The sequence below is a fragment of the Streptomyces sp. NPDC005962 genome (genome assembly GCF_040629205.1).
Classification (GTDB): Bacteria; Actinomycetota; Actinomycetes; order Streptomycetales; family Streptomycetaceae; genus Streptomyces.
In genome coordinates this window covers 57,672-270,397 of the sequence record NZ_JBEXVE010000012.1, presented here as the reverse complement: position 1 = coordinate 270,397, position 212,726 = coordinate 57,672, and the positions used below count along the sequence as shown (strand labels likewise).

215 protein-coding genes, 3 pseudogenes and 1 riboswitch (1 of these 219 only partly in view) are annotated in these 212,726 nt (G+C 71.0%); of the genes and pseudogenes, 99 read left to right on the top strand and 119 right to left on the bottom strand.

The window, feature by feature from the left end; all coding sequences use genetic code 11:
* Nucleotides 1–532: 532 nt before the first annotated feature.
* Nucleotides 533–1,195 carry a DNA-3-methyladenine glycosylase gene (locus ABZ370_RS22265; RefSeq protein WP_358623527.1) on the bottom strand — a complete coding sequence of 221 codons (663 nt, stop codon included), beginning with the start codon at nt 1,193–1,195 and terminating at the stop codon, nt 533–535.
* A gap of 155 nt (nt 1,196–1,350) precedes the next feature.
* Between ABZ370_RS22265 and ABZ370_RS22260 the strand changes: the two genes are divergently transcribed.
* Nucleotides 1,351–2,133, top strand: a complete 783-nt coding sequence (locus ABZ370_RS22260; RefSeq protein ID WP_358623525.1) for a sporulation protein — start codon at nt 1,351–1,353, stop codon at nt 2,131–2,133.
* Between the two features lie 73 nt (nt 2,134–2,206).
* On the opposite strand, the gene ABZ370_RS22255 is transcribed toward ABZ370_RS22260, so the two are convergent.
* Nucleotides 2,207–2,542, bottom strand: a complete 336-nt coding sequence (locus tag ABZ370_RS22255) for a barstar family protein (RefSeq protein WP_358623522.1) — start codon at nt 2,540–2,542, stop codon at nt 2,207–2,209.
* Nucleotides 2,543–2,629: 87 nt separating this feature from the next.
* On the opposite strand from ABZ370_RS22255, the gene ABZ370_RS22250 reads away from it, so the two are divergent.
* Nucleotides 2,630–3,169, top strand: coding sequence for a YbhB/YbcL family Raf kinase inhibitor-like protein (locus tag ABZ370_RS22250; RefSeq protein ID WP_358623519.1), 540 nt, complete (start codon nt 2,630–2,632; stop codon nt 3,167–3,169).
* Between the two features lie 104 nt (nt 3,170–3,273).
* Nucleotides 3,274–3,777 (top strand): HNH endonuclease, encoded by a 504-nt coding sequence (locus tag ABZ370_RS22245; RefSeq protein WP_358623564.1) that lies wholly within the window; start codon nt 3,274–3,276, stop codon nt 3,775–3,777.
* A gap of 96 nt (nt 3,778–3,873) precedes the next feature.
* Here the strand turns inward: ABZ370_RS22245 and ABZ370_RS22240 are convergent, their stop codons facing one another.
* The 3 genes from ABZ370_RS22240 to ABZ370_RS22230 all read right to left on the bottom strand — a co-directional run bounded on the left by ABZ370_RS22240 (nt 3,874) and on the right by ABZ370_RS22230 (nt 6,303).
* Complete coding sequence (locus tag ABZ370_RS22240; protein WP_358623518.1) at nt 3,874–4,842, bottom strand: SPFH domain-containing protein; 969 nt, start codon at nt 4,840–4,842, stop codon at nt 3,874–3,876.
* A 137-nt stretch (nt 4,843–4,979) separates the two neighbouring features.
* The gene (locus ABZ370_RS22235) at nt 4,980–5,405 is read right to left on the bottom strand and encodes an NfeD family protein (RefSeq protein ID WP_358623516.1); all 426 of its coding nucleotides are present in this window, start codon (nt 5,403–5,405) and stop codon (nt 4,980–4,982) included.
* 106 nt (nt 5,406–5,511) lie between these two features.
* Nucleotides 5,512–6,303, bottom strand: a complete 792-nt coding sequence (locus ABZ370_RS22230) for an ABC transporter ATP-binding protein (protein ID WP_358623514.1) — start codon at nt 6,301–6,303, stop codon at nt 5,512–5,514.
* Nucleotides 6,304–6,413: 110 nt separating this feature from the next.
* On the opposite strand from ABZ370_RS22230, the gene ABZ370_RS22225 reads away from it, so the two are divergent.
* Nucleotides 6,414–7,217, top strand: coding sequence for a hypothetical protein (locus ABZ370_RS22225; protein WP_358623512.1), 804 nt, complete (start codon nt 6,414–6,416; stop codon nt 7,215–7,217).
* Nucleotides 7,218–7,317: 100 nt separating this feature from the next.
* Here ABZ370_RS22225 and ABZ370_RS22220 read toward each other — a convergent pair whose 3' ends face one another.
* The 3 genes from ABZ370_RS22220 to ABZ370_RS22210 form a co-directional block, all read right to left on the bottom strand.
* Nucleotides 7,318–7,545: a chaplin gene (locus tag ABZ370_RS22220; RefSeq protein WP_358623510.1), complete on the bottom strand. Its 228-nt coding sequence runs from the start codon at nt 7,543–7,545 to the stop codon at nt 7,318–7,320.
* A 137-nt stretch (nt 7,546–7,682) separates the two neighbouring features.
* The gene (locus ABZ370_RS22215) at nt 7,683–8,339 is read right to left on the bottom strand and encodes a response regulator transcription factor (RefSeq protein WP_358623508.1); all 657 of its coding nucleotides are present in this window, start codon (nt 8,337–8,339) and stop codon (nt 7,683–7,685) included.
* Nucleotides 8,332–9,489, bottom strand: a complete 1,158-nt coding sequence (locus ABZ370_RS22210; protein ID WP_358623506.1) for a GAF domain-containing sensor histidine kinase — start codon at nt 9,487–9,489, stop codon at nt 8,332–8,334. The genes ABZ370_RS22215 and ABZ370_RS22210 overlap by 8 nt, the downstream gene beginning before the upstream one ends.
* A 448-nt stretch (nt 9,490–9,937) precedes the next feature.
* Between ABZ370_RS22210 and ABZ370_RS22205 the strand changes: the two genes are divergently transcribed.
* The gene (locus tag ABZ370_RS22205; RefSeq protein ID WP_358623505.1) at nt 9,938–10,711 is read left to right on the top strand and encodes a lytic transglycosylase; all 774 of its coding nucleotides are present in this window, start codon (nt 9,938–9,940) and stop codon (nt 10,709–10,711) included.
* Between the two features lie 88 nt (nt 10,712–10,799).
* Here the strand turns inward: ABZ370_RS22205 and ABZ370_RS22200 are convergent, their stop codons facing one another.
* Nucleotides 10,800–13,457, bottom strand: coding sequence for an FHA domain-containing protein (locus ABZ370_RS22200; protein WP_358623503.1), 2,658 nt, complete (start codon nt 13,455–13,457; stop codon nt 10,800–10,802).
* 215 nt (nt 13,458–13,672) lie between these two features.
* Nucleotides 13,673–13,843, bottom strand: a complete 171-nt coding sequence (locus ABZ370_RS22195) for a hypothetical protein (protein WP_358623501.1) — start codon at nt 13,841–13,843, stop codon at nt 13,673–13,675.
* Here ABZ370_RS22195 and serB point away from each other — a divergent pair.
* Nucleotides 13,842–15,077, top strand: coding sequence for a phosphoserine phosphatase SerB (gene serB / locus ABZ370_RS22190; protein WP_358623498.1), 1,236 nt, complete (start codon nt 13,842–13,844; stop codon nt 15,075–15,077). The genes ABZ370_RS22195 and serB overlap by 2 nt on opposite strands.
* Before the next feature lie 118 nt (nt 15,078–15,195).
* On the opposite strand, the gene ABZ370_RS22185 is transcribed toward serB, so the two are convergent.
* The 4 genes from ABZ370_RS22185 to ABZ370_RS22170 all read right to left on the bottom strand — a co-directional run bounded on the left by ABZ370_RS22185 (nt 15,196) and on the right by ABZ370_RS22170 (nt 17,727).
* A complete protein-coding gene (locus ABZ370_RS22185; protein ID WP_358623495.1) occupies nt 15,196–15,714 on the bottom strand; it encodes a histidine phosphatase family protein in 519 nt (172 codons plus the stop codon).
* Between the two features lie 97 nt (nt 15,715–15,811).
* Complete coding sequence (locus ABZ370_RS22180) at nt 15,812–16,027, bottom strand: hypothetical protein (protein ID WP_358623493.1); 216 nt, start codon at nt 16,025–16,027, stop codon at nt 15,812–15,814.
* A gap of 210 nt (nt 16,028–16,237) precedes the next feature.
* Complete coding sequence (locus ABZ370_RS22175; protein ID WP_358623491.1) at nt 16,238–16,354, bottom strand: SGM_5486 family transporter-associated protein; 117 nt, start codon at nt 16,352–16,354, stop codon at nt 16,238–16,240.
* Between the two features lie 23 nt (nt 16,355–16,377).
* Nucleotides 16,378–17,727 carry an MFS transporter gene (locus ABZ370_RS22170; protein ID WP_358623489.1) on the bottom strand — a complete coding sequence of 450 codons (1,350 nt, stop codon included), beginning with the start codon at nt 17,725–17,727 and terminating at the stop codon, nt 16,378–16,380.
* A 155-nt stretch (nt 17,728–17,882) separates the two neighbouring features.
* On the opposite strand from ABZ370_RS22170, the gene ABZ370_RS22165 reads away from it, so the two are divergent.
* Nucleotides 17,883–18,560, top strand: a complete 678-nt coding sequence (locus ABZ370_RS22165; RefSeq protein WP_358623486.1) for a FadR/GntR family transcriptional regulator — start codon at nt 17,883–17,885, stop codon at nt 18,558–18,560.
* Nucleotides 18,561–18,583: 23 nt separating this feature from the next.
* Here the strand turns inward: ABZ370_RS22165 and ABZ370_RS22160 are convergent, their stop codons facing one another.
* The 6 genes from ABZ370_RS22160 to ABZ370_RS22135 all read right to left on the bottom strand — a co-directional run bounded on the left by ABZ370_RS22160 (nt 18,584) and on the right by ABZ370_RS22135 (nt 23,156).
* On the bottom strand, nt 18,584–18,919 hold the full coding sequence (locus ABZ370_RS22160; protein WP_358623484.1) for a hypothetical protein: 336 nt from the start codon (nt 18,917–18,919) through the stop codon (nt 18,584–18,586).
* Between the two features lie 182 nt (nt 18,920–19,101).
* On the bottom strand, nt 19,102–19,872 hold the full coding sequence (gene fabI / locus ABZ370_RS22155; RefSeq protein ID WP_358623482.1) for an enoyl-ACP reductase FabI: 771 nt from the start codon (nt 19,870–19,872) through the stop codon (nt 19,102–19,104).
* 5 nt (nt 19,873–19,877) lie between these two features.
* On the bottom strand, nt 19,878–20,582 hold the full coding sequence (fabG, locus tag ABZ370_RS22150; protein WP_358623479.1) for a 3-oxoacyl-[acyl-carrier-protein] reductase: 705 nt from the start codon (nt 20,580–20,582) through the stop codon (nt 19,878–19,880).
* Between the two features lie 514 nt (nt 20,583–21,096).
* Nucleotides 21,097–21,483: a nitroreductase/quinone reductase family protein gene (locus ABZ370_RS22145; protein ID WP_358623477.1), complete on the bottom strand. Its 387-nt coding sequence runs from the start codon at nt 21,481–21,483 to the stop codon at nt 21,097–21,099.
* Nucleotides 21,484–21,611: 128 nt separating this feature from the next.
* Nucleotides 21,612–21,980, bottom strand: coding sequence for a PPOX class F420-dependent oxidoreductase (locus ABZ370_RS22140; protein ID WP_358623475.1), 369 nt, complete (start codon nt 21,978–21,980; stop codon nt 21,612–21,614).
* A gap of 102 nt (nt 21,981–22,082) precedes the next feature.
* A complete protein-coding gene (locus tag ABZ370_RS22135; protein ID WP_358623472.1) occupies nt 22,083–23,156 on the bottom strand; it encodes an alkene reductase in 1,074 nt (357 codons plus the stop codon).
* A gap of 306 nt (nt 23,157–23,462) precedes the next feature.
* On the opposite strand from ABZ370_RS22135, the gene ABZ370_RS22130 reads away from it, so the two are divergent.
* On the top strand, nt 23,463–23,894 hold the full coding sequence (locus ABZ370_RS22130) for a MarR family transcriptional regulator (RefSeq protein ID WP_358623469.1): 432 nt from the start codon (nt 23,463–23,465) through the stop codon (nt 23,892–23,894).
* 189 nt (nt 23,895–24,083) lie between these two features.
* On the opposite strand, the gene ABZ370_RS22125 is transcribed toward ABZ370_RS22130, so the two are convergent.
* Nucleotides 24,084–24,572 carry a hypothetical protein gene (locus ABZ370_RS22125; protein WP_358623466.1) on the bottom strand — a complete coding sequence of 163 codons (489 nt, stop codon included), beginning with the start codon at nt 24,570–24,572 and terminating at the stop codon, nt 24,084–24,086.
* 13 nt (nt 24,573–24,585) lie between these two features.
* Nucleotides 24,586–26,049, bottom strand: coding sequence for a helix-turn-helix domain-containing protein (locus ABZ370_RS22120; RefSeq protein WP_358623463.1), 1,464 nt, complete (start codon nt 26,047–26,049; stop codon nt 24,586–24,588).
* 142 nt (nt 26,050–26,191) lie between these two features.
* Between ABZ370_RS22120 and ABZ370_RS22115 the strand changes: the two genes are divergently transcribed.
* Entirely contained in the window at nt 26,192–26,632 is a 441-nt protein-coding gene (locus ABZ370_RS22115; protein ID WP_358623460.1) for a hypothetical protein, read from the top strand.
* Nucleotides 26,629–26,826 carry a hypothetical protein gene (locus ABZ370_RS22110; RefSeq protein WP_358623458.1) on the top strand — a complete coding sequence of 66 codons (198 nt, stop codon included), beginning with the start codon at nt 26,629–26,631 and terminating at the stop codon, nt 26,824–26,826. The genes ABZ370_RS22115 and ABZ370_RS22110 overlap by 4 nt, the downstream gene beginning before the upstream one ends.
* A gap of 336 nt (nt 26,827–27,162) precedes the next feature.
* Here the strand turns inward: ABZ370_RS22110 and ABZ370_RS22105 are convergent, their stop codons facing one another.
* Together ABZ370_RS22105 and ABZ370_RS22100 are read right to left on the bottom strand one after the other, a co-directional pair.
* Entirely contained in the window at nt 27,163–27,495 is a 333-nt protein-coding gene (locus ABZ370_RS22105; protein ID WP_358623455.1) for a hypothetical protein, read from the bottom strand.
* A 51-nt stretch (nt 27,496–27,546) separates the two neighbouring features.
* Nucleotides 27,547–28,377, bottom strand: coding sequence for a phytanoyl-CoA dioxygenase family protein (locus ABZ370_RS22100; RefSeq protein ID WP_358623452.1), 831 nt, complete (start codon nt 28,375–28,377; stop codon nt 27,547–27,549).
* Nucleotides 28,378–28,497: 120 nt separating this feature from the next.
* On the opposite strand from ABZ370_RS22100, the gene ABZ370_RS22095 reads away from it, so the two are divergent.
* Both ABZ370_RS22095 and ABZ370_RS22090 read left to right on the top strand, forming a co-directional pair.
* Nucleotides 28,498–29,334, top strand: a complete 837-nt coding sequence (locus ABZ370_RS22095) for an AraC family transcriptional regulator (RefSeq protein ID WP_358623450.1) — start codon at nt 28,498–28,500, stop codon at nt 29,332–29,334.
* A gap of 265 nt (nt 29,335–29,599) precedes the next feature.
* Nucleotides 29,600–30,574 carry a hypothetical protein gene (locus ABZ370_RS22090; protein WP_358623448.1) on the top strand — a complete coding sequence of 325 codons (975 nt, stop codon included), beginning with the start codon at nt 29,600–29,602 and terminating at the stop codon, nt 30,572–30,574.
* A 29-nt stretch (nt 30,575–30,603) separates the two neighbouring features.
* Here ABZ370_RS22090 and ABZ370_RS22085 read toward each other — a convergent pair whose 3' ends face one another.
* A complete protein-coding gene (locus ABZ370_RS22085) occupies nt 30,604–32,055 on the bottom strand; it encodes an amidase (RefSeq protein WP_358623446.1) in 1,452 nt (483 codons plus the stop codon).
* 189 nt (nt 32,056–32,244) lie between these two features.
* Between ABZ370_RS22085 and ABZ370_RS22080 the strand changes: the two genes are divergently transcribed.
* The 3 genes from ABZ370_RS22080 to tyrS all read left to right on the top strand — a co-directional run bounded on the left by ABZ370_RS22080 (nt 32,245) and on the right by tyrS (nt 36,799).
* Complete coding sequence (locus ABZ370_RS22080; RefSeq protein WP_358623444.1) at nt 32,245–33,822, top strand: TldD/PmbA family protein; 1,578 nt, start codon at nt 32,245–32,247, stop codon at nt 33,820–33,822.
* Entirely contained in the window at nt 33,819–35,222 is a 1,404-nt protein-coding gene (locus ABZ370_RS22075; protein ID WP_358623441.1) for a metallopeptidase TldD-related protein, read from the top strand. The genes ABZ370_RS22080 and ABZ370_RS22075 overlap by 4 nt, the downstream gene beginning before the upstream one ends.
* Before the next feature lie 158 nt (nt 35,223–35,380).
* Nucleotides 35,381–36,799, top strand: coding sequence for a tyrosine--tRNA ligase (gene tyrS, locus ABZ370_RS22070; protein WP_358623438.1), 1,419 nt, complete (start codon nt 35,381–35,383; stop codon nt 36,797–36,799).
* A 164-nt stretch (nt 36,800–36,963) separates the two neighbouring features.
* On the opposite strand, the gene ABZ370_RS22065 is transcribed toward tyrS, so the two are convergent.
* Nucleotides 36,964–37,245 (bottom strand): GlsB/YeaQ/YmgE family stress response membrane protein, encoded by a 282-nt coding sequence (locus ABZ370_RS22065; RefSeq protein ID WP_358623435.1) that lies wholly within the window; start codon nt 37,243–37,245, stop codon nt 36,964–36,966.
* A gap of 213 nt (nt 37,246–37,458) precedes the next feature.
* Here ABZ370_RS22065 and ABZ370_RS22060 point away from each other — a divergent pair, with 213 nt between their 5' ends.
* Nucleotides 37,459–37,884 (top strand): DUF3099 domain-containing protein, encoded by a 426-nt coding sequence (locus tag ABZ370_RS22060; RefSeq protein WP_358623433.1) that lies wholly within the window; start codon nt 37,459–37,461, stop codon nt 37,882–37,884.
* 193 nt (nt 37,885–38,077) lie between these two features.
* Nucleotides 38,078–38,320: a hypothetical protein gene (locus ABZ370_RS22055; protein WP_358623430.1), complete on the top strand. Its 243-nt coding sequence runs from the start codon at nt 38,078–38,080 to the stop codon at nt 38,318–38,320.
* 17 nt (nt 38,321–38,337) lie between these two features.
* On the opposite strand, the gene moaA is transcribed toward ABZ370_RS22055, so the two are convergent.
* The 3 genes from moaA to ABZ370_RS22040 form a co-directional block, all read right to left on the bottom strand.
* Complete coding sequence (gene moaA, locus ABZ370_RS22050) at nt 38,338–39,327, bottom strand: GTP 3',8-cyclase MoaA (RefSeq protein WP_358623427.1); 990 nt, start codon at nt 39,325–39,327, stop codon at nt 38,338–38,340.
* Nucleotides 39,328–39,448: 121 nt separating this feature from the next.
* On the bottom strand, nt 39,449–41,068 hold the full coding sequence (locus ABZ370_RS22045) for a cation acetate symporter (RefSeq protein ID WP_358623424.1): 1,620 nt from the start codon (nt 41,066–41,068) through the stop codon (nt 39,449–39,451).
* Nucleotides 41,065–41,421 (bottom strand): DUF485 domain-containing protein, encoded by a 357-nt coding sequence (locus ABZ370_RS22040; RefSeq protein WP_358623421.1) that lies wholly within the window; start codon nt 41,419–41,421, stop codon nt 41,065–41,067. The genes ABZ370_RS22045 and ABZ370_RS22040 overlap by 4 nt, the downstream gene beginning before the upstream one ends.
* A gap of 324 nt (nt 41,422–41,745) precedes the next feature.
* Here ABZ370_RS22040 and ABZ370_RS22035 point away from each other — a divergent pair, with 324 nt between their 5' ends.
* Together ABZ370_RS22035 and ABZ370_RS22030 are read left to right on the top strand one after the other, a co-directional pair.
* Nucleotides 41,746–43,293: a S8 family serine peptidase gene (locus ABZ370_RS22035; RefSeq protein WP_358623419.1), complete on the top strand. Its 1,548-nt coding sequence runs from the start codon at nt 41,746–41,748 to the stop codon at nt 43,291–43,293.
* Nucleotides 43,294–43,383: 90 nt separating this feature from the next.
* Nucleotides 43,384–43,905: a hypothetical protein gene (locus tag ABZ370_RS22030; RefSeq protein WP_358623416.1), complete on the top strand. Its 522-nt coding sequence runs from the start codon at nt 43,384–43,386 to the stop codon at nt 43,903–43,905.
* Here ABZ370_RS22030 and ABZ370_RS22025 read toward each other — a convergent pair.
* Together ABZ370_RS22025 and ABZ370_RS22020 are read right to left on the bottom strand one after the other, a co-directional pair.
* Complete coding sequence (locus tag ABZ370_RS22025; RefSeq protein WP_358623413.1) at nt 43,880–44,542, bottom strand: lysoplasmalogenase; 663 nt, start codon at nt 44,540–44,542, stop codon at nt 43,880–43,882. The genes ABZ370_RS22030 and ABZ370_RS22025 overlap by 26 nt on opposite strands.
* Nucleotides 44,539–45,474: a sterol desaturase family protein gene (locus ABZ370_RS22020; protein ID WP_358623410.1), complete on the bottom strand. Its 936-nt coding sequence runs from the start codon at nt 45,472–45,474 to the stop codon at nt 44,539–44,541. The genes ABZ370_RS22025 and ABZ370_RS22020 overlap by 4 nt, the downstream gene beginning before the upstream one ends.
* 162 nt (nt 45,475–45,636) lie before the next feature.
* On the opposite strand from ABZ370_RS22020, the gene ABZ370_RS22015 reads away from it, so the two are divergent.
* From ABZ370_RS22015 to ABZ370_RS21995, 5 genes are all read left to right on the top strand, one after another.
* Nucleotides 45,637–46,632: a DEDDh family exonuclease gene (locus tag ABZ370_RS22015; protein ID WP_358623408.1), complete on the top strand. Its 996-nt coding sequence runs from the start codon at nt 45,637–45,639 to the stop codon at nt 46,630–46,632.
* 64 nt (nt 46,633–46,696) lie between these two features.
* Nucleotides 46,697–46,930: a hypothetical protein gene (locus ABZ370_RS22010; RefSeq protein ID WP_358623405.1), complete on the top strand. Its 234-nt coding sequence runs from the start codon at nt 46,697–46,699 to the stop codon at nt 46,928–46,930.
* Between the two features lie 78 nt (nt 46,931–47,008).
* Nucleotides 47,009–47,833, top strand: coding sequence for an SURF1 family protein (locus ABZ370_RS22005; protein WP_358623402.1), 825 nt, complete (start codon nt 47,009–47,011; stop codon nt 47,831–47,833).
* A 30-nt stretch (nt 47,834–47,863) separates the two neighbouring features.
* A complete protein-coding gene (locus ABZ370_RS22000) occupies nt 47,864–49,645 on the top strand; it encodes a glycoside hydrolase family 15 protein (RefSeq protein ID WP_358623399.1) in 1,782 nt (593 codons plus the stop codon).
* Nucleotides 49,646–49,649: 4 nt separating this feature from the next.
* Nucleotides 49,650–50,405: an SDR family oxidoreductase gene (locus ABZ370_RS21995; protein ID WP_358623396.1), complete on the top strand. Its 756-nt coding sequence runs from the start codon at nt 49,650–49,652 to the stop codon at nt 50,403–50,405.
* Between the two features lie 1,277 nt (nt 50,406–51,682).
* On the opposite strand, the gene amaP is transcribed toward ABZ370_RS21995, so the two are convergent.
* From amaP to ABZ370_RS21970, 5 genes are read right to left on the bottom strand one after another with little or no spacing between them, the layout of a single operon-like run.
* Nucleotides 51,683–52,228, bottom strand: a complete 546-nt coding sequence (gene amaP, locus ABZ370_RS21990; RefSeq protein ID WP_358623393.1) for an alkaline shock response membrane anchor protein AmaP — start codon at nt 52,226–52,228, stop codon at nt 51,683–51,685.
* A 9-nt stretch (nt 52,229–52,237) separates the two neighbouring features.
* Complete coding sequence (locus tag ABZ370_RS21985; RefSeq protein ID WP_358623390.1) at nt 52,238–52,777, bottom strand: DUF6286 domain-containing protein; 540 nt, start codon at nt 52,775–52,777, stop codon at nt 52,238–52,240.
* The gene (locus tag ABZ370_RS21980; RefSeq protein ID WP_358623387.1) at nt 52,774–53,127 is read right to left on the bottom strand and encodes a hypothetical protein; all 354 of its coding nucleotides are present in this window, start codon (nt 53,125–53,127) and stop codon (nt 52,774–52,776) included. The genes ABZ370_RS21985 and ABZ370_RS21980 overlap by 4 nt, the downstream gene beginning before the upstream one ends.
* Complete coding sequence (locus ABZ370_RS21975; RefSeq protein WP_358623384.1) at nt 53,108–53,299, bottom strand: hypothetical protein; 192 nt, start codon at nt 53,297–53,299, stop codon at nt 53,108–53,110. The genes ABZ370_RS21980 and ABZ370_RS21975 overlap by 20 nt, the downstream gene beginning before the upstream one ends.
* A gap of 42 nt (nt 53,300–53,341) precedes the next feature.
* Nucleotides 53,342–53,818 (bottom strand): Asp23/Gls24 family envelope stress response protein, encoded by a 477-nt coding sequence (locus tag ABZ370_RS21970; RefSeq protein WP_358623381.1) that lies wholly within the window; start codon nt 53,816–53,818, stop codon nt 53,342–53,344.
* A 112-nt stretch (nt 53,819–53,930) separates the two neighbouring features.
* Here ABZ370_RS21970 and ABZ370_RS21965 point away from each other — a divergent pair, with 112 nt between their 5' ends.
* Complete coding sequence (locus tag ABZ370_RS21965; protein ID WP_358623379.1) at nt 53,931–54,620, top strand: hypothetical protein; 690 nt, start codon at nt 53,931–53,933, stop codon at nt 54,618–54,620.
* 3 nt (nt 54,621–54,623) lie between these two features.
* Here ABZ370_RS21965 and ABZ370_RS21960 read toward each other — a convergent pair whose 3' ends face one another.
* Genes ABZ370_RS21960 through ABZ370_RS21945 form a run of 4 tightly spaced genes read right to left on the bottom strand, consistent with a single transcriptional unit; the run spans nt 54,624 to nt 58,445 of the window.
* Nucleotides 54,624–55,082, bottom strand: coding sequence for a MaoC family dehydratase (locus tag ABZ370_RS21960; protein ID WP_358623376.1), 459 nt, complete (start codon nt 55,080–55,082; stop codon nt 54,624–54,626).
* 36 nt (nt 55,083–55,118) lie between these two features.
* The gene (locus ABZ370_RS21955; RefSeq protein ID WP_358623374.1) at nt 55,119–56,621 is read right to left on the bottom strand and encodes a long-chain fatty acid--CoA ligase; all 1,503 of its coding nucleotides are present in this window, start codon (nt 56,619–56,621) and stop codon (nt 55,119–55,121) included.
* A 7-nt stretch (nt 56,622–56,628) separates the two neighbouring features.
* A complete protein-coding gene (locus ABZ370_RS21950) occupies nt 56,629–57,501 on the bottom strand; it encodes an amidohydrolase family protein (RefSeq protein ID WP_358623371.1) in 873 nt (290 codons plus the stop codon).
* Nucleotides 57,498–58,445, bottom strand: coding sequence for an SDR family NAD(P)-dependent oxidoreductase (locus ABZ370_RS21945; RefSeq protein WP_358623369.1), 948 nt, complete (start codon nt 58,443–58,445; stop codon nt 57,498–57,500). Before ABZ370_RS21945 ends, ABZ370_RS21950 begins: the two co-directional genes overlap by 4 nt.
* A gap of 166 nt (nt 58,446–58,611) precedes the next feature.
* Here ABZ370_RS21945 and ABZ370_RS21940 point away from each other — a divergent pair, with 166 nt between their 5' ends.
* Nucleotides 58,612–59,118: a MarR family transcriptional regulator gene (locus tag ABZ370_RS21940; protein WP_358623366.1), complete on the top strand. Its 507-nt coding sequence runs from the start codon at nt 58,612–58,614 to the stop codon at nt 59,116–59,118.
* Between the two features lie 26 nt (nt 59,119–59,144).
* Here ABZ370_RS21940 and ABZ370_RS21935 read toward each other — a convergent pair whose 3' ends face one another.
* Nucleotides 59,145–59,774: a response regulator gene (locus ABZ370_RS21935; protein WP_358623364.1), complete on the bottom strand. Its 630-nt coding sequence runs from the start codon at nt 59,772–59,774 to the stop codon at nt 59,145–59,147.
* Entirely contained in the window at nt 59,771–64,054 is a 4,284-nt protein-coding gene (locus ABZ370_RS21930; RefSeq protein WP_358623361.1) for a HAMP domain-containing protein, read from the bottom strand. Before ABZ370_RS21930 ends, ABZ370_RS21935 begins: the two co-directional genes overlap by 4 nt.
* 96 nt (nt 64,055–64,150) lie before the next feature.
* Here ABZ370_RS21930 and ABZ370_RS21925 point away from each other — a divergent pair, with 96 nt between their 5' ends.
* Nucleotides 64,151–66,007, top strand: coding sequence for a SpoIIE family protein phosphatase (locus ABZ370_RS21925; protein ID WP_358623359.1), 1,857 nt, complete (start codon nt 64,151–64,153; stop codon nt 66,005–66,007).
* A 140-nt stretch (nt 66,008–66,147) separates the two neighbouring features.
* Here ABZ370_RS21925 and ABZ370_RS21920 read toward each other — a convergent pair whose 3' ends face one another.
* The 6 genes from ABZ370_RS21920 to ABZ370_RS21895 all read right to left on the bottom strand — a co-directional run bounded on the left by ABZ370_RS21920 (nt 66,148) and on the right by ABZ370_RS21895 (nt 73,064).
* A complete protein-coding gene (locus tag ABZ370_RS21920) occupies nt 66,148–66,954 on the bottom strand; it encodes an enoyl-CoA hydratase/isomerase family protein (RefSeq protein ID WP_358623562.1) in 807 nt (268 codons plus the stop codon).
* A gap of 105 nt (nt 66,955–67,059) precedes the next feature.
* Nucleotides 67,060–67,281 carry a helix-turn-helix domain-containing protein gene (locus ABZ370_RS21915; RefSeq protein WP_009718933.1) on the bottom strand — a complete coding sequence of 74 codons (222 nt, stop codon included), beginning with the start codon at nt 67,279–67,281 and terminating at the stop codon, nt 67,060–67,062.
* Nucleotides 67,282–67,738: 457 nt separating this feature from the next.
* Nucleotides 67,739–69,337, bottom strand: coding sequence for a ribosomal protection-like ABC-F family protein (gene abc-f, locus ABZ370_RS21910; RefSeq protein ID WP_358623356.1), 1,599 nt, complete (start codon nt 69,335–69,337; stop codon nt 67,739–67,741).
* A 194-nt stretch (nt 69,338–69,531) separates the two neighbouring features.
* Entirely contained in the window at nt 69,532–70,938 is a 1,407-nt protein-coding gene (locus ABZ370_RS21905) for a hypothetical protein (protein WP_358623353.1), read from the bottom strand.
* A gap of 137 nt (nt 70,939–71,075) precedes the next feature.
* A complete protein-coding gene (locus tag ABZ370_RS21900; protein WP_358623351.1) occupies nt 71,076–72,203 on the bottom strand; it encodes a hypothetical protein in 1,128 nt (375 codons plus the stop codon).
* Nucleotides 72,204–72,308: 105 nt separating this feature from the next.
* On the bottom strand, nt 72,309–73,064 hold the full coding sequence (locus ABZ370_RS21895) for a class II aldolase/adducin family protein (RefSeq protein ID WP_358623349.1): 756 nt from the start codon (nt 73,062–73,064) through the stop codon (nt 72,309–72,311).
* 237 nt (nt 73,065–73,301) lie between these two features.
* Here ABZ370_RS21895 and ABZ370_RS21890 point away from each other — a divergent pair, with 237 nt between their 5' ends.
* The 10 genes and pseudogenes from ABZ370_RS21890 (at nt 73,302) to cobC (ending at nt 84,616) form a co-directional block, all read left to right on the top strand.
* Nucleotides 73,302–74,618: an inorganic phosphate transporter gene (locus ABZ370_RS21890; RefSeq protein ID WP_358623347.1), complete on the top strand. Its 1,317-nt coding sequence runs from the start codon at nt 73,302–73,304 to the stop codon at nt 74,616–74,618.
* 15 nt (nt 74,619–74,633) lie between these two features.
* Entirely contained in the window at nt 74,634–74,864 is a 231-nt protein-coding gene (locus ABZ370_RS21885) for a hypothetical protein (protein ID WP_358623344.1), read from the top strand.
* A 166-nt stretch (nt 74,865–75,030) separates the two neighbouring features.
* Nucleotides 75,031–75,171: riboswitch (cobalamin riboswitch) on the top strand.
* Between the two features lie 141 nt (nt 75,172–75,312).
* Nucleotides 75,313–76,293: a cobalamin biosynthesis protein gene (locus tag ABZ370_RS21880; protein WP_358623341.1), complete on the top strand. Its 981-nt coding sequence runs from the start codon at nt 75,313–75,315 to the stop codon at nt 76,291–76,293.
* On the top strand, nt 76,290–77,822 hold the full coding sequence (locus tag ABZ370_RS21875; protein ID WP_358623338.1) for a cobyric acid synthase: 1,533 nt from the start codon (nt 76,290–76,292) through the stop codon (nt 77,820–77,822). The genes ABZ370_RS21880 and ABZ370_RS21875 overlap by 4 nt, the downstream gene beginning before the upstream one ends.
* A 58-nt stretch (nt 77,823–77,880) precedes the next feature.
* Nucleotides 77,881–80,049, top strand: a complete 2,169-nt coding sequence (locus ABZ370_RS21870; RefSeq protein ID WP_358623336.1) for a putative cobaltochelatase — start codon at nt 77,881–77,883, stop codon at nt 80,047–80,049.
* Nucleotides 80,049–80,645, top strand: coding sequence for a cob(I)yrinic acid a,c-diamide adenosyltransferase (cobO, locus tag ABZ370_RS21865; RefSeq protein ID WP_358623333.1), 597 nt, complete (start codon nt 80,049–80,051; stop codon nt 80,643–80,645). Before ABZ370_RS21870 ends, cobO begins: the two co-directional genes overlap by 1 nt.
* On the top strand, nt 80,639–82,096 hold the full coding sequence (locus tag ABZ370_RS21860) for a cobyrinate a,c-diamide synthase (RefSeq protein WP_358623331.1): 1,458 nt from the start codon (nt 80,639–80,641) through the stop codon (nt 82,094–82,096). Before cobO ends, ABZ370_RS21860 begins: the two co-directional genes overlap by 7 nt.
* Before the next feature lie 90 nt (nt 82,097–82,186).
* Nucleotides 82,187–82,600: pseudogene (locus tag ABZ370_RS21855) on the top strand (cobalamin biosynthesis protein); the annotation flags it as partial.
* A gap of 101 nt (nt 82,601–82,701) precedes the next feature.
* Nucleotides 82,702–83,538 carry a sirohydrochlorin chelatase gene (locus tag ABZ370_RS21850; protein ID WP_358623328.1) on the top strand — a complete coding sequence of 279 codons (837 nt, stop codon included), beginning with the start codon at nt 82,702–82,704 and terminating at the stop codon, nt 83,536–83,538.
* Complete coding sequence (gene cobC, locus ABZ370_RS21845) at nt 83,528–84,616, top strand: Rv2231c family pyridoxal phosphate-dependent protein CobC (protein WP_358623325.1); 1,089 nt, start codon at nt 83,528–83,530, stop codon at nt 84,614–84,616. The genes ABZ370_RS21850 and cobC overlap by 11 nt, the downstream gene beginning before the upstream one ends.
* A 159-nt stretch (nt 84,617–84,775) precedes the next feature.
* Here the strand turns inward: cobC and ABZ370_RS21840 are convergent, their stop codons facing one another.
* A complete protein-coding gene (locus ABZ370_RS21840; protein ID WP_358623322.1) occupies nt 84,776–85,678 on the bottom strand; it encodes an SCO1860 family LAETG-anchored protein in 903 nt (300 codons plus the stop codon).
* Between the two features lie 261 nt (nt 85,679–85,939).
* Complete coding sequence (locus ABZ370_RS21835; protein WP_358623320.1) at nt 85,940–87,043, bottom strand: amidohydrolase family protein; 1,104 nt, start codon at nt 87,041–87,043, stop codon at nt 85,940–85,942.
* Between the two features lie 359 nt (nt 87,044–87,402).
* Here ABZ370_RS21835 and ABZ370_RS21830 point away from each other — a divergent pair, with 359 nt between their 5' ends.
* The 6 genes from ABZ370_RS21830 to thpD all read left to right on the top strand — a co-directional run bounded on the left by ABZ370_RS21830 (nt 87,403) and on the right by thpD (nt 92,382).
* Entirely contained in the window at nt 87,403–87,960 is a 558-nt protein-coding gene (locus ABZ370_RS21830) for a SigE family RNA polymerase sigma factor (RefSeq protein WP_358623560.1), read from the top strand.
* A complete protein-coding gene (locus tag ABZ370_RS21825; protein WP_358623318.1) occupies nt 87,960–88,745 on the top strand; it encodes a hypothetical protein in 786 nt (261 codons plus the stop codon). The genes ABZ370_RS21830 and ABZ370_RS21825 overlap by 1 nt, the downstream gene beginning before the upstream one ends.
* A 346-nt stretch (nt 88,746–89,091) precedes the next feature.
* Nucleotides 89,092–89,640, top strand: coding sequence for a diaminobutyrate acetyltransferase (gene ectA / locus ABZ370_RS21820; protein ID WP_358623315.1), 549 nt, complete (start codon nt 89,092–89,094; stop codon nt 89,638–89,640).
* A 142-nt stretch (nt 89,641–89,782) separates the two neighbouring features.
* Nucleotides 89,783–91,045, top strand: coding sequence for a diaminobutyrate--2-oxoglutarate transaminase (gene ectB / locus ABZ370_RS21815; protein ID WP_358623312.1), 1,263 nt, complete (start codon nt 89,783–89,785; stop codon nt 91,043–91,045).
* Nucleotides 91,046–91,085: 40 nt separating this feature from the next.
* Nucleotides 91,086–91,490 (top strand): ectoine synthase, encoded by a 405-nt coding sequence (locus ABZ370_RS21810; protein ID WP_358623309.1) that lies wholly within the window; start codon nt 91,086–91,088, stop codon nt 91,488–91,490.
* A 4-nt stretch (nt 91,491–91,494) separates the two neighbouring features.
* Nucleotides 91,495–92,382: an ectoine hydroxylase gene (thpD, locus tag ABZ370_RS21805; RefSeq protein WP_358623306.1), complete on the top strand. Its 888-nt coding sequence runs from the start codon at nt 91,495–91,497 to the stop codon at nt 92,380–92,382.
* Between the two features lie 111 nt (nt 92,383–92,493).
* Here thpD and ABZ370_RS21800 read toward each other — a convergent pair whose 3' ends face one another.
* Nucleotides 92,494–94,029: an aldehyde dehydrogenase (NADP(+)) gene (locus tag ABZ370_RS21800; protein WP_358623303.1), complete on the bottom strand. Its 1,536-nt coding sequence runs from the start codon at nt 94,027–94,029 to the stop codon at nt 92,494–92,496.
* Between the two features lie 132 nt (nt 94,030–94,161).
* Between ABZ370_RS21800 and ABZ370_RS21795 the strand changes: the two genes are divergently transcribed.
* Complete coding sequence (locus ABZ370_RS21795) at nt 94,162–94,932, top strand: IclR family transcriptional regulator (protein ID WP_358623300.1); 771 nt, start codon at nt 94,162–94,164, stop codon at nt 94,930–94,932.
* Nucleotides 94,933–95,012: 80 nt separating this feature from the next.
* Nucleotides 95,013–95,993 (top strand): aldo/keto reductase, encoded by a 981-nt coding sequence (locus ABZ370_RS21790; RefSeq protein WP_358623298.1) that lies wholly within the window; start codon nt 95,013–95,015, stop codon nt 95,991–95,993.
* A gap of 644 nt (nt 95,994–96,637) precedes the next feature.
* On the opposite strand, the gene ABZ370_RS21785 is transcribed toward ABZ370_RS21790, so the two are convergent.
* From ABZ370_RS21785 to ABZ370_RS21730, 12 genes are all read right to left on the bottom strand, one after another.
* Nucleotides 96,638–97,858: a right-handed parallel beta-helix repeat-containing protein gene (locus ABZ370_RS21785; RefSeq protein WP_358623296.1), complete on the bottom strand. Its 1,221-nt coding sequence runs from the start codon at nt 97,856–97,858 to the stop codon at nt 96,638–96,640.
* Nucleotides 97,859–98,137: 279 nt separating this feature from the next.
* Entirely contained in the window at nt 98,138–99,448 is a 1,311-nt protein-coding gene (locus ABZ370_RS21780; protein WP_358623294.1) for a pectate lyase, read from the bottom strand.
* A gap of 40 nt (nt 99,449–99,488) precedes the next feature.
* Nucleotides 99,489–100,298: a rhamnogalacturonan acetylesterase gene (locus tag ABZ370_RS21775; RefSeq protein ID WP_358623291.1), complete on the bottom strand. Its 810-nt coding sequence runs from the start codon at nt 100,296–100,298 to the stop codon at nt 99,489–99,491.
* Nucleotides 100,299–100,393: 95 nt separating this feature from the next.
* A complete protein-coding gene (locus ABZ370_RS21770; RefSeq protein ID WP_358623288.1) occupies nt 100,394–101,743 on the bottom strand; it encodes a sugar ABC transporter substrate-binding protein in 1,350 nt (449 codons plus the stop codon).
* A gap of 53 nt (nt 101,744–101,796) precedes the next feature.
* Nucleotides 101,797–103,338 (bottom strand): family 43 glycosylhydrolase, encoded by a 1,542-nt coding sequence (locus ABZ370_RS21765; protein ID WP_358623286.1) that lies wholly within the window; start codon nt 103,336–103,338, stop codon nt 101,797–101,799.
* Nucleotides 103,335–104,159: a PmoA family protein gene (locus ABZ370_RS21760; RefSeq protein WP_358623283.1), complete on the bottom strand. Its 825-nt coding sequence runs from the start codon at nt 104,157–104,159 to the stop codon at nt 103,335–103,337. The genes ABZ370_RS21765 and ABZ370_RS21760 overlap by 4 nt, the downstream gene beginning before the upstream one ends.
* An 8-nt stretch (nt 104,160–104,167) precedes the next feature.
* On the bottom strand, nt 104,168–105,385 hold the full coding sequence (locus ABZ370_RS21755; RefSeq protein WP_358623282.1) for a Gfo/Idh/MocA family oxidoreductase: 1,218 nt from the start codon (nt 105,383–105,385) through the stop codon (nt 104,168–104,170).
* 51 nt (nt 105,386–105,436) lie between these two features.
* Entirely contained in the window at nt 105,437–106,354 is a 918-nt protein-coding gene (locus ABZ370_RS21750; protein ID WP_358623279.1) for a carbohydrate ABC transporter permease, read from the bottom strand.
* The gene (locus ABZ370_RS21745) at nt 106,351–107,256 is read right to left on the bottom strand and encodes a sugar ABC transporter permease (RefSeq protein WP_358623276.1); all 906 of its coding nucleotides are present in this window, start codon (nt 107,254–107,256) and stop codon (nt 106,351–106,353) included. Before ABZ370_RS21745 ends, ABZ370_RS21750 begins: the two co-directional genes overlap by 4 nt.
* Nucleotides 107,257–107,378: 122 nt before the next feature.
* Complete coding sequence (araD, locus tag ABZ370_RS21740; RefSeq protein ID WP_358623274.1) at nt 107,379–109,121, bottom strand: L-arabinonate dehydratase; 1,743 nt, start codon at nt 109,119–109,121, stop codon at nt 107,379–107,381.
* Nucleotides 109,118–110,020 (bottom strand): dihydrodipicolinate synthase family protein, encoded by a 903-nt coding sequence (locus tag ABZ370_RS21735; protein ID WP_358623271.1) that lies wholly within the window; start codon nt 110,018–110,020, stop codon nt 109,118–109,120. The genes araD and ABZ370_RS21735 overlap by 4 nt, the downstream gene beginning before the upstream one ends.
* Before the next feature lie 43 nt (nt 110,021–110,063).
* On the bottom strand, nt 110,064–110,732 hold the full coding sequence (locus ABZ370_RS21730; RefSeq protein ID WP_358623269.1) for a GntR family transcriptional regulator: 669 nt from the start codon (nt 110,730–110,732) through the stop codon (nt 110,064–110,066).
* 150 nt (nt 110,733–110,882) lie between these two features.
* Here ABZ370_RS21730 and ABZ370_RS21725 point away from each other — a divergent pair, with 150 nt between their 5' ends.
* On the top strand, nt 110,883–111,413 hold the full coding sequence (locus ABZ370_RS21725) for a kinase (protein ID WP_358623557.1): 531 nt from the start codon (nt 110,883–110,885) through the stop codon (nt 111,411–111,413).
* Nucleotides 111,414–111,427: 14 nt separating this feature from the next.
* Here ABZ370_RS21725 and bla read toward each other — a convergent pair whose 3' ends face one another.
* The gene (bla, locus tag ABZ370_RS21720; protein WP_358623266.1) at nt 111,428–112,357 is read right to left on the bottom strand and encodes a class A beta-lactamase; all 930 of its coding nucleotides are present in this window, start codon (nt 112,355–112,357) and stop codon (nt 111,428–111,430) included.
* 170 nt (nt 112,358–112,527) lie between these two features.
* On the opposite strand from bla, the gene ABZ370_RS21715 reads away from it, so the two are divergent.
* Both ABZ370_RS21715 and ABZ370_RS21710 read left to right on the top strand, forming a co-directional pair.
* Nucleotides 112,528–113,427 carry a LysR family transcriptional regulator gene (locus tag ABZ370_RS21715; protein WP_358623264.1) on the top strand — a complete coding sequence of 300 codons (900 nt, stop codon included), beginning with the start codon at nt 112,528–112,530 and terminating at the stop codon, nt 113,425–113,427.
* 13 nt (nt 113,428–113,440) lie between these two features.
* Nucleotides 113,441–114,346: a serine hydrolase gene (locus ABZ370_RS21710; protein WP_358623554.1), complete on the top strand. Its 906-nt coding sequence runs from the start codon at nt 113,441–113,443 to the stop codon at nt 114,344–114,346.
* Between the two features lie 40 nt (nt 114,347–114,386).
* Here ABZ370_RS21710 and ABZ370_RS21705 read toward each other — a convergent pair whose 3' ends face one another.
* A complete protein-coding gene (locus tag ABZ370_RS21705) occupies nt 114,387–115,136 on the bottom strand; it encodes an SDR family oxidoreductase (RefSeq protein WP_358623261.1) in 750 nt (249 codons plus the stop codon).
* Between the two features lie 199 nt (nt 115,137–115,335).
* Here ABZ370_RS21705 and ABZ370_RS21700 point away from each other — a divergent pair, with 199 nt between their 5' ends.
* Nucleotides 115,336–116,253, top strand: coding sequence for a virginiamycin B lyase (locus tag ABZ370_RS21700; protein ID WP_358623258.1), 918 nt, complete (start codon nt 115,336–115,338; stop codon nt 116,251–116,253).
* Nucleotides 116,254–116,281: 28 nt separating this feature from the next.
* Here ABZ370_RS21700 and ABZ370_RS21695 read toward each other — a convergent pair whose 3' ends face one another.
* Complete coding sequence (locus ABZ370_RS21695) at nt 116,282–117,295, bottom strand: AraC family transcriptional regulator (RefSeq protein WP_358623256.1); 1,014 nt, start codon at nt 117,293–117,295, stop codon at nt 116,282–116,284.
* Between the two features lie 76 nt (nt 117,296–117,371).
* Nucleotides 117,372–117,932, bottom strand: coding sequence for a TetR/AcrR family transcriptional regulator (locus ABZ370_RS21690; protein ID WP_358623254.1), 561 nt, complete (start codon nt 117,930–117,932; stop codon nt 117,372–117,374).
* A gap of 93 nt (nt 117,933–118,025) precedes the next feature.
* Between ABZ370_RS21690 and ABZ370_RS21685 the strand changes: the two genes are divergently transcribed.
* Nucleotides 118,026–118,769 carry an SDR family oxidoreductase gene (locus ABZ370_RS21685; protein WP_358623252.1) on the top strand — a complete coding sequence of 248 codons (744 nt, stop codon included), beginning with the start codon at nt 118,026–118,028 and terminating at the stop codon, nt 118,767–118,769.
* A 151-nt stretch (nt 118,770–118,920) separates the two neighbouring features.
* Here the strand turns inward: ABZ370_RS21685 and ABZ370_RS21680 are convergent, their stop codons facing one another.
* Nucleotides 118,921–120,081 (bottom strand): hypothetical protein, encoded by a 1,161-nt coding sequence (locus ABZ370_RS21680; protein ID WP_358623249.1) that lies wholly within the window; start codon nt 120,079–120,081, stop codon nt 118,921–118,923.
* Complete coding sequence (locus tag ABZ370_RS21675; protein ID WP_358623247.1) at nt 120,078–121,055, bottom strand: 5-dehydro-4-deoxyglucarate dehydratase; 978 nt, start codon at nt 121,053–121,055, stop codon at nt 120,078–120,080. Before ABZ370_RS21675 ends, ABZ370_RS21680 begins: the two co-directional genes overlap by 4 nt.
* Nucleotides 121,056–121,274: 219 nt before the next feature.
* Here ABZ370_RS21675 and ABZ370_RS21670 point away from each other — a divergent pair, with 219 nt between their 5' ends.
* From ABZ370_RS21670 to ABZ370_RS21660, 3 genes are all read left to right on the top strand, one after another.
* Complete coding sequence (locus ABZ370_RS21670; RefSeq protein WP_358623244.1) at nt 121,275–122,093, top strand: NAD(P)-dependent oxidoreductase; 819 nt, start codon at nt 121,275–121,277, stop codon at nt 122,091–122,093.
* Between the two features lie 64 nt (nt 122,094–122,157).
* Nucleotides 122,158–122,835, top strand: a complete 678-nt coding sequence (locus ABZ370_RS21665; protein ID WP_358623242.1) for a HEAT repeat domain-containing protein — start codon at nt 122,158–122,160, stop codon at nt 122,833–122,835.
* Between the two features lie 6 nt (nt 122,836–122,841).
* Nucleotides 122,842–123,861 (top strand): MerR family transcriptional regulator, encoded by a 1,020-nt coding sequence (locus ABZ370_RS21660; RefSeq protein WP_358623239.1) that lies wholly within the window; start codon nt 122,842–122,844, stop codon nt 123,859–123,861.
* A gap of 45 nt (nt 123,862–123,906) precedes the next feature.
* Here ABZ370_RS21660 and ABZ370_RS21655 read toward each other — a convergent pair whose 3' ends face one another.
* The 7 genes from ABZ370_RS21655 to ABZ370_RS21625 form a co-directional block, all read right to left on the bottom strand.
* Nucleotides 123,907–125,130: a cytochrome P450 gene (locus ABZ370_RS21655; protein WP_358623552.1), complete on the bottom strand. Its 1,224-nt coding sequence runs from the start codon at nt 125,128–125,130 to the stop codon at nt 123,907–123,909.
* A 175-nt stretch (nt 125,131–125,305) separates the two neighbouring features.
* Nucleotides 125,306–126,112 (bottom strand): sugar phosphate isomerase/epimerase family protein, encoded by an 807-nt coding sequence (locus ABZ370_RS21650; RefSeq protein WP_358623237.1) that lies wholly within the window; start codon nt 126,110–126,112, stop codon nt 125,306–125,308.
* A gap of 3 nt (nt 126,113–126,115) precedes the next feature.
* Complete coding sequence (locus ABZ370_RS21645) at nt 126,116–127,006, bottom strand: carbohydrate ABC transporter permease (RefSeq protein WP_358623234.1); 891 nt, start codon at nt 127,004–127,006, stop codon at nt 126,116–126,118.
* Nucleotides 126,996–127,940 carry a sugar ABC transporter permease gene (locus ABZ370_RS21640; RefSeq protein ID WP_358623231.1) on the bottom strand — a complete coding sequence of 315 codons (945 nt, stop codon included), beginning with the start codon at nt 127,938–127,940 and terminating at the stop codon, nt 126,996–126,998. The genes ABZ370_RS21645 and ABZ370_RS21640 overlap by 11 nt, the downstream gene beginning before the upstream one ends.
* Before the next feature lie 23 nt (nt 127,941–127,963).
* Nucleotides 127,964–129,277 (bottom strand): sugar ABC transporter substrate-binding protein, encoded by a 1,314-nt coding sequence (locus ABZ370_RS21635; RefSeq protein WP_358623229.1) that lies wholly within the window; start codon nt 129,275–129,277, stop codon nt 127,964–127,966.
* Between the two features lie 62 nt (nt 129,278–129,339).
* A complete protein-coding gene (locus ABZ370_RS21630) occupies nt 129,340–130,485 on the bottom strand; it encodes an enolase C-terminal domain-like protein (RefSeq protein ID WP_358623227.1) in 1,146 nt (381 codons plus the stop codon).
* A gap of 20 nt (nt 130,486–130,505) precedes the next feature.
* Complete coding sequence (locus ABZ370_RS21625) at nt 130,506–131,492, bottom strand: hydroxyacid dehydrogenase (protein WP_358623224.1); 987 nt, start codon at nt 131,490–131,492, stop codon at nt 130,506–130,508.
* Nucleotides 131,493–131,597: 105 nt separating this feature from the next.
* On the opposite strand from ABZ370_RS21625, the gene ABZ370_RS21620 reads away from it, so the two are divergent.
* Nucleotides 131,598–132,497 carry a LysR substrate-binding domain-containing protein gene (locus tag ABZ370_RS21620; protein WP_358623222.1) on the top strand — a complete coding sequence of 300 codons (900 nt, stop codon included), beginning with the start codon at nt 131,598–131,600 and terminating at the stop codon, nt 132,495–132,497.
* 18 nt (nt 132,498–132,515) lie between these two features.
* On the opposite strand, the gene ABZ370_RS21615 is transcribed toward ABZ370_RS21620, so the two are convergent.
* Together ABZ370_RS21615 and ABZ370_RS21610 are read right to left on the bottom strand one after the other, a co-directional pair.
* Nucleotides 132,516–133,118 carry a sugar O-acetyltransferase gene (locus tag ABZ370_RS21615; RefSeq protein WP_358623220.1) on the bottom strand — a complete coding sequence of 201 codons (603 nt, stop codon included), beginning with the start codon at nt 133,116–133,118 and terminating at the stop codon, nt 132,516–132,518.
* Nucleotides 133,119–133,193: 75 nt separating this feature from the next.
* Nucleotides 133,194–134,432: a Bcr/CflA family multidrug efflux MFS transporter gene (locus ABZ370_RS21610; RefSeq protein WP_358623217.1), complete on the bottom strand. Its 1,239-nt coding sequence runs from the start codon at nt 134,430–134,432 to the stop codon at nt 133,194–133,196.
* A 103-nt stretch (nt 134,433–134,535) separates the two neighbouring features.
* On the opposite strand from ABZ370_RS21610, the gene ABZ370_RS21605 reads away from it, so the two are divergent.
* Entirely contained in the window at nt 134,536–135,039 is a 504-nt protein-coding gene (locus ABZ370_RS21605; protein WP_358623214.1) for a MarR family transcriptional regulator, read from the top strand.
* A gap of 28 nt (nt 135,040–135,067) precedes the next feature.
* On the opposite strand, the gene ABZ370_RS21600 is transcribed toward ABZ370_RS21605, so the two are convergent.
* A complete protein-coding gene (locus ABZ370_RS21600; RefSeq protein WP_358623212.1) occupies nt 135,068–135,586 on the bottom strand; it encodes a CGNR zinc finger domain-containing protein in 519 nt (172 codons plus the stop codon).
* A 112-nt stretch (nt 135,587–135,698) separates the two neighbouring features.
* Between ABZ370_RS21600 and ABZ370_RS21595 the strand changes: the two genes are divergently transcribed.
* Nucleotides 135,699–136,595 carry an alpha/beta hydrolase gene (locus ABZ370_RS21595; protein WP_358623209.1) on the top strand — a complete coding sequence of 299 codons (897 nt, stop codon included), beginning with the start codon at nt 135,699–135,701 and terminating at the stop codon, nt 136,593–136,595.
* Here ABZ370_RS21595 and ABZ370_RS21590 read toward each other — a convergent pair.
* The 3 genes from ABZ370_RS21590 to ABZ370_RS21580 form a co-directional block, all read right to left on the bottom strand.
* A complete protein-coding gene (locus ABZ370_RS21590; protein WP_358623207.1) occupies nt 136,592–136,918 on the bottom strand; it encodes a hypothetical protein in 327 nt (108 codons plus the stop codon). The genes ABZ370_RS21595 and ABZ370_RS21590 overlap by 4 nt on opposite strands.
* A 393-nt stretch (nt 136,919–137,311) precedes the next feature.
* The gene (locus ABZ370_RS21585) at nt 137,312–138,307 is read right to left on the bottom strand and encodes a hypothetical protein (protein ID WP_358623204.1); all 996 of its coding nucleotides are present in this window, start codon (nt 138,305–138,307) and stop codon (nt 137,312–137,314) included.
* Nucleotides 138,308–138,418: 111 nt separating this feature from the next.
* Entirely contained in the window at nt 138,419–138,985 is a 567-nt protein-coding gene (locus tag ABZ370_RS21580; RefSeq protein WP_358623201.1) for a helix-turn-helix domain-containing protein, read from the bottom strand.
* A gap of 115 nt (nt 138,986–139,100) precedes the next feature.
* Between ABZ370_RS21580 and ABZ370_RS21575 the strand changes: the two genes are divergently transcribed.
* The gene (locus tag ABZ370_RS21575; protein WP_358623199.1) at nt 139,101–140,093 is read left to right on the top strand and encodes an NADP-dependent oxidoreductase; all 993 of its coding nucleotides are present in this window, start codon (nt 139,101–139,103) and stop codon (nt 140,091–140,093) included.
* Nucleotides 140,094–140,096: 3 nt separating this feature from the next.
* Here ABZ370_RS21575 and ABZ370_RS21570 read toward each other — a convergent pair whose 3' ends face one another.
* The 5 genes from ABZ370_RS21570 to ABZ370_RS21550 all read right to left on the bottom strand — a co-directional run bounded on the left by ABZ370_RS21570 (nt 140,097) and on the right by ABZ370_RS21550 (nt 143,640).
* A complete protein-coding gene (locus tag ABZ370_RS21570) occupies nt 140,097–140,645 on the bottom strand; it encodes an isochorismatase family cysteine hydrolase (RefSeq protein ID WP_358623196.1) in 549 nt (182 codons plus the stop codon).
* 17 nt (nt 140,646–140,662) lie between these two features.
* Nucleotides 140,663–142,066, bottom strand: coding sequence for an MFS transporter (locus ABZ370_RS21565; RefSeq protein ID WP_358623194.1), 1,404 nt, complete (start codon nt 142,064–142,066; stop codon nt 140,663–140,665).
* Entirely contained in the window at nt 142,063–142,515 is a 453-nt protein-coding gene (locus ABZ370_RS21560; RefSeq protein ID WP_358623191.1) for a MarR family winged helix-turn-helix transcriptional regulator, read from the bottom strand. The genes ABZ370_RS21565 and ABZ370_RS21560 overlap by 4 nt, the downstream gene beginning before the upstream one ends.
* Nucleotides 142,516–142,579: 64 nt before the next feature.
* On the bottom strand, nt 142,580–142,831 hold the full coding sequence (locus ABZ370_RS21555) for a DUF397 domain-containing protein (protein WP_358623188.1): 252 nt from the start codon (nt 142,829–142,831) through the stop codon (nt 142,580–142,582).
* On the bottom strand, nt 142,828–143,640 hold the full coding sequence (locus ABZ370_RS21550; RefSeq protein ID WP_358623186.1) for a helix-turn-helix transcriptional regulator: 813 nt from the start codon (nt 143,638–143,640) through the stop codon (nt 142,828–142,830). Before ABZ370_RS21550 ends, ABZ370_RS21555 begins: the two co-directional genes overlap by 4 nt.
* A 173-nt stretch (nt 143,641–143,813) precedes the next feature.
* Between ABZ370_RS21550 and ABZ370_RS21545 the strand changes: the two genes are divergently transcribed.
* Together ABZ370_RS21545 and ABZ370_RS21540 are read left to right on the top strand one after the other, a co-directional pair.
* Entirely contained in the window at nt 143,814–144,293 is a 480-nt protein-coding gene (locus ABZ370_RS21545; RefSeq protein ID WP_358623183.1) for an ATP-binding protein, read from the top strand.
* On the top strand, nt 144,238–144,633 hold the full coding sequence (locus ABZ370_RS21540) for a hypothetical protein (protein WP_358623180.1): 396 nt from the start codon (nt 144,238–144,240) through the stop codon (nt 144,631–144,633). The genes ABZ370_RS21545 and ABZ370_RS21540 overlap by 56 nt, the downstream gene beginning before the upstream one ends.
* A gap of 73 nt (nt 144,634–144,706) precedes the next feature.
* On the opposite strand, the gene ABZ370_RS21535 is transcribed toward ABZ370_RS21540, so the two are convergent.
* The 6 genes and pseudogenes from ABZ370_RS21535 to ABZ370_RS21510 all read right to left on the bottom strand — a co-directional run bounded on the left by ABZ370_RS21535 (nt 144,707) and on the right by ABZ370_RS21510 (nt 148,701).
* Nucleotides 144,707–145,192 (bottom strand): GNAT family N-acetyltransferase, encoded by a 486-nt coding sequence (locus ABZ370_RS21535; protein WP_358623178.1) that lies wholly within the window; start codon nt 145,190–145,192, stop codon nt 144,707–144,709.
* Nucleotides 145,186–146,070, bottom strand: a complete 885-nt coding sequence (locus tag ABZ370_RS21530; RefSeq protein ID WP_358623175.1) for a protein kinase — start codon at nt 146,068–146,070, stop codon at nt 145,186–145,188. Before ABZ370_RS21530 ends, ABZ370_RS21535 begins: the two co-directional genes overlap by 7 nt.
* Entirely contained in the window at nt 145,986–146,684 is a 699-nt protein-coding gene (locus tag ABZ370_RS21525; RefSeq protein ID WP_358623173.1) for a DUF6875 domain-containing protein, read from the bottom strand. The genes ABZ370_RS21530 and ABZ370_RS21525 overlap by 85 nt, the downstream gene beginning before the upstream one ends.
* Nucleotides 146,681–147,085: a hypothetical protein gene (locus ABZ370_RS21520; RefSeq protein WP_358623170.1), complete on the bottom strand. Its 405-nt coding sequence runs from the start codon at nt 147,083–147,085 to the stop codon at nt 146,681–146,683. The genes ABZ370_RS21525 and ABZ370_RS21520 overlap by 4 nt, the downstream gene beginning before the upstream one ends.
* 150 nt (nt 147,086–147,235) lie before the next feature.
* Nucleotides 147,236–147,751, bottom strand: a pseudogene (locus ABZ370_RS21515) (DUF5753 domain-containing protein); the annotation flags it as partial.
* A 53-nt stretch (nt 147,752–147,804) separates the two neighbouring features.
* Nucleotides 147,805–148,701: a helix-turn-helix transcriptional regulator gene (locus ABZ370_RS21510; protein WP_358623167.1), complete on the bottom strand. Its 897-nt coding sequence runs from the start codon at nt 148,699–148,701 to the stop codon at nt 147,805–147,807.
* Between the two features lie 170 nt (nt 148,702–148,871).
* On the opposite strand from ABZ370_RS21510, the gene ABZ370_RS21505 reads away from it, so the two are divergent.
* The 5 genes from ABZ370_RS21505 to ABZ370_RS21485 all read left to right on the top strand — a co-directional run bounded on the left by ABZ370_RS21505 (nt 148,872) and on the right by ABZ370_RS21485 (nt 151,997).
* Nucleotides 148,872–149,195, top strand: coding sequence for a carboxymuconolactone decarboxylase family protein (locus tag ABZ370_RS21505; protein ID WP_358623164.1), 324 nt, complete (start codon nt 148,872–148,874; stop codon nt 149,193–149,195).
* Between the two features lie 66 nt (nt 149,196–149,261).
* Nucleotides 149,262–149,669, top strand: coding sequence for a cupin domain-containing protein (locus ABZ370_RS21500; RefSeq protein ID WP_358623161.1), 408 nt, complete (start codon nt 149,262–149,264; stop codon nt 149,667–149,669).
* Nucleotides 149,670–149,767: 98 nt separating this feature from the next.
* Nucleotides 149,768–150,784 (top strand): zinc-dependent alcohol dehydrogenase family protein, encoded by a 1,017-nt coding sequence (locus ABZ370_RS21495; protein WP_358623158.1) that lies wholly within the window; start codon nt 149,768–149,770, stop codon nt 150,782–150,784.
* A 47-nt stretch (nt 150,785–150,831) separates the two neighbouring features.
* Nucleotides 150,832–151,599: a glucose 1-dehydrogenase gene (locus tag ABZ370_RS21490; RefSeq protein ID WP_358623550.1), complete on the top strand. Its 768-nt coding sequence runs from the start codon at nt 150,832–150,834 to the stop codon at nt 151,597–151,599.
* Nucleotides 151,600–151,727: 128 nt separating this feature from the next.
* A complete protein-coding gene (locus ABZ370_RS21485; RefSeq protein ID WP_358623156.1) occupies nt 151,728–151,997 on the top strand; it encodes a hypothetical protein in 270 nt (89 codons plus the stop codon).
* On the opposite strand, the gene ABZ370_RS21480 is transcribed toward ABZ370_RS21485, so the two are convergent.
* Both ABZ370_RS21480 and ABZ370_RS21475 read right to left on the bottom strand, forming a co-directional pair.
* Nucleotides 151,998–152,876 carry a menaquinone biosynthesis protein gene (locus ABZ370_RS21480; protein ID WP_358623153.1) on the bottom strand — a complete coding sequence of 293 codons (879 nt, stop codon included), beginning with the start codon at nt 152,874–152,876 and terminating at the stop codon, nt 151,998–152,000.
* A 96-nt stretch (nt 152,877–152,972) separates the two neighbouring features.
* The gene (locus ABZ370_RS21475) at nt 152,973–153,545 is read right to left on the bottom strand and encodes a helix-turn-helix domain-containing protein (protein WP_358623151.1); all 573 of its coding nucleotides are present in this window, start codon (nt 153,543–153,545) and stop codon (nt 152,973–152,975) included.
* Nucleotides 153,546–153,668: 123 nt separating this feature from the next.
* On the opposite strand from ABZ370_RS21475, the gene ABZ370_RS21470 reads away from it, so the two are divergent.
* Nucleotides 153,669–154,619: an SDR family NAD(P)-dependent oxidoreductase gene (locus ABZ370_RS21470; protein ID WP_358623148.1), complete on the top strand. Its 951-nt coding sequence runs from the start codon at nt 153,669–153,671 to the stop codon at nt 154,617–154,619.
* Here ABZ370_RS21470 and ABZ370_RS21465 read toward each other — a convergent pair.
* A complete protein-coding gene (locus tag ABZ370_RS21465) occupies nt 154,616–155,188 on the bottom strand; it encodes a helix-turn-helix domain-containing protein (RefSeq protein ID WP_358623146.1) in 573 nt (190 codons plus the stop codon). The genes ABZ370_RS21470 and ABZ370_RS21465 overlap by 4 nt on opposite strands.
* A 109-nt stretch (nt 155,189–155,297) precedes the next feature.
* On the opposite strand from ABZ370_RS21465, the gene ABZ370_RS21460 reads away from it, so the two are divergent.
* The 8 genes from ABZ370_RS21460 (at nt 155,298) to ABZ370_RS21425 (ending at nt 163,594) form a co-directional block, all read left to right on the top strand.
* Nucleotides 155,298–156,215, top strand: a complete 918-nt coding sequence (locus ABZ370_RS21460) for a DMT family transporter (protein WP_358623144.1) — start codon at nt 155,298–155,300, stop codon at nt 156,213–156,215.
* 875 nt (nt 156,216–157,090) lie between these two features.
* The gene (locus tag ABZ370_RS21455; RefSeq protein ID WP_358623141.1) at nt 157,091–157,849 is read left to right on the top strand and encodes an iron-containing redox enzyme family protein; all 759 of its coding nucleotides are present in this window, start codon (nt 157,091–157,093) and stop codon (nt 157,847–157,849) included.
* A 111-nt stretch (nt 157,850–157,960) separates the two neighbouring features.
* Complete coding sequence (locus ABZ370_RS21450; RefSeq protein ID WP_358623138.1) at nt 157,961–159,163, top strand: pyridoxal phosphate-dependent aminotransferase; 1,203 nt, start codon at nt 157,961–157,963, stop codon at nt 159,161–159,163.
* Nucleotides 159,138–160,946, top strand: a complete 1,809-nt coding sequence (locus tag ABZ370_RS21445) for an FAD/NAD(P)-binding protein (RefSeq protein WP_358623135.1) — start codon at nt 159,138–159,140, stop codon at nt 160,944–160,946. The genes ABZ370_RS21450 and ABZ370_RS21445 overlap by 26 nt, the downstream gene beginning before the upstream one ends.
* 15 nt (nt 160,947–160,961) lie before the next feature.
* Complete coding sequence (locus ABZ370_RS21440) at nt 160,962–161,489, top strand: cupin domain-containing protein (protein WP_358623133.1); 528 nt, start codon at nt 160,962–160,964, stop codon at nt 161,487–161,489.
* On the top strand, nt 161,486–162,256 hold the full coding sequence (locus tag ABZ370_RS21435; protein ID WP_358623130.1) for a sulfite exporter TauE/SafE family protein: 771 nt from the start codon (nt 161,486–161,488) through the stop codon (nt 162,254–162,256). The genes ABZ370_RS21440 and ABZ370_RS21435 overlap by 4 nt, the downstream gene beginning before the upstream one ends.
* 32 nt (nt 162,257–162,288) lie before the next feature.
* Complete coding sequence (locus ABZ370_RS21430) at nt 162,289–162,873, top strand: O-methyltransferase (RefSeq protein WP_358623128.1); 585 nt, start codon at nt 162,289–162,291, stop codon at nt 162,871–162,873.
* A gap of 184 nt (nt 162,874–163,057) precedes the next feature.
* Nucleotides 163,058–163,594, top strand: a complete 537-nt coding sequence (locus ABZ370_RS21425; RefSeq protein WP_358623547.1) for a nitroreductase family protein — start codon at nt 163,058–163,060, stop codon at nt 163,592–163,594.
* A 17-nt stretch (nt 163,595–163,611) separates the two neighbouring features.
* Here ABZ370_RS21425 and ABZ370_RS21420 read toward each other — a convergent pair whose 3' ends face one another.
* Nucleotides 163,612–164,556: a YwqG family protein gene (locus ABZ370_RS21420; protein WP_358623125.1), complete on the bottom strand. Its 945-nt coding sequence runs from the start codon at nt 164,554–164,556 to the stop codon at nt 163,612–163,614.
* Nucleotides 164,557–164,607: 51 nt separating this feature from the next.
* Between ABZ370_RS21420 and ABZ370_RS21415 the strand changes: the two genes are divergently transcribed.
* From ABZ370_RS21415 to ABZ370_RS21400, 4 genes are all read left to right on the top strand, one after another.
* Nucleotides 164,608–165,810, top strand: a complete 1,203-nt coding sequence (locus ABZ370_RS21415; RefSeq protein WP_358623544.1) for a TerD family protein — start codon at nt 164,608–164,610, stop codon at nt 165,808–165,810.
* 630 nt (nt 165,811–166,440) lie between these two features.
* A complete protein-coding gene (locus tag ABZ370_RS21410; RefSeq protein ID WP_358623123.1) occupies nt 166,441–166,731 on the top strand; it encodes a hypothetical protein in 291 nt (96 codons plus the stop codon).
* On the top strand, nt 166,713–167,126 hold the full coding sequence (locus ABZ370_RS21405; RefSeq protein WP_358623120.1) for a PIN domain-containing protein: 414 nt from the start codon (nt 166,713–166,715) through the stop codon (nt 167,124–167,126). The genes ABZ370_RS21410 and ABZ370_RS21405 overlap by 19 nt, the downstream gene beginning before the upstream one ends.
* A gap of 49 nt (nt 167,127–167,175) precedes the next feature.
* Nucleotides 167,176–167,928 (top strand): class I SAM-dependent methyltransferase, encoded by a 753-nt coding sequence (locus ABZ370_RS21400; protein ID WP_358623118.1) that lies wholly within the window; start codon nt 167,176–167,178, stop codon nt 167,926–167,928.
* 4 nt (nt 167,929–167,932) lie between these two features.
* On the opposite strand, the gene ABZ370_RS21395 is transcribed toward ABZ370_RS21400, so the two are convergent.
* Complete coding sequence (locus ABZ370_RS21395; protein ID WP_358623541.1) at nt 167,933–170,152, bottom strand: protein kinase; 2,220 nt, start codon at nt 170,150–170,152, stop codon at nt 167,933–167,935.
* A gap of 158 nt (nt 170,153–170,310) precedes the next feature.
* Here ABZ370_RS21395 and ABZ370_RS21390 point away from each other — a divergent pair, with 158 nt between their 5' ends.
* Nucleotides 170,311–170,781 (top strand): GNAT family N-acetyltransferase, encoded by a 471-nt coding sequence (locus ABZ370_RS21390; RefSeq protein ID WP_358623115.1) that lies wholly within the window; start codon nt 170,311–170,313, stop codon nt 170,779–170,781.
* Nucleotides 170,782–170,835: 54 nt separating this feature from the next.
* On the opposite strand, the pseudogene ABZ370_RS21385 reads toward ABZ370_RS21390, so the two are convergent.
* Nucleotides 170,836–171,000: pseudogene (locus ABZ370_RS21385) on the bottom strand (LLM class flavin-dependent oxidoreductase); the annotation flags it as partial.
* A 181-nt stretch (nt 171,001–171,181) separates the two neighbouring features.
* Between ABZ370_RS21385 and ABZ370_RS21380 the strand changes: the two are divergent.
* The 8 genes from ABZ370_RS21380 (at nt 171,182) to tcuA (ending at nt 179,546) form a co-directional block, all read left to right on the top strand.
* A complete protein-coding gene (locus ABZ370_RS21380; RefSeq protein ID WP_358623112.1) occupies nt 171,182–171,655 on the top strand; it encodes a helix-turn-helix domain-containing protein in 474 nt (157 codons plus the stop codon).
* Nucleotides 171,656–171,791: 136 nt separating this feature from the next.
* On the top strand, nt 171,792–172,640 hold the full coding sequence (locus tag ABZ370_RS21375; RefSeq protein WP_358623109.1) for an alpha/beta hydrolase: 849 nt from the start codon (nt 171,792–171,794) through the stop codon (nt 172,638–172,640).
* A gap of 52 nt (nt 172,641–172,692) precedes the next feature.
* Nucleotides 172,693–173,091, top strand: coding sequence for a nuclear transport factor 2 family protein (locus ABZ370_RS21370; RefSeq protein WP_358623106.1), 399 nt, complete (start codon nt 172,693–172,695; stop codon nt 173,089–173,091).
* A gap of 172 nt (nt 173,092–173,263) precedes the next feature.
* Complete coding sequence (locus tag ABZ370_RS21365; protein ID WP_358623103.1) at nt 173,264–174,298, top strand: Ldh family oxidoreductase; 1,035 nt, start codon at nt 173,264–173,266, stop codon at nt 174,296–174,298.
* Nucleotides 174,299–174,305: 7 nt separating this feature from the next.
* Nucleotides 174,306–175,334 carry an LLM class flavin-dependent oxidoreductase gene (locus tag ABZ370_RS21360; protein WP_358623101.1) on the top strand — a complete coding sequence of 343 codons (1,029 nt, stop codon included), beginning with the start codon at nt 174,306–174,308 and terminating at the stop codon, nt 175,332–175,334.
* Nucleotides 175,331–177,001: an AMP-binding protein gene (locus tag ABZ370_RS21355; protein WP_358623098.1), complete on the top strand. Its 1,671-nt coding sequence runs from the start codon at nt 175,331–175,333 to the stop codon at nt 176,999–177,001. Before ABZ370_RS21360 ends, ABZ370_RS21355 begins: the two co-directional genes overlap by 4 nt.
* Nucleotides 177,002–177,010: 9 nt before the next feature.
* A complete protein-coding gene (locus tag ABZ370_RS21350) occupies nt 177,011–177,946 on the top strand; it encodes a pyruvate carboxyltransferase (RefSeq protein ID WP_358623095.1) in 936 nt (311 codons plus the stop codon).
* 103 nt (nt 177,947–178,049) lie between these two features.
* Nucleotides 178,050–179,546 (top strand): FAD-dependent tricarballylate dehydrogenase TcuA, encoded by a 1,497-nt coding sequence (gene tcuA, locus ABZ370_RS21345; RefSeq protein WP_358623093.1) that lies wholly within the window; start codon nt 178,050–178,052, stop codon nt 179,544–179,546.
* Between the two features lie 113 nt (nt 179,547–179,659).
* Here tcuA and ABZ370_RS21340 read toward each other — a convergent pair whose 3' ends face one another.
* Complete coding sequence (locus ABZ370_RS21340) at nt 179,660–180,181, bottom strand: MarR family transcriptional regulator (protein WP_358623090.1); 522 nt, start codon at nt 180,179–180,181, stop codon at nt 179,660–179,662.
* A gap of 88 nt (nt 180,182–180,269) precedes the next feature.
* On the opposite strand from ABZ370_RS21340, the gene ABZ370_RS21335 reads away from it, so the two are divergent.
* Entirely contained in the window at nt 180,270–180,767 is a 498-nt protein-coding gene (locus ABZ370_RS21335; protein WP_358623088.1) for a flavin reductase family protein, read from the top strand.
* A gap of 13 nt (nt 180,768–180,780) precedes the next feature.
* On the top strand, nt 180,781–181,581 hold the full coding sequence (locus ABZ370_RS21330) for a TIGR03084 family metal-binding protein (RefSeq protein WP_358623538.1): 801 nt from the start codon (nt 180,781–180,783) through the stop codon (nt 181,579–181,581).
* 37 nt (nt 181,582–181,618) lie between these two features.
* Here ABZ370_RS21330 and ABZ370_RS21325 read toward each other — a convergent pair whose 3' ends face one another.
* The 3 genes from ABZ370_RS21325 to ABZ370_RS21315 form a co-directional block, all read right to left on the bottom strand.
* Entirely contained in the window at nt 181,619–182,659 is a 1,041-nt protein-coding gene (locus ABZ370_RS21325) for an LLM class flavin-dependent oxidoreductase (protein WP_358623085.1), read from the bottom strand.
* A gap of 43 nt (nt 182,660–182,702) precedes the next feature.
* On the bottom strand, nt 182,703–184,139 hold the full coding sequence (locus ABZ370_RS21320; RefSeq protein ID WP_358623082.1) for an alkaline phosphatase PhoX: 1,437 nt from the start codon (nt 184,137–184,139) through the stop codon (nt 182,703–182,705).
* Between the two features lie 157 nt (nt 184,140–184,296).
* The gene (locus tag ABZ370_RS21315; RefSeq protein WP_358623079.1) at nt 184,297–185,814 is read right to left on the bottom strand and encodes a hypothetical protein; all 1,518 of its coding nucleotides are present in this window, start codon (nt 185,812–185,814) and stop codon (nt 184,297–184,299) included.
* Nucleotides 185,815–186,063: 249 nt separating this feature from the next.
* Between ABZ370_RS21315 and ABZ370_RS21310 the strand changes: the two genes are divergently transcribed.
* Complete coding sequence (locus tag ABZ370_RS21310; protein ID WP_358623077.1) at nt 186,064–187,884, top strand: endonuclease/exonuclease/phosphatase family protein; 1,821 nt, start codon at nt 186,064–186,066, stop codon at nt 187,882–187,884.
* A gap of 19 nt (nt 187,885–187,903) precedes the next feature.
* Here ABZ370_RS21310 and ABZ370_RS21305 read toward each other — a convergent pair whose 3' ends face one another.
* On the bottom strand, nt 187,904–188,518 hold the full coding sequence (locus ABZ370_RS21305) for a TetR/AcrR family transcriptional regulator (RefSeq protein ID WP_358623074.1): 615 nt from the start codon (nt 188,516–188,518) through the stop codon (nt 187,904–187,906).
* Nucleotides 188,519–188,595: 77 nt separating this feature from the next.
* On the opposite strand from ABZ370_RS21305, the gene ABZ370_RS21300 reads away from it, so the two are divergent.
* Nucleotides 188,596–189,489: an NADP-dependent oxidoreductase gene (locus ABZ370_RS21300; RefSeq protein WP_358623071.1), complete on the top strand. Its 894-nt coding sequence runs from the start codon at nt 188,596–188,598 to the stop codon at nt 189,487–189,489.
* A 110-nt stretch (nt 189,490–189,599) separates the two neighbouring features.
* The gene (dapA, locus tag ABZ370_RS21295) at nt 189,600–190,508 is read left to right on the top strand and encodes a 4-hydroxy-tetrahydrodipicolinate synthase (protein ID WP_358623069.1); all 909 of its coding nucleotides are present in this window, start codon (nt 189,600–189,602) and stop codon (nt 190,506–190,508) included.
* Here the strand turns inward: dapA and ABZ370_RS21290 are convergent.
* The 12 genes from ABZ370_RS21290 to ABZ370_RS21235 all read right to left on the bottom strand — a co-directional run bounded on the left by ABZ370_RS21290 (nt 190,493) and on the right by ABZ370_RS21235 (nt 200,194).
* Entirely contained in the window at nt 190,493–191,125 is a 633-nt protein-coding gene (locus ABZ370_RS21290) for a TetR/AcrR family transcriptional regulator (protein ID WP_358623066.1), read from the bottom strand. The genes dapA and ABZ370_RS21290 overlap by 16 nt on opposite strands.
* A gap of 369 nt (nt 191,126–191,494) precedes the next feature.
* The gene (dapD, locus tag ABZ370_RS21285; protein WP_358623063.1) at nt 191,495–192,487 is read right to left on the bottom strand and encodes a 2,3,4,5-tetrahydropyridine-2,6-dicarboxylate N-succinyltransferase; all 993 of its coding nucleotides are present in this window, start codon (nt 192,485–192,487) and stop codon (nt 191,495–191,497) included.
* Nucleotides 192,488–192,570: 83 nt separating this feature from the next.
* On the bottom strand, nt 192,571–193,110 hold the full coding sequence (locus ABZ370_RS21280; RefSeq protein ID WP_358623060.1) for a TetR family transcriptional regulator: 540 nt from the start codon (nt 193,108–193,110) through the stop codon (nt 192,571–192,573).
* Nucleotides 193,110–193,430: a multidrug efflux SMR transporter gene (locus ABZ370_RS21275; RefSeq protein ID WP_358623057.1), complete on the bottom strand. Its 321-nt coding sequence runs from the start codon at nt 193,428–193,430 to the stop codon at nt 193,110–193,112. The genes ABZ370_RS21280 and ABZ370_RS21275 overlap by 1 nt, the downstream gene beginning before the upstream one ends.
* A 109-nt stretch (nt 193,431–193,539) precedes the next feature.
* Nucleotides 193,540–193,878, bottom strand: coding sequence for a metal-sulfur cluster assembly factor (locus tag ABZ370_RS21270; RefSeq protein WP_358623055.1), 339 nt, complete (start codon nt 193,876–193,878; stop codon nt 193,540–193,542).
* Nucleotides 193,875–194,339, bottom strand: coding sequence for a Fe-S cluster assembly sulfur transfer protein SufU (sufU, locus tag ABZ370_RS21265; RefSeq protein ID WP_358623052.1), 465 nt, complete (start codon nt 194,337–194,339; stop codon nt 193,875–193,877). Before sufU ends, ABZ370_RS21270 begins: the two co-directional genes overlap by 4 nt.
* A gap of 10 nt (nt 194,340–194,349) precedes the next feature.
* The gene (locus ABZ370_RS21260; RefSeq protein ID WP_358623050.1) at nt 194,350–195,606 is read right to left on the bottom strand and encodes a cysteine desulfurase; all 1,257 of its coding nucleotides are present in this window, start codon (nt 195,604–195,606) and stop codon (nt 194,350–194,352) included.
* On the bottom strand, nt 195,603–196,367 hold the full coding sequence (gene sufC / locus ABZ370_RS21255; RefSeq protein WP_358623047.1) for a Fe-S cluster assembly ATPase SufC: 765 nt from the start codon (nt 196,365–196,367) through the stop codon (nt 195,603–195,605). The genes ABZ370_RS21260 and sufC overlap by 4 nt, the downstream gene beginning before the upstream one ends.
* 7 nt (nt 196,368–196,374) lie before the next feature.
* Nucleotides 196,375–196,698, bottom strand: a complete 324-nt coding sequence (locus ABZ370_RS21250; protein WP_358623045.1) for a bifunctional 3-phenylpropionate/cinnamic acid dioxygenase ferredoxin subunit — start codon at nt 196,696–196,698, stop codon at nt 196,375–196,377.
* Entirely contained in the window at nt 196,695–197,864 is a 1,170-nt protein-coding gene (gene sufD / locus ABZ370_RS21245; RefSeq protein WP_358623042.1) for a Fe-S cluster assembly protein SufD, read from the bottom strand. Before sufD ends, ABZ370_RS21250 begins: the two co-directional genes overlap by 4 nt.
* A gap of 78 nt (nt 197,865–197,942) precedes the next feature.
* Nucleotides 197,943–199,364 carry a Fe-S cluster assembly protein SufB gene (sufB, locus tag ABZ370_RS21240; protein ID WP_358623040.1) on the bottom strand — a complete coding sequence of 474 codons (1,422 nt, stop codon included), beginning with the start codon at nt 199,362–199,364 and terminating at the stop codon, nt 197,943–197,945.
* The gene (locus tag ABZ370_RS21235; protein WP_358623038.1) at nt 199,361–200,194 is read right to left on the bottom strand and encodes an ArsR family transcriptional regulator; all 834 of its coding nucleotides are present in this window, start codon (nt 200,192–200,194) and stop codon (nt 199,361–199,363) included. The genes sufB and ABZ370_RS21235 overlap by 4 nt, the downstream gene beginning before the upstream one ends.
* Nucleotides 200,195–200,400: 206 nt before the next feature.
* On the opposite strand from ABZ370_RS21235, the gene ABZ370_RS21230 reads away from it, so the two are divergent.
* The 3 genes from ABZ370_RS21230 (at nt 200,401) to ABZ370_RS21220 (ending at nt 203,217) form a co-directional block, all read left to right on the top strand.
* Nucleotides 200,401–201,327: an ABC transporter ATP-binding protein gene (locus ABZ370_RS21230; protein ID WP_358623031.1), complete on the top strand. Its 927-nt coding sequence runs from the start codon at nt 200,401–200,403 to the stop codon at nt 201,325–201,327.
* Nucleotides 201,324–202,106, top strand: a complete 783-nt coding sequence (locus tag ABZ370_RS21225; protein WP_358623029.1) for an ABC transporter permease — start codon at nt 201,324–201,326, stop codon at nt 202,104–202,106. Before ABZ370_RS21230 ends, ABZ370_RS21225 begins: the two co-directional genes overlap by 4 nt.
* 85 nt (nt 202,107–202,191) lie before the next feature.
* Complete coding sequence (locus ABZ370_RS21220; protein WP_358623026.1) at nt 202,192–203,217, top strand: COX15/CtaA family protein; 1,026 nt, start codon at nt 202,192–202,194, stop codon at nt 203,215–203,217.
* On the opposite strand, the gene ABZ370_RS21215 is transcribed toward ABZ370_RS21220, so the two are convergent.
* The 3 genes from ABZ370_RS21215 to ABZ370_RS21205 all read right to left on the bottom strand — a co-directional run bounded on the left by ABZ370_RS21215 (nt 203,157) and on the right by ABZ370_RS21205 (nt 205,854).
* A complete protein-coding gene (locus ABZ370_RS21215) occupies nt 203,157–204,326 on the bottom strand; it encodes an amidohydrolase (RefSeq protein WP_358623023.1) in 1,170 nt (389 codons plus the stop codon). The genes ABZ370_RS21220 and ABZ370_RS21215 overlap by 61 nt on opposite strands.
* Before the next feature lie 153 nt (nt 204,327–204,479).
* Entirely contained in the window at nt 204,480–204,815 is a 336-nt protein-coding gene (locus ABZ370_RS21210) for a hypothetical protein (RefSeq protein ID WP_358623020.1), read from the bottom strand.
* A 73-nt stretch (nt 204,816–204,888) separates the two neighbouring features.
* Nucleotides 204,889–205,854, bottom strand: coding sequence for a heme o synthase (locus ABZ370_RS21205; RefSeq protein ID WP_358623017.1), 966 nt, complete (start codon nt 205,852–205,854; stop codon nt 204,889–204,891).
* Nucleotides 205,855–206,214: 360 nt separating this feature from the next.
* Here ABZ370_RS21205 and tkt point away from each other — a divergent pair, with 360 nt between their 5' ends.
* The 5 genes in view from tkt to pgl are tightly spaced (at most 47 nt apart) and all read left to right on the top strand, a layout consistent with a single transcriptional unit that may run on beyond the window.
* Nucleotides 206,215–208,293 carry a transketolase gene (gene tkt, locus ABZ370_RS21200; protein ID WP_358623014.1) on the top strand — a complete coding sequence of 693 codons (2,079 nt, stop codon included), beginning with the start codon at nt 206,215–206,217 and terminating at the stop codon, nt 208,291–208,293.
* A 47-nt stretch (nt 208,294–208,340) separates the two neighbouring features.
* Nucleotides 208,341–209,459, top strand: a complete 1,119-nt coding sequence (tal, locus tag ABZ370_RS21195) for a transaldolase (RefSeq protein WP_358623011.1) — start codon at nt 208,341–208,343, stop codon at nt 209,457–209,459.
* A 4-nt stretch (nt 209,460–209,463) separates the two neighbouring features.
* Nucleotides 209,464–210,990 (top strand): glucose-6-phosphate dehydrogenase, encoded by a 1,527-nt coding sequence (zwf, locus tag ABZ370_RS21190; RefSeq protein WP_358623008.1) that lies wholly within the window; start codon nt 209,464–209,466, stop codon nt 210,988–210,990.
* Entirely contained in the window at nt 210,987–212,216 is a 1,230-nt protein-coding gene (opcA, locus tag ABZ370_RS21185; RefSeq protein ID WP_358623005.1) for a glucose-6-phosphate dehydrogenase assembly protein OpcA, read from the top strand. The genes zwf and opcA overlap by 4 nt, the downstream gene beginning before the upstream one ends.
* Nucleotides 212,213–212,726, top strand: partial view of a 6-phosphogluconolactonase gene (gene pgl / locus ABZ370_RS21180; protein ID WP_358623003.1) — the 5' portion only. 269 nt of this gene lie beyond the right edge of the window; the window shows 514 of its 783 coding nt (coding positions 1–514); the start codon lies at nt 212,213–212,215; its stop codon lies beyond the right edge, outside the window. Before opcA ends, pgl begins: the two co-directional genes overlap by 4 nt.

Sequence of the window (212,726 nt, the reverse complement as noted above, 5' to 3'; positions counted from 1 at the left end):
TTACACATCACGAGAGCGGAACCACCGGAGGAATAATCCGATGGTTCACAGCGTCCTCGCTGTGTGTTTCTTCAAAGGAACCTCGACCACATCTAAACGATGCGGACGGGGTATCAACATATTTGGCGTTGACTTTTAGCACGCTGTTGAGTTCTCAAGGAACGGACGCTTCCTTTGAAACCGTATCACCGGTTTCTCCGGGCTTTTCCCTTCAGTGCCTTTCGGCCTTTCGTGTTTCCAACCTTACCAGATCCGTTTTCCGTTCCGTTTCCGGTCCGAATTCCGTTTCCGGCCCCCTGTTGGAGCGGGGTGTTTCGCGCCTTCCGGCGTGTCCACCACTTTAGCGAATTTCCCGCTCAGCTCCTAATCGGAGCCCCAGGGCATGATTTCGCGCAGCGAAATAAGGCCCTCTTCGGGAAGCTTCAGTAGTGGTTGGCCGCCTGGGGCTGCTGGGACCCGACCTGCTGGTCGAGTCGACAACGCTGCCCGTCTCAAGCGGCTCGGGCTACGTTAGGCCTCCGGCCGACCGGAGTCAAGTTCCCACCTGACGACGCGTCGGGCCCCGGCGCCTCGGGGTGTGCGCCCGGTACGGGCTGACCGAGGGGTCGCCGTCGATCCAGAAGCGCCACGGGTGGGTGGCGCCCTCGCCGCCGACTCCCGTGCGGGGTCCGCTGAGCACGTGCTCGGGGCGGGCGGGGCGGCCCGTGAGGATCTCCAGCGCGGACTGCGGGCCCGCGCAGACATCCGCGCCGTCCAGTCGGCGGTCGACACCGAGTGCCGTGGCCAGCCGGGCGGGCCCCTTGGCCAGCTCATGATCGTTGCGCGCCTTCGGCCGGCGCTCATGGGCGTGCTCATGTCCGTACAGCACCTCCCCCGCGCGCAGCAGTACCCCGCTCGGGGAGCCCTCGGGGCCGCAGACCAGGTTGAGGCAATGCCACATGCCGTAGGTGAAGTAGACATACGCATGACCCGGGGGGCCGAACATCACGGCGTTGCGCTCGGTGCGGCCGCGGTAGGCGTGCGAGCCGGGGTCGGCCGGGCCCGCGTACGCCTCGACCTCGGTCAGGCGCAGGGCGAGGGGACCGCCGGGGGTGCGTCGGACGAGGATGCGCCCTAGGAGGTCCGGTGCGACTTCCAGGACCGGGCGGTCGAAGAAGGCACGGGCCAGCGGGGCGCGGTCGGGTCCATCGGTCACTTCGGCTCCGTCAGTCACGCGGTCCGAGCGTAGTGGAACCGATGGGTACCGGTGGTTGGAGCCGGGCCACCGCACTGCGAGGGTATGACCTGCGGAACCGCAGGCGACTGTTCCGCGTATCTACTGTTCAACAGTGCGTCCTTGAGAGGGAGAACATGGGCTTCAAGAAGCTGCTCGCGAGTTTGGGTGCCGGTGGCGCCTCGGTGGAGACGGTGCTGACCGAGGAGAACGTCGTCCCGGGTGGCGTCGTGCAGGGCGAGGTCCGTATCCAGGGCGGCTCTGTCGCGCAGCAGATCGAGGGGCTCTCCGTCGGCCTTCAAGCGCGGGTCGAGGTGGAGCGGGACGACCAGGAGATCAAGCAGAACATCGAGTTCACCCAGCAGCAGCTGGGCGGCGCGTTCGAGGTGCAGCCGGGTGCGGTGCACTCGGTGCAGTTCGGTCTGGAGATCCCCTGGGAGACTCCGGTCACCACGTTCCTTGGACATCACCTGACCGGGATGCATGTGGGGGTGACCACGGAGCTGGCGATCGCGCGTGCGGTGGACTCGGGCGACCTGGACCCGGTCAATGTGCATCCGCTCCCCGCCCAGCAGGCCATCCTGGACGCGTTCGGTGCGCTCGGTTTCCGGTTCAAGAACGCCGACTTGGAGAAGGGGCACATCCGCGGGACGCGCCAGCGGCTGCCCTTCTACCAGGAGATCGAGTTCCACGCCCCGCAGCAGTACCGGGGGCTGAACCAGGTGGAGCTGTCCTTCGTCGCCGACGACCGCGAGATGGACATCGTCCTGGAGATGGACAAGAAGCCGGGGCTGTTCAGCTCGGGCAGCGACTCCTACCGGTCCTTCACGGTCGGCCTGGACTCCTACCAGGAGACGGACTGGGCCGCGTATCTGAACCAGTGGCTCGCCGAGGTCGGCGGCAAGCGCAACTGGTTCTGAGCCCCGGCGGGTTCCTGGACCACACGATTGCCCGCGGGGCGTGCGCCGGATGATCCGGTGCACGCCCCGCGCGCTATGCGTCGTCCGGGCCGTCGTCGTACCAGATGGTCAGCGGTGTGCCGCGGGCCGACCAGTACGTCACGGCGTCGCTGAGGATGTCCTCCGCGATGGCCGCGGCATCGGGTGCCGCGTCGCGGAACGCCGCCCAGCCCCGGACCCGCAGCAGATAGCCGCTGGGTTCGGCGCCCTCGCCCCACCAGGAGAGGTCGGTGAGGCAGTCGGCGAGCGCGTCCCAGTTGTGCCCGTACCAGTCGGGGAAGCGCAGGTCCCGGGCGCAGCGCTCGAGGAAGCCGTCCTTGTCGGACACGCCGTCGAGGTGCAGGGGGAGGACGGGGGTCGGGCCTGTCATGGGCGCCATGGTGCCAGCCCGCGGCTGTCCGGTCTCGTTAGGCTGGCCGGACAGCTGATCAACCGCGATCATCAGGAGGTTTTCGACGTGTCCGACCAGAACCGGCGTCCGCTCCCCCATGACTTCCATCCGCCGGTGCCGTCGTTCACCGTGGTGAGCGACGATGTGGCGGCGGGCGGCACACTGCCGTCCGCCCAGGTGCAGGCGGAGGGGAACACCTCGCCGCAGCTGCGCTGGGAGGGTTTCCCGGAGGGGACGAAGAGCTTCGCCGTCACCTGCTTCGACCCGGACGCGCCGACCGGCAGCGGGTTCTGGCACTGGGTGCTGTTCGACATTCCGGCGACCGTGACGGAGCTGCCGGCCGCGGCGGGCGGCGGTGGCTTCGCGGGGCTTCCCGAGGGGGCCGTGCACGCCCGTAACGACTTCGGCACCCGGGACTTCGGCGGGGCCGCGCCGCCGCCCGGGGACGGGCCGCACCGCTATGTGTTCACGGTGTACGCGGTGGACACCGAGAAGCTGGGCCCGGACGCCGACGCGACGCCCGCGGTGGTCGGCTTCAACCTGCGCTTCCACACGCTGGGCCGGGCGCATCTGATCGGCGAGTACGAGGTGCCCGCGGCGGGCTGACGCCGCGAAATTGCGTTGTCCTCGGCCATCCTCCCGGCCAGAGTTGATCCCGGCCCGCCCGTCACGGGGAGGCGGGCGTGGCCGGGATGCGGGAGGTGGTCGGGATGCGCGAGACGCTGGTTCTGAACGCGAGCTTCGAGCCGCTGTCGACGGTGACGCTGCGGCGTGCGGTGGTGCTGGTCCTTCAGGAGAAGGCCGTCGTCGAACGCGCCCATCCGGGGCTGCGGGTGCGCGCCGCGGCGGTCGATCTGCCGGTGCCGCGGGTGATCCGGCTGTGCCGTTACGTACGGGTGCCGTTCCGAAGACGTGCTCCGTGGTCGCGGCGCGGGGTGCTGGTGCGGGATCAGCACCGGTGCGCGTACTGCGGGCGGCGGGCGACGACCGTGGACCATGTGGTGCCGCGGTCGCGCGGGGGCGGGGACACCTGGCTGAACACGGTCGCGTGCTGCGCGGAGGACAACCACCGCAAGGCGGACCGGACTCCGGAGCAGGCGGGGATGCGGCTGCTCAACTCGCCGTTCGAGCCGACGCCTTCGGACGCGCTGCTGCTGGCGCTGGGGGCGGCGGAGCGGGACGGGCTGCCGGAGTGGCTGGCGCTGCCCGCCTGAGCCCGTGGGCCCGTTCCCGGCAGGGCGGCGCCGTCATGTGAGAGGGCCGGTACCCGTCGTGGGTACCGGCCCTCTCACACGTTCACGTGCCGTCGGTCAGTCGATCCTCGGCTGTTCGCGGCGCGGGGCGGCCTCCTTGCCGGTGCCCGTCGGGGCGGCCGGGGCGGAGCCGCCGCCGTTCCCGCCGCCCAGCGGGTTGAAGTTGCCGAACGCGCCACCGAGGCCCTTGAGGGCGTCGCCGATCTCGCTGGGCACGATCCAGAGCTTGTTGGCGTCGCCCTCGGCGATCTTCGGCAGCATCTGGAGGTACTGGTAGGAGAGCAGCTTCTGGTCCGGGTCTCCGGCGTGGATGGACTCGAAGACCGTACGGATCGCCTGGGCCTCGCCCTCGGCGCGCAGCGCGGCGGCCTTGGACTCTCCCTCGGCCCGCAGGATCGCGGACTGCTTCTCGCCCTCGGCGCGCAGGATCTCGGACTGCCGGATACCTTCGGCCTGGAGGATCGCGGCGCGCTTGTCACGGTCGGCGCGCATCTGCTTCTCCATCGAGTCCTGGATGGAGGTCGGCGGCTCGATGGCCTTCAGCTCGACGCGGTTGACGCGGATGCCCCACTTGCCGGTGGCCTCGTCGAGGACGCCGCGCAGCGCCGCGTTGATCTCCTCACGGGAGGTCAGGGTGCGCTCCAGGTCCATGCCGCCGATGATGTTCCGCAGGGTGGTGACGGTCAGCTGCTCGATCGCCTGGATGTAGCTGGCGACCTCGTAGGTGGCGGCCCGGGCGTCGGTCACCTGGTAGTAGATGACGGTGTCGATGTTCACGACCAGGTTGTCCTGGGTGATCACCGGCTGCGGCGGGAACGGGACGACCTGTTCCCGCAGATCGACGCGGTTGCGGATCGAGTCGATGAACGGGACGACGATGTTGAGGCCCGCGTTGAGGGTGCGTGTGTAGCGGCCGAAGCGTTCCACGATGGCGGCACTGGCCTGCGGGATGACCTGGATCGTCTTGATCAGTGCGATGAAGACGAGCACCACCAGGATGATCAGGACGATGATGATCGGTTCCACAGCGGCTCCCCGTGCCCTTCATGCGTGCTTCTGGATGATCGGGATGATCAAGTCCGGTCTTGTGGGTGGAGTCTGTCAGATCGACGGCCGACTCCGCAGCTGAGCGGGGTGGCGCTCAGCTCTTGGTACTACGGCGTCTACATGACGACGGCGGTGGCGCCGTCGATCTCGACGACGTCGACCTGCTGGCCGGGTTCATAGGCCTGGCCGGGGTCGAGCGACCGGGCGGACCAGACCTCGCCGGCCAGCTTGATACGGCCGGCGCCGCTGTCGTCGACGCGTTCGAGGACGACGGCCTGGCGGCCTTTCAGCGCCTCGACGCCGCTGCGCAGCCCGGGTTGCTGACGGCGGCTGCGGACCGCCATCGGCCGGACGACGGCGACCAGCGCGACCGATACGGCGCAGAAGACGATGACCTGGAGCACGATGCCTCCGCCGAGCGCATCGGTGAGGGCTCCGGCAACCGCACCGACCGCGACCATCCCGAATTCGGGCATCGCGGTCAGCACGAGCGGGATACCCAGTCCTACGGCGGCGATCAGCCACCACACCCACGAATCCACAAGGTCATGGTAGTTCTCGGGGCCCGTCGAGGAACAGGGCGCGATCCGGGTCACGGAGAGCATGCGCCGTGTTCGGGGCGGGGGTTCAGGCCATCGGGGGGTGATTTCAGGTCAGCGGCAGGCCCTGGGCGGTCCAGCGGTCGCCGTTGCGCTCGACGAGCAGCGGGAGCCCGAAGCAGCGCGAGAGGTTGCGGGAGGTCAGCTCCATGTCGATGGGCCCGGCGGTGAGCACCTTGCCCTGACGGATCATCAGGACGTGGGTGAAGCCCGGGGGGATTTCCTCGACATGGTGTGTCACCATGATCATCGACGGCGCGTACGGATCACGGGCGAGCCGTCCGAGGCGGCGCACCAGGTCCTCACGGCCGCCGAGGTCGAGCCCGGCCGCCGGCTCGTCGAGGAGCAGCAGTTCGGGGTCGGTCATCATCGCGCGGGCGATGAGGGCGCGCTTGCGCTCTCCCTCGGAGAGGGTGCCGAACTTGCGGTTGAGGAACTTGTTCATGCCGAGGCGCTCGAGGAAGGCCCGGGCCCGGGTCTCGTCGACCGCGTCGTAGTTCTCCTGCCAGTGTGCGGTCATGCCGTACGCGGCGGTGAGCACGGTCTGCAGGACGGTCTGGCCGCGCGGCAGCTTGTCGGCCATGGCGATGCCCGCCATGCCGATGCGCGGGCGCAGCTCGAAGACGTCCACCGCGCCGAGCTGCTCGCCGAGAATCCGGGCGGACCCGGCGCTCGGGAAGAGGTAGCTCGACGCGAGGTTGAGCAGGGTGGTCTTCCCGGCGCCGTTGGGGCCGAGGATCACCCAGCGCTCGCCTTCTTTGATCGACCAGGAGACGTCGTCCACCAGAGCCCGACCGTCGCGGACCACGGATACGTCCACCAGCTCCAGAACCTCGCTCATGAGCGCGTTGTCTCCCATTGCAGTCTCGAGTGTCGCGTGCGCCTGTGGGCGCAGCCCCCAGAGGAAAACCTACGCCACGCGTTGTCGGCGCCAGTCCTTAGGCTGGTTCCATGCTCGATGAACCACGTTCAGGGCGCCTCGCAGCTTGGGGAAATGCCCTTCTCGCCGGACTTGTCTCACCGGACGAGGCCGCGCACCGGATCGCCGGGGAGGACGCGTCGCACCGGGTGGCCGCGCTGCCCGGCGAGTCCGGGCCGGTCGGACTGACGCTGGCGCTGGGGCGGCTGAGAGCGCTCGGGGCCAAGGGGCTGCGGGTGGCGCTGCCGATAGCGGGGCATCCGCTGGGGCTCAGCGGGCCGCCGGAGTTCAACGAGAAGGCGCTCGACGCGGGGGAGGCGGCGCTGGCCACGGGGGTGGCGCTGGGCCTGGTGCCCGAGGTGTCGGCGGTGGGGCCCGAGGGCGATCAGCACATCGAGGTGGTGTGGCACTGCCTGCCGGTGCGGGAGGCGCCGCCCGCGGATGTGCCGTCGCTCGGCGAGGCCGAGCGGGAGCTGGCCGAGGCGCTGCGGGAGGCGACCGAGGTGCTGTCCCGGCTGAATGTGGCCGGGTCCGGTCCGGCGGCCCAGGCGGCGCTGGAGGCGTACCGGGCGCGGGCCGAGCGGGGGCGCGAGGTGCTGGCGCCGGGCTATCCGCCGCGGGCCCTGCGGGTGCTGGAGCTGGCGCAGCGGGTGGGCGCGCTGATCGCCATCGCATACGCACCGGGCGGAGACGGCAAGGATCACGGCGGGGCGGTGAGCGCGTCGGAGATCGCGGCCCGGGCGGAGGCGCTGCGGCCGGTGGAGCGCACGGCGCGGCGGGCGCAGGTGGCGGCGTACAACGCGTATGTGGAGGAGCTGGAGCGGGGCGGGCCCTGACGCCCTGGACCGGCGCGCCCCCGCGGCATGGGGCCGGCCCCGGAGGCGGTGCCTCCGGGGCCGGTCGGTGCTGAGCGGATATCTGCCCCGAGGGGAGGGTTCAGCAGAAGGCGGGGTTCATGGTCCCGATGACGGAAACGGTGTTGCCGCAGACACGGACCGGCACATGGACGGGCACCTGGGCGTTGTTGCCCGACACGACGCCCGGGGACATGGTCGCCCCGCCGTCGGCCATGGGGCCGTCCTGGGCGGAGGCGACACCCGCACCGACGACGGCAAGACCGCCGGCCGCGATGGTGATGGCAGCGATCCTCTTGATGTTCTTCACTTCTCAAGACCCTTCGTCCATAACGCGTCGCTGCGGCGAAGCACCGCAGTACGCCGTGAAGAACGGCCCGGGGCGGGCGGAGTTGCGCTGTTCGGGTGACATACACACGTTGGTGTGATTGCACGGAGAAACGCTGTTCATGCCCCGATTCCATGGCGTACCGCCCAGAGTGCGGCCTGGGTGCGGTCGGCGAGGTCCAGCTTCATAAGAATGTTGGACACATGTGTCTTTACGGTCTTTTCGGACAGTACGAGCGCACGGGCGATCTCCCGGTTCGACCGGCCGCCCGCGATCAGCGCGAGCACTTCCCGCTCCCGGTCGGTGAGGGAGCCTCCGCGCCCCTGGCCGCCGCCCGCCCCGTCCTGGGAGAGCAGCGCGTCGGCCACCTCGGGCTGGAGCACCACATGCCCGGCGTGGACGGACCGTATGGCGCTCGCGAGGGCGTCGGGGTCCACGTCCTTGTAGACGTACCCGGCCGCTCCCGCGCGCAGGGCGGGGACCACGGTGCGCTTCTCGGTGAAACTCGTCACGACCAGCACCCGGGCCGGGTTGCCGAGGTCGCGCAGCTTGCGCAGCGCCTCGATGCCGTCGACGCCGGGCATCTTGACGTCCATCAGGACGATGTCGGGGCGCAGCTCCTCGGCCCGGGCGATGCCCTCCTCCCCGTCCGGGGCCTCGCCGACCACGTCGATGTCGTCCTGCACCTCCAGGAAGGTCCGCAGGCCGCGGCGCACCACCTGGTGGTCGTCGACGAGCAGCACCCGGACCGCGCTTCCGTCCCGTGGCTCAGCCACCGGGCACCTCCATCTCGATCACGGTTCCCTTGCCGGGCGCCGACTCCACGGTCAGTCCGCCGCCGACGCCGCTCGCCCGGTCGCGCATCGACACCAGCCCCAGGTGCCGCCCCGCCTGGCGCACCGCCGAGGGGTCGAAGCCGCCGCCGTCGTCGCTCACCCGCAGCAGGGCGCCCTGGCCGTGCCGGGAGAGGGTGACGTCGACCCGCTCCGCGTCGGCGTGGCGCAGCGCGTTGTGCAGGGCCTCCTGGGCCACCCGCAGCAGCGCCTCCTCCTGGGCGGCGGGCAGCGCCCGGACGCCGAGGGCCTCGAAGGTGACGCGGGCGGTGTGGGCCCGGTCCAGGACCTGTACCTGGGTGCGCAGGGTCGCGATCAGGCCGTCCTCGTCGAGCGCGGCGGGGCGCAGCTCCACGACGGCGGAGCGCAGCTCGTCGGCGGCCTCGGCGGCGAGGGCCCCCACCTGCTGCAGCTCCTCCTTGGCGCGGACCGGGTCGCGGTCCACGAGCGCGGCGGCGGCCTGGGCGGTCAGCCGCAGCGAGAAGAGCTTCTGCGAGACGGCGTCGTGCAGCTCGTGGGCGAGCCGGGCGCGCTCCCCAGCGATGGTCAGCTCGCGGCTGCGCTCGTAGAGCCGGGCGTTGGTGAGGGCTATGGCGGCGTGCTGGGCCAGGATGGACAGCAGCTCCTCGTCCTCGGCGGTGAAGCCGCAGCCGCCCCCCGGTTTCGCGCATCGCTTGTTGGCCAGGAAGAGCGCGCCGAGGACTTCCTCGCCGTCCGCGATGGGAAGTCCAATAAAGTCGGACATATCTGGATGTTCTGCGGGCCAGCCCTCGAATCGCGGGTCCTGCCGGACATCGGCCAGCCGCTGCGGGGTGGCATCCCTGAGCATCGCGCCGAGGATTCCGTGCTGGCGGGGCAGCGGCCCGATGGCCTTCCACTGCTCGTCACTGACGCCATCTACTACGAACTGGGCAAACCCCCCGTGGTCGTCCGGAACCCCCAGCGCCGAGTACTCCGCATCAAGCAGCTCACGGGCGGACACAACGATTGTCTTTAGGACATCCCGGACTTCCAGATGCCTGCTCATCGCGAGGAGCGCACTGCTCACCCAGGCCAGGCCCGCCCCGGCTCCACCACCCGGTCCTTTGGTCATGGGGCTCACCGTACCGGCGCCGCGGAAGAGTGCGTATAGGCCTTTCAGCAGCGCTTCATTGCGACCTGAGACCTAGGACGCGAGAAGTAGTGAAGGCCCTCGAAGGGACTGTTACAAGGGCCCGGAATTTCGGCGACACTCTGCATTTGCGCAGGCACACCTCGCGATATTAAAGACTCCGCAATGTGACGCCTGCCACAGGATGTATATCACTTACGAAGTCAGTTAGTGGATGTTTTCACCTGGCTTGAGCGGGGAGAACGCCCGCTCGCACGGGCAGCGAAGACCTACTTACCCACTAAGCAGCATCGTATGTCACACCTTTGCCACAGCTTTTTGCGACCGCTAAGAATTTCCCCCAGTCGCACGGCGCCGTAGATCCAGACACGGCGCGAAGGGCGCCGATTTGGCCTGCGACACATAGCGATTGGAAGAGGTCTACTCCGCCATGCCCCTCCCCAGCATCTCCGGGTACAACCGCCTCAACAAGAAGACCAAGTACTCCGCCGCCGGCGTCGCCGCGGCCAGTGCTGCCGCCCTGGCGTTCGCGCTCGTCCCCGGTGGCAGCGCCGATGCCAAAACGACGGCCCAGGACCTGCCGGCGAAGCCGGTCGCCTTCACCTCGCAGAAGGTCGACAGCAAGGCCCAGCAGGAGGTTCTGCTGAAGCAGGCCACCCTCGCCAGCAAGCAGGCGCAGGCCGAGGCCGCGAAGAAGGCCGCCGCGGAAGCGGCGGCGAAGAAGGCCGCCGCCGAGGCTGCCGCCAAGAAGGCCGCTGCGGCGAAGGCCGCCGCCGTGAAGGCCGCGGCCGTGAAGGCCGCCGCCGCCAAGGAGCGCGCCGCCCAGGAAGCCGCGAGCCGTGCCGCCGCGCGCGCCAAGCTGGCCGCCGCCAAGAAGACCTACCCGGACAACCTCGACGGCTGGATTCGGGAATCCCTCGACATCATGAAGAAGCACAACATCCCGGGTACCTACTACGGCATCCACAAGAACATCATCCGGGAGTCCGGCGGTGACCCGCGGGCCATCAACAACTACGACATCAACGCCCAGAACGGTGTGCCGTCCAAGGGTCTGCTCCAGGTCATTCTGCCGACCTTCCAGGCGTACCACGTCGCGGGCACGCCCTTCGACCAGTACGACCCGGTCGCCAACATCGTCGCCGCGTGCAACTACGCGGCCGACCGGTACGGCTCCATCGACAACGTCAACGGCCCGTACTAAGCCTGGCGTCTCCACGCCGAAGGGCGGCGGCACCCCCTGTGTGCGAGGGGTGCCGCCGCCCTTCGGGCTGTTCTTTTCCGGCTCGCCGTTACTTGCGCATGACCTCCGGCTCATGGCGGCGCAGCAGCCGCGCCACCACGAACGCGCAGATGATGCCGAGCGCCAGCAGGACGCCCATGTCGATGCTCCACTGGGCGATGGTGTGCTCCCACAGCGGGTCCGTGTCCAGCGGCTTCTTCTGGTCCCACGGCGCCATCAGATGGCCCGGGCCGGGGCCGAGGTCCACCGTCGCGCCGACCGCGCCGACCGCCCAGCGGGCGGGCATCAGATACGCGAACTGCTCGATGCCGGGCGACCCGTAGATCTTGAACAGGACGCCGGTGAAGACGACCTGGATGATCGCGAACATGACCAGCAGCGGCATGGTCTTCTCGGCGGTCTTCACCAGCGAGGAGATCACCAGGCCCACCATCATCGAGGTGAAGCCGATCGCGATGACGGCCACGCACATCTCGACGGCCGGCGGCATGATCAGCGCCTCGTCGGGCAGTTCGCGGGGCGCGAAGCCGATGGCGCAGATGATCACGCCCTGGAAGGCGGTGATCACGCCGAGCACGATCACCTTGGACATCAGATAGGCGGAGCGGGACAGGCCGACGGCCCGTTCCCGTTCGTAGATCACCCGTTCCTTGATCAGTTCTCGTACGGAGTTGGCCGCGCCCGAGAAGCACATGCCGACCACGAGGATGAGCGTGATCGTGCCCGAGTCCTGGTTGAACATGCCCTTCGGCGCCTTGACGAAGCCGAAGTCCGACGGGATCACGGTACTGACCGCGCCGAGCACGGCGGGCAGGATCACCATCAGCGCCAGGAAGCCGCGGTCGGACGCGATGACCGAGACGTAGCGGCGTATCAGCGTCCACAGCTGGGAGCCCCAGCTCTGCGACTTCTGCATCCGCGCGGGCGGCGCCTGCACATCGACGGACTGCGCGGCGACGGAGTCGATGTCCGCGGCGTACATCTGGTAGTGCTGCGAACCGCGCCAGCGGCCCGACCAGTCGTAGTCGCGGTAGTTCTCGAACGCCGAGAAGACGTCCGCCCAGCTCTCGTAGCCGAAGAAGTTGAGCGCCTCGTTCGGCGGGCCGAAGTAGGCCACGGCACCGCCCGGCGCCATCACCAGCAGCTTGTCGCACAGCGCCAGCTCGGCGACCGAGTGGGTGACCACCAGGACGGTACGGCCGTCGTCGGCGAGGCCGCGCAGCAGCTGCATGACGTCGCGGTCCATGCCCGGGTCGAGGCCGGAGGTCGGCTCGTCCAGGAAGATCAGCGACGGCTTGGTGAGCAGCTCCAGAGCGACCGAGACCCGCTTGCGCTGGCCGCCGGAGAGCGCGGTGACCTTCTTCTCCCGGTGGATGTCGAGCTTCAGCTCGCGCAGCACCTCGTCGATCCGGGCCTCGCGCTCGGCGGTCGCGGTGTCGCCGGGGAAGCGGAGCTTGGCGGCGTACCGGAGGGCCTTCTGGACGGTCAGCTCCTTGTGCAGGATGTCGTCCTGCGGGACCAGACCGATGCGCTGGCGCAGCTCGGCGAACTGCTTGTAAAGGTTCCGGTTGTCGTAGAGGACGTCGCCCTCGTTGGCCGGACGGTAGCCGGTGAGCGCCTTCAGCAGCGTGGACTTGCCGGAGCCGGACGGGCCGATGACCGCGATCAGCGACTTCTCGGGGACGCCGAAGGAGACGTCCTTGAGGATCTGCTTGCCGCCCTCGACGGTGACGGTGAGGTGGCGGGCCGAGAAGGAGACGTCACCGGTGTCGACGAACTCCTCGAGGCGGTCGCCGACCAGCCGGAAGGTGGAGTGGCCGACGCCGACGGTGTCGTTCGGGCCGATCACCTGCTGGCGGACCGGCTGACCGTTGACGTACGTACCGTTGTGGCTGCCGAGGTCGCGGATCTCGAAGCGGCCGTCGGGCAGCGCCCGGAACTCGGCGTGGTTGCGGGAGACCTGCAGGTCGGAGACGACCAGCTCGTTCTCCAGCGCACGGCCGATGCGCATCACCCGGCCCGCGTCCAGCTGGTGGAACGTCGTCGGGCTGCGGTCGCCCTGGCCGGTCCGTTCGTCATCGGAGCCGGCGGGTCCACCGGAGCCGCCGGGTCCGCCGCCGCGGCCGTTCTGCGCGAGGTTGTCGCGCGAGCTCTGCTGCTGCGGGACGAACGGCTGCTGCTGCGGGGGCTGCTGCTGCCACCCCTGGGACTGCTGACCCTGAGACTGCTGGCCCTGGGGCTGCTGCTGGCCCTGCTGCTGCCAGCCCGCGCCGGGCTGCTGCTGATACGGCTGCTGTGGGGGCTGCTGCTGGTACTGCTGGGGGTGCTGCGCCTGCTGGGACTGCTGCGCCTGCTGAGGGGCGCCCACGGCCCCCTGCGGGCTGTAAGCGGCAGCGCCCGCGCCCGCCCCCGAAACGTTCATCCGGGGGCCGTCGGTCGCGTTGCCGAGATGAACGGCCGCGCCCGGGCCGATTTCCACCTGTTGGATTCGCTGCCCTTGCACATAAGTGCCGTTGGTGCTGCCGTGATCTTCAATGAGCCAACTGCGCCCGCTCCAGCGCACCGTGGCATGCCGCCAGGAGACTCTGGCGTCATCCAGCACCATGTCGCCCTGTGGGTCCCGCCCCACGCTGTATGACCTGGATGGATCAAGCGTCCAGGTCCGTCCGTTCAATTCCAGTACGAGTTCCGGCACTCCATGCCCCACTAGTTGTCCCCCGAGCTACCCCCTGACAGGGAGTCTAGGGATGGCGAACATCGTGAGGAACTATTTCAGGCTCAGTCGCTTAACCGGAAGTCGGGTTTTGACAAGACGGCATCTCGGGCACGTTGACTCATCCGAAAAACTCCCGGAAAACTCCAGGAAAGCGGTATGCGTGCACGGATGGGTCCGACCACGGACGATCCGGGGCATCTCGCTGTTCACTCGCCGCTCACTCGCTGCTCAGCCGTGGCGATCACGATCAGCGGCGGGGTACGGACCGGCGGTGACGGGGCGGCGTCCGGCACATGAATGTTCCGCACCGTATGGCCGTCCACGACGCGGGCTGCCGCGCGCGGGGCGGCGGCGGCCGGATACGGTGGGAAGACCATGAGCACATCGCAGATTCCCCCTGCCACCACCGTCCCGGCCGACGACGATCCCACCCTCCTTGTCAAGATCTTCGGCAAGGACCGCCCCGGCCTCACCGCCGGGCTCTGCGACACCCTCGCCGCGTACGGCGTGGACATAGTCGATATAGAACAGGTCGTCACCCGGGGCCGCATCGTGCTGTGCGTCCTGGTCACGGCCCCGAAGGCCGACGGGGCGGAGGGGGAGCTGCGGGCCACCGTGCACAGCTGGGCCGAGTCGCAGCGGATGCAGACCGAGATCATCTCCGGCCGCGGCGACAACCGGCCGCGCGGCACCGGCCGCTCGCACGTCACCGTGCTGGGGCACCCGCTGACCGCCGAGGCGGTGGCCGCGATCGCTTCCCGCATCACCGGCACCGGCGGCAACATCGACCGGATCTTCCGGCTGGCGAAGTATCCGGTGACGGCCGTGGATTTCGAGGTCTCCGGTGCCGAGACGGAGCCGCTGCGCACCGCGCTGGCCACCGAGGCCGCCGACATCGGGGTCGATGTGGCGGTCGTGGCGTCGGGGCTGCAGCGCCGGGCCCAGCGGCTGGTGATCATGGACGTCGACTCGACGCTGATCCAGGACGAGGTGATCGAGCTCTTCGCGGCCCACGCCGGGTGCGAGGCCGAGGTCGCCGAGGTCACGGCCCGGGCGATGCGCGGTGAGCTGGACTTCGAGCAGTCACTGCACGCGCGGGTCGCCCTGCTGGCCGGGATCGACGAGTCGGTGGTGGAGAAGGTGCGCGCGGAGGTCCGGCTGACGCCCGGCGCCCGCACCCTGATCCGTACCCTCAAGCGCCTGGGCTACCAGGTGGGGGTGGTCTCCGGCGGCTTCACCCAGGTCACCGACGACCTCAAGGAGCGGCTGGGGCTGGACTTCGCCTCCGCCAACACCCTGGAGGTCGTGGACGGCAAGCTCACCGGCCGCGTGATCGGCGAGGTGGTGGACCGGGCGGGCAAGGCCCGGCTGCTGCGCCGTTTCGCGGACGAGGCGGGGGTGCCGCTGATGCAGACCGTCGCGATCGGCGACGGGGCGAATGACCTGGACATGCTGAACGCGGCGGGGCTCGGCGTCGCCTTCAACGCCAAGCCGGTGGTGCGGGAGGCCGCGCACACCGCGGTGAACGTGCCGTTCCTGGACACCGTGCTGTATCTGCTCGGCGTGACCCGTGAAGAGGTCGAGGCCGCGGACGCGCACGTGGACGACTGACTCCTCCGCCACCGGTCTCCCCTGCCCGCCTCGCTGTCGAGGCGGGCAGGTCGCGTGGTGGCGCGTGGAACAGGAGCGGGGACCGGGGATGGGAGCGGGGACGGGAGCGGGCGGCGGGTTACTCGTGCGGCGCCCAGAAGTCGTCGAGGCGGCCGACGCCGTGCTCCACCGACTTCCACGAGCCGTTGAAGGTCACCACCGCGATGCCGGAGGTGGGGAAACCGGTGCGGGCCATCCGCTCCCGGCTGCCCTCCTCGGCCTGGCCCGCGAGGGCGTCGGCGAGGGCGTGCACGCCGGGGTTGTGGCCGACCACCAGCAGATCGGTGATCTCGTCGGACACCTCGTTGAGCACCGCGATCAGCTCGCCGAGCGAGGCGTCGTACAGCCGCTCCTCGTAGACGGTCTTGGGACGCTGGGGCAGCTCATGGACCACGAGCTTCCAGGTCTCCCGGGTACGCACGGCCGTGGAGCAGAGGGTCAGTTCGGGGACGAGACCAGTCTCGGTGAGCCGGCGCCCGGCGAGTGGGGCGTCCTTGCGGCCGCGCTCCGCGAGCGGCCGCTCATGGTCTGCCACCTGGGGCCAGTCGGCCTTGGCGTGTCGGAGAATGACAATCCTGCGGGGCACATCGACGCTCATGCGTCCCAGCTTCGCATGAAACGGCTGGCGAGGCGCAGGGTGTTGAAACGGTGCTCATCTAAGTGAGCACCGGGCGGGTACCCCTGCACACCGTCCGTCACGCCCCCTGACGGCCGAGGGTCTGCCACAGCAGCTCCAGGAACTGTGACAGGGCGCCGGGCCCGCTCGCGGCATGCGCGTCGGAGGGCCCGGTGAGCACGAGCAGCAGCGTCACGAAGGCGAGGACGGGCAGCGCGAGCGCCCACCACGGCAGCCGGACGTCCATGCCACCGGCCGCCGGAGCCGCGGGCCGGGTGGGGGTGCGGGCGGACATGGGGATCGCCTCCGGGTCGCTGAACCGTGCCGCTTCGGATGGTTCGACGCTACGGAGCGGGCGGGCCGGTTCCCATCCGGTGATCCACCCAGTTCCCCCTGACCCTTGCCCCCTAGGGGATGGTGGGGCCTGCCCCACCCCCGGACCCCCGGGGCGGTGCGGCCTGCCCCGCCAAGGCCGTGCGGCCTTCTCCCGGGGCGCGAACGGGGATCAGGGTGAGGCGAAGGTGGCGATCACGCCGATGACGACCGTGATCCCGAGCATCACGCCGAGGATGAGGAGGAGCTTCTTCTGACCGTCCGGCGGGTTCTCATCGAGCACTGGCATGGGGCCAGTGTCCCACCCACCGGTCAGATCTCGTCCTCGAGGGTGCGGTCACGCCCGGCCAGCAGGCCCGCCACGATCTGCGGCACCATCAGCCCGGCCATCAGCGCGAGCGGCGCGCCCCAGCCGCCGCTGTGCTGGTACAGCGTGCCGACCAGCAGCGGGCCCGGGATGGACAGCAGATAGCCGGTGCTCTGGGCGAAGGCGGAGAGCCGGACCACGCCCGCGCTGGTCCTCGCCCGCATGCTGATCATGGTGAGGGCGAGCGGGAAGGCGCAGTTGGCGACGCCGAGCAGGACGGCCCACAGCCACGCGCCACCGACCGGGGCCAGCCACAGCCCCGCGTACCCGATGATCCCGCAGACACCGAGGGCCACGGCCAGCACACCCTGGTTGCGCAGCCGGGCCGCGGCGCGGGGCAGGACGAAGGCCAGCGGGACGCCCATGGCCATGATGACCGCGAGCAGCACCCCGGAGGTGGAGGCGGAGACCCCCGCGTCGCGGAAGATCTGCGGCATCCAGCCCATGGTGATGTACGCGGCCGTGGACTGGAGGCCGAAGAAGACGGCCATCGCCCAGGCGGTGGGGCTCCGGGTGATCCGGATCGCGGGCTCCGGCGCGGCCGGAGTGCTCGGCGAGGCCTGGGCGCCCGGCACAGCCTGGATGCCCGGCGCGGCCGGTTCATTCGGTGCGGCCGGGGTGCCCGGCGCGGCCGCTTGACCGGGTCCGGAGGGGCGGTGCGTACGGTCGCGGGCGAGGAACAGCCAGGGCAGCATCGCGACCCCGGCGAGCGCCGCCCACACCCCGAGCCCGGCCCGCCAGCTGCCGCCCAGCGCGTCGGTCATGGGCACCGTGACGGCGGCGGCGCTGGCCGTGCCCAGCGACAGCCCCATGGAGTAGAGGCCGGTCATCGAGCCCACCCGGTCCGGGAACCAGCTCTTGACGATCACCGGCATCAGGATGTTGCTCACCGCGATCCCGGCCAGGCCGAGCGCGCTGGCGCACAGGAACGCCACCGTCCCGCCCGCGAACGGGCGCAGCGCCAGACCGGTGGCGATGGCCGCGAGACCGGTGCAGACGACGGCTCCGGGCCCGAAGCGGCGGGCCAGCCGGGGCGCGGTGAGCCCGAAGACGGCGAAGCAGGCCGCGGGCATCGAGGTGAGCAGTCCGGCGACGGTTCCGCTCATGCCGAGGTCGTCCCGGACCTCCTTCAGGAGCGGGCCCAGGCTGGTGACGGCGGGGCGCAGGTTGAGCGCGGCCAGCAGCAGGCCGACGACCACGAGGCGGCGGCGCCACGGCGAGGGCGCGGGGCGCTGTTCAGGGTCCCGTCGGGAGGGCGCCGCGGTGTCGAGCGTCGCGAGGTCGTCGTTGGACATGCCGACCATCATAGAATGATGGGATGAATGGCTGTCCAGTCGATACGTAATCGCCAGATGACAACGGGACGGCATCATGGAACGACTCGTCGTGGAACGCCTCGTCGTGAAACGTGTCGTTTCTCAGTCCCAGCAGCCCCAGGCACAGGAGAGTCATGCCGCTGACGTCGACCCAGCGCTCCGCCCTCGCAGACCAGGTGATCGCCCAGCTGCGCGCCGAGATCACCTCGGGCGAATGGCCGGTGGGCTCGCGCATCCCCACCGAGCCCGAGCTGGTCGAGCAGCTCGGGGTGGCGCGGAACACGGTGCGCGAGGCGGTGCGCGCACTGGCGCACAACGGTCTGCTGGACATCCGGCAGGGCTCGGGCACGTACGTCCTCGCGACCAGCGAGCTGGCCGGGGTGATGCACCGCCGCTTCGCGACCGCCGAATCGCGGCACGTGGCCGAGCTGCGCAGCGCCCTGGAGACGAAGGCGGCCCAGCTCGCGGCGGAGCGCCGTACCGTACAGGACCTCAAGCAGCTCGACGCGCAGCTCGACCGGCGCGAACGCGCCTGGGAGTCGGGGGACGCGGACGTCTTCGCCGAGGCGGACGCCACACTGCACATGGCGATCGTGGCCGCCTCCCACAACGACGTACTGGCGGCGCTCTACGCGGATCTGGGCTCGGTGGTACGGGACTTCCTGCGCGCCGACGTGGGCGATATGCGGCCCGAGACCCATATGGATCACGCGCGGCTGGTGGAGGCCATCCGGGCACGGGACGGGGAACGGGCGGCGGCCGAGGCGAGCACCCACCCGTTCGGTTGCCGGCTCGCGCCCCACGCCGACTGAAGCAGCCGACGGAGGACGTGGCGTCACCGGCGGTGGGTCACCCACGCCTTGCGGATCTCCTTCCAGCACCGCTCGTCCAGCTCCACGTGCTGCGCCGGACCCACCTCCACCCGGCGGCTGTCCATGTCCGGGTCCCACCAGCGAGCGCATTCGACGTGCAGCTGCACCCGGTCGGCGCCGGGGTAGGGGTTGAAGCAGCTGGTGGTGGCGTGCGAGCCGCGCACCGAGGTGGAGCAGGCGGCCTCCCGTGGCCGGGGGCGCTCCTGTGCGACGGACGCGCCGGAGCCGGAGGCGGCGAGAACGCACCCGACGGCGGCGGCGAGCAGCGAGGCGGCCGCGAAGCGCCGGGGCGTACGCATGGCAGGACCTCCTCGGCCGGGCTGTCGCTCCGCGAGTCGTGTCGTACTCCACCCTGCGCGCCGCGCCATCCGTCCGCCCGCTCGCTGGCCCGAACGGGTGAGCGCTGTCATACGAACGGCCGCCGCCCCGGTCCCGCTTTCGCGCGGGACGGGGCGGCGGCCGTGTCGGCGAGTCCGGGGACTCAGGCGCCCATCATGTGCACGCCACCGTCGACGTGCACGATCTCGCCCGTGGTGCGCGGGAACCAGTCGGACAGCAGGGCGACGACGCCGCGTCCGGCGGGCTCCGGGTCGGTCAGGTCCCAGCCGATCGGGGCCCGGTGGTTCCAGACGTCCGCCAGCTCCTCGAAGCCCGGGATGGACTTCGCGGCCATGGACTTGATGGGCCCGGCCGAGACCAGGTTGCAGCGCACGTTCTTCTCGCCCAGGTCACGGGCGAGGTAGCGGCTGGTGGACTCCAGGGCGGCCTTGGCCACACCCATCCAGTCGTACTTCGGCCACGCGAACTGCGCGTCGAAGGTCAGGCCGACGATCGAGCCGCCGCGCGGCATGACCGGCAGGCAGGCCACGGTGAGCGCCTTCAGGGAGTACGCCGAGACCTGCACGGCCGTGCCGACGTCCTCCCAGCTGCCCTCGAGGAAGTTGAACGCGCCCTGCGGGCCGAAGGCGATCGAGTGCACGACACCGTCGAGGTCGACGCCCTCACCCAGGTGCTCGCGCACCTTGTCGGCGAGCCCGTCGAGCTGCTCCTGGTTCTGCACGTCCAGCTCGATGACCGGGGCGGGCTTGGGCAGCCGCTTGGCGATCCGCTCGACGAGGGAGACCCGGCCGAAGCCGGTCAGGATGACCTCGGCGCCCTCCTCCTGGGCGAGCTTCGCGGCGTGGAAGGCGATCGAGGACTCGGTGATGACGCCCGTGACGAGGATGCGCTTACCGGCGAGAATTCCACTCATGTCGTTCAGTGACCCATGCCCAATCCGCCGTCGACAGGGATGACGGCTCCAGTGATGTACGCGGCCTCGTCGGAGGCCAGGAAGCGGACCGAGGCGGCGATCTCCTCGGGCTGCGCGTAGCGCGCGAGCGGCACCTGCTTGACGATGCCCTCACGCTGCTCGTCGCTGAGCGCGCGCGTCATGTCGGTGTCGACGAAACCGGGCGCGACCACGTTGACGGTGATGTTCCGCGAGCCCAGCTCACGGGCGAGCGACCGGGCGAAGCCCACCAGACCCGCCTTGGACGCGGCGTAGTTCGCCTGCCCGGCGGAGCCCATGAGCCCGACCACCGACGAGATCAGCACCACGCGCCCCTTACGGGCCCGCAGCATGCCCCGGTTGGCCCGCTTGACCATGCGGAACGTACCGGTGAGGTTGGTGTCGAGGACGGCGGAGAAGTCCTCCTCCGACATGCGCATCAGCAGCTGGTCACGGGTGACTCCGGCGTTGGCCACCAGGACCTCGACCGTGCCGTGCTTCTCCTCGATCTCCTTGTACGCCTGCTCGACCTGCTCGGGCTCGGTGATGTCGCACTTCACCGCGAGGAAGCCGGCCGGCGGCTCACCGGACCGATAGGTGATGGCGACCTTGTCGCCTGCGTCGGCGAAGGCCCGGGCGATGGCGAGGCCGATGCCGCGGTTGCCTCCGGTGACGAGAACCGAGCGGCTCAAGGGACCACCCTCTCTTGTAGATGTCGTGCCTGTCGCCACGCCGTGTAGGTACGTGTGCCGACCCTTGCACTAACGAAAACTATCGGGCCGGGGGCGGCTCCGGAGAATCGAGCACGCACAGGGGCGCCCGCCGGTCCCTGTCGACTTCCTACAGAAGCCCCACTGGCCGTCGCCTCCGGCCCGCGCGGGGAGCGCCTTGACCTGTCTCTGCCGCTGCGCCGCTCGCTCGGACCACCCCCACCTGCGTGGGGAGCGCAAGGCGATCGACACCCGGGTACGCGATACCCGCGGACCACCCCCGCGCAGGCGGGGGGCGTCGCGCCCCCGTGCTCCTCATCGGCCTTCGGGGCTGAGAGGCGTGCTTTCGCCGTGTCCGCAGCCCCTTGCGTCGGAGGAAACTTCGACCAACGGTCCCGGTGTCTGCGGCCCGCAGCTGGCGGGGTGCTGCTACGTCCGGTCGCCACACCAATCACGCGAACTCCGTCGACCAGCCCACCCCATCAGTCCCGTGCTGCTACGCGGAGCGCGGGGTGAGGCGGATGACGGGCAGTTCGCGATCGGTCTTCTGCTCGTACTGACCGAAGCGTTCCGAGGCGTTGACGATCCCGCGCCAGGCGCGTTCGCGTTCTTCGCCGTGCAGCTGTTCGGCGACGACGGGCACGGTCCGGCCGGTGAGGGTGATGGATGCCTGGTCGGGGTGGGCGGCGAGGTTGTAGTACCAGGCGGGGTTCTTCGCGGCTCCGTTGGCCGAGGCCACGATCAGCCAGCTGCCGTCTTCGCCGGGGAACCAGCACACCGGGGATTTACGGGGCTCCCCGCTCTTCTTGCCGACCGTGGTCAGCACGAGGGCGTCCAGGCCGCCGAGCATCTTCCCGCCGCCCTTGCGGACGATCTGACGCATGGTCAGCTTGTTCAGCCAGCGAACCGCGGCGCCGGGCTGCCGTGCGCCATATGTTCCTGGTCGAGTGGTGAAGCTCATGGCTTGTCTCCGGTTTCACGGCGGTTATTCACTGTTCGGGCAACTATTGGTCAGTCGTCCAGGCCCCAGCGGTGGATCTTTTCGGGGTGGATGCGGATCACTTCGGGACTGAAGCGCGCGCCGAGGTCATGGGGGCCGACGAGGAGTTCGGCCGTGCCACGGATCTCGATGAAGCGCACCTTCCACGGGGTGACGCTGACGATGTCGTCGATGACGAGCGCGATCTTGGGGTTGGCCTGGAGGTTGCGCCATTTTTTCGAGGTGCCCATCCGCAGGCCGCCGATGAGGATGGTGTCGTCGTCCTGGAGGAAGTACACGACCGGGTTGGCCTGCGGCTGTCCGCCGGGGTCGACGGTGGCCATCCGGCCGAGGTGCTGGCTGTGGAGGTACGCGCGATCCGCGTCGGTGAAGTCGGCCATGAGGGCACCCTTCCAGTCGGTTGCCGCCGGTGGCGCGTAACGCCGCCCGGCCGGTACTCCGACCGGACGGCACCCACCCCGCGTGACCGACGCGACCGGCGGTCAGCCGAGGGCCGGGTAGTCGGTGTAGCCACGGTGGTCGCCGCCGAAGGAGGTGGCGCGGTCCGCCGCGTTGAAGGGGCCGCCCGCGGCGAGGCGGGCGGGCAGATCGGGGTTGGCGAGGAAGAGCGCCCCGTAGGCGATCAGGTCGGCGGTGCCGTCGTCGATGAGCGCCAGCGCGTCGGGGCCGGTGGGCTCCGTACCGGTGGAAGGGTTGAGGACGAAGGTGCCCGGCCATGCCTTGCGCAGCCGCACGGTCAGGTCGCGGAGATCGGGGGCCTCCATCTGGTGCAGGTAGGCCAGGCCGAGCGGGACGAGCGCGTCCACGAGGGCGGTGTAGGTGGCCTCCACGTCCGCCGGGTCGCTCTCGTCGATGTCGTTGAAGGGGTTGCCGGGCGAGAGGCGGAAGCCGACCTTGTCCCCGCCGATGGCCTCGGCCACGGCCCGCGCGGTCTCGACGGCGAAGCGGATGCGCCGCTCCGGGCTGCCGCCCCAGGCGTCGGTGCGCCGGTTGGAGTTCGGCGCGAGGAACTGGTGGATCAGGTACCCGTTGGCGCCGTGCAGCTCCACGCCGTCGAAGCCCGCCTCGACGGCGTTGCGCGCGGCGGCGACGAAGTCGGCGATGGTTTCCGCGATCTCTGCCTCGGTCAGCTCATGCGGGGTGACGAAGTCTTTCGGCCCTTCGTGCGTGTAGACCTGCCCCTTGGCCGTGACCGCGGAGGCGCCGACCGGTGTGAGGCCCATCAGGCTCGGGTGGCCGACCCGGCCGGTGTGCATGAGCTGCAGGAAGATCCTGCCGCCCTCGGCGTGCACCGCGTCGGTGACCTTGCGCCAGGCCGCGATCTGCTCGGCGGAGTGAATCCCCGGGGTGTCCGGGTAGCCCTGGCCGATCGCCGACGGCTGCGTGCCCTCGGTGACGATCAGCCCGGCACTCGCCCGCTGTGCGTAGTAGGTCGCCATCAGATCGGTGGGGCTCTGTCCGGGACCGTACGCACGGCTGCGGGTCATGGGCGCCATCACGATGCGGCTGGACAGGCGGAGGCCGCCGAGGTCGTAGGGGGCGAAGGCCGTGGTCATGGTCAGGCTCCTGTTCGGTTCGGTCGCGTGGCACCACACGATGCCATTGCCTGTCCGAACAAGTAAATCCGGGGATCGATTCCCCAGCGGCCGTGATGTGCGTCACTCCCCACTGCTCGGTCGGTGCTGGAAACCGCCCTCGAGCCGACGGCGAGAGCGGCGATAGGGTGTCCCTGCCCAGGCAATAATCACTGCGAGAGGGTGAGGAACGACGTGTCGAACGACCCCGGCGCCGCACCGTCCACGGACTGCTCCGCCGCGGACATGGCCCGCCCGCCGATGCCGCCCTCGATCCGGGCGGGGGCCATGAACCACGCGATCTTCCGCGTGGCCCGCCTCCACCGGATGCTCGCCGGACAACTCCTGCGCCGCGTGGGGCTGCACCCCGGGCAGGAGCTCGTCATGATGCAGCTATGGGACCTCGGCCCGCAGCGTCAGACCGACCTCGTACGCCTGCTCGGCTCGGACGCGGCCACCATGACCCGCACGGTCAAGCGACTGGAACACGCGGGCTTCGTCCGCCGCCGCCCCAGCGAGACCGACAAGCGCGCCACCATCATCGAACCCACCACCGCCAGCCTCGCCCTGCGCAAGGAAGTCGAACAGGTCTGGGCGGAACTCGAAGAGCACACGGTCGACGGCCTGGCCGAGGAGGAACAGGAAACCCTGATCCGCGCCCTGACCCGCATCGAGGACAGCCTCATCCAGACCGCCGAACGCCAGCCGCCCCTGGCGTAGTCGGCCCGCCGGGGCTGCCCCCATGACGCGGACACGCTACTGCCAGGCGTTTCCCGCCCCCGCCTGTGCATGCTCGGTGACGACGGCCTGGCTCGCGGCGGCGGCTTCGTGCCAGCGCTTCCTTTGGGCGGCGTGCTCGTCGCCGTCGAGTCCGCCGGGCTTGGCCTGCGAACCGGGCGGGGGCTCTCGTCATGCCCTGCGAGTCGCCCCGTCAGGCCACACGACGTCCACCGGGACACCAGCCTCGCGGGCCTGGTACACCACGTCCGCAGTACCGCCGCCCTTGCCGCCCGGCGGCTGCCCGTTCCAGACGGCCACCAAGCGGTCGGCACGCTCCAACAGCACCGCGTTCGCCGCTTCGTACGCCTGCCGGTTCGCCGTCTCGTGCGGCATCACCAGCACCTCGTCCGCAGCCTCCACCAAGCGGTCGAAGGTCTCGGCGTGGTCCGGCTTCACCTTCGCCTGCCGGTAGTCCTGCGACGGAATCACCACGACCAGGCTCCCACCGACCGCCAGGACCGCCTCGGCGAACAGGCTGTCGCTGCCCTTCGCGATGCACGACACACCGACCAGACCGGAGGTCTCGTAGGAGGCGAGGACCTTGTCCAGCTCGGCTCGCACCAGCGGCACGGACTCGTCGGTGAGGTCCATGTGCCCGGTCACAGCGATCGTCGTCATCGCGCCTTCCTCGTCATGTGGTGAGCAGAGTGCGGAGACTACCGCGCACATCGGCGACGGCCCGGGGTACACCATCCCCCACCGTGTACGGATAGAGCTGCGCCAGTTGTGCGCGCACGCGCCCGGAGCGCAGGCAGGACGCGACCTCGACGGCGCGACGGGAGTGGTCGACTGCGCCCACGGTGTCGCCGATCAGGAAGGCGCATTCGGCGAGCCCGATCCAGTCCAGAGCGTGGCCGCGACCGGCCTCCGCGTTGCGCTGGTCCAGAGCGGTACGGATGTGGCCAGCGGCCTGGTCCGCGTAGGTGCGCGGGTCGTTGCGGGCCAGGTCCAGGAGTCTGCCGCCGGTGACTCCTGCGAGCTCGGCGCCGTCGAAGTAGCCGATCCAGTAGGGCTCGTTGTCGAGTCGGCCAGCATTGCTGAGCGCCTCGGCGGCTTGTCCCGTTGCGCGGTGGAAACTGGACGGCCGGTCCATGCGGGCCAGGGCCCACGCCTCCCGTGTGTGGAGCATCGCCCGAAGTCGCGGGCCCGCTGTGTGGCGGGCGCCGTCCTGGGCGAGCCGGACGAGTTCGAGGGCGTCGTGCGGTCGGTCGTTGTACAGCATTTGCCGGGCCATACCGGCGAGCACGTTGGCGCCGAACCGGGAGTCGCCACCTGCGTGGGCTGCGCGGAGCGCCAGGCGGTAATAGTCCTGGGCGCGGCGCTGCTGGCCGACGTCCCAGGCCATCGAGGCGGCGGTTCCAGCGAGTTGGGCCATGACCCCGTAGAGGCGCCGTTCGATGGCCGGGGCCTGGTGTTCGTCGAGAGCGGCCACTACCTCGGCCAACTGCCCGGCGACAGCCTTTCGGCGAAGGCCGCCTCCGCCGCTGCGGCCCCACTGGCGGAAGGCGCGGGCGGTGGCCTCCAGTTCCTCCACTTCACGCGCGCCTAAGCGGCCGGGGCGGCGCGCCCGGTCATCGGCAGCAGCGGGTGTGCGCCACCCGTCGAGGGCGTCGAGGAGTGGTGCACCGGTGACGGCCGCGCCCGCGAGGGCGCGCGTCGCGGCTCGGCGGTCCATCACGAGGTCGCTCCTGGTCAGATCTGCGGCTATGCCGGAGGTGGCGTCCGGCCGCCACGGTACGGCGTCTTCTGCTTTCCCGGAGTGGGGGCTGGGCGGCTGGAGTTGTTCTGGCGCGGTGTCCGTGCACTCCCAGGGGCGCGGCGCGAGGCCGATGAGGTGGCCGGGGATGCGCAGCCCGTCGGAGATCCGGCGGATGACCTCGATAGAGGTGACTCTGCTGGACCCGGTCATGATCGTGCTGACCTTGCCCGGGGTGAGCTGGCAGGCTGCGGCGATCCGGTTCTGCGACAGACCGCCCCACTTCTTGATCAAGGAGAACGCTGCGGCGAAGTCGTGCTCGTCCAGGGCTCGCCGGAGGTCGTCCCTGTCGAGGACTTCTGGGGCGAGCGGGCCGGGGGTGGTGGCGTTGGCGTCCATGGGTCCAACTTCCGGTCGATCGTAGGCGCACCGATGCTGTGTCCCGAACCAGGAACGAGCGTATTACCGCTTCGGTAACACCTGCCGGTCATCCCGTGATCGCGATCACACGACGAACCTCGATGCGTCAGCCCCTTTACCGATGACGCCAGGAGACCCCGTGCAGACGCAACACAGAACACCCGCTCCATGGACGCCGCCGCGCGGCAGCGACGTCGAGATGGTCAAGGTCGGCCCTCACTGGGACGTGCTGCGCGCGCCTGCTGAGATCGGTGAACGGGCGCTGGAGTTACTCGGCGACGCGTCCGGCGCCGTCATCGCCGACTACGGCCTCATGTACTGGCTCACCCAGACGGGCCATGCCCAGGACTGGCGAGGCCTACCGCAGGTACAGGCGCTCGGCGCGCACGGCGCCGAGGTCACGTACGTCGGCGTACCGCCTGTCGACTGGAGGGCTGGTCCGCGCCTCCACTGGCGCATTCCGGTGGGACCGGACCGCTACCTCACCGACCCCGGACGGCTCCGCGAGGCCCTGGTGCGGGCGATCGCCGCCGAGCCCGCCGAGGGGGCGACAGCCCGGTGAGCGTCCAGGTCTGCGCCCGGTGCCAAACGACCACCAGGCAGCCGGTCGTCGTCGCGATCGGGCACGGCGCGAGCGCCGGTGGCGGCACCGTCTACGCCTGTCCGGGCACGTGCGCCGACAGCTTCCCGAAGCAACGCGACCCGTTCGACGGGAACCTCCTCGCCCGCGACGAGCCCGCCAGGCGGCAGCGATGAAGTCCCCACGGATGAGGGCCAGCCGGAAGATCATCGCCCTCGTCCCGGCACGGCCGACGGCGTGGGCGCGGTTCCTCGACCACGCCGAGGGCTGCCCCAACTGCCGCAACGGCCAACAGTGCCCGGCCGGTGAGCGCCTGCACGACGCTGTCCGACGCTCGGCTCGCGCCGCGACTCCATAGACCGGGCGGGCCGTTGCCGATCCGGTTCCCCCCGGCCGGACGCACTCCGGCGGTCCGCCCCCCGTCGTCCCTACGTCCGAAGATGAGCTACGGACCTGCGACGGGGGTAGCCGGGCGCAGGCCGGTCACGGCGAGGCCGGGCCCGGCGGCGGCGTCACGCGGGAGCGGTGGCCGTGGCTGTGTTGGCGAGCTTCTCGAACAGGAATTCGTGCTTGAGGAAGGACACGTCGTACTCGTGGCCCGGGTAGGGCGGGATGAGCTGCGACGCCTGGAACAGCCGCCAGCCGTCGAGCAGTGCCGCCAGGCCGGTGGCGTACGGCGGCTCGTCCCCGTCCCCGGCGGTGTGTGACGTGGCGCCCGTGCCGTCGTAGCGCGCCCAGCCGATGACGCCGCTGTCGAGGGAGGAGTCGTTCAGGTAGAGGACGAGCACCTGCTGCCGGACGGTGCTGGTGAGGACGGGCTCGGCGGTCGTGGGCTGTGTGGTCACGGTGGACAGCTCCTGGTGTGAGGCGACGGCGGGGAGGGGGCGGGACGGCGCTCAGGCGTCGGCGGTGGCCCTGCCGGGCCGGTTGGTCACCCGGGTCATCCAGTGGTCCAGATCGAAGGACGGGTCCCCGGTCAGCGCCCGCCACAGCCTGATCCGGTTGTGCAGCTCCAGCCGCCCGGTCGCCTGCTCGTACCATGGGAACCGGGTCCGCAGCTCCTCGGCCACCGCCGGGTCGCCGAGGTCATCGGTGTTCCACAGGCGGACCTGCGGGACGGTCGGATTGAAGCGGATCTTGAACATGTAGCGCGGGACACCGCTGTCGTTGCGCCGGCCGCCGTGCCAGATGCCGTGGTGCAGAATCAGCACCGTGCCCGCGGGACACACCATCCGCTGCTGGCCGAGCAGGTTCTGGTACCGGCCGGTGTCGCTCTCGTTGGTGCGCCGCAGATGGCTGCCCGGCACGATCAGGGTCCCGCCGGCCTCCAGCGTCACCTCGCGCGGGTAGTACATGAGCTGGACGTCGAAGGCGTCCGGCCGGACATCGATGATGGCGTCCCCGTGCAGCGGCTGGGCCCGGCCCTCCTGGGGCTGCCGGATGTGAACGGCGTGGTGGTCGATGGTGGGGTCCGGGCCGACCAGGCTGTAGAGCGCACCGGCCACGGCCGGGAGGTCGAGCAGGCTGCGCGCGAAGGAGCCCTCGGGGAACGCCTCGGCGACCGGGGTGCCGTGCGGGACGGCCGGCACGCCCGCAGCGAGCACACCGAGGGCTTGGTCGTTGAGGGAGTCGGGGACGACGGAATCGAGGCGCAGAAAGCCGTGGGCCACGAACCGGGCCATGAGCGCCGAGGTCATGAGCTGTTCGCGAGCGGGTCGGGCGGCCATGTTCTCCTCCGGTCGGGAGAGCGGGAGCGGGTGGTTTCTCGTGGTTCGTCTCCACGACGCTAGAACGCGGCCACCCCGGGACGCGTGGGTCCTGCTCACTACTACTGGTAATTTTTCACCATGACGGACACGACGGGAGCAGCTTCCCAGTCCCAGCTGCAGCGGGTCCCGGTCCGGCTCGACTCGCCCCCGCACATCGAGGGGCTCGGCGTCGGCGTCCACGGCACGCGGCGCACCCGCGACGTCTTCCGCCTGCCCGACCTGTGGCAGCTGCACCTCTACCGCTACACCGCCGAGCTCACGGTCGACGGCGTCGCGTACACCGTGCGGCCCGGTTACGTCAGCCTCGTCCCGCCCGGTGTCCTGGTGCGCTACCGCTATCGCGGGCGCTCCGAGCACCTGTACGCCCATCTGCGGCTACCCGACCACGGGGCGGCCCGTACGGTGCCGGTGGTGCAGAACGCGGGGGCCCAGACGGCCCTGCTCTCCAGCCTCCTGCTCCAGGCCATCGCGGCCGTCCCCAGGGCCCCGGCGCAGGCGGTCGCCGAGGTGTGGTCAGCACTGTGGCGCGTGGCGCAGCTGTCCGTCCCCACCGGCACGGGCGGCGGGCACCCCGCCGTCGCCGCCGCGATCGCGTACGTCGAGTCGCGTCTCGCCGAGCCGCTCACCGTGCCGGACGTGGCGCGCGGGGCGGGCGTCTCGCACAACCACCTCACCCGGCTCTTCCGGGCCGAGACCGGGGACACGGTCGTGGCCCACATCCGGCACCGCCGCATGGAGCGGGCCAGGCACCTGCTGCGCGAGACGACGCTGCCGATCGCCACGATCGCGGCGTCGGTGGGGATCGCGGACCTCCAGGCGTTCAACAAGGTCTGCCGCCGCGAACTCGGCGCCTCGCCACGGGCGATCCGCGACGGAGCGCCCGGCCCCGGCCCCGGCCCCGGCCCCGGCTCCTGAGGATGTTCCCCGACGCGGCGCGCTGCCGGAGGTGCTTGCCGAACGACTGACCTGGACAGATTCCGCTATCGGCCCCTCATCCGAGGGGCCGATAGGCGGTATTGGGCAATGCGGGGCGCGGTGATGGATATGCACGTATGTGGCGCGACGGGGGCAAGGTGCCGCGACCGGCGACGAGGGCGGCCTCTGTCACCTGATGTGCCACTACACTGCGCCTGGCACCACATGACACACGCCAACTGGCCGAAAGTGAACGGGGAACGGCATGGCTACGGGGGGATGGGGGCCGGGAAACGGCCCGGGTCAGCCTGGCGGCAGCGGACCGGGAGGCCAGGGCGGCTGGGGCGCTCCCTACGGACCACCGCAGGGCGGCCCGTACGGTCCGCCACCACCGCATCCGGGCCCGTACCCGAACCCGAACCAGCCTCCGTACCCCTACCGCCCCCAGCCGACGAGGCCCGCCGCTCGGCGCCGCCGCGGCTGCCTGTCGTTCGGCTCTCCCTTCGGGCTCATCGGCGCGATCCTGCGCTCCGCGCACCGCGTTGCCACCAGGCTCTTCGCGCAGGACGGTGAAGGCCGGATCGTGGACCGCGCCGTGGACCGCGTCCAGCTGGCCCGCACGGTGCTCGGCGCCGCCGCCACCATCGGCCTGATCCTCGCCTACAACGTGGATCCGAACCGCTGGAAGGACGCGGCGTACGGCGGTGCCGCCCAACTCATCCTCGCCCCGTTCGTGCTGATCATCGCCGCGCCCCTGGTCATCATCGGATTCATCTACTACGCGCCCCCGCACCTGCGGCCGCATCTGCGCTCCCGGCTGCGCGCTCCGCTCAAGGCGGTCGGCTGGTACGTGCTGACGTTGGTCGTGATGGGCGGAGTCCTCGTCCCGACGGCCCTGATCGTCGACGCCAACGACGGGAAGAGCTGGTGGGAGTACGTACTGGCCGTCGCCTCGCTGATCGTGATCGTGTGGGGTTTTCCCTTCTTCTTCATGGCGTCGCTGTACTCGGCCCGCAGTGCCTTCAACAGCGCCCAGGTCCACCCGATGCTGCCGCCCGTCCTCACCCTGACGCTGGTGTGGGTGTTCGCGGCCTTCAGCATGATCGGCGACGGCATGCCGGCGGGCCCGCCCATCGCCCAGTTCTGCTCCACGCTGGGCGGGCCGCTGTCGGTGACCGCTGTCGCGTTGTGGGAACTGCGGCGGATGAGGACCCGTTTCGGCGTCACCCTGCGCGCCTGATCCGGCTTCGGCGGGCCCCGTAGTACGCCCTACCTCGGTGCCTGGAAGCCGCCGATCTTCTGCTCGAGCAGTTCGGCCAGCCGCAGCGGGGTGCGGTCCTCGAACATCGGACCGATGAGCTGCACTCCCACCGGCAGACCCTCGGGGGACCGGCCCGCTGGTATGGCGGTGGCGGGCAGGCCGGGCATAGTGGCCACACCGGCCCAGACGAGCTGGTCGAAGTACGGGTACCCGACGCCGTCGATGTCGATCCGGCGTTCCAGCGGATTGGGGTTGTGGTCGTGCGGGAACGCGGGAGTCGGCGTGATCGGACACACCACGGCATCGAACTCGGCGAAGAGCTGCCGCCAGCCGTGGCGGTGGAGTTCGCGACGGTTGTTCGCCTCGATCCAGTCGCGGTGGCTGAACACCATGCCACGCAGCCGCGTCGCGTCGAGGCTCTGGTCGTCCGCGCTCAGTCCGGCGGCGCGGGTCCGCAGCTGCTCGTACGCTTCGACGGGAAAACGCGCGACGGAGCCCGAGAACAGCAACTGCGTGTAGAGCGTCGCGGCTTCGGTCAGGTCGGGCAGCAGCGGAGTGTGCCGTTCGACGCGGGCGCCGCCGTCGACAAGTGCGTCGGCCACCCGGTTCACGCCCGCCCGCACAGCGGACCCGGTCGGAATGAGCGGATGCTCGTCGACGACCAGGACCCGGAAGTCGCCGAGCCGCTCGTGGCGCGCGGGCGGCAGCGTCACGTCGTACGCCTTGCCGAGCGTCAGCGGGTCCGGTCCGGCCATGACGTCGAGCAGGAGCGTGAGGTCGCGGGCAGTGCGCGCCATCGGACCGACGACGGCGAGGTCGAGGTCGACCGGCAATGACGGTGCCGGCGGCGCGCCCATGCCGCGGGTTGCCGCCAGTCCGAGTGTCGGCTTGTGCGCATAGACGCCGCAGAAATGCGCGGGGGTGCGCAGCGAACCGGCGAGGTCGGAGCCGATGGACAGCGCGCAGAATCCGGACGCCAGGGCCGCCGCTGATCCGCCGGAAGATCCGCCCGAGGTGCGATCGTGATCCCACGGATTGTGAGTGGTGCCGTAGATCTCGTTGAAGCTCTGGATATCTTGCAGCCCCAACGGCACATTGGTCTTACCCAGCACCACCGCGCCCGCGGCCTTGAGCCGCGACACCTGTACCGCGTCCTCGGCCGGCATATAGTCCCGGTGTTGCGGCATGCCCCAGGTCGTGGGCAGCCCAGCCACGTTGTAGGACTCTTTGACCGTCACCGGAATACCGAGCAGCGGCCGGACCTCGCCACGGGCGCGCGCCTGGTCGGCACCGTGCGCGGCGGCCCGCGCACGGTCGAAGTCCGGCACACAGATCGCGTTGATCACCTCGTCGTCGCGCTCGATACGGGCAATCGCCTCATCGGTCAGTTCCGCCGAGGTCACTTCACCAGCACGCAATGCGGCCGCCAACTCTTCGGCCGTCCGAAAACTCCACTCCATGAATCCGACGCTACCGACCTCTGAAGCAGGCCATGAAATACCGCTTCGCGCAACGGGATAGACGACTCAACTCATCACGTTGCGTGGCGGCGGTTCGCCGCCGCCGCGGCCCGGTCATGCGATGGGCGCGCCCGGGGGGCGGGGTGGCGTGGTTCACTGCGACGGATACCTACCGACGAAGGGGTCGCCGTGGTGCACGAGATCGATCCGTCCTTCCTCGCGCTGCCGTTGCGCGCGCTTGCCGACGCGGCGTTGGCGCGGGCCCGGGCGCTGGGGGCCGGGCATGCGGACTTTCGGTTCGAGCGGGTGCGGAGTGCCTCGTGGCGGTTGCGGGATGCGCGGGTCGCGGGAGCGTCCGACATCACGGACCTCGGGTATGCGGTGCGGGTGGTGCATGGGGGGAGTTGGGGGTTCGCGTCCGGGGTCGATTTGTCGATGGACGCGGCGGCGCGGGTGGCCTCGCAAGCGGTGGCGATGGCCAAGCTGTCGGCGAAGGTGATCGAGGCGGCGGGGTCCGAATCAAAGAGCGCGCGCAGCGCCTCCTTGGAAGGGCGGGGGTGGGAGACGGGCGGGCGGGTGGAGCTGGCGGATGAGCCGGTGCACGCGGACCGGACGTGGGTGTCGTCGTACGAGGTCGATCCGTTCGGCGTGCCGGACACGGACAAGACGGGGCTGCTGGCCGAGTGGAGCGGGCGGCTGCTGGCGGCGGACGGGGTGGCGCATGCGGACGCGGCGCTGCTGACCGTCCATGAGAACAAGTTCTACGCGGATACGGCGGGCACCACGACCACCCAGCAGCGGGTGCGGCTGCACCCGCAGCTGACCGCGGTGGCGGTGGACCCGGTGAGCGGGGAGTTCGAGTCGATGCGGACCCTGGCCCCGCCGGTCGGGCGGGGGTGGGAGTACCTGACCGGGGCGGGCGGCTGGGACTGGGACGCGGAGCTGGCGGAGCTGCCCGGGCTGCTGGCGGAGAAGATGGCGGCGCCGCCGGTCGAGGCCGGCTCGTACGACCTGGTGATCGATCCGTCCAATCTGTGGCTGACGATCCATGAGTCGATCGGGCATGCGACCGAGTTGGACCGGGCGCTGGGGTACGAGGCGGCGTACGCGGGGACGTCGTTCGCGACCTTCGACAAGCTGGGCAGCCTGCGGTACGGCTCGGAGATCATGAACGTCACCGGTGACCGGACCGCCGAGCACGGGCTCGCCACGATCGGGTACGACGACGAGGGCGTGGCCGCGCAGTCCTGGGACCTGGTGAGGGACGGCACTCTGGTGGGGTACCAGCTGGACCGCAGGATCGCCCGGCTGACCGGTTTCGAGCGGTCCAACGGCTGCGCTTACGCCGATTCGCCGGGGCATGTGCCTGTGCAGCGGATGGCGAATGTGTCGTTGCGGCCCGCCCCCGAGGGGCCTTCGACCGAAGCGCTGATCGGGGATGTGGAGAACGGGCTTTATCTGGTCGGCGACCGGTCGTGGTCGATCGATATGCAGCGCTATAACTTCCAGTTCACGGCGCAGCGGGCGTACCGGATTCGGAACGGGGTCCTCGCGGGCCAGGTGCGGGACTTCGCGTACCAGGCGAGCACCACCGACTTCTGGGGCTCGATGACGGCCGTCGGCGGGCCGCAGACGTACGTCCTGGGCGGCGCCTTCAACTGCGGCAAGGCCCAACCCGGCCAGGTCGCGTCCGTGTCGCACGGCTGCCCGTCCGCGCTCTTCCGTGGCGTGAACATCCTCAACACGACCCAGGAGGCGGGAGCATGAGTGTGAAGCCGCACGAGATCGTGGAGCGCACCCTGGAGCTGTCCCGCGCGGACGGCTGTGTGGTGATCGCGAACGAGACGTCGACCGCCAATCTGCGCTGGGCGGGCAACGCGCTGACGACCAACGGCGTCACCCGGGGCCGCACCCTGACCGTGGTGGCCACCGTGGACGGCGCGGAGGGCACCGCCTCCGGGGTGGTGTCCCGGTCGGCGGTGACCGCCGGGGAGCTGGAGCCGCTGGTACGGGCCGCCGAGGCGGCCGCGCGGGACGCGGGTCCGGCCGAGGACGCCCAGCCGCTGGTCGAGGCCGGCATGGCCGGGATGGCCGGGAGCGCCTCCCCCGGCTTCACCGACTCCCCCGCCGAGACCTCCTCGGAGGTGTTCGCGGCGTTCGCCCCGGCGCTCGGCGAGGCGTTCGCCGCCGCCCGCGCGGGCGGCCGGGAGCTGTACGGGTTCGCCAGCCATGAGGTGGTCTCCAGCTATCTGGGCACCTCCGGCGGGCTGCGGCTGCGCCATGACCAGCCGAGCGGCACGCTGGAGCTGAACGCCAAGTCGCCGGACATGACGCGCTCGGCCTGGGCCGGGCGGGCGACCCGCGACTTCACGGACGTGGACCCGGCGGCGATCGACGCCGAGCTGGTCCGGCGGCTTCGCTGGGCCGAGCGGAAGGTCGAGCTTCCGGCGGGCCGCTACGAGACGCTGCTGCCCCCGACGGCCGTCGCCGATCTGCTGATCTACCAGCTGTGGTCCTCGTCGGCCCGGGACGCGGCGGAGGGCCGTACGGTCTTCAGCAAGCCGGGCGGCGGCACCCGGGTCGGGGACACGCTGTCGGAGCTGCCGCTCACGCTGCGCAGCGACCCGCGTGAGCCGGGTCTTGAGGCGGCGCCGTTCGTGATCGCGCACTCCTCCGGAGACGACGCGTCGGTGTTCGACAACGGGCTGCCGCTGCCCGCCACCGACTGGATTCGGGACGGGGTGCTGCGGCACCTGGTCACCACCCGGCATTCGGCGGAGCTGACCGGGCTGCCCCTGGCCCCGGGGATCGACAACCTGATCCTGGACGCGGGCGGCACCCGATCGCTGGAGGAGATGGTCGCCTCGACCGAGCGGGGCCTGCTGCTGACCTGCCTGTGGTACATCCGCGAGGTCGATCCGGCCACCCTGCTGATGACCGGGCTCACCCGGGACGGGGTGTATCTGGTGGAGGGCGGCGAGGTCGTCGGCGAGGTGAACAACTTCCGGTTCAACGAGTCGCCGGTGAGCCTGCTCTCCCGCGCCACCGAGGCGGGGCGCACCGAGCCCACCCTGCCGCGCGAATGGAGCGACTACTTCACCCGCGCCGCGATGCCCGCGCTGCGCATCCCGGACTTCAATATGAGCTCGGTCAGCAAAGGAGTGTGAGACCGGCCGAACGGTCCGGCCGAGCGACCCCGCCGAAAGATCCGGCCCAATGGTCCCGCCGAACGGTCCGGCCGACGATATTGGAATTGGCCGGGCGGGACCGGCGAATAGACTGGTCCCCGCCCATCCGTCCGCCCCTGACTCTCACCAGGACCCCCATGACACGCCTCGGCGCATCCGTCGCCCGCGCCCGCGAGCTGCTCGACCAGGATCTCTCCTCCGACAAGACCGTCGAGCAACTGCTCGCCGAGACGTCCGCGCGGCGTTCCCTCGATCTGAGCGACCTCTCGGCCCAGGAGCAGGCCGAGCTGATCGCCTCCCGTACGGTCGAGGTCCTGCCGGGGGTCAAGGAGCTGGCCGAGCGGATCGAGGAGCGCCGGACGGCGGGCAAGGGCCTCGCCATCAAGCTGGGCATCGACCCCACGGCCGCCGATGTGCATCTCGGCCACACCGTGCCGATGATCGTCCTCAACCGCTTCCAGCGGATGGGACACGACGTCACCCTGCTGATCGGTGACTTCACGGCCAAGATCGGCGACCCGTCGGGGCGTACGGCCGAGCGCCCGCCGCTCACCGACGACGACATCGCCCGGAACCTCGCGGGCTACCAGCAGCAGGTCAAGCCGTTCTTCGACTTCGAGAAGGTCAGCTTCCGGCAGAACAGCGAGTGGCTGGCGCCGTACACCTTCCCGGAGCTGCTGGGGCTGCTCGCCCAGGTACCGGTGTCGCAGCTGCTGCAGCGCGACGACTTCCGCAACCGGCTGGCCGCCGGGTCCGGGCTGACCATGTCCGAGCTGCTGTACCCGATCGCACAGGCCCTGGACTCGGTGGCGCTGGAGAGCGACGTGGAGCTGGGCGGCGCCGATCAGCTGCTCAATCTGCAGATGGGCCGCAAGCTGATGGAGCTGCGCGGCCAGCAGCCGCAGCTGGTCGTCACCATGCCGCTGATCGAGGGCACGGACGGCACGGGCGCGAAGATGTCCAAGTCCAAGGGCAACTACGTGGCGCTCGGCGCGCCCGCCGACGATGTCTTCGGCAAGATCATGTCGATTCCGGACCGGCTGATGAAGCCGTACCTGGAGGCGTGGACGGAGTGGACGGACGCGGAGATCGCCGCCGTGACCACCCGGCTGGAGACCAGGTCGCTGCACCCGATGGACCTCAAGAAGGTGCTGGCGGGCGAGGTCGTGGCGGCGCTGTACGGCATCGAGGCGGCGATGGCGGCGCGTGCGGGCTTCGTCGCGCAGTTCTCCAAGAAGAGCTTCACCGACGTCGGGACGCTGCCGGTGGTCGACGCCGCCGAGCACGGCGGCGAGACCATCGCGACCGTGCTGAGCAAGGTCCTGGAGTTCCAGCCGAGCGCGTCGGCGGCCCGCCGGGTCGCCAAGCAGAACGGTCTGCGGCTGGTCGTCGAGGCCGAGGACGGTCAGCGGGCGATCGTGCTCGCCGAGGCCCAGGCGGTACGGCCGCTGGCCGAGGTGGTCGCGGAGGTGCTGGCGGACGAGGGGCTCACCGCGCCCTCCGGCGGGGTCTACCTCAAGGCCGGACGGAAGATCGCCCAGCTCCAGGGCGTGTGACCCGGGGCGTGTGACCCGGACTGTGACCTGGGCGAAGAGCCCGTGAGGCCGGAGCGGCGGCCGGTGCGCTTCCACCATGCGCGCCGGCCGCCGCGGCTTCCGCGCTGCGCTCCCGGCCGTCGGCGCCGCTCAGGCCTGCTCGGCTCAGGCCCGGTCAGGCCCGCTCAGGCCCGTTCTCTCCTGCCGCCGTGCCGGATCGTCTGCCACAGCGGGGTGCCGAGGGCGACGATCACGACAGCCCCGGCCAGCTGCAGCAGATGCCGGATCCAGTCGAATCCGCCGGTGTGCCTGACTCCGATCCAGCCGGCCACCGCATTGCCCACGATGGCTCCGAGAATGCCGTAGATGCAGGTCAGCCAGAGCGGAATGTCTTGTTTACCCGGCAGAATCGCCTTGGCGATCAAACCGAGAATGATTCCTACGACGATCGCCCACAGCCAGTTCATGTCGCCTCCTGACGCGGCGGTGGATGCGCGTTTCCTCCCAGTGTTCGACCGTTTTCGCTACGGCGCATGTCGAAGTGACCCGTACACGCCCTGCCGTATCGGCGTCGCCACCCATCGGGGTGCCCCGGCCTCGAACCGTGCGGGGGCGCGGCGTAACGTTGAGTACGTATCGGGGCGGAAAATACCTGCTCGGAAACCAGGTGGTGGAACGTGATGCGGAAGCACAGCGAGGCCGAGGTCTTCCGGATCACCGGGGCCCGTCAGGGGCTGGCCGACGATGTGCGCGGCCGGCAGCGGCGCTACGTGATCTCGATGTCGGTGCGGACGCTGGCGGTCGTGCTGACGGCCGTGCTGTGGAACGTCGAGCGCCATGTGGCCATCGTCGCCCTGGTACTGGGCGTGGTACTGCCCTATGTCGCGGTGGTGATAGCGAACGCGGGCCGGGAGAACGTCACTTCGCTTCCGTCGACCTTCATCCCGACTCCGCTGCGCCCGATGCTGAACTCCGGCCCGGACAAGGCGCCGTCGGATACGGAACCGCATTCGCCGTCGGATACGGCGCCGGATTCGGCAGCGGCGGAATCCGTCCCGGAAGAGGCCGCACATACCAGCGAGGAGGGCCGCGGCGGGCCCGGCTGACCTGGCGCGTTTCCGTAACCTCAGGAAAAGCTCAGATCAATCATGCTGTTCCAGTGCACCTCGCCCTATCCCTCGTGACATACTTCGTACGCGCTCCGCATCCCCCGTCGGAGCGACGGACCGACGCCGGGCGGCTCCCCCCGTGGCTGCCCGGCGTCGTCATGTCCGCGCCGGTTTCCGTAGAGTCTGCGGTGTGAACATCCTCGACAACACCGCCTCCGGGACCGACACTCCGATCTGCTCCGCCAAGGGCTGCCGCGCCGACGCCGTATGGGTGCTGGCCTGGAACAATCCCAAGCTGCACACCCCGGAGCGGCGGAAGACGTGGCTGGCGTGCGAGGAACACCGCGAGCATCTGTCGAAGTTCCTCGACATGCGCGGCTTCCTGAAGGACGTCGTGACCCTGGAGGAGTGGTCGGCCGCCGAAGGCCAGTGAGCACCGATCACCGGTGGTCAGCCGCCGATCGCCGACATCGGGCGGTCCGGTTGCAGGAACGACGGGTCGTCCAGCCCCGATCCCGCCTTCTTCCCCCACATCGCCAGCCGCCACAGCCGGGCGACCTCCTCGTCCGGCGCCCCGGAGCGCAGCGCGCCCCGCAGGTCGGACTCCTCGCGCGCGAACAGGCAGGTGCGCACCTGTCCGTCGGCGGTGAGCCGGGTGCGGTCGCAGGCGCGGCAGAAGGGGCGGGTGACGGAGGCGATGACGCCGACGCGGGCCGGGCCGCCGTCGACCAGCCAGCGCTCGGCGGGGGCCGAGCCGCGCTCATCCTCGCCCTCCGCGGTGAGGGTGAAACGGGTCCGCAGGCTCTCCAGGATGTCCCCGGCGGTGATCATGCCCTCGCGCTTCCAGCCGTGCTGGGCGTCGAGCGGCATCTGCTCGATGAAGCGCAGCTCATAGCCGTTCTCCACGGCCCAGGCGAGCAGATCGGGGGCCTCGTCGTCGTTGAGGCCGGGCATCAGCACGGCGTTGACCTTGACCGGGGTGAGTCCGGCGGAGCGCGCGGCGTCCAGGCCGCGCAGCACGTCGCCGTGGCGCTTGCGCCGGGTCATGGTCTGGAAGACGTCCGGGCGCAGGGTGTCCAGCGAGACGTTGACCCGGTCCAGACCGGCGTCGCGCAGGGCCGCGGCGGTGCGCTCCAGGCCGATGCCGTTGGTGGTCAGAGACATCTGCGGGCGCGGGGTGAGGGCGGCGCAGCGCTCGACGATGGAGACGAGGCCGGGGCGCAGCAGTGGCTCACCGCCGGTGAAGCGGACCTCGGTGACGCCGAGGTCCGTGACGGCTATCCGGATAAGCCGGACGATCTCCTCGTCGGTGAGCAGATCCGGTTTGGCGAGCCACTGAAGCCCTTCTTCCGGCATGCAGTAGGTGCACCGCAGGTTGCACCTGTCGGTCAGGGAGACACGCAGGTCGGTTGCGACTCGACCATAGGTGTCGATCAGCATGTCGGCGGCCCCTCACGGTTCGCTTGCGTGCGCTGAGGTCAATTGTCCCGCACCGTACGCGAAAGCGATGACGCCGAGGGGCCGCCGGGGGTCGTGCGGGCCGCCGGGGGGTCGTGCGGCGTCAGTGGGCGCCGTGTCCGGTGAGCGAGCGGACCTCCAGTTCGGCGTACTTGGCCTTGTCCGGCTCTTCCTTGGAGACGAGGGTGCCCAGCCAGCCCAGCAGGAAGCCCAGCGGGATGGAGATCAGGCCGGGGTTCTCCAGCGGGAACCAGTGGAAGTCGACGTCCGGGAACATCGAGGTGGGCTTGCCGGAGACGACGGGCGAGAAGAGCACCAGGAAGACGGAGGAGATGAGTCCGCCGTAGATCGACCAGAGGGCGCCCTGGGTGGTGAAACGTTTCCAGAACAGGCTGTAGAGGATGGTCGGCAGATTGGCGGAGGCGGCGACCGCGAAGGCCAGGGCGACGAGCCCCGCGACGTTGAGATCTCGGGCGAAGACGCCGAGGACGACGGCGACGGTGCCGATGCCGACGGTGGCCCAGCGGGCGGCCCGGATCTCCTCCTTCTGGGTCGCCTGGCCCTTGCGGATCACGTTGGCGTACAGGTCGTGGGCGAAGGACGACGAGGAGGCCAGGGTGAGCCCGGCGACGACGGCGAGGATGGTGGCGAACGCCACCGCGGAGATCACCGCGAGCAGGATCGCGCCGCCGGTGGAGTCCGCGCCGCCGCCGATCTCCTCGGCGAGCAGGGGCGCGGCGGTGTTGCCGGACTTGTTGGAGGCGATGATCGCGTCCCGGTCCAGCAGGGCCGCCGCGCCGAAGCCGAGCGCGATGGTCATCAGGTAGAAGCCGCCGATGATGCCGATCGCCCAGTTGACCGACTTACGGGCGGCCTGGGCGGTGGGGACGGTGTAGAAGCGGATGAGGATGTGCGGCAGTCCGGCGGTGCCGAGGACGAGCGCGATGCCGAGGGAGAGGAAGTCGAGCTTGGAGGTGGCGTTGATCCCGTACTTCAGGCCCGGCTCCAGGAACGAGGCGCCCATGCCGCTGTTCTTGGCCGCCTCGCCCAGCAGGTCGGAGACGTTGAAGTGGAACTTGAGCAGCACCAGGAAGGTGATCAGCAGCGTTCCCGCGATGAGCAGGACGGCCTTGACCATCTGCACCCAGGTGGTGCCCTTCATCCCGCCGATGGTGACGTAGAGCATCATCACCACGCCGACCAGGACGACGATGAGGATCTTCCCGGCCTCGCTGGTGATGCCCAGCAGCAGCGAGACGAGGACGCCCGCGCCCGCCATCTGGGCCAGCAGGTAGAAGATCGACACGACGATGGTGGAGACGCCCGCGGCGGTGCGCACCGGGCGCTGGCGCATCCGGTAGGCGAGCACGTCGCCCATGGTGTAGCGGCCGGAGTTGCGCAGTGGTTCGGCGACCAGGAGCAGGGCGACCAGCCAGGCGACGAGGAAGCCGATGGAGTACAGGAAGCCGTCGTAGCCGGAGAGCGCGATGGCCCCGGCGATGCCGAGGAAGGACGCGGCGGACATGTAGTCGCCGGAGATGGCGAGCCCGTTCTGGAAGCCGGTGAACTGTCTGCCGCCGGCGTAGAAGTCGTTGGCGTCCTTGGTCTGCCGGCCCGCCCAGATGGTGATGCCGAGGGTCGCCAGGACGAAGACCGAGAAGAGCGTGATGATCAGCGGCCGGTTGTCCGACGCGCTCTCGGCCGCGAGCAGATACGTACTCATGAGCCATCCCCCAGACGGGCCTTGATGGCCTCCGCGCGCGGGTCGAGCTTGGCGGCGGCATGCCGGGAGTACCACCAGGCGATCAGGAAGGTGGTCAGGAACTGGGCCAGACCGAACACCAGGGCGACGTTGATGTTGCCGACGAGCTTGGTGCCCATGAAGCCGCCGGCGTAGTTGGACAGCAGGACGTACAGCAGGTACCAGCTGACGAACGCGATGGTCAGCGGGAACGCGAACGAGCGGTGTGCGGTGCGCAGTTCGCCGAACTCGGGGCTCGCCTGCACCTCGTCGTACGGGGGGCGGTGGTGCTGCCGCTGATCGTCGGGACGATCGCTGGCCGGTGCGGTATCCACGGTCTCTCCTGGTGAGTGGTCCGACGGGGACGTACGGCGGCGACGGTGATCCGGATCACGCATCGTAAAGGCGGTAGCGAAGTCTGCGACAGGGTCTGGTGGTTGAAAGACGGAGAGAGATTCGGAGGAACGTTTGGCTCCGGGCGCTGTGGCGGGTTTTCTTCCGGAATGTATTGATACTCGGTGATGATCAGCGATAGCTTCGCTCGTCATGTACCCGCCCACGCGCATCCGCGCTGCGGCGGTCGCTTCGGATGAGGTGGAGACCCCATGGCTCAGCTGAGATCGGATGCTCCCAGACCCGGGAAGAGTTCCTCCGCTCGAATGAAGTCTTCCGGATCGCGGGGGCTGACGCCGCGCGCCGTCGCCATACCCGCCGCCCTGGCGCTGACCGGCGCGCTGGCGTTCCTGCCGACCGCGGCGGGCGCCACCGGGCAGGACAACCACCAGCCCACCGCCCCGGCCGCCGCGACCGCCGACGGCCCGTCGCTCAGCTACGTCGTCAACGTCCGCCCGGGCCACCACGACAACTCGCGGATCGAGAAGGCCATCAAGCGGGCCGGTGGCACGGTGGTCATCTCGTACGACCGGATCGGCGTCATCGTCGCCCACTCGGCCAACCCCGACTTCGCCAAGACCCTCCGTACGGTCCGCGGCGTCGCCTCCGCCGGTGCCACCCGCACCGCGCCGCTGCCCGCCCAGTCCACCGGCGACGTCGGCACCCCGAAGCTGCTGAGCGAGAAGGAGCAGAAGGCGGTCGCGGCCCGCGCCAAGGCCGGTCAGGACCCGCTGGAGCCGCTGCAGTGGGACCTGCCCGCCATCAAGGCGGACAAGGCCCATGAGAAGAGCCTCGGCAGCCGCAAGGTGACGGTCGCGGTCATCGACACCGGAGTGGACGACACCCACCCCGACCTCGCGCCGAACTTCGACCGCAAGGCCTCGGTCAACTGTGTGTCCGGCAAGCCGGACACGGCCGACGGCGCCTGGCGGCCGAGCGCCGAGGAGAGCCCGCACGGCACGCATGTCGCGGGCGAGATCGCCGCCGCGAAGAACGGCATCGGCGTCACCGGGGTCGCCCCGGGCGTCAAGGTGTCGGGCATCAAGGTGTCGACGACCGCCGGGTTCTTCTACACCGAGGCCGTCGTCTGCGGCTTCATGTGGGCCGCCGGGCACGGTGTCGACGTCACCAACAACAGCTATTACACCGACCCGTGGTACTTCAACTGCACCGGTGACCCGGACCAGAAGGCCCTGGTCGACGCGGTGCGCCGGGCCTCCTCGTACGCCGAGCGCAAGGGCGTGGTCAACGTCGCGGCGGCGGGCAACGAGAACTACGACCTCACCTCCGACAAGATCACCGACACCTCCAGCCCGAACGACACCACCCCCGGTGAGCGGGTCGTGGACCCCAGCACCTGCTTCGACATCCCGACCCAGCTGCCGGGCGTCGTCACCACCGCCTCGACCGGTGCCAAGGGGCTGAAGTCCTCGTTCTCCAACCACGGGCTCGGGGTCATCGACATCGCGGCCCCCGGCGGCGACAGCACTGTGTACCAGAAGCCCGCGCCCCCGGCCGAGGACGGCCGGATCTACAACACGCTCCCGGGCGGCAAGTACGGCTACATGGCGGGCACCTCGATGGCCTCCCCGCACGCGGCGGGCGTCGCGGCGCTCATCAAGAGCACCCACCCGCACGCCTCCGCCGCACAGGTGAAGGCCCTCCTGGCGGCCGGGGCCGACGACACCGCCTGCCCGACGTCGTACGACATCGACGGCGACGGCAAGATCGACGCGGTGTGCGAGGGCGGCAAGGGGTACAACGGCTTCTACGGGGCCGGAATCGTGGACGCCCTGGACGCGGTCAAGAAGTGACCCGCTGACAGGATGTACGGGCCGCCGGGCAGCGCTTCCGCCCGGCGGCCCGTACGTGTTTCCCAGGAAGCCGCGAGAGGATCCGCCGCCGTGCACCACGACGACTCCTGGGGCCCGCTGCCGCCGCGGCCGGCCACCCCGCTGCTCCTGCGGTTCGTCCTGACCGTGCTGGTCCTGCCGGTGTGGTGGCTGCTGGTGGTGGTGATCCTCCTGGCTGCCGTCGCGTTCAGCATCGTGGGCGAGATCCTGACCGTGATACCCGGCTTCGAGAAGGGCTTCCTCAAGACGATGGACCGGTTCATGGACCGCGTGTCGATGTGGCCCGCCTGGTGCGTGACCTGGCCGGAACTGCGGCACGAGGGCGACGCGGACTACTACCGGGCGCGGGCCGACGAGAAGGTCGCCGGTCTGACCCGCAAGCAGCTGACCGCCAGGGAGGCCAAGAAGGCGCCGCCGCCCGGCCCGTACGACATCCCGGTGCGCGACTTCCGCGCCGTGGGTGCGGGCCATGTCGTCGAGGTGGCACGAGCGCAGGGCTGGGAGCTGAGCCACGACCGGCCCTCCGACCCGGCCCGGATGGTCCGGCTCAGGCGGCTGCCGGAACCGGCCTGACGGCCGCTTGCCGGGCGGTCTCGCGGAGGAGGCCGGCGGTCAGCAGGTACTGCGCGGCGAGGTAGGTGGCCATGATCCAGAACTGGGGTACGGGAGGCTGCGGCCAGTCCGCGAGACCGGCCGCGATCAGCCCGTCGGAGAGCAGGAACAGCGCCCCGCCGAGCCCGGTCCACGGGCCCGCGCGCAGCGCGCCCAGCGCCATCGCCGTCAGCAGCAGGCTGTACGCGGCGACCGGCACGCGCAGCCCGGCGTCGAGCCCGGGCCACAGCGCGGCCGTGCTGCCGAGCCATAGGGCGCCGTAGCCGCACGCCACCCAGGCCGCCCAGGCCGCCGTACGGCGCCTTCCGGACCGTGCGAACAGGGTGAGGTAGCAAAGGTGTCCGGCCGCGAAGCAGCCCATTCCGGCCAGGAAGGCGGCCTCGCCGCCGAGTTGCAGCAGCACGTCCCCGCCGCAGCCGCACAGCAGGGCGGCGACCAGCGGGCGCGGCCCACCGCGCAGCGCCGCGTACGCCGCGAGGACCGGCATCAGGGCGGGCTTCGTCAGCTGGACGAGCACGGTGGCGTCCGCGAGCAGCGCGCCCAGCTGCCCGGCGGCCAGCAGCGCGAAGAGCGCGGCCAGGGCGCGCGGCGCGCTCATAGGGCGCGCTCCCGCTCCGGCTCGCGCCCCGGCCCCTGCCCCGGCTCCCGCCCCGGCTCCCGCCCCGGCTCCCGCTCCGGCGTGCCCGCCTCGGCGGGAGGCGCCGCGGGCGCCCAGCCCGGGCCCCGGAAGACCCGTCCGGCGCGCTCGCGCCAGTCGCGAGCGGCCGCGACGTCCCGGGCGATGGCCGCGTACTCATGGGTGGCCACGCGCAGCGGGTTGTAGGTGTCGATGTCCTTGGTGAGCCCGAAGACCGGGCGCCGCGTCTCGGGGACGAACGTCCCGAAGAGCCGGTCCCAGACGATGAGGATGCCGCCGAAGTTGCGGTCCAGATAGCCCCCTTGGGAGGCGTGGTGGACGCGGTGGTGCGACGGCGTGTTGAAGACGGACTCGACGGGGCGCGGCAGGGTGCCGATCCGCTCGGTGTGAATCCAGAACTGGTAGACGAGGTTCACCGACGAGCAGAACGCGACCACGGCCGGATGCACCCCGAGCGCGATCATCGGTACGTAGAACGGCCACACCGTCCAGGTGGTCCACGGCTGCCGCAGCGCGGTGGTGAAGTTGAACTTGCGGCTGGAGTGGTGCACCACATGGCAGGCCCACAGGATGCGGATCACATGGTGCCCGCGGTGCGACCAGTAGTAGAGGAAGTCCTGCGCGAGCAGCATCAGCGGCAGCGTCCACCACTCCACCGGGACGCGCAGCGGGGTGAGTTCGTACACGGCGGCGTACACCGCCACGATCGGGATCTTCCACACCAGGTCGAAGACGAGACTGCCGAGCCCCATGGTGACGCTCGTCGCGGCGTCCTTGGCCGCGTAGCCCGCGGCGTCCTCATCGGGGTGCAGGCGGTAACTCACCATCTCCACGACGGCGAGCAGCACGAAGGCGGGTATCGACCACAGCACGGCGTTGGGCAAATGCGGCATACCGGCAACATAGAACCGCTTTCGCCGCACCGCCAGAGGTAGTTACCAACAAGTATGGTAGACGTGTTGTCAACAACGGGCCCCGGCTCATCCGCTGACGGCACGTACCCGCACGGGCCCGGCGGTCCGGAGTGTCGGCGGCGGCCCGTATCCTCATGGACCATGCTCGAAGACCCCACGGCAGCCGCCCCGCGCACCGCGTCAACACCCCCGTGGCCGGAGGCCTATCCGCAGGGGTATGCGGTGGTCGACGTCGAGACCACCGGTCTCGCCCGCGACGACCGGATCATCTCCGCGGCGGTCTACCAGCTCGACGCCCGGGGCGCGGTGCAGGACCGCTGGTACACGCTGGTCAACCCGCAGCGCGACCCGGGACCCGTATGGATTCACGGCCTCACCCGGGAGACGCTGAAGGACGCGCCGCTCTTCCCGGACATCGCCGCCGCGTTCTCCGAGCGCCTCGCCGGGCGCGTCCTGGTCGCGCACAACGCCGCCTTCGACTGGTCGATGATCGCCCGCGAGTTCGCCCGGTCGAAGACCGAGGCCCCGGTGCGTCAGCGGCTGTGCACCATCGCCCTCTCCAAGGAGCTGCGGCTGCCGCTGGCCAACCACAAGCTGGAGACCCTGGCCGCGCACTACGGCGTCGTCCAGGAGCGCGCCCACCACGCGCTGGACGACGCGCGCGTGCTCGCCGAGACGTTCCGGCCGAGCCTCCACCGGGCCGCCGAGGCCGGGGTGCGGCTGCCGCTGCTGGCCTGTCAGCCGCTCACCGAGTGGTCCGACCCGCCGTCGCGCGGGATCGGCGCCCAGCGCTCGTACCAGCCGCAGAGCTGGCGCCCCAGCCGCAAGCGCCCCGCCTGCCCGTACCCCAACCCGGGGCGCTACCGGCCGGGCGGGCTGCTGACCCAGGGCATGCGGGTGGCGTTCTCCGGGGACACCTCGGTCGACCGTGAGCTGCTGGAGGACCGGGCCGTCGAGGCCGGGCTGCACGTGGCGACCAGTGTGTCCCGGCTCACCAGCCTGCTGGTCACCAACGATCCGGACGCGGCCACCTCCAAGACCGCCAAGGCCCGTTCCTTCGGCACCCCGGTCGTCGACGAGGCCGCCTTCACGCACCTGCTCCTCGACGTCACCCCCGCCGAGCCGACAATCAGGTGAAACCCGCGCGACGCGCCCGCCCGCCGCTCGCCCCGCCACCGCCCCGGCCCGCACGCTGTGGCGCATGGCTAGCTGTGAGGTCTGCGGAAACGACTACAACATGACGTTCGAGGTGCACGCCCAGGGCAATGTGCACGTCTTCGACTGCTTCTCCTGCGCCATCCACCGCATGGCGCCCATCTGCGAGCACTGCCGGTGCCAGATCATCGGCCAGGGGGTGGAGGTGGACGGCCATTACTACTGCGGCGCCCACTGCTCCCGCGCGGAAGGGAAGGTGGGCATCGTCGACCACGCATGACCCCGGGCCGGATGCGTGGATTGTCGTCCGGTGCCCCCCGCGGCCGGGGGACAATCCACGCCGAGTAGGGTCAAGGACGTGTACCGCTTCCTGTTGACCCGGCAGTGGGTGATCCTCACCCTGATCGGGCTCGCACTGATCCCCACCATGATCAGGCTGGGCTTCTGGCAGCTGCACCGCCACGAGGCAAAGGTCGCGCAGAACCAGCTGATCGGGAACAACCTCGGCGCCCCCGCCATGCCGGTGGACAAGCTCACCGCCCCCGGCCGCACCGTCCCCCGCGACGACACCTTCCGCACGGTGACCGCCACCGGGACGTACGACACGGCCCATGAGGTCGTCGTCCGCCAGCGCACCGGCTCCGACGAGCAGAGCATCGGCTACTTCGTCCTCACCCCGCTGATCGAGGGCAAGCGCGCCGTCCTCGTCAACCGGGGCTGGATTCCCGCCGGGGCCGACCTCACCAAGTTCCCCGAGATCCCGGCCGCCCCCCGCGGCAAGGTCACCGTCACCGGCCGCCTCAAGGCCGACGAGACCAGCGCGGACAGCGGCATCAAGGACAAGTCGGGTCTGCCGCCGCGCCAGGTCATGCTGATCAACAGCGAGCAGCAGGCCAAGGCGCTCGGCCGGCCCGTCCAGGGCGGCTACATCGAGCTGACCTCGTCCTCCCCCAAGGGCGGCAAGCAGCCCGACCCGGTGCCGGAGCCGGAGCACAGCGACATCGGCCCCCATATGGCATACGCCGTCCAGTGGTGGCTGTTCACCGCCGGAGTGCCCGTCGGCTGGTTCGTGCTTGCCCGCCGGGAGCGCCGTGACCAGGCGGCCGAGGCCGCCAAGGCCACCGCCGGGAGCGCCGCCGAGGGCGCCGAGCCCAAGACCCCCGCGGCCGCCAATGCGGACTAGCCTTCCCGCTCTCCGGGAAGGTGCTCCGACGTGGCACAGGACATCGACGACTACGCACTCATCGGGGACCACCAGACGGCGGCCCTGATCAGCCGCGAGGGCTCGGTCGACTGGCTGTGCCTGCCCCGCTTCGACTCCGCCGCCTGCTTCGCCGCCCTCCTCGGCGACGAGGACAACGGCCACTGGCGGCTCGCCCCCAAGGGCGCCGGGGCCTGCACCCGCCGCGGCTACCTGGACGACTCCCTCGTCCTGGAGACCGTCTGGGAGACCGGCTCCGGCACCGTCAAGGTCATCGACTTCATGCCGCAGCGCGACCGCGCGCCCGACCTCATCCGCATCGTCGAGGGCGTCTCCGGCAGCGTCGAGATGGCGGGCGTCCTGCGGCTGCGCTTCGACTACGGGCATGTCATTCCCTGGGTGCGGCGCACGGACGGCCACCGCACCGCCGTCGCCGGGCCCGACTCCGTATGGCTGCGCTCCGAACCGGAGGTGCACACCTACGGCAAGGACTTCAGCACCCGCTCCGAGTTCACCGTCTCCGCCGGGGACCGGGTCGCCTTCGTCCTCACCTGGCACCCCTCCCACGAGCCCCGGCCCGCTCTCGTCGACCCGTACAAGGCCCTGCGGTCCAGCCTGGACGACTGGCGCGCCTGGGCCGCCCGCTGCCGCTACCGGGGCCCCTACCGGGACGCCGTGGTCCGCTCCCTGATCACCCTCAAGGCGCTCACCTACGCGCCCACCGGCGGCATCGTCGCCGCCCCCACCACCTCGCTGCCCGAACGGCTCGGCGGGGTGCGCAACTGGGACTACCGCTACTGCTGGCTGCGCGACTCCACCCTCACTCTGAACGCCCTCCTCGCCGCGGGCTACCGCGAAGAGGCCGCGTCCTGGCGCGACTGGCTGCTCCGCGCGATCGCCGGTGACCCCGCCGAACTCCAGATCATGTACGGGCTCGGCGGCGAGCGGCGCCTCCCCGAACACGAGCTGCCCTGGCTGGAGGGGTACGGCCACTCCGCCCCCGTCCGCGTCGGCAACGGCGCCGTCGCCCAGCGCCAGCACGACGTCTACGGCGAAGTCCTGGACTCCTTCCACCTCGCCCGCGCCCACGGCATGGCGCCCCAGCCGCACGCCTGGAAAATCCAGAGCGCCCTCATGGACTTCCTCGAATCCGCCTGGCAGGACCCCGACGAAGGCCTGTGGGAGGTCCGCGGCCCCCGCCGCCACTTCGTCCACTCCAAGGTCATGGCCTGGGTCGCCGCCGACCGCGCCGTCCGCACCACCGAAGCCCATCCCGAGCTGCTCGGCGACGTCGACCGGTGGCGGGCCATGCGGGACGCCGTCCACCGCGAGGTCTGCGAAAAGGGCTACGACGCCGCCCGCAACACCTTCACCCAGTCCTACGGCTCCACCGCGCTCGACGCCGCCACCCTCCTCATCCCCCGCGTCGGCTTCCTGCCCCCCGACGACCCCCGCGTCATCGGCACCGTCGACGCGGTCCGCCGCGAGCTCAGCCACGACGGGGTGATCCGCCGCTACTCCACCGACGACACCGCCGACGGGCTCCCCGGCACCGAGGGCGCCTTCCTCGCCTGCTCCTTCTGGCTCGCCGACGCCCTCCACCTCACCGGCCGCCGCCGGGAGGCTTCCGCTTTGTTCGAGCGGCTGCTGTCCCTGCGCAACGACGTCGGTCTCCTCGCCGAGGAGTACGACCCCGAGGCCGACCGGCTGCTCGGCAACTTCCCGCAGGCCTTCAGCCACATCGGTCTGGTGGGGACCGCCCTCACCCTCGCGGACCCGTCCCAGGCAGACTGAACCCATGGATCTTGGACTCAACGACCGCGTATACATCGTCACCGGAGCCACCCGCGGGCTGGGCCGCGCCGCCGCCGCGGAGCTGGTCGCCGACGGCGCCAAGGTGCTCATCACCGGCCGCGACGCCGACAAGGCCGCCGCGGCCGCCGCCGACCTCGGCCCGAACGCGATCGGCGTCGCCGCCGACAATGCCGACCCCGACGCCGCCGAACGCCTCATCGCCACCGCCCGCGAGCGGTTCGGCCGCTTCGACGGCATCCTCATCAGCGTCGGCGGGCCGCCCGCCGGGCCCACCGCCGACATCACCGACGCCCAGTGGCAGACCGCCTTCGACTCGGTCTTCCTCGGCGCCGTGCGGCTCGCCCGCGGCGCCGCCGCCGAGCTCACCCCCGGCGGTGTGATCGGCTTCGTCCTCTCCGGCTCCGTCCACGAGCCCGTCCCCGGCCTCACCGTCTCCAACGGCCTGCGCCCCGGGCTCGCGGGCTTCGCCAAGAACCTCTCGCTGGAGCTCGGACCGCGCGGCATCCGCGTCGTGGGCCTTCTCCCGGCCCGCATCGACACCGACCGGGTGCGCGAGCTGGACGGCCTCTCCGGGGACGCGGACGCCGCGCGTGAGCGCAACAGCGCGGCGATTCCGCTGCGGCGGTATGGCGCGCCCGAGGAGTTCGGCAAGGCCGCCGCGTTCGTTCTCTCCCCCGCCGCCTCGTATCTGACCGGGCTGATGCTCCCGGTCGACGGGGGCGCGCTCCACGGCTGGTGAGGCCGGGGGGGTTCTTCCCCACCCCGCCCCTACCCGACCCCGGGGCTCCGCCCCGGACCCCCGCTGGGGCTCCGCCCCAGACCCCGCTCCTCAAACGCCGGAGGGGCTGGATTTTGCGAACCCGGAACGGGGTGAGGGTGCGGTTGGGCCGGTGGGCGGTGCCGGGGCGAGGCCTCCGGGGCAGGGTCCCGGACCGTATATTTTTGGCGCCGGTGCCCGGAGACGTGGGGTGGGCCGGAAATGGGCGCCACAAATACACGTCAGCGTCCGGAACCCCACCCCTGCGACCCCGCCCCTCCGCCGCATGGCGGCTCCCCGCCGGTGGCACCAACCCCGTCCCGGACGGCTGGGGGGGCAGAAGGCCGGGGCCCGCCGGACGGGGCCCGCCGTACGGAGGGTGGGGGCCGGAGCCAGCGGCGGGGAGCCGCTGACGAGGCGGGAGGGGCAGACCCCCGCCCGGCCGCCGCCCCCGCGCGAACCGGAGCCGAACCGGGGCACGGAGCCACCGGCGGGCAGCCACTGCTCGGCGGGAGGCGGCGGGGTCGCGCCCGCCACCAGGCTGACCGGGACCGGGCCGTGGGACCGGGCCACCGGCGGGTAAACCGCTACTCGACGGGAGAGGGCGGGTCCGCACCCACCCCCGCCCAGCCGCCCACCACGGGGCGACCGGAGCCGGACCTGGTCCGGAGCCACCGGCGGGGAGCCGCCGACGAGACGGGAGGGGCGAGGTCGCAACCCACCCCCGCCCAGCCGCCCGCCACCGGGCTGGCCGGGACCGGGCCGTGGGACCGGGCCAGCGGCGGGGAGTCGCTACTCGGCGGGAGGGGGTCGGGGTCGGACCCACCCCCGCCCGCCCGGCCGCCAACCCCCGGGCGAACCGGAGTCGGACCGGGGCACGGAGCCACCGGCGGGGAGCCACTGCTCGGCAGGAGGGGGGCGGGGTCGACCCACCCCCTCCCGGCCGCCTGCCACGGGGCGGGCCGGGGCCGGGGCCACCGGTGGGGAGTTGCCGACGAGACGGGAGGGGGCGGGGGTGCCCACCCCCCGCCCGGACGTCCGCCGCCGGGCGAACCGGAGGTGGACGGGGGGGCTGGGCCACCGGCGGGAGGGGGCGGGGTCGCAGGGGTGGGGTCCTGGACGATGACGTGTATGTGTGGCGCACACTCCCGGCCCACCCCACGTCTCCGGGCACCGGCGCCAAAAATATACGAGTCCAGGGCCCTGCCCCGGAGGCCCCGCACCCGGCACCCAAAACGCACCACAGGCGCACCCAGCGCCTAGCGCGCCCGCTCCGCCCCGTGGTGTTCGCCGCGTAGCCGGACCTCTGCCGGGAGGTCGGGCAGGCCCGCCGAGGTGCGGGCCTGGGTCAGGGTCTGGGTCTCGAGGCGGCGCAGGGTGGCGGCCGGTTCCGCTCTCGGGTCCAGGACCAGGGCCACGCGGGCCTTGGGCGCGGCTCGGCGGCCGTGGAGGTGGACGTGGGCGTGGGCGACGCCGGACAGGGACTCCGCGTCGGCCCTCAGGGCGGTTTCGAGGGCGTGGCCGCGCAGGCGGGCGCCGGTGCCGTCGTCCAGGGGGACGAGGACGTCGTTCAGCCTGCGCCGCCGCAGTTGGGCGAGGGCCCACCACAGGGCGAGCAGCGCCAGCACGCTCAGCGTCGCGATGACGACGGGCCACCACCAGCCCTCGTCGCGCCAGCGCACCCGGTCGGCGCGGGTGAGCAGGACGGTGCCGGGGGAACGGCGACCGGCGAGGAGGGTCACCGCGCCCGCGCCCATCAAGGCGGCGCCCAGGACGCCCAGCAGCAATCGGTTCGCGATCCGCATGGGGCCCGGTCACCTCGCCGGTCGTCGTACGCGGACGGACAGGCCCGGGCGTCGGGCGAGCCCGAGTTGCCGGATGCCGTCCTGGAGGGTGGCGAGGAGATCGGCCCGTACCTCGTCGAGGTCGCGGAAGTGCGCCTGGGCGCGGGCCCTGACGCGGCGGCGGCCGACGTCGACGCGTACGGTCCGTACGCCGGGCACGGCCATCGCCCGGTCGCGCAGCACCAGCCCGGCGGCGGCCCGGTCGATTCCGGCCCGGACGCCGTCGTTTCCGCTCATCGGCAGAAGCTTCCGCAGGCCCGGGGTGACGGCGAGCACCACCATCCACGCCCCGATCACGAGCAGGGCCACCGCGATGCCGACGATCCAGCCGTCGTCGAGCGGGCGTGAGGCGAGCTGGTCGGCGAGCCATCGCCGCCACTCCATCACGGGGTGGCCGGTGCGCTGGGAGACGAGGTCGTACAGGAACAGTCCGAGCACGCCGAGCAGGACGAGTGCGGTCAGCCCGGCCGGTACGCGCCGGGTGGACCAGAAGCGGCCGAAACCGTTCATCGGACTTCTCCCCGGTCCGGCTGCGGTGAGTGCAGCCGTTCCACCGTCACCGCCACGTCCGGCACCTCCATGCCCGTCAGCTCGCCGACCCGTGTCGTCACATGCCGCCGTACGGCCCCGCACTGTGCGCCGATGTCGGACGGATAGCCCAGCTCGATGGCGACCCGTACGCGCGCGGCGCCCGCGCGGACCGCGACGGCGGCGCGGGGCAGGGGCCGGGGCGGGCCGCCGCCGAGTGCCTCCCGCGCCGCCCACGAGGCGATCTTCGCGACGGCGCGGTCCGCGATGCGCGTCGCGCCCCGCTCCCCCGGCTCGCGTGGTCCCACCGGGTCACCGCCGCCGTTCGCCACGGTCGCGGGTGCGGAAGAAGTCGCCCGGTTCCAGGTCGCCGTCCAGGAACCGGCCCGCGACGAACCCGACGGCGCCCAACGCCGCCACCAGCAGAAAGGCCCCGAAACCACCGAAGTATCCGGCGAAACCCAGCGCCATCCCCGCGATCATCCCGATCACGGCCATGCTCATCGTGTGCTCCCCTGCTGGAGCGCACCGGAGCCGCTCCCGCGGTTACTGCAGCCTGGGCTCCGGCGCTTCCTCTTCTTCATCCGGCAACTTCACATCGCTGACCGCGATGTTGACCTCGACCACCTCAAGGCCGGTCATCCGCTCGACCGCCGTGATCACGTTCTCCCGTACGGCCCGGGCGACGTCGGCGATCGAGACGCCGTAGTCGACCACGATCTCCAGGTCGAGGGCGGTCTGCACCTCGCCCACCTCGGCCTTCACGCCGCGGGCGACGGACTTGCCGCCGCCGGGCACCCGGTCGCGGACGACTCCGAAGGTGCGGGCGAGGCCGCCGCCCATGGCGTGGACGCCGACCACATCGCGGGCGGCCATTCCGGCGATCTTCTCGACCACGCCGTCGGCGATGGTGGTACGGCCGCGGGCTCCCGGGTCGACGCTGCCGCCGAAGGTCTTCGCCGTACCGGCGGACGGCTCCGCGACGGCGGCCTGTGGCCGGTTCCGTGGCGCGGTCTCGGACATCACCGATCGCCCCTTCCTTCTTCATTCGCCCTACCTGCCACACTAAAGGTGATTTGCCCGGAAAGCTCCCGTTATGCATCATTCAGGGACTCACTCGCCGAAGGGTGGCACCGTGGTCACGGACCGGCTCGCACAAGCCGTACGGCAGCAGCTGCGGCTCGGCCGTCTCCTCCCGCTGGGCGGGCCGGAGGACGGCGCCTGGCTGACCGAGTGCGCTGCGGACGCCGTGCTCCGGCGGGCGGCCGACGCCGTGCCGGGCGTACGGCTCGGCGCGCTCCGGATCGCCCTGGCCAACCCGGAGGCGGCCGCGCCGCCCGTGGTTCCGGCGCCGCCGAGCGCGCTGCCGCCGGGGCCGCTGCGGGCCTGGGCGGAGTGCGCGGCGGCGGTGGACCGGCCGCTGCCGGTGACGGCGGAGCGGCTGCGCGGGGCCCTGCTGGGCGCGGCGGAAGACCGGCTCGGGCTGGCGGTCGGCGCCGTGGACCTGCGGGTGACGGACCTCCTGGACGAGGCCCCGGAGGGCAAGCCGCCGCCCGCCGGGCAGCCACCGGCCGAGGAGCCGACGGACGACGGCTCGGCCATCGCCGCCGCCGTCACCGCCGTACCCGGGGTGGCCCGGCTGGCCCCGGTACTGGGCCGGGGGGCGGTACGGGTCGAGGGGGCGCACGTCCGTATCGAACTGGCCGTGGCCCCGGGCCACCGCGCCCTGGACGTGGCCCGCGAGGTGCGCGCGGCGGTCGCGGCCACCGCGCCGCCCGCGGCGACGGTGGCCGTCCTCGTCACCGCCGTGGACACCGGCGGCTGACGCTCACCAGTGGTAGCGGTGCACCGCCTGCGCGACACAGCACGGCTTGTCGCCGCCGTCCTGTTCCACCACCAGGTCGATGACGGCCTGGGCACCGCCGTCCCCGAGTTCGTCGACGGAGACGAGCGTCGCCCCGGCCCGGATCGTGGCACCGGCCGGTACCGGCGCCGGGAACCGCACCTTGTTGAGGCCGTAGTTGACGGCCATCCGGACGCCGCCCAGTTCGAGGATCTCGCCCCACAGGGGGATCAGCAGGGACAGGGTGAGATAGCCGTGGGCGATGGTGCCGCCGAAGGGGCCGTCCTTGGCCCGCTCGGGGTCGACGTGAATCCACTGGTGGTCGTCGGTGGCGTCGGCGAAGGTGTCGATCCGGTTCTGTTCGATCCGGTGCCACCGGCTGTGGCCGAGGTGCTGTCCGGCCAGCTGCTTCAGCTCGTCGAAGCTGTTCACGGTCATGGGCATGCGGGGCTCCGTTTACGTGGTGTGCGCATCGTCAGGTCAGCGCAGGGCGGATTTGCGGATCTTTCCGCTGGCGGTGCGCGGCAGCGCGGTCCGGAACTCGACCGCCTTGGGCACCTTGTACTTCGCCAGGCGGCTCGCGAGGTGGTCGAGCAGCCCTTGCGGATCGGTCGAGGCGCCCGTCCGGAGGACCACGACGGCCTTGCCGACCTCGCCCCACCGGGCGTCGGGCATGCCGATCACGGCGCATTCGGCGACATCGGGGTGGTCGTACAGCACGTTCTCGACCTCGGCCGGATAGACGTTCTCCCCACCCGAGATGATCATGTCTTTGACGCGGTCGACGATGGAGACATAGCCGTCCTCGTCCCGCACCCCCACATCCCCGGAGCGGAACCACCCGCCCGCCAGCAGCGCGTCCGCGGTCGCGTCCGGCAGGCCGTAGTAGCCGCGCATCACATGCGGGCCGTGCACCAGGATCTCGCCGGGCTCGCCGACGTCCGCCTCGCCGGTCAGGTCGGACCGGACCAGCCGGACGTCGGTGAAGAAGTGGGGCACGCCCGCGGAGCCCGCCTTGACCGCGCTCATCTCCCGGTCGAGCAGCAGCGTCCCGGGGGACGCCTCGGTCATCCCGTACCCCTGGATGAAGGAGAGCCCGCGCCGCAGATAGGTGTCGATCAGCACCTTGGGGACGGGCGATCCGCCGCACATCAGGATGCGGACGGACGACAGGTCGGCCGACTCCCAGCGCGGCGACTCCGCGACCGCCGCGAACATGGTCGGAACGCCGAACAGGCAGGTCACGCCTTGGCTCTCGATCAGATCGAGCATCCGTTCCGCCTCGAAGCCGGGCTCGATCACCACGCGTCCGCCCTTGAGCAGGGTCGGCAGACACGTCATGTTCAGCGCGGCGGTGTGGAAGAGGGGCGCGGTGACGAGGGTGATCTCGTCCGAGGCCAGATCGGTGTCGACCAGGACGTTGAGGCTGTTCCAGGTGATGTTGGCGTGGCTGAGCACCGCGCCCTTGGGGTGGCCCGTGGTGCCGGACGTATACATGATCATGCACGGGTCGTCGGCGGCCATGACCTCGTCAGCGCGGTCATCCGCACAGTCATCCGCGCGATCGTCCGCCAGACCGTCGACCGCCACCGCGATGCCCGCGCCCGCCTGAAGGGCGGTCTGCGCGCAGCGCGGATCGTGGAGGAGCAGCCGCGCACCGGAGTCGTTCAGCATGTAGGCCAGTTCGGACGCGGCGAGCCGGGTGTTGAGCGGTACGAAGACCGCGCCCACCGCGCAGGTGGCGAAGAGCGCGTGGAGGAACGCGGGGTGGTTGGGGCCGAGGTAGGCGACGCGGTCGCCGCGCCCGATCCCGCGCGCCCGCAGGGCCCGGGCGAACCGGGTGACGGTCTCGTCCAGCTCCCGGTAGGTCTGGGTGTCGTCCCCGTGGACGACCGCGGTCCGCCCGGGGGTCTTACGGGCCCGCCGCCGCGGCCACGAGCCGATGCCCTCTCCGGTCCCCCGGCCGACGCCTTGCTCCAGCATCTCCCGCTCACCCCTTCGTGAGGCCGAGCAGCCGCGCCGCGTTGTCCTTGAGGATCAGCGGCCGAACCTCGGGCTTGATCTCCAGTTTGTCGAAGTCGGCCAGCCACCGGTCCGGGTCGATCACCGGATAGTCGGAGCCGAACAGGACCTTCTGCTTGAGCAGAGAATTCGCATAGCGGACCAGCTGTGGCGGAAAGTACTTCGGCGACCAGCCGGACAGGTCGATGTAGACGTTCGGCTTGTGCGTGGCGACGGCCAGCGCCTCGTCCTGCCAGGGGAACGACGGATGGGCCAGGATGATCGGCAGCTCCGGGAAGTCCACGGCGACGTCGTCCACGTCCATCGGGTTGGAGTACTTCAGCCGGATGCCGCCGCCCCCGGGCACGCCCGCGCCGATCCCGGTCTGCCCGGTGTGGAAGAGCGCGGGCACCCGCAGCTCCTCGATGGCCTCGTACAACGGGTAGAATCGCTGGTCGTTCGGGTGGAACGCCTGGAGGGACGGGTGGAACTTGAAGCCGCGCACCCCGTGGTCCTCCACCAGCCGCCGCGCCGCCCGGACCGCCGCCCGGCCCTTCCACGGGTCGACGCTGGCGAACGGGATGAGGACGTCGGCGTGTTCGGCGCAGGAGGCGGCCACCTCCTCGTTGCGGATCGGCGGATGGCCGGTGGCGGTCTCCGCGTCCACCGTGAAGACGACGGCGGCGATGCGGCGTTCGCGGTAGTGGGCGGCCAGCTCGGGGATGGTGGGCTGCCGGGCGGCATGGGTCTTGAAGTACGCGGCGGAGGCCTCGGCCAGTTCGCCGCTCAGCGAGGAGTGGCCGTCCGCCGAGATCTCGGCGTGGGTGTGGACGTCGATGGCGACCAGGTCGTCGAGGTTCACCGCCCGGCCCCCTCCGCGCTCGCCGGGCTGTTCGGGCTCTCCGGCTCGACGGGCGCGGGGATGCCCACCCCCTCCGGGTGCCGCCCCAGCGACGTACCCCAGACGCCCGCGATGGCGTCCGCGTCCCAGCCGCCCTCGCGGTAGACCGCCGAGCGCTCCTCGGGGTGGGTCCACAGGGTCAGCCGGTCGCCGCCGACGCCGATGGCCTGGCCGGTGATGCCGTCGGCGGCGTCGGAGGCGAGGAAGACCACGAGCCCGGCGACGTCGTCGGCGGTGCCGAAGCCCTCGCCCTGCCGCAGCCAGCCGGGCAGCGGTTCGCCGCGCTCCTCGTACGCCTCGACGTGCGGAGCGAAGGCGGGGATGGTCGCGGTCATGGCGGTCGCGGCGACGGGGATCACCGCGTTGACGCCGATACCGGCCTTGGCGCACTCCATCGACCAGGTGCGGGCCATGCCGACGATGCCCGCCTTGGCGGCGGAGTAGTTGGTCTGCCCGAAGTTGCCGCGCTGTCCGGCGGGTGAGCCGATGAGGATCAGGCGGCCGCCCCCGCCGCGTTCGCGCATATGCCGGACGGCGGCGCGGGCGCAGGTGAAGGTGCCCTTGAGATGGACGCCGAGGACCGCGTCGAAGTCCTCGTCGGTCATCTTCCACAGCACCCGGTCGCGCAGGATGCCCGCGTTGGTGACGAGGACGTCCAGCCGTCCGAACGCCTCGACCGCGCGGTCCACCAGCGCGTCGGCGACCTCGCTGGTGCCGACCGCCCCGGGCGCGGCGACCGCCGTACCGCCCTCGTCGGTGATGACCTTGACCGCCTGTTCGGCGGTGGCGGCGTCGGCGTCGTTGACAACCACACGAGCCCCGGCGCGGGCCAGGGCGCGGGCGTAGGCGAGGCCGAGGCCGCGCCCCGCTCCGGTGACCACGGCGGTCTTCCCCGTCAGTTCCATGGGCTTCGGTTCCTTCCGGTGTCGACTATCATCAGGGTTCCTGATGATGAGTGGAGCACTCCGGGAGGCGGGGTGTCAATGGGCGGCCCCCTTGCGCGGCCCGCAGGTCCCGCTGGTCCGCAGGTCCGCAGATCCACCGGCCCCGCCGGTCGGGCAAGATGGCCGGATGACCACTTCCGAGCAGTCCGACACGGCGCAGCCGGATCAGGTCGGCACGCTCTACCTGGTGAAACGGCTGGAACAGGCGATACGGGCCCATCTGGACACGCTGCTGCGCCCCCTCGGCCTGACCACGCTCCAGTACACGGCGCTGACCGTCCTGGAGCGCCGGGACGGGCTGTCGTCGGCCCAGCTCGCGCGGCGCTCGTTCGTCAAGCCGCAGACGATGCACGAGATGGTCCAGACGCTGGAGGAGCGCGGGTTCATCGAGCGCCGTCGCGATCCGGCCAACCGCCGGGTGCTGCTCATCAGCCTCAGCGACCGGGGGCGCGAGGCGCTGCGGAGCTACGACGAGCAGGTGCGGCTGCTGGAGGAGCGGATGCTCGGCGGGCTGACCGAGGACCGGCGCGGGGAGCTGCGGCGGGCGCTGATCGACTGCACCCGGGCCATGTCGGCCGAGCCGCCGGGTGCGGCGGATTCGCCGGAGTCGGCGGAGGGCACGGCGACACCGTAGGGCTGCCGTCGGCGGCCCCGGGAGGTTCATCGGCCCTTGATGGCCTGACGCGCCGCCCGCAGCTCTTCCACGGTGCGGGCCAGCTCGGTGACGCAGTCGGCCAGCCCGGCCGTCTCCTCCTCACTGCCCCCGCCCGCACGCAGCACCTCCGCCGTGCGGGCGAGCTGTTCGGACACCCGTTCCAGCCGCTCGTCCGAGGGGTCCGGTTCACCGGCCAGCTGGCGCCGCAGCTGCTCGGCCTGGGCGGCGAGCTGGAGGGTCTTGCGGTGCAGATCCAGAAAGACGTTGACCTTGGTCCGCAGCAGCCAGGGGTCGATGGGTTTGGTGAGGAAGTCGGCGGCGCCGATGGCATAACCCCGGTAGGGGTAGTCCGAATCGGCGTCGGTGCCGGTCAGCAGGATGATCGGGACGTCCTTGGTCTGGTCGAGACGCTTCATGTTGGCGGCGGTCTCGAAGCCGTCCATGCCCGGCATCAGGACGTCGAGCAGCACGACGGCGAAGTCCTGCCGCAGCATCGCCTTCAGCGCCTCCTCGCCGGAGTGGGCCCGTACGAGACGCTGGTCGAGCGGGCCCAGGACGGCTTCCAGCGCGATCAGGTTCTCTTCCATGTCGTCGACGATCAGGATTCCGGCCCGGTCGGGGGCGGCGGCGCTCATGACTCCCCCCGCCTCGGCCTCGGCGGGCGCGTCTCCGCGTCCGGGCCGGTCCCGTCCCCGGGCTCATCGCCGTCGTCGGCGGCGTCCCCGGCTTCCGCCGTCTCCCCCTCTTCCACCGGGTCTACCGCCTCTACCGCCTCCCCTGCCTCCCCTGCCTCCGGGCCGCACACGGGGTCGAGCAGATCGCAGACCGTGGACATCAGCCGGTCGACGTCCACCGGCTTGGGGACGTAGCCGTTGGCGCCGCTTTCGAGCGCCTTCTCGCGGTCGCCCGGCATGGCCTTGGCGGTCAGGGCGATGATCGGCAGCTCGGCGAGCCGGGGGGTGCCGCGGATGGCCCGGATCGTCTCGTAGCCGTCCATCTCCGGCATCATCACGTCCATCAGCACCAGGGACACATCCGGGTTGCGGTGCAGCACCTCCAGCCCCTCGCGGCCGTTCTCGGCGTACTTCACCGTCATACCGACCCGGCCCAGCACATGGGTGAGCGCGAAGACGTTGCGGATGTCGTCGTCGACGATGAGGATGCGGCGACCGGTCAGCACCCGGCCGGGGCGGCCGCGCTGCCACTGCTGGAGCCGGGGGGCGTCCGCCGGTGCCTCGTCCCCGTGGCCGTCGCCGCCCTGCGGGGCCAGCAGATTCTCCAGGGAGCCACGGTCGCCGGCCACGCCGCTCTGGTCGCTGAACACGCCGCTGGGCGCGTGGTCGGCGGTGTCCGGAAGCGATTCGTCCGTGCCGGGCAGCGCCGCCGGGACCGTGGCGCCGGTGGCCCGGGGGTCCGAGACGTCGGGCGGCGGGATGACTCCGGCGTAGTGCGCGGGGACGTAGAACGTGAAGCAGGAGCCGACGCCCTGCTCGCTCTCGGCGATGATCCGGCCGCCCAGCATTCCGGCGATCTCCCGGCTGATGGACAGGCCGAGGCCGGTGCCGCCGTATTTGCGGCTGGTGGTGCCGTCGGACTGCTGGAACGCCTCGAAGATCACGGGCAGCTTCTCGGGCGCGATGCCGATGCCGGTGTCCCTGACGGAGAAGGCGACGACCGCGTCCGCGTCGCGCAGCGTCTCCTCCTGGAACTCCGTGCCGACCGCCCGCTCCACGCGCAGCTTCACCCCGCCCGAGGAGGTGAACTTCAGGGCGTTGGAGAGCAGGTTGCGCAGGATCTGCTGGATGCGCTGCTCGTCGGAGTACAGCTCGCGCGGTACGTCCTCGCCGACGGCGATCTCGAACGACAGGCCCCGGTCGATGGCGAGCGGCCGGAAAGTGGCGTGCACGTAGTCGAGCAGCTTCATCAGCGGCAGCTTCTTCGGGCGGACGTCCATCCGGCCCGCCTCGATCTTGGACAGGTCGAGGATGTCGTTGATCAGCTGGAGCAGATCGGAGCCGGAGCGGTGGATGGTGGTGGCGAACTGCACCTCCTGGGGGGACAGCCGCTGGTCGGCGTTGTCGGCGAGCAGCCGGGCCAGGATCAGCAGCGAGTTGAGCGGGGTGCGCAGCTCGTGCGACATGTTGGCCAGGAACTCGGACTTGTACTGCGAGGCCGTGGCCAGCAGCGCGGCCTTCTCCTCCAGCTCCGCGTTGGAGCGCTGCAGCTCGTTGGAGCGCTGCCGCAGCTCGGTGGTGAGCCGCTGCGATTCGGACAGCAGCGACTCGGTGCGGGCGTTGGCGATGATGGTGTTGATCGAGACGCCGATGGTGTTGACGAACTGGTCGATGAAGGCGAGGTGGACCTGGCTGAACCGGCTGAAGGAGGCCAGTTCGATGACGCCGAGCACCTGGTCCTCGTACAGGATCGGCAGGATGACGACGCTGGTGGGGAGCGCGGTGCCGAGTCCGGAGTTGATGGTGATGTAGTCGGGCGGGACGTTGTTGATCAGAATCCGCTTCTTCTCCATGGCGGTCTGGGCGACCAGCCCGCGGCCTCCGGTGCCGGAGGCGGGCAGCGGACCGTTGTTCTCCTCGGTGCCGTACCCGGCGATCAGTTTCATGCCCTCGCCCGGTCCGGCCCCGGGCTGACCGAGGAAGAACGCTCCGAACTGGGCGTTCACCAGCGGGGCCAGCTCGCGCAGGATCAGGTCGGCGACCTCGACCAGATCGCGGTGGCCCTGCATCATGGAGGCGATACGGGCCAGGTTGGATTCCAGCCAGTCCTTGGCGCGGGTGGTCTCGCGGAGGTTGGCCACCATGAGGTTGACGTTGTTCTTCAGCTCGGCGACCTCGCCCTGCGCCTCGACCGAGATGGACCCGGACATATCACCCTTGGCGACGGCGGAGGCGACCTCGGCGATGGCGCGCACCTGGGTGGTGAGGTTGAGGGCGAGATCGTTGACGCTGGTGGTCAGCCGCTTCCAGGTGCCGTAGACGCCCTCGACCCGGGCCTGGCCGCCCAGCTGGCCCTCGCTGCCGACCTCGCGGGCGACACGGGTGACCTCGGAGGAGAACGAGGAGAGCGTGTCGACCATCGTGTTGATGGTCGACTTCAGCTCCAGGATCTCGCCGCGCGCGTCCACGTCGATCTTCTTGGACAGATCGCCCTGGGCGACCGCGGTGGCCACCTGGGCGATGTTGCGGACCTGGCTGGTCAGGTTGGACGCCATGAAGTTGACGTTGTCCGTCAGGTCCTTCCACACCCCCGACACACCCCGCACCTGCGCCCGGCCACCGAGCTGGCCCTCGGTGCCCACCTCACGGGCCACCCGGGTCACCTCGTCGGCGAACGCCCGGAGCTGCTGGACCATGGTGTTGACGGTCTCCTTCACCTCCAGGATCTCGCCCCGGGCGTCCACGGTGATCTGCTTGGACAGATCGCCGTCGGCGACCGCGGTGGTCACCTGGGCGATGTTGCGGACCTGGGTGGTCAGGTTGAGCGCCATGAAGTTGACGTTCTCGGTGAGGTCCTTCCAGACCCCGGACACGCCCCGGACCTGCGCCTGGCCGCCCAGGTTTCCCTCGGTGCCCACCTCGCGGGCTACCCGGGTCACCTCGTCCGCGAAGGACGACAGCCGGTCCACCATCGTGTTGATCGTCGACTTCAGCTCCAGGATCTCGCCCTTGGCCTCCACGCCGATCGTCTTGCTGAGGTCGCCCTCGGCGACGGCGGTGGCGACCTGGGCGATGTTGCGGACCTGGGAGGTCAGGTTGTCCGCCATGAAGTTGACGTTCTGGGTGAGGTCCTTCCAGACCCCGGACACACCCCGGACCTGCGCCCGGCCGCCGAGCCGACCCTCGGTGCCCACCTCACGGGCCACCCGGGTCACCTCGTCCGCGAACGCGGACAGCTGGTCGACCATGGTGTTGACGGTGTTCTTGAGCTGGAGGATCTCGCCCCGGGCGTCGACGGTGATCTTCTGGGAGAGGTCACCGGTGGCGACCGCGGTGGTCACCTGGGCGATGTTGCGGACCTGGCTGGTCAGGTTGGACGCCATGAAGTTGACGTTGTCCGTCAGGTCCTTCCACACCCCCGACACACCCCGCACCTGCGCCCGGCCACCGAGTTCGCCCTCGGTGCCCACCTCACGGGCCACCCGGGTCACCTCGTCCGCGAACGCCCGGAGCTGGTCGACCATCGTGTTCACGGTCAGCTTCAGCTCCAGCAGCTCACCGGTGGCCTCGACGGTCACCTGCTGGGTGAGGTCGCCGCGGGCCACGGCCGTGGTCACCACGGCGATGTCGCGGACCTGGCTGGTCAGCCGGGAGGCCATGGCGTTGACGGCCTCGGTCACCTCGCGCCAGTCCCCGGACAGCCCCTGGACCTTGGCCCGGCCGCCGAGGCGGCCCTCGGTGCCGACCTCGCGGGCCACCCGGGTCAGCTCGCCGGTGAACAGCGACAGCTGATCGACCGTGCGGTTGACGCCGCTGGCCAGCCGTCGCAGATCGCCGCGCAGCTGGCGGTTGCCGTCGTGCAGGTCGACCCGCCTGGTCAGATCGCCCGCGGCGATGGCGTCCAGCACCCGGGTGGCGTTGGACACCGGCCCGGTCAGCGCGTCCACCAGCTGGTTCGCGTCGTCCACGCTGGTCGTCCACGCGCCCTGGCCAGGGCTTGCGCTGATCCGCTCGTCGAGGCGCCCCTGGCGCACCACCTCGCGTCGGACCCGCTGGAGTTCGGAGGCCAGATGTGCGTTGCGCGCCACCAGCTGGTTGAACGCTCCGGCCATTTCGCCGAGCACGCCCTCGCTCGCGCCGTCCATACGTACGGTGAAGTCGCCGTCGCACAGGGCGTTCATCGCCGCCAGCAAGGACCTCAGCTCGGCAGTGCACTCCGCGGGATTCGGGTCGCGTGCCATGGCGTCGTCCCTTTAAAAGATCATTAGATATCCCTACGTCTGTCATAATATGGCACCTAGATGGCCTAATCCGCCCGAAACGTCCAGGAGCCGCACGTGGGGGCTTTGCTTCCTCTCTCGCGCGAGTCCGTTGCCCGGACCACGCTGCCCGGAAGCGTGCGCGCACCAGGGGCGGCGCGCACGTTCGTCCGCACCACGCTCGCGGGCCAGACCGCGAAAGAAATTCTCGGACCGGACGCGATCGGCGCCCGGGTGACCGAGGATGCCGTCCTGCTGGTGAGCGAGCTGGTGACCAACGCCGTGCTGCACGCGGGCACCCGGGTCGAGGTCACCTGCCGCCTCCGGGCCGGGAACGGACCGGAGGATTCCGGCGAGGCCTCCGATGTGCCGCCGGACCGCCCCGGCATCGTCATCGAGGTCGCCGACCTGCACCCCGCCAGCGTGGTGCTGGGCGGGCCCGACACCCAGCGCCACGGCCGGGGCCGCGGCCTCCAGCTGATCGGCGCGATCGCCGAGGCCTGGGGCGTGACGTACCACCGCACCCGCAAGTCGGTGTGGTTCCGCCTGGGCACCGAGACGGCGGCGGCCCAGGTCGACTCCGAACCCGCCGAGGCACCCGGCCGCGCGCAGCCCGCCACCGCGCCCCGCGCCCCCACCCCGCCGCGTGAACGCCGCGACCGGACCGCCGAATGGGTCGACCGCGGCGGGCCGTCGTTCCTCGCCGAGGCCAGCGAGCTGCTCACCGGGCAGCTGGACGAGAACATGGTCGCCGCCCTCGCCGGGCAGCTGCTGGTGCCCCGGCTGGCCGACTGGTGCGCGGTATGGCTGAACACCGAGAGCGGGCGGCTGGAGCTGCGCCGGGTCTGGCACAACGACGAGCGCCGCATCGAGGCGCTCCGCGCCGCGCTGGAGAGCGATCCGCCGCCGACCGGGCTCGGCGCCCCCGGCACCCCCTGGCCCTGGCCCGAGGCCGTCGACCCCTCCGGCGCGGGCGGCTCCGCGCTGTCCTTCCCGCTCATCGCCCGCGGCCGCGGCTACGGTGTGCTGCTGCTCGGCCGGACGGGGGTGGCGCAGATGACCGAGGGCGTGGTGCGGCTCTCCGACGACGTGGCGCGGCGGATCGCCCAGGCCGTGGCCACCGCCCGGCAGTACACCCAGCAGGCCACCATCAGCCGGGCGCTGCAGCGCCGCCAGCTGCCGGTCTCGCTGGCCCCCATCCCGGGCGTGGACACCGCGATCGTCTACGAGCCGCACGGCGAGGGCCAGACGGTCGGCGGCGACTTCTACGACCTGTTCCCGATGGGCGGCCGCCGCTGGTGCTTCCTGCTCGGCGACGTCTGCGGCAGCGACCCGGAGGCGATGTCGGTCACCGGTCTCGCCCGCCATCTGGTGCGGCTGCTGGCCCGCGAGGGCCATGGCGTGGAGTCGGTGCTCACCCGGCTCAACCAGGCTTTGGTGGAGGAGGAGGCGGAGGCCACGGCGCTGGGCGGCGACCAGGCCCGGGCGCGTTTCCTCAGCCTGCTCTACGGGGAGCTGGAGCCCGACCCGGAGTCCGGCGGTGCGCACTGCGTCCTGGCCAGCGCCGGGCATCCGCTGCCGCTGCGGCTGAGCACCGACGGCACGGTGGCACCCGCGGCCCTGCCGCAGATGCTGCTGGGCATCGACGACGAGCCCGACTTCCACGCCGACTCCCTGGACCTGGCGCCGGGCGAGACGCTGCTGTGCGTGACCGACGGGGTCACCGAGCGGCGGGACGGCAACCGGCAGCTGGACGACGACGACGGCCTGGCCGACATCCTGCGCGGCTGCGCGGGGCTCGGCGCCAAGGCCATCGCGGAGCGGATACGGCTGGCCGCGCATAACTTCGGCACCGAGCCGATCGACGACGATCTCGCGGTGCTGGTGCTGGAGGCGGTACCGACGTCGACACAGGACCTGCCCCGCGGCACGTGAGCCCCGCTGGGCGAGGCGAACCGGAGCAGCTGGTCCCGCTGATAGTCGTCCTCCACCAGCGGGAACGGCTGCCCGTGGACCAGCTGATCCGCAGCTGTCCGTCTCGTCCGGGGCGAGGAGGCGGCGAGGAGGAGGCGAGCCTAGTCCGCCAGACCGGCGAGGTCGCGGACGCGGCGGGCCTGGGCGGCGCGCTCGGCGGCGCGCTGCTCGTCGTACGTACGGTCCGCCGCGCCCCGCAGCAGCGCCTTGGTCTCGACCACCGCGTCGCGCGGGGCGGCGAGCAGGGCTGCGGCCAGGTCCTGGACCGCGCCGTCCAGCTCGGCGGCGGGCACCACGAGGTTGGCGAGGCCGGTGCGCTCGGCTTCCTGGGCGAGGACGGAGCGCCCGGTCGCGCAGATCTCCAGCGCCCTGGCGTACCCCACGAGCCCGACCAGCGGATGGGTGCCGGTCAGGTCGGGCACCAGCCCGAGGCTGGTCTCGCGCATCGCGAACTGTGCGTCATCCGCGCACACCCGCAGGTCACAGGCGAGGGCGAGCTGAAAACCGGCCCCGATCGCATGGCCCCGCACTGCGGCGATGGACACGATGTCGTTGCGCCGCCACCAGGTGAACGCGTCCTGGTAGGCCGCGATGATCGCGTCCAGCTCGGGGTCCGGGCGGCGGGCCATCTCCGGGAAGGACGGCTCGCCGTCGAATCCCTCGGGGGTGAACGCCTGCCGGTCGAGACCCGCCGAGAAGGACACGCCCTCAGCACGCAGCACCACGACCCGCACACTGCCGGGCAGCAGCGACCCCGCCTCGCTCAGCGCCCGCCACAACGCGGGCGACTGGGCGTTGCGCTTGGCCGGGTTGGTCAGGGTCACCGTGGCGACCGCGTCTTCGACGGTGAGCGATACGCCGTCCTTGTCGAGCAGGGTCACAGGATGCCTCCGGTCGGCTGCGGTCAGTACAAGTGACTGAACAGTAACCACCCGGTCGAACGGACGATCAACCGGGTGGCACTGTCCACACCTGCTGCCGCCGGTGACGAACCGCCGACGCGAGACGCGCGATCAGGCCGATGCGGCCTTCTTGCCTCGCGTCGCGCCACCGCGACCACGTAGGGACACTCCTGATTCGCTGAGCATCCGGTGGACGAATCCATAGGAACGGCCGGTCTCCTCGGCCAGCGCCCGGATGCTCGCACCGGAGTCGTACTTCTTTTTCAGGTCTGCCGCGAGCTTTTCGCGCGCGGCGCCGGTCACCCGGCTGCCCTTCTTCAGAGTCTCGGCCACCCGTGCCTCCTCATGGGAAGTGCGCTCTGTGACTCTCATGATCACCCCTAGGCGCCGTCCTGGCCACCCATTCGGCAAGACCTGTGGAGGAAGGATTCCGGGAAATGGCGCCATACGAGCCTTCGGAATCCAGGATTCCGGCGACTTCTGGCCTGCAACTCTTTGTTGATCAGCGAAGAAGAGGCAGGTCAGGGCCCACGTGCCAGAGGATGACCGGAGAGTGACCGGCGCGCGGCACGTGCCGTGCGCCGGTCGTGGGCGGCGCGCCGCGATACGAGCCGTTCTCACTCAGATGACGGATCACGCCTAGGCCGAATGATCTACGAGGCTGTGGATCAGGGGCTCCGGCCGTCGGACGCTCGGACGGTCCGGCGGTCAGGCGGTCAGGCGGTCAGGCGGTCAGGCGGTCAGGCGCGAGGAAACGGGCCGGACGACGCCGGAGGTCAGGCGCCGGAGGTCAGGCCAGCGCGACCAGATCCGCGTAGTCCGCGCCCCACAGGTCCTCGATGCCGTCCGGGAGCAGAATGATCCGCTCCGGCTGGAGGGCGTCCACCGCGCCCTCGTCGTGGGTCACCAGCACCACCGCACCCGTGAAGGTGCGCAGCGCGCCGAGGATCTCCTCGCGGCTGGCCGGGTCAAGGTTGTTGGTGGGCTCGTCGAGCAGCAGGACGTTGGCCGAGGAGACGACCAGGGTGGCCAGCGCGAGCCGGGTCTTCTCACCGCCGGAGAGCACTCCGGCGGGCTTGTCGACGTCGTCGCCGGAGAACAGGAACGAGCCCAGCGTCTTGCGGATCTCGACCAGGTCGAGGTCGGGGGCGGCCGAGCGCATGTTCTCCAGGACGGTACGGTCCGGGTCGAGCGTCTCGTGCTCCTGCGCGTAGTAGCCGAGCTTCAGCCCGTGGCCGGGCTGGACCTGACCGGTGTCCGGCTTCTCGACCCCGGCCAGCAGCCGCAGCAGGGTGGTCTTGCCCGCGCCGTTGAGGCCCAGGATGACGACCCGGGAGCCCTTGTCGACGGCCAGGTCGACATCGGTGAAGATCTCCAGGGAGCCGTACGACTTCGACAGGCCCTCGGCGGTCAGCGGGGTCTTGCCACACGGCGCCGGGTCCGGGAAGCGCAGCTTGGCGACCTTGTCGGACTGCCGCACCGCCTCCAGGCCGGACAGCAGCTTCTCGGCCCGCCGGGCCATGTTCTGCGCGGCGACCGTCTTGGTGGCCTTGGCGCGCATCTTGTCGGCCTGCGAGTTGAGCGCGGAGGCCTTCTTCTCGGCGTTGGCGCGCTCGCGCTTGCGGCGCTTCTCGTCGGCCTCGCGCTGGGCCTGGTAGAGCTTCCAGCCCATGTTGTAGATGTCGATCTGGGAGCGGTTGGCGTCCAGGTAGAAGACCTTGTTGACGACCGTCTCGACGAGGTCGACGTCATGGGAGATGACGATGAAGCCGCCGCTGTAGGTCTTCAGGTAGTCCCGCAGCCAGGTGATGGAGTCGGCGTCGAGGTGGTTCGTCGGCTCGTCCAGCAGCAGGATGTCGGAGTCCGAGAACAGAATCCGGGCCAGCTCGACGCGGCGCCGCTGACCGCCGGAGAGGGTGTGCAGCGGCTGGCCGAGCACCCGGTCCGGCAGGCCCAGGCTGGCCGCGATGGTCGCGGCTTCCGCCTCGGCCGCGTAGCCGCCCTTGGTCAGGAACTCCGTCTCCAGGCGCTCGTACTTCTTCATCGCGCGCTCGCGGGTGGCGCCCTGGCCGTTGGCCATGCGGTCCTCGTTCTCGCGCATCTTGCGCAGCACGGAGTCGAGGTCGCGGGCGGAGAGGATGCGGTCGCGCGCGAGGACGTCGAGGTCGCCGGTGCGCGGGTCCTGCGGCAGATAGCCGACCTGGCCGGAGCGGGTGATGCTGCCGCCGGTCGGCATGCCCTCGCCCGCCAGGCACTTGGTGAGCGTGGTCTTCCCGGCGCCGTTGCGGCCGACGAGACCGATGCGGTCGCCCCTGGCGATACGGAAGGAAGCGGACTCGATCAGAACACGGGCGCCGGCACGCAGCTCGACGCCGGAGGCGGTGATCACGGGAATTACTCCTGGGCAGGGTGGACGGCGGACGGGACGGACCAGCGGGCGGGGCCGACGCCGTCTAATGCACGAGGAGAATTGCCATGCGGGTCAGTTTAGCGGTGCGGGCAACCGGATTTTCCCCCGGGGTCCGGGTGCTCCAGGCCCTCCCCGCCTTCCCTCCGGGGCCTCCCCCGCCCTCCGCGGGCCCCTCAGACGCCGCCCGTGTGGACCTGGAAGGCCGCCCGGCGCACCGCCTTGGCGAGGGCCGGGTCGGGGTGCGCGGCGGCCAGCGCCACCAGCACCTGCACCGTACGGGGGTGACCGACGGCACGTACCTCCGCCAGCAGCGCGGGCACCGTGCCCTGCACCGCGGACTCCAGGTGGCGCACCAGCAGCGGGCTCTCGCCGTGGTCGGAGATGGCCGCGGCGGTGTCCACCCACAGCCAGGTGGCCTCCTGGCGGGTGAGCACGTCCAGCGCGTCCTCGGCGTCGGCGCCCTCGTGCTCGGCGAGCCACAGCAGCGCGTACGGCCGCAGGCACGATTCGTCGACGACGGCCCGCACCGCGGGTTCGGCGGGCGCCCCGGCGACCCGCAGCGCCTCGAAGGCGAGCCCGCGCAGCAGCGCGTCATCGCCGCGCGCCGCGTCCAGCAGTTCGGTGATGGCGCTGCCCACCGGGCGCGCGGCGAGCCAGGCCCGGTACTCGGCGCGGGCGGGCCCGGGGGTGAGGCCCGCGCAGCCGCGCAGCATGTCGGCGGCGGGGTGCTCGATGTTCCCGGCGGGGCTCTGGGCGGCCACGCAGATCTGCTCCAGCTTGACCCACACCGCCCAGTTGCCGAGCGCGGTCAGGACGGCGTCGCCTTCGAGGACGGTGAGCGCCCCGACCGAGGCGAGGGCGTCCAGGGCCCAGCCGAGCAGGGCCTCCAGCGCATCGTCGTCGGCCTCGGCGGCGCTCGGCCGGTCGGGGTCGCCGACCGGTGCCGGGGCGATGGCATCGACTGGTGCGCCCACCCCGTACGGCACCTCGCAGCGCTCGGTGCGCAGCTCGGCGACCCGCTTGCGCAACATGTCCAGCAGCGTGGAGATCTGCACCGGGCCCGCGGACAGCTGGAGCAGCGGCAGCAGCTGCGGTACGGCCTCGACCACCTCGGCGACGGCCGTGGGCTCGGCGGTCTCCGGGGCGGGGCTGGCCAGCGACCAGGCGTCGAGCAGCGCGACCCAGCCGCGCAGCACCGCGCTGTCGTCGCGGTCCCAGGCCTGGAGCCGCCAGCCGGGGCGGGCGGTGCCGCCGTGCAGATCGACGAGTCCGACGAGCCGGGCCCGGTCCCAGTCGGCCCGCACCTCCTCGGCGCTGCGCCGGAGTGTCGCGGCGGCGCGGGCGGCGGTCTCGTCGGAGAGGGCCCCCAGCGAGTCGTCCTCGGCCGCGGCCCAGCGGGCCACCTCCACGGCCCCGACCAGCCCCGCACGGGCCTGCCGGGCCAGCTCCGGACGGGGCGGCGTGCCCTCGGGCGGGCGTGGCGCCGGCCGGGAGCGGTTCGGCGCGGGCCTGGTGGCGGTGGCCATCGGCCGCTGGCGGACGAGTCGGAGCCGGGAGTCGCGCGGAGTACGGGACGTCACAGAAGCAGTCTCGCCGTTGACGGCCCGAAAGCCCAATCGGCACCCGTCCGGCGGTCGCCGCGGCCGGATGACGGCACGTAGCCGGAACCGCCTGATGGCCTCCGTGGCCCTCTAGATGAGGGGCGTGAGGAAGCGGCCTAGATGAGGGGCGTGAGGAAGCGGCGCAGGGCCTCCTCGTAGCCTCGCGGGTCGGCGTTCCACATCGCGGCGTGCGGGGCGTGCCGCACCGGGTGAAGGGTGACCAGCTCGGGCCGGGCGTCGGCGAGTTCACGCGAGGCGCCCCAGGGCGCGAGGGTGTCGTCGGGGCCGTGCACGATGAGCGTGGGCACCGGCAGGCTCCCGGGGTCGGCCGCCTCCGCGAGCTTGCCGTCGTGCAGCCCGGTGCGCCCTTCCGCCGCCCGGACGGCGAGCGGGAGCAGGGCGGCGGGGGTGCGCCGCGCCGTCGCGAGGGCGCGCAGGGTGGCCCGCCAGTCAAGCACCGGGGAGTCCAGGACGATGCCGCTGATCCGGTGCCGCAGTGCGGAGTTGGCGGCCGCGTGCAGGGCCATGGAGGCGCCGGTGGACCAGCCGTGCAGGACGACGCTCTCCGCCCCGTAGCGGACCGCGTAGCGGATGGCGGCGTCGAGGTCGCGCCACTCCGTCTCGCCGAGGTGGCTGATGCCGTCGGGCGGGCGCGGGGCGCCGGGGTCGCCGCGGTACGCGAGGTCGAGCACCGGTATCCGCAGCCGGTGCAGCAGCTCCATGACGACCATGGGGTGTTCCCGGGTGGTGCCCAGGCCATGGGTGGTGATCACCCAGGTGGTGCGCTCGCCGGGCAGGAACCAGGCGGGCAGCGGCCCGAGTTCGCCGGGAATGTCGACATCGGCGTGGTCGAGGCCGAGCGCGTCCCGCGGGTTGCCGGTGTACACCTGCGGGGTGAGCCGTACCCGGGTGCCCGTGTCGAGGGTTCCGTGCGTGACCCGCTCCAGGCGGCGTACGACGCAGTCGGCGGGGTGCGGAACGCCCTCGTCCACCGGGCCGACGACGGCGTGGCACATCCGGCCGACGAGACCGTAGGTGCCGGGGCGCAGCGAGGCGAGCGAACGGGTGAGGGTGATCCGCCCGTCGCCGGTGGCGTGCACCGTCAGCGGTGGCTCGTTCGGCAGCGGCCGGTCGGGCGCCGGTCTGAGCGCAGCGTCGGTGACGTACCGGCCCGCCGCCACCGCGGCCGCGCCGACACCGAGCAGAGTGGTGGCGGCAGCGACCGCCGTTGTCCGCACACGCATCCCTCCCAGTGTGGGCGGGGAGCGGCGGACCGGCCAGCGGGATGGGCTGTTTCGGGCCCCGCCAGGACCGGTCCAGGACCCGTCCGGGGCCGGGCGGCGGCCGCGCTACGGCTGGGCGGCGTCCCCGGCGTCCCCGGCGGGCTGCTGGCCGTAGCCGCTGAGCTTGGCCGCGGCGCGCTCCAGTTCGGCGGGCGGGAGGAGGGTGGGGGTATGGCCGGGAACGGCGGCCGCGGCCAGCCAGACCTGGCACATCCACTCCAGCTGGGCGGTGCGGTCGTACGCCTGGTCCAGCGTCGCGCCGTATACGACGGTGCCGTGGTTGCGCAGCAGACAGCCGGAGCGGTCGCGCAGCGCGTGCAGCATGTTTTCGGCCAATTCATCAGTTCCGTAGAGCGCGTAGTCGGCGACCCGGACCGGCCCGCCGAGCGCGGCGGTCATGTAGTGGATCGCGGGGAGTTCACCGACGAGCGTGGAGACCGCGGTGGCGTGAACGGCATGGGTGTGGACGATGGCTGAGGCGTCGTCCGTGTGACGGTAGACGGCGAGGTGCATGGGGAGCTCGCTGGTGGGCGCGAGCGTGCCCAGCACCTGGCGGCCGTCGAGGTCGACGCCGACCGCGTCACGCGGGCCGAGCCGGTCGTACGGGACGCCGCTCGGGGTCACCAGGACGGTGTCGCCGACCCGGACCGACACATTGCCCGAGGTGCCGACGACGAGCCCGTCGGCGGTGGTTCTGCGGGCCGTCCGCACCACATGCGCCCAGGCCTGCCGCAGGGGCTGGGTCAGCCTCGGCTGCGGCCGTCGCGCCGACTGCGTCCGTCGTACGGACTGCGGCTGTCGTGCCGATCGCGGCTCCGTCATGGGCCCTCACCTCCGGGCGTGATCCTTCCACAGGAACACCGGACGGAGCGGCTTACATCAGCCCGATGTATGGATGTCAAATACCGTATGGCGAAAGGGAGTCCGGTCGAAAACCAGCCGTTCTCACACCACCGCGCCCGCGTCACCATGAAGCCCGCCTCAGTTCATCTCCCGTTCACCCAGTTTCCTTACGTTCACCGTGGCACTGACCGCCCTCCGAACTGATTGACCGGGTGTATGGAACACATCACGCTTCTCATCGGGATCGTGATCGTCACGGCCTTGGTGTTCGACTTCACGAACGGCTTCCACGACACGGCCAACGCCATGGCCACCACCATCTCCACCGGAGCACTCGGTCCCCGGGTCGCGGTGGCGATGTCGGCAGTCCTGAACCTCGTCGGCGCCTTCCTCTCCATAGAGGTCGCCAAGACCATCTCCGGCGGCATCATCGACGAGGGGTCCGGCATCCAGCCCGAGGTGATCTTCGCGGGGCTGGTCGGCGCGATCCTCTGGAATCTGGTGACCTGGCTGGCCGGTCTTCCGTCCAGCTCCTCACACGCCCTCTTCGGCGGCCTCATCGGCGCCACCGTGGTCTCCGTCGGCATGGACGGGGTCAACGGCGACGCGGTCGTCATGAAGGTCCTCATCCCGGCCGTGGCCGCGCCGGTCGTGGCGGGCATCGCCACGGTGGCCGCCACCCGGCTCACCTACCGGCTGGCCCGCGACCGGGCCGCGGAGGACACCGCGAAGGGCTACCGCGCCGGGCAGATCGCCTCGGCCGCCCTGGTATCCCTGGCCCACGGCACCAACGACGCACAGAAGACCATGGGCGTCATCACCCTCGCGCTGGTCACCGGCGGCGTCATCGCCCCCGACTCCGACCCGCCCATGTGGGTGATCGTCTCCGCCGGTCTCGCCATCGCCCTCGGCACCTACCTGGGCGGCTGGCGCATCATCCGCACCATGGGCAAGGGCATCACCGACATCCAGCCGCCGCAGGGCTTCGCCGCCCAGACCGGCGCCGCGACCGTCATCCTGGCCTCCTCCCACATCGGTTTCGCGCTGTCCACCACGCAGGTCTGCTCGGGCGCCGTCATGGGCGCGGGCGTCGGCCGCAAGGGCGGGGTGGTGCGCTGGTCGACCGCGGGCCGCATGGTCGTCGCGTGGGTGCTGACCCTCCCGGCCGCCGGTCTGGTGGCCGCCGGTGCGGCGCTCCTGGCCGGCCAGGGCAGCGGGGGCATCGCCGCGGTCGCCGTCCTCGCGGTGCTCGGCTGCGGTGTCATCTGGGTGCTCTCGCGGCGCAAGCCGGTGGACGCCAGCAACGTGAACGCGCCGGGTGCGGAGTCCGCCGAGCCGGTCGGTGTCGTCACCGCCGCCGTGCGGTCGGTGGCCCCGCCGCCCGCCGGGAAGGCCGCCTCGGCCGGGTCCGCACAGCCGACGACCGTGTCTGCCACCGCCGGCACCGACGGCACGCGCGGCACGGATACCCGGAACGCCTCGTCCCCCTCCGCACCCACTCCCGCCGCCGCGGGAACCCGTTCCAGCAGCTGACAGGGAGCACACACCATGCAGATCGACTGGGCGGCACTCGGCCAGGTCTTCGGCATCAGCCTCGCGGCAACGGTCGGCGTCGTAGGGGTCTTCACCCTGGGCATCATGGGCACCTCCCGTACGGCTCAGGCGCAGCCCCAGGCCACCGCGGGCGGCGCGTCCCCGGTTGCGCGCACCGGCGCGTACGCCTGTTTCGCGCTGTGCGCCGCGGTGGTGGCGTACGGCATCTATCTGATCGTGGCCTGAAAGCCACGGAAGCCGCGGGGCGGTGGGCGCTATCGGCGCCCGCCGCCCCGCGGTCGTTGCCAGGTGTGCGCCTGTGGAGCTCCGCACACTCTGGCATCGCAGGTCAAATGCGAGTTGACGGCCATTCGCACCCCATGGTGGACTTCCCGAGCCAAACGGCGGCAGGAGAGGAAGCCGGTGAGAATCCGGCGCGGTCCCGCCACTGTCACCGGGGAGCGCTCTCCCCTCACCGCAAGGGGTCACGGCCGTCCGTAGCGAGGAGGGCTGGAAGACCGGGAGAGCCGCCGATCCGGGAGCCAGGAGACTTTCACCGCCGGTCACGTCGAACCAGGGCGCGGACCCTGAGTGAGGACATACCGCCATGCCCGGCACTGCCACGCCGTCAGCTCCAACTGTCCGTATGCTCGGCGGCGGTCCCCGCCGCAGAGGCATGACGGCGGTCTGAAGGATGCGTGCCGATCACGCCTCGTACGCGTGCGGCGCCGCACTCGGCTTCCTCGGCGACCTCGCCACGGGCGATCCGCGCCGCGGCCATCCGGTGGCCGCGTTCGGGCGCGCCGCCGCGGCCGTCGAGCGGCGGCTGTGGCGCGACCACCGCGGTTCCGGGGCCCTGCACACCGCGCTGTGCGCGGGCGGTGCGGCCGCCGGTGCCGCGCTGCTGGCGCGTACCGTACGCACCCTCGTGGGGCCCTCCCGTGCCGCCGACGCCGCGCTGACCGCCGCCACCACCTGGGCCGTGCTGGGCGGTACCTCGCTGGTCCGGGAGGCCCGGGCCATCGGTGACGCGCTGGCCGCCGGGGACGTCGACGCCGCGCGGGAGCGGCTGCCCCATCTGTGCGGACGCGATCCGCAGGCCCTGGACGAGCGGCAGATCGCGCGGGCGGTCGTCGAGTCGGTGGCCGAGAACACCTCGGACGCGGTGGTGGGCGCGCTGGTGTGGGGGGCCGTGGCCGGGGTGCCGGGGCTCGTCGGCTTCCGGGCCGTCAACACGCTGGACGCCATGGTGGGCCACAAGTCGGCCCGATACCGCCGGTTCGGCTGGGCCGCGGCCCGGCTGGACGACGCCGCGGGCTGGCCCGGCGCCCGTCTCACCGCGGTGCTGGCCACCCTCGCCGGGCCCGACCCGCGCGGCGCGCGGCGCGCCTGGCGCGCCGACGGCGGACGCCACCCGAGCCCCAACGCGGGCCCGGTGGAGGCGTCGTTCGCGGGCGCGCTGGGCGTCCGGCTGGGCGGCACGCTGACGTACGGGGGCCGGGTCGAGCACCGCCCCGTGCTGAACCCGGGCGGCCGTCCCGTGACGGCGGCCGACATCCCGCGCGCGATCCGCCTCTCGCGGCGGGTGGCGGCGCTGGCCCTGCTCACCACCGTCGCGGCTCGCTCCGGTGCCCCTCAGGGCTCCGGAGCCGATCAGGAAAGGGTGAACCGATGACCCTGGGGGGCGGACTGCTCATCGCGGGGACGACCTCGGACGCCGGTAAGAGCGTCGTCACGGCGGGCATCTGCCGCTGGCTGGCGCGCAAAGGGCTCCGGGTCGCCCCGTTCAAGGCGCAGAACATGTCGCTCAACTCCTTCGTCACCAAGGACGGCGCCGAGATCGGGCGGGCCCAGGCCATGCAGGCCGCCGCCGCGCGCGCCGAACCGAGCGCCCTGATGAACCCGGTCCTGCTGAAGCCGGGCAGCGACCGCAGCAGCCAGGTGGTGCTGCTCGGCAAGCCGGTGGGCGAGATGAGCGCGCGTGGCTACCACGCGGAGTGGCGGCGCGAAGGCCTCCTGGAGACCGTCACCGACTGTCTGAACGAGCTGCGGCGCACCCACGACGCGGTGATCTGCGAGGGCGCGGGCAGCCCGGCCGAGATCAATCTGCGCCGTACCGACATCGTCAACCTGGGGCTGGCCCGGGCCGCCGGGCTGCCGGTCGTCGTGGTCGGGGACATCGACCGCGGCGGCGTCTTCGCGTCCTTCTTCGGCACGACCGCGCTGCTGTCCCGCGAGGACCAGCGGCATATCGCCGCCTATGTGGTGAACAAGTTCCGCGGCGACGTGACCCTGCTGGAACCCGGTCTGGACATGCTGCGCGACCTCACCGGGCGGCCGACCGTCGGCGTGCTGCCGTACGCGCACGGCCTCGGCATCGACGAGGAGGACGGACTGCGCGTCTCGCTGCGCGGCACGGTGCGCGAGAGCGTCGTCGCACCGCCGCACGGCGCGGACCTGCTGCGGGTCGCGGTGACCGCCGTACCGCTGATGTCCAACTTCACCGACGTGGACGCGCTGGCCGCCGAGCCGGGCGTGATCGTGCGCTTCGTGGACCGCCCGGAGGAGCTGGCCGACGCCGATCTGGTGGTGCTGCCGGGCACTCGGGGGACCGTGCGCGCGCTGGAGTGGCTGCGCGAGCGCGGCCTCGCCGACGCGATCGCGCGGCGGGCCGCGGAGGGGCGGCCGGTGCTCGGCATCTGCGGCGGCTTCCAGGCGCTCGGCGAGCGAATCGAGGACGAGGTCGAGTCGAAGGCCGGAACGGTCGCGGGCCTCGGGCTGCTGCCCGTACGGGTCCGCTTCGCCGCAGGTAAGACCCTGGCCCGGCCGGTCGGCGAGGCGCTGGGCGAACGGGTGGAGGGCTACGAGATCCACCACGGGATCGCCGAACTGCAGGGCGGCGGCGACGAACCCTTCCTGGACGGCTGCCGGGTGGGCTCCGTATGGGGCACGCACTGGCACGGCTCACTGGAGAGCGACGGCTTCCGCCGCGCCTTCCTGCGGCGGGTCGCGGAGGCGGCGGGCCGGGCGTTCGTGCCCGCGCCGGACACCCGCTTCGGGGAGCTGCGCGAGGAGCAGCTCGACCGGCTGGGCGATCTGATCGAGGAGCACGCGGACACGGACGCGCTGCTGAGGCTCATCGAGGGCGGCGTACCGGACGGACTGCCCTTCGTACCGCCCGGAGCGCCGGGAGGAACGGATTGAGCACGAGACGCGAGCCCGCACGCACCGACCGCGCACGCACCGTAGGAGGTACCCGAGCATGACCACCACTGCCTACCCGTTCACCGCGGTCGTCGGAATGGACGACATGCGGCTAGCCCTGCTCCTCAACGCCGTCTCGCCCGCCGTGGGCGGCGTGCTGGTGCGCGGCGAGAAGGGCACGGCCAAGTCGACGGCCGTGCGCGCCCTGTCCACCCTGCTGCCGCCGGTCGGCGTCGTCCCCGGATGCCGCTTCTCCTGCGATCCGGCCGCGCCCGACCCGGACTGCCCGGACGGACCGCACGAGACCGTCGCCGGGGACGCGCGCCCCGCGCGGATGGTGGAGCTGCCGGTCGGCGCCTCCGAGGACCGCCTCGTCGGGTCGCTCGACATCGAGCGGGCGCTGTCCGACGGGGTCAAGGCGTTCGAGCCGGGGCTGCTCGCCGACGCGCACCGCGGGGTGCTGTACGTCGACGAGGTCAACCTGCTGCACGACCACCTGATCGACCTGCTGCTCGACGCGGCCGCCATGGGCGCCTCCTACGTGGAGCGCGAGGGCGTCTCCGTACGGCACGCCGCGCGCTTCCTCCTGGTGGGCACCATGAACCCGGAAGAGGGCGAGCTGCGGCCGCAGCTGCTGGACCGCTTCGGGCTCACCGTCGAGGTCACGGCGTCGCGGGACACCGAGGAGCGGGTCGAGGTGGTGCGCCGGAGGCTGGCGTACGACGAGGACCCGGCCGGGTTCGCCGTGCGCTGGGCGCACGAGGAGGGCGAGCTGCGGGAGCGCATAGCGGCGGCGCGCGCCCTGCTGCCCGCCGTCCGGCTGAGCGACCGCGCGCTGCGCCAGATCGCGGCGGTGTGCGCGGCGTTCGAGGTGGACGGGATGCGCGCGGACATCGTGACGGCGCGTACGGCGACGGCGCTGGCCGCCTGGGCGGGCCGGACGGATGTGCGGACCGAGGACGTGCGGCAGGCGGCGCTGCTGTCGCTCCCCCACCGGCGGCGGCGGGCGCCGTTCGACGCGCCGGGGCTGGACGAGGACAAGCTGGACGAGGTGCTGCGGCAGTTCGAGGACGAGGAGCCGGAGCCCGAGCCGGAAGCCGCCGAGCCCGATGAGGGCCCGGATGACGACCCCGATGGCCCGGGCGGGCCCGGCGGCGGTTCCGACGGCGGAGACGGCCCCGACGGGCCCGGCGGCGGCCGTCCCCAGGACGGCGGGCAGGAGCAGGCGCCGCCGCCCGGCGGGCCCGAGCCGTCCATCCCCGAACAGCGGTCGGCCGAACCCGAGGCGTCGTCCGGCGCCGAGCCCGCGGAGTCCGAGGAGGGCGGCGGGGCCGGTGGCAGCGGCGGCGAGCGGGCGGCCGTGGGCGCCGCGGAGCCGTTCCGGACCCGGCGGCTGGACGTACCGGGGCTCGGCGAAGGCGCCGCCGGGCGGCGGTCGCGCGCCCGCACCGCGCACGGCCGCACCGCCGGTGCGCGCCGCCCCCGGGGGACGCTGACCTCGCTTCATCTGACGGCGACGGTACGGGCCGCCGCCCCGCATCAGCACAGCCGCGGGCGGAGCGGCCCCGGGCTGCTGGTGCGCCGGGACGATCTGCGGGAGGCGGTGCGGGAGGGCCGGGAGGGCAATCTCGTGCTGTTCGTCGTGGACGCGTCGGGCTCGATGGCCGCCCGCAAGCGCATGGGCGCGATCAAGGGCGCGGTGCTGTCGCTGCTGCTGGACGCCTACCAGCGGCGGGACAAGGTCGGCCTGATCACCTTCCGGGGCACGGGAGCGGAGCTGGCACTGCCGCCCACCTCGTCGGTGGACACCGCCGCCGCCCGGCTGGAACAGCTGCCGACCGGCGGCCGCACCCCGCTCGCGGCGGGGCTGCTGAAGGCCCGCGAGGTGCTGCGGGTGGAGCGGCTGCGGGACCCCTCGCGCCGTCCGCTGCTGGTCGTGGTGACCGACGGGCGGGCCACCGAGGCCAAGAAGGCCGCGGGCTCCGGCCGGGTCGCCGAGTCCACACCGGTGGAGCGGGCCGGGCGCGCGGCGCGGCTGCTCGCGGCCGACGGGGTCGCCTCGGTGGTGGTCGACTGCGAGGCGGGGCCGGTGCGGCTGGGCCTGGCGGGCACGCTGGCCCGCGATCTGCGGGGCACTCCGGTCACCCTCGACGAACTGCGCGCGGACAGCGTCACGGCGCTGGTCCGCGATGTACGGACGGTACAGAACACACGAAGGGCAGCCTGATGCCGCAAGGACAACCGACCGTCGTCCCCGACGACGGGCTGACCACCCGCCAGCGCCGCAACCGGCCGCTCGTGTTCGTGCACACGGGCGTGGGGAAGGGCAAGTCGACCGCCGCGTTCGGCCTGGCGCTGCGGGCGTGGAACCAAAACTGGCCGGTCGGTGTATTCCAATTTGTAAAGTCCGCGAAATGGAAGGTCGGCGAGGAGCGTGCGCTGCGCGTCCTCGGCGACTCGGGCGAAGGGGGGACCGTCGCATGGCACAAGATGGGCGAGGGCTGGTCGTGGGTCCAGCGCGACATGGCTTCCAGCGAGGAGGCCGCACGCGAGGGCTGGGAGCAGGTCAAGCGCGATCTCGCGGCGGAGACATACCGGCTCTATGTGCTGGACGAGTTCGCGTACCCCATGCACTGGGGCTGGGTCGATCCTGAGGAAGTGGTGTCGGTCCTGCGCGACCGGCCGGGTACGCAGCATGTGGTCATCACGGGGCGCAACGCACCGGCGCCGCTGGTGGAATTCGCCGATCTGGTCACCGACATGTCCAAGGTCAAGCACCCGATGGACACCGGTCAGAAGGGCCAGCGAGGCATCGAGTGGTGAGAGTCCCCAGACTGGTCGTCGCCGCGCCCGCCTCCGGCAGCGGCAAGACGACCGTCACCGCCGGGCTGATGGCCGCCTTCGCGGAGCGCGGTCTCGATGTCTCCCCGCACAAGGTGGGCCCGGACTACATCGATCCCGGCTATCACGCGCTGGCCGTCTCGTCCGCCGGTGGCGGCCGGGCGCCTGGTGGCCGGGCGCCTGGTGGCGGGGCCGGGCGGCCGGGGCGGAATCTGGACGCCTATCTGTGCGGTCCGGACCGGATCGCCCCGCTGTTCCTGCATGGGGCGGCGGGCTGCGATCTGGCCCTGATCGAGGGCGTGATGGGGCTGTTCGACGGCGCGGCCGGGCAGGGCGAGCTGGCGTCGACGGCCCAGGTGGCCAAGGTGCTGCGGGCGCCGGTGGTGCTGGTGGTGGACGCGTCGTCGCAGTCGCGTTCGGTGGCGGCGCTGGTGCATGGCTTCGCCTCCTGGGACCCGGAGGTGCGGGTCGCGGGGGTGATCCTCAACAAGGTCGGGTCGGACCGGCACGAGGCGATGCTGCGGGAGGCCCTCGAAGGGGCCGGGGTGCCGGTGTTCGGCGCGCTGCGCCGGATGCGCGAGGTCGGGACGCCGAGCCGTCATCTCGGCCTGGTGCCGGTGGCCGAGCGGCGCACGGAGGCGACGGACGCGGTGGCGGCGCTGGCCACCTGGGTGCGGGAGGGGTGCGATCTCGACGGGCTGATGGCGCTGGCGGGCAGCGCGCCTCCCCTGTCCGGCCCGGTGTGGGACCCGGTGGCGGAGCTGGGCCCGGCGGCGGCCGTCGCCGGGGGGCCGCGGCCGGAGGGGCGGCACCCGGAAGGTCCGCGTCCGGTGGTCGCCGTGGCGGGCGGAGCCGCGTTCACCTTCTCCTACGCGGAGCACACCGAGCTGCTCACCGCCGCGGGTGCGCAGGTCGTGCCGTTCGACCCGCTGCGGGACGAGCGCCTCCCCGAGGGCGTCGGCGGGCTGGTGATCGGTGGCGGCTTCCCGGAGGTGTACGCACCGGAGCTGTCGGCGAACGAGCCGCTGCGCGCCGAGGTCGCGAAGCTGGCGGCGACCGGGGCGCCCATCGCCGCCGAGTGCGCCGGGCTGCTGTATCTGGCGCGTTCGCTGGACGGCCGCCCGATGTGCGCGGTGGTGGACGCCGAGGCACATATGTCGGATCGGCTGACGCTGGGCTACCGTGAGGCCGTGGCCATTTCCGACACCTCCCTCGCCGCCGCGGGGACCCGGGTGCGCGGTCATGAGTTCCACCGCACCACCGTCGAGCCGGGCGCGGGTCAAACGCCCGCCTGGGGGCTCGTCCATCCGCAGCGCCGCACCGAAGGGTTCGCACCGGGAAACGTGCATGCCTCGTATCTCCATGTGCACTGGGCGGCGGCGCCCGGTGTGGCGGCCCGGTTCGTGGCCGGGTGTGTGCCCGCCACCGGATGACGGAGGCGGTGACCCGAGATGGACCGACCTGAGATGGACCGACCACACCCCTCACACCTTTCACGCCCTTCACACCAGCCACACCCTTCACGGCCGCCGGATCTGATCGTCGGCGTCGGCGCGGGGCGGGGGGTGTCCGTGGGCGAGGTGGCCGGACTGGTGGCGGCGGCCCTCGCCGGGGCGGGCCTCGCGCCCGGCGGCGTCGCCGAGTTGGCGACGGTCGAGGCCAAGACCGGTGAGCCCGCGCTGCGGGCCGCGGCCGAGCGATTCGGGGTGCCACTGCGTGGGTACGGAGCGGAAGTGCTGGCCGCCGTCGAGGTGCCGAACCCGTCCGGGGCGGCGCTCACCGCCATGGGGACGCCCAGTGTCGCCGAGGCCGCCGCGCTGCTGGCAGCCGGACCGGGAGGCCAACTGCTCGTCGCCAAGCGGGCGTCGGAGCCGGGCGGTGGCGGGCCGTCGAGGGCCACCTGCGCGATCGCCCGCCGCGGCCCGCGAGATGGCCGAAGACCTGCCGTGGCGTGTCCCGACGGCGCTCAGTAACGTCTCGGGGCGATACTGCGCTTTCCCCCCGTGAGACCCGCTTCACCCTGCACCAAGGAGACCTCGTGACGACCCCGCCCGCGCTGCTCATCGCAGGCATCGGCACCCGAGACGACAGGCGCGCCGGCGCCTTCCAGGACTTCGTACGGGAGTTGGGCACGCAGCACCCGGATCTGCCCCTGGCGGGCGGCCTCACCGGGCCGGACGCGCCCCCGCTGTCCGACGCGGTGGCCCGGCTCGTCGGAGAGGGAGTGACCCGTTTCGCCGTGGTGCCCCTGAGCCTGATCCCGGTGGAACATCCCAGAGACGGGGTCGCCGCCGCGCTGGCCCAGGAGGCGGAGCGGCACGCGGACGCCTCGTTCGTCTTCGGCCGCCCGCTGGGCCCGGACCCCCGGCTGCTGCGGGTGCTGGAGCGGCGGCTGGACGAGGCGCTGGGCGGCGGTCGGCGCTCCCCCTCGGACCGGGCGCAGACCACGGTGCTGCTGGTGGGCGACGGGTCGCCACTGCCGGAAGGCAACGCCGAGGTGCACCGGGCCGCCCGGCTGCTGTGGGAGGGCCGCGGTTTCGCGGGCGTCGAGACGGCCTTCGCCTCACTCGCCGCGCCGGACGTGCCCTCGGGTCTCGACCGCTGTGTGCGGCTCGGGGCGAAGCGGATCGTCGTGCTGCCGTATTTCCTGTTCGGCGGCGACGCGCTGGAGCGGGTGCGGCAGCAGGCGGAGGGCTGGGCGCTGGCGTATCCGGAGGTCGAGGTGGTGTCCGCCGATGTCATCGGCCCGGCCGTGGAGTTGGCGGAACTGGTCCTGGAGCGCTACGAGGAGGCGGCCGGGGTGCCCGAGCGGGCCCAGCTCGACCCGGACGCCCACGCCCACTCCCATCCGGACCTCCACGCCGATGTCCGCTGAGATACCCGCCGACAGGGCGGCGGGGGCGGTCCCCGGGTTCGATCTGCGGCACCACGGGGACGCGGAGGTGCGGGGCGCCGACGCCGGGCTGACGGATCTCGCGGTCAACGTCCGGGCCGGTACGCCGCCGCGCTGGCTCAAGGACCGTATCGCCGCGTCCCTCGACGGGCTGGCCGCCTACCCGGACGGGCGGGCGGCGCGCGCCGCGGTGGCCGCCTGCCATGGGGTGCCGGAGGAGCGGGTGCTGCTGACGGCCGGGGCCGCGGAGGCGTTCGTGCTGATCGCCCGCGCCCTTCCGGCCCGGCGCCCGGTGGTGGTGCATCCGCAGTTCACCGAGCCGGAGGCCGCGTTGCGGGACGCCGGGCACCCGGTGGAGCGAGTGCTGCTCGACGAGCGGGACGGCTTCCGGCTGGACCCGGCGGCGGTGCCGGACGACGCCGATCTGGTGGTCGTCGGCAACCCCACCAACCCCACCTCCGTGCTCCACCCCGCCGCCGCGCTCGCCGGACTGGCCCGGCCCGGGCGGACGCTGGTGGTGGACGAGGCGTTCATGGACGCCGTGCCGGGCGAGCCCGCGTCGCTCGCCTCCCGCGCGGATGTGCCGGGGCTGATCGTGCTGCGCAGCCTCACCAAGACCTGGGGGCTCGCGGGGCTGCGCATCGGCTATGTGCTGGCGGACCCGGAGATCATCGCCGGGCTGGAGCGGGTGCAGCCGCTGTGGCCGGTGTCCGCCCCCGCCCTGGTCGCGGCGGAGGCGTGCTGTGCGCCTGCCGCGCTGGCCGAGGCGGCGCGGGCCGCCGAGCGGTCCGCCGCCGACCGCGCCTATCTGACCGGCCGCCTGGGCGAGTTCGCCGGGGCCGGGCTGCGGGTGTGCGGCCCGGCGGCCGGTCCGTTCCTGCTGATCCGGCTGCCGGACGCGGCGGCGATCCGGGCCCGCCTCCGCGAACTCGGCTTCGCGGTGCGCCGCGGCGACACGTTCCCGGGCCTGGGCCCGGACTGGCTGCGGCTGGCCGTCCGGGACCGCGATACGACCGACCGCTTCGTGATCGCCCTGGCCAAGGCCCTGCAGGAAAGCTGAGCCACGGCTGAGCAACGAAGGTCCGCGGGCCTGCCCGGGCGATGGGAGACGCACCGGGCAGGCCCAAGGGGTGTCCTGCCTGATCGGCAAGTCACCCCTGCGCCGGTGCCGGGGTCGGGGTGGGTCGACGCCGGCACCGGCTGCTAGGAGGCGTGGTGCTTACACATCACCGCGCGTTCCGGCGGCCCGTCGGCGGCGGGCCAGGATCACCGCACCGCCGCCCGCGGCGAGCAGCACGGCGCCGCCTGCCACCAGGTAGGGGGTGGCCGAGCTGCCGCCGGTCTCGGCGAGGTGCTCCGGCTTGGGCTCCGGCTTGGTCTGGTTGACCACCTCCGGCTTCTCCTCCTTGGCCGGGGCGCCGGGCGCCTCACAGGTCGCGTGGGCCAGGGTGACCTGGCCCTTGACCTCGGAGACGTTGAGCTTGAGCGGGTTCACCGAGACCTTCAGCGCGAGCGCGGTGGCCGCCGCGGTGCGCGAGGTGGTCGCGGTGCGCGACAGATCCAGGCTCACCTGGCCGAGCGAGGGCACGTCGACCTTGGTGGCGGCGCCCGCGGTCAGGGTGACCCGCTGGCCGAGCACGCTGACCGTGCCGAGCACGTTGGAGTGGGCGGTCGGCTTCTTCCCGGCCGCGCACACGGCCTTCGAGGTGACCTGCTCCACCGTGATGAGCGGCACCCCCAGCAGCCCGGGCACGTTCACCTTGGCGTTGAGGAGGTTGGAGTAGCCCTCGGACCGGGACTTGTCCGTGGCGGCGCGGGCCGTGGCCACGTCGGCGCGCAGCACGCTGAAGGGGCGGTCGCCGTTGACACCGGCCACGGTCGCGGAGAGCGCCGTCTTGCTGGCGGTCCTGGGCGCCTGCACTTCGTTCAGCGAGGTCACCAGCGGTGCGGTGACGGTCTTGTTGAGGAGCGAGACGCTCAGGTCGGTACGGAGCACGGCCGCGCTCGCCTTACCGGCGGCGATGGTGTGGCCGGTCCGGGCGTGCGCCGTGCCCGCGGGCAGGACGCCCAGGACGGAGACGGCGGTGGCTGCGGAGACGGCCGCCAGACGGCGGGCGGGCATGCCGAAGAAGGTATTGCGTGAAAAGGACACGTGAGTTGACCCCCACAGGAGACATGGAGCCGCCGGCGCCTGCCGCGGGGGACTCCACGGGCGCCGACGGCCTCGACCACGCCATATTTGCGCACCGAGGGTAAACAGGCAGACACATGAAGTCCGTTCATCCCAAAGGGTGTTGTTCGCCGAAGCGTTCGACGCCGACGCACTCCCGAGCCTCACGAGCCCTCTCGGGCCCCCGGGCCTCACGAGCCTCCCGGGTCCCGCTCAGAACACCCGGCCCCGCAGCACCACCCGCCGCGGCGCCGTCAGCACCCGTACGTCGGCGCGCGGATCGGCCTCGTACACCACGAGGTCGGCCGGGGCGCCCTCGGTGATCCCCGGCCGTCCGAGCCAGGACCGGGCGCCCCAGGTGGCGGCCGACAGCGCGTCGCGCACCGGGATGCCCGCCCTGACCAGTTCGGCGACCTCCTGGCCGACCAGCCCGTGCGCGAGCGAACCGCCCGCGTCGGTGCCGGTGTAGACGGGGATGCCCGCGTCCCAGGCGGCGCGCACCGTGTCGTAGCGGCGCGCGTGCAGCCGCCGCATGTGGTCGGCCCAGCGCGGGAACTTGGCCTCGCCGCCCTCCGCGAGCCGCGGGAAGGTGGCGATGTTGACGAGCGTCGGGACGATGGCGACGCCCCGCTCGGCGAACAGCGGGATGGTGTCTTCGGTCAGCCCGGTCGCGTGCTCGACGCAGTCGATCCCGGCCTCGACCAGCGGGGCCAGGGTCTCCTCGGCGAAGCAGTGCGCCGTGACCCGCACCCCGAGCCGGTGCGCCTCGGCGATGGCCGCCTCGACCGCGCCGCGCGGCCAGCAGGCGGACAGGTCGCCGGTGTCCCGGTCGATCCAGTCGCCGACGAGCTTGACCCAGCCGTCGCCCCGGCGCGCCTCCGCCGCCACATAGGCGACCAGGTCCTCCGGTTCGATCTCATACGCGTAGTTGCGGATGTAGCGCCTGGTCCGGGCGATGTGGCGGCCTGCCCGGATGATGCGGGGCAGGTCCTCGCGGTCGTCGACCCAGCGGGTGTCGGACGGCGATCCGGCGTCGCGGAGCAGCAGCGCCCCGGCGTCGCGTTCGGTGAGTGCCTGCTTCTCGCTCGTCGCGTCGTCCACCGCGCCGTGGGCGTCCAGGCCGACGTGGCAGTGGGCGTCGACCAGCCCCGGCAGGACCCAGCCGTCCAGCCGCCGGACCTCCCGGGTACCGGACGGCCGGTCGAAGGTGATCTTGCCGTCGATCACCCACAGTTCGTCCCGGATGCCGCCGTCGTCCCCGTCCTCCGGGCCGACCAGGATTCGCCCCTTGATGTGCAGCACCGCGCTCTCCCTCATGTCACGCACTGTACGAGACGGCATCGGGGCGCTGACCGGCCAATTCCCGGGGAGGCGGAAGGGCTCCACTCGTACAACACGGGGAGCGCTGCTACGCTCACGCAACCCACCGGACGAGGCACAGTGAGGAGGCCCGCGTGAGCGCTCCTACCGATGGCCCGGCAGCCGCGGCCGACTTACCGACGACCGGCTCACGGACGGCCCACGCGCGGACGGCCGACTCACCACCGAACCCCGACTCGGCGAGCGCCGATTCACCGAGCGACGCCTCGCCGAACGCCGACTTACCGGCGGCCGGCTTACCGGCGGCCGACGCGCAGGCGGAGTTCCGGGAGTTCTTCGAGCGGCACCACGTCGAGCTGGCCCGCCTCGCCCATCTGCTGCTGGGCAGTTCCGACGGGGCCGACGACCTGGCGGCCGACGCGCTGGTCGCGGTCTGGCACCGGTGGGACCGGGTGCGGGTCGCCGAGCATCCGGCCGCGTACGCCCGGGGCGTGCTCGCCAATCTCGCCCGGTCCCGCATCCGCAGCCTGGTGCGCGAGCGGCGGCGGGTGGCGCTGTTCTCGTCGGAGCGCTCGGACCGGGTGGACGATCCGGATGTCTCCGCGGTGGTGGATGTGCAGGCCGCGCTGGTGAGGCTGCCGTTCCGGAAGCGGGCGTGCGTGGTGCTGCGGCACGCCTTCGACCTCTCGGAGCGGGACACGGCCCGCACGCTCGGCATCTCGGTGGGGACGGTCAAGAGCCAGACCTCGCGGGGCATCGCCGAGCTGGAGCGGCTGCTCGGCCCGCCGGACGACGACACCGAGCGGCCCGCGGCGGGGACGCAGGCGCAGGCCCAGCCGTCGGCGCAGGAGACGGTACGGGGGCTCCGCCCCGGCCGTGTGGGCCACGCCGGGCACCCAGGAGGAAACGGTTGATGATCGACCATCGCGACGGCCGGCGCGATGTCGCCGCCGAACTGCGCGAGGCCGCCGGGGCGCACCGGCCGGACCGGGCCCGGATGCTGGCCCGGGTCACCGCGGGCATGGCGGCCGAGGAGCGGCGGCGCGTCCGTCGCGTCCCCGCCCGGCGGTGGGCCCGGGTGGTGGGCCCGGCGGCGGGGCTGGCCGCGGCGGTCGCCGCCGCCGGTATCGCGGTGGTGACCACCGACACCGCCGACGGACCGCAGACGGTACGGACGTCGAGCGAGCCCGCCGGGCCGCCCGCCGCGGGCGAGGGGGGCGAGACGACGCGACGGCCGGGCGGCGGCGCGGGGGACGGGGCTGGTCGGCACACCCCGAGCGCCTTTCCCACCTCGGTCGGCCCAAACCATCTCGCCGATCCGGCGGTGCGCTCGCGGGGAGCGATCAACCCCAATTCCAACCCGTACTGGGCGCAGAACGACATCACCCTCACCACCGGCAAGCCCCTGACGTCGCTGTCGGTGGAGCTGCGGGTCGCCGAGAACGGCGGGGTGCGCACCACCGGCTCCTGGAGCACACTGCCCGCGGGCGACCTGGCCGTCTCGGTACGCTCCGAGGACGGGGTGCTGGTCTACCGCTGGACGCTCCGGAAGGGGGCCACGGTGCCGGTCGGCCGCCATGTCTTCGCGGGGCAGTACAACCACGCCGAGGGCGGCCGGGACGCCGGACGGGACGGCTACTCCGCCTCCGGCAACGGACCGTCCGGCGCATTCGCCGTCCGCGGCGACTTTCGGGGTTGAGTTCCGTGACAGAAGCCCGGTGGAATGAATTCCGGAAGGCCGGAAGAAAAATTCGATGCGCTTTCCAGGTACATCTTCCTGTTTCGTCTTCCCCCGTTTCCAATCTCTAAACGCACTTTTTTTAGTGTTCCAGGACACGGCAATTCGGTGCCATCACGGCCCCGTTACGCACATGTGACACACTCCACAGGCCGACCGTTTCACCCCACTAACTCCCCCGCAAATTACCGCACTTCACCCATCTGCCGCGCGCCCGCGCACCCCCGCGTGTTACCACATCGACCCCCCTCTGCGTAACCCCTCTCCTCGATGCATTTTTCTATCCTGCTGGGTAAATTGAATTCGCATGACCGCCGCACAAGCAGACCGAGTAGGCGCCCGTAGCGAATTTGATTTGCCGGAGGGGCTCACCCTCGACACTCCACACGTCGAGGACGGAGCCGCGATCTGGCGAATCGCCCGCGACTCCAAGACACTGGACCTCAACTCCTCCTACAGCTACCTCCTGTGGTGCCGCGACTTCGCCGCCACCTCCGTGGTGGCGCGCGACACCGAGGGCGGACCGGTCGGCTTCATCACCGGCTACATCCGCCCGGACCGGCCCGAGACCCTGGTGGTCTGGCAGGTCGCCGTCGATCAGGCATGGCGCGGCCGCGGACTGGCCGCCACGCTGCTCGACGGGCTGACCGCGCGCGTCGCCGCGACGGGCGTCCGGGAGATCGAGACCACGATCACCCCGGACAACACCGCGTCGAACCGGCTGTTCACGTCCTTCGCCGAGCGGCACGGCGCACCCGTCGAGCGCGAGGTGCTCTTCGACGGCGGCCTGTTCCCCGACGGAGGACACGAGCCCGAGGTGCTCTACCGCATCGGCCCGCTCGCGGACCGCGGCTGAGTTCCCGGGACGCACCGAGGTCATCGCCGACATCTCTGTCACCCCTGACAGCCCCGACTTTCCGACCCCGACACCCCCGTACACACCGAAGGCCCCCGCCTTCACCCCCTCACCCCTCGCACTCATCTCCCAGGAGAATGCTGTGACCATCACCCCGCCCGCCCTGAGCGTCTTCGAGGCCCTGGAGTCGGAGGTGCGCAGCTACTGCCGCGGTTGGCCTGCTGTGTTCGACCGCGCGCAGGGCAGCCACATGTACGACGAGGACGGCCACACCTACCTCGACTTCTTCGCCGGTGCCGGTTCTCTGAACTACGGCCACAACAACCCGGTGCTGAAACGGGCGCTGATCGACTACATCGAGCGTGACGGCGTCACCCACGGTCTCGACATGTCGACCACGGCCAAGCGCGCGTTCCTGGAGTCGTTCCAGAACAACATCCTGCGCCCGCGTGACCTGCCCTACAAGGTCATGTTCCCCGGCCCGACGGGCACCAACGCGGTCGAGGCCGCGCTGAAGCTCGCCCGTAAGGTCAAGGGGCGCGAGTCGATCGTCTCGTTCACCAACGCCTTCCACGGCATGTCGCTGGGCTCGCTCGCCGTCACCGGCAACGCGTTCAAGCGGGCCGGCGCCGGTATCCCGCTGGTGCACGGCACCCCGATGCCGTTCGACAACTACTTCGACGGCACGGTCGAGGACTTCCTGTGGTTCGAGCGGCTGCTCGAGGACCAGGGCTCCGGCCTCAACAAGCCCGCCGCCGTGATCGTCGAGACGGTGCAGGGCGAGGGCGGCATCAACGTCGCGCGCCCCGAGTGGCTGCGCGCCCTGTCCGAGCTGTGCGAGCGCCAGGACATGCTGCTGATCGTCGACGACATCCAGATGGGCTGCGGCCGCACCGGCGCCTTCCTCTCCTTCGAGGAGGCGGGCATCACCCCGGACATCGTCACCGTCTCCAAGTCGATCAGCGGTTACGGTCTGCCGCTGGCGCTCACCCTCTTCAAGCCCGAGCTGGACATCTGGGAGCCCGGTGAGCACAACGGCACGTTCCGCGGCAACAACCCCGCGTTCGTGACCGCCGCCGCCACCCTGGACACCTACTGGGCCGACGGCCAGATGGAGAAGCAGACCCTGGCCCGCGGTGAGCAGGTCGAGCAGGGCCTGCGCGCCATCTGCGACGAGAACACCGGCATCAGCCACCGTGGCCGCGGCCTGGTCTGGGGCATGGAGTTCGAGGACAAGCCGCGCGCCTCCGCGGTGTGCGCCCGCGCTTTCGAGCTCGGCCTGCTGGTCGAGACCTCCGGTCCGCAGAGTGAGGTCGTCAAGCTGCTGCCCGCGCTGACGATGACTGCGGACGAACTGGACGAGGGTCTGCGGATTCTCGCCCGGGCGGTCCGCGAGACCGCCTGAACACCCTCAGTAAGCAACAACAGAAAGGCAGCGACTCACCGTGATCGTCCGATCCTTCAAGGACATCGAGGGAACCGATAGGCACGTAAAGGCCAAATCGGGCACGTGGGAGAGCAAGCGCATCGTGCTCGCGAAGGAGCGGGTCGGCTTCTCCCTTCACGAGACCACGCTCTACGCGGGCACCGAAACGTCCATGTGGTACGCCAACCACATCGAGGCGGTCCTCTGCGTCGAGGGCGAGGCCGAGCTCACCAACGACGAGAACGGTGAGAAGCACACCATCACGCCCGGCACCATGTACCTGCTGGACGGCCACGAGAAGCACACCATGCGCATCAAAAAGGACTTTCGGTGCGTTTGCGTCTTCAACCCCCCGATCACCGGACGGGAGGACCATGATGAGAACGGGGTATACCCCCTGATCACCGAGACCGAGGAGGCATGATCCGATGACCACGGTCACTGACCTGTACCCGACCCGCGGTCCTCTCGAGGTGGCCACGCCCCGCGTGGACCCCGTCGTGTGGTCCGATCCCGGGGCCGAGGGTCCGATGCGACCGTCCGAGCTGAGCGATTTCGATCGCGACGGCTTTCTGGCGATCGACCAGCTGATTACTCCGGACGAGGTCGCGGTCTACCGCGCCGAGCTGGACCGGCTGATCGTCGACCCGGACGTGCGCGCCGACAAACGCTCGATCATCGAGCCGAAGTCGCAGGACGTACGGTCGGTGTTCGAGGTGCACCGGATCAGCGAGGTCTTCTCGAAACTGGTGCGCGACCCGCGAGTCGTGGGTCGCGCCCGGCAGATTCTCGGCTCGGACGTCTACGTCCACCAGAGCCGGATCAACGTCAAGCCGGGTTTCGGGTCCTCGGGCTTCTACTGGCACTCGGACTTCGAGACCTGGCACGCCGAGGACGGGCTGCCGAACATGCGGACCGTGTCGGTCTCGGTCGCCCTGACCGAGAACTACGACACCAACGGCGGCCTGATGATCATGCCGGGTTCGCACCGCACCTTCCTCGGCTGCGCGGGCGAGACACCGAAGGACAACTACAAGAAGTCGCTGCAGATGCAGGACGCCGGCATTCCGTCGGACGAGGCGCTCTCCGGCTTCGCCGACAAGCACGGCATCAAGCTGTTCACCGGCAAGGCCGGGTCGGCGACGTGGTTCGACTGCAACTGCATGCACGGCTCGGGCGACAACATCACGCCCTACTCGCGCAGCAACGTCTTCATCGTGTTCAACAGCGTGGAGAACACGGCGGTGGAGCCGTTCGCGGCGCCCGTGCGGCGGCCGGAGCACATCGGGGCGCGGAGCTTCACCCCGGTGAGGTGAACCCCGTGAGGTGACCGATCGGTCCCCCGTGACCGTTGATGGCCGGGGAGAGGGCGCACGCCCTCTCCCCGGCCATCCGCGTTTTCCGCCGCCGGGGGTGTCGGCCGGTGTTCAGCCGCGCTGTTCCCGGATGCCGTTCACCCGGCGGGGCAGCCCCTGCGGGTTCTCGTCGCGCAGCTCCGGCGGGAGCAGCGCGGGCGGGGTGTCCTGGTAGCTGACCGGCCGCAGCCAGCGCTCGACGGCGGTGCCGCCGACCGAGGTGGAGGTGGAGGTCGTCGCCGGGTACGGGCCGCCGTGGTGCTGGGCGGGGGCGACGGCGACGCCGGTCGGCCAGCCGTTGACCAGGACCCGGCCCGCGAGCGGGGTCAGCTCGGCGATCAGCTCACCGGCCCGGCCCTCGGTGCCCTCGGCCTCGGCGGCGGAGATCTGGACGGTGGCGGTCAGGTTGCCCTGGAGGCGGCCGAGGACGGCCGAGATCTCGGCGTCGCTCTCGTACCGCGCGACGACGGTCACCGGGCCGAAGCACTCCTCCAGCAGCGAATCGTGCGGCCCTTCCTCGGCGAGGCGCCGGGCCGGGACGGTGAGGAAGCCGGGGCTGACGCTGTGCTCGCCGCCGGACCCCGGGGTCACCGGGGCGTCGACGTCCGCCAGTTCGGCGCGCTCCTTGACCCCGGCGACGAAGTTGTCCCGCATGCGGTGGTCGAGCAGCACCCCGGCGTCGGTGTTGCTGACGGCCTCGGTGAGCGACTTGACCAGCGCGTCACCGGCCGCGCCCGCGGGCGCCAGCACGAAGCCGGGCTTGGTGCAGAACTGGCCCACGCCCAGCGTCATCGAACCGCCGAGCCCGGAGCCGATCTGCTCGCCGCGCTCGGCGGCGGCCGCCTCGGTGACCACGACCGGGTTGAGGCTGCCCAGCTCGCCGTGGAAGGGGATCGGCACCGGCCGGGCCGCCGCGGCGTCGTACAGGGCGCGGCCGCCACGGATGGAGCCGGTGAAGCCCGCGGCGGCGACCACCGGGTGCTTGATGAGCTCGATACCGGCGTCGAAGCCGTGCACCACGGAGATCACGTCGGCGGGCAGCCCGACCTGCTCGGCGGCCCGGCGCAGCGCGGAGGCGGCCACCTCGGAGGTCGCGGGGTGGTCCGGGTGCGCCTTGACGACGACCGGGCAGCCCGCGGCGAGCGCGCTGGCGGTGTCGCCGCCGGGCACGGAGAAGGCCAGCGGGAAGTTGCTGGCCGCGTAGACGGCGACGACGCCGAGCGGCAGCTTGTACCGGCGCAGATCCGGCCACGGCGGGGTCTGGGTGGCGTCGGCGTGATCGACGTGGACGTCGAGGAAGGCGCCCTCGTCCACGACCGTCGCGAAGGACCGGAGCTGGTAGCTGGTCCGGGCCAGCTCGCCGGTGAGCCGGGCCGGGCCGAGCGCGGTCTCGGCGTCGGCCGCCTCGACGAGCGTGTCACGGGCCTCGTCGAGCAGATCGGCGGCGGTGCGCAGGAAGGCGGCGCGCACCGTACGGTCGGCGAGGGAGCCGCGTGCGGCGTCGGCCGCCCGCACCACCTTGTCGACCTCCTCCGCCGTGGCTTCGACCGCTACCTGCTCGCGCTGCTTTCCGGTTCGGGGGTCGACGCTCCACACTGGTGCTGACACCGCGGATTCCTCCTGCTGTGTTACCCGCTGCTTGCGTCCCGCACATCGACGGGTGTTCGATATGCTGAACGCTGTCCCGGTTGATGAATTCCATCGGGACTCTATGGCTGGTCGAACAGAGGGGTCAAGGCGATGACAGCTGCCGAGACGGGCGGGGCCCAGGTCAAGTCGGCGGTCCGCACGGTCGAACTGCTGGAGTTCTTCGCCGGACGGCCCGGCATGCACAGCCTGGCCTCCGTGCAGGAGGCCGTGGGCTACCCCAAATCGAGCCTCTACATGCTGCTGCGCACCCTGGTCGAGCTGGGCTGGGTGGAGACGGACGCGACGGGCACCCGGTACGGCATCGGGGTGCGGGCGCTGCTCGTCGGCACGTCGTACATCGACGGCGACGAGGTCGTGGCGGCGGCCCGCCCCACCCTGGACCGGCTCTCGGACGACACCACCGAGACCATCCACCTCGCCCGGCTCGACGGCATCAACGTGGTCTACCTCGCCACCCGCCAGTCCCAGCACTATCTGCGCCCCTTCACCCGCGTCGGCCGCCGCCTCCCGGCCCACTCCACCTCGCTGGGCAAGGCGCTGCTGGCCACGTACACCGACGAACAGGTGCGCAAGCTGCTGCCGGAGACGCTGAGCCCGCTCACCGAGCACACCCTGACCGACCGCGAGAAGCTGATCGAGGAGCTGCACGTCATCCGCGAGCAGGGGTACGCGGTGGACCGCGAGGAGAACACCCTGGGCCTGCGCTGCTTCGGCATCGCCATCCCCTACCGCACCCCGTCCCGGGACGCCATCAGCTGCTCGGTGCCGGTGGCCCGGCTGACCACGGCCCATGAGCAGATGATCAAGGACGCGCTGTTCGACGCCCGCGACCGCCTCACCCTCGCCACCCGCCGTCTCTGACGCAGGGCTGACATTCCGCGTCCGGAGTGGTCTCCTGTGACCGGCCAAAGCCATGGCCAAGGGCAGGAGAGGAGACCGCCATGGAGTACGCACGGCTGGGCATGTCGGGGATCAAGGTGTCGCGGATCTGCCTGGGCATGATGAGCTACGGCGACCCCGCGTACCGGGCGTGGCAGCTGGACCTCGACGCGTCCCGGCCGATCGTGCGGCGGGCGGTGGACAGCGGCGTGACGTTCTTCGACACCGCCGACATGTACGCGGTCGGCCGCAGCGAGGAGATCACCGGCGAGCTGCTGGCCGAGTGCTTCCCGCACCGCGACGACTATGTGCTGGCCACCAAGGTCTACAACCCGATGGGATCGGGCCCCAACGACCGGGGCCTGTCCCGCAAGCACATCCTGGCCGGGATCGACGCCTCGCTGCGGCGGCTGGGCACCGACCATGTCGACCTGTACCAGATCCACCGCTACGACCACGAGACGCCGATCGAGGAGACGATGGAGGCGCTGCACGACGTGGTGCGCGCCGGTAAGGCGCGCTACATCGGCGCGTCCTCGATGTACGCGTGGCAGTTCGCCAAGGCCCAGCACACGGCCGAGCGGCACGGCTGGACGCGGTTCGTCTCCATGCAGAACCACTACAACCTGCTGTACCGGGAGGAGGAGCGGGAGATGAACCCGCTCTGCCTCGACCAGGGCGTCGGCGTCATCCCATGGAGCCCGCTCGCCCGTGGCCTGCTGGCCGGTACCCGCGACCGCGACCGCACCGGCCCCACGACCCGCGCCGCCAACGACCCCCTGGTGGAGCGGTGGTACGCGGACGCCGACTTCGACATCGTGGACGCGGTGCGCGAGGTAGCCGGGAAGCGCGGCGTCTCCCCCGCCCAGATCGCCCTGGCCTGGCTGCTCAGCCGCCCGGCCGTGACGGCACCCGTCGTCGGCGCCACGAAGACGGCCCACCTGGACGACGCGGTGGCGGCGGTGGACCTGACCCTCACCGACGACGAGATCGCCCGCCTGGAGGCCTCCTACCGCCCCCGCCCCATCCAGGGCCACGAGTAGGCCTGCGGCCCGCACCCGCAGAACCGTCCTGCCGACCACTCCGCCACGCTGGCGGACGCCACACACACCCGCCCCCCCTGCTGCCTCCGCCGCCCGGGTGCGGGCCACAGCCGCCCCGGCCTGCCCCCGCGCGCCTGCGTGCGGGCCGCAGCCGCCCCGAAGCGGGCGCCGCCGTCGGCACCCGGCCCCGCCACCCACCTGCGGGCCGCGGGGCCGGCAGCGCGCAGAACCGGCCTGCCCCCGCCGCCCATGTGCGGGCCGCAGGCCCGGCAGGGCGCCGGGTCCGGGCTGCCCCAGCCGCCCACGCACACCCACCAGACGGCCCCCGCCCCTGGCTACTCGCGCACACCCGCCGGACCGCCTGCCCCGCCACCCACCTGCGGGCCGCAGGCCCGGCAGAGCGCCGGGTCCGGGCTGGCCCAGCCGCCCACGCACACCCACCAGACGGCCCGCCCCTGGCTTACTCACACACGCCCGCCGAACGGCCCACGCGCGGGCCGCAGGCCCGGCAGAGCGCCCGCCGGGGCCGGGGTCCGAGGGGCGGAGCCCCTGGTTCGGGAAGGGGCGGGGTGGGGAAACACACCCGCCGGCCCGGCCTGCCCCGCCACTCGCGTGCGGGTGGCGGGGCAGGCGGGGTCCGGGCTTCAGTTCATCGTCGAGCCGACTTCCGTGCCACCGGCGACGACGAGGAAGCTGGTGACCGGCAGCGAGCCGTCCTGCCGCCGGGCCTCGTACGCCGTCCGCGGTTCGGTGGTCACGAAGGGCGGGGTGATCGAGGCGTCCGGCTTCCAGTTGTTGCCTCGGGAGACGGCCAGCTCGCCGGTGTCGGTCTGGCCGCTGCCGTTGGCGACGGCGAGGTTCTGCTGGAGCAGGACGCGGGAGTCGGGGAAGGCGTAGCCCCGGCCCTCGTTGGCGTAGGCGGTGGTGCGCAGCAGCCGCAGGGCGCCGGTGTTGCCGCCCGCCGCGAAGCCGTTCTTGGAGTTCTTCCAGGCGGCGGACGCCCGGACGACATGGGCGGGGGTGGGGGCGGAGTCGGTGTCGGCGCCGAGCTGGAAGCCGCTGCCGTCGCCCTCGAAGTCGCGGATGCCCCAGCGGTTGACGCCGTTGCCCCAGGCCCAGGAGTGGTCGATGGCGACGGGGCTGGCCCACATCCACAAATCGAGGCCGTCGTCGCTGTTGTCGAAGAAGCGCGATCCGGTGATCACGTTGCCGGAGCCGGAGCCGTGGGTGACCGCGATGCCGTCGGCCCTCTTGCCGCCGGTGGCGTCGTCGTGGTTGCCGTAGGAGTCCAGGTTCCGGACGAGGTTGTCGTCGGTGTCGTCGCCGCGGAGGGTGAACCCGGTGTCGCCGTTGCCGTGCGTCGTGAGGTTGTTGAAGACGCCGCGCGAACAGGAGGTGCAGACCAGGCCGCCGCCGGGGGCGTTGCGCAGTTCGAGGCCGGAGACGGTCCAGAAGTCGGCGCTGAGGGAGAGCAGGGAGGCGCCGCCGCTCAGCCGGGAGCCGTCGACCCTGACCTTCTCACCCTGGTACGGCCGCAGGTGGACGCGGTCTCCCTCGGTGCCGCTCACGGAGCTGCGCAGGGTGCGGTCCGGGTAGTACGTACCGCCGCGGACCTCGATGGTGGTGCCGGGCTTCGCCACCGCGAAGGCCTTCTCCAGCGTGCGGTACGGAGCTGCCAGCGTGCCCGTCTGGCCGTCGCTGCCGCCGGGTGCCACGTAGACGGCCGTCGGGACGGCGCTCGCGCCCTCGGGGGAGGCGGTCAGGTATACCCCGGCCACCGCCGATGCCACGATCGCCGCGCTGCCGAGCGACAGCGTGCGGTCCTTGCGGCGACGATGACGACCGCGGCTTCGCCTCACTCTCATGGCAACTCCTGTTCTGCGTCGAGAGAGCGGGCCGTGGGATCTGAACGACCTGCTCCATGGCGTAGTTGCCGCCGATCCAGATTAGGTTGCCGCCGTCTTGAGGATTCTCAGATTACGGAATCGCGAGCGTCCAGCGATAGACCATGACAACTCTTGATCATTCTGCGACCAGCATTGCCCGGCAGTCCAATTGAAGTTGACCCGGCGGTGGGGAGGGGAAGGAGAGGCCGGGCGGGGCCAGTTGACGCCCGGCCTCCCCGTTCAAGGGGCGTCGGGGCGTCAGAGGCGTCCCGCGCCCGCGTCCTTGCCGACGATGCCGGGCACCGCGCGCGGCGCGTCGACGCGCGTGCGCAGCGTCGGGGTCCAGCCCGCGTCGCCGCCCAGCTGCTCATCGGGGACACCGGCGTTGTGGAGGGCGAGGAGGTCGGCCGTCGCGCCGCCGAGCTGGTTGTTCTTCGCGGTCAGCGCCGTGCCCTTCCACTTCTTGATGATCGTCGCGGGGTCGACGGAGGAGGGCACGGTGAACGCGTTGGCCTCCGCGTAGAGCTGGGACTCGACGCCGACGCCCCAGCTGTACGCGTAGCCGCTCGACGGCGCCACGAAGTGGTTGTTGTACGCGTCGACCTTGCCGAACCGCACCCGTGGCGCGCGCTCCACGATGTTCTTGAAGAGGTTGTGGTGGAGCGTGACGCGGAGCTTGCCGCGGTCCGTGGCGCCCGCACTGTCGCTGTTGCCGATCATCAGCGTTTTGTCGTGGTCGGTGAAGGCGTTCCAGGAGGCGGTGACGAGGTCGGCGCCGCGCACCACGTCCAGCTCGCCGTCGTGCTGCTGGTAGAGGCGGCCGAAGTAGCTGGGCTGGGCGCTGTCGGGGCGGCGGCCGTCGGTGAAGGTGTTGTGGTCGACCCAGACGTGGGTGGAGCCGTACACCACCAGGTTGTCGTACTCGGAGTTCCAGTTGCCGTCGTCGCCGTCGGTCGGGTCCCAGCCGGGGAAGCAGTCGAAGGCGTCCTCGAAGGTGAGGTTGCGGACGATGACGTTGTCCACGCCCTTGACCTGGAGGCTGACCCCCAGCAGCCGCGCGTTCCGGCCGACGCCGAGGAGGGTCGTGTTGGCGCCCACCTTCAGTTCGACGCGCTCGTACTGCCGGGCGGCGGACGCGGCGCGGGCGTCCTCCTGGGGGCCGGACGGCGCGGCCTTGCCCCAGGTGGCGGGGTCGTACGCGGTCAGGTACGCGGCCAGGGAGTAGCCGTCGGTCGCGTAGTCGGCGCAGGACAGCGGCTTTCCGGCGTCGTCGGTGTTGGCGTCGATCGTTCCCTTGACGCGGATCAGCCTCGGGGTGGCGTCGCCGTCGCCGAGGGCCCGCGCCAGCTCGGCCCGGCTGGTGACCGTGAAAGTGTGCGCCGGGTCGGCCTTGGCGCCGCCGGTCGTGCCGCCGTCGGCGGAGGCCCAGCCGTCACCGGCCGGGAGGGCGGCCCCGGGAGCCTGGGGCGCCGGGGGCGCCTGGGCGGCGGCCGACGGGCCCTGGGCCACGCCGAGGGCGAGTGCGGCGCAGCCGAGCACGGCGGCCACGCGGGCATGACGTCTGAACATGACGGCTCCTGTGAACGAAAGGTGAGAGGGAAGGGCGGCGCTACCAGGTGATCCAGCTGTCCGGGATCACGGCGTTCAGCCTCGGTACGTCGCGCGGCCGCAGCACCCGCCGGGCGGCCAGCTCCCGCGCGACGAGCCGGGCCACCTCGATCGCGCCGTGCGGCTGGAAGTGGGTGTTGTCCTGGACCCCGGCCGGGTAGTTGGGCGACTCCCCCGGCGCCTGCCAGTTGAAGTACTCCTTGGTGGCCTCGGGCCCGAGCCGCTGCCACAGCGCGATGCTGGAGGCCTGTACGTCGAGCAGCGGCACCCCCTCGGTGCGGGCGAGGCGGCGTACGGCGTCGGGGTACGCGCCGTGGGTGGGCTGGGCGTTGCCCGCCGCGTCGAACTTTCGGCGCTCGACGGAGGTCAGCAGCACGGGGCGCGCGCCGCGCTCGCGCGCGCCGTCGAGGTAGCGCCGCAGATACTCCGGATACGTGGTCCGCGGATCGGTGCCGCGCGCCGGGTCCTCGGTCTTCTCGTCGTTGTGGCCGAACTGGACGAGGAGCAGGTCGCCGGGGCGGAGGGCGGCCAGGATGGGGGCGAGCCGCCCCTCGTCGTAGAAGCTCTTGGAGCTGCGGCCGTTGACGGCGTGGTTGGCGACCGTGAACCGGCCGTCCGCCAGGAAGAACGGCAGGGCCATGCCCCAGCCGGTCTCGGGCGCGGCGGTGGGGCTCTTGGGCGCGGCGGTGGAGTCGCCCGCGAGGTAGACGGTGGTGCGGCGGCGAGGGGTGGCGGCTGCTGTGGTGGCGGCCGCGAGGGTGAGGGGCAGCGCGGCGAGGGACGCGGCCGCGTGTCTTCGGGTCAGGGACATGGCGGAGCGACTGCCTTTCGTCGGGGGGCGTACGGGGCGGCCACCGGTGCGGTGCGGCCGCCCCGTACGCCGGTACCGGGGCCGGACCGGGGCCGCTACTTGTGCTTCTTCCAGTCGGCCTGTGCCGTGTTCAGCTCCCCCGCGACCTTGTCGCAGAAGGCCTTGGCGGTCATCTGGCCGAGCAGCACCTTCTGGAAGCTGGGCTCGTTGTCGGCCTTGCTGATGTTGTTCCAGTCCGGGAGGTAGTACGGCAGCTGGACGACCTTCGTTTGCGGGTCGTTCAGCGACTCCAGCGCGGCCTTGGTCGGCGGGGCCTTGGCTATCCAGGCGTCGTCGGCGGCGCCGACGTTGGCGGGGATCGCGCCGACGTCCTCGTTCCAGAGGCTGTTCATCTCCGGGGAGGCCGCGAACTCGATGAACTTCCAGGCGGCCGCCTTGTTCTTGCTCGCCTTGAACAGACCGAGGCCGTCGACCGGGTTGGAGACGATCGTGCGGGCCGCGCCGTCCTTGGACGGCGGCAGCGGTATGCCCGCGATCTTGTCCTTGCCGAGCTGCTTCACGTGGTCGACGTAGGAGCCGAGGTTGTGCTGCAGCATGCCGATGTCGCCCTGGTCGAACTGGGCGACCATCTTGGCGAAGTCGTTGTTGAGGTCGGCGGAGGGCGTGACCTTCTTGAAGAGGGCGACGTACTTCTCCAGCGCCGCGACGTTTTTGGGGTCGTTCAGCGTCGTCTTGTCGCCGTCCCAGAACGAGGCGATCCCCGACTGCGCGTACATCATGTCCAGCGCCTGGGCGATCGAGCCCGCGCCGCCGCGCAGGGTGAAGCCGAACTTGTTCTTGCCCTTGTCGGTGAGCTTGTCGGCGGCCTTGTAGAAGGTGTCCCAGGTCGTCGGGGCGTCCAGACCGGCCGACGTGAAGAGATCGGTGCGGTACCAGAGGGTGCCCTGGTTGGCGGAGGTCGGGACGGAGAACAGCTCCTTCTCGTCACCGCCTGCCGCGCGGACGCTCTCCACCATGTTCTTGATCAGCTTGCCCTTGAGGGGGCTGTCCTCGACGCGGTCGGTGACCGGGTCCAGGGCGCCCTGCGCGGCGAGGTTCGCCAGGTACGCGGTGCCGACGCCGCCGACGTCGGGGAGGCTGTCGCCGCCGCTCTGGATGGCCGTGTCGTACTTCGACTGCACGTTCGTGATCGGGATCGGAACGTATGTGACCTTGATGCCCGGGTTCTTGGACTCGAACTCGGCGATGATCTTCTTCCAGACCTTCGTCCGGGGACCGCCGTTGTTGTCCCAGAACGTGATCGTGCCCTTGCCGGACCCCTCCTCCCCCGACGTCGACCCGTCGTCGCCGCAGGCGGTGGCGGTGAACGCGAGGCCGAGGACGACGGCGACGGCCGCGGCGGTGCGGGTGGCGCTGGCTCTGGCGCTGGTTCTGGCTCTGTTCATGAAGCGCATCTCCTGGTGTGGTGTGGGGAGGGGCAGGGTGGGGGACATCTGCGTTACTCCGGGGCGGGCGTCGCGTGGAAGTCGTCGAAGGCCGCGTGGCCCGCCGCGCCTCGGCCCGGTGGGGCGGTGGCGAACAGGCCCAGCAGGGCGCCCACCCACCGCCAGGGGGTGGCGGCGAAGACCGGGCCCGACGGGCGGAAGCCGTCGCCGGTGTCGGCGGAGAGGCGGCAGCGGGCGCCGGGGGCGACCTCGATGCGGAGGCGGGCCCGGGCGGCGGGGGCCGGGCGGGGGTGTTCCGCGTCGCGCTCGCGCTCGGTGGTGACGCTGGCGAAGCGGTGGACCAGGCGGACGCCGTCCGCCGCCCGCTCCAGGCCGATCCAGCCGAACGCGTCGCCCAGCACCGCCAGCCCCGCCTTCGCGCCCACGGCCTCGCTGTGCAGCGCCAGGTCGACCGTCGCCGTGAAGGACTCGGCGGGGAGGCGTTGCACCAGGACGCTCGCGAGCCCGCGCAAGTCGTCCGCCGCGTCGTGGCGGTGGCAGGTGAGCCACAGGCCGGGGCCGTCGTGGGCGGTCGTCCAGCCCGCCGCCGGGTTGGCGGTCCAGGACCACTGGGGGCCGTATCGGCCATGAGGGAACGTGTCGTCCACGGCGGGGGCGCACAGCTCGGCGGCCGGCCCCTTGGGCTTGCGGTACCAGGACACCGGCTCGCCGTCGTCGCCGACGACCGGCCAGCCCGCGTCGTCCCAGCCCATCGGCTGCAGGTGCACCACGCGCCCGTACGCGCCGCGCTGCTGGAAGTGCAGGAACCAGTCCTCGCCCGCCGGGGTGTCGACCCAGGCGCCCTGGTGGGGGCCGTTGACGTCGGTGCGGCCCTGGGCCAGGACGGTGCGCTCCTCGTACGGGCCGAAGAAGTCCCGCGAACGGAAGGCGCCCTGCCAGCCGGTTTCGACGCTTCCGGCCGGGGCGAAGATCCAGAACCAGCCGTCGCGCCGGTGGAGCTTGGGGCCTTCGAGGGTGAACCATCCCGGGATGGTGTCCCCGTCCACGATGACGCGGCCCTCGTCGAGGAGTTCCCGGCCGTCCGGGCTCATGCGGTGTCCGGTGAGCCGGTTGTTGACGCCGGAGCGGGACTTGGCCCAGGCGTGGACGAGGAAGGCGTTGCCGTGTTCGTCCCACAGCGGGCAGGGGTCGATCAGGCCCTTGCCCGGCTTGATCAGGTGCGGGGCGCTCCACGGGCCGCGCGGATCGCGGGCGTTGATCTGGTGGACACCCGAGTCCGGGTCGCCCCAGAAGATCCAGAAGCGGCCGTCGTGGTGGCGGATGCTGGGCGCCCAGACGCCGCAGTCGTGGCGCGGGAGGGCGAAGGCGGAGGCGGGTTCGAGCCGCTCCAGGGCGTGGCCGAGGATGCGCCAGTTGACGAGGTCCCGGGAGTGCAGGACCGGCAGTCCGGGGGCGCGGCCGAAGCTGGAGGCGGTGAGGTAGTAGTCGTCGCCGACGCGGACGACGTCGGGGTCGGACCAGTCGGCGTTGAGGACGGGATTGCGGTACGTACCGTCGCCGAGGTCGGCGCGCCACACGGGCGCGGGTCCGCTCATACGGCGGCTCCCTTGTCCGACAGCTGCCCGGCGATCCGCGCCGCCTCGTCCCGCCCCAGGCATCCGTCGGCGACGGCGGTGACGATGCGCCGGGTCACGGTGTCGGCGGGGGCGATCGACAGAGCCCGGTCGGCGAGGGCCGAGCCGACGCCGGGGTGGTCGCCGGTGCGGACGTGCCAGGGGGCGGAGCGGGTGTCGCCGGTCGCCCCGGCGAAGACCAGCGTCCAGTCCTCGGCGGCCAGCGCCACCCAGTCCGCGGGCCGCCCGTGGACGGCGGCCTCGCCCTCGCCGCCCGCGCTGAAGACCCTCGGCGGCTGCGGTCGGCGCGGCGCGCTCCAGAAGAAGCCACCGCCGGACCCGGAGACATCCTGCCCGGTCACATTGGTGAGCGCGGTGGTGAAGTCCAGCGCCCAGCACCCCGCCGACAGCGGCCGCACGGCGACCGTGCGCCGCTCCAGCAGCAGTTGCCGTCCGCCCGCGCTCCAGGACAGCTCCTCCACGAATCCGTCCGGGTCACGCAGCAGCCAGCCCAGATGGCGCTGGCCGCCATAGGTGGTGACGGGGCTCGGGCCGCCCCCGAAGTTCCGCCCGGCGACGTCCGGTACGGCCATGGACACGCCCAGCTGGGCGGGGTGCCCGGCGGTGCGCACGTCGGTGACGGTGATGCCGCCGAGGGTCCGTACCGGGTGCAGATACGGGCGGGGGGCGAGCGTCCCGGCGAGCTGCGGCCGGTGGACGTACGTACCGACGGGCCGGTTCTCGTGGCGCAGCACGGTGCAGGGGGGACGGTTGGTGAAGGGTGCGTTCATCGGTGCGTTCATGGGTGCGTTCATGGGTGCGGGACCTCCGCGGGGGGTGCGGCCCAGGGGGCGCGCAGTTCGGAGTACAGAGCGAGGCGCTCGGCGCCGGCGGTGATCAGATCGTCGATGCCGGTGACGACGCGCCGCTTCGCGCCCGCCGACGCGCCCGCACCGGGTTCGGTGCGCCAGGCGTCCGCGGGCAGCGGGACCGGTGCGGGGGCGGTACGGACCGCCTCGACGACGCGCATGAACGCGCCGGTGCGGTCCGGGGGGACGAGCAGTTCGGTGCCGTCGCGCACATGGAACGCCAGGCTCTCCAGCAGGTCGGTGCGCGCGTAGTGGGTGGTCTCGGGGGGCGCTCCCGCGCGCTCGACCCGGACCCGGTCCTGCTTGTACCAGAAGGTGATACGGCCCTGATCGCCGTGGACCACCACATACGGCTCGCCGGGTTCCTCCGCGCACAGGGTGACGGCGGCGGTGATGGTGGTGCCCCAGCAGGTCCGTATCCGCAGGCAGGAGGTGTCGTCGGCCTCGATGTCGTTGGCCCGGTACAGCTCCAGTTCCAGGGCGGCGATGTCCTCGGCGCGGTCGGCGCCGTCGATGCGCAGGGCGGTGGCGACGGCGTGGGCGAGGGGGTTGGTGAGGACGCCGTCGATGACGTCGCGGCCGTCCAGGGTGCGGCGCCCGGCCCAGGGGGCGCGCGTGTAGTACGTCTCGTCGCGCGACCAGGCCCCGGCGGCGCCGATGCCCCGCAACGTCCCGATGGCGCCGTCGGCGATGAGCGTCCGGATGGCGGGCAGGGCGTGGGAGCCGAGGGACTGGAAGCCGATCTCGCAGGCGGTCTCGAGCTCCGCGAGCCCGTCGCTCAGCCGGGTGAACTCGGCGTAGGAGGGCGCGGGCGGCTTCTCCAGCAGCAGATGCGCCCCGTGCGTGGCGGCGGTGAGGGCGAGGTCGGCGTGGGTGTGGATCGGGGTGCAGATGACGGCGATCTGGGCGCCGGTACGGGAGATGAGCGCGCCGAGGTCGCCGGACTGCTCGGGCCCGGGCTCGCCGAAGCCGTCGCCCAGCTCCTCCGCGTCCAGCGGCCGGAGTTCGCACACTCCGGCCAGCCGCACCAGCCCCTCCCCCGCCAGCCGCCGGATGTTCTCCAGATGCCAGCGGCCGTGCCCCCGCGCGCCCGCGAGGACGACGGACAGGGGTGTGTACCCCTCGGCGGCCCCCTGTCCTTGGGGGTGCGTCGTGCGCATGGTCGGACCTCCTTGCCCGCGCGAATTGCCCGCGCGAAACTGTTGACCGGGTCAGCCCTTGACGGCGCCCGCGCTGAATCCGGTGATCAGCCACTTCTGGATGAAGGCGAAGACGATGACGACCGGCACCGCCGCGATCACCCCGCCCGCCGCCAGTGCGCCCAGGTCGACGCTGTCGGCGCCGATGAGGGTGTTGAGGCCGACGGGGATGGTCTGCTTGTCCTGCGAGCTGAGGAACATCAGCGCGAACAGGAAGTGGTTCCAGCTGTGCACGAAGGCGAAGGAGCCGACCGCGATCAGACCGGGCCGCAGCAGCGGCAGCACCACCGCGCAGAAGGCCCGCAGCCGCCCGCAGCCGTCCACCCAGGCCTGTTCCTCCAGGGAGACCGGCACGTTCTTGATGAAGCCGCTGATCAGGATGATGGACAGGGGCAGTTGGAAGACGGTCTCCGCGATGATCACACTCCCCAGCGAGTTGATCATCTGGAGGTTCTTGAAGATCTCGAAGAGCGGTACGAGCATCAGCGCGCCCGGGATGAACTGCGAGGCGAGCAGGGCCAGCATGAAGCCCTTCTTGATCCGGAAGTCGAAGCGGGCGAGGGCGTAGCCGCCCGCGAGCGCGACCACGGTCGTCATCACCAGCGACGCGACGCCGACGATCATGCTGTTCTGGAAGAACGTCCCGAAAGCGCGCTCGTTCCAGACCTTCGCGAAGTGCTCCCCGGTGACCGGCCACGGCACCAGCGAGGTGGAGCCCGCCGGGCGGAGCGCGAAGAGCAGCATCCAGTAGAAGGGAACCAGTGTGAACAGCAGATACAGGCCCAGCGGTGCGTAGATCTGCCAGCGCGGTACGCCGTCGTCGACCGAGCGTCCGCGCCGCTTGCCGGAGGCGGCGGGCGGGACGGGGGCCGCGGGGGCGGACAGGGCCGGGCCGCTGTCCTGCTCCGCGAGCGCGGGTGCGGCTCTCACTTGGTGTCGCCTCCGAACTTGCTCAGGCGCAGATAGAGGATCGAGCAGAAGAGGAGGATCACGAAGGCGACGGTGGTCAGCGCGGAGGCGTAGCCGAAGTCATGGCCGTTGATCCCGGTGTTGGCGACGTACAGCGGCAGCGTGGTGGTCTGCCCGGCCGGGCCGCCGCCGGTGAGGGTGTAGAGCAGGTCGACGTTGTTGAACTCCCACACCCCGCGCAGCAGGGTCGACAGCACGATGGCGTCCTTCAGATGCGGCAGCGTGATGTGGAAGAACTGCCGCGCCCGCCCGGCGCCGTCGACCGAGGCCGCCTCGTACAGGTCCCCCGGGATGGACTGGAGGTCGGCGAGGATGAGGATGGCGAAGAAGGGGACGCCGCGCCAGAGTTCGGCGAGGACGGCGGCCCAGAAGACGGTGCCGGTCTCCGAGAGCACGGAGGTGCCGTACGTGCCGATCCCGGCGTCCGCGAGATAGCGGCTGATGCCGGTCGAGGGGTTGTAGAGCAGCATCCAGATGGTGGTGGTCAGCACCCCGGAGACGGCCCACGGCGAGAAGACCAGGGCGCGGGCGATGCCGCGTCCGAGGAACGTCTGGTTGACCAGCAGGGCGAGCGCGACGCCGAGGAGGAGTTGCAGCAGCACCTCGGTGACGACCCATTTGCCGCTGAACGCCAGCGCGTCCCAGAACTGCGGGTCGTCGGTGAAGATGCGGGTGAAGTTCTCGAAGCCCGCGTAGCCGTTCCGCCAGGGCTTGGTGACGTTGTAGTTCTGCAGGCTGTAGTAGAGGACGCTGAGCATCGGATAGGCGATGAAGCCCAGCATCAGCAGCCCGGCGGGGGCGATCAGCAGATACGGGAGGCGGCGTGGCGTCGCTCCCGTACGTTTCGCCACGGCGTCGGCCATGACTGCTTCTCCGTTCTCAGGGGGAAGCGCTTGCTGCGCCGCGTCAGACGCGAGGAAGCGCTTTCCGTACGACGTTCGAAATACCGTGCAAAAATTTTTCGGTCAGGCTGCGGGCTGTGGGCTCAGCCCGCGTACGGTTCCGGCACCGCGCCGTCCCTTGCCAGGAAGCGGAAGTCGCAGCCGGTGTCGGCCTGGGTCATCTGCTCCTGGTAGAGCGCCCCGTAGCCGCGTTCGTAGCGGGGCGGCGGGGCCGTCCATTCCGCCCGGCGCCGCGCCAGCTCGGCGTCGTCCACCTCCAGCCGCAGCACCCGTGCCGCCACATCGAGCGTGATCAGGTCGCCGTCGCGGACGAGGGCGAGCGGTCCGCCGATGTACGACTCGGGCGCGAGGTGCAGCGCGCAGGCGCCGTAACTGGTGCCGCTCATCCGGGCGTCGGAGATCCGCACCATGTCCCGCACCCCCTTCTTCAGCAGGTGGTCGGGGATCGGCAGCATCCCGTACTCGGGCATGCCGGGCCCGCCCAGCGGACCGGCGTTGCGCAGCACCAGCACGGTGTCCTCGGTGATGCCGAGGCCGGGGTCGTTGATGGTGGCCTGCATCGTCTTGTAGTCGTCGAAGACGACGGCGGGCCCGGTGTGCTTCAGCAGATGCCGGTCGGCGGCGATGTGCTTGATGACCGCGCCGTCCGGGCACAGGTTGCCGCGCAGCACCGCCACCCCGCCCTCCTCGGCGAGGGGGTTCTCGCGCGGCCGGATGACGTCCGGGTTGTGCACGAGGGCGCCGTCGAGCTGTTCGCGCAGGGTGGCGTGGGCGGCGGTGGGCCGGTCCAGATGCAGTGTGTCCGTCAGCCGGGAGAGGAAGCCGGGCAGTCCCCCGGCGAAGTGGAAGTCCTCCATCAGATACCGGCCGCCGGGACGGAGGTTGGCCAGGACGGGCACGGTACGGGCGATCCGGTCGAAGTCGTCGAGGGTGAGCCGCACCCCCGAACGCCCGGCCATGGCGATCAGGTGGATGACCGCGTTGGTGGAGCCGCCGAGCGCGAGCACGGTGGTCACCGCGTCCTCGTACGCGTCCCGGGTGAGGATCTCGGAGAGCCGCAGGTCCTGCCAGACCAGCTCGACGATGCGCATCCCGGAGGCGGCGGCCATCCGCTCGTGCCCGGAGTCGACGGCCGGGATGGACGAGGCGCCCGGCAGGGTCACGCCCAGCGCCTCGGCGGCGGCCGTCAGCGTGGAGGCGGTGCCCATGGTCATGCAGTGGCCGGGCGAGCGGGCGATGCCGCGCTCCAGTTCGGCGATCTCGCAGTCGCCGATGAGCCCGGCCCGCTTGTCGTCCCAGTACTTCCACATATCGGTGCCCGAACCCAGCACCTCGTTGCGCCAGTGCCCCGGCAGCATCGGCCCGGCGGGCACGAAGACGGTCGGCAGATCGGCGGTGGCGGCGCCCATGAGCAGCGCCGGGGTGGACTTGTCGCAGCCGCCGAGCAGCACGGCGCCGTCGACCGGGTAGGAGCGGAGCAGCTCCTCGGTCTCCATGGACAGCAGATTCCGGTACAGCATCGGAGTCGGCTTCTGGAAGGTCTCCGACAGCGTGGAGACCGGGAATTCGAGGGGGAAGCCGCCCGCCTGCCAGACCCCGCGCTTGACCGCCTGGGCGCGGTCGCGCAGATGGACGTGGCAGGGGTTGATGTCGCTCCAGGTGTTGAGGATCGCGATGACCGGCTTGCCGAGGTGTTCCTCGGGCAGATAGCCGAGCTGGCGGGTGCGGGCCCGGTGGCTGAAGGTGCGCAACCCCTCGGTGCCGTACCACTGGTGGCTGCGCAGCTCCTCGGGCGCTCTGCGCGGGCGGCTCACAGCGTCGCTCATAGGGCCCACCCCTGTATCAGCGCGGCCACCTCGGCGCGCTGCGGCTCCGGCAGCAGTCGGCTGGGCGGGCGGACGTCGCGTCGGCACAGGTCGAGCGCGGCCAGCGCCTCCTTCACCACGGTCACGTTGTTGGCCGACTGCCGCGCCGCCCGCAGATCCTCGAACGGCCGGATCTGCTCCCACACCTTCATCGCCGCCGCGTAGTCCCCGGCGCGCAGCGCGCCCAGCATGTCGAGGGAGAGCTTCGGGGCGACGTTGACCAGCCCGGAGGTGAAGCCGGTGGCGCCGACGGCCCAGTACGAGGGCGCGTACAGCTCGGCGAGCCCGGCCACCCATACGAACCGGTCGAGCCCCGCGTCCCGCGCGAAGGCCGCGAAGCGGGCCGCGTCCGGGACCGCGTACTTCACGCCGATCACATTCGGGCACGCCTCGCCGAGCCCGGCCAGCGCCGCGCCCTCGATCAGCGGGTTGCGCACGTACGGCACCACGCCCAGCTCCGGAACCGCCTCGGCGATCTCACGGTGGTAGTCGACCCAGCCGTCCTGCGAGACATACGGATGCACCGGCTGGTGCACCATCACCATCTGCGCCCCGGCCTCGCGGGCGTGCCGCGCGGCGTCCACCGCCGTCGCCACGTCCTGCCCGACCCCCACCAGCACGGCGGCCCGGCCGCCCGCCTCCTCGACGCTCAGCTCGGTGCACAGCCTGCGCTCCTCCAGGGTGAGGGCGTAGAACTCCCCGGTGTTGCCGTTGGGGGTGACCGCCCGTACCCCGCCGTCGAGAAGCCTGCGCAGCAGGTCGCGGTAGGTGGTCCGGTCGACGGCGCCCGTGGCGTCGTACGGGGTGACCGGGATCGCCACGACGTCCGCGAGCGCGGTTCTCAGCGGTGTGAAGTCCATACGGGCCCTCTCTAGTTCGTGTCCGTGTCAGTTCGTGTCCGGGTCAGTTCGCGTCCGGGTCGGCGTCCAGGTCGGCGTCCGGGTCGGGAAAGGCCCGCTGGACGAAGGAGGAGATGTGGTGGTGCAGCGCGCGGGCGGCGCCGTCGGCGTCCCCGTCGTGCGCGCGGCCCAGGATCTCCCGGTGCTCCCGCGCCTCCCGCTCCCAGGACGGCACCGCCTGCCAGGCCACGGCCGACACCAGGGCCGCCTGGTCGCGCAGTTCGTCGAGCATCCGGGTCAGCAGCGGGTTGCCGCAGGGGAGGTAGAGCGAGCGGTGGAAGTCCCGGTTGGCCAGCGACCGGTCGGCCGGATCGGCCGCCGCGTCCGACCGCTCCAGCGCGGCCCCCGCCGCCGCCAGGCTCGCCCGCGCGGTGACGGTCCGCCGCAGCGCCTCGGGCTCCAGCAGCAGCCGTACGTCGTATACGGCCCGCGCCATCGCGGTGTCGACGGTCCGCACGGTCGCGCCCTTGTACTCGCTCATCACCACGAGCCCCCGGCCCGCGAGGGTCTTCAGCGCCTCCCGCACCGGCGTCTTCGACACCCCGAACTGGGCCGCCAGCTCCGCCTCGACGAGCGGCTGCCCCGGCCGCAGCCCTCCCGTCAGGATGGCGTGCTTGACCGCTTCCAGCACGTACTGGGTACGGGACGGAATCGGGCTGGGGGCGATGTCCATGGGGGCTCTCAGATCTCACGTATCGCGTCTCATATATGACGTACGAAGTACGACGCGATGAAATTAGGGCGGCCCCATGGTTTCGTCAACGGTCCTGACGAAACTTCAACTTTCCGCACGGGTAACGTGATTGGCATGACGCGCGGCACGATGGGCGCCATGATGGTCGGCTCCGTGACAACGCGCCTGATCCTGCTGCGCGGCAACTCCGCCTCCGGCAAATCCGCCGTCGCCGCCGGGCTGCGCGACCGGTACGGGCGAGGCCTCGCCCTGGTGGGTCAGGACAATCTGCGCCGCGAGGTCCTGCGCGAGCGGGACGTCCCGGGCGGCGCGAACATCGGCCTCATCGACACCGTCGCCCGCTACGCCCTCGACCACGGCTACCACGTGGTCGTCGAGGGCATCCTGCACGCGGCCCGCTACGCCCCGATGCTCGACGCCCTGCGCCACGACCACCGGGGCCGCACCCACGCGTACTACCTCGACGTGCCGTTCGCCGAAACGGTGCGCCGCCACGCCACGAAGCCGCAGGCGGCCGAGTTCGGCGAGGCGGAACTGCGCCGCTGGTACCGCCCCCTGGACCTCCTGCCGGACGCCACCGAAACCGTCATCCCGCCGACGAGCACCCTCGACGAGACGGTGGCCCGCGTCCTACGGGACGCGGGCCTGGCGGCGGGCTGAGCGGGCCGGCCGTGCTACGACAGCGTGTCGGCGACCACGGACGCCGCCTCCGCGATCAGCTTGTCGTCGTGCTCGTCGCCTTCCTCGCCACGGTTCGTCAGGACCGCCATGACGATGGGCGCGGCGTCCGGACGCCACACCACGGCGATGTCGTTGCGGGCGGCGTAGGAGAAGCCGCTTCCGGTCTTGTCGCCGACCACCCAGCCCTCCGGTACCCCGGCCCGGATGAGGGCGTCCCCGGTGGTGTTGGTCTTCAGCCACGTCGCGAGCTGGGCGCGTTCGGGTGTGTGGAGGGCGTCGCCGAGGACGAGGGCGCGCAGGTCCTTGGCCAGCGCACGCGGGGTGGTCGTGTCCCGCGTCTCGCCCGGAACCCACTTGCTCAGCTCGGGCTCGATGCGATCCGCCCGTGTGACGTCGTCGCCCAGCCTCCTGACCTCGCGTTCGAGCGCCTTGGGCCCGCCGAGCGCGTCGAACAGCAGGTTGGCCGCGGTGTTGTCGCTGTAGCGGACGGAGGCGTCGCACAGCTCGCTCAGGGTCATCCCGGTGTCGACGTGCTTCTCGGTGACGGGCGAGTTGTCGACCAGGTCGTCACGGGAGTACGTGATCACCTTGTCCATGCCGTCCGGGGAATACTTGCGCAGCACCGCCCCGGCGGCGATCGCCTTGAACGTGGAGTGGAAGCCGAAACGTTCACCGTCGCGGTAGGCCACCTCGCGTCCGGTGCCGGTGTCGATGGCGTAGAGGCCGAGGCGTGCGTCGAACTTCCGCTCCAGGGCCTTCAGTTCACCGGTGTACGGCTTCGTGGCCGCGATCGACGTGGCCGTGGCGGCGGGCGCGGAGTTGTTCTGGCCGCAGGCCACGACGGGAACGAGAGCGAGCGCGGCGAGCGCGCCGAGTGCGGCGCGGCGGGCACGGTGGGCATGGCGGGCATGGCTGAAGTGCATGGTGCGACCTCCAAGACGCCCTTGGGCAGGGCGGACCAGGGGAAGGGGCGGCACGGCCCCGTCCCGGGTGCGGGTCATGAGTGAGTGCGGGAACACCTTCACCGTCGGGCGGTCATGCGGTCCAATACGCTCACGCGCACCTTCATGCCGATCCGGCATGGCCGACTGGGATGGGCGACTGGCATAGAGTCCGGGGCGTGGATCTTGTCGGGGCATGCCGTGCGTTCGTCAGCGTGAGCGAGCACGGGAGTTTCACCGTGGGAGCGGCCGCCGCCCGGATGTCCCAGTCGGTGGCCAGCCGTCGCGTCGCCGCTCTGGAGGAACGCTTCGGCGAGCCGCTGTTCGAGCGCACGTCGCGGCGGGCCGTCCTCACCCCGTTCGGCCGGGACATGCTGCCGACGGCCAGGCAGCTCGTCCAGGCGGCGGATGTGCTGCTGCACGAGGCCGAAGCCGTCAAGCGCAAGCCGTGGCGGCTCGCGGTGCCGGGTATCTGCTCCACGGCCGGTCTGGCACGCCTGGTCGCCGAGGCCCGTGGGCTCGGCGTCACCCTGGATCTGCGGGTCGCGCCCCCGGCGCGGCGCCGGGAGCTCCTCCACGCCGAACAGGTGCGCGCGGCCCTGCTCACGGTGGTGCCGGACGACGCGGTGTGGTCGGTGCCGCTGGGGCTCGCCGGTGCCGCCGATCCCAGTGTGAAGCGCGTCTACCTGGAGACGCTGCGGGTCGGCCGGGCCTCCTCCGGCCCGGCCCGGCGCGTCTGGATTCAGCCGGAGGACGACGTGCCGCACGTCCGCGATCCGCTGACCCGGCTGCGCGACGCGGTCGGCCTGCGGCCCGCCCAGCTCGTCACCGCGACCGACCTGACCACGGCCGTGGCCGAGGCCCTCCGCACCCGCGACGTACTGCTGTGCTCGCCCGCACAGGCCGTGGAACTCGGCCTGCACTGGCGGCCCGTCGGCGAGCTGCCCCTCAGCCGGGGGTACGCGCTGGCCGCCGCGGAGGGCAGTCCCCAGCACATCGAAGCGCGCCTGGGCGCGGCCATAGCCCGCTGTCTGGGCAGCGAAAGCATCTGAACGGAAGCCGATGGTGAACACCGAAGCCCTGCTGCACGACATGCGGCGCCAGTTGCACGACGGCGGCCTGCGCGGCTGCGTCCTCGTACGGGACCTCCACACGGGAGAGGAACTAGGCATCGACCCGGACACCCAGCTGCCGTCGGCCTCGCTGGTCAAGGTCCCGCTCGCACTGGCGACGGCGGAACGCGTCCGGCGGGGCGAGCTGGACGGGGCGACGATGCTCGACGTCACCCCCGGCCGCATCACCACGCCCGGCCCCACCGGGCTGAGCCGATTCCGCCACCCGGCGCGGGTCGCGGTCGACGACCTGCTGTACCTGAGCACCTGCCTGAGCGACAGCACAGCCGCCGACGCGCTGTTCGCCCTGACCCCGCCCGCCCGGGTTGCCGACCTGCTGCACGAGCTGGGCCTACGCGACATCACCGTCCGGCACACGATGGGTGAGCTGTCCGACACCCCCGTCGAACGCTTCGACGCCGCCCAGGTCGACCTGGCCCACGCCCTCGCCATCGGTGCGGGCACGGGCGGCCGCGGACACCGGGTGCCGCAGCTCGACACGACCCGCGCCAACACGGGCAGCGCGCGCTCGTACGTCGACCTGCTCCAGGCGCTGTGGACCACCCCGTCGAAGGTCCACCCCGAAGTGGCGGAACGGGTGCGCTCTCTGATGGCCCACAATGTCCTCCGTCACCGCCTGGCCCCGGACTTCAGCTCGGACGCCACGAGGTGGTCCTCGAAGACCGGCACCCTGCTGAACCTCCGCCACGAGGTGGGCGTCGTCGAACACGCCGACGGCCAGTCCTTCGCCATCGCGGTCCTGACGGAATCCGAGGTCCCGGCCTCCGTCCAACCGGGAGCCGAAGCCGTGATGTCCCAGGTGGCCCGCACCCTACGCGACCACCTCCGGCAGTTGTAGCCGCCGCGATTCGAGTGCGGGCGAGTGGCCGGGGCGTGCGTCAGATCTGGTTCTCGCCTCCGTCGACGTACAGGTTGGCGCCGAGGATGAAGCTGCTCTGATCGGAGGCGAGGAACGCCACCAGCGCGGCGACTTCCTCCGGGCGCCCCATCCGGCCCATCGCAATACTCGCGGCGAGGTTCACCTTGGCATCGGCCGCGTTCTCCTCGCCGAAGACGGTCGTGATTCCGGGGGTGTCGATCGGGCCCGGCGAGATGGCGTTGACCCGGATGCCACGGCCCTTGAGTTCGTTGGCCCAGGTCCGCGCGTAGGACCGGACGGCGGCCTTGGACGCCGCGTACGCGCCGAACGCCTCCGTGCCGTTGTCGGCGGCGGTGGAAGCGTTGAGGATCACCGAGGCGCCGTCGTTGAGCAGGGGGAGCGCCTTCTGCACGGTGAACAGCGTGCCCCGCACGTTGACCCCGAAGGTCTGGTCGAAGTGCTCCTCGGTGGTCTGCTCCAGGGTCACGAGCGAGAAGGTCGCCGCGTTCGCGAAGACCACGTCCAGCCCCCGGCCCCGGGCGCGGACCGCGTCGTAGAGCCGGTCCAGGTCGGCCGGGTTCGCGATGTCACCCGCCACCGCGGTGGCCCCGGCCGAGCCGATCGTCTCGACAGCCACGTCCAGCTCGGCCTTCCGCCTGCCGGTGATGAACACGTGCGCGCCCTCGGCTGCCAGCCGTACGGCGCTGGCCAGACCGATCCCGGTGCCGCCGCCGGTGACGACGGCGGTCTTGCCCTCAAGCTGTCCCATGCGAATGACCTCCACAAAATTCAGTACCGATCGGTACTGAATAACACCGTAGCACCTTACGAACCGATCGGCACAGAAGGGTACGGTTGACCGCATGGAGAACTGGCCACACGCCTGACGGCGCCGAGGACCGCGCTGCGGCATCGGGCAGGAACTCTCGTTGATCCCCATCCCCGCACGATCCTTGCAAGGAGTTGCCGTGCACCATTCCGAAGCCCCGGACATGCGGGAGATCTCCGTGGCGGACAAGGCGGCCGGGCCTTACGGCATTGCGGCCGGTCCCGACGGCGCCCTGTGGCTCACCTTTGTGCACAGTGGTCGCATCGCGCGCCTCACCCCCGACGGGGAGGTCGAGGAATACCCCCTGGACTCGCCTTCGTGTCGTCCCATGGTCATCACCGCCGGGCCCGACGGGGCACTGTGGTTCACCCGGTTCCAGGACCACCGGATCGGCCGCATCACCACCGGCGGTGACATCGAATCCTTTCCCATACCGACGCCCGACAGCGGACCCTTCGGCATCACCAACGGCCCGGACGGCGCGCTGTGGTTCACGGAGATGAACACCGACCGTATCGGCCGCATCACCAGTGAGGGGGAGATCACCGAGTTCGGCCTTCCCGTTGCGGGCGCCTTCCCCTCGGCGATCACCGCAGGCCCCGATGGAGCCCTGTGGTTCACCCTCAACCAGGCGAACGCGATCGGCCGCATCACTGTGTACGGCGACATCGCCCTTCATCCCCTTCCCACTCCAGGTGCCGCGCCCGTGGGCATCGCCAGTGACGGCGCGGCCGTGTGGTTCGTCGAGATCGCAGCGGGCCAGATCGGCAGGATCTCGATGGACGGCGGGATCAAGGAGTTCCCGCTCCCCGACCGCACGGCGAAACCTCACGCGATTGTCGCGGCCGCCACCGGGGACTGCTGGTTCACCGAGTGGGGAGGCAATCGCATCGGCCGCATCACCACGAGCGGCGAGATCGCCGAGATCACCGAGTACGACCTGCCGTCGCCGTCATCCGAACCGCATGGCATCACCCTGGGGCCCGACGGAGCCCTCTGGGCAGCCCTTGAGACGGGAGGCATCGCGCGGCTCGGCTGCCCGCGACCACCGCCCTGAACGCCTGCGTCTCCTGCGGCAGTCGGCGTCAGCGCGCGGTGTCCGAATTCTTGACGGAGAGTCCACTCGGTCCGGGCATCCATAGGGCGCGGTAGTCCTTGGGCGGGACGCCGTAGGCCGTGTGGAAGGCGCGGGTGAAGTTGGCGGCGCTGGTGAAGCCCCAGCGGGTGGCGATGGCGTGGATCGGGACGGTTCGCAGGGCGGGGTGGGAGAGGTCGTTGCGGGCGTGTTCCAGGCGCTGCTCGCGAATCCAGGCGGTGACCGTGGCGTCTTGGCCCCGGAAGAGGCGGTGCAGGTAGCTGCGGGAGATGGAGTGGGCGGCGGCGATCGCGCCGGGAGTGAGGTCGGGGTCGTTCAGATGCCGCTGGATGAATGCCTGGATGCGTGCGGTCAGGGCCTGTCGGTGGGTTTCGGGCGAGAGAGCGCGGCCGGCGTCCAGTTCGTGGGCGAGCAGTGCGGCCAGCAGGTCGGCCACGGCTCTGCCGATCCGGGGTCCGTCGGCTTTCCGGTAGGTGTTCGCGTCCGCGGCGATGCGGCCGACCGTGTGCGCGAGCAGAGCGCCCATGCCCTCGCGGGCGGAGATGCGGCAGTGGGCCAGCGCGCCCACCCGGTGCGAGGGGAAAGGCATCAGCGCCTTCGGTAACACGATCGCCGTCCCGTGGTAAGCGCTGTGGCCGGGGGCGGCGGTCATGCGATTGGTTCGGGGGATCGAGGTGTCCTGGATGACCACGTCGTGCGGGGTGTGGCTGCTCTCGTGGTCGGACCAGATGACGTCCAGCGTCCCGCTGTGCGGAAACACCACCTGGTACAGCTCCGGATCGCATCGCCGGACCATGCTCGGCGGCCGGTGCCAGCGCATCGGCGGCATGCGCAAGCTGATCAGCTGGACCGGGCCCAGGGACAGGGCGCGCGCGGACACCTGGAGTGCGGCGGTGTCGTCGACGGAGACGCCCACCGGCACCAGCGGGGAATCGTGCCGGCGCCAACCGTCGAAGCGGTCCGCCGGGCCCAGGTCTTCGCTTCTGTGCGCGGTCTCGTACAAGGCTCTCCTCCGCTCTCCGCCCCTGTCACCAGTGAGCCAGAGACACATCATCAGCCGATGAACGCGCCGGTGTTGCTCACCGGTCCGGGTCCCGTCGGCGGAGGCCGTCGAGGATGACGCTCATCAGCGGCCGCGCCGTCGACTCCCACTCGTCCCGGTCCAGTCGGCTGAGGTAGGCGATGAGCAGAAGGACTCCGTGGGCGTCCACATCCGTGCGGAGGGAACCGGCCGCCTTCCCGGCGTCCAGCAGCTGAGCGAGGGCGCCTTCGATGGGGTTACGGCTGTGGGCGACGAGGTCCTGCCACGCCGCCGGTTCGAGCGCCGCCAGGACGCCGCGCTTGATCTCGGCGTAGTCGATCACCCGGTCGAGCCAGTGCCGCAGGGCCTCCACGGGCTCGTGTTCCGCCAGCAGCGCGGAGGCCGCGGTCACGAGTTCCTCGACATCGCGACGGTAGACCTCGGCGAGAAGCGCCTCCCGGTTGGGGAAGTTCCGGTAGAGCGTCCCCTGCCCCACACCGGCGCGCTTGGCGATCTCGTTGAGGCGGACGTCGCTGGACTCGGCGAGGGCCGCGCGGGCGGCCTCCACGATGCGGGTCCGGTTCTGCGCCGCGTCCGGGCGGCGTGCTGGCGCGCTCATGAGTCTCTCCTGATGCTCCGCTCCACAAATGGACACGTGTCCGCTAGGGTGAAACACGTGACGGACACGTGTCCACTTTACTTGGAGGCAGTCATGCTCTCTCTTCACGGCAAGATCGTCGCCATCACCGGAGCGAGCGGCGGCATCGGCGAGGCCACGGCCCGCCTGCTCGCCCAGCGCGGCGCCACGGTCGTCCTCGCGGCGCGCCGCGCCGAGCGGATCGACGCCATAGCGCGGGACATCAGGGAGGAGGGAGGCCGCGCCGCCACGTGCGTCGTGGACGTCACCCAGGCCGGGGACCTGCGGCGCCTGGTCTCCGGCGCCGTCGAGCAGTACGGCCGCATGGACGTACTGGTGAACAACGCCGGGATCGCCCCGATCAGCCCGCTGGCCGACCTCGACACCGAGGGCTGGACGGCCATGATCGACGTCAACCTCCGCGGCATGCTCAACTGCGTGGCCGCCGCGCTGCCCGTCTTCCGCGAGCAGGGGTCGGGCCACCTGGTGAGCATCGTCTCCATGGCGGGCCTGCACGCCGTGTCCCCGTCGATGGCCGTCTACGCCGCGACCAAGAACGCGGTGCGCACCATCCATGACGGGTTGCGTACGGAGTCCACCGACGGGGTGGTGCGTACGACGGCCATTTCGCCGGGATACGTCAGCACCGATCTCGCCGACTCCATGACGGACCCGCACATCCGCGAGCTGACGCGCAAGAACATGGACGCGATGGGCATCCCCCCGGCGGCCATCGCCCGCGCGGTGGCCTTCGCCATCGAGCAACCCGGCGACGTAGAGATCGGCGAGATCAACGTCCGCCCCACGGTCCAGGCATGACAAGGCCCCAGCCCTTCGTCACACCCCCGCAGCCCCTCTCTCCGACCCACCCCCTCGAACGCCTCGCGCCAGAGGCGGAGATGCCCCACCACCCAGCCCCTCCGGCGATTGAGGAGCGGGGGTGCGGGGGCGGAGCCCCCGTGGGGCAAGGTCACCCCAGCTGGGCCAGCGCCTTCCGCACCTCCGCCAAATCCCCATCCGACGCCAACCCCGCGTGGTACAGCCGAATCTCATCCGCGCCCAGCTCAACCGCGTGCCCCGCATCCCGCACGAGCGTGCCCGGACTGCCCCCCATCCCCGCCACCACCGTGAAGTTCGCGGCGAGCACGGTCCCCTCCCGCCGGTGCGGAACGAACGGCGGGAGCACGGCAGCACGCGCCGCCGAGCCACCCGTACACGGCAGCACCACCCCATCCGCATGCCCCAGCACATCCGCCGGATCGACGCCCACATTGGCGCCCACCCCCCGCCGCCACGGCACCGCGTGCAGCAGCACCTGGAAACCGGGCCCGGGCGCCGCAGCCCGCACCGCCGCCACCGCGTCCCGCTGCAGCCCGCTCGCCACCCCGTCCCGCCACAAAGCGAAAACCTCCGCCACATCCGCACCCAGCACCCCAGGGCCGCCACCGGCCCACACCGGCTCCAACGCCCGCCGCACGGCCCCCCGCAGCTCGTCCACAGACGCGCCCAGCCCCTCGTACCCCGCACCACAGCACTCGCAGAAGCACAGCGACATCAGGTACTGCGCCTCCTCCCCCAACCCCACTCCGCCGATCTTGTCGTGGGCGTGGAGATGGGCGAGCCCGTACCAACCGCATGACTCCAGCTCGACCCCGGAAGCCCCCGGCCGGACCGCCGCCTCCGCCGCCAGGTCGACCAGATACTCGCGCACCTCGGGCCGCCCGATACACGGCGCCCACGGATAGCGGTCCCCATACACATTCCGCACGGACGTCCCCGGATGCTCATCCCCCAGCCGCGAGTTATGGGCCAGCACGACCCACGCGTGCACCTCCAGCCCAGCCCCCGCCAAAGCGTCCGCGGCCTCCCCGAAAGGATCGGAACCGGCCACCCACGTTTGCTCGAACGGCCGCAGCGCCCGCCCGGCCCATCGCTCCGCGTCCGGCGGATACAGCGCCGCCGCGTGCCGCGCCGTCACGATGCGGTGCCGCGGATGCCGAGGCGTCAGGGCGCGCGTCGAGTGATACGCGGAGGCCAGCGTGGTCTGCCGTACCCCCAGGTCGGCGATGCGGGCCGCCGCGTCCGGGTCCCCCACCACATCCCACGGGTACACAAAGGCGGAGGCCTTCACCGGGCACCGCCCTCGCCCACCAGCTCCATGCCCCGCTCGATCAGTTCGGCGAGTTCCTTCACATGCGCCGCGCTCGGCTCGCTCAGCGGCGGCCGCACCTCGCCGACGTCCAGCCCGCGCATCCGCACGCCCGCCTTCACCAGGGATACGGCGTATCCGCGCCCCTGGTTGCGCAGTTCGACGAGCGGCCGGAAAAAGCCGTCCAGCAGCCGGTTGACGACCTCGTCGTCCCCCGCCATCAACGCCCGGTGGAACGCGAGCGCGACCTCCGGCACGAAGCAGAAGACGGCGGACGAGTAGAGAGTCACCCCGATGGCCCGGTAGGCGAGCCCGGTCAGCTCGGCGGTGGGCAGTCCGTTGAAGTAACGGAACCCCTTGTCCGCACCCGCCTCCCGCACCGCGCTCACGGTCCGCTGCATCAGATCCAGATCGCCGAGCCCGTCCTTCAGCCCGATGATGCCCGGCACCCGCGCCAGCCGGACCACGGTCTCCGGCGCGAAGACGGCGTTGTCGCGCTGGTAGACGATGAGCTCCAAGTCGGTGGCCCCGGCCAGCGCGGTGTAGTGCCGGACCAGCCCGTCCTGATCCGCCACCACCAGATACGGCGGCATGGCGAGCAGCCCGTCCGCCCCCGCCCGCTCCGCGAGCCCGGCGTACCGCACGGCCAGCGCCGTCCCGTATCCGGCGCCCGCGACGACCGGCACCCGCACCCCACCGGCGGCCTCGACCGCCGCGGCCTCTTCCACCGCCACGGTGACGCAGTCGTGGAACTCCTCGGGGGTCAGCGCGTGGAACTCACCGGTACCGCAGCAGGCGAAGACGGCTCCCGCGCCCGCCTCGATGCCACGGCGCACATGCGTGCGGTACACCTCAAGGTCGAGGGTGCCATCGGGCCCATAGGCGGTCACGGGGAAGAACAGCAGTCCGTCAAGGCGCTCGGCGAGTGATGCCGAGGTCGAGGGGGCTGTGGTCACGGGCTCTCCCTGTCACGTGCCGAGTCGCGTGCACGTCTATGATCGGCATCTATATTTATGAACGCGGATACCGTATGGCAGCCCTCGCGTACCGGTCAAGGGGCGGCGCGCGCATCGATCACCCTTGACGCCCTCCCCCGTAATCCCTACGTTGTCCATGCATCTGAACAAGATGCACATATGCGCCCAGCCCCGCATTCGTCCGGAGGAGATCCGCCCATGTCCGCGCCCGCTCCCCGCACCATCCTCCTCACCGGCGCCGCCGGCGGCATGGGCACCCTGATGCGCGAGCTGCTGCCCGCGTACGGCTACGAGCTGCGCCTGTTCGACGTCATTCCCATCCCCGACGCCCCGGACGCGATCATCGCCGATCTCGCCGACGAGGACGCGCTGCGCCGGGCCGTGGAGGGCGTCGACGCGATCATCCACCTCGCGGGCATCTCCCTGGAAGCCTCGTTCGAGAAGATCCTCGGCGCCAACATCCAGGGCACGTACAACCTCTACGAGGCGGCCCGCGCGGCGGGCGTCCGCCGGATCGTCTTCGCCTCCAGCAACCACGCGGTGGGCTTCACCCCCCGCCCGGCCGACGACGACGCCCCGCTGATCCCGATCGACACACCGCGCCGCCCGGACACCTACTACGGCATCTCCAAGTCCTTCGGCGAGGATCTGGGTTCGTACTACTGGGACAAGTACGGGATCGAGTCCGTCGCCATCCGCATCGGTTCCTGCTTCCCCGAGCCGACGAACGTCCGGATGCTGTCGATCTGGATGAGCCCGGCGGACGGCGCCCGCCTCCTGCACGCCGCGCTCACCGCCGAGGACGTCGGCTACACCGTCGTGTACGGCAGCTCGGCCAACACCCGCCTGTGGTGGGACCTGTCCTCCGCCCGCGCGCTGGGCTACGAACCGCAGGACGACTCGGAGCCGTACGCCGCCAAGCTCATCGCCGCGCAGGGCGAGCTGGAGCCCGGCAACCCCGACCACGCCAATCTGGGCGGCGCGTTCTGCACCAACCCCCCGATCTGGCCGCGCTGACCCGCGGCGTGTTCTCGTTCAACTCGCTTGACCTTGACATGGTGACAAGGTCTTCACTGTGGCCATGCAGAAAGAGCAGCAGAAAGAGGACGCGAACACGGCGCGAGCCGTCCGGGGGCTGGAGCACAGCGACTCGTCGATCCGGCTGCGGGTGGCGTTGGCGATGGGCACGTCTCCTGACTCCCGGTACGTCGACAAGCTCATCGAACGATGCGCGATCGAGCCCGAGTTCCTGGTGCGCGAGATGCTGACGTGGGCAATCACCCGCCACTCAGGTGCGATGACGGTCCCCCGGCTCATCGATGAACTCCGCCCGGAGCGTGCGCCGCAGGCGCGCAGCCAGGCGTTGCACACGCTGTCCAAGATCGGGGACCGGCAGGCGTGGCCCGCGATCACCCGGGCGCTGCTGGCCGACACCGACGACGAGGTGGCGCGGACCGCCTGGCGAGCGGCGGTCGCGCTCGTGCCCGAGGGGGAGGAACCCGAGCTGGCCGGAGCGCTGGCGACCCAGCTCGGGCGCGGCGAGCGGGAGATTCAAATGAGCCTCAGCCGGGCGCTGATCGCGCTCGGTGAGACGGTCATGCCGACCTTGCGCGCCGCGACGGAGGGTTCCTCCTTCCGCGTACGCGTGCACGCGGTCGCCACGGAACGGCTGTCGCGCGACCCGGAGGCCGGATTCGAACGCGCGATCGAGGAGGCGAAGCGCACCGTAGCCCTCGGCGCGACCGGCCAGGGGGAGTGACAGGCAGTGTTGATCGGTGAGGTGGCACGACGGTCCGGGGTCAGCGCCCGCATGCTCAGGCATTACGACGCGCTCGGCCTGGTGCGGGCGACGGGCCGTACCGAGGGCGGCTACCGGGAGTACTCCGGCGAGGACATCCGGCGGATCTTCCACATCGAGAGCCTGCGGTCGCTGGGGCTGTCGCTGCGTGAGGTCGGGCGGGCGCTGGACGACCCCGGCTTCGCCCCCTCCGAGCTGGTCGACGGCCTCATCCGCCGGACGCGGGAACGCATCGCGGACGAGACGGAGCTGCTCACCCGGCTCCGCCGGATCGGTGCCGCGGAACCCGCCGGCTGGGAGGACGTCCTCCAGACCGTCGCGCTCCTCCAGGCGTTGGGGTCGAAGAGCGCCGGAACGCGCCAAAGCGCGGCGTTGTCCTCCATGTCCTCCGCGTCCTCGGTCGAAGAGGCTCCGGTGCCGGTGGAAGCGCTGGTCGAGGCAGCGCTGAGCGAGACGGACACGAACGTCGCCGGAGCCCTCCGATGGGCTCTGGCGCACGGGGGCGGTGCCGGATTGGCGCTGCTGGCGGAGGGTCTCGACTCACCGGTGGCCGGGGTACGCAAGCGTGCCGTCCAGGCGCTCGCCGAGTTTCCGGACGGTGAGGCGACCGCGGTGCTGCGGGACGCCCTCGCGAACCCCGACAGCGTGGTCCGCGGGTATGCGGCTCTGGCGCTGGGGCCACGGGGAGCGGCGGACGCGGTCCCGATCCTCATCGACATGATCGTCGGGGGGACGAACGACACCGACGCGGCCGACGCCCTGGGCGCCCTGGCGAGTGATCCCGCGCTGGCGGACCAGATCGCCACCAGGCTCCTCGACCGCCTCGCCCACCACCCGGTCGAGGCCGCGCGTCGACGGCTGACGCAGGCGCTCGCGGACGTCCCCGGAGTCATGACGTCACGCGCCCTCGCGGAGCTGTCCCATGACGAGGACCGCGCCGTCGCACTCACCGCGACCTACCTCCTCGGACTGCGCGAGGCGCGATGACGGACGCCGCGGGCTCCGGACGCCGTGGCGCCGCCCAGGAGGCCATCACCGGACGGCCGTGATCGTGGCGGGCATCGGGCCCTCGGGCCGGACGGTGAAGCCGAAGGCGGGCGGGGGCGCGGGGTCCTGGAACGAGGGCGTGAAGGCGGGCAGCAGGTACCCCAGCAGCGCGACGATCTCGCGCATCGCGAACTGCGCCCCCAGACAGGCCCTGGCCCCGAGGCCGAAGGGGTAGTACGCACCATGCCGGGCGGAGCCCCGGCCGTCGTCCGCGAACCGCGACGGGTCGAACCGCTCGGGCTCGGGCCACACCGCCGGGTCGCGGTGGGTGAGATAAGGACAGACGAAGATGTCGGTGCCCGCCTCGACGCGATACCCGGCGAGGGTGTCGTCCTCGGTCGCGTGGCGCGGCATCAGCCACGCCACCGGATACAGCCGCAGGGTCTCGGAGACGAGGGCCCGCAGGGCGCTCTCGCGCCCGGGCGAGCCCTCGGGGCCCGCGTCCAGGGCCCATCGGCGGGCTTCGGGGTGCTGGTCGAGCAGCAGGTACAGCCAGGCCAGCGTGGTGGCCGTGGTCTCGTGCCCGGCGGTCAGCAGCGTGACCAGCTCGTCGCGGATGAGCTGGTCGGTGTATTCGGGGCGGGTCTCCCCCGCGTCCACCAGGACGCGCAGCAGGCCGGGGCCGTCCGGTCCCGCCTCGCCCCGGCGGGCGGCCGCGATGGCGTGGTGGGCGACGGCGTCGATCCGTGCGAGGTCCGCCGCCACGGTGGCGCGCAGCGCGGCCAGGTCGGCCGATGCGGAGGGGGTCGCCGGAAGGGCGGTCCCCACCGCCTCGACGGCGGCCAGTTCGCGGTTGGTGTCCGCGTCGAGGGGGTGGCCGGTGAGGGAGCGCCAGATGGTGTCGAGGGCGAAGAAGCGCAGGTCGTCGCGGACGTCGGTCGGGGTGCCGGTACGGGCGGCGGCGGCCCAGCGGTCGGCGGCGCGCCGCGCGGCGGCGTCGATGCGCTGCTCGTACCGCCGGATGCCCGCGCCCGTGAACTGGGCCTGCAGCAGGCGGCGTTGCCGCTTCCAGGGCTCCCCTGCGGCCGAGAGCACCCCGTCCCCGACCAGCACCCGCGCCCGGTGGGAGCGCTTGACGTAGCGGTCGGGGTGCAGGGCGAGGACGTGCCGCACCGCGTCCGGATCGGTGACCAGCACCGTGGGGCGCGGGCCGAGGGGGACGGCGCTGACCCCGCCGAGTGCGCGCGCCTGGGTCAGCAGGTCGACCACCGCGCCGGAGGTGGCCTTCCACCGCCCGACGGCGGCCGGATCGAGTAACGGGACGGGGACGCCCTGCGGGACTGTGGTGGCCAACGCGCTCTCCTGCTCGCTCGATGGACGCTCGGAACGCTCGGTACGCTCGGAACAACGAGGCTGGGAACAGCCACCCGTACGGTACGCCGAGTCAGGCGCCACGCGCCGCCGCGAGGTCCGCCTTCAACCGCTCTTCGACCGGGACGCCCGGGTCGGAGTACTGGCCCGACAGGCAGACGGGCCCCGCGTACCCCAGCTCCGCCAACTGCCCCAGCGCGGCCGACCAGTTGGCGAGCCCCTCCGCTCCCGGTACGAACCACGGCTTCCAGTTCCCGCCGACCGAGCCCCCACCCGAGCCGCTCCCCGCGTCGGTCGCCACATACGTCGCGTTCTTCAGGTTGACGATCCCCAGCCGCCCCGCCACCAGCGGCAGCGTCACCCGCGGGTCGTCGCCCGCCAGGGCGTCGTGGGCGGCGTCCCACACCACCCGGAAGTGCTCCACCGGCAGCCCGTCGAGCAGGTCCATCACCCCGAGCGCCGACGAGACGAAGCGCCCGTGGTGCGGCTGCACCCCGACCCGTACGCCGTACCGCTCCGCGAGCGGCGCGGCGGCTTCGAGGCGCTGCCGTACGCGGCGTACGGAGGCGGCGTAACCGTCGGGGCCGAGTTCGGCCATGACGCGGATCATCGGCACGCCCGCCGCACCGCAGGCCGCGAAGACGGGCTCGTCGAGGTCGCTGGCGACGCTGATCACCTCGACGCCCTCGGCCCGCAGCTGTGCGGCGAACGCGGGCAGCAGCCGTTCGGCGACGGCCGGGGTGACGTGGGCGGTGTCCCGGACCGGGACCTCGGCGCCGGAGAAGCCGAGCCCCGCGACGAGCTTGCCCAGCTCCTCACCGGGCAGCCGGGACCAGGGCTTGGTGAAGACGGACCACAGGACGGAAGACAGGAATGTCATGGGTCAGCGGCCTCCCAGTCCGCTCATGGTGATGCCGCGTACGAACCAGCGCTGGGTGAGGAAGAAGATCACGATCAGCGGCACGGTGGTGATGGTGGCCGCCATCAGCAGCAGGTTCCACTGGGTGCCGTTGGCGGACTGGAACACCTGGAGGCCGACCGACGCCGTCCTCGTGGCGTCGCTGTTGGAGATGACCAGCGGCCAGAGCAGGTTGTTCCACTGGGTGATGAACTTGAAGACGGCCAGCGTGGCGATCGCCGGGACGGCCAGCGGAATGATCACGCGGGTGAACGTCTGCCACCGGTTCGCCCCGTCGAGCCGCGCCGCCTCCTCGTAGTCCCGGGGGATGCTGAGGAAGAACTGCCGGAGCAGGAAGACCCCGAGCGCGGTGAAGGCGTGCGGCAGGATCATCCCCGCCCAGGTGTCGACGCCGTGCGCCTTGGCCACCAGGATGAACTGCGGGATCAGCGTGACCTGCGTCGGGATCATCAACGTGGCGAGGTAGACGCCGAAGAGCACGCTGCGGCCGGGGAATCTGAGCCGGGCGAAGGCGTACGCGGCGAGCGCGGCCGTGACCGTCTCCAGGAGCGTCGTCCCGCCCGCGAAGATGACGGTGTTGACCAGATAGCCGCCGAGCGGGACCAGTTCGAAAGCGCGGCTGATGTTCTCGAAGTGCCAGGTGCCGGGCCAGAACGACGGCTGCGCGGCCATCGACTCACTGTCGGACTGGAACGCGACGAGCACCATCATCACGATGGGCGTGAGCGTGACCGCGGTGACCAGGAAGCAGGTGAAGACCAGCAGCTTGCGGCTCGCGGCGGGGGAACGGCGGAGGGCCGCGAGAGCTGGGGCGCCAGCCGTCCTGGCACCAGTTGTCACAGCGTCAGTTGTCATAGTGGACCAGCCTCCGCTGGAGCAGGAACTGCGTCCCCGTGATCACCGCGATGAACGCGAACAGCACGATCGACTGGGCGGCCGCGTAGCCCTGCTCGTAGTTCAGGAATCCCGTTTGGTAGATGTACATCACGAGCGTGGTGGTGTGGACGCCCGGCCCGCCGTTCGTCATGACCAGCGCCTGGTCGAAGACCTGGAACGAGCTGATGACCGACGTGACGACGACGAAGAACATCGCCGGGGAGAGCAGCGGCAGCGTCACGCCGCGGAAGCTGCGCCACGGTGAGGCGCCGTCGACCCGCGCGGCCTCGTAGAGCTGCTGCGGGATGGCCTGGAGCCCGGCGAGGAAGATCACCATGCCGAAGCCGAAGCTCTTCCAGACGCTCATCGCGACGAGGGCGGGCATCGCCCAGGTGTCCGAGACCAGCCAGGCCGGTCCGTCGATGCCGAAGGCGCCGAGGAGGGAGTTGATCAGGCCGCCGTGGGGGATGTAGAGCCAGATCCAGACGAAGGCCACGGCGACGGAGATGGTGGCGTAGGGCAGCAGCAACAGGGAGCGGAAGACCGCGACGCGCTTGAGCCCCTGGTTGAGCAGAAGCGCGAGCACCAGGCTGACCAGCAGCGTCAGCGGCACGGAGACGAACGTGAAGTAGACGGTGTTGACGAGCGCCGACCAGAACGTCGGATCGGGGCCGAGCCGGGCGAAGTTGTGCAGGCCCACGAAGCTGGGCGGGCTGAACAAGTTCCAGTCGAGCAGCGAGATCACACCCGCCGCGACGACGGGCCCGGCGGTGAAGATCAGGAACGGGATCAGGCTGGGCAGCAGGAACAGCCAGGCGGCCAGCGTCTCCGAGCCGCGCGACCGGCCGCGCGGCGTGGGTGGCCTCGGTCTCGGCGGGGCGCCAGGTGCGGCGGTGTGAACCTCGACGGCCATGATGATCCTCCCTGGGATGACGTTCAGGCGTTCTCGGTGGCCTGCCGTACGGCGTCCTTGTGCTGCCGCATCAGGACGTCCAGCTGTGGGGTGAGCCCGCGCAGCACGCCCGGGACCGTCACCTCGCCGAGGAACGCCCGCGGCAGGTCCTGGGCCAGCAGCTGTTTGACCCGGTTCCAGTTGGTGGTGACGTTGTACGGGTGACCGCCGCCGACCTTGCCCGCCAGGATCTGCTGGACGATGCCGAGGTTGGCGGGCGGCGGCTCGAAGGCGCTGCCCGCCGAGTACCGCGCCGGGTTGTTGCGCCCGGCGCGTGCGTAGATGTCCAGGGCTCCGGTGCTGGTCAGGGTCTTCAGCAGCCGCCACGCCACGTCCAGATCGGCGCCTTCGACGCCCGACGGAATGGCGAAGCTGGAGCCCGAGACGCGCGGGGTGCTGCCCGCGGGCCCGGCCGGGAAGGGCACGATGTCCCAATCGAACTTCGCGTCCCGGACGTTGAGCACCTGCCACGGCCCGTTCTGCATGAAAGCGACGTTGCCCTGGAGGAAGTTGGCGAGGGCGTCCTCGGTGACGAGGTTGCTGATGGGCGGGGTGACGCGGTCCTTGACGAACAGATCGACGAGGAAGTTGATGCCGTCCAGCGATTCGGGGCTGTCCAGGGCGGAGGCGTCCTGCCTCTTGTTCATGACGTTGCCGCCCGCGCTGTAGATCCACGAGATCAGGTCGTCCATCAGCGGCGCGCAGGTGAACCCGTACTGCCCCTTGGGCCTGCTCAGCTCGATGGCCAGCTCCCGGAAGGCCGCCCACGTCATGGGTTCGGTGCGGGACGGGGGTGCGATTCCGGCCTTGTCGAGCAGCGTCCTGTTGTAATAGAGCACGGCCGGGGCCACGTCGAAGCCGATGGCGTACGTCTTGCCCGCGAAGGACGAGATGGACCGGCTGGCGGGGTAGAAGTCGTCCGAGTCGAAGTCGGGGTCCTGCGCGATCAGGTCGTCCAGCGCCCGGTGTGAGCCGCGCGCGGCGTAGGTGGGGATCATCCAGCCGTTCAGCGCGGTGACCAGGCTGGCCGTCCCGCTGACGAGTTGGAGGTCCAGCTTGGGGGCGTACCCGTCCGACGGGGTGAGCGAGGAGACCGATCTGACGCGCATGGTCTTCTCGACGTAGCGGCCGAAGTCGTCCCAGACCTTCAGCTCTTCGGGGCTGCTGGACCACATGGACCAGGTGGCGGTGCCCGGCGGCGGGCCGGACGAGCAGCCGGTCAGGGCGCCGGTGGCGGCGAGCCCTCCGGCGGCGGCCAGCTTGAGGAGAGATCGGCGGGAAGAGCTGAAGGAAGACATCGTCGTCTCCTCGCTGGGTCGACCGGCTGGGTCAACTCGCTGGGTCAACTGCGCTCGGACAGTCAGGCGAAGGCCAGGTCCAGGGACTCGGCGCGAATCCGCTCCTCGTCCACCTCGACACCGAGCCCGGGGCCGGTGGGAACGGTGGCGGTGGCGGAGATGATCTCCAGTTTGTCTACATAGAGATCTGACAGGAGTTCCGGCCCGTTCAGCTCGGCGGGCAGGGCCAGCTCCAGCTGGCTGAAGAGGTGCAGGGCCGCCGCGAAGCCGATACCGCAGTCGGTCAGCCCGCTGGCGAGCAGTTCCAGACCGCCCGCCTGGGCGACATGGGCGCTCTTGAGGGCGTTGCGGATGCCGCCCGCCTTGCAGATCTTGATGACGACGAGATCGGCGGCGTCGAGCCGCATCGCCCGCGCCACGTCCTGGGCGGTGAAGCTGCCCTCGTCGATGGCCACCGGCAGGTCGATCATGCCGCGCAGCCGGTGCAGGGCGAGGGTGTCCGTGCTGGGTACGGGCTGCTCGACGCAGGCGATGCCGGGTACGTCGCGTACGGCGTCCAGCAGCCGCTTCAGCGCGGCGGGCCGGTACGACTGGTTGGCGTCGAGCCACAGCGGCTTGCCCGCCGCGACCTCCGCGACGGCACCCACGGCGGCGGTGTCGGCGGCGAGGTCCCCGCCGATCTTCACCTTGTACGCGGAGTAGTCCGACGACAGACGCGCGTGCTCGCGCACGGCGGACGGCTCCCCCACACCGATGGCCGAGCAGAGCGGGATCTCGTCCCGCGACTTGCCGCCCAGCAGCGCGTGGACCGGCAGCCCGGCCAGCTTGCCCGCCGCGTCGTGCAGGGCGATGTCCACGGCGGCCCGCGCGAACGGGAAGCCGTTGGAGACGGCCGGGCTGAGCCGCCGGTTCGCCCGCGCGTGGAACAACTCGACGTCGAAGGGGGTGAGTTCGAGCAGGATCGGGGCGAGGTGCCGCTTGATGACCACGGCCATCGTCTCGGCCGTCTCATAGCTCCAGCTCGGCAGGGCCCGCTGCTCACCCCAGCCGACGATGCCGTCCTCGGTGGTGAGCCGTACGAAGATCACCGAGCCTGCCTGGTCCGGCGCCGCCTGGTCCGGTGTGCCGACGGCTCCGCTGCCGAGCACGAACCGCCGGGCGAAGGGGACGGCCACGGGAAAGACCTCGACCGCCGTGATACGCGACATGTGCACTCCTCCGGGCAGGCTCAGGCGGCCGTCGGCCACGCGGCGGGATCGACGAAACCGGGCCCGCGGACGCCCTTGTCGAGCCAGTCGGCGACATCGGCGAGCACATATCCGGCGAGCGCCAGATGTCCGTCCACGGTGTCCCCCGCGATATGCGGGGAGAGCAGCAGGTCCGGGCAGCCCAGTACGGCGGCGTCGAGCACGGGCGGTTCGGGGTCGAAGACGTCCAGCGCGGCGAGCAGCCTGCCCGCGAGGACGTGTTCCAGCAGCGCGGTCTGGTCGATGGCCGGGCCGCGCGAGGAGTTGACGACGACGGTGTGGTCCGGCATCCGCTCGATGAGCGCCCGGCTCACCAGCCCGCGCGTCTCCGGCAGATCGGGCACATGGAGCGAGACGAACGGACAGCGCAGCGTCTCCTCGAGACCGGCCGTCCGCACCCCGAGCGCGGCGGCCCGCTCCTCGCCCAGGTACGGGTCGTACACCACCACGTCACACCCGAACGGCTTGAGCAGTGTGATCAGGGCGCGCGCGGTGGAGCTGGCGCCGAGGACGCCCACCGGGCGGCCCGCGAGTTCGCCGCCCCGGAACCCCGTCTGCTTCCAGCCCCCGCCGCGCACGGCCGCGTCGAACCGGGGCAACCGGCGGGCCAGGGTGAGCATCGCGGCGAGGCAGTATTCGCCCACCGACCAGGCGATGCGGCCCGCGCCGGAGAAGACCGCGACGCCCTGGTCGAGGACCTCCCGGTCGATGAGCTTCTTCACCGATCCGGCCGCGTGGGCGACCACTCTGGGCCCGCGCCCCTCCGCCCAGATCGAGGCGTCCAGACGCGGGGTGCCCCAGCTGGTCAGCAGGACGTCGCAGTCGGCGGCGAGCGCCGCCACGGTCTCGGCGGTGAGCCGGTCCCCGGCCCAGGTCGCTTCGTAACGGGTCTCGATCAGGCGCCGGGCGTCGGGACCGCAGACGTCGGCGGCGCGTTGAGGGGTCATGGCGACAGCGATTCTGGACAACCTGGCTCCTCGGAGACGGACGGCTGTGCGCTGGTGGTCCTGACGGTAGGACGTGGCGTTATGCGCGTCCAAGCCCGATTTCGCATGGCGCGATACCTTGACGGCATGGACCTTTCGCTGCAACAGCTGCGCGGCTTCGTCGCCGTGGCGGAGGAACAGCACTTCGGACGGGCCGCCCAGCGGCTCAATATGACCCAGCCCCCGCTGACCCGGCAGATCCAGGCCCTGGAACGCTCCCTCGACGTCGCCCTCTTCGAGCGCACCGGCCGCGGCGCCCGCATCACCGCCGCGGGGCAGGTGCTCCTCGAACACTGCCGACGGGTCCTGGCCCTGCTCGACGCCGCGCCGGTCGCCACCCGCCACGCCGCCGAGGGCCACACCGGGACCCTGCGCCTCGGCTTCACCGCGATCGGCGCCTACGCGATCCTCGCCGACGTCCTCGACCTGGTGAAACGCCGCATCCCGAACGTCGCGGTCGAACTGTCGGAGCTGGTCAGCCCGGAGCAGTTCACCGCCCTCGGCGACCTGCGGATCGACCTCGGACTCGTCCGCCCGCCGATCCCCGAGGGCTACGCGTCCGTCCTGATCCACTCGGAGGACCTGGTCCTCGCGGTCCCCGCCGCCCACGCCCTGGCCGAGGGCACCGTGCCCGTCCTCCTCTCGGAGGTGACCAACAACTACATCGGCTACAGCCCCGAGGGCTCGCGCTATCTGCACGACATCTGCGCCGCCATGATCGGCGTCGACCGCTACGCCGTCAGCCAGCTGACCTCCCAGGTGCCGACGATGCTCGCCCTGGTCCGGGCGGGCCTGGGGTGCGCGCTGGTGCCGCGTTCGATCATGACCATGGGCGTGCACGGCGTCCGCTACCGCGAACTGGCGCCCGCCGACGCCCACTCCGTCACCCTCCACGCCTGCTGGAGCCCCGACAGCCCCAATCCGGCCCTCCACCGCCTGACCGACACCCTCACCCGCGACCGCCTGCCCGTCGTCGCGTCGGCGTGATCAGCGGCGTACGAGCGCCTAGGGCCTGTCGGTACGCGTGGTGAGATCTTCGTCCGTGATGGGGCGGAGGACACGGCACGGAGTTCCGACCGCGACGCTCATGGGGGGAATGTCGCGGCTGACGACGCTGCCGGCGCCGATGACCGATCCGTATCCGATACGGACGCCCGGGAGGACGACGACGTTGCTGCCGATCCACACCTTGTCCTCGATCACGATCGGTTCCGAGAACCGCCCGTAGTCCACGCGTCGCGAGGGATGCACCGGGTGTCCCGTCGTGGTCAGTGTCACGCTGGGTGCGATCATGACACCGTTGCCTATGCGGATGTCCACGTCATCGACGAACGTGAGGTTCACGTTTCCGAAGAAGTCGTCGCCGATGTGGACCTTGCTTCCGAACCCGGCGTGGAACGGCGGCAGCAGCACCGTGCGTTCTCCGACTGATCCGAAGATCGCGACGAGCAGCGATCGAAGCTTTTCCGTTTCACCCGGTGGCGTGTGGTTGTACTCGAAGATCTGCTCCGTGCGGCGTTGAGGGGCCTGGAAGGCTGCTTCCGGCTCGGTATAGACAAGCCCCTTGCCGATCCGGGCCAGGACTTCTTCCTCATGAGCTTGCGACACAGCGGAACACTCCGTTCGTCAAACGCCTCTGGCGCAGGCGCCACACGCTCCCCATCGACCGCACGCGTCCAGAGCCTACGTGGCGTCTCGCCGTACGGGCCACAGGTGCACGACGACCGCCCCCGCCGCGCAGGCGGCGATGACCAGGGCCATCGGCAGCGCCGCCCCGTTGGCGCCGAGGCCGGTCAGGGGCGCGGCGACGCCGCCCAGTGCGTACTGGAGCAGGCCCAACAGGGCGGACGCGGTTCCGGCCATCTCGGGGTGTCCGGACATCGACAGCGCCGTGGAGTTCGGCATGATCAGGCCGATGCTGGAGACCAGCGCGAACAGCGAGACGAGCACGGCGGCCACGCCGAAATCGGCGAGTACGGACAGCAGCAGCGCGCCGCCGCCCGCCGCGCTCAGCGCGATCCCGGCGCGGAGCAGCGAGGACGGTGAACGGCGGCGCAGCAGCCGGGCGTTGCCCTGGCCGAGCAGCACGATGCCCGCCGCGTTGGACGCGAAGACGACGCTGAACTGCTGCGGGTCCAGGCCGTATGTCTTCTGCAGCACGAAGGACGACGCCGAGATGTACGCGAACATCGCGGCCAGCGCGAACCCGCCAGCGAAGGCGGGCCGCAGAAAGTCCGGGTCGCGCAGCAGCGTGCCGAAGCTGCGGACCGTCTGCCCGAGCCCGCCCCGGCGCCGCCGCGCGGGTGGCAGGGTCTCCCCCACGACGATCACGGTGGCCGCGAGCAGCACAGCGCCGATGGCCGCGAGGACGAGGAAGACGCCGCGCCACGACGTGAAGCGCAGCAACTGGCCGCCGATGACCGGGGCGAGGATCGGCGCCAGGCCGTTGACCAGCATCAGCAGGGAGAAGAAGCGGGCGGCGGCGGTGCCCTCGTAGAGGTCGCGGACGATAGCCCGGCTGATGACGATCCCCGCCGCGCCCGCGATCCCCTGGACGGCCCGCAGCCCGGTCAGGGCGGTGACGTTCGGCGCGAAGGCGCACAGCACGGACGCCGCGAGGTACCCGGCGAGGCCGATGAGGAGCGGCACCCGCCGCCCCCAGCGGTCGCTGAGCGGTCCGGCGATCAGCTGTCCGACGGCGAGGCCGATCAGGCAGCTGGTCAGGGTCAGCTGGACGCCCGCGTCCGGTACGGCGAAGTCGCGCGCGAGAGCGGGCAGCGCGGGCAGGTACATGTCCAGCGACAGCGGACCGAACGCCGACAGCGCCCCCAGCACGATGAGCAGCCGCAGCGCACGGGGCGGGCGCGGGGGCGTCGGCGCGGGTTCGGTCGATACGGGTGACGACGAGGCGGCGGTGTCCATGAGCGGCAGCGTACAGAAATAGCTGACTGCTCAGCAATCAACTAGTCAGTGATTTACCCAGCACTAGACTTCCCCCAAGATCCACGCGGGAAGGCGGGCACAGATGGGCGCCGAGTCACCGAAGCGCACCGCCGCGGCGGCGGCCGGTGGGCCGCTTGTCCGCGAGTTCGGCCTGCTGCTGCGGGCGGCGACCCACATCGAGCAGCGCATCAACGCCGCCATGCGGGCGGAGGTGGGCATCGGCCACGTCATGTTCGAGGTGCTGATCCACCTGTGCCGGGACCCCGACGAACAGGTCTCCCAGCGCGCCCTGGCCCAGAACCTCGTACTGACCAGCGGCGGGGTCACGCGGCTGATCGACCGCATGGAGGAGGCGGGCCTCGTCCGCCGTGTTCCGTCCCCCGACGACCGCCGGGTCACGCTGGTCGAGGCGACCGAGGAGGGCGAGAAGACGTTCCTGCACGCGGTCGACGTCCACGCCCGCATCGTGGACCGCTACTTCGTCGCCCCGGTCACCGCCGACGACCGCCGCCGCCTCACCACGTCCCTCGACCAGATCATCACGGCACTGCGCGACGATGGCACGCCGGGCACACCGGAGGGCTGACCGGGCAGCCCGGCCACCCGGCCGCGGGTCACGGAGTCTCCCGGGTCCGGGCCTGGTGGCGGCGGGCCTTGAGGCGGTTTCCGCAGGTCTTCATCGAGCACCAGCGCGCGGTGTTGGCACGGCTGCGGTCCAATAGGAACAGGCGGCATTCGCGGTTCTCGCACGGCCGGAGACGGCCGGGCATGCGCTCCTTGACGTCCGCCCACGCGAGCACGAGTTCCACGGCGAGCCTGCGCTCCGGCTCCATCTCCACGTGCCACTCGATACCCGACACGCCGGGCTGCGGAACCTTGCGAACACCCGCGAGGACCCGCCGCAGTCCAGACTCCCCCGGCTCACCCGACTCCACCACCTGGAGCGCGTCCCGGGCGGCGCGCAGCCACCGGCGCTCCGCATCAGCGAGCCCGTCACCGAGACCGCCGCCGGAACCCCCGTGCTCCCGCGCCCACCGGTCCACCTCGGCGTCGTCGCGCCACAGGTCCTGGCGTCGGCCGTCCACCACAGGGGTGCTGTTCAGCGCCCACATCAGGGCTTGGTCGTCCAGCACGGCACGGACCCCACCTTCCCAACTAACTACATCAAGGCGTTTGACAGGTTACTCCAGCAGCGCTCTACTGGACACGAGAGATAACCATTAAAAGACCTCGAAGGGGTTAGTCATGGTTGAGATCCGCCATCACCACGCGACCGTGCGGGGACACCGCGTCTTCTACCGCGAGGCAGGACCCCGCGAGGCGCCCACGCTCGTGCTGCTGCATGGATTCCCCACCAGCTCACGGATGTTCCGCCACCTCATCCCGGCGCTGGCCGACCGGTTCCACGTCATCGCCCCCGACCACCTCGGCTTCGGCAACTCCGACACCCCGCCCGTGGACGCGTTCACCTACACCTTCGACGCCCTGACCGACGTCACCGAAGCCCTGCTGACCCAGCTCGGCGTCACCCGCTACGCGGTCTACGTCCAGGACTACGGCGCGCCCATCGGCTGGCGGCTGGCCCTGCGCTCCCGGCACGCGATCACCGCCGTGATCACACAGAACGGCAACGCCTACGACGACGGCTTCGTACCGGAATTCTGGAAGCCGGTATGGGCGTACGCCGAGAACCCGGGCCCCGAGACCGAGCCCGCCGTCCGGGCCGCCCTCTCGCTCGACGCCATCCGCTGGCAGTACCTGCACGGCGTGGACCGGCCCGAGCTGGTCGACCCCGACACCTGGGCCGCCGACCACCGCGAGGTCAACCGGCCGGGCAACGACCTCGTCCAGCTCGCCCTGTTCCGCGACTACGCCACCAATCCGCCCCTCTACCCCCAGGTGCAGGCCTACTTCCGGGAGCGTCAGGTTCCGCTCCTCGCGGTCTGGGGCGCGGGCGACGAGATCTTCGGCCCGGACGGAGCACGCGCCTTCGCCAGGGACCTGCCGGACGCGGAGATCCACCTGATCCCCGGCGGCGGACACTTCCTGCTCGAAAGCCACCTGGACACCGTGGCCGGGTACATGCGCGGGTTCCTGACCCTCACCGAATCATCGGCGCACGCCCGCCACGGCAGAAGCTAGCGCTCTACGCGCTTCAGGCCGCGCACAGCCGGGATTGCCAGCAGCAGGGCGCAAGCCACGAACGCCATGGACGCGGACACGCACAGCAGCGGCACCGTCCCCGCGACGACCGCGAGTGGCCCCGCCACCGCCTGCCCCACCGGCTTCATCACCAGCGAGCCGGCCGCGTCGTACGCGTGCACCCTGCCGAGGACGTCCTGCGGGATGTGCGTTTGCACGCTCGTGTGGAACATGACGATCCAGAACGCCATGCCCACGCCGCTCACCCCGTAGCACCCGGCGATGAGCGGCGCGGGAAGACCGAGAGCGACCCCTAACGGCATGAGCGCCCACAACATCATGGAAACTCACCGGCAGCAGGCCGGCCAGCGACGGGCCGATCACGGCGGCGACGGACTCCGAGATGCGGAGGGTGCCGTTCGCCTTCTGCACGTCCCGGGCTATGCGCGGGGTGATGCTGGCGACTCCCGGGCGCCCCGTACCCCGCCCGGGTCACGGCGGCCGTGATCGCGACGGGGAGCATCGCGTCACCCAGCAGAGAGGTGGTGCGGGCGCGCGTTTCAAGACACACCCACAGCCCGCGCCTAGGCAGTCTCGTTCGGATCAGCCGGTCGTTGCTTCGGGTGTGCCGTTGACTGATGCGCAATGGGCGCGGAACCAGCCGTTGCTCCCGGGCCGGGCACGGAAGAGGAGCGGTCGCAGGCGCGCCGTCAGTGTCAGGCCTTCGCGTTGACGTTGGCCGACAAGCGGTTCGTCATGTCCTTGTAGGCCGGGTTCGCCTGGTCGTTGCTCTCGTCGTGCATGCGCAGCAGGTACGTGTACATCGCCGCCACGCACTTGTCCCTGCTGGTGTACGGGGCGTCGTCGGCGAGGCGGAGGTCCTGGGTGATCTCGTGGATCTTGCCGTCGGGCGTGGTGTACAGCGGGTGCCAGACCAACTCGACGTTCGGGTTGAGCTTCTGGAGCTTGCGCAGCTGCGGGATCTCCTGTTTGACCAGCACGCTCGTGGGGTCGTACGCGCGCATGAACACGTGCACCGGGCCGGTTGCGTGGTTGACGTAGGCGACGGAAAGCGCGTTCCACAGCTTGCCCTGCAGCCGCCAGTCGGAGTGCAGCTCCAGCTGGTCCACCACCGCGCCCAGCGGGCTGAACTCCAGCGGTGTGTGGCCCTTGGACTTGGCGTACTTGCTGGTGTCGAAGCCGCCGGACCACAGGGCCATCGAGCCCTGTCCGATCTTCAGTTTGTGACCGAGGAAGGCAACCAGCTCCTTGAACCAGGTGTTGGACGCGCGTACTTTGCCGGCGGCCTGCTTGCTGAGCGAAGGATCGGCGGACTGCTGGTTCAGGTCACTCTGCTCGCGCAGGCCGCCGAGGATGAGCTGCCAGGCCGTCTCCGTCTCGGCCTCGGTGCACTGGGCCGTCTGCATCAGGCTCTGGAACACTGGCCATTCCGGATGCTGTTCGGCCTTGTCCGCGTAGTGCTCCGTCGGCGCGTTCGCCGAGGGTTTGCGGCGCTGGACCGGCGCGGCGGCGCCGACGGCAAGAGCGCGGGTGACAGCAGCGTTACCGGCGGTGTGCTGCCGCGCGGTGACCGCCGCGGCGGTCAGCCCGCCCTTGTCGGCCGGGGGCGAGGTCTGTGCGGGCAACTTGGGCTCGCAGGACGGCGCGGTGCGGTGCGGCGTGGCGTGTGTGTGCGGTGCGCGGTCATGCATGTGTGCCCTTGCCCCTCGGTTCTCGAGAGGCCCAGAGTAGTGCGGCGATTCGGCTGTGGGTAAGCGCCGTCGGGGCACGAATGTCTGCACGACTGTCTGCCCGCAGGACGGTTAGCCCGACTGTTCAGTGACCGCAGTCGTCAGAATCGCGCCCGCGACCACACCGAAGAGGCGCTCGGCGCGCGGCGCGAGCGCGGGCTGATCGTGGAGCCACGCGAGCGACCCGGCCAGCGCGAACAGGTCGGTGCCGTCGATGTCGGTCCGCGCCACGCCCTCGGCCTGAGCGCGGACGAGCAGCCGCGTACCGGCCGCGCGCATGCCGACGCACGACGCGTGGAGCGCGGAGTCGGCGTCCGCGATGGCGGACGCCATCAGCTCCACCACACCCCGGTACTCATGCGCGCAGGCGACGAAGTCACGCAGCCACGACACCAGCGCCTCGCCCGGCGAGCCGGACGTTTCGAGTTCGCCCGCGCTCACCGCCAGGGCGTCGAAGCTCGTGCGGAGCAGGGCTTCGAGCAGCGCCTCGCGCGTCGGGAAGTGACGCAACAGCGTGGCGAGCCCCACCCCGGCCCTGCGTGCGATGTCGCGCAGCGACGCGTCGACACCCTGCTCGGTGATGACGTCGCCCGCGACCGCGAGCAGGTGGTCGTAGTTCTTCCTGGCGTCAGCCCGCATCTGCCCCTCTTGACCATCCGGATCACTGATCCATATTATCCGTACCAGTGATCCGGATATCTGGACCACTGGTCCGTTCAGCGTATCCCGTGGCAGGGGCAGGAGAAGAGACACGATGAAGGCGATCCGGCTGCATGAGCACGGCGGCCCCGACGTACTCCGTTCCGAAGAGGTGCCGACCCCCGAGCCGGGCCCGGGCGAGGTGCTCGTCCGCGTGCACGCGGTCGGCGTCAATCCCCCCGACTGGTACGTGCGCGGCGGGCTGAGCAGCATGCCCGGGACGGAATCGACGCTCAGCCTGCCCGCGATCCCGGGGACGGACGTGTCGGGCGTCGTCGCGGCCGTCGCCCCGGATGTGGACGGCTTCGCCGTCGGCGACGAGGTCTTCGGTCTTCTGCGCTTCCCCAGCTTCGACGGCAGTGCGTACGCCGAGTACGTCGCCGCGCCCGCGTCCGACCTCGCACACAAGCCGACCGGCATCGATCACGTGCACGCCGCCGGGGCGCCCATGGCCGGGCTGACGGCATGGCAGTACCTGATCGAGCTGGGGCACGACCACCCGTCGCCCTTCCAGGAAACCCGGCACCGCCCGGTACCACTCGGCGCCGACACGACGGTGCTCGTCAACGGCGCGGCGGGCGGCGTGGGCCACTTCGCCGTGCAGCTGGCGAAAAGGAAGGGCGCGCGGGTCGTCGCGGTGGCGTCGGGCACGCATGAACCGTTCCTGCGCGCGCTCGGCGCCGACCAGTTCATCGACTACACCAAGAGCCGCCCCGAGGAACACGCGCACGACGTCGACCTCGTCCTCGACACCGTCGGCGGCCCCGCCAGCCGCCGTTTCCTTCGCACGCTCAAGCGCGGCGGCGCCCTGTTCCCGGTCTTCCCCGGGGAGTACGACGACGAAGAGACCGCGAAGCTGGGCGTCACGGTCTCCCTCACCCAGGTCCGCTCCAACGGCGCGCAACTCGCCGAGCTGGGGCGCCTGCTCGACACGGGCACGGTGCGCGTCGCGATCGACAGCACGTTCCCGCTCGCGGACGCCCGGGCGGCGCACGAACGCGCCGCCCGGGGACACATCCAAGGCAAGATCGTGCTCACGGTCGCGTAGAGATCACACCGACCCGGCCCACTTCTCCACGCTCGTCACCTCGGCCTGGCTCGGGAACACCTTCTCGGTGAGCACCCGGTGGACCTCCTCGTCGAAGTCGGCGCACCCGTCGGCCAGCACGGTGAGCCGGTAGTCGAGGTCGGCGGCCTGGCGGAGCGTGGACAGCACGACACCGCTGGTCGAGACGCCCGCCAGGACGAGGTGGCTGAAGCCGCCGGACCGCAGGACCACGTCCAGGTCGCTGCCCGCGAAGGCGCTGATCCGCCGCTTGGTGATCACGACCTCGCCGGAGCGCGGCGCGGCATCGGGGTGGATGGCGGAACCCGGGTCCTCGGGCGTGAGCACACCGGCGGGCAGGGCGCTGAACGTCTTGTTGTCGCCGGACTTCTCGGGGTGCCCGGACCGGAACCCGACGACGACGTGCAGCACGGGGATTCCGGCCTGACGGGCGGCCTCGACCGCCCGCGTCAGACGCGGCAGGTACTCGGGGTCGGAGACACGGCCGACGATGCCCTTCTGGATGTCCATCACGAGAAGTGCGGTGTTCGACATGGCAGTTGAGCCTTTCATCAAGAGGCAGAAGCAGAAGACGAGCCGACGCGGCCCAGCGAGCGGTCCGCGACCGTGATCGCCAGAAACAGACCGGCGACGACGAGCATGAACCACGCCAGACCATGCAACCCACTAGTGTCCGCACGGGCGCCGAAGAAGACGCCGTTGGCGCCGGAGGCGACCATCGCGCCGAGGTAGAGGAAGGTACGCAGCAGCCCGGCCGAGGAACCCATCCGCTCCGGGTCGGCCTGGTGATACACCGCGTTCTGCAGGGCCAGGTTGTTCAACCCCTGCGGTACGCCCGCGACGAGCGCGACGACGACCAGCAGCCACACCGGGCTGTCCGGCTGGAGCAAGAGCACCAGAAGGCTCAGGACGATCTGCCCCACCGCGCCCACCAGCAGCTTGCCGCGCACCTGCGCCCGCCGCCCGGTGGCCGTGGACACCGCGATCCCGGCCAGGAACAGCGGCAGTTGCGCCAGCCCCGCCTGCGACGCCGACAGCCCCCGCCCCTCCTGGAGCCACTGGGTGTACCCGTAGAGGAGGACGTACGACACGATCGCGACCAGGAGCATCCGGGCATACGTGAGCAGCAGTGGAACGTTCCCGCCGAGCACCCGCAGATCGATGAACGGCTCCGCCACCCGCAGCTCCCGCACCGCGAACCCGGCCGCCGCCACCACCATCAGCACCGGCAGATACCAGCGGTCGGCCCCCGGCTCCATCAGGAACAGCAGCAGCGATACGAGCATCGCGGCGAACAGCGCCATGCCGGGCAGATCCAGCGCGGCCCCCTCGCGCTCCCGGCGCGGCGGGGTCTTCGGCAGCCGGAGGAAGCCCAGGAGCAGACCGGCGGCGGCGAGCGGGAGGTTGACGGCGAACGTCGTACGCCAGCCACCCAGCCCGATCAGCAGCCCGCCCAGCGACGGGCCGATGACCGCCACGGTCTGGTTGGCGATGGAGAGCGCGGTCAGCACCCCGGCCGGGCTCTCGTGGCCCGTACGCCTCGCCTCGCTGCGGATGAGGTACATCGCGGCCGGATAGCCCGCGCAGGTCCCGAACCCGAGCACCACCCGCGCGACGATCAGCATCCCCAGGTTCGGCGCCAGCGCGCCGATCAGCCCCGACAGACCCGTCAGCGCGGACCCGAGCAGAAAGAGACGGCGCGGCCCGTACAGATCGATGAGCCGCCCCACGACCGGCTGCCCTATCGCCGTCGCCAGATATAGCGCGGACACCAGCCACGCCGTCTGCGACGGCGGAGCCCCGAACGCCGCGCCGATCGGCACCAACGACACGGAAACGATGGACGAGTTGACCGGGTTGAGGATCGACCCCAGCATCATCGGCGCGAGCAGCCTGCGGTCGAAACCGTCGCGCGCCTGGGGCTTGGTGGACCGTCGTATCAGCCGTGTGATCATGCGTCGCTGAGCCGGTCGAGCAAGGCCAGCGAACTGATGATGGCCTGCCGTTCGTCCTCGGTGAAGCCGGATTCCAGGGCCTGGGACAGCCACTCCTCGCCCGCCCGGCGCTTGTCCTCCGTGAACGCCTGACCCGCCTCGCTCACCGAGATCAGCTGCCGCCGCCGGTCATCCGGATCGGGCCGCCGCTCAATCAGCCCCCGCTCATCGAGCACGCCGAGGGTCATCGCCATGGACTGCGGCCGCACGCGCTCGGCGGCGGCGAGCCCACTGGCCGAGGCGGGCCCGTCCTTGCTGAGCCTGCTGAGCACGGCCGTCTGCGTCGGCGTGAGCCCTTCCGTGTCGTACGACTCCCGGAACCGCCGCCGCAGGCGGCCCACGACAACGCGGATCTCGTGCGCGGCCTGCACGGAGGACGCGGACATGCCGGATTGGGGGGTCTCAGCCATACCCCCACCGTAATTTCTTCAGTCCAGCCTGTCCAGTCTGGACTGAACAGGCTGGACTGTTTAATCAGCCGTTCGTGGCGAACCCGACGAACGTGTCCCACGCGGTGGCCGGGAACGTCAGCATCGGCCCCTCGGTGACCTTGCTGTCGCGGACGTGGATGGCGCTCGGGCACGCGGCGACCTCAACGCACGCGCCGCCCTCACTACCGCTGTAGCTGCTCTTGTGCCAGTCCATGGCGACCTCGACGCACGCGCCGCCCCCGCTACCGCTGTAGCTGCTCTTGAACCAGTTCAACTCGCCTATGCCCCTGTTCATAGCTCTCCCAGCACCTTCTCAATAAGGTCCAGCGACTCCCGTGGGTTGAGAGCCTGGGCCCGGATAATCCCATACCGAGCTGCGATGACGCGGACCTCTTCCCGGTCGGTGAGCAGGATGCTGTGCTCCTGAGTTTCAAGGTACGCGACCTGCGAACCCCCCTTGGGGACCATCAGGATGCATGGGCCATCGGCTCCGGCGTGGTCCTCGCGGTCCGTCGGCATGATCTGGAGTTCCACATTGCGCTTCTCCCCGAGGAGGAGCAGATGTTCCAACTGTCCGCGCAGGACCTGCTTCCCGCCATAGGGGCGCCGCAGAATGGCCTCCTCCATGACGAAGCCCATGATCGGCGCGGGCTTGACGGTGAAGATGGCCTGGCGATCCAGCCGCGCAACGACCCTCTGCTCGATCAGCTCCTCGTCCAGCAGAGGGCGACGCATGCCCAGCACCGCTCGCGCGTAGTCCTTCGTCTGCAACAGCCCCATGAACACCTGGTTCTCGTACGCATGCAGCTCTGCCGCTTCCTGTTCGATCTCCGCCGCATCCTGGAAGAACGCCGGGTAGCGGGCCAGCGCGGCCTGTTCCTTCTGCGCCTTGAGGATGCCCCCGGCGGCCAGCACCTCATCCGTCTTGTCGATCAGATCCGGCTTGGGGATGCGGCGCCCGCACTCCACCGAGGCGATCTGATCCGCGCTGTACCCGACCCGATGCCCCAGTTCCGTCTGCGTGAGCCCGGCCTTCTCCCGCAGCAGCTTCAGCTGCCTGCCGAACCCCCTCGTGAACGGAGACGACTCGTCCCTACCTGCCATGTCACCACCCCTGCCCACCGCGCCTCGCGTGTCCGACAGACACTGTCCGTACAGGCGCGCTTACTGGTCAGGCTAGGCACACGCCCCCCACTCTCGTTGCCATGACGACCGAAAATCCCCCCTCACGGGGTACGACCGGGGGCCAGATCCCTTCCGTACCCGGAGAGTTCGCCATGCGCTTCACCTCGACGCCGCGCGGTGCGCGGCTCGCGCGGCGGCTCGTATCGCACCGGCTGGCCGCGTGGGGGTATCCATACGATTCCAGCCCCAACGAGATCACCACGCTCATCGCCAGCGAGCTGTGCGCCAATGCGGTGCGTCACGGACGCGTCCCCGGCCGGGACTTCCACGTCCGCCTCACCGCGCCCCTGGACGACTCCGGCCCGATCCGGATCGAGGTGTCGGACACCCGTGGCGAGCGGCAGCCCGCGCTCACCAGGGCGACGCCGGACGCCGAAACGGGACGCGGACTGTTCCTCGTGTCGCAGTTCGCCGAGCGTTGGGCCGTTGGGCCACGGCCCAACGGTGGGCCCGGGAAGACCGTTTGGGCGGAGATCGCAACTAAATACAGCGCGTCCAGCCCTAGGCTGGACGACCATGGAACAGCGGATGCAAGCCGCCCTGCGCGTGGAGATCAGCGCCGAGGCGGATGATGGGGATCTCGCGATCCACGACCTGTACCGGTGGCTGCGGCGGGACTCGGACGTCCGGGCGCACGCCGAGCTGAATCTGCTCCCGTCCCGTGACGGCGGGCCGCTGGCCGTCATCGACCTGGTGGTGAGTCAGGGTCTGGGCGCGATGAACCTGGCGCTCTCGTACGCCGCGTGGCGCGCCGCGCAGCCGACCGCGCCCGCCGTCCTCATCGCCGCCAACGGCCGTTCGATAGCGGTGCGGGGAGAGTGCGACGCCGAGACGGTACGTACCTTCCTGGAGGCGATGGAGTCCGCGTCCGCTCCCAGTCCGACCCCGGCAGCGGACGCGGACAGCGCGTGACCCTCAGCCGTACACCGGCAGCCACCGGGCCGTCGTGCCCTTTGCGGCGGGCCGGGGCGGTGGGAACGCCCCGTCACCGGTTCCGCGATGCGTACACCTGGAACGGCACGGCGGTTCCGTCCTCGGTGTGCTGATCGGATGTGCCGATGCGGGTGAATCCGGCTTTGGTCAGTACGCGTCCGGAGGCAGGGTTGGCGGGATGGTGCATGGCCTCTATGCGGTCCAGGCCGGTGGTACTGAAGGCGAACGCGACGACGTGCTTGGCGGCTTCGGTGGCGTAGCCGTTGCCCCAGGTGTCTTCGCGGAGGATGTAGCTGATGGTGCCCATGGACACGGACCGTCGCCGCAGGGCGATCAAGCCGATCAGCTCGTCGGTGAGGATGCCCCAGCTCCATTGCGCTCGCGGGGCCTGGGCGGCCCCGGCGAGGGCCGTGCGGATCTTCTTCTCGGCTTGGTCCAGGGTGAGGGCCTTGCCGGTGGTGTACAGGACCGAGGCGCCGCTGTAGACGCACTGGAGGGCCGGAGCGTCGTCGGGAGTCAGCGCTCGCAGGCTCACCATGAGGTGGCCAGTTCCTGCGCGGTGGGCCGGTCGGCGGGGTCCGCGGACAGACAGGCGGTGATGGCGTCCTCGAAGGCGGGGAACGACCACGGCCGGACATCGCCGAGGGCTGTGGTGCTGCCCTTGGCGATGGCGCGCAGCTTTTCCATCCGGTCGACGTCATCGTCGTAGTGGACGGGGCGGTGGCCGGTCCAGCACCAGAACAGGGAGGCTCCCAGGCTCCAGATGTCGGCGCCCGGCCGCGCCTGGATGTGGGTGTCCGCGGGGGTGGCGAGGATGGCGGTGGCGATCTCGGGGGCGGTGGTGTGGGTGAGGGCGCCCCGGTAGGGGAGGCGGGAGCCGTCATGGGGGCCGCAGGCGAGGGCGTAGTCGATGACTGCCGCGCGGCCGTTACGCGTCACGAGGGTGTTGGTGGGCTGGACGTCGGCGTGGGCCCAGTCGGCGGTGTGCATCCGGGCGAGATGCTCCGTCCAGGTGCGGGCGATACCCAGGAGCCAGGGGCGGACCGAGGCGCGGTCTCCTTCGGGTCCTCGGGCGAGGGCCAGGGCTCGCCACAGCGGCGCGCCGTCGACCCAGCGCACGGCCAGCCACCGGCCGCCCTCCCATGCCCCGGCGTCGACCCGGTAGTCACGGCTGAGGGCGCCCGCTGCGGTGAGACGGAGAAGGTGGTCGTCCTCTTGGGCCATCTCGGCGGCCTTGTCGCGGGCGTTGTCGCTGTCGGGGTTGTTGGCTTTCAGCGCGACCGTGCCCCGGGGGCCTTGGATCTTCCAGGCGCGCGAGCCGCGCCGGTCGCTCAGGAGCTGTGCAGAGGTGGGTTCGCCGATGTGTCCGGTGAGGAGGGCGATGGCTTCGTCGGGGGGAGGAAGCGTCTGGTCCATGTACGGATCTCCTTCCACTGGGCGGGGATGTGCTCGAACACGTCACGGCCGTCGTCGGCGGCCGCGGCGAGCGCGGCGGCCAGGTCCGGGGTCGCGCGCAGGAAGTACGGGTCGCGGCGGCGGACGGCGGCCCTTACGGGGAGGAACGAGGCAGGAGCGGTCGGGATTCGTGCGCCGGTTGCGGTGACTTCCTCTTCTCCCGCGTAGAACTTGCCGAACATGACCCCGACCGGCCCGTACAGGTTCTTCAGGGCCCAGTGCGGCCATGCCATCAACTCGCGGTGCCGGATGCCGGGGACCTCGCCCAGGAGGACGATGTTCTCGCATCGCAGGAGGCCGTGCGGCCGGTTCAGCAAGGGCCGCAGCCACTCTGCGGCCTGGACGCCCGCGTGGAAGAGTTCCGCTTCCACCGCTTCGGCATCGCCGTCGACGCGGTAGACAGTCCAGGCCGTCAGGTCCTGGCGGAGCGATGCCTCCAGGTAGGGGCAGTGGGCGGTCATCCGCTGCACATACGTGCTGATGTCCACGCTCTCCGGCCGGGTGGTGCCGGGCTCAACGAGACGAAGCGCCCCGGCGGTGGGCCGGGGCGCTGCCGTGGTGCGTGGGATGGTCACCGGCGGCCGGTCCCCGACTCCTTGGACGTGACGTCGTCTCCGTCCCCTCCGGCCGGGGTGCAGTCCCACTCGGCCACCACGGTGCCGGTGGAGCGGTAGCGGGCGATGGCGTCGTGGTCCACGTTGCCGCCTGCGTCGGTGAACCAGATCTGCGGCAGCGGTCCGTACGCTTCCTCGTAGGCGCTCACCCAGGCGATCGGGCCGTGGCCGTTGGCGGCGACGTGGCCGATCGGCCGGCCGACGGTCTCCTGGCAGAGGGCCGCGTACTGCGGGGTGCCGAGCATCTCGTGCCAGGCCGCGTCCACGGCCGGGGAGAACATCTCGGGCACGGACTGGCCGTTCTTGAGGCGCTGGCCGGTGATGGTCAGGAACCGGTGCAGTTCGGTCGTTACGGTGCCCACGAAGGTGCCCCTCTCGGTGTCGAGTGGTGCTCGCCCGGCCCGAATGAGGCCCCGCCTCTCGGGCTGGTGAATCCGTCGGTACTTCGACACTTCGACGCTACGGACCTCACGGGTGGCGCCTCAACGAAATTGCGGAAGATTGCGCGGTGTTCATTCCAGCGCGTCGAGCGCGGCCTGGATGAGAGCGCGGGCGGCGTCGCCGTGGACAGCCATGGCCGCCAGCCGAGTGAAGGCCCGCGCGTAGTCGGCGAGTTCGCGGGGCTGGGTGACGTTGATCTCCGCGGTGAGGGACTCGACCACGGCTTGGACGTCGTCGTGAAGGTAGAACGCCTCCAGCGGCCAGATGGTGCGCTGCGCGGTGAACGGGATGATGCCGAGGGAGACCGAGGGCAGCGGCATGACGGCCAGGAGGTGGCGGAGTTGACCGGCCATGGTGGCGGGGTCGGCGGTGCGGTTACGCAGGACGGATTCCTCTATGAGGACGACGAAGCGGTGGTCGCCCTCGTACAGGAAACGGGAACGGGCGACGCGGGCGGCGACGGCTTCGGCGACGTCGTCGGGGGTGCCCTGGAAGTCGGTGATCATCCGCATGAGAGCGGCGGCAAAGGCCGGGGGCTGGAAGAAACCAGGCGGCACGTTGGAGACGTACGCCCGGCAGAGCAGGGATGTCGGCTCAGCGTTGTTCGGCCGGGTCCGGTGGCGGCGTTGGATGGCTACCGCTAGGCGCTCTGTTCGCCGCCGGCGGCCGCGGGGTCCGCTTGGCCGTCCTGGTCGAGGGTGGCGGCCCAGCTGGCCAGGAGTTTGAGGCTGTCGTGGGACGGCGTGCCGGGTTCGGCGCTGAGGGCGGTGAGGGTGAGGCCGGGGTCCGTCGGGATGGGCATGGCCTCGAAGGGGAGGGTGAGTTCGCCGACCGCGGGGTGGCGGAAGTGCTTGACGCCGGTCTGGTGCAGGCGCACGTCGTGCGCGGCCCACAGGGTGCGGAACTTCTCGCTGCGGGTGGAGAGTTCGCCGACGAGGTCGGTCAGGTCCCGGTTGTACGGGTCGCGTCCCGCTTCGGTGCGCAGGAGCGCCACCGCGCCCGCCGCCTGGGCCTCCAGATGGGGCAGGAAGTCGGCCGCACCGGGGTTGAGGAACTCGTACCGGGCGAGGTTCACGGGCCGGGCCGGGTCGGCGAAGACCGGGTCGTACAGGGCGCGGCCGAGCCGGTTGGTGGCGAGGATGTCGAGGCGGCCGTTGCGGATGAAGGCCGGGGCCTCGGTCATCGCGTCGAGCAAGTGCTGAAGGGCGGGACGGATGGGCTGCGGCGCCCGTCGGCGGGGCGCGCGGCGGGTGGTGTTCGCGGTGCGCGCGAGGTCGTCGAGGTGGGCGCGCTCGGCCTCGTCGAGCTGGAGGGCGCGGGCGAGGGAGTCGATGACGGTCTCGGAGACGCCGGAGAGGTTGCCGCGCTCCAGGCGGGCGTAGTACTCGGCGCTGACACCGGCGAGCAGTGCGACTTCTTCCCTGCGCAGCCCCTTGACGCGCCGGTTGCCGGAGTAGGCGGGCAGCCCCGCCTGCTGGGGCGTGATCTTGGCACGGCGGCTGGTCAGGAACTCGCGTACCTCGCTCCGGTTGTCCATGCCGTCGAGGCTACGTCGGCTTGTTCGGCTGTGGGGTGTACTGCCAGTACACGTATCAACGAGTCCTTCCACACGCGTGTGACCTGCGGTTCCATCGATTGTGGCGCAAGCGGCCCCGTCCGACGGCGGGCCGATGAGCGCCACCGGGACATGCGGAAAGGACACGAACGATGACGGAGAAGACTCGGCCGGGCCCGCGGGAGCTGTTCGGGGACGTCGCTCCCGCCCTGGCGGGCTACAGCGAGGACGTGCTGTTCGGGCAGGCGTGGAAGAGCCCGGAGCTGTCCCCGAGGGACCGCAGCCTGGTGACCGTGGCCAGCCTGATCACCAGCGGCAGCAGCGAACAGTTCTCCTTCCACATCCCTCTGGCCAGGCAGAACGGTGTGACCGAGGCGGAAGTGATCGAGACGATCACGCACATGGCGTTCTACGCGGGCTGGCCCAAGGCCATGTCCGCGCTGACCGTGGCCCGGGAACTGTTCCGCACGGCCTGACCCCCTTCTCACCTGCATCACCACTACGGCCGCCCGCGGCGGCCGACGCAAGGAGCACGTACCACCATGGAGATCCTCAAGAAGCCCGCGACCATAAAGCTGCCCGCGCAGATGTTCACCGGCGACGTCTGGGCGGATGTGATCCACCGGGGCGAGGAGCCCTCCCGGGTGCGGGTGAACATGGTCCGCTTCGCGCCGGGTGCCCGTACCGCCTGGCACAGCCACGGCCTGGGCCAGACCCTGCACGTGGTGTCCGGAGTCGCCCTGGTCGGCACCCGGGACGGTGTGATCGTCGAGGCGCACCCGGGCGACACCATCGGCTGCCCGCCCGGCGAGGAGCACTGGCACGGCGCGGCCCCGGACCAGTTCATGGAGCACATCGCCCTGTGGGAGGGCGACGAGGTCGACTGGCTGGAGCACGTCACCGACGCCGAGTACGGCGGCCCGCGCACCAGCACCCGTACGCCGCACTGAGCACTGAGCACCGAGCACCGCTGACCGGAGCATGAGCGTCAGCTGCCGGCGGCCGACATCCCATCCCGTTCAACCCTCCCCTCACTCTGGAATGAGTCATGCGCGCAACCGTGATCCACGCCCCCGGTGACATCCGGGTGGAGAACCTGCCCGAACCGAAGCTCCTCGCCCCCACCGACGCGGTGATCCGGACCGTCGCCGCCTGTGTGTGCGGCTCCGACCTGTGGGACTACCGCGGCATCAACGAGGTCGCCCAGCCCACGCCGATCGGCCACGAGTACGTCGGCGTGGTCGAGGAGACCGGCGCCGAGGTGCGGGACATCAAGCCGGGGCAGTTCGTCATCGGCTCCTTCTTCGCCTCCGACAACACCTGCCCGGTGTGCCGCACCGGCTATCAAACCTCCTGCCCGCACAAGGAGTTCGTCGGCGGCTGCCAGGCCGAGTACATCCGTATCCCGCTCGCCGACGGCACCCTGGTCGCCCTGGACGGGCAGCCCGACGAGAAGCTCGTGCCGAGCCTGCTCACCCTCTCCGACGTCATGGGCACCGGCTGGTACGCGGCCGTCGCCGCCGAGGTGAAGCCCGGCTCCACGGTGGTCGTGGTCGGCGACGGGGCGGTCGGCCTGTCCGGCGTTCTCGCCGCCCGGGAACTCGGCGCCGAGCGGATCATCGCGATGAGTCGGCACGCCTCCCGGCAGCAGCTGGCGACCGAGTTCGGCGCCACCGACATCGTCGCCGAACGCGGGGATGCGGGCGTCGCCCGCATCGAGGAACTCACCGGCGGCATCGGCGCCGACTCCGTCCTGGAGTGCGTGGGCACCCAGGAGTCGATGCGGCAGGCCGTGCGGGCCACCCGCCCCGGCGGCAACGTCGGCTTCGTCGGCGTCCCGCACGACGTGGCCATCGACGGCCAGGAGCTCTTCTTCTCCCACGTCGCCCTGCGCGGCGGCCCCGCCCCGGTACGCCACTTCCTGCCCGATCTCATCGACCGCGTCCTGAACGGCCGCATCGAGCCCGGCAAGGTCTTCGACCTGACGCTGTCGCTGGACGAGGCCGCCGAGGGATACCGCGCCATGGACGAGCGCCGCGCCATCAAGACACTGCTACGGCCATGACATACCGACCGGCCACCGTCCACGTACCCGAGGGGAACCGCACCTCCATGAGCCCGACATACGACTTCCATGACCAGGTGGCCCTCGTCACCGGCGCGGCCTCCGGCATGGGCCTGGCCACCGCCCGGGCCTTCGCCGAAGCCGGTGCCGCCGTCGTCCTCGCCGACATCGACGCGAAGGCCGTCCAGCGCGCGGCCGAAGAACTGACGGCGGCCGGTCATCAGGCGATCGGCATCGCCTGCGACGTCACGGACGAGGAGCAGGCGGCCGCGACGGTCGAGCGCGCGGTCGCGACGTACGGCCGCCTCGACATGGCGTTCAACAACGCCGGTGTGCAGGCCCCGCCCAGCGACGCGGCCGACGAGACGGCCGAGAACTTCGACCACGTCAACGCCGTCAATCTGCGCGGTATATGGGCCGCCCAGAAGCACGAACTGCGCCAGATGCGGCAGCAGGGCAGCGGCGCCATCGTCAACTGCTCCTCGCTGGGCGGCCTGGTGGGCCTGCCCGAACGCGCCGCCTACCACGCCTCCAAGCACGGGGTGATCGGCCTGACCAAGAGTGCCGCCGTCGAGTACGCGCCGAACGGCATCCGGATCAACGCGGTGTGCCCCGGCGTGATCGACACCCCCATGGTCGCCGACATGCTCGAAGGCCAGGCCGACGCCATGGCCGAGATCATGAAGCAGCAGCCGATCGGGCGACTGGGCCGGGCCGACGAGATCGCCGCGGCCGTCCTGTGGCTGTGCAGCCCCGCCGCGAGCCTGGTCGTCGGCGCCGCGCTGCCCGTCGACGGCGGATACACCACCCACTGAGCATCACGAGTGCCCGGCATGGGAAACAGCACGCTGGAGCGCGGCCTTATGACCGGGTACGCAGCCCCTGGTACAGGAGGTCGAGCACCCGGTCCACCTGGGCCTGGTCTTCGAGTACACCGGCGACCATGGCGATGCCGCTGAGCGACACCAGGACATCGTCCGCGCCGATCGTCGGGACCACCAAGCCGCACCACCTCACCGACGCCGTCGCCGCCACCGAGCTCAAGCTCAGCGCCGAAGAGCTGACCCGGCTGGAGGAGCACTACACCACGCGCCCCGCCTCCGGCTTCCGACCCGCCCGCCCGGAACAGGACGGTCACCCGGCCGGGGTTCCGGGCGGTCGCCGCCGGGCCCGCCCCGCCGCGCGACCCGCCGATGGCGTACCAAGGCGGTGACTACGGCTGGAGGACCGAGATCTCCAGTTCAGGATCGAATCCGGAGTCCGAAGCAACCCTGCGGGCGAACTCGCGAACACCCGCCAGCTGGCGTTCGCCGAAGGCGAAGTCCAGAGCCTCGGTGTAGTAGCGGCGCAACGCCTGCTCGTCGAACGCCTCCCACCGGGCGGCCTGCTCGCACACCTTGTCGACTTCGGTCATCGAGAGGTCCCGGGACTCCAGGAAGGCCCGGTGCACCTCGCGCACGATGCGGGGGTTCTGCTCCAAGTAGTCCTTGCGGACGGCCCAGGCCGCGAAGACGAACGGCAGACCAGTCCACGCCTTCCACATCTCGCCCAGGTCGTACACCAGCAGTCCCAGATCCTCGGCCTGGTGAAGGTAGGCGCGTAGCGCGGCGTCACCGATGACGACCGCGGCATCCGCGTCCCGCATCATCACCGGCAGGTCCGGCGGGCAGGTGAAGTACTCCGGGCGGACCCCTTCCCGCTCCTCCAGCAGAAGTCGAGCCAGGCGTACCGACGAGCGCGAGGTGGAACCCAAGGCGATCCGGCGCCCGTCCAACTCGCGCAGCGGGACCTGGCTGACGATCAGGCAGGAGGTCACCGCACCATCGCTGCCCACCGCGATGTCCGGGAGCAGCACCAAGTCGTCGGCATGCCTGAGGTACTCCATGCAGGCGATCGGACCGATGTCCAGGGCCCCCTCGACCAGCAGACTGCTCAGCCGGTCCGGAGTGTCCCTGGTCAGCTCCAGGTCGAGCAAGGTGCCGGTGCGGGCCAGTCCCCAGTAAATCGGCAGACAGTTGAGGAACTGGATGTGCCCGACTCGGGGACGCTTCTCCGGTTCACGCAGGACGCGAGCTACGTGTGAGATATCCACTTCCACAGGCTAGTCCTTCAGGGTCCGCCTCAATTGAGTCAGAGCGTCTGCTCGCAGAAGGGAACCATCAGCCGGGGCGCTGGGCGCGACGAGGTCTTACGACCGGGTACGCAGCCCCTGATACAGGAGGTCGAGCACCCGGCCCACCTGGGCCTGGTCTTCGAGTACACCGGCGACCATGGCGATGCCGCTGAGCGACACCAGGACGTCGTCCGAGCCGATCTCGGGACGGGTGACTCCCGCCGCGGCGGTCGCCGCGAGCAGCGCGCCGATCGCCTCGCCGAGCCGGTCGCGGCTCTGCGCGAACGGGTCCCCGCCCGCGACGACGACGGCCCGGATCGCCTCCGTCAGACCGATCTTGGTGGTCATGTAGTCGACGAAGCGGTCCATCCAGGTACGCAGGGCGTCGCCGGGCGGCACCTCGTCGAGCAGTTCCCCGGCCGCGGCACAGACCGCGTCGAGTTCCGAACGGTATGCCGCCTCGATGAGGTCCTCACGGGCCGGAAAGTGGCGGTAGACGGTGCCGACGCCGACCCCGGCCTCCTTGGCCAGCTCGGTGAAGGGGACATCAGGGCCCCGCTCCACGAACAGGCGCAGCGCCACCTCCAGGAGGCGCGCGCGATTGCGCTGCCCGTCCGCGCGCGCTCTGCGCGGCGTCGCCTCGGTCACAGCCACTCCCAAGAACCGGAATCCATTCCACTTGGGATCGTACACACTTGCAACCGGAATCCATTCCGGTTTAGCTTGACGTTACCGGAACAGATTCCGGATAACGATGACTGGAGCCACGCCATGAACACGCACGAGCGATTCACGACCCCCTACGGCTTCCATACGACGGCGGACGAGGTTCTCGACGGTGTCGACCTGACCGGCAAGCGCGCGGTCGTCACGGGCGGCGCGTCCGGCGTCGGAGTGGAGACGGCACGCGCCCTGGCCGGGGCCGGGGCCGAGGTCACCCTCGCCGTCCGCAACGTCGAGGCGGGCGACCGGGTCGCCCGGGAGATCGCGGGGAAGACCGGCAATGCCCAGGTGACCGCCGCGCCGCTGGAGTTGACCGACCGCGCCTCGGTCGCGTCCTTCGCCGACGCCTGGCAGGGCCCGTTGCACATGCTCGTCAACAACGCCGGGATCATGGCCCTGCCCGAGCTGCGCCGCACACCCGAGGGCTGGGAACTGCAGTTCGCCACCAACTACCTCGGCCACTTCAACCTGACCCGCCGCCTCCACCGCGCACTGGCCCAGGCCGGTGGCGCGCGCGTCGTCTCCCTCAGCTCCAGCGGCCATCTGTTCTCGCCGGTCGTCTTCGAGGACATCCACTTCGAGCGCCGCCCGTATGAGGAGTGGGCGGCCTACGGCCAGTCGAAGACCGGGAACGCGCTGCTGGCCGTGGGAGCGGCCGGGCGGTGGTCCGACGACGGGATCACCGCCAACGCGGTCATGCCCGGCGGCATCCGCACCGGCCTCCAGCGCCACCAGGAGGGCACCATGACGCCGGAGATCAAGGAAGCCTTCGACAACTACCACTGGAAGACCGTGGAGGAAGGCGCCGCGACCTCGGTACTGGCGGCCGCGTCCCCGCTGCTCGAAGGCGTCACCGGCCGCTACTTCGAGGACTGCAACGAGGCCGAGATCAACGACAACCCCGGCCCCGGCTCCGACAGCGGCGTGCAGCCCTACGCGCTCGACGCGGGCAACGCCGAGCGGCTGTGGGACGTCGCCACCGCGATGCTCGACTCCTAGAGCCCGGCCTGTTCCAGGACTCTTCGCGCCATGCGGCGGGCCGCGCCGACCGGGTCGGGGATGACCGACAGGCCGTACAGCACGGTGGCGCCCTCGTGGAGCAGGAGCAGTTCGTCGGCGAGGGCGTCGGGGTCCTCGGCGCCCGCGTCCTCGGACAGGCCCCGCAGGTAGCCGCGCAGCCAGCGCTTCTGGTCGCCGACCACCCGGCGGGCCGGATGGCCGTCGTCCGGAAGCTCGGCGGCGGCGTTGACGAAGCCGCAGCCGCGCGGATTCTCGCGGCGCATCCAGGCGGCGAGGGCGTCGAAGGTGGCGAGGACGCGGTCCGGCGGGGCCTGCCGGGGCGCTTTGTCGACTTCGGCGGTCAGCCACGCCCGCCACCGCTCGTCGCGCTCGCGCAGATACGCGGCGACCAGCGCTTCCTTGCTCCCGAAGCGCTCGTAGAGCGTCTTCTTGGTGACTCCGGCGCGCTGGGCGATCAGGTCGACGCCGACCGCGTTGATCCCCTGCCCGTAGAACAGCTCGCTCGCGGCGTCGAGGACGCGGCGGGCAGCGGGGGTGAGCGTGTCCATGGTGCGGTCGCCTCCCGACGGGGCTTGACGGGTATACCGATCTGTTTAGTCTAGTACCTGAGCGACTAAACAGACCGGTATACCCGGCGAACCCTGGGGGAGGAGTCTCATGCCTGTCACCGCGATCACGTCGATCGGCCTCGTCGTGATGTGGAGTTCCGGCTTCATCGGCGCCGAACTCGGCACCCGCGAGGCCCCCGTCGACACGCTGCTGATGTGGCGCTTCATCGCGGCGGCGGTTCTGCTGGGCGGCGGCCGGCTGCTCTTCCGACGACGCCGGGTATCCCTCCGCGCCGTCTCCGAGCAGACCGCCATCGGCGCGCTCTCGCAGGGCGGCTACCTGGGCGGGATCGTGTGGGCGGTCGGACTCGGCGTACCGTCCGGGACGGCCGCGCTGATCGCCGCCCTGCAACCACTGGCCGCCGGAGCCCTGGCCGGGCGGCTGCTCGGCGAAACAGTGAGCGCGCGTCAGTGGACAGGGCTCGCGATCGGGCTGGGCGGCGTCGCCCTCGTCGTACAGGGCGACCTGTACGGGACATCGGCCGTGACGCCCTGGGCGTACGGCCTGCCGTTCGCGGCCATGGCGGCGCTGCTGGCGGCCAGCTTCCTGGAACGGCGCGCGCGGTCGCCGCTCGCGCCGGTCGACGCGATACCGCTGCACTGCCTGGTCAGCGCCGTGCTCTTCGCCGGGGTCGCCCTCGTCGGCGGCCACGCGGCGCCCCCGTCCGGCGGCGGCTTCTGGTTCGCGGTGGCGTGGACGGTTCTGCTGTCCACGGTGGGTGGCTACGGCTTCTACTGGCTGAGCATGCGGCGCAGCGGCGTCACCCGTACCTCCGCGCTGATGTACCTCACGCCGCCGACGACCTCGGTGTGGGCCTACGCCATGTTCGGGACGGCGCCGGGGGTGGTGGCGCTGGTGGGGATGGCGGTGTGCGTGCTCGGCGTGGCGGCCGCCACGGGTTGCCCCGGGCGGTCGGCGCGGGTCCCTCCGGAACCGGAAGCGGCCCGTCGCGAGGTCGTCCCCTGACCGCGCCGCCGGACGGGCCGGGCTGTGTCCGGATCGAGGTGTCGGACACCCGCCGGGGAAGCGGAAGGGGCAGTCGCCCGCGACACGCACGGCCCGCGCGTATGGAACGGCGGGATCGCATGCCTCCCACGGCCACAGGCACGGTCGCTGGCGGACTCTTCCGGTTCATCTGTACGTCGAAAGCCGTACGCGTGGCCTGACCGACGCGACTGCCGGTGCCCGGTGCGGGGAACAAGACCACGCTGTCCGCCCTGCTCATCGCGCTTCTGGAACACGTATTTGCCGCATGGCCGTTCGCGCATTGACCGCAAGGACACGATCTGGACGACCGGCCACCAGCCCAGCGGTCGTACCGCTCACACTCCGGTCGCCGGTCCTACGACGGCGGAAACTCGCAGTTGAGGCACGGTACCGCTCCCGGGCGGCCACCTTCGCCGAGAACACGTTCGCGCCCGCGCGGAGTTCCCTGCTCGCGGGCGCTCTCGTGATCGCTGTCCTGATTCCGTCGCAGTCCCTGTCTTGATTTACGTTGTTGATAAACAGTGGAAACATGCCTTCCCGCAGATCAGCCGCGTCAGCCTTTCCGCGCGGCTCCCGGTACGCACCGGCTCATCCGGCAGCTGCCCGGACAATGGCCGGTTCCTGTCCTGCGGAGCCAAAGAGCCGTGGGACACGATGATCGCGTCAGATCAGCAGGGAGTTCGGCGAACAGCAGAATGGATGCGCCACCCATCCAGTGCCGCAATAAAGCGGACGGATGAATTCACCTTCTATTCGGTCCGATCCCCGCCTCGATCCTGTGCGTCACCCTGCGTCATTGCTCGGCAAGGCCGTCACGCCAGTCAATCGCGCCTGAAACGGGAATGGAAACGAGAATGACAACGTTTTCGAGCACGGCGATCCACGACTCGGTCACCTCACTCATCGACGACCTGGACCGGCACCCGGTCTACGAAAACGAGTACTTCAAGCTCCTCGAGGGAACGCCCTGGACCGGTGAATCGTTCGAATTCCACCGGGCGAACTTCTACCACCGCACCGAAGGCACCGTGAAGGGCATCGCCCATGTCTGCGCCCAGGCGGCGGCCCACGACGACATGGACACCCTGGTCCTGTTCTCGCACATCCTCAACGAGGAGACCGGCGACGGCAACCGGGCGCACTGCCACGAGGTGCTGATGGAGAACACCCACAACCTGCACGGTCAGGTCGAGTTCGGGGTGGCTCCGCTGCTGGTCAAGGAGGCGCGGGAGAACAAGCTCGTCATCCCGGAGACCCTGGAGTACCGCCGGCGCACGCTGGACCTGCTGGTCACCGACTACCACAGCATGCTGGGCGTCGCGATGGCGCTGGAGTCCCACGCCGACCGGATGCTCAAGATCTGCCGTACGGCGTTCCGCAACACCAACAAGGTCCTCCCGCAGGACAAGTTCGTGCACGACGTCGAGGTCTACTTCAACGTCCACGTGGGCGACGAGGGAGTCGAGGAGCGCCACGCCGCGGACGCCAAGAAGTGCGTGGTGAACAATTGCCACAGCGAGGCGGACGTGGCTGCCATCGCCGCCGCCGCGACGGCGACGCTGGACGTCCAGTTGGAGATGTGGAACGCGATGCACAAGGCCGTCACCAGCTGAGTCCGCGGCTCCAGAGAGGCAGTCCACACAACTGTGCAGAAGAACCGAGGAATCTCCAGCGCTGTTCTGAACATTCCGGAATCGGCGACGCACGGAACCGCGGCCAAGCTCGTGGCGCTGAACAGCGGGCTCGCCGCGGAAGACCAAGTAATCGACCTCAGCATAGGCGCTCTCGACACGCCCACCGATCCCCGGATCGACCGCGGCGTGATCAATTTCATCCAGACGAAATCCGACGTGATCCACGCGTTCGCCCCCATCAAGGGATTTCCCTTTCTGCGGGAATCCATTGCGGCGCGCGTGAGCCGTCTGCACGGGATCGCATACGATCCGGAGAACGAGATCCTGGTGACGCCCGGTGGCGTGAAGGGTTCCATCTCCGTGGTGCTCCACGCCCTGCTGAACCCGGGCGACGAGGTCGTCGTCCCGGTGCCCAACTGGCCGCACTACTCGGACATGGTGCTGCTGCACGAGGCCGTACCGAAGACGGTCCTGGTCACGGCCGAGGACGGGCTGACGGCGCCGGCGCTCGAGCAGGCGATCTCCGACCGGACCAAGATCGTTGTACTCGGCGACTGCATCAACCCGACGGGCAAGATCTACTCGACGGAGGAACTCTCCGCGCTGGCACAGGTCGTCGCCCGGCACAACCTGCGGCGCGAGGCCGACGGCGCGAGCCCGATCTACGTCCTGTTCGACTGCCCCTACGAGGCCCATGTCCTGGGCGACCGCGCCAAGACATTCGCCGCCATCGAGGCCGCACTCCCCGATGGGAGTCTCACCCCGATGCGGCCGTGGACGCTGACGGTGACCGGCCCCGGCAAGACGTACGGCATGCACGGGGACCGGATCGGCTATCTGTGCGGGCCGACGGACATCGTCGAGGCCGCCGCCCGGGCACAGGTCAACCTCACGTCGTTCGCGTCCACCTACGGCCAGGTGGCGACGCACATCGCGCTCCAGCCGGCGATGGACGAAGTGGCGACGGCGAGGGCCAGGACCGCGCGCACGAACCTGGAGGCCATGCTCCGCGAACTGGAGGCCGTGCCCGCGCTGCGGGTCAGGCCGCCCCAGGGGGGTTACTTCCTCTTCGTCGACCTGTCGAGCTACGCCCACGCCTACCAGGAGCACGGCTACGTCACGGCCGACCAGTTCCTCCTGGAGGAGGCGAAGGTCGCCACGATCTGCGGCAACCACTTCGCCGAGGACAAGGGCCTCAGCCACTTCGTGCGGATCAACTGCGGCCGCACGGCTTCCATCCTGAGCCAAGCCGGCATACGCATCAGGCGTGCCCTCAGCCGTCTGGAGCCCTGAGCTGAAAGCCAACACGGCAGGAACTGTCAGATACTGCGTCATCGGCACCGGATTCGCCGGTACCTGCGCGCTGTGGCATCTGGTCCGGGAGCTGACCGTTCCAGGACGTCTGTCCCCGCTCTCCCGTTCCGCGATCACGATCGCCACGGTGGAGCGGGGGCGGGTGAACGGCCCCGGATACCCCTACGCCAAGGACAACGCCCAACTCGGACACCGGTGCAACAACGAAGCGAGCACCATGGGGATCCATGGCAACGACTTCGTCGACTGGCTCGCCGAGAGCAAGCCCTGGCTCGTCGCCGATCATCCGGAACTCATCCTGGAGACCCACCCCGGGATCGAGCCGACGGACTGGAAGCCCGAGGACGGCGAGTTCTATCCGCGGGCCCTGTTCGGCCTGTACCTGGAGCACCGGTTCCAGGACGCCGTGAAAGTCGCCCGGGACCACGGGATCGAAGTGCGGCAGTACACGGGACACGAGGTCTTCGACGGGCGGACGACAGCGGACGGCTTCTCCGTCCTGCTCCGTGACCTCGGCACCGGCCGCGAGTTCAGCCTGGACGGACTCGACCGGGTGCTGCTGAGCACCGGGCACTGGCAGTCCGCGGAGAACGACGCGCTCGCGGAACACGCGGGGTACGTCTCGGCGCCCTATCCGCCGGGCAGGCTCCGGTCCGTCGTCGCCGGCCGTGTCCGGTCTCGGCGGACACCGGGTGCGCGTCCGCGGGTCTACGTCCAGGGGATGGGGCCGAGCGGCATCGACGCCATCATGACCCTGTGCGATGAGGGCGAGTTCACGTACACGGCGGACGGGCACGTCGCCTCCTACCGGCCGGCGCCGTCGGGAGGGGGAGAAGAACCGCCGCACATCGTCGTCGGATCACGCTCCGGGTTCTTTCCCCCCGTCCGGGGCCCGCTCACCGGCCATGAGCTGTCCCATCTCACCCCGGACGCCCTCGCCGGTATCCGGAGCGAAAACCAGGGGCAGTTGAGGATCGAGCCCATTCTGGACCTGTTGGACAAGGATCTGCGCAGAGCGACCGATGGGGCGCTGGGGTGGCACGACGTCGAAAATCCCCGGTTCTCCTCGGCCAGAGAGAAACTCGAAAGCGACCTTCGGGACTCACGTCACGGAAATCCCGTCTACACGCTCGTCCTGAAGGCGCGGAGGATGTGCTTCTACCGGGAACTGGAGCCCGGCGACAAGGCCGTGTACGACCGCCTTTTCGACACGCACTTCATTCGGACGGCGGTGCCGATGCCGACGGCGAACGCGGAGAAACTGATCGCCCTCATGGACGCCGGAGTTCTGTCCACCGTGAAACACGGGTACGCGGAGCCACCGGTCAGTGTGCACGAGGACGGCGGATTCGTGATCGCGTACGAGACCGCCGACGGCGAGCGTTCCAGCGTGCGGGCCGACTGCGTAGTACGGGCCAAGACACAGGATTTCAGCCTGGAACGCCACCCTTCGGCACTGGTGCGGAATCTCCTGCGGCGGGGCGAGATCGTGCACCACGAGGAATCGGGATACGTCACCGGCGGGCTGGCCCTCGACCCGCACGGAACGTACCGGGTGACGAGGCGTGTGGGGAGCCTTTCCGGACCGTCGCCGCATCTGTCGTCGTACGGCTCCCCCGTCAGGTTCTGGCAGAACGAAAACAATTACGCCAGAGCCTTCGTGAAGGCCGCCGAGCAGGTCGCCGCCGACTGGGCCGGCGCCGCGACCGAAATGCCGCAACGCACCACCGTACCGGACGACTCAGGGCTGATCATCACCTAGACAGGGAGTTGCGCGATGGAAATGAAAGAGTTCTACTATCAGGACGGCCTACGGGTCAGCGTGTTCAATCTCGACCACGAAGCCGTTCCCTACCACTTCCACAACGAAGTGTCGGACATGGTGTATTGCTCCAGGGGGCAGATCGCCATCGAACTCCCCGAAGCGGGCGAGGTATTCACCGTGCTTCCCGGACAGGTCTTCCAGGTGCCCCGCACCAACAAGCACCGGTTCGTCAACGGAGCACCCGTCGGAACGCCCTCGCGGTACGTCCTCCTCCAGATCGGCACGTTCGACATCAACTTCGTGCCGCCCGCCGAAGGACTCGCGGAGAAGGTCGCCGACCGCACGGCGACACACGTGGCGGACGCCGACGTATACATCGAGAACCGCAAGGACGACATTCTCGGGCTCGCCGACCGCTTCACGTCGGAGAAGCCGGAGGTCCTGACCGCGGAGGAGCAGACCGACGTGGTGCAGGCGCTGCGCTGCTTCGTGGACCGCGGTATCGCGGCCGAGCATCCGAGGGCCGCCGTCCAGTCGTGACCGACGCCGCCCCTTTCTCGTTCCGACTGACCACCTTCGTGCTGATCGTTCTCACGTTCTTCGTAGGTGGGTTGTTCAAGGGGTTGACCGGCCTGGGCCTGCCGCCCGTCGTCCTCGGGATTCTCACCGCAACGATCGGTATTCAGCCCGCAAAGGCGCTGATCATCATCCCGACGTTCCTGACCAATGTATTCCAGGCGGTGCGCGGCGGCCACGGTCGGAAAATCATCCATCTCACCTGGCCGTTTCTCTTGGCCGCCACCTTGTTCACCCTGTCGGGCGCGCTGACGCTGAGCTATTTCCAGGCGGACGTGATGTCCGCCCTGCTCGGCGTCGGGCTCGCCGTCTACGGGATTCTGGGGCTGTTCCGACTGCGGGTGAACATCAGGGGGAAATGGTGGAATCACCCCGTGGGTGCGTCCCTCGGGGCCGTCAACGGATTTCTCACGGGAATGACCGGATCGTCGGCCGTCCCGGGTGTCTTCTACCTTCAGTCGATCGGTCTGCTGCGGGACCAGTTGATCCAGAGCATGGGGATCCTCTTCACGCTGTCGACGGTTTCCCTGGCATGGTCGCTGCGCACCCAGGATCTCCTGGACGCGAACCTGCTCGCCATGTCCGCGGTGTCCTTGGCGCCGGCCTTTCTGGGAATGTCGATCGGGAACAGAATCCGCCGCAACATACCCGAGGAAAAATTTCATACGGTACTCTGTACCGCTCTGGTACTCCTTGGCCTCTACATCACGGCCCTGAATCTGGCCAAGTGACACCGGATCATTAATCGACAAGGGGAAATATTATGGAACCGGCCTTCGCCGAGTTACTGCGCGAGTTGGGGGAATTCGGCGAGGCCAACGACTCGGCCACGGACGACCGAAGCCGGAAGATGCTGAACATCACGCCCGACACCGGTAAGTTTCTCGCGCTGCTCGTCAAAGCCTGCAAGGCGCGGAACATCCTGGAGATCGGCACGTCCAACGGCTACTCGACCTTGTGGCTCGCCGACGCCGTGGGCCCGGAAGGTTCGGTCACGACGGTCGAGCGGGCCGACGACAAGGTGAAGATGGCCGAGCGGAACTTCCGGCGTGCCGGACTCCATTCCCGGATCCGGCAGATCACCGACGACGCGGGCCGTTTCCTCGCCTCGCGCGAGGCCGGCGAGTACGACTTCGTCTTCCTGGACAGTAACCGCGGGGAGTATGTCGGCTGGTGGGACTCGCTGCGGCGGATCCTCGCGGACGGCTGCCTGCTGGTGGTCGACAACGCCGTGTCCCACGCCCACCAGCTGGAGGACTTCAACCGGCTGGTCGAGGCGTCGGACGACTTCTCCGGAGTCCTGCTGCCCATCGGCAAGGGCGAGTTGGTGCTCCTCAAGGACTCGTGACCGGTCCCTCGCCCGCCGACGAGCAGCCCCGAAGGCCCTTGAGGGCTGCTCGTCCAGGACGGCGATGCCGTCTGCCCCTCTCCTCTCCTCTGAGCCGTGCTCTCCCGTGCATCGGCTGCACATCGGCTGTATCGACCCGTCTTTCGTTCACCATCCGCACTGAGGAGTAACTGCCTTGGACGTCATGACGGCCATCCTGACGCGCCGTAGCATCCACACGCTCTCCGGTCCGGCTCCTTCGGACCAGGAGTTCGCCTACCTGCTGCGGGGAGCGGCCGCGGCCCCCGACCACGGCAGACTGCGCCCATGGCGCTGGATCCTGCTGAGGGACGCGGACCTGGAGGCGGTCGGCGCCTGCCTCGCCGCCGAGGCGGAGCCCGAGGAACGGGCCATGGTCGAGAAGAAGTTCATGCGAGCCCCCCTGAAGGCGGTGCTCGTCTTCTCCCCGGCGGCGGAGCACCGGGTGCCCGAATGGGAGCAGCTCGCCTCGGCGAGCAACGTCGCCTACGGCTTGATGCTGTTACTGCACGCCCGCGGCTTCGGCAGCATCTGGCGTACCGGCCGGTTGTGCCAAAGCCCGGGCACTCGGAGCCTGTTGGGCGTCCGTCCGGACGAACAGCTCCTGGGCTCCCTGGACATAGGCACGCCCGGCGTCTCGGTACAACCGGCCCGCCGGAGCCATGAGGACGTCACCGACCGCATGCAGTTCCTGCGCACCTGAACGGGACCACGACGCCGTCAGCAGCACTGCCAGGTGAACATGGCGCGGTCGAAGCGGCCCGCCGCGAGGTCGTCGGGGCGGATCAGCCAGTACAGGGCGCCGCCGTCGCCCCACATCAGGTCGGCGTCCTCGTCGGAGTCGAACTGGGCCAGGAGCACCCAGCGCCGCGCCTCCGCCTCGATCCGCGGGTCCTCCCACGACACCCCGTGGCCGCCCAGTGCGCCATGTGCGACCACGACCTCCACGGGGGTCTGCACGGACTGCGCGTGGCCGCCGATCTGGTGGGCGGCGCCGCTCTCGTACGCCCACTGCGCCCGCTTGAACGCGTCCGGGAGGTCGAGGCCGCCGAGCGCGGGCGCGTCGGTGTCGGGGGCGCTCGGGCCGAGGCGGACGGTGAGCGGCATGGCCGGGTACGGGGTGAGCCCGGCGGGCGCGGGGCGCTCGGGGGCGTCGGCGGGCGCGGGCGGGAAGTGGAGTACGCGGGCTCCGGCCCAGGTGGTGGGGTCGGCGGTCTCGACCAGGGCGTCGTCGTCCTCGTCGCCGTAGTAGAAGAAGGCGAGCCGGCCGTCGGGGGCCAGCGGTATGTCCAGCCCGGCCACCGGCAGCGCGGCGCAGTCGACCGACGCGACGAACCGCAGCGGGCCGTGGCCCTCCCACACCGGCCACTCGACGCCGTCGGGCAGCCGGGGCAGCCCGCCGAGCTGCCCGACGACCGGGTCGCCCGCCGCCGCGACGCGCAGATGCGCGGCGGGGCGCAGCAGCCCGGTCCAGCGGTCGGCCAGGTCGGCGGGGAGGTGGGTGCGCGCGAGGGTGTGCAGCGGGTGCTCGGCGGTGGTCATACGGGCCATCATGACGGGCGGCACCGACAACAGACGGGCCGGGCGGTACCGGCGGGCGGGGCGGGCGGTACCGGCGGCGGGGCGGGCCGAGCGGCGGGGCCCGCGCAGGTCGAGAAAGCCCACAGGTCAAGGAACCGTAAAGCGGGGACGTTCGTTACCCCGGACATGACCGCTATGACTCCCGGCTCGAACCTCCCCCTCACCGTCGCGCGCGTGGCCGTGGACGTCACCGCGCCCGTGCGGCTCGACGTATCGGGCCTGCTGCTCACCGCCGACGGCAAGGTGCGCTCGGACGACGATTTCGTCTTCTACAACCAGCCCAACGGCCCCGGTGTGACCCACGGCGCCGGGGCCGGCGGCGGGGGCGACGCCATCACCGTCGACACTGCCGCCGTTCCTCCCGACATCGACAAGATCGTGGTGACCGCGAGCCTGGACGGCCCCGGCGCCACCTTCGCGGGCACCGAGCCGACCGCCACCGTGCGCGGGGCGGACGACGGCGCCGTGATCGCCACGTTCACCCCGCCCCAGCTGGGCGCCGAGACCGCGCTCGTGGTCGTCGAGGTCTACCGGCGCGGCGGGGCCTGGAAGGTACGGGCGGTCGGGCAGGGCTATGCGAATGGGCTGTCGGGCATTGCCACGGACTTCGGCGTATCGGTAGAGGAGCCCGCGGCGCCTGTTGCCGCACCTGCCGCCCCGATCGCGCCCCCGGCCGCACCTCCGGTCACCCAAGCTCCTCCCCCCACCGGCCCGGCGGCCCAGGTCCCCCCGCCCATGCCCACCACTCCCCCCTCCACGGGGAAGATCAACCTGGACAAGGGCCGGGTGAGCCTCCAGAAGAACCAGACCGTGTCCCTGGTCAAGGGCGGCCGCCCGGTGCTGTCGTCGGTGAAGATGGGCCTCGGCTGGGAGCCCGCCTTCCGCGGTGCGGACATCGACCTCGACGCCTCCGTGATCGCCTTCGGCGTCGACCGCAAGAAGATCGACGTGTGCTTCTTCGGCAAGCTGGCCATCCTCAACGGCGCCATCCAGCACTCCGGTGACAACCTCACCGGCGAGGGCGGCGGCGACGACGAGTCCATCACCGTCCACCTGGGCGGCCTCCCCTCGGAAGTCACGGGCCTGGTCTTCACGGTCAACTCCTTCTCCGGCCAGAAGTTCACGGACGTGGCCAAGGCTTACTGCCGCCTGGTCGACGCCCAGACGGACGAGGAGCTGGTCCGCTTCGACATCACCCACGCCGAGCCCCGGACGGGCGTGATGATGGCGAAGCTGATCAAGCAGTTCTCGGGTGAGTGGGAGATGACGGCGATGGGCGAGTACGTCGACTCCCGCACGGTCCGAGGAATGGCCAAGCCCGCAGGCAAGGCCCTCTGAGCCGACCGGGGGCGGAATTTCCCCCTCCCCGAAACCGGGGACACCCCGGCCCCCGACAGGCGCGCCACCACGCGGCCCGAGCGCGCGCCCGGCCTGCCCCGGCGCCACCCGGTAAGCGGAACCGGCACGCCGAAGCGGGTTCCTCCCCCACCCCGCCCGTTCCCGAAAGCGTGGGACACCCCCGCCCCCGGCAGCTCCGCGCCAACCCCGCACCGAGCGCGCCGGGGGCGCCCGGCGGGCGGCGCGACTCCACCCCGAACCGGGAGACACTCCGGCCCCGAACGGCCCGCCGCCAGCCGGGCCCAGGGCGCACCCGGCCCGCCTGGCGGCGCGCGGCCGAGACGCGACGACCTCCCCGAAATCGGGGACACCCCGCCCTCCGACAGCCCCGCCCAGACTCGCACCCAACGGGCCTGGGACTTGCCCGTGCCCCGTGCCTTCCCCAACCCGGGCACACCCCGGACCGTCCCGCCGCCAGGCGGGCCGAGGGCGCGCCAAGCCTGGGGGCAGGCACTCCGAGGGGCCCTGGAACGGGGGCCGGGGGTGTCCCCCGGGTCGGGAAGGGGCGGGGTGGGGAACAACCAGCGCCGTCACCGTCCGCATTATTAAGCGGATTGCTAAACTAGGTACGTGACACAAGAAGAGGCAGAGCCAGGACTCGGCGAGGGTCCGGCCAAAGCGATCAGCGTGTCCCTCCCCGAGGGAACCGTGCGGGCGCTGCGCGATTACGCGGGCAACCGCGGGGTCTCGGCTCTCGTCGCCATGGCCGTCGAAGAGCATCTGCGTAACCAGGCCACCCGCGAATACGTCGCTGACTTCGAGGATGAGCACGGCCCGTTCACCGGCGCGGAGCGCCAGTCAGCCGCCGACATCTGGTCCGCGGCCGAGCGTCGGGAGTCCCGGTGGCACGAGGCCGTCTGACCGGAGGCGGCTGCCTGATCCTGGACAGCCAAGGGCTGTCGCTTTACCTGGAGCAGGACCGGGCCGTGATGAACGTCGTGCGATCCGCGCTCGACCGCGGTGCCGACCGGGTGGTCAGCGGAGCCACCCTCATCGAGGCCCAACACGACGGCATCAAACGCACGCGCTGGAACTACGTGCTCTCCCAACTGCGCGTGGAACCCCTCAGCGTGGACTGGTCCAAGGAAGCCGCGCTCCTGCTCCAGGAGACCGGGCTGCACGGCCACAAGTACGCCATCGACGCGATGGTGGCGGTCACGGCGCTGCACCAGCCCGGTCCTGTGGTCATGCTGACCTCGGACACGGACGACATGGAAAAGCTGTGCGGAGGCAGGGTCACCCTCGTCGCCGTCTGACAGAAAAATAGAGGGCGATCAAGCAGGCGGCCGCAGTACGGTCCCCGTCATGGGCGATGACGAGAGGGACGGCTACTTCGGAGAGCGCGTCGCGGCGACATACGACGCATCGGCGGCGGAGATGTTCGAGCCCGGCGCCGTGGACCCGGCGGTCGAGCTGCTCGCGGGGCTCGCCGGGGACGGGCGGGCGCTGGAGCTGGGCGTCGGAACGGGGCGCATCGCGCTGCCGCTGGCGGCGCGCGGCGTACCGGTCCACGGGATCGAGCTGTCACGGGCAATGGCGGCCCGGCTGCGCGACAAGCCGGGCGGGGACGCGATCGGGGTGACGATCGGCGACTTCGCCACCGCCCGGGCCGACGGCACATTCTCCCTCGCCTACCTCGTCTTCAACACGATCATGAATCTGACGACGCAGGACGCGCAGGTGGCGTGCTTCCGCAATGTCGCGGCCCACCTCGCCCCCGGTGGCCGTTTCGTCGTCGAGGTGACGATCCCGGAGCTGCGGAAGCTGCCGCCGGGGCAGCACGTCGTGCCGTTCCACGTGAGCGCCACGCGCTGGGGGTTCGACACGTACGACGTCGCCACCCAGACGATGAGTTCGCACCACCTGAAGCTCGAAGAGGACGGCCGGGCCACCTACATGCCCATCCCCTTCCGCTACGTATGGCCCGCGGAGCTGGACCTGATGGCCCGGCTCGCCGGGATGCGGCTGCGCGACCGGTGGGAGGGGTGGGCCCGGGAGCCGTTCACGAACGACAGCCCCCGGCATGTGTCGGTGTGGGAGAAGGTGGCTGGCGAGTGAGCCGTCACTTGGGGGTCTTCCACAGCCGTACCGTGCGGGCCTTGCTGTCGTTGCCCGCGACGAGCCGCCCGTCCGGGCTGAACGCCACGTCCTGGATCGTGTGACCTTCCCCCCGCGCGCCGGTCGACAGGATGGCGCGCGGTTTGCGGCTCGCCACGTTCCACAGCAACAGTCCGGAGTCGGTGGGAGTGGCGAGCGTCTTGCCGTCCGGGCTGAACGCCAGGTGCGCCACCTCCGATGCGACGAGATAGTGGCTGAGGGTGGCTCGTTGGCGGCCGGTGGCCACATCCCACAGCCGCACCTTGCCGTCGTAGCTGCCGGTGGCAAGGGTCTTGCCGTCCGGGCTGAACGCCACGCTCAGGACCCCTTGGGGCTGGGAGAGGGTGGCGCGTGGATCGCCCTGACCGTACGGCTCCGGGTCACGGCCCGCCACGTCCCACAGCAGCGCCGCGTGGTTCGGGGTGAGATTGCTGTCGGAGTCGTCACCCGCGGAGGCCAACGTCCGGCCGTCCGGGCTGAAGGCCACATCTTTGACGGTCGTGCCGGGGTTGAAGTAAGCGACTTGCTCGTCCCCGCGGCCGCCCGTGTCCCACAGGGATACCGCGTCGCCCTCATCGCCAGTGGCGAACAGCTTGCCGTCCGGGCTGAAGGCCACGCTCTGGCCGCCGCCGTAGAGGAAGCGGATCTGCCGGTGCTCGGCGACGTCCCACAGGGTCACCCAGCCGGACATATTGGTGGCGACGAGGACCTTGCCGTTGGGGCTGAGCGCCACGTCGCGGATCGCGAACCCGTCATTGCCGGCGCCGTCGCGTTGGGTGAAGGTGGCGGCCCTCGGTTTGCGGCGGGCGACATCCCACAGCCGCACCTTGCCCTCGTCGTTGCCGGTGGCGAGCGTCTTGCCGTCCGGGCTGAACGCCATGCCCCTGGCCACCCTGGACTTCCCGGTGGGGCCGATGGAGGCCACGGGCTCGGACAAGGGGTAGGGAGGGGCGGGAGGTTCGTAGTCGTCCGGGGAAAGGAGGACGAAAATCAGGACGATGGCGAGGACGATGACCCCGAACCCGCCGAGCAGTACGGGCAGACCGCTGGGAGCGGTGCCCGGGGCAAGGTCGCCAGGGGCAGGGTCGCCCGGGGCGGGGTCGCCCGGGGCGGGGTCGCCCGGGGCGGGGTCGTGCGTGGCCGGAGCAGGCGCCGCCGGTGTTGCGTCGCCGGGCGCGCCCAGCGCCGTGGGCGGGCCGGGTACGACGGACGGCTCGGAGCCCGGCGGGGACGCGGCGGTGCGGGTGTCGGCGTCGGGCGAGCCGGGGGCGTTGGGCGCGCCCGGGGCACTGGGCGCGTGAGGTGTCACGGGCTCGGCCCCTGACAGCGACACGGCGGTACGCGTATGGGCGTCGGCGATTCCCTCCGCCGACACCCCACGGCACAGCTCGATGACCTCGGTCGGAGTCGGCCGCCGCTCCGGGTCCTTCTCCAGGCAGCGGGCGGCGATGGCCCGGACGGACCCGGGGCAGCCGTCCAGGTCCGGCGCCTGTTCCAGGACGCGGTAGATGACGGCGTGGTCGGCGCCGCCGCCGAAGGGAAGCCGTCCGGTGGCGGCGAAGTGGGCGACGCCGCCGAGGGCGAACACATCACCGGCTTCGGTGACGCTCTGCCCCCTGATGTATTCGGGCGCCATATAGGCGGGCGTACCGGTACGCATCCCGGTGGCGGTCACGGACGTGACGTCCGCGGCCCGTGCGATGCCGAAGTCGATGACCTTGGGTCCGTCACCGGTGAGAATGATGTTGGACGGCTTCAGATCGCGGTGGATCACCCCGGCCGCGTGGATGGACTGCAGCGCTTCGGCCACCCTGGCGACCAGCCCCACCACCGCGTCCACCGGCAACGGCTCCCCATCGGCCACCGCCTGCTGCAGGGAGGGCCCGGGAACGTAGGCCGTGGCCAGCCACGGCTCACCGGCGCGGAGATCCGCGTCGACCACCGGCACCGTGTAGAGGCCCTGCACCCGCCGGGCCGCCGCCACTTCCTGCTCGAAGCGCTTGCGGAACGTCGCGTCGCCCGCGTACTCGCGGTGCACCACCTTGACCGCCACCGCGCTTCCGGCGGGCGTACGGCCCAGATAGACGCGGCCCATCCCGCCCGCGCCGAGAACCCCCTCCAGCCGGTACGGACCGACCCCGGCGGGGTCCGCGGGGCCCAGTGGGCCCGGTGGCGGCGGAGCCATCGGCCAGCCAAGTTGTCGGAACACGCCGACTCTCACCCCCGTTGAACTGCCGCCCCTTGCTCGGGCAGGCGAGCGACAGCGTAAACGAACCCGGCACCCCCGGAAAGATCTCCCCAGTGCCACGCTGTCAACGCGAGCGCGGATGTAAGGCTGTGGCCATGACCCCTTCACCCACATCGGGCAGCGTCACGACTCGCATAGCACGCCCCGAGGACTATGACGCGATCGTCGCGGTGGTCGATACCTGGTGGGGAAAGCCGGTGACAGGCCTGCTCAACCGGCTCCACCTGAACCATTTCTACGACACCAGCCTGATCGCCGAAGGCGAGAACGGCGAGCTCGCGGGCTTTGTCATCGGCTTCCTGTCCCCGTCGCGCCCGGGCGAGGCGTACATCCACTTCACCGGAGTCGCCCCGGGTATGCGGCGCACCGGGCTCGCCAGGTCGCTGTACGAACAGTTCTTCGCCGGCGCACGCCAGGATGGCCGTACGGTCGTCAAGGCAATCACCTCGCCGCAGAACACCCGCTCCATCGCCTTTCACACCGCCATGGGCTTCAACTGCTCGGAACCGCTGGCCGACTACGACGGCCCGGGACAGGACCGCGTCGTCTTCTCCCGCCACCTGTAACGGAACGGTGGGGAGCCACCTCGATGCCGGGGTCGCGGTCAGGACCGCCGCGCCCTAGGCGGACACCGCACTCCCCACCAGGCCCGCGACCCGGGCCAGCCTCCGGTACGAGTCGAGCAGGGCGTCGCGGTCGTACGTACTCGTCGTCACCAGCACCTCGTCCGCGCCGCTGCGCCCGATCAGCTCGTCCAAGGCGGCGGCCACCTCGTCCTCCGTGCCGAGGAGACGGCGCGCCTCGTCCGGGCAGGCGAGCGACAGCGTAAACGAACCCGGCACCCCCGGAAAGATCTCCCCCGCTCCCCGGCCTGGCCAAATGGCCCCCACACCCTACGACACTAGTAACATCTCAGAACTACTTTCGATTCAAAACTACCACCGGGATCACCGGGGAGGAGAAGTCGTGTCCGACCACGACCACAAGAGTCACGTCAGCTTCCAGCACGGGCAGGAGTTCCTGGCCGCGATCTCCGAGCGCTGGAACTACCAGATCCTGCGGGAGGTGTTTTTCGGCGTCGGCCGGTTCGGTGAGCTCAAGCGAACCCTGGGCATCTCGGCGAACATCCTCACCACGCGACTCAACAGCCTGACCGAACTGGGCCTCCTCACCAAGCGCGCCTACCGCTCGGACAAGCCCTGGTACGAATACGAACTCACCGACACCGCCCGCGAACTCGTCGTCCCCGCCATCGCGACCATTACGCGCTGGGCCGAGACCCAGGCGACGGACGGCGACACCACACACCACCTGCTCATGCACACGACATGCGGGAACGCGACCAATCCGTACCTCGCGTGCAGCAGCTGCCATCAGCCGGTCGAGGCGTCGACCCTGCGACCGGTATCCACCAAGGAGAGCGGCGCCGATCAGGGGTAGGGGGCGGCTCCGCTCCGGGGCCCCGCCGACCACCTCGGCCGGGCACGGCCAAGTCCTTAGTAGTGTTCTGCAACTAGTTGCGTTACGCTACTAGTGCATCGCTTGAACGTCCCCCTGTTCACGGAAAGGACTGATCATGGCCACGCTCTGGCTCGAAGGGACCACCGAGAAGCTGATTCCCACCTCACTGGGCCTGATCAATGTGCGCATCGGCGGCCGCTCCGACGGCCCCGCCATGGTGTTCTGGCCCAGCCTGATGATGGACGGCACCATGTGGCAGTACCAGTACGAGCACTTCGCCCCGACCCACCGCATCGTGCTGATCGACAGCCCCGGACACGGCAAGTCCGACGCGCTGCGCAAGATCATCGACCTCAAGGACTGCTCCGACGCACTCGTCGAGATCCTCGACGCGCTCGACATCGACAAGTGCGTCCTGGTGGGCAACAGCTGGGGCGGGATGCTCGCCGGAGTCTTCCCGGCCTACTACCCGCAGCGGACCGCGGCGGCGGTCGGCATCAACTCCACCGCCTCACTGCCCACGATGTTCGAGAGCATCTGGGCCACCGCGCTGTCCACATTCCTCTCACTGCACGCGAAGATGCCGCCGCTGGCCGCCAAGGCCGCACGCGGCGCGTTCGCCGGACCCACCGCCGAGGCCACCAACCCGGAGTTCGTCGAGTTCACCAAGTTCGTCCTGCGAGACGACCCGAAGTCGGTCGCGTGGGCGCTGCGCAGCATCCTCATCGGCCGCAAGGACGAGCACCGCCGGCTGAACACCATCAAGGACGTGCCCGTCCTGATCATCGCCGGTGAGGAGGACAGCCAGTTCCCCGTTCATGTGGTGCGGAAGATGGCAGACGCCGTCGAGGGCAGCACCTTCCGGGTGCTTCAGCACACCGCCCACCTCGCCGCCCGCGAGAACCCCGAAGACGTCAACACCGAGATCGACGCCTTCCTCGCCGACCTGCCCGCCGCGGCCTGACCGGGGGCCCATCGCCATGACAGACATGACAGAGATGAAAGGCATAAAAGGCATGACAGGCACCGCACATGCGACGGCCGCGCCCGACTGGATCCTGAAGTTCATGGACGCCATCGACACCCTGGATTTCGACGAGGGCTTCGCACCGCTGACCGAGGACACCGACATGTTCTTCGGCACCGCGCACATCCACGGCGTCGAGGCCATCAAGGCGTTCTTCGTCAAGATCGACGCGCCGCTGATCATCACCCATGAGGTCGTGGAGTGCTGGACCACGGGTGACGGCGTCCTCCTGCTGCGCGGCGAGGCGACCATGGCCAAGAAGAGCGAACCGGACCAGGTGGTGCGCGCCCCGTTCATGCACATCTTCTCCCTCGACCGGGAGGAGCCGGCCCGGGTCCGGACACTCCGCATCACCGCGGGCCCGCTTCAGACCGACGCCGTGATGTGACCTCACCCCCGGGGCCTGCCGCGCGCCAGGCCCCGGGACGTCGCACCCGACCGGGCCGAGCCGCCTGAACCAACACCATCAGCATGCTTGCATTCGCCTACGCACGCTTATACCGTCTCAGCATGCTTACGGAGTGGTGGATTCCAGGTTTCCTCACCGTGGAGGTCGGCTCATGACGACTCTCTCCCTGCCCGACGCCCGCGCGCTCGTCACGGCCGCGATGACCGCGTGCGGGCATTCCGCCGGAGCCGCCGACACGATCGCCGACCATTTGCTCGACTGCGAACTGCGTGGGCTGTCCTTCGGCGGGCTTGCCCGGGCGCTGTCCGTCGCGGAACGCGTTCGCACAGCCGAGGCGCCGCCGGAGCCGATCCGGGTCGTCGCCGAGACGCCGGTGTCCGCCACCGTGGACGGCGGCGACCAGGTGGGCTACCTCGTCGGCATGCATGCGCTTCAGCTGGCCGTGACGAAGGCCCGCGCTCAGGGCATCGCGGTCGTCGGCGCACGCAACACCTGGTACACCGGGATGTTCTCGTACTACCTGGAGAAGGCCGCGGCGGCCGGGCTCGCCGGGATGATCGCGGGCAGCGGACCGGCGGTGGTGGCACCGCACGGTGGCACCGAATCCCGGTTCGGCACCAACCCGATCGCCTTCGGCTTTCCGGCCAAGCCGACTCCCGTCATCTGGGACATCGGCACCTCAGCCGTGATGTACGGGGAGGTGACGCTGAAGGCGCGGCTCGGGGAGAAGCTGCCCCCCGGCCAGGCCTACGACGCCGCCGGGGTCCCGACGCTCGACCCGGCCGCCGCGCTCGAGGGCGCGTTCGGCGTGTGGGGCGGGCACAAGGGCTCCGGGCTCGCTCTGGTCGTCCAGCTGCTCGGCATGATGACCGGCGCGGCCGCCGACCCGCCGGGGGTTTCGGACTGCGGCTTCTTCGCCGTGCTGTTCGATCCCGGCGTGCTCACCGACCCGGACGACTACCGACAGCGGATCACGGCCTTCGCGGAATCGGTCCGCGCCACCCGTCCCGTCGAGGGCGGCAGCCCGGTCCGGGTGCCGTTCGACCGCTCGGTGACCCGTCGCGAAGAGACGCTCCGGCGCGGCACCGTCGACGTACCCGAAGCGGTGGTCGCAGCCCTGCGCGAGGAAGCCTGGCCCGCCCGTCAATCACCGTCCTCCAACGGACCATCCCACGCAGAAAGCTGAGAACGCCATGGTCGCCTTCTTCACTGGGCTGCAACCCCTTCAGGCCGACGAGACCGACCCCGACCGAATGATCTCCAGAGTCCAGGAACTGGACCGCTCGAAGGCCATCGACCGGGTCCTCGTCGGGTACTCCTCCACCTGGCCGCACAACCACGCCACCGCACCGTTCGCGCTGGCGGCATCGGAGAAGTTCTCACCGATCGTCGCGCACCGTCCCGGCGTGATGGCGCCGGTGGCCGCCGCGCGCTACTTCGCCACCCTCGACGTGCTGGCCCGCGGGAGGCTCGCCGTCAATGTGGTCGTGGGCGGGTCCGACAAGGATCTGCGCCGCGAGTCGGACGACCTGCCCAAGGCCGATCGCTACCGGCGGGCGGTCGAGTACCTCGACATCGTCCGCCGCGCCTGGACCGAAGCCGCTCCCTTCGACCACCACGGCGAGTACTACACGGCCGAAGCGGTGAAGCTGCGCACCAAGCCGGTGCAGGGTCAGGTGCCGATCTTCATGGGCGGGGAGAGCGCCGACGCCGTGGACTTCGGCGCCCGGCACGCGGACCTGTACATGCTGTGGGGGGAACCGTTCGCGGGTACGAAGGAGCGCATCGACCGGGTCACCGCGGCCGCCGAAGGCTACGGCCGCGCCATGCGGTTCTCGCTGAGTCTGCGCCTGTTCATCGGTGATACCGACGACGACGCCTGGGCCCGGGCCCGTGCCGTCGAGCGGCAGATCGCCGAGGCCGCCGGCTCCACGGCCTTCCTGCGCTCGTCGTCGACCGACACCTCCATCGGACGGCAACGGGCTCTCGCGCTCACCGACCACGAGTTGCACGACGACTGCTTCTGGACCGGGCTGACCAAGCTCCTGGGCGGCTTCGCCAACTCCCAGGCGCTCGTCGGCACCGAGGAGCGCGTCCTGGACACCCTGGGCAGGTACCGCGAGCTCGGAATCGACACGTTCCTCGTGACGACCGGCGCGGAAGCGGCCTGGGACCCGTCGCTGGAGACCTTCCTGACCCGGGCGAAGAAGGAGCTGGCATGACGTCGACCACCGCCCGGGGCAATGGCGCCCCGGGCCCGGAGGACTTCTCCGATCTCGCCGACGGCACCGTCGGCGGCCTCATCACCGCCCGCGCCGCGGAACATCCCGACAAGCCCGCGCTCGTCTTCGACGACACCGAACTGACCTACGGCACGCTCGACGCGACAGTCACCGACGTGGCACGCGGTCTCCTGGCGGCAGGCGTCACCCCGGGCAACTCGGTGGGGATCTTCCTCCCCAACCGGCCCGAATATCTGCTCGCCTGGCTGGGAGCGGCCCGCGCCGGCGCCGTCGAAGTCCCGGTCAACGTCGCCTACAAGGGTTCCTTCCTCGACCACGCGCTCCGCAGCACCGGCGTGCGGGTGCTGGTCACCGACGCGGCCCTGCTGGAACTCGTCGCCGACCTGCACGAGATACCTCCGGCCCTCAAGACCATCGTGCTGCTCGACGGCGGCCCGCTCCCCCGGCTACCGCTGGGAGGTGTCCCCTGCCGGACTCCACCCGGGGTGACGGTACAGACCTGGAACGACCTGCTCGCGGCCGGCGACCCGGCGGTGGAACTCCCCCGCGTCGCGCCGCAGGACCCGGTCGCGATCATGCTCACCTCCGGAACCACCGGGCGGAGCAAGGGGGTTGTGTACCCGCATCTGATGCCGCTGGCCGCCGCACGCGAATGCGCGGCGCAGATGGCCACGACCGCCGATGAGCGGCTCTACACCTGTCTGCCGCTGTTCCACGGCGCCGCGCAGATCAACATATCCCTGCACGCCTTCTACGCGGGAGCGACCGTGGTCCTCGGGCGCCGGTTCAGCGCCAGCAGATTCTGGGACGAGCTGCGCACCCACCGGGTCACCCAGTTCAACGCCCTCGGCTCCGTCCTGCCGATGCTCCTGGCGCAGCCCCCGTCCGACCGCGACCGCGACCACCGGGCGAGGAAGGCGTTCGCCGCACCCGCCCCGCCCCAAGTGCTCCGTCCGTTCGAGGAACGTTTCGGCGTACACGTCGTCGAGGGGTACGGACTCACCGAGATCAAGAACGTTCTCTACAACCCTCTCGGTGCCCGGAAGGTCGGCTCGCTGGGCCTGCCCACCGCCTCGTCCGTCCTGGAGATCCACGACGAGTCCGGGCGCCGCGCCGCGCCCGGTCAAGCCGGGGAGATCGTGTACCGGCCCCGCCTGCCGGACATCATGTTCTCCGGCTACCACGGCGACCCCGAAGCGACGCTCGCCACCGTGAAGGATCTCTGGTGGCACACCGGCGACCTGGGCTACACCGACGAAGACGGCTACTTCTACTTCATCGACCGCAAGAAGGACGCATTGCGCCGCCGCGGCGAGAACATCTCCTCCCACGAGGTCGAATCGGTCCTGCTCGCCCATCCCGGCATCGTGGCCGCTGCCGCCATCGGCACACCGTCGGAGCTGGGCGAGGACGAGGTCCTCGCCATCGTGCAGCTCGAACCCGGCCACGAACTGGATTTCACCGGGCTGTTCGCCCACTGCGACCGGTCGATGCCGCACTTCATGGTCCCCCGCTACTACCGCGTCGTGGACGAACTTCCCGTCACCCCGAACGGCAAGGTCCGCAAACACCAGCTGCGGGACCAGGGCCGCGCCGAAGCCTGGGACGCGCTCGCCGCCGGGCTCACAGCCACCCGCCACGCCTGAGGAACCACCATGTCCCTGCCCGACGGAGTGCGCGTCCGCGAGATCGCGCCCCGGTTGACCTTCCAGGACCACGCGGTCCCGACCGACATCAAGATCGAACTCGTGCGACGCCTGATCGACGCCGGTGTCCGCGCGTTCGAGCTGTCCTCCTTCGTCCGACCCGATCTCGTACCAGGTCTCGCCGACGCCGCGGAGGTGTTCGCCCGCGTGCCGCGGGTGCCCGGACTCAGCCTCGGCGCTTGTGTCGGCAATACGCGCGGGCTCGCCCGCGCGATCGACGCGGGCGCCGACACGGCGTACTTCCTGCTCTCCGCCGACGAAGAGTTCGCCCGCGCCAACATCGGGCGTTCCACGGCGGACTCGTTGCGCGAACTGGAACGCATGGCCGCGTACGCCGCGGACCGGAACATCATGCTCGGGTCCTACGTCATCTTCGCCTGGGGCGGGCCAACCGGCCCCGCACGCACCGGCGAAGATCTCCAGCCGCTGGCCCGGCGGCTCCTCGACGTAGGGGTGGACCACTGGATCCTCGCGGATTCCTCCGGCTACGCGGCACCGCCCCAGATCCGCGAACTCCTCACCGCCGCGCTCACGCACGTACCGCCCGGGAACCTGACCGTTCAGATCCACGACGACCGCGGCATGGGCCTCGCCGCCCTGCTCCCCATCCTCGAACTCGGAATCCGCGGCATCGACACCTCCCTCGCCGGCAGCGGCGGCCACCCGGCGGTGTCCGGCACTCAGGGCGGGGGGCTGTGCACCGAGGACGCCGTGCAACTGCTCGAACGCTGTGGTGTGGACACCGGTATCGACCTGCCCCGCCTCATCGCGACGGCGAACTGGCTCACCAGCGAGATCGGCGTGCCCGGCAAGGGGTTCGTCCGGCGCACCGGCCACGTACCGAACACCGGCCGGCCCGGCACACCGCTCGCCTTCACCTGGTGACGGCGGCCGTGAACGCACGCTCTGCGCACAACAGCCACCCCGGCCGGCGCATACCGGTCCAACGCCATGGGCCGAGAAGGCCCCGTCGGTTCAAGGAGGACCAGTGACGAAAGCCCCTACGCCCACGATCGTCGTGGCCGGCGCCGGTCTGACCGGGCTCTCCGCGGCGATTTCCGCCCGCGAGGCCGGCGCCCGCGTCGTACTGCTGGAAAAGGGCGCCCGCGAGGACGTCGGTGGCAACGCCGCCTTTTCCGGCGGGTTGTTCCTGTTCCGCTATGACGGGCCGGACGATCTGACGTCGATCACGCAGGACTTCGAGCCCGGTATGAAGGCCGACCGCATCGAGGCGCCGCCGTACACCCGCCAGGCCTACGCGGCCGAACTGATGGCGATGAGCGGCGGCCGAGCCGAGCCACATCTGATCGACGCGCTCGCCGAACGGTCGTTGGACACCGTCCGCTGGCTGGCGGCGAGAGGCGTCCGCTTCACGTTCAACCGCACTCTGGGGGCCGATGTCCGCGGCGGTGTCCTGCACATCCCACCCGGGCAGGTCCTCACATGCGTCGGCGAGGGAATGTCACGCGGGTTCGAGGTGATCCGGCCGCTGCTCGCGCACGCCGAGCGCATCGGCGTCGAGATCCGCTGGTCCACCCCGCTGGTGGAGGTGGAGCACAGCGACGGCCGGGTCACGGGCGTCACGGTCGGCGACGGCGGCCGGACCGTACCCGCCGACGCCGTAGTGGTCGCCACCGGCGGCTTCCAGGCCAGCCGTGAACTGCGCCGCGAGTATCTGGGGCTGGAGTGGGAAACGGTGCGCCTGCGCGGCACCCGCCTGGCCACGGGCGACGGAATCCAGGCCGCGCTTGACGCCGGGGCGGACAAGGCCGGCACCTGGTCGAGCTGCCATTCGGCCGCGGTCGACCCGGCCATGCCCTCACCGGGGAGCAGTGCGGCCTCGCCGCCGTTCCCGCTGCACGGCTTCTGGCTCGGCGTGCTCGTCAACCGCGACGGCGAGCGGTTCGTCGACGAGGGCCCCGGCCCATGGGTGAAGAACTACTCGAAGATGGGCAAGGCGATCATGCCGCAGCCCGGGTGCGAGGCGTTCGAGATCTTCGACCAGCGCACCGCGGCCCGGGTGGCCGATGAGTTCGCCGGCGCGGCGGTGCCCATCGTCGCGGACACGGTGCCTGAGCTCGCCGAGCGGATCGGGGTGCCCGCCGACCGGCTGGCACACACGCTTCGGACGTTCAACGACGCCTGCCCGCCCGGTGACGGCATCAGTGAGGATCGCGGCACGGTCGGCATCACCCCGCCCAAGTCCCGCTGGGCCGCACCGCTCGACCGGCCACCGTACGTCGCCTATCACGCCGTGGCGGGGCTCACTTTCACCTTCGGCGGCATCCGGATCGACCCGGACGGACGAGCGCTCGGGGCGGACGGGGCGCCCGTGCCCGGTCTCTACGCGGCCGGCGAGGCCATCGGCGGTCTGTTCTACGGCGACTATCCCGGTGGCGCCGCCCTCATGCGTGCCGCGGTGTTCGGCCGCGCGGCCGGACACACCGCCGTGACCGAAGCCGAGTCGGCTGCGCGCCCGGGTTAGGCCCTGTCCGGCCCACGATTGCCCGGCTGCCCGCCCGCCCATGGGCCGAGGCGGCAGCCGGGCGACATCGCGAGGTGGCATCGCGAGGCGACATCGCGAGGGGCGCCGTGTGTTCATTCCTCGGGGCGGCCCATGTCCCGGAGTTCGTTCTCCACCACCACCGCGGCCTGCCGCAGGCGGCCATCAGCGGCGACGACGTCATCCCGCCCGAGCGTGGCGTTCAACGTGTCACTGATCTTGAGCACCTCGTTGCTCATCTCGGCCAAGGCGGCCAGACCCGCCTCGGTGACCCGGAGCGAGAGCGCCCGTTCGCTCTCCGGATGCGCGTCGCGGGCCACGAAACCGCGATTCTCCAGTTGCGTGACGATCCGCGTCATGGTCTGCGGCCGCGCGTAGCAGCGGCGTGACAGCTGAGCGAGGCTGAGATGGGGCTGATTGGCCAGGATGCGCAGGGCGGTGTAGCTGGACAGCGTCATCTTCCACGGACGCAGTCGCGTGTTCCCGATCCTGGTGACCGCCCGCTCGAACCGGAAAACGGCATCGATCATCGACGACGCTTCGTCCATGCCGGCGGTGGCCCCGGTCGGCGAACGACCGTCGTCGAACGGGTTGATGTAGGGGAGATCGCTTGTCACCCGCGCAGCATACGGCCTGCGGAGCCAGGACATCAGCATGCTTGCAATCGACTAAGCATGCTTCTACTCTATAAGCATGCTTACATCGATGGATGCTCGGCCCCCGGCCCCCGACAGTGCGCGCTTCCGGTCCGTCCTCGGGAACTTCCCCAGCGGCATCACCGCCATCACGTCGCGCGATGCGCAGGGCGGACCGGTGGGCATGACCGTCGCGTCGTTCACCTCGGTCTCACTCGACCCTCCGCTCGTGGCATTCCTGCCCGGCAAGACGTCATCGACGTTCCCGGTCATCGCCGAGCGCGGCACCTTCTGCGTGAACGTCCTCGCTACCGACCAGGAGCGGATCTGCGGTGCGCTGTCGGTGTCGGGAGGCGACAAATTCGCCGAGGTGGCATGGCGGCCCGACCCGAACGGAAACCCGGTCATCGACGGCGTGGTCGCCTGGATCAGCTGCGGGGTCGAAGCCGTGCACGATGCCGGTGACCACTACATCGTCATCGGGCGCGTCAACGGCCTCGACGCCGACAGCACGGCGTCACCCCTGCTGTTCTTCCGGAGCCGCTACAACCAACTCGTATCCGCCTGACAGGAGTAGGGCCATCAACAAGAACGGCGGAGTTCCCCGCGAACTGCTCGACGATCTCACGGCGGAGTTCGCATCGCTGCGGGCACTCATCACATCGGGGACGGACCTGCGGCGGCCGACTCCGGCGGCCGGCTGGGACATCAGAGCCGGCGTGTCGCACCTGATCGGCTGCGACCTTGCGGCAGAGCAGGCGATAGCCACTCCCGGTGCGTTCCGGCGTGCCCGTCCTGCCACGGACGAGGGCCTGGCCGCACTCCTCGAAAGCCACATCACGACCCGCCGGGACCTCTCGGCGGAGCGGCTACGGCAGGAATGGGCCGACGCCTTCGCGGCACAGCTGAAGGCGTTTCAGTCCACGCGCCGGGACCAGGAGGTTCCCTGGTTCGGACCGCCGATGCGCCCGGCGACGCTGGCCACGGCTCGCCTGATGGAATACTGGGCCCACGGCCAGGACGTCGCCGAAGCCCTGAAGGTCGCCCGCCTGCCCACGGACCGGCTCCGGCACGTTTGCCACCTCGGTTTCGCCACCTTCGGATTCAGCTTCACCCACCGCGGCCTGCCCGTGCCGTCGTCACCACCGCGCGTCGAACTGCGCCTGCCCAGCGGCCGCCCGTGGGCCCGCGGCCCGGAGGACGCTCATGCCTCCATCACGGGCGACGCGCTCGACTTCGCCCTGGTGGTCACCCAACGCAGGCATCGCCTCGACACGTCTCTGACCTGCCGAGGTGACGTTGCCGAGCAGTGGCTCGCCATCGCCCAATGCTTCGCGGGCCCGCCCGGGCCGGGGCGGCCGCCGGGCGAAATAACGCAGTAGCGATATTCGAGGTGGCAGCCACTGGCCCGGACGTCTTCTAGGCGGACACCGGGCTCCCCGCCAGACCCGCAAGGCCCGCGACCCGGGCCAGCCGCCGGTACGAGTCGAGCAGGGCGTCGCGGTCGTACGTACTCGTCGTCACCAGCACCTCGTCCGCGCCGCTGCGCCCGATCAGCTCGTCCAGGGCGGCGGCCACCTCGTCCTCCGTGCCGTAGAGCTGGCCGCGCAGCCCCTCCTCGTAGAAACCGCGCTCCTTCTCGGTCATCTCCAGCGCGGCGATCTCCTCCGGCGAAGTGAGCGGCGGGAAGGTGCCGCGGGTGCGGGAGTGGGCCATCGCCCAGGCCTCGGGGACGAGGAGACGGCGCGCCTCGTCCGCCGTACCGGCCACCGCCACGTTGCCCGAGACGACGACGTACGGGGCGGACGACCACGCCGAGGGCCGGAACCCCGCCCGGTAGCGGTCGATCGCGCGCAGCATCCGGTCGCGGCCGCGCAGATCGCCGATGACCAGCCCCAATCCGGCCTCGGCCGCCACATCCGCGCCCGCGCCCGTCGCCAGGACGAAGGCGGGCAGGGTCAGGCCCTCCGCGGGGTGGGCGCGGACCTGGGGGTAGTTACGCTGCTCACCGGTGAACCAGCCCAGCAGCTCGGCCAGTTGGCCGCCGAAGTCCTGCGCGGCGTCCTTCTCGGCGCCGAGCGCCCGGCGGATACCGTCGGTGAAGCCGACCGAGCGGCCGAGCCCCATGTCGATACGGCCCGGGAAGAGGGAGGCCAGTACCCCGAACTGCTCGGCCACCACCAGCGGCTGGTGGTTCGGCAGCATCACGCCGCCGGTGCCCACCCGGATGCGGTCCGTCGCCGCCGCGACGGCGGCCGCCAGCACGGTGGGCGCCGATCCGGCGACACCGGGGACGCTGTGGTGCTCGGAGACCCAGAACCGGTGATAGCCCAGCGCCTCGGCCTGCCGCGCGAACCGCACGGTCTCGCGCAGCGCCTCGGACCGCTCCCGCCCCTGCCGGGTGCGGGAGCGGTCCAGGACGGAGAAGGGCGTGGTGTGCAGACGTGAGGTCACCCTCATATCAGCGCACCACGCGCCCGGAGGATTCCCCGGCCGACGCGGCTCAGCGCTGACGGCGCCAGGGGCCGTCGATCGCCAGCATGATGCCCGGCTCCTGGATGTTGGCGTACAGGGTCCGCCCGTCGGGCGAGAAGACCACGCCGGTGAACTCGCTGAACTCGGGCTCGGCGGCCGAGCCGATGTTCAGGTCGTTGCGCGCGATCGGGTACGTACGGCCGTCGTCCGTCGCCCCGAACAGGTGCTGAACGCCCTCGCCGTCCTCGGCGATCACCAGGCCGCCGTACGGCGAGACGGTGATGTTGTCCGGGCCGTCGAACGCGCCGTCCTTCGACGGGTCCGGGTTGACGCCCAGCAGCACCTTGAGGGTGAGGGTGCGGCGCTTGGGGTCGTAGAACCAGACCTGGCCGTCGTGCTGGACCGGGCTCTCCTCACGGGCGTACGAGGAGACGATGTACGCGCCGCCGTCGGCCCACCACATGCCCTCCAGCTTGCGCGCCCGGGTGATCTGGCCGTCGGCGAACTGCTCGCGGACGGGGACGGACTTGGCGTCGCGGTCGAGCACCGGCTCCCAGTCCACGCCGTAGACCGTGCCGGTCTTGGTGGCGCGGGAGAGGTCGTCCACAAAGTGGCCGCCGGAGTCGTAGCACTTGGGCGCCTGGAGCACGCCCGCGTCGTCCTGGAGGGTGCGCAGCTGGCCGCGGCCGTGCTCGAAGCCGTGCGGCGGGACCCAGCGGTAGAGGAGGCCGTTCGGCTTGGAGGCGTCCTCGGTGAGGTAGAGGTGGCCGCGCTTGGGGTCGACGACGACGGCCTCGTGCGCGTACCGGCCCAGCGCCTTGATCGGCTTGGGGTTGCGGTTCGCCTTGCGGTCGTGCGGGTCGACCTCGAAGACGTAGCCGTGGTCCTTGGTCATGCCGTTCTGACCGGCCTTGTCCTCGTTCTCCTCGCAGGTCAGCCAGGTGCCCCACGGGGTGCGCCCGCCCGCGCAGTTGGTGGACGTGCCCGCGATGCCCACCCACTCGGAGACGTGGTCGCCGTGCTTGGCGACCTCGACCACGGTGCAGCCGCCGGATGCCGCCGGGTCGTAGACCAGGCCGTCGATCAGCGGGACGGGGTGCGGCCAGTCCTTGCGGGGGCCCTTGAGCTCGTGGTTGTTGACGAGCAGCGTCGCGCCGCGCTGACCCTCGAAGGTCGCGGTGCCGTCGTGGTTGGACGGGGTCGACTCTCCGGACTCCAGCGTCGTCTCACCGGTGCGGGTGATGATCCGGTACGTGAAGCCCTCGGGCAGGGCGAGGATGCCCTTGGGGTCGGCGACGAGCGGGCCGTAGCCGAGGGCGGCGGCGCCGCCGTCTTCGGAGGTACCGGTGGCTTCCGAGGCCAGGGCGCCGGGCGCGGTGCCGAGTACTCCGGCGCTGCCGACGAGGGCGAACCCGGCCCCGGTGTAGGCGGAGCGCTTCGCGAAGTCTCTTCGGGTGACGGCCATCTTTTATCTCCTGAGCGGCGAGGGCGTGGCTGCGGACGCCATGCTGGGGACTACGCGCCTAGATTTTCGCCCTCGACCGAACAGCAGTTGAACGGAATGAGACATCGACGGACCTAACGGGCCCGTCGATGTCTCAATATCTGCTGTCTGCCGGTCGTTACGCCCGGGAGCGGGCCTTGAACGCGGCCTTCCGGGCCTCCTTCGCGGCCTTCTTGTCCGGGTGCAGCCGCCCCATCGCCTCCAGCACGTCGGCCGTCGCCGGGTGGTCCACCTTCCAGACCGACTCGAAGAAGCCGCCGGACTGGTCGACCAGTCCGCGCACCAGGTCCCGCAGCTCCTCGGAGTCGTCCTCCGTGGCGAGTTGCGCGGCCAGGGTGTCCACCGTCAGCCAGAAGACCATGGTCTCCGACGGCTCCGGGATGTCCGTCGCGCCGTGCTCGGCCAGCCAGACCCGGGCCAGCCCGCCGAGGTGGCGGTCGTCCAGTACCTCCCGCAGCGCGGGCTCGGCCGCGCCGCCGACCAGGGACAGCGTCTGCTGGCAGGTGAGGCGGCGCAGCGGGGCGTCCTCGTCGTCGCCGCGGGCGGCGGCCAGGAGCTCCCGGGCGGCCGCGTCCGGCGTACGGCGGCCGAGCCACAGCTCGGCCTCGGCGTGGGCGGCGGACTCGGGGTGGCCGGGGAGGGTGTCCAGCAGGACGTCCGCGCCCTTGTCGGCCAGGTCGCCCACGATCGGGGCGTCGACGCCCGCGTCGAGCATGCGGGAGCGGATGGCGTAGATCCCGAGGGGGGTGAGGCGGACCATGCCGTAGCGGGACACGTCCTCCTCGTCGTCCTGCGGCTGCCGCGGCGCCGGGTCGGACTCGTGGAGGCGGACCTCGCCGTCGACCTCCTCGATCAGCGCCTCGTCCACCGGCTGGTAGTCGATCAGGCCGGTCGGGGCGAGCAGCCGGAACTGGTCGTCCAGCCGGACCATCGCCTCCGACACCTCTTCGAGGATGTCGTCGGTGGGCTCCTCCATGTCGTCGGGGACGACCATGGAGGCGACGAGCGCGGGCAGCGGCACCGAGCCGACGGCCGCCTCCTCGTCCATGGCGGTGAGCAGGTAGAGGTTGCCGAGAATCCCGTCCAGGAACTCGGCCTCCTCCTCCGGGTTCCAGTCGATCGAGTCGAGGTCGATCTCGCCGCCCTCGCTGATCTGGTCCACGATGTCGGCGAGGTCGGGGGCGGCCGCGTCGGCGAGGACGGTCTCGAAGCCGTCGAGCCAGATGTCGAGGATGTCCTGCGGGCTGCCGCCGGTGATCAGCGCCAGCTCCTCGCCGCTGGTCGCGGTGGCGGGCGCCTCGCTCTCGCCGTCGGCGGCGGTGTCGTCCGAAAGGCCCTCCGAGAGATCGCCGTCCGCGGACTCCTGGATCGCGACCAGCCCGGTGTCGACGGCCAGCTGCCACGCCTGGGCGACGTGCTCGGCCCCTTCCTCGTCCGCCGCGAGGTCCAGCAGCTCTACCGCGGCCCGCAGATCCTCGGCCGACAGCACGCCCCCGGCCGCCACCGGCTTTCCGGGCTCGGCCCAGCGGGCGAGCCGTACCGCGCGGGCGAGGAGCGGCGCGGCGAGTGCGTCCCGGGCGAGTTCCGCTTCGGTGCGGAGCCGCACGGGCGGCATGGTGGGGCGGTCTCCGGGCATATGCGGAAGTCTCCTCGGCGGATAACGGTACGGAGGGCACGGGGCGCGCGGCCCGACCCCCCAGCGTAGACGGAACGCGGAGGCAGTTTCGTCCCGATGTGGCCGCCCACCGCGTTCAGGTGTCTGTTCATTCCCGTGTCCGGGTCCGTACACCTGACCGCCCTTGACAACTTTCGCACGGAGACAAGAGATTGACGCGCGTAGAGGTCACCTCGTTCCTCTCTTCACTCCGCACCGGAGGCCATCATCATGTCCCCACGCGCCCGGCGCACAGCCGTCGCCGCCACCGTCACCGCTGTCGCGGCAGGGCTGCTCGTCGGCCCGTCGTCCGCGTTCGCCTCGGCGTCCGCCGAGACGACCCGCATCCACGACATCCAGGGCAACACCCGGATATCCCCGCTGGCCGGGAAGCAGGTGACCGACGTCCCCGGCACGGTCACGGCGGTGCGCTCCTTCGGCTCGTCGCGCGGCTTCTGGTTCCAGGACCCCCGGCCGGACGCCGACCCGGCCACCAGCGAGGCGGTCTTCGTCTTCACCGGCTCCACCACGCCGTCCGTCGCCGTCGGGGACGCGGTCCTGGTCAGCGGGACGGTGAGCGAGTACTACCCGGGCGGGGCGGCGGCCGGTCTCCAGTCGCTGACGGAGATCTCCAAGGCGAGCTGGACCGTCCAGTCGCGGTCCAACGCGCTCCCCGCCGCGTTCCGGCTCACCCCCTCCGCCGTCCCGGACCGGTACGCGCCCGGCGGCGCCCTGGAGGGGCCGGCGCTGCGGCCGCGCTCGTACGCGCTGGACCGGTACGAGTCGCTGGAGGGCATGCGGGTCTCGGTCGCCGACGCGCCCGTGGTCGGCGCGACGAACACGTACAAGGAGCTGTGGGTCACCGCCGAACCGCGCCACAGGCGCACCGCGCGCGGCGGCGCCCTCTACGACACGTACCGCGACCCGAACGCGGGCCGCCTCAAGGTCACCTCCCTCCTCCCCTACGCCGACCACCCCTTCCCGGTCGCCGACGTCGGCGACCGGCTGACCGGGACGACGGCCGGGCCGCTGGACTACGACAACTTCGGCGGCTACACGATCGCCGCGAGTGCGCTGGGGACGCTGGAGGACCGGGGGCCGGAGCGGGAGCGCACGCGGGCGCAGAAGTCCGGCGAGCTGTCGATCGCGACCTACAACGTCGAGAACCTCTCGCCCAAGACCGCGCAGTCGAAGTTCGACCGCCTCGCCTCGGGGCTGGTCGACAACCTCGCCTCGCCCGACATCGTCGCCCTGGAGGAGGTCCAGGACGACAACGGGGCCACCAACGACGGCGTCGTGAGCGCCGAGGCCACCCTGAAGAAGCTGACCGACGCGATCGCCGCCGCCGGTGGCCCTTCCTACGCCTGGCGGCAGATCAGCCCGGCCGACGACCAGGACGGCGGAGAGCCGGGCGGCAACATCCGGGTCGCCTTCCTCTACAACCCGAAGCGGGTCTCCTTCACCGACATCGCGGGCGGCGACGCGACGACGCCGGTCGAGGTCGTGAAGCAGGACGGCAAGGCGGCGCTGTCCGCCTCCCCCGGTCGCATCGAGCCGGGCAGCGGGGTGTGGAAGGACAGCCGCAAGCCGCTGGTCGGGCAGTTCGCCTTCCGGGGCCGCCCGGTGTTCGTGGTCGCCAACCACTTCAACTCCAAGGGCGGCGACCAGGGCCTCGACGCCCGCGTCCAGCCGCCCGTCCGTTCCTCGGAAACCCAGCGGACGGGCCAGGCCACGGCGGTCAACACCTTCGTGAAGTCCCTGCTGTCCGCCGACCCGAAGGCGGCGGTGGTCGTCGCGGGCGACCTCAACGACTACCAGTTCTCCCCGGCGCTGTCCGCCCTGACCAAGGGCGGCGTCCTCACGGATCTGGTGACGCGCCTGCCGCGCGATGAGCGCTACGGCTACGTCTACAACGGCAACTCGCAGGTGCTGGACCACATCCTGACCAGCCGCGCCCTGCGCGGCCCGGACTACGACATCGTCCACATCAACGCGGAATTCGCCGACCAGTCCAGCGACCACGACCCCCAGGTGGTCCGCGTCCACCCCTGACCCTTTTCCTGAGCCGGTACTACGATCCGGCCGCGCCGGTGGGGTCTCCGGAGGGTCCGCAGGGGCGGGCGACGGCCCAGGCCGCCTCGATCATCCCGAAGATCTCGTCGAGCGCGGCCTCCGGATCGGCCGCCTCCCGGGCCAGCTGAAAGGCGTCGAGCGCGAACCGCGCGATCGTCCGGCAGGCCGTGGAGGGCTCCGTCAGGCCGAGGTCGCCGGCGACGGCCTCGGCCAGCGACTCGGCGTGCCGCAGCCTCATCGACTTCTCGTACTCCCGCAGAGCGGGTGAGCCGTCGATCATGCGCCAGAACGGGCGGGCGCTGCCCGCTGTGCAGTGCCTTACCTGGGCCCGGATCTCGCCGCGCAGGGCGTGGACGAGCGGCTCCTGCGGCGACCGGCCGGTGACCGCCTGCGTGAGCTGTCGCTCGAAGTCCTGGTCACGGTCGAAGACGAGCGCCTCTTTCGCGGCGAAGTGGGAGAAGAGCGTGGTCACGGCCACGTCGGCCTCGGCGGCCACGTCACGGATTCCCACGGCGTCGTACCCGCGCTCAAGGAAGAGCCGCAGGGCGGTGTCGGCGATCCTCTGTCGGGTCGCGGCCTTCTTGCGCTCACGGCGCCCGGTCGGCTCGGTCACCCTCGGACACTATCAGGCACAAAAATGGAACTGTTTCAAAACACTAACCGTTAGTGCTAACAGGTTATGGTGAGCGCATGAGAGCAGTGAGCTTCGCCGAATTCGGCGGTCCGGAAGTGCTGGAACTCGTAGAGGTCGCCGCCCCGCACGCGGACCCCGGCCAGGTGCGCATCGCCGTGCGGGCGGCGGGTGTGAACGCCTACGACTGGCGGGTCCGTTCGGGCCAGTTCCAGGAGTTCCGTCCGATTCAGCTGCCCGCCGGAGTCGGGCTCGACGCCTCAGGGGTGGTGGACGAGGTCGGCGAAGGTGTCAGCGGGGTCGAGATCGGCGATCGCGTCTTCGGTGACGGAACGAGCACCTACGCCGAGTTCGCCGTGCTGTCGGCCTGGGCGCGCATACCCGAGGGGCTGACGTTCGAGGAGGCGGCCGGATACCCGTCCGTCGTGGAGACCGCGCTCCGGGTCATCCGCCAAGTCGGCGTGGAGCCCGGGCAGACGCTGCTGGTCAGCGGCGCCTCCGGCGGAGTGGGGTCGGCCGTGCTGCAGATCGCCCGCGACCGCGGCATCTCGGTGATCGCCACGGCCGGGGCGGCGAACCAGGACTACCTGCGAAGCCTGGGCGCCGCGGCCACGACCTACGGCGAGGGGCTCGTGGCGCGGGTGCGAGAGCTGGGCCAGGTCGACGCCGCTCTCGACCTGGCCGGTTCCGGCGTGATCCGCGAGCTCATCGAGCTGACGGGGAATCCGCGGAAGGTGCTCTCGATCGCCGACCCCGGCGCACCGGAGCTCGGCGCACAGTTCTCCGGCGGGGCCGGGAACCTGGCGGACGCGATCACCGAGGCCGCCCGGCTCTTCTCCCACGGCACACTGCGCATCCCGGTCGAAAAGACCTACCCGCTCGACCAGGCCGCGGCGGCACACATCGACAGCGCCGCGGGCCACACACGCGGGCGGCGGGTCCTGGTCATCTGAAATCCCCCTGCGGGCACAGGAACCCGCAGCCTTCGCCGTAGCGCTTCTACACACCCATATCAAGCAGATTTAAGTAGACCTACGGCGTCCCCCCGCACGACACTTCCGTCATGCCCAGATCCCACCTCGCCTGCGCCATGGTCACCCCCTTCACCCGGAACGGCGGCCTCGACCTCCCCGGCACCCAGCACCTCGCGGCCGCCCTCGTCGACGAGGGCGGCTGCGACGGGCTCGTGGTGGGCGGAACCACCGGTGAGTCCCCGACCACCAGCGACGCCGAGAAGACGGCGGTCGTCCAGGCCGTGGCGGAAGCCGTCGGGGGCCGGGCACGGATCGTGGCGGGGGTGGGCAGCAACGATACCCGGCACGCCATCGCGCTCGCGCACGCCGCCGAGAAGGCGGGCGCCCACGAGCTGCTGGTGGTCACCCCGTACTACAGCCGCCCGCCCCAGGAAGCCGTCGAGGCACACTTCCGCATGGTCGCCGACGCGGTCGGCATCCCGCTCATGCTGTACGACATCCCCGTCCGCACCGGGGTCGCGCTCTCTTACGACACCCTGTGCCGCCTCGCGGAGCACCCCCGCGTGACCGGGGTGAAGGACTGCGCGTACGACCTGATGAAGTCGGCGCGGACGATGGCCGCCACCGGGCTCGCCTACCACTCCGGCTGCGACGAGTTGAACCTGCCGCTCAGGGCCATCGGCGCGGCCGGGTGCGTCAGTACGGTCGCGAACGTGGCAGCACGCGAGGTGCGGGGCGTTCTGGACGCGTACGACGCGGGCGACCCCGACGAGGCCGCCCGCCGCCATCTCGCGCTGACCCCGCTCATCGACGCGATGATGTCCCGCCTCCCCGGCACGGTCACCGCCAAGGCCCTCCTGGGCACCCTGGGCCGCCCCGGCGGCCCGGTGCGCCCACCCCTGTTCGAGGCGGACGCGACGGTGGAGGCCGGACTGGCCGACGCCTACGCGTCGGCGACCTGTTCAACATCACCGCTGCCGGCTCAGCCAGTCGGCTGAGTCGGGCCCGTGGCCGGCGGCCAGCTTCGCAGGGCCATGTCGGCCACCTGCTGGAGGTCGTCGCGAGTGGTGCCGCTGGCGGCTTGGACGGCGATGCCGTTTGCCACGGTCATGAGGTAACGGGCGAGTAGTCCGGGGTCGGCGCCCGGGGGCAGATCGCCTTCCTCGACGGCTTGCCGGAGCCGGTCGCGGAGGTGGGAGGTGTGCTCGTTGCGCCAGGCGATGAGGTCGTCGCGGGCGTTGCGTCCCGGGTCGCCGGCGGCGAGGGACCCTTGGACGCCGAAGCATCCGGCGGGGCAGCCGGGGCGGGTGGTGGCCCGGACGGAGCCGTTCAGGAACGCGGTGGCCACCTGGCGGGCGGTCGGCTCCTGCAAGGCACGCACTCCGTACGAGGCGGGGCCCTCGGTGTAGCGCTCCAGGGCCTTGCGGAACAGGTCCTCCTTGTTACCGAAGGCCGCGTACATGCTGGTGCGGGTGATACCCATGGCGTTGGTCAGGTCGGTGAGGCTGGCCCCGTCGTAGCCCTGTTCCCAGAAGACCCGCATGGCGTGTTCAAGGGCTTGGTCGGTGTCGAAGCCTCTCGGACGGCCGATCGGTGCCTTCTGTCGTGTCTCCATGCAATCGATCGTACCCCTTTTGTACTGGTCGGTGCGGAATAAATTTGTGGAGGTCATGCTCATGGGACAGCTTGAGCGCAAGACCGCAGTCGTCACCGGCGGCAGCACCGGAATCGACCTGGCGCCCCCTCCCCACAAGCGGGGTCCGGGGCGCAGCCCCCGGGTTCAGGAAGGGACGGGGCTGGGGAACTCCCCCTTCCCGCAGACCCGCACCACACCGGCCCCGGGCAACGCCCGGAGCAGGTGGCCGGGGCGCAGCCTCCGGGTTCGCACCCGCGCGCCGCCACCCCCGGGCAACGCCCGGAACGGGGTCCGGGGCGCAGCCCCGGGTTCGGGAAGGGGCGGGGTGGGGGAAATCCAGCGGCGCTGTCAGTTGTGGGTGTGCAGCGCCTCGTTCAGGCCGCCCCAGGAACCGGTGCGCGGCAGGACCTCGACGGCACCCGTCGTGGAGTTGCGGCGGAAGAGGATGTTCGTCGCGCCGGACAGTTCGAGCGCCTTGACGATCTTGCCGTCGGGCAGCGTCACCCGGGTACCCGCCGTCACGTACAGGCCCGCCTCGACGACGCAGTCGTCACCGAGGGAGATGCCGAGGCCCGCCTCGGCGCCCAGCAGGCAGCGCTCGCCGATGGCGATCGTCTGCTTGCCGCCACCGGACAGCGTGCCCATGATCGACGCGCCGCCACCGATGTCGGAGCCGTCGCCGACGACGACGCCCGCGCTGATGCGGCCCTCGACCATGGAGGTGCCCAGCGTGCCCGCGTTGAAGTTGACGAAGCCCTCGTGCATGACGGTCGTCCCGGCGGCGAGGTGCGCGCCGAGCCGTACGCGGTCGGCGTCACCGATGCGGACACCGGCCGGAACGACGTAGTCCGTCATCCGCGGGAACTTGTCGACGCTGGTCACCGACAGGTGCAGACCCTCGGCGCGGGCGGCGAGCCGGGCGCGCTCGACCTGGTCGGCGGCGACGGGGCCGAGCGAGGTCCAGGCGATGTTGGCGAGCAGGCCGAACTGGCCGTCCAGGCTCAGGCCGTGCGGCTTCACCAGCCGGTGGCTGAGCAGGTGCAGCCGCAGGTACACGTCATGCGCGTCGAGCGGCTTGTCGTCGATCGAGGCGATGACCGTGCGGACGGCGACGACCTCGACCCCGCGGCGCGGGTCCGGGCCGAGCGCCTTGAGGGCGGTCTCGCCCAGGAGCTGCGCGGTGCGCTCGGCGTCGAGCCGTTCGGTTCCGGCCGGGCCGGGCGCGTCGGCCAGCTCGGGGGACGGGAACCAGGTGTCCAGAACGGTGCCGTCCTCGGTGAGGGTGGCGAGCCCGGCGGCGACGGCGCCGGTGGTGCGGGTGGTGGTGGCTGCATCGGTCATGGTCAGCACGCTAACCGGAGGCGGGGCCCGGAGGCTAACCGGTCCCAGGGAGCAGACAGGCAGCAGACAAGAGCGACGCCCCCTCAGCCGGTCACCCGCGCGAACGCCGCCCGCGCCTCCTCCCGGTCGAAGTCCCGCCCGGTCAGCAGGACCTGCAACAACATCCCGTCGAACAAGGCGTTCACGGCGCGCGCGACATCCACATCGCCGGTGCGCCGCTGAAGCAGCTCGGTCATCCGGTCGAGGAACGCGGCGGCGATCGGCCGCACCGAGGTGTGGCGCAGGGCGGCGAGGTACAGCTCGTACTCCAGCTCCAGCCGCTTGCGGTCACCCGTCAGCAGCAGCTCCATCAGCCCCGCCATCCCGTCGGCGAGCGGCGCCTCGGGGGGCGCGTCGCGCTCCCAGCGCTCCATATCGGCCAGCCACTCGGTGTTGACCTGGTCGAGCGCGGCGACCAGCAGATCGTCGAGGGTCGCGAAGTGGTACGTGGTCGACCCGAGCGGTACGTCCGCCGCGGCGGCCACGGCCCGGTGGCTGAGCGCCGCCATGCCCCGCTCCCCCACCACCGTGATCGCGGCGTCGATGATCCGCTGCCGCCGCTCGGGGTCGTACCGGCGCCCCATCAGTGGGCCCCGCCGAGGTTGAGCACGATCACTCCGACGATCACCAGCAACACCCCGATCACCCGCGCGGCGGTCACCGCCTCGCCGAGGAACACCATCCCGATCGCGGCGATGACGGCGGTCCCGGCCCCGGCCCAGACGGCGTACGCGGTGCCGACGGAGATCGTCTTGAGCGTCTGGGCGAGCAGCACGAAGGCGATCACGTAGCCCACAGCGGTGGCGACCGAGGGCCAGAGCTTGCTGAAGCCGTCGCTGTACTTCATCGAGGTGGTCGCCAGGACCTCGGCCAGGATGGCTCCGGAGAGCGTCAGGTATCCCATGCGTACGATCGTACACAACGATGCGTACGGGCGTACGCATCGGGTCCCAGGACATACGAAGCGGCCCCCGCGCATCGTGCGCGGGGGCCGCTTCGTACAAGAACCTCGGTCAGACGTTGAAGCCGAGCGCCCTCAGCTGCTCACGGCCGTCGTCCGTGATCTTGTCGGGACCCCACGGCGGCATCCAGACCCAGTTGATCCGCAGCTCGTTGACGATGCCCTCGGCCGCGGACTTGGCCTGGTCCTCGATGACGTCGGTCAGCGGACACGCCGCGGACGTGAGCGTCATGTCGATGGTGGCGATGTTGCTGTCATCGATGTGAATGCCGTAGATGAGGCCGAGGTTGACCACGTCGATACCCAACTCGGGGTCGACCACGTCGTAGAGGGCCTCGCGGACCTCTTCCTCGCTCGCGGGCTTGGTGGTGGTTTCCACGTTCTCAGTCATGCGGTCTTCCCTTCAGCGCCGTCGCCCAGGGCCTGAGCGGTGGCGTCCTTCCATGCCATCCAGCTCAGCAGTGCGCACTTGACCCGGGCCGGGTACTTGGAGACACCGGCGAACGCGACCGCGTCCTCCAGCACCTCTTCCATCGCGTCGTCCGGCTCCAGCTGCCCCTTGGACTGCATCAGTTCCAGGAACGTCGTCTGAATCCTGCGAGCCTCGCTCAGCTCCTTGCCCACCAGCAGGTCGTTGAGCACGGACGCGCTCGCCTGGCTGATGGAACAGCCCTGGCCCTCGTAGCTCACGTCCTCGATCTTCTCGCCGTCGAGCCGCACCCGCAGGGTGATCTCGTCACCGCAAGTCGGATTGACGTGGTGTACCTCGGCGTCGCCGTCCCTGAGCCCCCGCCCGTGGGGGTGCTTGTAGTGATCCAGGATGACGTCCTGGTACATCGAATCCAGCTTCACGTGGCATCCCCTAGCCGAAGAAGTTCCGTACGTGCTCCAGACCGTCGACCAAGGCATCCACCTCGGCCGGTGTGGAGTACAGATAGAACGACGCTCGCGTGGTCGCAGGAATTCCGTACCGCAGGCAGACCGGACGGGCACAGTGGTGGCCGACCCGGACGGCGATGCCCTGCTCGTCGAGGACCTGGCCCACATCGTGCGGGTGGATGTCGCCGAGCGTGAAGGAGATCGTGGCACCGCGCTCCTCGGCCGTGGTGGGGCCGATGATGCGCAGGTCCGGCACCGCCAGGAGCCTGCCGACCGCGTACTCGGTCAGGGCGTGCTCATGGCGGTAGATGTTGTCCATACCGATCGAGGACAGATAGTCCACGGCCGCGCCGAGGCCGACGGCCTGGGCGATCGGGGGCGTACCGGCCTCGAACTTGTGCGGCGCCGGAGCGTAGGTGGAGGAGTTCATCGAAACGGTCTCGATCATCTCGCCGCCGCCGAGGAACGGAGGCAGGTCCTCCAGCAGCTCCTGGCGGCCCCACAGCACCCCGATGCCGGTCGGACCGCACATCTTGTGGCCGGTGAAGGCCACGAAGTCGGCCTGGAGCGCCTGCACGTCCAGCACCATGTGCGGGGCGGCCTGGGAGGCGTCGATGACGACGAGCGCGCCGACGTCCTGCGCGCGGCGGACGATCGCCTCGACCGGGTTGTGCGTGCCCAGGATGTTGGAGACCAGCACGAAGGAGACGACCTTGGTCTTCTCTGTGATGACCTGCTCGATCTCGGACAGGTCGAGACGGCCCTCCTCGGTGAGGCCGAACCACTTCAGCTTCGCGCCGGTGCGCTGCGAGAGCAGCTGCCACGGAACGATGTTGGAGTGGTGCTCCATCTCCGTGATGACGATCTCGGTTTCCTGGTCCACCCGGTAGGGCTCATCGGCCCAGCCGAGCATGTTGGCGACCAGGTTCAGCGACTCCGACGCGTTCTTGGTGAAGATCACCTCGTCGCGGCTGGGAGCGTTGATGAAGGCGGCGACCTTGTCGCGGGCGCCCTCGTACAGCGCCGTGGCCTCCTCCGCGAGCACGTGAACACCACGGTGCACGTTGGCGTTGGAGCGCTCGTAGTAGCTGTTCAGCGCGTCCAGCACCTGGCGCGGCTTCTGCGAGGTCGCCGCGTTGTCCAGGTATACGACCTTCTTGCCGTCGTGGACCGTGCGGTCCAGGATCGGGAAGTCCTTGCGGATCGCCTCGGTGTCGAGGAGGCCCGGCAGCTGTGTCACTCGGAGACGCCTCCCTTCACGTACTCCTCGTAGCCCTCTTCCTCCAGCTTGTCCGCCAGCTCCGGGCCGCCGGACTCGGCGATCCGGCCCGCGGCGAACACGTGGACGTGGTCGGGCTTGATGTACCGCAGGATGCGGGTGTAGTGGGTGATCAGCAGGGTGCCGACCTGGCCGGACTCCCGGACGCGGTTGACGCCCTCGGAGACGACGCGCAGCGCGTCGACGTCGAGACCGGAGTCGGTCTCGTCGAGGATCGCGATGGCGGGCCGCAGCAGCTCCAGCTGAAGGATCTCGTGGCGCTTCTTCTCACCGCCGGAGAAGCCCTCGTTCACGTTCCGCTCGGCGAAGGCCGGGTCGATCGAGAGGCGCTGCATGGCCTCCTTGACCTCCTTCACCCAGGTACGCAGCTTCGGCGCCTCGCCGCGGATCGCGGTCGCGGAGGTGCGCAGGAAGTTGGAGACGGAGACGCCGGGCACCTCGACCGGGTACTGCATGGCGAGGAAGACGCCCGCGCGGGCGCGCTCGTCGACGGACATCTCCAGCACGTTCTCGCCGTCGAGGGTGACGGTGCCGCTGGTGATCTTGTACTTCGGGTGACCGGCGAGCGAGTACGCCAGGGTGGACTTGCCGGAGCCGTTGGGGCCCATGATGGCGTGCGTCTCGCCCTGCTTCACGGTCAGGTCGACGCCGCGCAGAATCTCGCGGGGGCCGCCCTCGGCCTCGACGGAGACGTGCAGGTCGTTGATCTCAAGCGTTGCCATGGGTGCCTCAGGACTCCTGGGTGACGGAGACGAGCACGTCGTCCCCTTCGATCTTTACGGGGTATACGGGGACGGGGCGCGTCGCGGGAAGGCCGGACGGCTTGCCGGTGCGCAGGTCGAAGCTGGAGCCGTGCAGCCAGCACTCGATCTGGCAGTCCTCCACCTCGCCCTCGGACAGCGAGACGTTCGCGTGCGAGCAGATGTCGTTGACCGCGAACACCTCGCCCTCGGTGCGCACCAGCGCGACCGGCACACCGTCCAGCTCGACGCGCTTGGGAGCGTCCTCTTCGAGCTCGGTCAGTCCGCACGCGCGGAGATAGGTTTCGGTCATACGGACGCCTCCAGCTCGGCCTCGATCTTGGCGATCAGGCGCTCCTCCAGCTCGGGCAGCCCGATCTGCTGGACCAGCTCGGCGAAGAAGCCGCGGACGACCAGACGACGCGCCTCGTCGGCCGGGATGCCGCGGGCCATCAGGTAGAACAGCTGCTCGTCCTCGAAGCGGCCGGTCGCGCTCGCGTGACCGGCGCCGACGATCTCACCGGTCTCGATCTCCAGGTTCGGCACCGAGTCGACGCGGGCGCCGTCGGTGAGGACCAGGTTCCGGTTCAGCTCGTAGGTGTCCGTGCCCTCGGCCTCGGCGCGGATCAGCACATCGCCGATCCAGACGGCGTGCGCGTCCTTGCCCTGCAGCGCGCCCTTGTAGGCCACGTTGCTGCGGCAGTGCGGGGTGTCGTGATCGATGAAGAGGCGGTGCTCCTGGTGCTGGCCGTTGTCGGTGAAGTACAGGCCGTACAGCTCGGCCTCACCGCCCGGGGCGCCGTAGACGACGCGCGGGTGCAGCCGGACCAGGTCGCCGCCGAAGGTGACGATCACGGACTTGAAGGTGGCGTCCCGGCCGACCAGCGCGGTGTGCTGGCCGGCGTGGACGGCCGTGTCGTCCCAGTCCTGGACGGAGACGACGGTGAGCTTGGCGCCGTCGCCGATGAGGTACTCGACGTTGGCGGCGAGCGTGGCGTCACCGGTGTGGTCGATGACGACGACGGCCTCGGCGAAGGCGCCGACCTCGATCACCTGGTGGCCGAAGGCGGTGCCGCCCTCGCCGTGCACGGCGATCCGCACCGGCTCGGTGAGCACCTTCTCCTTGGGCACCGAGACGACCGAGGCCTTCTCGAAGGAGCTGTACGCCTGGGCCGCCACCCGGTCCACCGGCTTGCCGGCCTTGCCCAGGCGCGCGTCGTCACGGCCCACGGTCTCGACGGTGACGCCCTCGGGGGCGGTCACCTCGACCTTGACGCCGCCGTCGGCGACGGCGGTGCCGTCGTGGAGGCCGCGCAGCCGCTCCAGCGGCGTGAACCGCCAGTCCTCCTCACGGCCGTGCGGCACGGGGAAGTCGGCCACGTCGTACGAGGCGGGGGCGCTGACCCGCGCATCGGTGGCCTGGTGCCCCACCTGAATGACGCCGTCCGTGGTGGATCCGGCCGGAATGGTTTCAGCCATGGCTGTCGTACTGCTCGCTTTCTGCCTTCTGGGGCTTACACGGGGGTGCCCCGATGGCGGGGCGGGAGGGCGGTGGCGTCAGCCGACCGAACCCTCCATCTGCAGCTCGATCAGCCGGTTGAGCTCCAGCGCGTACTCCATGGGCAGCTCGCGCGCGATCGGCTCGACGAAGCCGCGCACGATCATCGCCATGGCCTCGTCCTCGGACAGGCCGCGGCTCATGAGGTAGAAGAGCTGGTCATCGCTGACCTTCGAAACGGTCGCCTCGTGCCCCATGGACACGTCGTCCTCGCGGACGTCCACGTACGGGTAGGTGTCCGAGCGCGAGATGGTGTCGACCAGCAGGGCGTCGCACAGCACGTTGGACTTGGAGCCCTCGGCACCCTCGCCGATCTCGATCAGACCGCGGTAGGAGGTGCGGCCACCGCCCCGGGCCACCGACTTGGAGACGATGTTCGAGGAGGTGCGGGGCGCCATGTGCACCATCTTGGCGCCGGCGTCCTGGTGCTGGCCCTCGCCCGCGAAGGCGATGGACAGCGTCTCGCCCTTGGCGTGCTCGCCCATCAGGTAGACGGCCGGGTACTTCATGGTGACCTTGGAGCCGAGGTTTCCGTCGACCCACTCCATGGTCGCGCCCTCGTACGCCACGGCGCGCTTGGTGACCAGGTTGTAGACGTTGTTCGACCAGTTCTGAATGGTCGTGTAGCGGCAGCGGCCGCCCTTCTTCACGATGATCTCGACGACCGCGGAGTGCAGCGAGTCCGACTTGTAGATCGGCGCGGTACAGCCCTCGACGTAGTGGACGTAGGCGTCCTCGTCGACGATGATCAGCGTCCGCTCGAACTGGCCCATGTTCTCGGTGTTGATCCGGAAGTACGCCTGGAGCGGGATGTCCACGTGGACGCCCTTGGGCACGTAGATGAACGAGCCGCCGGACCAGACCGCCGTGTTCAGCGAGGCGAACTTGTTGTCACCCGCCGGGATCACCGTGCCGAAGTACTCCTTGAAGAGCTCCGGGTGCTCCTTGAGCGCGGTGTCGGTGTCCAGGAAGAGAACGCCCTGCTCCTCCAGGTCCTCACGGATCTGGTGGTAGACGACCTCGGACTCGTACTGGGCCGCGACACCCGCGACGAGGCGCTGCTTCTCGGCCTCCGGGATGCCCAGCTTGTCGTACGTGTTCTTGATGTCCTCGGGCAGGTCCTCCCAGGAGGCGGCCTGCTTCTCGGTGGAGCGGACGAAGTACTTGATGTTGTCGAAGTCGATACCCGTCAGGTCCGAGCCCCAGGTGGGCATGGGCTTCTTGCCGAAGAGCTTCAGGCCCTTGAGGCGGAGCTTGAGCATCCACTCCGGCTCGGACTTCTTCCCCGAGATGTCGCGTACGACCTCCTCGGAGAGGCCGCGCTTGGCCGAGGCACCGGCCACGTCGGAGTCGGCCCAGCCGTACTCGTAGTTGCCCAGACCCTCAAGCTCGGGGTGAGCGGTCTCCGTGGGGAGAGTCATTCGGGGTTCCTCCCGGCCGTGCTGGCAGATGCTGTGGTGGTCTTGGTAATGCGATGGTCGGTCTTCTCGACCGCGGTATCGGTCTGTCCGGCCCCGGTCTGGTGTCCGGTCTTCGGAATGAACGTCGTGCACACCCCGTCGCCATGGGCGATGGTGGCCAGACGCTGGACATGAGTCCCGAGCAGCTGGGAGAAGACCTCGGTCTCCGCCTCACACAGCTGCGGATAGCGCTCGGCTGCGTGGGCGACCGGGCAGTGGTGCTGGCAGAGCTGTTCGCCGACCGGCGCGCTGCGCGCCGTAGCAGCGTACCCGTCCGCGGACAGGGCGCCCGCGAGGGCTTCGGTGCGGTGCCCGGGGGCGGCGGCCTCGACGGCGCCGCGGTACCCCTCGGCCTGGGCGGCGAGCCTGGCGCGGGCGAACGCCGCGACGGCGGCCCGGCCCTTCTCTCCGCCGCCCGCGATCTGCTCGATCCAGCGCAGCGCGTCGACGGCGAGATCGTCATAGGCCTGGTCGAAGGCGTCACGGCCGCAGTCCGTCAGCGCGAACATCTTGGCCGGGCGGCCGCGCCCGCGCGCCCCGTAGACCCTCTTCTCGCGGGGCTCGACGACGCCGTCGGCGACGAGGGTGTCGAGGTGGCGCCGCACGGCCGCCTGGGTCAGCTCCAGCCGCAGGGCGAGCTCGGCGGCGGTGGACGGGCCGTGGTCGAGGATCGAGCGGGCAACCCGGTTCCGGGTGCCGTGCTGCTCCTCGGGAGCGGTCACGGCAGGCACGCCGGACCGCGCGGCCGACTCGGCCGCGCTTCCCTGGGGAGCCTCGCTCGCGTATTTCACAACGCCATTGTTGCGTAATTCTTCCGCAAGGTACAAGCGGGAGCGGAAGGCGCTTCCGGTGGGGTGCGTCACTTAGGTGTACCTAAGTGTGACCTGCGGCGATACGGCTGCCGTGCTCGTCGGACGGGGCCTGGCGGCCCGTTCGCGAGGGAGGCGATCCGGCCCTGCCGCCCACGGCTCCCCCTGTCGTTCGTACACTGCCGGACATGCGAGAAGAGCCCGCGGTCGACGTCGTCGGCCTGGTCAAACGGTACGGCTCGAAGACCGCCGTCGACGGGCTCGACCTGTCCGTCGGCCGCGGCACCGTGAGCGCCGTCCTCGGTCCCAACGGCGCCGGCAAGACGACCACCGTCGAGACCTGCGAGGGATATCGCCGCGCCGACGCCGGGACGGTGCGCGTACTCGGCCTCGACCCGGTCGCCGACGCGGCGGCCGTGCGGCCGCGGGTGGGCGTCATGCTCCAGTCCGGAGGGGTTTATTCCGGGGCGCGCGCAGAAGAGATGCTGCGCCACACCGCCACCCTCCATGCCCATCCCCTGGACGTCGCCGCGCTCATCGAGCGGCTCGGTCTCGGCTCCTGCGGCCGTACGACCTACCGGCGGCTCTCCGGCGGCCAGCAGCAGCGGCTCGCGCTCGCCATGGCCGTCGTCGGCCGCCCCGAGCTGGTCTTCCTCGACGAGCCCACCGCCGGGCTCGACCCGCAGGCCCGCCGCGCCACCTGGGACCTCGTCCGCGATCTGCGCCGCGACGGCGTGACCGTCGTCCTGACCACCCACTACATGGACGAGGCCGAACAGCTCGCCGACCACGTCGCGATCATCGACGGCGGCAAGGTGATCGCCCGCGGCACCCCCGAGGAGCTGTGCCGCGGCGGCGCCGAGAACACCCTGCGCTTCACCGGCCGCCCCGCGCTCGACCTGGCCTCGCTGCTCAAGGCGCTGCCCGTCGACAGCACGGCCGCCGAGCTGGTCCCCGGCGGCTACCGGGTCACCGGCAAGGTCAACCCGCAGATGCTGGCCACCGTCACCTCCTGGTGCGCACAGAACGGCGTGATGCCGGACCGCATCTCGGTCGAGCGGCACACCCTGGAGGACGTCTTCCTCGAGCTCACCGGCAAGGAGCTGCGCGCGTGACCGCCACAGGCACCTATCTCCCCAAGCCGGGGGCGGCGCCGCTGCTCCGGATGATCCGCGCGCAGGCCGCGCTGGAGACCCGGATGCTGCTGCGCAACGGCGAGCAGTTGCTGCTGACCGTCGTCATCCCGTCCCTCGTCCTGGTGCTCTTCAGCAGCGTCGACATCATCGATACGGGCGCCACCGGCGTCGCCGGGAGCGCCGTCGACTTTCTCGCGCCCGGGGTGCTCGCGCTCGCCGTACTCTCCACGGCCTTCACCGGACAGGCCATCGCGACCGGTTTCGAGCGGCGGTACGGGGTGCTCAAGCGGCTCGCGGTCTCCCCGCTGCCCCGGTGGGCGCTGATGGCCGCCAAGACGTGCGCGGTGCTGGTCACCGAGATCCTCCAGATCGTGCTGCTGACCGCGATCGCCTTCGCGCTGGGCTGGTCGCCGCACGGCAACCCGCTCGCAGTGGCGTCGCTGCTGATCCTCGGCACCGCCGCGTTCTCCGGGCTCGGGCTGCTGATGGCGGGCACCCTCAAAGCCGAGGCGACCCTGGCCGCCGCCAACCTCGTCTTCCTGCTGCTCCTCGTGGGCGGCGGGGTGATCGTGTCGCTGGACAAGTTCCCGGGCGGCGTACGGGGCGTACTGGAGCTGCTGCCGATCTCGGCGCTCTCCGGCGGGCTGCGGGACGTCCTCCAGGACGGCGCCGGGATGCCCTGGCGGGACCTCGGCATCCTGGCCGTGTGGGCGGTGCTGGGACTCGGGGCGGCGGCGCGGTTCTTCCGCTGGGAGTGAAGTGCGGAAGCTCGGCGTGAGGGGCTTCCCGGAGTAACGGGGACCCTCGTGAAAAGCTGCACAAGCTCCGTCCTACGATGACCCCGTGCCGAATTCGCTGAATCCGTTCGAGCTGATCGCCCGGCGCTGGCAGCCCTCCGCGCGCTTCGTGGAGCGGGCCGCGCTGGCCACCGTGGTGATGTCCGTGGTCATCGTCATCACCGGCGGCGCGGTCCGGCTGACCGAGTCCGGGCTGGGCTGTGACACCTGGCCCCAGTGCACCTCGGGGAGCCTGACGCCCACCGCCGACATGGGCATCCACGGCGCCATCGAGTTCGGCAACCGCATGCTGACGTACGTGCTGTGCGCGTTCGTCGGGCTGCTGATCATCGCCGCCCGGGCCCGGCAGCCGGTGCGGCGCTCCGTCACCCGGCTGGGCTGGGCCCAGTTCTGGCTGATCATGAGCAACGCGATCATCGGCGGCGTCATCGTCCTCACCGGACTGAACCCGTACATCGTCAGCTCGCACTTCCTGCTGGCCACCGCCCTCCTCACGGTCGCGATGGCGGTCTGGCAGCGCTCCCGCGAGGGCGACGGCGCACCGCGCGACCTGGTGGCCCGGCCGGTGCGCCAGCTGACCTGGCTGCTGGTCGGCGCGACCCTGACGCTGATCCTGCTCGGCACCGTGGTCACCGGCTCCGGTCCGCACGCCGGTGACGCCCGTGAGGTGCACCGGATTCCGCTGGACTGGCAGGAGATCACCCAGCTGCACGTGGACTTCGTCTACATCGTGCTGGGCCTCACCGTCGCCCTGTGGTTCACGCTGCGCGCCGTGCGGGCCCCGGCGGCCCAGCGCCGCGCGGTGCGCGACCTGCTGGCCGTGCTGCTCCTCCAGGGCCTCATCGGGTACGTCCAGTACTTCACGGGCCTGCCCGAGGTGATCGTCGGCGTCCACATGTTCGGGTCCTGCCTGGTGTGGATCGCGGTCCTGCGGGTGCTCTTCGCACAGCGCGAGCGCCCCGCGCTCACCGCCGCCCCGGACCCCGGCCCCACCGGCGGCCACGAGACCGTTCAGCCGGAGAGCCCGGCCGACCCGGACCCGGCGCCCGAGCCCGCCGCGTCCAGCCGGTAGACCCGGCGCGCCGTCCCGGCCGCGACCAGCCCGGCGATCCGCCGGGCCTCCTCCCCCGTACAGACGCCCTCGGCGACCCACTCGGCCGCCAGCCGGGCCATCGCCCGGCCGAACAGCCGGGCGGCGGTCACATACAGCTCCGGCAGCGCTCGGGCGCCGGTGGAGAACAGCAGCTTGCCGAACGGCGCCTCGCCCAGCGTCTCCGCGGGGCACGGTCCCGCGTCCGCGTAGACGTGCGGGAACACCGCGGCGAGCTGGGCCGCGCGGCGGTGGTGCGGCCGCTCGGGCAGCAGCACCAGATCGGTGCCGAACCCGGCGGTGGCACGCAGGAAGCCGATGAGCGGCCGCGGATCGCCGCAGTGCAGCTGCACCGGCAGCCCGGTCGCCACGGCGCTCCACATCAGATGCTGGGCGAGCACGGGGTCCGGCGCCCGGTTCCGCGCCGTACGCCCGGCCCGGTGCGGCACCGGGCGCACGGAGAGCCGCCGGGCCGCCGCGCGCCGCACCTCGCCCGGGTCGGGCGGGGTCTCGTCGCAGAAGGTGATGCCCAGCGCGAAGGCGGTGGCGTGCTGGGCGGCTGCGTACAGGGCCTCGGCGGTGTTGCCGATGAAGGCGTCGACCGTCCCCGAGGTGTCCGCGACCTGTTCGGCCAGCGGTTCGAGCCGTACGACCTCATGGGCCCGGCCGTCGGCGGCCGCCGCCAGCTCGGCGGCCGAGGTGAGGTCGCTCGGGGCGCCCGACTCCAGCAGGAAGGTGCCGATGCCCGTACCGCGCAGCAGCAGCCGGGCGGCGCGGTAGGCGCCCAGCTCGCGGCGGCGGGCGAGATAGCGCACGGGTGTGCAGTGCGGCTCCAGGCCCAGCAGCGGCGGGCACCAGCGGCGTACGGCGAGCCCGGTCCAGCTGTCGAAGTACGTGGTCCCCACCGGGGCCGGGCCCGATCCGGCGGCGGTGGCCAGGTGCGTCTCGAACGAGCCGAGGCCCAGCTCGCCGTGGACCGTGCCGTGGCTGTGCTGATCGACCAGCGGCGGCAGCCCGAGGCCCGGCCCGGCCCGGGGCACCGAGCCGGTAGCGGGGCCCAGGGTGTCCGGGGAACCCGTCGCCTCGTCCATCGCCGCCGCCTCCTCGCCCTCCGGCATCGCAGGGCTTAACGCCCGGATGCCGCACGAGGTGTCGCCGGTCGGTGGGTCGGTCGGGGTCCGGCGGACCGGCCGTATGCGGGCGCCGCCCCATTGTGCCGTTCCGGCGGAACGGACTCGGGCGGTTCAGGTGTTGCGGGGTCCGCCCAGTTGGATACCGGCCATCCGCTTCCATTCGTAACGGCCCGTGCGGACCTTCGCCGCGAGCTCGCCGTCGAAGTCGTCCCTGAGCGTGAGCCCGGCGATCTCGACGGCACGGCGGGCCGTCTCCTGGGAGGGGGCGACGAGGGTGCCCCACTCGCCGTTGGCGCCCACCAGGGCGACCCGGACGGTGCCCCGGCCGATGTGGGCGAGCTGGCCCTCGGCGCTGCCGCCGTGGCTCTTGGCGAAGGCCGTGATCTGGTGGGCCAGCCGCCGGGCCCGCTTCTCGTCCTTCGGGGACGCCTGCGTGGTATCTGCCATACCACCGATGCTACCCGCCGGTAATTACGGCCGGAAGGGGATCAGTGCGGGAAGAGCCACCACAGGAGAGGGATCAGCGCAGGAAGGGGTCCACCGCGACGGCGACGAACAGCAGCGACACATAGGTGATGGACCAGTGGAACAGCCGCATCTCCTTGAGCTTCCCGCCGGTGACCTCGGCCCGGGCGCGCGCCTGCAGCCCGTGCGCCTCCTTGAGCCAGAACGCGCCCAGCACGGTCGCCACGATCGGGTAGAACCAGCCGGTGTAGCCCAGTGGCCACAGCAGCAGCGAGACGCCGACCATGGCCCAGCTGTAGAGGACGATCTGCCGGGCGACGGCCTTGTTGCCCGCGATGACGGGCAGCATCGGCACGCTCGCCCGCTCGTAGTCCTCCTTGACCTTCATCGACAGCGGCCAGTAGTGCGGCGGCGTCCAGAAGAAGATGACCAGGAAGAGGATCACCGCGGCCCAGGAAACCTCATTGGTGACCGACGACCATCCGATGAGCACCGGCATACAGCCCGCGATACCGCCCCAGACGATGTTCTGCGAGGTACGCCGCTTGAGCCACATCGTGTAGACGACGACGTAGAAGACCAGCGCACCGAGTGCCAGCATCGAGGACAGCGGGTTGACCAGAAACCAGAACCAGGCCGTGGACCCGGCGGCGAGCGCGAAGGCGAAGACCAGGCACTCGCGCGGCGAGACCATGCCGGTGACCAGTGGACGCTGCGACGTGCGGTCCATCAGCGCGTCGATGTCGCGGTCGTAGTACATGTTGAACGCGGCGGCGCCACCGGCGGACAGATAGCCGCCGACACAGGTCGCGAGGACCAGCCACAGATCCGGGATGCCCTGGGCGGCCAGGAACATGACCGGAACCGTGGTCATCAGCAGCAATTCGATGACGCGCGGCTTGGTCAGCATCACGAACGCCTTGACCCGGGCCCCGAGCGGACGGCGGCCGGGAAGCCGCTGCCCGAGGCTCGATTCGCTCGTTTCGAGCACCCCCGCAGGACGGGATTCGACGGCCGTCACGCACACCCCTGGTGGAAGCAAGAACCAGCAAGCACCGGAGATGAAACCCCGGTAAAGACTTGCGCGTACCACGCCACTCTAGACGTAGCGGATACGCCGCCTGCCGCCGGGGTCGGCACGTGTTGATGCCCCTCCGGCACCCCCCGAAGACCTGCGCGGATACTCCGCACAACAGCCGGAACGCTGTATTCCATGGCTCTCGGAGAGAACTCCGATGGAATGCGGCGAGCTTGAGATTCGTTCCCCTGGACGTTGAGTGGAACTCGAAAAGATGAGCGTTCTTACAGGGGTAGGCTCGACCTCGCCGGTGTGCACACGGTCACCGGGCAGCGACATTGTGGAGAGGAGCCCTGACTCAGGGTGAGCACCAAGCCGACTACCACAGACCTTGCATGGACCGAATTGGACCAGCGGGCCGTTGACACCGCCCGCGTCCTGGCCATGGACTCCGTACAGAAGGTCGGTAACGGCCACCCTGGCACGGCCATGAGTCTGGCGCCCGCCGCCTACCTTCTCTTCCAGAAGCTCATGCGGCACGACCCCTCCGACGCGGACTGGGCCGGCCGCGACCGGTTCGTCCTGTCCCCGGGGCACACCAGCCTGACTCTCTACGTCCAGCTCTACCTGGCGGGCTACGGCCTGGAGCTGGAGGACCTGAAGTCCTTCCGCACCTGGGGCAGCCTCACCCCGGGCCACCCGGAGTACGGCCACACCACCGGTGTGGAGACCACGACCGGCCCGCTCGGCCAGGGCGTCGCGAACGCGGTGGGCATGGCGATGGCCGCCCGCTACGAGCGCGGGCTGTTCGACCCGGAGGCGCCCGAGGGCGCCTCCCCGTTCGACCACACCATCTGGGCGATCGTCTCCGACGGCGACCTGGAGGAGGGCATCTCCGCCGAGGCGTCCTCGCTGGCCGGTCACCAGAAGCTGGGCAGCATCGTCGCCCTGTACGACGACAACCACATCTCCATCGAGGGCGACACCGCCACCGCGCTGTCCGAGGACGTGCTGAAGCGGTACGAGGCGTACGGCTGGCACGTCCAGCGCATCGAGCAGTCGGCCAGCGGCGACTTCGACATCGAGCAGCTGTACGCGGCGCTCAAGACGGCGCAGGCCGAGACCGAGCGCCCCTCGATCATCGCCGCCCGCACGATCATCGCCTGGCCCGCGCCGAACGCGCAGAACACCGAGGCCTCCCACGGCTCCGCGCTCGGCGCCGACGAGGTCGCGGCCACCAAGCGGGTCCTGGGCTTCGACCCCGAGCAGCACTTCCAGGTCGACACCGAGGTCATCAACCACGCCCGCGGTCTGGTCGACCGCGGCCGCGAGGCGCACGCCGCCTGGGACAAGAAGCTCCAGGAGTGGCGGAACAACAACCCCGCCCGCGCCGCCGGGTTCGACCGCATCACCGCCGGTGAGCTGCCGGAGGGCTGGGAGAGCGCGCTGCCGGCCTTCGAGGCGGGCAAGGACGTCGCCACCCGTAAGGCGTCCGGCCAGGTGCTCAAGGCGCTCGGCGGAGTGCTCCCGGAGCTGTGGGGCGGCTCGGCCGACCTCGCCGGTTCCAACAACACCACCATCGACGCGTCGTCGTCCTTCCTCCCCAAGGACAACCCGCTGCCGGAGGCCGACCCGTACGGGCGGACGATCCACTTCGGCATCCGCGAGCACGCCATGGGCTCGACCATGAACGGCATCGCGCTGCACGGCAACACCCGTGTCTACGGCGGCACGTTCCTGGTCTTCTCCGACTACATGCGCCCGGCCGTGCGGCTGGCCGCGCTGATGAAGCTGCCGGTCACCTACGTGTGGACGCACGACTCCATCGGCCTCGGCGAGGACGGCCCGACCCACCAGCCGGTCGAGCACCTGTCCGTGCTGCGCGCCATCCCGGGCCTGAACATCGTGCGCCCGGCCGACGCCAACGAGACCGCCATCGCCTGGCGCGAGATCACCCGCCGCCACAGCGACAACCCGGCCCCGCACGGCCTCGCTCTCACCCGGCAGAACGTGCCGACGTACGAGGCCGACGAGAACGCCGCCAAGGGCGGTTACGTCCTGTTCGAGGCCGAGGGCGGCCAGCCCCAGGTGATCCTGATCGGCACCGGCTCCGAGGTCCAGCTCGCCGTCGAGGCGCGTGAGCAACTGCAGGCGGCCGAGGTGCCGACCCGCGTCGTATCAATGCCCTCGATCGAGTGGTTCGAGGAGCAGGACAAGGGGTACCGCGACAGCGTGCTGCCGCCGTCCGTGAAGGCACGCGTGGCCGTCGAGGCCGGTATCGGCCTCACGTGGTACCGCTACGTCGGGGATGCCGGCCGCATCGTCTCGCTGGAGCACTTCGGCGCCTCCGCCGACTACAAGGTGCTCTACCGGGAGTTCGGCCTGACCGCCGACTCCGTGGTCACCGCCGCCCGCGAGTCCCTGGACGCCGCCGGGCAGTGACGCCCGCATCCGACTTGAACAGCGACGAGCAACAGGAGACACACCCCATGACAGACGCACTCAAGCGGCTGGCCGACGAAGGCGTCGCGATCTGGCTCGACGACCTCTCCCGGAAGCGGATCACCTCCGGCAACCTCGCCGAGCTGATCGACCAGCAGCATGTCGTCGGCGTCACCACCAACCCGTCGATCTTCCAGAAGGCGATCTCCGGCGGCGACGGTTACGAGCAGCAGCTCGCCGACCTCGCGGCCCGCAAGGTCACCGTCGAGGAAGCCGTCCGGATGATCACCACCGCGGACGTCCGGGACGCGGCCGACATCCTGCGCCCGGTCCACGACGCGACCGGCGGCCAGGACGGCCGGGTCTCCATCGAGGTCGACCCGCGGCTGGCCCACAACACGGCCGCCACCATCGCCGAGGCCAAGCAGCTGGCCTGGCTGGTGGACCGCCCGAACACCTTCATCAAGATCCCGGCCACCAAGGCGGGACTTCCGGCGATCACCGAGGTGATCGGCCTGGGCATCAGCGTCAACGTCACGCTGATCTTCTCCCTGGAGCGCTACCGCGCGGTCATGGACGCCTACCTGGCCGGTCTGGAGAAGGCCAAGGCGGCCGGTCTCGACCTCTCCAAGATCCACTCGGTGGCGTCCTTCTTCGTGTCCCGCGTGGACACCGAGATCGACAAGCGCATCGACAAGCTCGGCTCCGACGAGGCCAAGGCGCTGCGCGGCAAGGCCGCCCTGGCCAACGCCCGGCTCGCCTTCCAGGCGTACGAGGAGGTCTTCGGCTCCGAGCGCTGGGACGTCCTGGACCGGGGGAACGCCAACAAGCAGCGCCCGCTGTGGGCCTCGACCGGCGTCAAGGACCCGGCCTACAAGGACACGATGTACGTCGACGACCTGGTCGCCCCGGCCACCGTCAACACCATGCCGGAAGCCACCCTCGAAGCGGTCGCCGACCACGGCGAGATCAAGGGCAACACCGTGGCCGGCGGCTACGAGCAGGCCAAGGCCGACATCGAGGCGCTGGCCTCGATCGGTGTCTCGTACGACGAGGTCGTACAGCTTCTGGAGGACGAGGGCGTCGAGAAGTTCGAGTCGGCCTGGAACGACCTGCTGAAGTCCACTGAGGCGGAGCTGAACCGCCTCGCACCGTCGGAGGCGTGAAACCTTGACCACCAGCAGCAATCCGCTGCGTGACCCGAAGGACCGGCGGCTCCCGCGTATCGCGGGGCCGTCCGGCCTGGTCATCTTCGGTGTCACGGGCGACTTGTCCCGCAAGAAGCTGATGCCGGCCATCTACGACTTGGCCAACCGCGGTCTGCTGCCGCCGGGCTTCTCGCTCGTCGGCTTCGCCCGGCGCGACTGGGAGAACGAGGACTTCGCCCAGGTCGTCCACGACGCGGTGAAGGAACACGCGCGGACCCCGTTCCGCGAAGAGGTCTGGCAGCAGCTCGCCGAGGGATTCCGTTTCGTACCCGGGGAGTTCTCCGACGACGACGCGTTCGTGAAGCTGAAGGCGACGATAGAAGAGCTGGACAAGGCCCGCGGCACCGGCGGCAACTTCGCCTTCTACCTCTCCGTGCCGCCCAAGTTCTTCCCCAACGTGGTGCAGCAGCTCAAGAAGCACGGGCTGTCCGACGGGCAGGACCACTCCTGGCGGCGCGCCGTCATCGAGAAGCCCTTCGGCCACGACCTGAAGAGCGCCCAGGAGCTGAACCAGGTCGTCCACGAGGTCTTCCGGCCCAGCGACGTCTTCCGGATCGACCACTACCTGGGCAAGGAGACGGTTCAGAACATCCTGGCACTGCGCTTCGCCAACACCATGTTCGAGCCGCTGTGGAACCGTTCGTATGTCGACCATGTGCAGATCACCATGGCCGAGGACATCGGCATCGGCGGCCGCGCCGGGTACTACGACGGCATCGGCGCCGCCCGGGACGTCATCCAGAACCACCTGCTCCAGCTGCTCGCCCTGACCGCCATGGAGGAGCCCGCCTCCTTCGGCGCCAAGGCGCTGGTCACCGAGAAGCTGAAGGTGCTCACCGCCGTCAAGCTGCCGCGCGAACTGGGCAAGCACACCGTGCGCGGCCAGTACGCGCACGGCTGGCAGGGCGGCGAGGAGGTGCGCGGCTACCTCGAAGAGGACGGCATCGACTCGCAGTCGAATACCGACACCTACGCCGCGGTCAAGCTGGAGATCGACAACCGCCGCTGGGCGGGCGTCCCGTTCTACCTGCGCACCGGCAAGCGGCTGGGGCGCCGGGTCACCGAGATCGCCGTCGTCTTCCAGCGCGCCCCGCACTCCCCCTTCGACGCCACCGACACCCAGGAACTGGGGCAGAACGCCCTGGTCATCCGGGTGCAGCCGGACGAGGGCGTCACCATCCGGTTCGGCTCCAAGGTGCCCGGCACCTCCATGGAGATCCGCGATGTGACGATGGACTTCCAGTACGGCGAGTCCTTCACCGAGTCCAGCCCCGAGGCGTACGAGCGACTGCTGCTCGACGTCCTGCTGGGCGACGCGAACCTCTTCCCGCGCCACCAGGAGGTGGAGGAGTCCTGGCGAATCCTCGACCCCGTCGAGGCGTACTGGGAGAAGCACGGGAAGCCCGAGCAGTACACGGCCGGAACCTGGGGGCCGAAGGCCGCGGACGAGATGCTCGCACGAGACGGACGGAGTTGGCGGCGGCCATGAACATCGATCTCACGGACACCACGTCCAGCCGGATCAACTCCGCTCTGGTCCAGGCGCGCCGGGCCACCGGCACCCCGGCCGTGGGCATGGTGCTCACCCTCGTCATCGTCACCGACGAGGGCAACCACTATGACGCGCTGCGGGCCGCGAGCGAGGCGTCCAAGGAGCACCCCTCGCGCATCCTGGTCGTCATCAAGCGGCCCGGCCGCTCGCCGCGCGACCGCAAGATGGCCCGGATGGACGCCGAGGTGCGGGTCGGCGGCGAGACCGGCACCGGTGAGACGGTCCTGCTGCGGATGCACGGCGAACTGGCCAACCACGCCTACTCGGTTGTCCTGCCGCTGCTGCTGCCGGACGCCCCGGTCGTGGTGTGGTGGCCCGAGGACGCCCCGGAGAACCCCGCCGAGGACCTGCTGGGACAGCTGGCCCAGCGCCGTATCACCGACGCCCAGGCCACCGAGGACCCGGTCGCGACGCTGGGCCTGCGGGCCGAGACGTACACCCCGGGCGACACCGACCTGGCGTGGACCCGGATCACCCCGTGGCGCAGTGTGCTGGCGGCCGCGCTGGACCAGAAGCACTCGAAGATCACCTCCGCGGTCGTGGAGGGCGAGGCGTACAACCCGAGCAGCGAGCTGCTCGCGCTGTGGCTCGCCGAGCGGCTGCGGGTCCCGGTCGACCGGGAGATCTCCGAGGGCCCCGGGCTGACCGCGGTGCGGCTGGAGACGGCCGACGGCGTGATCTGCCTGGACCGGGCGGACGGTGCGCTGGCCGAGCTGGCGATGCCGGGCCAGCCGGACCGGCACGTCGCGCTGCAGCGGCGGGAGATGTCGGAGCTGATCGCCGAGGAGCTGCGCCGGCTCGACCCGGACGAGATGTACGCGATCTCGGTGAAGTTCGGCGTGAGCAAGCTGAACGGCGGCGGTGCGGACCGGCACGACCCGGCGCCCGCCGGGACCTCGGCCGCGGCTGCCGGTGGCGGTACCGCGACCGCCGAGCGGTCCGGGCCGCCGGCTCCGCCCCGGCCGCCGCTGCCGACGCGCGACCCGGGTACGGCTCCGTCCCCGACGAACACCCCCGCCCCGCCGCAGGCCCCGGCCCCTCCGGCGACCCCCGCGCCCCCTTCCGCCCCGGCGGCCCCGGCGGCCCCTCAGGCTCCGAAGCCCTCGGATCTGAAGCCGGGCGGGAAGGCCGAGGGAAAGGGCAACGGAAAGGGAGAGAAGTGACCGCCCCGCAGGTCGTCGTCCACCGCGACAAGGAGCTGATGGCCCAGGCGGCCGCGGCCCGGCTGATCACAAAGATCGTGGACGCCCAGGCCGCCCGGGGCTCCGCCTCCGTCGTCCTGACCGGCGGGCGCAACGGCAACGGTCTGCTGGCCGCCCTCGCCACGTCCCCCGCGCGCGACGCGGTGGACTGGTCGCGGCTGGACCTGTGGTGGGGCGACGAGCGGTTCCTGCCGGACGGCCACCCGGACCGCAACGTCACCCAGGCCCGGGAGGCGCTGCTGGACGCGGTGGAGCTGGACCCGGCGCGGGTGCACCCGATGCCCGCGTCCGACGGTCCGTACGGCGGCGATGTGGAGGCCGCCGCGGAGGCGTACGGCATCGAGCTGGGCCGCGCCGCGCGGCCGGAGAACCACGGCGCGGCACCGACCTTCGATGTGCTGCTGCTGGGCGTCGGGCCGGACACCCATGTGGCCTCGCTCTTCCCTGAGCTGCCCGCCGTCCGGGAGACCG

Excerpts from the sequence above, each read along its gene's own strand:
- ABZ370_RS21745 (WP_358623276.1), bottom strand. The coding sequence starts at position 107,256 with ATGGCCGACGCCGTGGCGAAACGTACGGGAGCGACGCCACGCCGCCTC.
- ABZ370_RS21360 (WP_358623101.1), top strand. The coding sequence starts at position 174,306 with ATGGTCGCCTTCTTCACTGGGCTGCAACCCCTTCAGGCCGACGAGACC.
- ABZ370_RS21605 (WP_358623214.1), top strand. The coding sequence starts at position 134,536 with ATGGGCGCCGAGTCACCGAAGCGCACCGCCGCGGCGGCGGCCGGTGGG.
- ABZ370_RS21640 (WP_358623231.1), bottom strand. The coding sequence starts at position 127,940 with ATGGCCGTCGAGGTTCACACCGCCGCACCTGGCGCCCCGCCGAGACCG.
- ABZ370_RS21630 (WP_358623227.1), bottom strand. The coding sequence starts at position 130,485 with ATGTCGCGTATCACGGCGGTCGAGGTCTTTCCCGTGGCCGTCCCCTTC.
- ABZ370_RS21995 (WP_358623396.1), top strand. The coding sequence starts at position 49,650 with ATGGATCTTGGACTCAACGACCGCGTATACATCGTCACCGGAGCCACC.
- ABZ370_RS21620 (WP_358623222.1), top strand. The coding sequence starts at position 131,598 with ATGGACCTTTCGCTGCAACAGCTGCGCGGCTTCGTCGCCGTGGCGGAG.
- ABZ370_RS22255 (WP_358623522.1), bottom strand. The coding sequence starts at position 2,542 with ATGACAGGCCCGACCCCCGTCCTCCCCCTGCACCTCGACGGCGTGTCC.
- ABZ370_RS21565 (WP_358623194.1), bottom strand. The coding sequence starts at position 142,066 with ATGATCACACGGCTGATACGACGGTCCACCAAGCCCCAGGCGCGCGAC.
- ABZ370_RS21595 (WP_358623209.1), top strand. The coding sequence starts at position 135,699 with ATGGTTGAGATCCGCCATCACCACGCGACCGTGCGGGGACACCGCGTC.
- sufC (WP_358623047.1), bottom strand. The coding sequence starts at position 196,367 with ATGGCAACGCTTGAGATCAACGACCTGCACGTCTCCGTCGAGGCCGAG.
- ABZ370_RS21425 (WP_358623547.1), top strand. The coding sequence starts at position 163,058 with ATGACGGCCATCCTGACGCGCCGTAGCATCCACACGCTCTCCGGTCCG.
- dapA (WP_358623069.1), top strand. The coding sequence starts at position 189,600 with ATGCCCAGATCCCACCTCGCCTGCGCCATGGTCACCCCCTTCACCCGG.
- ABZ370_RS21470 (WP_358623148.1), top strand. The coding sequence starts at position 153,669 with ATGAACACGCACGAGCGATTCACGACCCCCTACGGCTTCCATACGACG.
- ABZ370_RS21930 (WP_358623361.1), bottom strand. The coding sequence starts at position 64,054 with ATGGCACGCGACCCGAATCCCGCGGAGTGCACTGCCGAGCTGAGGTCC.
- ABZ370_RS22100 (WP_358623452.1), bottom strand. The coding sequence starts at position 28,377 with ATGGCCGCCCGACCCGCTCGCGAACAGCTCATGACCTCGGCGCTCATG.
- ABZ370_RS21685 (WP_358623252.1), top strand. The coding sequence starts at position 118,026 with ATGCTCTCTCTTCACGGCAAGATCGTCGCCATCACCGGAGCGAGCGGC.
- ABZ370_RS21690 (WP_358623254.1), bottom strand. The coding sequence starts at position 117,932 with ATGAGCGCGCCAGCACGCCGCCCGGACGCGGCGCAGAACCGGACCCGC.
- ABZ370_RS22010 (WP_358623405.1), top strand. The coding sequence starts at position 46,697 with ATGGCTAGCTGTGAGGTCTGCGGAAACGACTACAACATGACGTTCGAG.
- ABZ370_RS21535 (WP_358623178.1), bottom strand. The coding sequence starts at position 145,192 with ATGGTGAGCCTGCGAGCGCTGACTCCCGACGACGCTCCGGCCCTCCAG.
- ABZ370_RS21310 (WP_358623077.1), top strand. The coding sequence starts at position 186,064 with ATGTCCCCACGCGCCCGGCGCACAGCCGTCGCCGCCACCGTCACCGCT.
- ABZ370_RS22095 (WP_358623450.1), top strand. The coding sequence starts at position 28,498 with ATGACGGACACGACGGGAGCAGCTTCCCAGTCCCAGCTGCAGCGGGTC.
- ABZ370_RS21775 (WP_358623291.1), bottom strand. The coding sequence starts at position 100,298 with ATGTCCCTGACCCGAAGACACGCGGCCGCGTCCCTCGCCGCGCTGCCC.
- tyrS (WP_358623438.1), top strand. The coding sequence starts at position 35,381 with ATGACACGCCTCGGCGCATCCGTCGCCCGCGCCCGCGAGCTGCTCGAC.
- ABZ370_RS21935 (WP_358623364.1), bottom strand. The coding sequence starts at position 59,774 with ATGAGCGCCGCCGCCCCCGACCGGGCCGGAATCCTGATCGTCGACGAC.
- ABZ370_RS22145 (WP_358623477.1), bottom strand. The coding sequence starts at position 21,483 with ATGCGTCAGATCGTCCGCAAGGGCGGCGGGAAGATGCTCGGCGGCCTG.
- ABZ370_RS22140 (WP_358623475.1), bottom strand. The coding sequence starts at position 21,980 with ATGGCCGACTTCACCGACGCGGATCGCGCGTACCTCCACAGCCAGCAC.
- ABZ370_RS21885 (WP_358623344.1), top strand. The coding sequence starts at position 74,634 with ATGCAGATCGACTGGGCGGCACTCGGCCAGGTCTTCGGCATCAGCCTC.
- ABZ370_RS21665 (WP_358623242.1), top strand. The coding sequence starts at position 122,158 with ATGCAGAAAGAGCAGCAGAAAGAGGACGCGAACACGGCGCGAGCCGTC.
- ABZ370_RS21320 (WP_358623082.1), bottom strand. The coding sequence starts at position 184,139 with ATGGCCGTCACCCGAAGAGACTTCGCGAAGCGCTCCGCCTACACCGGG.
- ABZ370_RS21875 (WP_358623338.1), top strand. The coding sequence starts at position 76,290 with ATGACCCTGGGGGGCGGACTGCTCATCGCGGGGACGACCTCGGACGCC.
- ABZ370_RS21210 (WP_358623020.1), bottom strand. The coding sequence starts at position 204,815 with ATGGCAGATACCACGCAGGCGTCCCCGAAGGACGAGAAGCGGGCCCGG.
- ABZ370_RS21895 (WP_358623349.1), bottom strand. The coding sequence starts at position 73,064 with ATGACGGAGCCGCGATCGGCACGACAGCCGCAGTCCGTACGACGGACG.
- ABZ370_RS22025 (WP_358623413.1), bottom strand. The coding sequence starts at position 44,542 with ATGAGCGCGCCGCGCGCCCTGGCCGCGCTCTTCGCGCTGCTGGCCGCC.
- sufB (WP_358623040.1), bottom strand. The coding sequence starts at position 199,364 with ATGACTCTCCCCACGGAGACCGCTCACCCCGAGCTTGAGGGTCTGGGC.
- ABZ370_RS22225 (WP_358623512.1), top strand. The coding sequence starts at position 6,414 with ATGCTCGATGAACCACGTTCAGGGCGCCTCGCAGCTTGGGGAAATGCC.
- ABZ370_RS21880 (WP_358623341.1), top strand. The coding sequence starts at position 75,313 with ATGCGTGCCGATCACGCCTCGTACGCGTGCGGCGCCGCACTCGGCTTC.
- ABZ370_RS21755 (WP_358623282.1), bottom strand. The coding sequence starts at position 105,385 with ATGCGCACGACGCACCCCCAAGGACAGGGGGCCGCCGAGGGGTACACA.
- serB (WP_358623498.1), top strand. The coding sequence starts at position 13,842 with ATGAGCACATCGCAGATTCCCCCTGCCACCACCGTCCCGGCCGACGAC.
- sufD (WP_358623042.1), bottom strand. The coding sequence starts at position 197,864 with ATGGCTGAAACCATTCCGGCCGGATCCACCACGGACGGCGTCATTCAG.
- ABZ370_RS21835 (WP_358623320.1), bottom strand. The coding sequence starts at position 87,043 with ATGAGGGAGAGCGCGGTGCTGCACATCAAGGGGCGAATCCTGGTCGGC.
- ABZ370_RS21545 (WP_358623183.1), top strand. The coding sequence starts at position 143,814 with ATGCGCTTCACCTCGACGCCGCGCGGTGCGCGGCTCGCGCGGCGGCTC.
- araD (WP_358623274.1), bottom strand. The coding sequence starts at position 109,121 with ATGAGCGACGCTGTGAGCCGCCCGCGCAGAGCGCCCGAGGAGCTGCGC.
- ABZ370_RS22180 (WP_358623493.1), bottom strand. The coding sequence starts at position 16,027 with ATGTCCGCCCGCACCCCCACCCGGCCCGCGGCTCCGGCGGCCGGTGGC.
- ABZ370_RS21440 (WP_358623133.1), top strand. The coding sequence starts at position 160,962 with ATGGAAATGAAAGAGTTCTACTATCAGGACGGCCTACGGGTCAGCGTG.
- ABZ370_RS21790 (WP_358623298.1), top strand. The coding sequence starts at position 95,013 with ATGGAGTACGCACGGCTGGGCATGTCGGGGATCAAGGTGTCGCGGATC.
- dapD (WP_358623063.1), bottom strand. The coding sequence starts at position 192,487 with ATGACCGATGCAGCCACCACCACCCGCACCACCGGCGCCGTCGCCGCC.
- ABZ370_RS21375 (WP_358623109.1), top strand. The coding sequence starts at position 171,792 with ATGGCCACGCTCTGGCTCGAAGGGACCACCGAGAAGCTGATTCCCACC.
- ABZ370_RS21230 (WP_358623031.1), top strand. The coding sequence starts at position 200,401 with ATGCGAGAAGAGCCCGCGGTCGACGTCGTCGGCCTGGTCAAACGGTAC.
- cobC (WP_358623325.1), top strand. The coding sequence starts at position 83,528 with ATGTCCGCTGAGATACCCGCCGACAGGGCGGCGGGGGCGGTCCCCGGG.
- ABZ370_RS21300 (WP_358623071.1), top strand. The coding sequence starts at position 188,596 with ATGAGAGCAGTGAGCTTCGCCGAATTCGGCGGTCCGGAAGTGCTGGAA.
- ABZ370_RS21580 (WP_358623201.1), bottom strand. The coding sequence starts at position 138,985 with ATGCGGGCTGACGCCAGGAAGAACTACGACCACCTGCTCGCGGTCGCG.
- ABZ370_RS21550 (WP_358623186.1), bottom strand. The coding sequence starts at position 143,640 with ATGGCAGGTAGGGACGAGTCGTCTCCGTTCACGAGGGGGTTCGGCAGG.
- ABZ370_RS22130 (WP_358623469.1), top strand. The coding sequence starts at position 23,463 with ATGAACCACGCGATCTTCCGCGTGGCCCGCCTCCACCGGATGCTCGCC.
- ABZ370_RS22120 (WP_358623463.1), bottom strand. The coding sequence starts at position 26,049 with ATGGACGCCAACGCCACCACCCCCGGCCCGCTCGCCCCAGAAGTCCTC.
- moaA (WP_358623427.1), bottom strand. The coding sequence starts at position 39,327 with ATGCTGATCGACACCTATGGTCGAGTCGCAACCGACCTGCGTGTCTCC.
- ABZ370_RS21870 (WP_358623336.1), top strand. The coding sequence starts at position 77,881 with ATGACCACCACTGCCTACCCGTTCACCGCGGTCGTCGGAATGGACGAC.
- ABZ370_RS22160 (WP_358623484.1), bottom strand. The coding sequence starts at position 18,919 with ATGCGTACGCCCCGGCGCTTCGCGGCCGCCTCGCTGCTCGCCGCCGCC.
- amaP (WP_358623393.1), bottom strand. The coding sequence starts at position 52,228 with ATGCGGATCGCGAACCGATTGCTGCTGGGCGTCCTGGGCGCCGCCTTG.
- ABZ370_RS21760 (WP_358623283.1), bottom strand. The coding sequence starts at position 104,159 with ATGAACGCACCGATGAACGCACCCTTCACCAACCGTCCCCCCTGCACC.
- ABZ370_RS21370 (WP_358623106.1), top strand. The coding sequence starts at position 172,693 with ATGACAGGCACCGCACATGCGACGGCCGCGCCCGACTGGATCCTGAAG.
- ABZ370_RS21840 (WP_358623322.1), bottom strand. The coding sequence starts at position 85,678 with ATGCCCGCCCGCCGTCTGGCGGCCGTCTCCGCAGCCACCGCCGTCTCC.
- ABZ370_RS21270 (WP_358623055.1), bottom strand. The coding sequence starts at position 193,878 with ATGACTGAGAACGTGGAAACCACCACCAAGCCCGCGAGCGAGGAAGAG.
- ABZ370_RS21500 (WP_358623161.1), top strand. The coding sequence starts at position 149,262 with ATGGAGATCCTCAAGAAGCCCGCGACCATAAAGCTGCCCGCGCAGATG.
- ABZ370_RS21645 (WP_358623234.1), bottom strand. The coding sequence starts at position 127,006 with ATGACAACTGACGCTGTGACAACTGGTGCCAGGACGGCTGGCGCCCCA.
- ABZ370_RS21315 (WP_358623079.1), bottom strand. The coding sequence starts at position 185,814 with ATGCCCGGAGACCGCCCCACCATGCCGCCCGTGCGGCTCCGCACCGAA.
- tal (WP_358623011.1), top strand. The coding sequence starts at position 208,341 with ATGACAGACGCACTCAAGCGGCTGGCCGACGAAGGCGTCGCGATCTGG.
- ABZ370_RS21960 (WP_358623376.1), bottom strand. The coding sequence starts at position 55,082 with ATGCCCATGACCGTGAACAGCTTCGACGAGCTGAAGCAGCTGGCCGGA.
- fabI (WP_358623482.1), bottom strand. The coding sequence starts at position 19,872 with ATGAGTGGAATTCTCGCCGGTAAGCGCATCCTCGTCACGGGCGTCATC.
- ABZ370_RS21540 (WP_358623180.1), top strand. The coding sequence starts at position 144,238 with ATGGAACAGCGGATGCAAGCCGCCCTGCGCGTGGAGATCAGCGCCGAG.
- ABZ370_RS21365 (WP_358623103.1), top strand. The coding sequence starts at position 173,264 with ATGACGACTCTCTCCCTGCCCGACGCCCGCGCGCTCGTCACGGCCGCG.
- ABZ370_RS21650 (WP_358623237.1), bottom strand. The coding sequence starts at position 126,112 with ATGACATTCCTGTCTTCCGTCCTGTGGTCCGTCTTCACCAAGCCCTGG.
- ABZ370_RS21785 (WP_358623296.1), bottom strand. The coding sequence starts at position 97,858 with ATGAGAGTGAGGCGAAGCCGCGGTCGTCATCGTCGCCGCAAGGACCGC.
- ABZ370_RS21415 (WP_358623544.1), top strand. The coding sequence starts at position 164,608 with ATGACTCCCGGCTCGAACCTCCCCCTCACCGTCGCGCGCGTGGCCGTG.
- ABZ370_RS21275 (WP_358623057.1), bottom strand. The coding sequence starts at position 193,430 with ATGGGATACCTGACGCTCTCCGGAGCCATCCTGGCCGAGGTCCTGGCG.
- ABZ370_RS21890 (WP_358623347.1), top strand. The coding sequence starts at position 73,302 with ATGGAACACATCACGCTTCTCATCGGGATCGTGATCGTCACGGCCTTG.
- ABZ370_RS21555 (WP_358623188.1), bottom strand. The coding sequence starts at position 142,831 with ATGAACAGGGGCATAGGCGAGTTGAACTGGTTCAAGAGCAGCTACAGC.
- ABZ370_RS21560 (WP_358623191.1), bottom strand. The coding sequence starts at position 142,515 with ATGGCTGAGACCCCCCAATCCGGCATGTCCGCGTCCTCCGTGCAGGCC.
- ABZ370_RS22175 (WP_358623491.1), bottom strand. The coding sequence starts at position 16,354 with ATGCCAGTGCTCGATGAGAACCCGCCGGACGGTCAGAAGAAGCTCCTC.
- ABZ370_RS22090 (WP_358623448.1), top strand. The coding sequence starts at position 29,600 with ATGGCTACGGGGGGATGGGGGCCGGGAAACGGCCCGGGTCAGCCTGGC.
- ABZ370_RS22230 (WP_358623514.1), bottom strand. The coding sequence starts at position 6,303 with ATGAGCGAGGTTCTGGAGCTGGTGGACGTATCCGTGGTCCGCGACGGT.
- ABZ370_RS22260 (WP_358623525.1), top strand. The coding sequence starts at position 1,351 with ATGGGCTTCAAGAAGCTGCTCGCGAGTTTGGGTGCCGGTGGCGCCTCG.
- ABZ370_RS22165 (WP_358623486.1), top strand. The coding sequence starts at position 17,883 with ATGCCGCTGACGTCGACCCAGCGCTCCGCCCTCGCAGACCAGGTGATC.
- ABZ370_RS21770 (WP_358623288.1), bottom strand. The coding sequence starts at position 101,743 with ATGAACAGAGCCAGAACCAGCGCCAGAGCCAGCGCCACCCGCACCGCC.
- ABZ370_RS22065 (WP_358623435.1), bottom strand. The coding sequence starts at position 37,245 with ATGAACTGGCTGTGGGCGATCGTCGTAGGAATCATTCTCGGTTTGATC.
- ABZ370_RS21465 (WP_358623146.1), bottom strand. The coding sequence starts at position 155,188 with ATGGACACGCTCACCCCCGCTGCCCGCCGCGTCCTCGACGCCGCGAGC.
- ABZ370_RS21970 (WP_358623381.1), bottom strand. The coding sequence starts at position 53,818 with ATGTCCGAGACCGCGCCACGGAACCGGCCACAGGCCGCCGTCGCGGAG.
- ABZ370_RS21765 (WP_358623286.1), bottom strand. The coding sequence starts at position 103,338 with ATGAGCGGACCCGCGCCCGTGTGGCGCGCCGACCTCGGCGACGGTACG.
- ABZ370_RS21975 (WP_358623384.1), bottom strand. The coding sequence starts at position 53,299 with ATGAGCATGGCCGTGATCGGGATGATCGCGGGGATGGCGCTGGGTTTC.
- ABZ370_RS21635 (WP_358623229.1), bottom strand. The coding sequence starts at position 129,277 with ATGTCTTCCTTCAGCTCTTCCCGCCGATCTCTCCTCAAGCTGGCCGCC.
- ABZ370_RS21280 (WP_358623060.1), bottom strand. The coding sequence starts at position 193,110 with ATGGGGCGCCGGTACGACCCCGAGCGGCGGCAGCGGATCATCGACGCC.
- ABZ370_RS21725 (WP_358623557.1), top strand. The coding sequence starts at position 110,883 with ATGGGCGCCATGATGGTCGGCTCCGTGACAACGCGCCTGATCCTGCTG.
- ABZ370_RS22060 (WP_358623433.1), top strand. The coding sequence starts at position 37,459 with ATGCGGAAGCACAGCGAGGCCGAGGTCTTCCGGATCACCGGGGCCCGT.
- ABZ370_RS21570 (WP_358623196.1), bottom strand. The coding sequence starts at position 140,645 with ATGTCGAACACCGCACTTCTCGTGATGGACATCCAGAAGGGCATCGTC.
- ABZ370_RS21940 (WP_358623366.1), top strand. The coding sequence starts at position 58,612 with ATGACCACTTCCGAGCAGTCCGACACGGCGCAGCCGGATCAGGTCGGC.
- ABZ370_RS21730 (WP_358623269.1), bottom strand. The coding sequence starts at position 110,732 with ATGGACATCGCCCCCAGCCCGATTCCGTCCCGTACCCAGTACGTGCTG.
- ABZ370_RS22195 (WP_358623501.1), bottom strand. The coding sequence starts at position 13,843 with ATGGTCTTCCCACCGTATCCGGCCGCCGCCGCCCCGCGCGCGGCAGCC.
- ABZ370_RS21825 (WP_358623318.1), top strand. The coding sequence starts at position 87,960 with ATGATCGACCATCGCGACGGCCGGCGCGATGTCGCCGCCGAACTGCGC.
- ABZ370_RS21590 (WP_358623207.1), bottom strand. The coding sequence starts at position 136,918 with ATGCCGTTAGGGGTCGCTCTCGGTCTTCCCGCGCCGCTCATCGCCGGG.
- ABZ370_RS21505 (WP_358623164.1), top strand. The coding sequence starts at position 148,872 with ATGACGGAGAAGACTCGGCCGGGCCCGCGGGAGCTGTTCGGGGACGTC.
- ABZ370_RS21495 (WP_358623158.1), top strand. The coding sequence starts at position 149,768 with ATGCGCGCAACCGTGATCCACGCCCCCGGTGACATCCGGGTGGAGAAC.
- ABZ370_RS21355 (WP_358623098.1), top strand. The coding sequence starts at position 175,331 with ATGACGTCGACCACCGCCCGGGGCAATGGCGCCCCGGGCCCGGAGGAC.
- ABZ370_RS21250 (WP_358623045.1), bottom strand. The coding sequence starts at position 196,698 with ATGACCGAAACCTATCTCCGCGCGTGCGGACTGACCGAGCTCGAAGAG.
- ABZ370_RS21795 (WP_358623300.1), top strand. The coding sequence starts at position 94,162 with ATGACAGCTGCCGAGACGGGCGGGGCCCAGGTCAAGTCGGCGGTCCGC.
- ABZ370_RS21400 (WP_358623118.1), top strand. The coding sequence starts at position 167,176 with ATGGGCGATGACGAGAGGGACGGCTACTTCGGAGAGCGCGTCGCGGCG.
- ABZ370_RS21715 (WP_358623264.1), top strand. The coding sequence starts at position 112,528 with ATGGGCGACTGGCATAGAGTCCGGGGCGTGGATCTTGTCGGGGCATGC.
- ABZ370_RS22210 (WP_358623506.1), bottom strand. The coding sequence starts at position 9,489 with ATGACCAAAGGACCGGGTGGTGGAGCCGGGGCGGGCCTGGCCTGGGTG.
- ABZ370_RS21955 (WP_358623374.1), bottom strand. The coding sequence starts at position 56,621 with ATGCTGGAGCAAGGCGTCGGCCGGGGGACCGGAGAGGGCATCGGCTCG.
- ABZ370_RS21530 (WP_358623175.1), bottom strand. The coding sequence starts at position 146,070 with ATGGACCAGACGCTTCCTCCCCCCGACGAAGCCATCGCCCTCCTCACC.
- ABZ370_RS21735 (WP_358623271.1), bottom strand. The coding sequence starts at position 110,020 with ATGGACTTCACACCGCTGAGAACCGCGCTCGCGGACGTCGTGGCGATC.
- ABZ370_RS21430 (WP_358623128.1), top strand. The coding sequence starts at position 162,289 with ATGGAACCGGCCTTCGCCGAGTTACTGCGCGAGTTGGGGGAATTCGGC.
- ABZ370_RS21705 (WP_358623261.1), bottom strand. The coding sequence starts at position 115,136 with ATGGGACAGCTTGAGGGCAAGACCGCCGTCGTCACCGGCGGCGGCACC.
- ABZ370_RS21490 (WP_358623550.1), top strand. The coding sequence starts at position 150,832 with ATGAGCCCGACATACGACTTCCATGACCAGGTGGCCCTCGTCACCGGC.
- ABZ370_RS21485 (WP_358623156.1), top strand. The coding sequence starts at position 151,728 with ATGGCGATGCCGCTGAGCGACACCAGGACATCGTCCGCGCCGATCGTC.
- ABZ370_RS22045 (WP_358623424.1), bottom strand. The coding sequence starts at position 41,068 with ATGAGTACGTATCTGCTCGCGGCCGAGAGCGCGTCGGACAACCGGCCG.
- ABZ370_RS21325 (WP_358623085.1), bottom strand. The coding sequence starts at position 182,659 with ATGAGGGTGACCTCACGTCTGCACACCACGCCCTTCTCCGTCCTGGAC.
- ABZ370_RS21670 (WP_358623244.1), top strand. The coding sequence starts at position 121,275 with ATGTCCGCGCCCGCTCCCCGCACCATCCTCCTCACCGGCGCCGCCGGC.
- ABZ370_RS22015 (WP_358623408.1), top strand. The coding sequence starts at position 45,637 with ATGCTCGAAGACCCCACGGCAGCCGCCCCGCGCACCGCGTCAACACCC.
- thpD (WP_358623306.1), top strand. The coding sequence starts at position 91,495 with ATGACCACGGTCACTGACCTGTACCCGACCCGCGGTCCTCTCGAGGTG.
- ABZ370_RS21350 (WP_358623095.1), top strand. The coding sequence starts at position 177,011 with ATGTCCCTGCCCGACGGAGTGCGCGTCCGCGAGATCGCGCCCCGGTTG.
- ABZ370_RS21585 (WP_358623204.1), bottom strand. The coding sequence starts at position 138,307 with ATGCATGACCGCGCACCGCACACACACGCCACGCCGCACCGCACCGCG.
- ABZ370_RS22205 (WP_358623505.1), top strand. The coding sequence starts at position 9,938 with ATGCCCCTCCCCAGCATCTCCGGGTACAACCGCCTCAACAAGAAGACC.
- ABZ370_RS21610 (WP_358623217.1), bottom strand. The coding sequence starts at position 134,432 with ATGGACACCGCCGCCTCGTCGTCACCCGTATCGACCGAACCCGCGCCG.
- opcA (WP_358623005.1), top strand. The coding sequence starts at position 210,987 with ATGAACATCGATCTCACGGACACCACGTCCAGCCGGATCAACTCCGCT.
- ABZ370_RS21510 (WP_358623167.1), bottom strand. The coding sequence starts at position 148,701 with ATGGACAACCGGAGCGAGGTACGCGAGTTCCTGACCAGCCGCCGTGCC.
- ABZ370_RS22185 (WP_358623495.1), bottom strand. The coding sequence starts at position 15,714 with ATGAGCGTCGATGTGCCCCGCAGGATTGTCATTCTCCGACACGCCAAG.
- ABZ370_RS21945 (WP_358623369.1), bottom strand. The coding sequence starts at position 58,445 with ATGGAACTGACGGGGAAGACCGCCGTGGTCACCGGAGCGGGGCGCGGC.
- ABZ370_RS21290 (WP_358623066.1), bottom strand. The coding sequence starts at position 191,125 with ATGGAGACACGACAGAAGGCACCGATCGGCCGTCCGAGAGGCTTCGAC.
- ABZ370_RS21390 (WP_358623115.1), top strand. The coding sequence starts at position 170,311 with ATGACCCCTTCACCCACATCGGGCAGCGTCACGACTCGCATAGCACGC.
- ectA (WP_358623315.1), top strand. The coding sequence starts at position 89,092 with ATGACCGCCGCACAAGCAGACCGAGTAGGCGCCCGTAGCGAATTTGAT.
- ABZ370_RS22085 (WP_358623446.1), bottom strand. The coding sequence starts at position 32,055 with ATGGAGTGGAGTTTTCGGACGGCCGAAGAGTTGGCGGCCGCATTGCGT.
- ABZ370_RS21395 (WP_358623541.1), bottom strand. The coding sequence starts at position 170,152 with ATGGCTCCGCCGCCACCGGGCCCACTGGGCCCCGCGGACCCCGCCGGG.
- ABZ370_RS22170 (WP_358623489.1), bottom strand. The coding sequence starts at position 17,727 with ATGTCCAACGACGACCTCGCGACGCTCGACACCGCGGCGCCCTCCCGA.
- bla (WP_358623266.1), bottom strand. The coding sequence starts at position 112,357 with ATGCACTTCAGCCATGCCCGCCATGCCCACCGTGCCCGCCGCGCCGCA.
- ABZ370_RS22245 (WP_358623564.1), top strand. The coding sequence starts at position 3,274 with ATGCGCGAGACGCTGGTTCTGAACGCGAGCTTCGAGCCGCTGTCGACG.
- ABZ370_RS22125 (WP_358623466.1), bottom strand. The coding sequence starts at position 24,572 with ATGACGACGATCGCTGTGACCGGGCACATGGACCTCACCGACGAGTCC.
- ABZ370_RS22115 (WP_358623460.1), top strand. The coding sequence starts at position 26,192 with ATGACGCCAGGAGACCCCGTGCAGACGCAACACAGAACACCCGCTCCA.
- ABZ370_RS22035 (WP_358623419.1), top strand. The coding sequence starts at position 41,746 with ATGAAGTCTTCCGGATCGCGGGGGCTGACGCCGCGCGCCGTCGCCATA.
- ABZ370_RS21985 (WP_358623390.1), bottom strand. The coding sequence starts at position 52,777 with ATGAACGGTTTCGGCCGCTTCTGGTCCACCCGGCGCGTACCGGCCGGG.
- ABZ370_RS22075 (WP_358623441.1), top strand. The coding sequence starts at position 33,819 with ATGAGTGTGAAGCCGCACGAGATCGTGGAGCGCACCCTGGAGCTGTCC.
- ABZ370_RS21460 (WP_358623144.1), top strand. The coding sequence starts at position 155,298 with ATGCCTGTCACCGCGATCACGTCGATCGGCCTCGTCGTGATGTGGAGT.
- ABZ370_RS21900 (WP_358623351.1), bottom strand. The coding sequence starts at position 72,203 with ATGCGTGTGCGGACAACGGCGGTCGCTGCCGCCACCACTCTGCTCGGT.
- ABZ370_RS22020 (WP_358623410.1), bottom strand. The coding sequence starts at position 45,474 with ATGCCGCATTTGCCCAACGCCGTGCTGTGGTCGATACCCGCCTTCGTG.
- ABZ370_RS21335 (WP_358623088.1), top strand. The coding sequence starts at position 180,270 with ATGGATGCTCGGCCCCCGGCCCCCGACAGTGCGCGCTTCCGGTCCGTC.
- ABZ370_RS22135 (WP_358623472.1), bottom strand. The coding sequence starts at position 23,156 with ATGACCACGGCCTTCGCCCCCTACGACCTCGGCGGCCTCCGCCTGTCC.
- ABZ370_RS21215 (WP_358623023.1), bottom strand. The coding sequence starts at position 204,326 with ATGGACGAGGCGACGGGTTCCCCGGACACCCTGGGCCCCGCTACCGGC.
- cobO (WP_358623333.1), top strand. The coding sequence starts at position 80,049 with ATGCCGCAAGGACAACCGACCGTCGTCCCCGACGACGGGCTGACCACC.
- ABZ370_RS21455 (WP_358623141.1), top strand. The coding sequence starts at position 157,091 with ATGACAACGTTTTCGAGCACGGCGATCCACGACTCGGTCACCTCACTC.
- ABZ370_RS21575 (WP_358623199.1), top strand. The coding sequence starts at position 139,101 with ATGAAGGCGATCCGGCTGCATGAGCACGGCGGCCCCGACGTACTCCGT.
- ABZ370_RS21780 (WP_358623294.1), bottom strand. The coding sequence starts at position 99,448 with ATGTTCAGACGTCATGCCCGCGTGGCCGCCGTGCTCGGCTGCGCCGCA.